Genomic DNA, 230,686 nt, shown 5'->3' with positions numbered 1-230,686 from the left:
GTTATTCTTTTAAGGATACGGAAAAGAAAACGTTAAAAGCAGGAGATTTTGTCGTATTAACGGTCAAACAAGATCCGAAATTCCCTGCACGTGGCCTTGGAATTATCCAATCGATTGACCATGAAAACAAGATGGCCTCGATTATGATTGAAGCAGATTATCGAAATGTATTGGACGAGAGTGAGCAAGCAACGGGTATTATTGTACGTTCATTAGATATTATCGAAAAGCCTTTAGAAATCTATTACGAGCAAATTGCTAAACGAAACGCAACAGGTTTAGCATCTGTAGAAAAGACCGAAGAAAAACGTCAAGAATGGTTTGGAAAGTTTTATGAGCAGCTTGTAGGATTGAAGTTTATTCCAGCTGGCCGTGTCATTTATGGAGCAGGTTCTGAAACTGAAGTAACATTCTTTAACTGTTATGTTATGCCTTTTGTAGCGGATTCTCGTGAAGGCATTAGTGATCACCGTAAGCAAGTAATGGAAATTATGAGTCGTGGTGGTGGTGTTGGTACAAACGGATCAACGCTACGTCCTCGTAATACATTAGCGCGCGGAGTTAATGGGAAATCATCTGGTTCAGTTAGCTGGTTGGATGATATTGCGAAATTAACGCATCTTGTAGAGCAAGGTGGTTCACGACGCGGTGCACAAATGATCATGTTAGCAGATTGGCATCCAGATATCGTGGAATTTATTATTTCTAAAATGCAAAACCCACGTATTTTACGTTATTTAATTGAGAATACAGCGGATGAATCGATTATCCGTTTAGCGAAAGAAAAGCTAAAATTCAAGCCGTTAACACAGCAAGAAGATGCGATGTATCAAGGAATTGTTAACTATAAAAGCATTGAAGGCTTCGGTGGCTTTAGTCAAGCAATTATCCGTGATGCGGAAACAAAATTACGCGACGGGGGTACATACTCTGTACACAATCCGGAATTTTTAACAGGTGCGAATATTTCTGTAACATTAACGAAAGAATTTATGGCCGCTGTTGAAAATGATGAAGAATTCCCATTACGTTTCCCGGATGTGGCAAATTACACACCAGAGCAAATGAAAATCTACAACGAAAAATGGCATGAAGTAGGCGATGTTCGTGAATGGGAAAAGCTAGGCTATCCTGTTCGCACGCACCGTACAATTAAAGCAAAAGAGCTTTGGAACTTAGTGAATATTTGTGCAACGTATGCTGCCGAGCCAGGTATTTTCTTCATCGACAATGCGAACGATATGACCAATGCACGAAGCTATGGTCAACAAGTAGTTGCAACGAATCCGTGTGGAGAACAACCATTAGCTCCATATTCAGTATGTAACTTAGCTGCGGTAAACTTAGCGCAGTTTGCAAATAAAGAAACGAAAACAGTTGATTATGAAGCGTTACGTCAAACGGTTCAAGTGGGCGTACGTATGCAAGATAACGTAATTGACGCAACACCATATTTCTTAGAAGATAATAAAAAGCAAGCACTTGGTGAACGCCGTGTTGGTCTTGGTGTTATGGGTCTTGCCGATTTACTTATTTACTGTGAAAAAGAATACGGTTCAGATGAGGGTAATGCGCTTGTAGACGAAATCTTTAAAACGATCGCGATTGCCGCTTATGAACAATCAATTGAGCTTGGAAAAGAGCGCGGCAGCTTCCCGTTCTTACAAGGCGCAACAGATGCAGAAACTGCTCGTTTACGCGAAGCCTTTACAAATACAGGCTTTATGAAAAAAATGCCGGAGCACATTCGTGAAGGCGTGATCGCAAACGGTATTCGCAATTCGCACTTATTAACAGTTGCACCTACGGGATCAACTGGTACAATGGTCGGAGTTGCTACTGGTCTTGAGCCTTACTTCAGTTTCACTTACTACCGTTCAGGACGATTAGGTAAGTTTATCGAAGTAAAAGCAGAAATCGTGAAAGAATATTTAGAAGCAAATCCAGGTATGGATGAAAATAATTTACCAAACTGGTTCAAATCTTCAATGGAATTATCAGCAGAGGCACATGCCGATGTTCAATGTATTATCCAAAATTGGATCGACTCATCTATTTCGAAAACAGTGAATGCGCCAAAAGGTTATACAGTTGAGCAAGTGCAAAGTGTTTACGAGCGCTTATATAAAGGTGGAGCGAAAGGCGGTACAGTTTACGTGGACGGTTCACGTGACTCGCAAGTACTAACGCTAAAAGCCGAAGAAGCTAATACGGATGAGCAAATGGAATTTGAAGAATTAAAGCAAGAAGAAGTCGTAGTAAAACGCCAAGTCGTATTAGTGGATACAATTAAACCACTATCAGAAACGGACGTAACAATCGGTTCAGAAGTAGGAAACACATGTCCAGTATGCCGTCAAGGTACGGTAGAGGAAATGGGCGGCTGTAACACATGTACAAACTGTGGTGCCCAGCTAAAATGTGGTTTATAAAATAATTTTTTTGTGAGTGGAGATTTTTCGTCCCATAAACAACTATCAAAAGCGCCAAACCCTAGATTATGAAGGGTTTGGCGCTTTTTTCATATTTTCGGGCTTACTATAATGCGCCTGATTTGCTTAAATGCCACAATAAAAAGGATTGATTACTTAGAGAAACGGTTGCATTAGTATAAAAGGCAACGTTTAAGTGATATACTTCCCCTGCTCTTGATAGTAACACTATAATTATCTCCAAAATGTTATTATTAAAGGAATTATTAACAAATCTATCGAAATTTAAACATATTGATATTTATTAGCACTACAGATTAGTTCAAAAAGAAATGGGAGTTAAGGGGTGAGATTTATTGGATAAAGTTGAATTGCTCAATTTGGTACCTAAGTTCTTAGCCTTTTACCAAATGGCTAACAAGTCTGATATTGATAAAGAAAAAAGATGGACACTATGGGAAGAACATTATAACTTTGCTGCAGTTCCTCCTGGTGAGGAAGGGAAAGTAATTGCCAGGAATTTGTTAGAAGGAGCTTGGGAAAGCTACAGTGAACATTTATTAAATCTTGAACAATGGGAACCGAATCAGGAGAGAATTAATCATTACCTAGCAAAAATAAAAGCACTGTTGGGCTATGACCAACCAATTAATTTAGTTGTTGTTTATTTTGTTGGCGGATTTGAAAACAACCCTTTTGTTGCTCCTTTTGACGAAAAGCGTTTAGCACTATGCCTTCCTATTGAAAATGGAGATTCTGATATATTACTATCACACGAACTGACACATATAGTTCATTCACATACTGCAAATTTAACTGCAAAGTGGGAACGAACAATTGCCTCAACTATAATACAAGAAGGATTAGCAACTCAGGTAAGTAAATTTTTAGTTCCTGGCGATCTAGATGAGCATTATATTGAACATAAAAAGGGGTGGTTCGAGACCTGTAATGAACATAAATGGGAAATAATTAAAGGTACCCTCCCATTCTTGGAAGATTCTTCATCTGAAGCGGTAACAAGGTTTACATTTGGCAACGGAACAACTAATAACGAAAGAGAAGTTTACTTTGTTGGTTGGGAAATCGTACAATACCTATTAGGGGAAGGTGTATCTTTTAAAGAATTAGCAACTATACAAGAAGGTGATATACCTAATTATTTGCGTGAAGTCTATCCATTGTTCTTAACTAACGAAGTCGTTGATCCAAGTAGTAATTAACCCTATTTTATCTTCATGCAGAGGTATCGTTGAAGTAGGAACTTAACATTAAACTTAAAAAATATAAGACAGACAGGAGTTAGATACGATGATAAAAGGTTTTGGAGGAATATTTTGGAGAACTAAGAATATTGATATTGTAAAACAGTGGTACGGTGAAGTGTTGAAGATTGATTTAGAAAATTGGAATGGGACTGTGATTAAACCCCAATTAGGAAATGAGACTATCTTTTCTTTCTTTACCGAGAATGACAGCTATTTTCCAACAGAACAACAAGTGATGTTAAATTTCCAAGTACATGATCTAAACGAGACTATCAGGCATCTTGAACATATTGGTGTACCTCTTGAAAAGGAAAAAGAGATTAGTGAATTTGGAACGTTTATTTGGATTAAAGATCCTGAAGGTCGACTGGTCGAACTTTGGGAGAAATAGCGGGATATTAGTATGAACCGTTTACCGACAGGAGAGTACCTCACAGAAGAGAAATCACCTACAGGGGAATACACGTTAAAAGCATATGTTACCAATGGGGGAGCTACAACTGCCTATGCTGTTCGTGGGGAGTTAGTATTCAATAACAAAGGGAATAATACTAAAAATGTTTATTGGAATTACCGTGAATCGGAAGCAACGATTAAATGGACAGACAATGATACAGTAGTAATAAATGGACATTCGTTAGACGTGCCCGATGATAAGTTTGATTTTAGAAATCAGTGAGATGCTCTATTAATATTATTGAGCTAACATTGCAGGATAGTTGAAGTTTGGTAATATGTGATATAATGTATCCTTTGAAAAGGAAGTACATAGAAATAATACTTCTAACGATATTATTGAAAACGTAGGAGGATATAACGATTTATGGTAAGTGAAAAAGAGATGAGTTCCGCTAAATTAATGTGGACAATGACCCGCCCTCATACATTAACGGCGACGTTTGCCCCTGTCATATTAGGGACAGTTGCAGCACTTTATGAAACTGAGATAAATTGGTTTCTATTTATTGGCATGATACTCTCGTGTTTAGCATTGCAAATTGCAACCAATCTATTTAATGAGTATTATGATTTTAAACGTGGATTAGATACTGCTGATTCTGTTGGTATTGGTGGTGGAATCGTCCGTCATGGATTAAAGCCGAAAAATGTTTTAACTGTTGCGTTTTTATTGTATATTGTGGCAGCATTTATCGGTGTGTATATTTGTATGAATAGTACATGGTGGTTAGCGGTCATCGGTTTATGCGGGATGGCAATTGGCTATTTATACACAGGCGGTCCATTACCGATTGCGTATACGCCATTTGGCGAGTTATTTTCTGGATTATCAATGGGTACAGGCTTTGTATTAATTGCTTTCTTTATTCAAACAAATAATATAACAGTTGAGAGTCTATTAATTTCCATTCCGGTTGGGATTTTAGTAGGGGCCATCAACATGTCCAATAACATCCGTGATATTGAAGAAGATATTAAAGGTGGAAGAAAAACGTTGCCTATACTCCTTGGGAGAGAAAAAGCGGTTAAGTTTCTAGCTATTGCGTTTTCATTTTCCTTTGTTTGGATTTTAATCATCGTATTAATGGGGTATATAAGTCCCTGGTCATTGGTTTTGTTCCTAGGTGTGAAAAAGCCGATCTCTGCAATTCAAAGTTTTCGAAAGGGAGCAAAGGAACCTCAGTTTATGCGTGTAGCAATGAAATCAACAGCGCTAACAAATACGATTTTTTGCTTCCTATTATCAGTTGGATTATTAATTAGTTACTTCGTTTAAGCCACGTTATACATAGTCATCGTAATTAGAGGCATTGAAAAATTGTACTCCAACTAACGGGTAGAAGATTCGCATCCCAGAAGAAACAATCTTTATTATAATAATGAATAGCGGTAAACAAGTAAAACCTCGTATTTTGATTAAAATACGGGGTTTGTTTTTATCCGGAAATTTATTAACAATAATTAACTGTTGTAAACATGCCACCCACGCCAGGTGCTCCGTTATTTGTGACATGATGTGGCATATGGCAATGGAATGGCCAAATCCCGGGATTATTCGCTAGGAAACTGATATCCCATGTCTCTCCGGAAGCAACAAGAATCGCATGGTGGGATTGATTCACGCAAATGAGCAAAAGTATGAAATGAAGAGGGGCGCTTACAAATGAGAAAGGAAGAAAGGGTTAGGGACAGTGAGTGTACAAATGGATACGGCATCTCCATATCAAATGAGTGAAAATATAACCCCCATTCTGTTGGAACCGAATACTAACATTACAATTGTGTTTGAAGAAAACCCAAAGGTAACCCTTTACGCATGTGATTAAAATGGTAGACTTAGAGAAATTAAAATGAAAAATAACCAAGTGCATGTGCCAGCAAACAAAGGTCGTTTTATTTACGAGGCGTTCGCAAAATGGGTAAATGGAGAAGTATCCTATACATTTGTAATTGAAGTAAACTAATAGTCGTTATGCAACTGCTAGTAATATGTAATCATTTAGACACCCAATAAGTGAATAATTCAGTTTCATTTCGCAATTGCAGAAGCTCCGTTTTGTTAATGCGAAACAGTCCATTTTTAAACCAGAAACTAAGGTTTTTTATTGGAATTTCTTGCTGTACGATTGCCATTAAAACTTGATAGATTTTCATATTTTCCTCTTGCTTTGATGCAATGGAAGTTTTCTGTAAATCAATGATAATATCCAACTGTCTATACTTTTCATATGCATATAAGTCTGCATTATCGATAGGTGGTGATGGGTTATAAAGTTCGACAAAAATTTTTTTTGCCTTGTAATAAGGAGTAACAATGGCTGCCACATCACGATGACCTTCATAACGCCAGGACTCCCGTAAATAACTATCTTGAATACCTTCCTCACCTTGTTCGGTTCCAACGATAAAAATCAAATCGGGTCTTGCAGCTGGCGAAGCTTCGGCATGAAAATTTCCATCCATTATCCAAAATCTCGGTTGCTTCACGTGAAATGGCTCACCGTATTTATTTTCTAAATAATGGACAATTTCTCTTTTTGCTTGTACATTCCCCCACGGTGTCCCATAAAATAGCATATATACGAAACTAACTATAAAAAAAATCAACCCAATTCCGATAAACTTTCGCATAGTCATTCTCCTATTTTATGTAATAGTAACTCGAATGTATTATTTCCCTAAATATACCATACACAACAGTAAATAATCACCCAAATAATTCAGCCTTATTACTGATAGAAATTTTCGCACAAATGCTTTATTATTGTAAGGTAGTTTTAGACTATCAGGTATATCCTGCAAATATATGAATGATAGGTGGAAAATATGAATTATCAAGTATTATTGTATTATCATTACACAACGATTGTAGATCCAGCAGCATTTTCTGAGGCGCATTTACAAGCGTGTAAAGAAATTGGTTTAAAAGGTCGCATTTTAGTTGCGACAGAAGGTATTAATGGCACGGTATCAGGGACAAAAGAGCAAACGATGGCTTATATGGACATGATGAAAGCCGATCCATTATTCGACGGTATTGTTTTTAAAATAGACGAGGCAGAAGGACATACATTCAAGAAAATGCATGTACGCCCGCGCCCTGAATTAGTGCATTTAGGGTTAGAAGCAGATGTCAACCCACATGAATTAACAGGTCGTTATTTATCACCTGAGCAATTTTTAGAAGAAATGCAAGATGAAAATACAGTAGTTTTAGATGTGCGTAATACGTATGAATATGATGTTGGTCATTTCCGTGGAGCGATTCGTCCGGAAGTCGAAAATTTCCGCGATACACCGGAATGGGTGCGTAAAAACAAAGAGCTTTTTGAAGGTAAAAATGTGTTAACGTATTGTACAGGTGGGATTCGCTGTGAGAAATTCTCAGGCTGGATGAAGCGTGAAGGATTCGGCGATGTCGGTCAATTACATGGCGGTGTTGCAACATACGGGAAAGATCCTGTTGCAAAAGGGCAGCTATGGGATGGGCAAATGTATGTATTTGATGAGCGTTTAACGGTGCCAATTAATCAGGTGGAGCATGTCGTAGTTGGGCGTGATCACTATGATGGGGAGCCATGTGAGCGCTATATTAATTGTGCGAACCCAGAGTGTAATAAGCAAATCATTGCCTCTGAGGAAAATGAAGCTAAGCATCTTGGTGGCTGTACAATCGAGTGTACAACGCATGAGCGCAATCGTTATATCGTGCGCCATAATTTATCAGAAGAGCAAGTGCAACAAGCGCTGCAATTACTAGAAGTAAAATAATAATAATCAAACGCATTCCCTTTAAAAAATCGGGAATGCGTTTTTACGATTTGTAAGGGGTTCGCATCGTTTATGTAGTATAATAAACAGTGCATAGGATGACCGGTCAATGGAAGCAACGGCCCGAACTAGATGAAGGAATTATTTGCATTTACAACAAATGGTCATTTACAATTAAAGTTAAGGTAGTTCAATTTTAAAGAACATCTACTTTCAAAAGGAGGAAAACAATATGACTGAAAACAACCAATCAGAAGCACCAAAAAAGAAATTGAGTTTGCAGGAGCTAGTTAAACAGCAGCTTGAAAACAAAAAAAATCAATCTGCATCTACTAAAGGGAACTCAAAAGGCGACACTTCTACGAAAAAAATGAAGAGCCAGCAAACGAAAAAAACAAGTAACACTCGCAGAAAAATGGGCGTTTAACTTCTTTCCCACGCCATCCAATCAAAAAGCCCGAACGAAATCGTACAACGTATGATTCGTTCGGGCGATTTTTTTGTGTGTTGAAAATATAATTGTTGAAAAAGTGATTCCAATGGAAGCGTCGTTCGTCTTTAAGGGAGAGGGGGGAGAATGGATGCGACGTGAGCTTTTTGATGCCCATTATGAGGCAATTTACAAGTACATACGGTATTTAACGAATGATGCAGAATTAGCGCATGATTTTTTGCAGGAAACCTTTTACCGCTATTATCAAAAAAATTATACCGAGCACGAAAGAACTTATTTACTAAAAATCGCACGCAACATTGTATACGATTATTATCGCAGAAAAAAGATTTTATCGTTTTTCCAGCTGAAAACAGAGCCTGAAGCGCAGGAGAAATTACCCGAGGAAGTCGTTATTCAAACTGACGAGCTTGAAAAGTTATATGCCGCGTTGCAACGAATTAAATGGGGTTACCGTGAAGTTATTGTGCTGCGCTATATTGAGGAATATTCGGTGAAGGAAACGGCAGAAATTTTAAGTTGCAGTGAAGCGAAAGTGAAAAATAATACGGCGCGCGGCTTAAAAGCGTTGCGAATATTACTAGGAGGTGTAGATGATGAATGAGGAAAAACAATTGCAGCAATTAACGGAAATTCAAGTTGATACGGCGAAATTAGAACACGACTTTAAACAAATAGAATCGCGTATCAATCGAAAAAAATTCCATTGGCAAGTTCCATCGGCAGTTATTGGCGTTCTATGCATCATCGTCTTTCTCATCGCCTCCATGCCAAAGCAACAAATAATCACGAGTGAAAACGATGAAGAACCACGACTGGAAGCGATTTATATGCTTTACGGGGAAGGGAATCCAAACTCAAAGTGGCAAATGGGAGTCGATGAATTTACCGATCAGGAGTCACTTACACATATGGAACAATTTATGAATAAGCTAATCTTGGTAGAGAAGTCGATTCCAGATTATGCCTTTATTCAAAATACCTACAGGCTGAATTATCATGATGGCTCATCTCGAATTATTGTTGAATACAATAGCGGATCCGGTTCTTATTTTTATGATAAAACGAATGACCATTTATTTTCGGTTGGGAAAGATGTCATAATACCGAGTTTTGAGCATAGCGAAAAAGATCGTATTAAAATAATCGTAATTATCGTTACTACTACATTGTATCTGTTGTTAGATTGGCTTGTTGGTCGGAAAATGCGTGAACCAACTGATAAAAAGCGTAAAATTCCAATGTATTCGACAAATAAACAATCCATTGTAATGATTGTCTTGTCACTTTTCACGTTATTTATAGTAATTATCACTCCAAATATTCATTATTTTTATGTTGTTTTTTTGTGCATCCTATTGGCAGTAATTAACATTGTGCTGGAAACATTTCATGGTAATAATTATTGGAGGAAAATGGACATCATCATCAAAAGTTTATGGTTAATCGTTATATTTCATAACATTTTTTGGTAGGCGCATCCTTGTGGTGGTGTACAGCTGAATTTTCGGTTGTGCGCCTTTTTTGATAGGCAAACCTGCATCACACAGCGGTAACATTCCAATATATACTAATGCTAAAAGCTAGCGTGATTCCGGCAAAAAGCCACGCCATCATGTATTTCTTTAATTTGAAATTATTGATACTCAACATCAAAAAGCAAAAAATCATCACAACTTGTATCCAAACCGGTCTATCAAAGCTTTCCTTATACCAAATGAAAGAATAAAGAACAGTAATAACGAGAAACGAGAGTGCTGCTAAAGCGATTTTTCTCAACAGGATGGACGCGCGCAAACTTAAAACCTCCTTTAAATGACTATGTATGAACAGTTTTTATTTATTATATGGGAATTGTATAATTTCGTCCTTCATTAGATCGGGGAGCTGCTTATCTTTTCCAGTATTATAATGCCAATATGGATGAGGGCGCAAAATTACATTGTAATTATTGGGTAATTCCCAAAGGTTTGTTTGAGTTTAACAGTGCCGTTTTTGCGTTAAATTAAAGGTTTTTGGGGTATTTATCTAGAAATAATATACCAATATATGGAGGGTTGTGAATGACTTCAAATAAAGAAACACCTGAAAAACAAAGGGAACGTTTAACTCAGGAGGAACACAAAAAGAATCCTACTGGCAATTTCGATGATCATCTTAACCGTACACAAGCAGGTATGCCCAATACTCCTTGAATGAGCATTAAAGAAATAGGCGAATTAATTTTGATTATTTTCGTCATTTTTATTGGATATAGTGTTTATAAAATGCTTTGAAAGTATCTCGAAATAAATTGATAGGAGTGAGGAGATAAAGTATGAATATTAAACGAAATTTAACATGGATATTCATTATCGTGGGCATGTTTTTTGGTGGTATCATAACAGTCGCCTTACTAAATATTATTAAGGAGACCAGCTATTTAACAGTAATTCCTTTAGTGTTGGGCGGAATTATTAGTTGGATAATATTTAGTGTAATTTCAAAGTTTAAGAATAGTAAGAAAGTAGGGAGTTAAATGGAGAATTTTCTCTTAATAACGATGTTCCTTTTTATCGTGAGTGCAAATATTATTGGATGTATAACATTTTGGAAAAAGAAAAGTCTATATTCTGCAGCTTTTACAATATTATTACTAGCGGCTTTGTTTAGTTCAATAGGTGGATTATTGGCGATAATTATTCTTAAAGATGGTTTTGCAATATTTTATGGCTTGCAAATAGGAGGCTTTTTAATGATAAATAGTATGATTGTTTTTGTTATTGCTATTTTAGTATCTGTAGTAAGGAAAATTAGTAGCATTAACATGTGACGCTTGACTCATAATATTTTGCAACTGGTAAATCCCTGTTGATATTTGTAAACGCGCAATCATAAAATAGCCATATCTTGCGGGAAAGGGGATAGGTTTAATGACTGTTGCGTTAAACGTAAAGGGCAAGGATTCCATCATTATGGCAATTGATAGTAGGGCGTCATGGAAAAATACCCCGGTCCACAATGATCAATGTAAAAAGATATTTATTTTACCGAATAAGGTTGCGATTTCTTTTTCTGGAAGCTTAACGCGCTTTATTTTCAATAAGGACACGAATGAGGTTATTTCTAGATATATGGATATTAATGACTTAGTTTATGGATTGGAGCATTATCCCAACAGTGAAAAGATGACGATAAACGATACGATTGAATATGTCATAAGAAAATTTTGCAGTTATTTCACGGGATTTACAACTCAAATACATCTAGGGGGATCCGAGGGAGGGAAATTAGTCTTTGTATCGATGGAATTTAAAGATGGGGAACATATTAAAAATTATCCAATACCATTAAATGAATATGGTTTTAGATTTAGTGGTAGTGACCATGAGCAAATTTTTAGTAATATGATTAAGTTTAGTGGGCAAAATCCAACAATTAGTAATGATGAGTTGGCTGCCGCACTTATACAGAAAAGTAACAACGAGTTAATTGAATTTGTTTATAATGTGATTGCGGAAGTAATAAAAGAAAACGTTAATAAAAGTAAAGAACTTCAAACAGTTGGTGGAAATATTGATATTGTGCAGATTACCAAGGATGAAACGGTTTGGGTAAGGTCAGATGGACGGAATATGTAAAGGGATTTTATAGTGGGTTTATAATTTATTATAACGCCATAGATGAAAAATTGTTCTTAAAAAGAAATGAAGTTTTTTGGGGGATACTAAATCATTTAGTATTCCTTTTTTATTTTGGAGGATAGTCCTAGCAACGAGGGAGAAAATAAGTGTAAGAAAACGCAAAAAATCCACGTTAAATGTATTGAAACAAACGTGAAATCATGGTAAATTTATATAGTTAGACAATATAAAATTTTGTATTATATATTATCCCTACGTTAATTATATAATATGGTTTTTCATTAGTCAACCCCCACATATTGATTTTTTTAAGGAGTGATTGCGATGAATTTACAATTTCAGCAGGAGCAAAAACGAGTGGACGATGTAATGGAGGTCATTACAGAGCAAATTAACCATTTAGAAAAAGAAACATCTAAGCGCCGCAACGAAGTCATTCATATTCGCAAACATTTTTGGGATGAAATTAAGGTAAACGCCGATACTTTTGACGATTTTTTAGAAACGATTATCAGCTTGAGACAAGAAACGCAAGCATTGTCTGTCAGTCAAAGCACACATAAACATGCATCCAAAAAATTGGATACGCTACACCGTATGCAGAAAATTCCTTATTTCGGCCGCATTGATTTCATGGAAGAAGGGCATTCAAATCAGGAGCAAGTGTATATTGGCATTTCTTCACTAATGGACGAAAGTGGTGAAGACTTCCTTATTTATGATTGGCGAGCACCGATCTCGAGTGTTTACTATGATTACGAGCCGGGCCTTGCCCACTATGCAACTCCTGGGGGGATAGTTCAAGGACAATTGAAGAAAAAATGGCAATATCTTGTTCGAGATGGCGTCCTGCAATCGATGTTCGATACGAGTCTTACGATTGGAGATGAAATTTTACAGCAAGTTTTGGGCAATGGTACTGACAAACATATGCACAGTATCGTCTCGACCATTCAACAGGAGCAAAACCAAATTATCCGTCATGATCATGGGAGACTGCTCGTTGTTCACGGGGCTGCTGGTAGTGGTAAAACATCTGCCGCGCTCCAACGAATTGCTTATTTACTTTACAAATATCGTGCAAGTTTGACGGCGGATCAAATTATTTTATTTTCACCAAATGCTATGTTCAACAGCTATGTATCCAATGTGTTACCGGAACTTGGTGAGGAGAATATGCAGCAAGTTACGTTTCAGGAATATTTGGACCATCGACTGAGCAACGAGCTTCAAGTTGAAAATCCGTACGATCAGTTAGAATATGTTTTAACTGGTACGAATACACCTGCGCACCAGTCAAGGGTTACGGGCATCCAGTTCAAAGCATCTACTGTGTTTTTTGAAGTGATCAAAGCATATAGGCAGTCACTGGAAGTAAGGGGCATGTTATTCAAGGATATCATTTTCAGAGGACAGCCAATTGTGACAGCGCAACAACTCGCGGATAAATTTTATAGCAGTGATCCTACAATCCACTTTCAAAACAGGCTTGAAAATTTGAAGGATTGGGTTTTGAAGCTTGTAAAAGACGCGGGTAAAGTGGAACGGATGAAGCCGTGGGTACAGGAAGAAATTGAGCTGTTTAGCAATGAGGATTATTATAAAGCGCAAACTTATTTAGCAAAAAAGCGCGGTTTTGCACGTGATTCAATTGCTGATTATGAGATGGAACCTGAAGCGCTTGAAAGGTTGGTTGTTACTCAAAAATTGAGTCCGTTGCGAAAACGTATACGGGCGTTTGATTTCGTTGATATACTTGGAATCTACAAGCAGCTTTTTGCCGATCCGTTGCAAATTAATGAGTGGATTGAAGGGGAAACGCCTGCTGAATGGAACGCGATTTGTCGTGCAACGTTAGAAGTGCTAGATGAAGGTAAATTATTTTACGAAGATGCTACACCGTTTTTGCTTATGAAAGAGTTAATACAAGGTTTTCAAACGAATCGCTCAATCAAGCACATATTGATTGACGAGGCGCAGGACTATTCGCCATTTCAATTCGAATTTATTAAGCGTTTATTTCCATCTGCTAGAATGACTGTTCTCGGGGACTTTAATCAGGCGATTTTTGCACATGCCAGTGAAATGGTGGATTTCCACGTTCTTAGCAGCTTGTACGGACAGGACGAAACAGCAGTAATCAATATGACACGTAGCTATCGATCCACAAAACCGATCATTGATTTCACGCGAAAACTCGTTCCGAATGGTGAAAAAATTATTCCTTTTGAACGAGATGGCGCGTTGCCGGTATTGACACAAGTAATCGATCATGAACAGCTTCACCGTAGTATTTTATCCAAAGTCGCAGCTTTACAGAGTGCCGGTTATATTAGTATTGCTATCATATGTAAATCAGCTGAGGAAAGTAAGAATGCCTATGAAGCGTTATCTAGTATTGATGGTATAAAGCTGTTAAAGAACGGCTCACCAGAATATGAACAAGGTGTTGTCGTTATCCCGTCCTATTTGGCTAAAGGGATTGAATTCGAAGCGGTTATCATTTATGATGCATCGGAGAAAGTATACGGTGATGAAAGCTTACGCAGAATTTTCTACACCGCCTGCACGAGAGCGATGCATGAATTGCAACTATACAGTGTAGGGGAGCCGAGCCCGTTTTTACGAAATGCTTTGCAAGGTAGTTTTATTCAAGTTTGATCTAATCAATATTTCATTTCCATTACGAAAAAACCAATCCACCTTTAACCGTGGATTGGTTTTCCTTTTATTTGGATTGCTTTTATTGAACCGATAGATTAATCGTTAAAATCATCATCATTGTCATAATCGTAATCGTCGTCATCACGGTCGTCATCATCTAAATCTTCTTCAAAATGAATAATACTACCTGTTTTCGCATCGATTTCAAATTCGTATTCTGTTTTGCCGTTTTGGATTTTGATATCATAATGCAGTTGATTGTCATCCTCATCTAGCTCGACTTTAACGACTGTACCAGGTGCTTTTGCTTGTGCAATTTGAATTGCTTTTTGTTCTGAAATTAGTCCATTTGGTGTTGAGTTCGTACTGTTTTGTGTGGATGTTTGATTTTTAGTTTGAATCGTTTCGCGCTCGGTAATTTTGCTTTTTCCTGTTAACGCATTTACTGTAATTTCTATTTTTTCATTGCCCTTCACTACATCAATTTCATAATGGGGTGTGTGGTCATCGCCATCATAATCAAAGTCGACAATCTTACCCTGTACTTGTTTTAAGGCAATTTCTTTTGCTTGAGAGGCTGAGATAGAAGGATTAACATCCGCCTTAGCGAGTAGATCCGTTTGTGCTAATGCTGCACCGCCTCCAATTGCTACTAGTAACGCTGGAATAACTAATAATTTCTTTTTCATTTTGTTTCGCTCCTTTTCACTGTTCTAACGTTAGTATAAAATGCGAACATGAAAGCTTACTGAGAGAAACATTAGAATTTGATGAGAAAGGTCAGCAGGAGTTTGAACTCACACTGAATTAAGTGTGAATTTGGCATTCAATTCCAAGGAGAGGGCTACTACTAAAGTAAATTAATCCTCGTATTGAATCAATAAAATTTTACCTGTTACGGCGTGAACTTGCACGATGACTTCATCACGATCTTCATTTGTTGGTTCGACCTCAATAAAATAATAACCCCCATCCGATGTTGCATTATAATCGACGGACTCCACTTGCCCATTAATTTCTTTTAAAGCAATTGCTTTCGCCTGTGCCTCTGAAAGCAGTGGTTTGATTGTCTTTGGAGGTGTTTCCTTTTGTGTATTGTCACTAGGTTTTGCAGTATCACTAGGTTTTGTATTAGTAGTTGACTTAGTAGCGACATCTGGCTTTGTTGTATCATCAGTCTTCACATTAGTATTTGGTTTTCCGTTATCATCTTCTTTAACCGCTACATTTGGTTTATCCGCAATGAAAATCGCCTGCATATTCGACAGTTCACCATTGTACGGGTCGATTTGCACTTCGTATGTGGAACCGTTTTTTTCAAAGGATGCGAGATAATAATCATCCTTTTCAATGAACGATTGGACAGAGCCACGGTACACCTTTTCGACTTGGGCGGTCATCTGCTCTTTCGTTAAAGTTGCCGATGTTTGGAGCTGCTGCACGGCAAGCATAATAAAAATACCAATAAAAATAAATGAAATAATCGTCAAAATTTGTTTAATTTTCACTTGATGCACCTCGATTTAAAGGGAGTTGAATTTTAATCGTCGTACCTTGATCGAGCACGCTTTCGACTTCAATCGTTGCCTTTAACTGTTTCGCTATTTCCTGGGCAATAGAAAGGCCGATGCCCACACCACCCGTTTGTCGATTTCGGTCTTTCGTCACGCGATAAAATCGCTCGAAAAGATGGGGGATATCCTCTTTAGGAATGCCCTTGCCTTTATCTTGAATTTGTATTTCGATCAATTCGTTGACCCGCCCAATAATCGTAATTTCCTCATCACTATATTTTCGTGCATTATCTAAAAAGATAAATAACAGCTGCTTCAGTTTGGCTTCGTCCGTCCCAATGATGGCATCTGGAACGTCGACAATAATCGTCCGATGAAAGGCTTGTTGAAAGCTTTGTGCGATGTCTTTTATAAACGGTTGAAATGCGATAAATGACAGCTTTACTTTTGCTACTTCACTCGTTTTTGCTAATGCCAACATTTGCTCAATCATCTGCTTCATCATCGCTGTTTCATTGATGATGGCAGCAAGTGCTTCATTCGTTACCTCTGCATTTTCTGTACCGCGACGCTTTAATAAATTGGCGTAGCTTTCGATGACGGTCAGGGGTGTTTTTAATTCATGCGAGGCATTACCGATAAACTGCTGCTGTTTTTCATGATGTACTTCGAGTTGTGCCATTAAATGATTGTACGTGACGGTCATCATAGCGATTTCATCATGTGACTGCTTTTTTACAGCAATTTGCTCGTAGCTTGACTGCTGAATATTACGTTCCATCGTGGCTGTTAATTGTTGGACCGGTTTGACAATAAGTCGAATTAATAATTGACTTGCCAAATAAATAGGAATGAGTGCGATGAGCGTTATTAAAAGTAAAATTATTTTTAAACGATTTAAATTTTCCGTAATCGTCGGTACAGGCTGAATGAAGTTTGCCTCGACGACTTGCTGTGTCGGCCATATAAGTGGGAAATTCATCGCAATATGTGGAATGCCGTCGATTACTTTCATTGAGTAATACTCGTCCTTGCTCGTTGCAAATTCAATCTTTTTCGATGTCATTTGGATGTGTTTTAAATCTATACCTTTCTCATCTTTAACGATGATTGCGCCATTCGTCGGAAGATACGCCTGTAAAATGGTATTAATGTCATCCGTCGACTGTAGCGAACTGACCGTTGTCGAAAGCTCATACGCACGTTCCTGTAGCTGTTCTACTTCAGTCGCATACGCTAGCTCCTCATATAAAAAATAAATTCCTGTGAAGCTTCCAATCATAATAACAGTCGTCAACAATGTCGATAAAATATTGACCTTTGTATTAAGCTTCATTCGTAACGAGCTCCTTTAATACATAGCCGATGCCGCGAACGGTATGTAATAGGGGAGGAAGGTTTAAATTCACTTCGACTTTTTGACGTAAATAACGAACATACACATCCACAACATTCGTATCGCCATAATAGTCAAAGCCCCAAACCGAATTCAATAGCTGTTCGCGTGATTGAACGAGTTTTGGATGCTTGATAAAGTGTGTCAACAAATCAAATTCACGCGGGGTTAAGTCAATTTGATTGTTTTGACGCCAAACTTCACGCGTATTTTCATTTAATGTTAAGCCGGCAAATTGGTACGTATGAGTCGGTATTTCTGGAGCAACCGATTTAAGTGAAAACCGCAGTGCGACACGGATTCGGGCAAGTAATTCATCAAATTCAAACGGCTTCGTCATATAATCATTTGCCCCGTAATCAAGACCGGTTACTTTATCTTGAATTTCACCTTTCGCTGTAAGTAAAATGACCGGAATCGTTTCATTGTGCTTGCGGATGCGCTTCAACACCTCAAGCCCGTTTAATTCGGGCAACATAATATCTAATAAAATTAATTCAAAATTCCCTTCATGAAACGCCAATAAACCCGCTGTTCCAGTGTGTGCAATCGTTGTTTCATAGCCTTCAAAGCCAAGCTCTAATTGCAGTACGCGTGCAATTTGCTGTTCATCTTCAATAATTAAAATTTGCGTCATGTAAGCCACCTACTTATTTTGATCAATGAGAATGAATTACTCATTGACGTTTCATTTATCGTAATGGAAAGTACAGGTACATTGCAATGAAGAAGTGAAAAGTTATGGGGAATTATTGAATTAATGTGTCGCGCTGTGATACATTCGAGATACGACATAGAGGAGGGGCTTATGGATAAAGTGTTTAAAAAATATCATCCGATGACAGAAACGGCCTTTTATATTCTCTTTTCACTAACAGTGCCACGACACGGCTATGGAATAATTAAAAATATCGAAGCGCTCACGAATGGTCGGTTAAAGCTTGGATCGGGCACAATTTATGGAACGCTAATGAAGATGCAAAATGACGAGCTTATTGTCCTTTTTTCAGATGAAGAGCGTAAAACTATTTATGAAATCACAACATTAGGACAACAAATTTTACAGCAAGAAATGCGGCGAATTAAAGAAATACATGACCATATCATCCAATTTGAGGAGGGTAAGCAATGACAAGATGGCGACCATTTTGGAGTTACCGAATTGAAGAGACGGAACAGTGGCTTAGTGAAATGGCGAGCAAAGGGCAGCATTTTACACGGATAAATTATTTGAGTCAATTTGAGTTTGAACAAGGTGAAAAAAAGAAAAGTACGTATTTAATTGACTATGCTTCAGACACAGAGCGTTTAACACAGGCGAACTGGGAACTTGTTTGGCAGAGAAAGAAATGGACATTATTTACGTCCGAGCAAGCAACCATTTTTCCATCGAAAGAAAAAGCGTTTAAAAGATTTCGCACGCATTTTTTGGTTCTAGTATTCCTTTTATCATTCCTTATTCCATTTATTACATTGCCATTTTTGATGATGACTATTTTATGGGGTAGTGTTTCCTATCCTGTGATTTGGTTAGCAGTTATTGCTGTGCATGGCTTTCTATTCGGCTGTATATGGGTAGTTTATTCGTATTTCCGTAAAAAGGAGAAAAAATATCTTGGTTTGCCGATGAGCCAGCGGAGTAAAAAAGCGATACGGAAAATGCGCATTGGTTGGTTTTATCAGCCGTACTATACGAAAAAATGGCTCAATCAATTATTTGAAGAGGGCTTTGAATTAGAGCGCGCCTCGAATTTGTTTTTTTATTTTGTACCAAGGTCGTGTGAAAAAATAAGCTACGAAATATTGTATGAAAACTCGGTGAACAGCTCCTATTATCAACTTCACCAAGAGATGGGCTGGCAATTAAAGCATACATCGAATACATCGTATTGGAATAGCAGCATTTGGGCAATGCCATACAATGTGGTGGAGCCCGAACCTAAAATTACGTATGTATTTGAAGAAAGACTGCAAGGAATGAAGCGTAATTTGAAAATGTCGACAACGATTTTTGGGTTTTTATTCTTGGTAAATGGGTTTAACTTCCTCCTACAATTACAGATTAATGAATTGTTTCGACAATGGAATTTTTTGACGGTCTTAACCATTATCAATTTTGTGCTCAGTATTTATTGTGTCTACTTTTATTTCAAAGCGATTCAAGGCTACCGACTCGAGAAAAAAATGCTTTATATAGAAGTTTAGATCAATTACGCCTCGGCATAATTGCGTCCAGATTTTTTCGAGCTTGCTCGAAAAGCTCCCCTTAAAAATCAGTGTGCTTTTGGAAATTTAGCTTTGATTACAGTTTCCGGGAATTCTAAGTTTTCTAATTTACCACCAAGTGGAAAAATTAATTCGTATCCAAGTGTGATACAGCAAAGTCTTAAAATAAAAATCATGGAGAAGATGATGTTTTTACATGGTGGCAAATGGGATCAGAAGATTTCAGAAACACATAAGGATGAAATGTTTCGGGTCTTAGGTAACTAACTATCGTTTGATTATTCAAAGGATATATATTTATTAATAGGTGACTCTACTACATCTTAATTTTAATAGTTTTGTCCACCCTCAGCACTCAACACATTGCAAGGCTGTCGCGTGGTTGGAGTTAGTTTAATGTAATGAAAAATAGCTGTGCCGAAAATCCGATTTTCATTGGGAATTTCGTCACAGCTTTTTGAATTGTAGTTAATTGTCAGAATTGTTTTCGCGCCCGGTGCAAGTAATGCTAAAAATCGTAAATGCGAATAGTACATTTACGATTTTTGAATAGGTTTATTTTTAGTTTTCGGATAACCGATGAGGATGGCAATGACTCCGCAGACACCCACTAAAATGGAGTAATACGAATATTGCATGATTAAAATAGGGGAAATGCCGGCGACACTGGCAGCTGCTAAAAATTGTGCACCGTACGGAATAATACCTTGAACGACACATGAAAAAATGTCGATGATGCTTGCGGATTTACGTGGCTCAATATCGTATTGATCGGCAATTTTTTTTGCTAATGGCCCAGTAATCATAATTGCAATCGTATTATTGGCGGTTGAAAGGTCGGTTAAACCAACTAAACCTGCCATTGCAAATTGGGCATCCTTTTGCGACTTAATTTTACGCGTTGCGATATGTACGATAAAATCAATGCCGCCATTATGCTTTATGACCTCGACCATACCGGCAATTAACATTGCTAAAAACGCCATTTCAAACATATTGCTCATACCGTCACCAATTGCGCCGATAAATGTCATCACCTCATAACTACCATCAATTAAGCCAATAGTTCCAGCGAGGATGATCCCACTTGTTAATACTGTAAAGACATTTACTCCGATCAAAGCAAAAATAATGACGAATAAATAAGGAATCAATTTGTACCAATCAAAGCTAGCATGTGTCACTTGGGCTGTGGAATTCGGCGTTAAAAAGGCTAAAATAACACATGTGACAATTGCTGCTGGTAACACGATGAAAAAGTTAACTTTAAATTTGTCTTTCATTTCTGCCCCTTGTGAGCGTACCGATGCTATGGTTGTATCCGAAATAAATGATAAATTATCGCCAAACATAGCCCCACTAATAACAGTAGCCATTAATAGTGGTATTGAAAGTCCAGTTTGCTCACCAATCGCTAAACCTATTGGGGCGAGGGCAACGATCGTTCCAACTGAAGTGCCCATTGCTAAAGATATAAAACAGGCAATTATGAATAAGCCAATAACTAATAAGTTTTGTGGCAATATAGAGAGTGCAAAGTTTACCGTTGCTTCAATAGCGCCCATTCCTTTTGCGGTTTCCGAAAATGCGCCGGCAAGTAAGAAAATAATCACCATTAACATGACGTTCGAATCCCCGGCACCGGTCGTAAAGGTTTCAATTTTTTTTGTGATCGTTTCTTTGCGGTTCATGAAAAGGGCAACAGCGCTTGCAATCGAAATGGCAACCAATACAGGAAATGCATAAAAATCATTTAATACAATTCCTGAGCCAATAAACAAAATTAAAAATACAACAAATGGAATTAATGCCCACGGATTTCCTTTTTGCATTTCTTCCTCCTTTAAGTAGTGTGCATCAGTTAACATACAAATAAGAGCCTCTTCTAAAATTAAAAAGAAGAGGCACCACATATGCTAGAGTGCATTTTATTTATCGAGAAAATTTTTGTAGGGCTGAGCATGACCACTACTACTTCATTGCGAAGCGTTCATTATGCCCATCCCGCAATAATCGTGATAACAACAAATTCATCTTATGAAATAAATCTTAGAATATAAGAAAATTCGCGTTAAGTCAATTTGTTTGTTATTTCCGAATAATATAAAAATACAGTTCCTTTGGGGCTGAAAAAGAATTTGATAATTGTATGAGTTAAATTCACAATTTTAATCTCTTTTTGTATCAAGGACTTTCAAATAAAAAGCGTCCCCCGATATGGGAGGGGGCTTAAACACTGCGTTTCAAAATATGAAAGAACGGAGATTAGAGTCCCTCGAATTATTGAAGAAAACAATGGTGTAAATATTACACTTCCTCAAACATCTCAAGCTACCCCTGAAGAGACTATTTTAGAGTTTCTAAAAACCCATGATATGATAGGGAATTCGCAAGCGCGTGATCTAACTGGAGTCAGATCTGAATAGTAAACCCAGCAGCACCATTGTGTTGCCAAATACACTCTGCACATTGCGAAGCTGTCGCGTGGTTGGAATTCGTATTAAGAAAAAGAACGAATTTCCGATGGTGGAATTCGTTGTCCTTTGTTTTTCGGTGACTTGCAAATATTAACAAGTGACTTGCGATAAAACAGCCAATCACTTGCGGTGGGGATAGAAGCTACCATGGAAAAGTCATTCTGATTTCTTTCAGAAGTTCATGAAGCATAAGGTGGACTTTAATAAATACGAATATAGATTTTGGGTTTATTACCTAATTTTTACATAACATTTGTGTTGCGATATAATTAAGTATGTAAAAGTTAGGGGGGACGGGAGCATGCAATCTAAAATATTGCTTGTGGAAGATGATGTATCGATTCAAGAAATGGTAGAAACCTATTTAACAAAAGAGGGTTTTACTGTAGAGACAGCTGCTGATGGAGAGGCTGGTCTGAATAAATTTTGGCAAGGGTCGTTTGATTTAATCATTTTGGATATTATGATGCCGAAAATTGACGGCTTAGAAGTTGTGAAGTTGATTCGTGAAAAAAGTGCTATTCCTATTTTAATGATGTCTGCGAAAGATACAGATGTGGACAAGGCGATTGGATTAGGACTTGGAGCGGATGATTATATTTGCAAACCATTTTCGATGATTGAATTATCTGCGCGGGTGAAGGCAGGCATACGTCGTTCAACAAAATATTCAGCGCCATTAAAGAAACAGGACGACGTTATTCTAGTGGGAGATTTGAAAATCGATACAATCAATTATACGGCTTGGAAAAAAGACGAGGTCATTAAACTCACTTCCAAAGAGTTCGAGTTGTTAAAGCTGTTTTCGAAGAATTGCAACCGCGTATTTACGAAAGCTCAAATCTATCATTACATTTGGAATGAAGAATATTATGGAGATGAAAATGTCATTAATGTTCATATGAGAAGACTGAGAGAAAAAGTTGAGGATGATCCCTCAAACCCTAAGTATATTAAAACCTTATGGGGAATCGGATATAAGATGGAAGTGATATAGTATGGTTCCTTTTTTAATGACGCTCATTATCATCTTGGTAGGTGTAATTTTTTTTCAATATCGCGTGCAGAAAAGTAAAAGTGAGAATTTATATTATACATATGAAAAGCTGCAGGATATTGTAGAAAAGCAAACTGGCGAAAAATTATTAGTGTTTACGGATGATGCACAACTACAAAAGCTGTTAGTGGCCATTAATCTTTTATTAGAAGCTAAGCAAAGAACGCAGGCTGATTATTTAAAAGTAGAGATTTCAATGCGCAAGATGCTTGCAAATGTATCGCATGATTTAAAAACGCCGCTGACAGTTGTCCTTGGATATATGGAAATTTTGCATACAGATCACACACTGAGTGAGGAAGAAAGGCGAGCATTGCTAACAAAGGTGCAAACGAAAACAAATGAAGTCATAGAACTCATTCATAAGTTTTTTGACTTGGCAAAATTAGAATCTGGGGACAAAGAAATTGAGTTAACGAGAATCAATATGAATGAAATGTGTATGCAAAATATTTTAGCATTCTATGATTTACTTATAGCAAAAGGATTTTCGGTCCATATTGAAATACCAGAAAACCAATACTATGCACTAGGAAATGTAGAAGTGTTGAGTAGGGTGTTAAATAATTTAATCTCGAATGCCATTACATATGGGGATGATGGAAAAACACTTGGCATAACTTTAAGAAGTGATGAAAAGTATATCTATATTGATATATGGGATAAGGGAAAAGGCATTTCTGAGTCACATATCGACAAAGTATTTGAACGGATGTATACATTAGAAGATTCAAGAAATCGCTTATACCAAGGTAGTGGACTTGGATTGACAATTACGAAGCGGCTAGTTGAAGCACTAGATGGAGAAATCCATCTTTTTAGTAGACCCTATGAAAAAACAATTTTTACGATCATGTTAAAGAGGATACAGTTTTAGCTTGAAAAAGTATTATTCTACACTCAGTAGTATGGTTATACATTGAATATTATACAATATATGTTACTATTGTGTAACCATCTACTATATTTTATAGATTGGTACTGTTTAATGTTTGGTAGCATATATTGAATTATACATAACGATAGAGAATTGGGGTGAGTCTTCGTTGAATGTGCAATTTAAAAAAGGCGTTCTAGAACTATGCGTGCTTGTACTGCTTGATAAGAAGGATCGATATGGATATGAACTCGTCCAGAGGATTTCTGCTCAAATTGAAATATCAGAAGGTTCTGTCTATCCGTTATTAAGAAGATTAACAAGGGAAGAGTATTTTACAACATATTTAAAAGAATCCAATGAGGGTCCTCCAAGGAAATATTATAGGCTTACTGATAAAGGTCGTGCATACTTATATCATTTAGTAGACGAGTGGAAGGAATTCTCTGATGGAGTAAATCAATTAATTAAGGAGGCAGATTTCACATGAGTAAAAAACAATTTTTATTAATTTTAAAAAAGAATTTACGGAAGCTACCCAAAAATGAAAAAGAAGAAATCTTACAAGATTATGAGGAATATTTTATGATTGGTGTAGGGGAAGGGAAAATAGAAAGTCAGATTGTAGAATCCCTTGGTTCACCTAAACAAATAGCTAAAGAATTAAATGCTGTTTATGCTATTAAAAAGGTTGAAGAGAGAAAAAGCATTAAAAATATCTTTACGGCATTGTTTTCGATTATGGGATTAAGTGTAATTAATTGTATAATTATTACAGTGACTTTAATTATGCTGCTAATACTTATACCATTTACATTAGCTTATATCATTGGGGTCCCTATCATGATTCTATCTCCACTAATCTTAATAGTAATGGGATTTGTTAATGGATTTAGTACAATTGGAAGTGGAGAAATCTTCGAGTCCATTAAAGGGCTTAGTATAGGTTTTCTATTAGCATTCCTAGGGTATTATCTAGCAAAATTCTCTTCTATACTATTTATAAAATATTTGAGATGGAACATGTCAATTGTAAGGGGAGAGAAATTATTATGAGAAAATTGTTTTTTAGTTTTTTATTTCTGTTTATATTAAGCGCATGTTCACAGGGAGAAAATATTGACGCTATTGAGGATAAGGAAGAGGATGAAGTTCTTTCTTTACAGGATGTTAAGATTCCTGATGTTATTTTTACCTCTGAAAAACGAAATAGTGTAATTGCCGAAGAAGAAATAAAATTTAGCATAAAAACATATCTAGATAGTTCTGAAGTATTATCTAATGCTAGTGAACCATTTCAAGATTATATATATGAAGAAGAGGAATTAACTACAGAAGAACTAGTGAAATTAGACAAAATTATCAAACTTACAAAAGAAAATGATGAGAACTTTTCTAACTATATTTTAAATAATACATTTCCAGAAGGTTATCAAGAAGAGTCTGAAAGAATTAGCCAGTACATTACAACTTACAATGAAATTATTTCTGAACTAGATGATAACATAAGTAATTTTACAGATGACATAGCTAATGGGGTTTTTCCAAAAGTAAACATTGGATCAATGGTGGATAAATCTGAAGTGGTGAATGGAAGAGAACAGAAAAAAATAGAAGAATTTCTTGATAAGAAAAATATTAAGACAAAAGCATTTGGACGGGACGATTAAAAATAAAGAGTGTAATTTATTTGATCTTAAAAAAAGATGAAACATCGTTAGATTTAAATGTTTGAATGGAAATTATCAGTAGAAAAATGACAAAGCTTTTTGAATAATTAGATCCCCTAGTTATTCTATTATCGGACGCGATTATTGTAGATTAAAAGCCTAATTCCTCGCTAAAAAAGAGAGAGGAATTAGGCTTTATATTTTCATTATTTTAACATTACCCCATTTAACTTAAATGAGTTTAATACATGTGCTTAAAGTAAGGGTATTGATGTTAATGGATTTTTAATAATTTACTCTGGATACGTACCAACTTCTATAGCTTCTGAGAAGAATGTAGTTTTAGTCTTTTTTGTAAGAAAGCAAAGCGTAATTGATATGCTTAAGAAATTCGTAAGGAATGGGTAAGAAAAAAGAGAAAATCGTTTCGTACAATAAAAATACAGAGCGAAAGGGGAATGAAAAATGACCTATCTAATAAAAACAAATCAGCTTACGAAAGTGTTTGAAGGAAAAGAGGTTGTTTCTGGTGTCAATATGCATGTGAAGAAGGGGGAAATCTACGGATTTTTAGGGCCAAATGGTGCTGGTAAAACGACAATTATGAAAATGCTAACGAATTTAGTAAAACCGACGAGCGGTGAGATTGAAATTTTTGGGGAGCGATTAACGAAGTCATCATATGAAGTGCTCAAAAGAATGGGCATGATTATCGAATATCCTATTTTTTATGAAAAACTGACAGCGAAGGAAAACTTGGAGCTCCATTGTGAGTACATGGGCTATTATGACAAGGCGGGCATTGATCGTGCACTAGATCTTGTTAAATTGCACAATATCGATAACAAAAAAGTAAAAGACTTTTCACTTGGAATGAAACAACGCTTAGGTATTGCCAGAGCCATTACGACAAAACCAGAACTGTTAATTTTAGACGAACCCATCAATGGTTTAGATCCAATTGGTATTAAAGAATTACGAGAACTCTTTAAAATACTATGCAAAGAGTACGGTATTACTTTATTAGTTTCAAGCCATATTCTAGCTGAGATGGAACAAATGGCTGATACGATTGGTGTTATTCAAGATGGCAAGCTAATTAAAGAAGTTTCTATGAAAGATATCAATGGCAAACAGACCGAGTACATAGAGCTTAAGGTGCTAGATATCAAAAAAGCGACTTACATTTTAGACCATAAACTTGGTATTAAAAATTATAAAATCATGAATGAACACATGATTCGTATTTATGAACTGACAATTTCACAGCAAGAAATTTCGAAGGCGCTCATTATGAATGATATTGAGATTGAAAGCATCAATAAAAAGCATAACTCATTGGAGGAATTTTTCTTAAATTTAATGAACGGAGAGGGAATCCATGCTTAAACTGATGAGACTAGAATGGAAAAAACATCAATTATCTAGTTATTTTAAAGGAGTAGCCATCTGTATTGTATCCATTTTTGCAGCTATGTGTTTTATGACGTGGGTTTCTAAAGTAGAAGATGATTTGATATTTACAGATTATGCAGGATACATGGCTTTAACGGATATTTTTATAAGAATAACATTCACCATATTCTCAGCTGTCATTTTATCACGAGTAGTCATTGAAGAATATAAAAATAAAACGATTCAATTATTGTTTACATATCCGTTGCAACGAAAAAAATTAATGCAAGCTAAGCTTTTAATTGTCTTTTTGTTTTGTTTCTTCAGCATGATCATTACTACTTTTATCATCAGTATGTTCGTTTTCATCTTAAATCCAATGATAGGTTTCTTTGAAGTGCCTGTTAGTATGCCGGATATCATTGCTATAGTTCCTACTACTTTTATCAACTCATTTATGATCGCTGGCGTAAGTCTGATTCCTTTATATTTTGGTATGAGAAAAAAATCAACGCCTGCAACAATTACTTCAGCAATATTAATAGGATCCGTACTTAGCTCATCTTTTAATGATGGCAGTGTTCAGGTTAGTTTGTTCGACTTCATTGGTGTGCCAATTGCACTTTGTATGTTAGGCCTTGTAATTGCCTATCTTTCTTACCGTAAAATTGAGCAAATCGATGTGACATAATTATTTTGGGTTTGCTTAAAGCATATCGCTGAAAAGGGCGGAGGAAATTCTATGTTACAGCTAATAAAACTGGAAATGAAGAAATTTAATTTAGGTTGGTATGTAAAAGGCGCGCTTATCGCAACTATCATTTTGACAGCTCTTCTTTGTTTCGGTGTTTCTATTGCACTAAAAGAAAATGATTTACCCATGTTAGCTTACCAAGATGTATATGTATTGATTGGTGCCAACGTTAGGGCGATTTTTATTGTGTTTGCGTCTGTATTGATTGCGAAAATCGTTATTGAAGAATATAAAAACAAAACTATTTTGGTTTTATTCTCTTACCCTGTTAGTCGAAAGAAACTAATTGCTAGTAAATTGATGCTGATAACTTTGTTAACGTTCATCACCATGATGTTATCGAATACCATTGTTGCTGGTCTATTTTCTATTATTAATGCTTATTTTCCAATCGTGCCATTTGAAATCACAGGAAATCAATTTATAGGAGAGATCACAAACATAGTTCTATTTGCTATCGCTTCTGCCGGAATGAGCTTAATACCATTGTATTTTGGCATGCGCAATTATTCTGTTCCTGCGACAATTGGTTCATCACTCATCGTGGTGGCAATAGCCTGTTCCTATAACCCACCATTCTCATTGGTGACTTTCATTCCATTTCAGTTAGGGCTCGCAGCTGTAGGGGGAGCAATAGCGTACTTTACCATTCGAAATATTGAGAATGAGGATGCGATTTAATAAGAAGTATAGTTAATAAAAAAGCAGGTGTGAAACCATCTTTCGAACAAACTGCTAGAGAAAAATCGCTAATAATTTAGAAGTTTAATTGGAAATATGAGTTATAAGGAGAAAAATTGATATGCAAATAGAAAGTGTTTTTCAGATCCCTTCAATTAGTGCACAACTGTTTATAATTCTGTCAATAGTATCTATTACGATTGGAATATGCCTAACCGTATTTGGTTTTATAAGACAAAAACGATATAAAAAAAGTATGTTAGCGACAATCTGTATTGTATTCGGCCCTTTAGTTATTGTTTGCCATAGCATCCAAATTATTATAAGAATGCTTTAGAAGAGGAGATATTAAAATGCAACCATTTGTTGGTAAATTAAATGACACATTTGACAAAGTAAATAAGTTTTTTTGTGTAACTATTCAGCGACCCGAACCTAGTCAGAAGACAATACGAATGGGTTCATTAATTGGTATAGTGTTAGGATTGTTTATGTTAATTTTTGGCATTATTGGAGGGTTTAAGTGGGGTGCTATTGGTGGCTCATTAATGGCTTCATCTAATTTAGTGAATTTACTGTCAAAGAAGAAATCCTAAATAATACTTTTTTCAAAGCCGTAAGACTGATTTTCCGCATTTTTCCATGCTCGAAAAAATGGGAGTGGGTAAGTTGCAAGTATCTATTTTGGTGTAGAGCTAAAATAGGAAAAGATTTTTTTTATTCGGCACAAATGAAGTATAAAAGGGGAAGGGGATTTTTTTATGTCTTTGTTTACTAAGTGGTCCTTTAAGAATAAAGCGGCTATTACTTTAGTGACAGTTCTAGTTTTAGTATTAGGGGTTGTAAGTTATTTAAAATTACCAATGGAGTTTATGCCAACTGCCGATCAACCACAAGTAACGATTGTTGCAGTGGGGCAAGGGGTCGATTCTAATTCGATGGAGCAACAAGTCACAACACCAATTGAAATGGCAGTGGGTTCTGTAAAAGGAAAGTCAACTATTTTCTCTACAACAGGAGATGGGTTTTCAAAGATAGATATTTTCTTTGAATCAAAAACGAATATGAAAGAGGCCAAGCAGGAAGTGCAAGAAGCTCTTGCAACCGTGACACTCCCGAATAATGTTCAAAAGCCTTCGATTATTCAATTAAATACATCTATGATTCCAATCGCACAGGTTTCCATTACCTTCAAAGAAGAATTAACACGAAGCAACAGCGAATTTGCGAAGAAAAAGATTATTCCAATGTACAAAGATATTAAAGGTGTCGCGAACGTGCAAACCTTTGGTACAGAGAGTTCATATGTTTCTTTAGAGTTAGATACTAAGCTTCTTGCCGAAAAACAATTATCACTTGAAAACATAATGACAGCACTACAGGGGCAAAACCTTTCTGCAGCAGTCGGTGAAAAAACGATTGACGGGAAAGCAAGTAACATCAAAGTCGTTGGAAAGTTAAATTCGGTGAAAGACATTGAACAACTATCCATTGCTCCAGCTGTTAAACTGGCGGATGTTGCAAAAGTAAGCATTAAAAAGCCAAATACGACACTTACTCGTGTAAACGGTAAGGATGCCTTAATCCTTATTATGACAAAAGAAAGTAGTGCGAACGCAGTAAATGTAGGAAAAGAAATTGCAGAAGTAACAAAGAAAATAAATAAAAAATATAGTAACGCCCAAAGTGATTTGATAATGTCTACTGCAGATATGATTGAAAGTTCAGTGAATACGATGTTGAAGGAAGTATTATTGGGTGCACTATTTGCAACCATCGTCATTGTGCTATTTTTAAGGAACCTTCGTTCAACATTTATTACGATTGTCTCAATCCCCCTTTCTCTAGCCTTTACACTGTTTCTACTATGGATGTCAGGCATCACGTTAAACATTCTGACATTAGGTGGAGTAGCGGTAGCAGTTGGAAGGCTTGTTGATGATAGTATTGTCGTCATTGAGAATATTTTCCGCAAAATGCAAAAGGAGAAATTCTCAGTAAGTCTTGTTACTGAAGCGACGAAAGAAGTAGGAACAGCAATTTTAGCTTCTACATTAACAACTGTCGCCGTTTTCTTACCAATCGGATTAGTTAGTGGCGGTTTACAAGATTTCTTAATGCCATTCGCCTTAACCATCACGTATTCTTTACTTGCATCATTAATTGTGGCAGTTACCGTTGTGCCGCTGATGAGTTCAGCACTATTGAAAAATAGTAAACTCGCTGTGCATAAACCAGCATTACGTTTCTCACGTTTATTAACATGGACATTAAATCATAAGTGGGTTGTATACCTCCTTGCTATATTAATGTTTGTAGGTTCAATTGGCACGTATGTTGCTATGCCGAAAGGAGCAGTTGACAAATCAACAGCTGATTTCGTGAACGTTTCTCTAGAGTACCCAAATGATACACCTATTGAAAAAGTAATAGAAAATACTCTTCGCCTCGAAGAATTCATTCATTCACGAGATGAAGTGGAATTTGAATACACACAGCTTGGTAATACGGAAGGTGGAGCGAGTTTTGGAAGTGTTGCTTCTCCTACGCTAGCGACATTTGTGGTGATGTTAAAGGATAAGAAAGACACTGAACATATCATTGAACTACTTGAAAAGCAAAAGAAAGAATATGAGGGTGCAGTACTAACTGTAAACACTGCTTCCTTTATGTCAGGTTCGTCTACCGATATTACAATCGATGTCATGGGTGACGATTTAACAAAGATTGAAAAAACAGCAGTAAACGTAAAGGGAAAAATCGAGGGAATAAAAGGTGTTGAAAAGGTAACGACCAATCAGGATGCCAAAAAAATGGTTTACTCATTTGAAGTGAATGCTGCTGAAGGAAGTGCAATGCAAATTTCTCAGCAATTAGGTATTTATCTAAATCGAACTCCTATGGGTATGGCAACTATTGATTCACAGCCTATATCAATCATGCTAGAGCCTCTTGTGAACCCAGAAACGAAAAAGGACTTAAATAATATGTTAGTGGCTACACCTACAGGGATGGAGCCGATCTCCAAGGTAGCTACATTAAAAGAGGAAGAGAAACCATCAAATGTATTCCATAAAGATGGCGATTCATATGTACGTATTACGGTTACAGTTGACCCAGAAAAACTATCTAAGGTCAATGCAGAAATCACAAAAGCAATTTTTGGTGAGAAAGATACAAAGGGAATGAAAATTTCAGATGGGGTGAATGTGTATATTGGTGGTGCAAGTGCTCAACAAGCAGACGATTTTTCTGATTTATTTATCACCATGCTTGTGTCGATTGGCATTGTATTCTTAATTATGGTTGTTACCTTTAAGACATTCCGTGCCCCAATTGCAATATTATGTTCACTGCCATTAGCAGCAATTGGCGCCATTCTTGGTCTATTAATAAGTGGTATTACTGTAGATGTAACGGCATTACTTGGTGCCTTAATGTTAATCGGTATTGTCGTGACAAATGCGATTGTATTGTTAGACCGTGTCAAACAAAATGAACAAACAATGATCATACGCGATGCGCTTGTAGAAGCGGCAGCAACAAGAATGCGTCCAATCTTGATGACAGCTATGGCAACTGTTAGCGCGATGATTCCGTTATTATTTAAAAAGGCAGAGTCTACGAGTTTAGTATCAAGTAGTCTTGCAGTTGTGGTAATAGGCGGATTAACAATGGCGACATTATTGACACTTGTGGTTATTCCAGTCGTATACGAATCTCTTCATTTCCGAAAAGCAAAGAAACAGCTAAGAGAAAAAGTGTAGTTTTTTATTTGCATATTATTAGTGAGTGTAGGTACTTAGAATTGTTAATAAGAGAGGTAACACTAATGACAAAAATAATAATGGACGATCGCAAAGTGAATAACATACCGATTTTAAGTATTTATCAAAGTGAATTAAAGAATTGCCCACTAATCTTTTATCTTCATGGATACGGGGGAGACCGTGAGCAAGCATTAGATTTTGGATATATGCTTGCCAAAAAAGGGTTTTATTACGTTAGTATCGACTGCAAAGACCATGGTATGAGGAAAACGAACACCGAAACTAACAAATTTTCTAAAGTATTTCCACCAGATACTGGACTTGATTCTTATGTTCATATGCATGAAGTAATAGAACAGTCTGCATTTGATATACAAAGTCTCATTGAATATTTTAAACGTAGAGATGAGATAGATGAGAATAAAATAGGAATATCAGGTTTTTCTATGGGAGGATATGCAACATTTTATATCGCAGCTAATAACCCTAATATAAAAGTTGCGGTTCCAATAGCTGGAAAGCCATCTTTTTCAAAAGCATGGAAAGATAGTATCCTATCAACTGGTACTTATGAACAATGGAGAGAACCGATTCAGAATGCAGAGAAAGAAATAGCAAAAAGAACAGAGTATTTCCAAATGATTGATCCATATGAAAAGTTGAATAATTTTTCTCCAAAACCATTACTAATTATCAATGGTGATCAAGATACAGATTCACTATTTACTTATTCATTAGAACTCTATGAAAAGTTGTTACCATTGTACGCTGAGCAGCAAGGAAATCTTCGACTCAGCATGCCCTTTGTCGATCACCAATTTAATTATTTTATGAAGCTTAAAGCTTGCAATTGGTTTGAAAAGCATCTTGGTATTCATTAATAGGATACTATTTTTGACAAACCTTATTGTGCTAACGGGTACGTTAAAGAAAAAAACTATTTGAAGACAACTATAAAGGCTAGGTTCTACAATAATAGGACCTAGCCATTTACTTAAACCCACCAACATCCCTTTGTATTGCACATACACTCTACGCACTGTGAAGCGATGGCGAGGGTTAGTTTGATTTATTAATTAATAAAAATAGCTGTGTTGGAAAATCCAATTTTTATTGGGAATTTCGGCACAGCTTTTTCTTTTAGATTATAAGAATACGCCGCCTGCCACGGTAGCGGCGCACAAAATGCAAAAGCTACAAAAGTCTAAACTTTCACAGAGGCTGGCCTTGCACAAAGCACAAAGGTGAGTCGTACAAATTTGTGACTTCAAAGCTGTGCAGCTCATGTGCTTAGCCAGCCTAAAATGTACATATTTTATTAGAATCCATAATAGAAAATTTACATCTTCACAAGAATTTCATTTTGTCGAGCGCATATTTTGGTGGGAATCTGGAATATTATTGCCATTTTTTGATACAATGAAGTAGGGGTGAGAAAAATTGGAATTACTTCAGTTGAAACAATTCAAAATTCGATGGTTCATTTTATATGCAATAGGCATATTTATTGGTATTGCAATTCTTTCTACGCTTTTCCCATATTCACCAAGTAAGCAAGAATGGATTACACTTTTCATTTCGATTTGTTTAATGCTCTATGTGCTATATCAATCAAATAAGCATCGGTTTACGTATAGTGAAGCTCGAGTTGGTGAAGTGATGACGGGGGCTCGTTGGACGAAGTATTTATCGCTTACTGCCTGCCTTCAATTAGCTGCTTATGCGAGCGGTATCGCGGTTTTGATGTTTGTTTTTTTACGACTTGAAAATAAAATTCGAGATTTTTTCTACAATTTTTTAAGTTCAGAAGAAATTGCGTATGTGCCACTCATTGTGTATATTTTATTTTTTGTGAATATTTGTATATTAGCGCCAATATGGGAGGAACTATTTTTTAGAGGGATCTTATTAAGACGTTTGACACTCAAATGGAGCCCGCAAAAAAGTATCATCGTTTCATCGCTTCTTTTTGGTTTAATTCATGTTAATCCAATAACGGTTCTTTTTGCCTTTTTCTTTGGCTGTGTGTTAGGGTACGCTTATTTGAAAACGAAATCGATTATCGTTCCAATCGTCGTACATAGTTTTAGCAACATCCTCGGATTTCTTCAATTTTGCTGGGCCAATAAAAGTTCTAGCGAGTTACTCCCTACGACAGAAGGGGCGCAAATGATTCTGCGTATTAGTGGGATTACGTTTGTAGTCGTTTGTCTGATTGCGCTTGTAATCGCACTAAAATATTTTAAAAATTTCCGAAAATTAACGTTTCAATCTAAATACGCCGACGTTCCATTTGAATAAATGGGCATCGGCGTTTTTCCTTATACGTTTAGCATTTGTCCAAATACACCTTGTTGCTCTAATAGTTTTTGGCGCGGACCTTGCTCAATAATTTTGCCTTCGTTTAACACGATGACGAAATCTACTTTTCGAATCGTATTTAAACGGTGGGCGATGATGAAACTTGTGCGGTTTTCCATTAACTTCTCAAGTGCTGCCTGAATATGAAGCTCGGTAATCGTATCAATACTGCTCGTCGCTTCATCTAAAAGCAGAATTTTAGGGTCTGCAACAAATGCGCGTGCAATGGACAAAAGCTGCTTTTGCCCTTGTGAAATTTGACTGCCATCCGAAGATAAAACTGTGTCGTATTGATCAGGTAATTTCTCGATAAACGTATGGGCATTGGCTTTTTTCGCAGCTTCCATGACATCTTCATCTGTTGCATCTAATCGCCCATAGCGAATATTTTCTTTAATGGACATTTCAAATAAAAATGGATCTTGCAACACGAAAGCCATTTGCTCGCGTAATGAAGCTTTCGAAATAGACTCAATTGGCACGTTGTCAAATAAAATGGTGCCACCTGTTTTTTCATAAAGCCCGGTTAATAGCTGCATAATCGTCGTTTTCCCTGCACCTGTTTGACCGATGAGCGCAACGGATTGCCCAGCTTCGATATGAAAGGAAACATTGGATAACGTCGGTGTTTTCGCGCCGGCTTCGTATTGGAAGGAGACGTTGTCAAACTTAACATCCCCACTTAAAGACACATGTTCTCCTGCAATATTGTCTTCTTTTTCATCTAAAATTAAAAAGACACGTTCCGCACCTGCTAATGCAGAAAGCACGGTATTAAATTGGTTCGCTAAATCATTTAAAGGTCGAGTAAATTGGCGGGCATATTCGGTGAAAATCACAATCGTTCCAATCGAAATATGTCCGTAATAAGCGAATAATCCCCCAACGAACGCGACAATGGCGAAGCTTAATCCATTCAATGTATTCATCAGTTTTGGTATGAAGCCTGAATACGTTAGCGACCAAAAACCTACTGCGCGAAGGCGTTTATTTTTTTCTTCAAATTGACGTAGCATTTCTGATTCTTGTGAAAATGCTTTGACGACGTGCTGTCCCGTAATTGATTCCTCAATGAGCCCATTTAACTCACCAATTGCCGCTTGCTGGTGCTTAAATAATAGGCTTGTACGCTTTGTGATCCAGCGCATGCCGTAAAACATAATCGGCACGATGATCAGTGTAATAAGTGTCAGGGCAGGGCTTAAAAAAAGCATGACGCCAATCGTTCCCGTTAACGTTAAAATACTCGAAAAGACTTGGATGAAAGCGCTATTTAATGTCGAGCTAATCGTTTCCATATCATTCGTTGCACGACTCATTAATTCCCCGTGCTTGCGTTTGTCGAAAAAACGTAACGGTAGTTTAAAAAAGTGCGTATACAAGCTTGTTCGAATGCGAAAAACGGTTTGTTGGGCGACACCTACCATCAAATAGTTTTGGAAATAGCTCGCAGCCCCGTATAAAAAGTAAACGAACACGAGCCCGTAAAGCCAATAATCGAGCGTACTAAAGACGCCTTCTGCAACGAAACGATCGAGCAGTCGGCCAATAATAAATGGTCCGACGAGCGCCAGTACAGAACTAATCATCACGAGAAATAGCACAAGGAAGAGGCGACTTTTTTGCTCAGCAATAAAGTCGAAAATGCGCTTTAACGTGTACGTCCAGTTTTCTGCACGTGCGCCTTTTTTCTTTTTGCCACTTGCTGATTTTAGTTGTTCTTTCGTAATGAGTGGTTCATAGTTAAAAATTTTCATTCGGCGAGCACCTCCTGTTGGGACGCGACAATTTGCTTGTACAAGCTGTTCGTAGCAAGCAATTCATCATGTGACCCGAAAGCATTAATTTGTCCTTCGTGAAGTAATAAAATGCGATCTGCTGTTTGTGCAGTTTGAATTTTTTGCGTAACTACGAGCATCGTCATTTGCTCCGTATCCAGTGCTTCCCAAAGTCGTTTTTCCGTGGCGACATCTAGCGCGGAGGTACTATCATCTAAAATGAGTAATGGTGCTTCTTTTAACAGTGCCCGAGAAATGGCAAAACGCTGCTTTTGCCCACCTGATAAATTCACACCTCTTTGTCCAATGACCGTTTCGTAGCCGAGCTCAAAACGTTCGATAGCTTCATGAATTTGTGCTTTTTTCGTCGCTTCTTTGAGCTGTTTTTCCGTTGCGTCGCGTTGTCCCCAACGTAAATTTTCTAAAATTGTTCCTGAAAAGAGTAGGGATTGCTGCGGTACATAGGCAATGGAACTGCGTAATTGCTGCAATGGAATGTCCTTTATGTTGTGCTCATTAATATAAATTTCACCCTCAGTAGTTTCATAAAATTTTTCAATTAGCTGCAAAATAGTTGATTTTCCCGACCCTGTTGCCCCCATAATGGCCACTTTTTCACCGGCTGCAACGGAGAATTTTAAGTCTTGCAATGTGTTCTCTGTAGCAGAAGGATAGGCAAAAGATACATGCTCGAAACGAATCGCAACTTGCGGTAACATTGGCAGTGTATTTTCCGTTACTTCCTCCGTACCTTCCTCCAAGTTTAAAATCGACTCAATGCGCTCAGCAGATGCTTTTGCACGTGCGTAAGCGATGATGATGAATGAGAAAATTGAAAACGCAGCAGTCATGCGGAATGCATAGTTAACAACAGCTACTAAATCCCCAACAAGAATGCTGTTCGTATCAATGAGCTGTGCACCAACCCAAATGACAATAAGTAGGCTGACATTCAAGACGAATTGTAAAATCGGGAGGGCGATTTCCATTAAGCGGGTTGCCTTCATCGTATCGAACTTTAAATTTTCAGCGACCGCTTGAAAACGGCTTTCCTCATACTGTCCTCGCATATACGCCTTAATTAAACGTACAGCCTGTAAGCCTTCCTGTAATTGTTTATTCACCGCATCTAAGCGAGACTGAACGCGTGCAAAAAGTTTGATGCCTCGTGAAATCATCCAAACGAGAAAAATAACTAAAAACGGCGTACTGACACAAAGAATAAGCGCCATCTGTGCGTTGACGTAAAAGGCCAATACAAGCGATCCAATTGCCATTAACGGAGCTCTCATTGCAATGCGCAATAGCATGAATACGATCGATGTAACCTGATTCGAATCGCTCGTTAAGCGTGTAATCAAACCGGACGTTGGAAACGTTAAATACGTCGCCATCGTGAAGGATTGAATTTTTGAATAAAGTGCTTTCCGTAAATCATAGGCAAAGCTTTGTGCGACGTGAGAGGAGAAGAAGGAATTGGACACCCCACTTATAAACGATAGTATCGTCAGGACGAACAACCAGCCACCCCAAAAGACCACATTATGTAAGTTATTTTGAAGCAATCCTTCATTAATCAGTATGGCCATGAATAATGGCTGGACGAGTTCAAAAGCGAGCTCTAACAACATAAAAATAAGTGCAAAAACGGCTGAAATTTTATATCGCTTTACAAATTGGAAAACTATTTTCATGCGACACCCCCTAGCTTGTCTTTTCATTTAATGTATATTATGCCATTTCAAAGAGGTGAACTCAACGATTATATTTCGGGAGGCTAAATATTATAATTGAAAAGTAATTTTCTGTAGATGTAAATTTCTGATTCCAATTATTCTTATTTATGTTAAATAATTGTTAAGTGAATCAATTTCATAAATCATCTTTTTTTAGAGCTTAGACTTCTCCTGTGTAAAACTTACGTTTTAAAAAAATTATGCAGCTTCCTGTTGCTCTTGTAATTGTGCATTAATGCGATCGATTGCTAATTTGCAGGCATTATAAACAAACGTCACCAGGTTGAAATGTAACTTTGCTTTTCTACCTGTTCTGTGACGGACATTTTTTAATTGAAAGAATTGCTTTAAATAGGCATTTACTCTTTCAACGGCAGTGCGTTCTTTATAGAGATTTTTCCAGTATTCTGAACCTCTTGCTGGATACGTGTACTTGCGAATATCCGTTTCGCACTTGATTTTGTATACCTTTTGACAGAGCGTATCTTTTCTTAATGGACATGTTTCACATTCCTTTGGACGTGTGAATTTGAGTGTACGATATTTTTCGTCAAAGCTATCGTAACAGTAGCTATGTTCACGCACACATGTTGGTCGGAAATGCTGGTCAAAACCGATCACTTCGCCTTCTCGACGGACATTATAAGGAATGATGACACGCATGGTTTGATCAAGTGCTTGGCGATAAATAGGTTCGTAATCATAACCTGCATCAAAAATCGCGGTTGTAAAATGGTTCGGTACTAATTGCGCTACCTTTTTGAGTAACGGAATCGCCGCTTTACTATCACTTAAGTTGCCTGAAGACATCAGGCGAGCTACGATATATTGGCTTTTTGTGGACACAACTAGATGACCCTTAAATCCATACCAGAACGTGTTTTTACCCTCACTATTTTTCTTGATGCCCCAGTTTGGCTTTATGGGAATGTCTTGCCAAAGCGTATTGAGTGGGATGGTTAATTGCGCCTCTAGCTTCTTTTCATAAGTCTTTTGTTTCGCTTCGATTTCTACTTGTTCGGCGAGCCAGGCAGCGTGTTCTTCTTTTGATTTACGTCCAAGCTTTTTGGGTGGCATGACTTCCTTTTTTTCAGAAGGCTTAGAGGCATCACGAGATTCAAAATGTGTTGCGTCAAAACCTAGGTGCTCATCATCAAGAAAACCTTCAGTAAAGGCTGTTTGAATGAGTTCATCCTGCATGTAATCCATCACATATGATTCACTAATCACGCGAATCATACGTGAATAAGATGCCTCAGATGGAACGGCATCTGAGAATAGAAAACCGCAATTCAAATGGAATAAAGGATCATTGACTAAACGTTTAATTAAATCCTTTATTGTAGGAATACGTTCTACAATGCGAATAATGAGGGATTGAATCATGGCACCGTAGTTACATTCACGTGGAGCCCCACGCAACGACTTTTTCGAAAAGAGTTGAAAGATTGGTTGTACGTCGAAAGTGGCGAAAATCGCATCAAATCGGAGCGAACTTTCCATTTCGTATAATTCTTGGATGCCAAAAAGGCTAATTTGTTTTACAACATCATGAGGCATTCGCTCCGTTCGTATAAGGTTGTTTAGTCGCTACCATTATACCGAACTTGGGGAGGTGCCTCATTTTTATTTGTTTGAAACCCTTGATACCGAAGGGATGAGAATTATGAAATTAACTCGTATAGAAATGGTATAATATTACTCGATTTACTAAATTTTTTTACGTAATCTTAAATTAAAACAATGGACTACAAGAGGAGAGATGGGTTTGAAGTATTTCACAATATTTGCTTCTAAAAACGATATTGAAGATATTGAATATGGGATTTTAGATGTTTTTGCAAAAGGTTTTCGAATTAAGAGTAATGAAAATGAATATTATATCCAGTCCAAAAGGCTTTTTAACAAAGATAAGATGACGATAAGGGTCAGTTCGGAAGATACAGAACCAGATTATTTCGAGAAAAATATACCTGGGATGATGGGGTTCTATGATGAAATTCCTTTTGAAGATGAGCAACTTAAAGGGCTAGTTTTAACACAAATATCTGTGTTAAATACGATGATTGCCATCGAATTGGAGAAGGATATGAATGAAGAACTGCAGCAGTTATTTACGAACCTGCTCGCACAAATAGGCGGGATTGGCTTTTTGCCAAACGGTACTTTGCTCGATCAAGAAGGGCTTGTTATAGTTTACCCTGATGGGAAATCGGGACCTGCTCATTTCAGACCTCAAAGTTGTACAAGAAAAATAATGGGACCTGAAGTTACATCAGAAGAAGGGGAACAAAGAAAAAACAAAACCATTGTGTATTTAAATGAACATGAGATTCCATTTATTAAATCACTCCCACAGCTCCTACCATTAGCGCAATATCCGTTTAGAACACAGGAAGATATCGCAAAAAGAGCTGTCGCATTGTTAATTGTTATTCAATACGCTTGCGATGTCGTGCATGAGGGAGATATACATAAATCGAAAGACTTCTTCATGACGATGCTGCAGAAATATGGTGTGGAAGATTTCCTAACTGATAATGAACGGAACTTTTTACAAGCTAAAGAACCAAATGAGCAAGAAGCGGGCGATATTACCTGGCAATATGAAGCATACTGGGTACTTATTTGGGCGTTGGGGATTGTTGATACACTCGATTTTCCTGAAGATATTTGCAATTGCCAATATGCAATTCAAGTTGTTTCAAGCTGTGAGTCGTTCGAGCAATTTTATGGTACAACGGCAATGCGGAACAAGGAAGAGATTGTGGATGAAGCGGACAAAATCTATAGATTGCACTGGGCTTGTGTAAATAGTCGAATACAAGGACAAGAAGCTCCAGCAAATATAGATGAAAGAATTGTCACGGAAAGACGCAGGGGATTGTTCTGGATGTTAGGACATCGGGATGAAGAATGGGATTATATTTCAATGGATACGTGATTGAAGATAGGAAAGAGGGCACTTGATGAACTGCACCGGGTGCAAAAACAATTACCTACAATTCAAGACCGGTATTTAATTTAAGTTAGTAATCAAATAGTGGTAAGCGTCAAATGCAGTATACCTTCTACCAAATGGCACCGTAGTTACATTCACGTGGAGCCCCACGCAACGACTTTTTCGAAAAGAGTTGAAAGATTGGTTGTACGTCGAAAGTGGCGAAAATCGCATCAAATCGGTGCGAACTTTCCATTTCGTATAATTCTTGGATGCCAAAAAGGCTAATTTGTTTTACAATAGTCATGAGGCATTCGCTCCGTTCGTATAAGGTTGTTTAGTCGCTACCATTATACCGAACTTGGGGAGGTGCCTCATTTTTATTTGTTTGAAACCCTTGATACCGAAGGGATGAGAATTATGAAATTAACTCAAGTAAAAATAAAGTTATTTAAATTTTTACAATTACTAAATAAGAACCTATGAATGTAACAATAAAGTCGTTTAAAACGGTTTGGAGACATTTATAAATATTGAAACATGATAAAATTGTAAAATACTATATATCAATTAGGAAATTGAACTCGCCATTCATCCATAGCACGCACAAAATGCTTCGAGCGTATATTAACCGCTTCACGCCCACAACACACTTCATAAAAACAGCCTAATCCTTTGATACACAAATCAAATGATTAGGCTGTTTTTATGAATCTAACATATTTTAACTTAAGTTCATTTAATTAGAGTTAAAGCAATATCTCGACACAACATCTTACTTTTTTGGAAAAGTTAAAATCAAATGCAAGGTATATCTAACTTCATAAGGTCTTTTTGGTTGAAAGTTAAACCAGGAAGAGTGAAAGTCCCTGCATCTATTGCAAAAGTATTGGCAATAACATTCGGACTTCCAGGATGGAAGATCCTAACTTCATAATGGAATGCAGCAACGTTTTGACTGAAGGTAGCATGTCGATTCGGTAAAAGAGTTACGACTTGATTTAACAGAACTACTGGAGTACCACTATTCCAGTTAATAACTTGTATCCTTACTTGAAAGGTTTCAACTGGATCAAGGTTAGCTACTTCAATATGAGCTGCTGTTTGATTAACAACAGTATTTAATACACCTGTTGTTAATACCATAGGCTTTAATTCATGTTTGTGTTTACAATCTTCTTTACATTTGTGATCTTCTTTACATTTGTAATCTTCTCTGCATTTGTAATCTTCATTATATTCATAATCTTTATTATTTCTATAAGCACGCATATTCTCACCTCCTTATATATTATATTGATATTATATTAACAATCTTGGAAAGTGTTACAAGTTTCCCTGTTTTTAAATTATAATTTTCTTCATTTTGTATTAATAATCTTCTTCACATTACAATAGTACAAATAGCAACTGACGTTATTAAACAAAATGATTTTGATTCTGAAATTTTTCAATATAATTTAACAAGTTACTATAAATTTTAATAATAGTGATACTACTTAACTAAGATTTTAGGAAGTATAATTGAACTCAAGAAATTTAAACAGACACAAGAGATGACTAGAACTCGGAGTGATGAAGTGGGAAAAAATAGTTTTCTTTTTCATAACGACTTCTTCATTTTGTTGGAAAAGTAAAGAAGAAGTACGAATATTGGTTAAGCGACATGGAATTTCTATTAACTAGAATCGATAAAAAAGCTATGCAAACGAAAATTTGCATAGCTTTTATTAATTCATTCAATTAATCATGTGCTAATGTAGCGGCAACTTCTGGATTTTTTTCGATTTCGTGCAGCTTTTTAAATGAAGCAATCGCCACTTCAACCATATCATCTTTGGGCTCTTTTGTTGTTAATAATTGCAGCCATAAGCCAGGATAGCCTAAATAACGTAGCACGGGAACATTACGTACCGCATTCGTTGCTTGTAATACTTCAAAAGAAATACCAAGGACAACTGGAATTAATAAAATACGGCTAACTAAACGCACCCATAAAGGATCGACTGGCACTAGGAAATATGTAAACATGCCAACAAAAACGGTAAATAAAATAAAACTAGAGCCACAGCGGTAATGTAAACGAGACTGTTTTTGAACGTTTTCTACTGTTAATTCCATCCCTGCTTCGTGACAATTAATGACTTTATGCTCGGCACCGTGATACTGGAATACACGTTTAATTAAAGGCGTCATCGCAATAATTTGTAAATAGCCGAGTAATAAAATGAGTTTAAAGCCGGATTCAATTAAGATTTGGACTGTTTTACCTGGGAACCATGGCTTAAAAAATTCTGCCATAAACATTGGCACTAAGGTAAAAACAAATTTACTAAATAAAAATGTCAAAACTCCAATGAATGCAACGCCTAAAAACAGCATTAACTTAGAAGGTTCTTCGCTTTCTTCTAAATGTTCCTCGCCTGGGTCGATATCATAGCGATCCGATGCAAATTGGAGGTGACGTGAACCGAAGCTAGCGGATTCGATTAAGGCAACGACACCACGGACAAAAGGAATTTTTTTCAGCTTTTGAAAAATCGGTTTTTTCTCTTTTTTAATATGGAAATAATCAATGGAGTTGTCATTACGACGAACCGCTGTCACCATATGATCTTGCCCAGCGAACATGACACCTTCAAGAAGTGCTTGTCCACCGTATACCGGCGCATTATTACTCACTTGCAGTACACCACTCTCTGTAAATAGATTCTAAATATTGATTTTATTATTGTACTAGATTTTATGAAAAAGCACTACGTAAAGGTATAGGAAATTTTTCGTTTGGTGAAACTTAAACAAAAAAGAGGTGCTTATGATATGTCGATTATTTATACATCACTCGCTGTGACCATTTATTTTGTAGGTAGTTTAAAGCTGCTTCATTTGTTTAACATGATTAAGTGGAGCCCCGTTAGCTTTATGAAAAAATGGGAGGCCATTCAACCAAATGCGTTTGAAAGGTGGCTCATTTTTTTTGTTGGTGTGTTTGCTCTTGTCTGTTTAGTTTATTTTTTAGCACGATCAATTCTCGGGAAATCACCGTTTGCCTTTTCGCTTATTGCGGGGATGCTATTCGCGATTTTATTGGAGTTCCGAATTTTACATTTGCCGATGGAACTTGATTCAATTAAAAAATTATCGATTCCTTTTATCGTCATCGTAATCATCGGGCTGCGCGTCCTTACAGAAACCGCCCAATATTATCGCTATCAACTGTCGAAGTAATCGAAAGTGTTGATGTCTGAAAAGTCTGTGATAAAATAGGGGGAGTAACGAAAAAGGAGAATTCATTATGAAGTTGGTAATATTGAATGGTCCAAACTTAAACCGATTAGGCAAGCGTGAACCAGAAATTTATGGCTCAGAAACATTAGCAGATGTGAAAGTAAAATGTGAAGCATTGGCAGCAAATTTTGATGCAACAATTGATTTTCACCAATCAAATCATGAAGGTGTGTTAATAGATTGGCTTCACGAGGCAGCTGATCGAGGTTGTGATGGCATTATTTTTAACCCAGGAGCATTTACACATACATCTATTGCGCTGCGAGATGCAATTGCCGCAATAGATGTACCTGTAATTGAAGTACATATTTCCAATATTCATGCACGCGAAGCATTTCGTCATGAATCTAAATTAGCGGCAGAATGCATAGGCCAAATTTGTGGTCTTGGCACATTTGGTTATGAACTAGCAATGCGCAAATTTTTACAAAGATAAAAGTAGGGGGAACGAATATGAAACTAGCAAAATTACGTCAAGCATTAATAGACAATGGTGTAGAAGCATTATTAATTACAAATGATTATAACCGTCGTTACATGACAGGCTTTACAGGTACGGCTGGTGTTGCGATTGTTTCGCAAAATGACGCGGTATTTATTACAGATTTCCGTTATACAGAGCAAGCAGCAGCACAAATTACAGATTTCCGTATTGTTCAGCATAAAGGAACGATTTTTGAAGAAGTAGGCAATCAAGTTGCATTAATGGGTATCAAAACGCTAGGATTTGAGAAAGATGCACTACTTTATGGGATGTATGAAGTATACAGAATGGCTGTAAAAGTAGATTTTGTACCACTTTCAGGGTTAATTGAAAAAATTCGCTTGATTAAGACAACTGAAGAGATTAATATTATTAAGGTTGCGTGTGAAATTGCAGACAATGCATTTACACATATATTAGACTTTATTAAACCTGGTCAAACAGAGCTTGACGTTTCGAATGAATTAGAATTTTTCATGCGTAAACAAGGTGCTACAAGTTCATCTTTTGATATTATCGTTGCAAGTGGTTTACGTTCAGCGTTACCACATGGCGTAGCAACAGATAAAATTATTGAGCAAGGTGATTTTGTAACGCTTGATTTTGGTGCATACTATAACGGATACATTTCAGATATTACGCGCACAATTGCAGTAGGGCAACCTTCAGATAAATTAGTGGAGATGTACAATGTTGTATTAGCCTCTCAGTTATTAGCACTTGAAAAAGTAGGTCCAGGCATGACAGGTATTGAGGCAGACGCGATTGCTCGTGACTATTTAACAGCACAAGGTTTCGGCGAAGCATTTGGGCACTCAACTGGTCACGGAATTGGCTTAGAAGTGCATGAAGGACCTGGATTATCATTCCGCTCAGAAACGGTTTTAGAGCCGAATATGGCGGTAACAATTGAGCCTGGTGTCTATTTACCTGGAATTGGTGGCGTTCGAATTGAGGACGATATTTTAATCACTAAAACGGGTAATGAAGTACTAACGCATTCGACAAAACAATTAATCATTTTATAATTTGGAGGAAAAAACTCATGATCTCAGTAAACGATTTCCGTACGGGTTTAACGATTATCGTTGACGGTAACTTATTCCGCGTACTAGAATTCCAACACGTAAAACCAGGTAAAGGTGCTGCTTTCGTACGCTCAAAATTACGTAACCTACGTAACGGTAACGTACAAGAAAAAACGTTCCGCGCGGGTGAAAAAGTAGAAAAAGCAATGATCGAAAACCGTAAAATGCAATATTTATATGCACAAGGTGACGAGCATGTATTCATGGACATGGAGTCTTATGATCAAACAACTTTAGCTGAAGCACAAATTAAAGATGAGTTATTATACTTATTAGAAAACATGGAAATTCATATCCAATCTTTCCAAGGTGAAATGTTAGGTCTTGAATTACCAAACACAGTTGTTCTTGAAGTAGCAGAAACTGAGCCAGGTATTAAAGGCGATACAGCTTCAGGCGGTTCAAAACCTGCAAAAATGCAAACAGGTTTAATGGTAAACGTACCATTCTTCGTAAACCAAGGCGACAAATTAATCATAAACACAACAGAAGGTTCATACGTTTCACGTGCTTAATAGAAAGAAGGCAGACAATTACTACGATTGTCTGTCTTTTTTTGTATCAATTATGCCTCGACGTTCTTAGCCTGAGATTCCCTGTTCAGCAGGCGTTTGAACCTTCATTGAATTGAGGGCATACTTGGCATTCATTCCCCACGGAAGTAAATGAAGGACTCCTGCTGAAGCAAGTTAAATTAGAAACAAAATTTAATCTAACATTATGAAGATGCACTAAGGGAAGAAAACATTCCTACATTATATCCAAATATGTAAAAAATAAAGTATAATTACATAAAGGAGTGAGTTTGATGATGCAAAATTTCGCCTTAAGAAAACCAATGATTCAAGCACCGATGGCAGGTGTCACATCACCAAAATTTGTAGCGGCATGTTGTGAAGCGGGTATATTAGGATCGATCGGAGCAGGCTATTTAAATGGTGCTGAAACAAAGGAATTCATACAGCAAGTAAAAGCGCTCACGGATAAAAGATTTTGTGTAAACTTATTTGTCCAAGATGAGCCGAAAATTGACATTTCGGTATTACAAGATGCGCGTGTCGCATTGCAACCTTTTTATGAGGAACTCGGTGTATCCAATACACAGCGCGTTGTTTCCACAGAAGTTTTTAATGGACAAGTACAAGCGATCATCGATGAAGATGTTAAAATTTGCTCGTTTACATTCGGTCTTCCAAATGATGAAATAATTACTCGTCTGAAAGCACATGGCATTTATTTAATCGGAACTGCAACTACTGTGGAAGAAGCGATTGCAGTTGAAACTGCGGGCTTAGATGCGGTAGTTGTACAAGGATGTGAAGCGGGTGGACATCGCGGCTCATTTACAGATCCGATTGAATTGATTCCGACAAAACAATTGCTACGAGATGTGCTTAAAAATGTGTCGATTAATTGCATCGCAGCAGGTGGCATTATGACGGCTGAGCATGTGAAAGAAATGCAGGAAATGGGCGCAACAGCGGTCCAAATTGGAACAGCTTTATTAACGGCACATGAGTGTGAGGTAAGCAATGTGCATAAAAGTGCGGTGTTAGAGTCGGAGCAAAAGGCAACCACTTTGACAAAAGCTTTTACAGGCAAATATGCGCGGGGCTTAAAAAATGAATTTACAGAAAAGCTAAAGGATGCGGTTGTCGCACCTTATCCCGTCCAGCACTATTTAACGCTCGCGATTCGCAAAGAAAGTGCTAAGCAAAATAGACCAGAATATTTATCTCTTTGGATGGGGGAAAATAGTTATTTAGCTAAAGAAGCTTCCGTTCAAGAGATTGTTGATGAGTTAACTTCAGTTAGTTGAATATTATCGAAAAAACGCAGAAATGGATATCTCATTTCTGCGTTTTTACTTGCGCATTTCAATCAATTACGCTTTGGATAACTCTTGTCCAGATTCTTTTCGAGTCCGCTTCCGCTCGGAAAACTCCCCTTAATAATCTGTAACATTCGCTGGGGTTTTGGACCAATACTATGTTGGTCACTCAGGCGTTGCTGCAGGACGCAGCGTTCTTAGCCAGAGTTTAATCAACACTGAATTCAGTGCAAATTTGGCATTCCTCGCCCCACTTTAGAAGTGAGGAATTTTTGCTGAAGCAAGTTAAATCAAAAGTGCTTAAATTCATTTAGGACGCATATAGTTTCGGTAAGGGGGGAGGGCTTTTTTGGAATTGCAAGATGTGCTTCGAGTAGCAGGAGTAGGTTTAGTAATAGCACTTCTTCATATATTCTTTGAACAGCTAGGGAAAAAGGAGTTTTCATTTTTTTTATTCTTTGTAGCGTATCTTTATATAACAGTAGAATTAATACGATTTTTACGGTTATTTTTTAACGAAATCGTCGTATTCTTTCAATGGTTATCTGTCATTAGTTAGATGAGTATATTATTTGCGAGTGTCGTCTTTATATTGCTCCTTCAATTGATTAAACAATCTATGGACAGGCTCCATTCGATTATTCTCATCGTCTTTTTTTTTATATTTGTTCAATTCGTTGTTCGAGGACAGTTAATTCCGTTTTGGCAAGTGCTTGAAGAAACGTTCAACAAAGCGCCATATGCAAAAGGGCTTTTATTTACCGCATTTTTATTGATTTTAAGTGAATTGTTTTGTGAACTATTAGATCAAATGGAATATGAAGCATTTTCTACAGTTGTGAAACTTTCCATTCGATTAACGTTAGTTGGGTATTGGTTCAATGAATTGCAACCAGCATTTAAATCTGTGATGGAATTGCTAGAAAGGTTACAATAATGGATTATTTCCTGTCAATGTTTTCACAGCCGATTCAGTCGATTCTTACATCAATCGCGTTCACAGCTCTCTACATTTTCCTTTATTTACTATTAATTGCTGTCATACCACAGCAAACGGCGATTATTGAACAATTATTTATACTCCTCTTTATCGCGATGTTCGCACAAAAAATTATGGATGCATTCCTCGTATTAAGTGAGCTGATTACGGTACTTCAAAGCTTTTTTATCCTAATGATTCCGATTATTTCGACCATGCTCATTGCTGTTTCAACGATTTTTACCTTTATTGCTTGGAATCCAGTCATCATAATGGTTATTCATTTTTTACTATTTATTTGCACAAAACTTTTAATTCCTTCCCTTTTGATTGCGTTATTTTTGGATGTTTGTACGAAAATTTATCCCGCTATTTCATTTTCAAAAGCGGCAGATCTCATTCGGTCCTCTGCTTTAAGTATTATTGTTGCTTCCGTATTAGCACTAACGTCAATATTATCTTTTTCAGGAGTGGCATTTTTTCAGTTAAATGATGCGGTGAAATCACCAATAAAAAAATTAGTGGAACAAAATATTCCGCTCATTGGGAATTTAATCGTAGAAGGGCTGTCTTTATTTCAAAAGACACAATCAACTATTTCTACCATTTTCGGGATTAGCTTTTTGGCGATTGTTTGGAGTGCAGCATTTTATCCTGCAATGACTCTATTATTGCATGCACTCATGTTTAAGTTTATTGGGGCGCTAGTGGAACCTTTTTCGAATACGCGGATAAGTAGTCTATTTGACGATGTAGGAAAAACCTTGATGGTGCTGTGTGCCGTCGCATTATTGCTTGGTTTTTCAATTATTTTTATTGTGATGTTATGTATCGTTTTAATGCAGCTTTCGATAGGAGGTAACACATGATCGATATACTTCTCATTGTTTTGCTCGGTAGTAGTCTATTGTTTTTTGTAGAAGAAAAGGAGTGGCAAGTGTATGTAAAACTAGCACTTTATATTTCAGTCTCTCATTTATTCTTGTCCCTATTTGCATAAAGTATCAAAACTACTCATACATTGAGATGAAAAAATGAAAAGGGGGGCGCATTACGCAAACATGTGGATAAAAAACAAGCGAATCGTCCTCTTTTACTAATTGGGAGCGTCGTCGTAATCATAGTAGTATTTATATTCACATTCAATTCAACAAATAAAGGACAAGAGCGATTGACGGATGAACAGCAGCTGGCACAAATTTTAAGTGGTATTCAGTCTGTAGGACAAGTTCAAGTGTATTTTCATTACGAGCAAGAAACAGAAAGCGGCAATTTCTTAACGCTCTCCAAAGAGCAAAAAATGACAGGGGTCATAATCGTTGCAGAAGGTGCGCATCAATCGACTGTGAAAAATTTATTGAAAACTACGGTCAGCACAGCATTGCAAATTCCGTCGCATCGCATTCAAATTGTCCCTATGCAAATGAAGGAGGAAGAAAAGTGAAGGTAAAAAAACGTACAGTGTGGTTTTTAACATTATTTAGTCTAGTGGCAGTAATCGGGGTATATTATGCCTTTGGTAGCAATAATACAGGAAATCTGCTCACGATTTTTACAGATGATACATTGAATGAAACGGATATTTTAGGTGTCAATCAAGAAATCACGAAAACAGTAAGCTCAGAAAGTGATCTTTTCCAAGAAATGCGTTTAGAATTAAGCAATAAAAGAAGTCAATTACGCGAACAGTTAGAGCAAAAAATGGCATCTGCTGAATATACGCCAGAAGAAAAAAATGCAGCATTCAATGAAATGGAGCAGCTCATTAATCGGGAATCGTCTGAAGCGATGTTAGAAATGCTTGTTAAATCTTTTGGCTATGACGACGCATTAGTTCGTATTGATGAACAAAAAGTAGCCGTAACGGTTATGTCAGATGAAACTTCTACAAAACAGGCGAATGAAATCGTTCACCTAATTAAAACGGAATTGGATAATAATGTAGTTGTAACAGTTGATATAAAACCATTTTATTGAAAATATGTTAATAATAATACATTGATGGATGACTGTGTTATATAGCAGAGAACTTGAAGTTTTTTGTTTTAACACAGTTATCCTCTATTTTATGATATTTTTTATTAAAATTTCAAGAATGTATTTCAAAATTATTGGAAAAATTATAAAATAGAAATTGTGTTATTATTAATTTTGTTTAAAGGGAGAGTTCAGAATGTTCAAAGTTCAAGAAATTAGAGAAATTATTAAATTAGTAGATGCATCATCTATTGATGAATTTGTTTATGAAGCAGATGGGGCAAAAGTAAAGCTAAAGAAAAACGGTGGGGTAACAGAAGTAGTAGCACCTAAAAAAGAAGTAGCAGCAGCACCGGCTCCAGTAGCGGTAGCAGCAGCACCAGCACCAGCTCCAAAAGTGGAAGCACCAGTAGAAGTAGCAGCAGCACCAGTAGCTGACACAACAGACTTACACAAAATCACTTCTCCAATGGTTGGTACATTCTATCAATCTCCAAATCCAGAATCACCTGCATATGTGCAAGTGGGCGATAAAGTAGGCGACGAGTCAATCGTATGTATCGTTGAAGCAATGAAATTATTCAACGAGATCGAAGCTGAAATTAAAGGTGAAATTGTTGAAGTTTTAGTTAAAGATGGCCAATTAGTAGAATATGGTCAACCTCTATTCTTAGTAAAAGCTGAATAAGGAGTGCGTATACCGATGAAAAAAGTATTAATTGCAAACCGTGGTGAAATTGCAGTACGTATTATTCGTGCCTGTAAGGAACTAGGAATTCAAACTGTTGCAGTATATTCTGAAGCAGATGCAGATGCATTACACGTAAAATTAGCGGACGAGGCTTATTGCATTGGACCTAAATTGTCTAAAGATTCATATTTAAGTTTCCCAGCCGTATTAGGCGTTGCACAAAAAACAGGCGTTGACGGAATTCACCCTGGCTATGGTTTCTTAGCTGAGAATGCTGCATTTGCAGAAGCATGTGAAAATGCAGGCATTAAATTTATCGGTCCATCTTCTGATGCGATTAAAATCATGGGAATTAAAGACGTGGCACGTGACACTATGGAAGCGGCTAACGTTCCTTTAGTGCCAGGTACAGGGATTGTTCCTAATATCGAAACAGGTAAAGAATGGGCTGCCAAAATCGGTTACCCAGTCATCATTAAAGCAACTGCTGGTGGTGGCGGTAAAGGGATTCGCGTAGCACGTACTGAAGAAGACCTTGTAAAAGGTATCGACATTACACAAAAAGAAGCGGCTGCGGCATTCGGTAACCCAGGCGTATACTTAGAGAAATTTATCGAGTACTTCCGTCACTGTGAAATCCAAGTGCTTGCAGATGGACACGGCAATGTTGTTCATCTTGGAGAGCGTGACTGTACGGTTCAACGTCGTATGCAAAAACTTGTAGAAGAAGCACCATCTCCAGCTTTATCTGAAGAGCGTCGTGCTCAAATGGGTGAAGCTGCGGTAAAAGCGGCACTAGCTTGTAACTATGAAGGTGCAGGTACAATCGAGTTCATCTATGATTATCAAGAAGATCGTTTCTACTTCATGGAAATGAACACGCGTATCCAAGTTGAGCATCCGGTAACTGAAATGATTACAGGTGTTGACTTAGTTCAACAACAATTAAAAATTGCTTCAGGCGCAGAACTTCCATTCAAGCAAGAGGATATTAAAATGAATGGTTGGGCAATCGAATGCCGTATCAATGCTGAAAATGCATATAAAAACTTTATGCCTTCTGCTGGTACAGTAGATACTTACGTAGTACCAGGTGGTTATGGTGTACGTGTTGATTCAGCTGTTTATGCGGGTTATACAATTCCGCCTTACTATGATTCAATGGTTGCGAAACTAATTGTTCATGCGGATACTCGTGAAGAAGCAATCGCTAAAATGAACCGTGCGTTATCAGAATTTGAAGTAGCTGGACCTGGAATTAACACAACAATTCCTTTCCACCAAGCTTTAATGAACAATGACGTATTCAAATCTGCGAAATTCAATACGAAATTCCTTGAAGAGAATGATATTCTAAACACATCTGTAAAAGCGTAATTCGTTATTACGGCAATGGATTTAGCAATAAACATTTAAAGAAATCTCAATAGAAGCCCTTCTAACTTTTACGAGTTAGAAGGCTTTTTTATATCCAAAAATAAAGGGATGTTTGAATTGTGGGAAGGAAAGGGAGAAGTGATTTAATAAAAAAAACCGGCAAAAAAAAGCTTGCCGGTTTAGGATGAATCAACTTAATTTATTTAGTTTTTGTTAGTATTATTTCCGAATCGACCAGAAGCTTGATTTTTTTTAGCTTCTGCTTGTTGGAGTTGTTGTTTTACTTGGTTAACGTCAGTCTCAATCCCGAATTCTTCGTTCATGGAGTTCATTGTATTCGGAGTTGTAAATTGACCAGAAGCCTGATTCTTTTTAGCTTCTGCTTGTTGGAGTTGTTGTCTTACTTGGTTAACGTCAGTCTCAATCCCGAATTCTTCGTTCATGGAGTTCATTGTATTCGGAGTTGCAAATCGACCAGAAGCTTGGTTTTTTTTAGCTTCTGCTTGTTGGATTTTTTGTCTGATTTGGTTAACGTATTGGTTGTTATTATTATTTGGCATGAATTTCACCTCCCAAATATAGTTTGTTCAGAAGATTTTTTATTATCCTTAGATTTTTTTTATTTGAAAAATTGATGAAGTATCCTCAAGTACTCAAACCAATCGAAACGCTTAAAATGGATTTGGGTAATATTGTGAATTAGAATTCTGATGATATGAGGAAAGACGGGTATACGTTGCATTTGAAATAAAATATGCAGGGGAGTGAAAGAAATGGAAGTTAATTTAGAAAACACATTTGTTATCAGAACAGATGATAAGGGATTCAAGCAAACTTTAATTGAGTTCCTTTCTAATTAATGTGACAACAAAAAAGTTAATGCTGCTTATTTTAATTTAAACAAGGTTGGAGCCGGAAAAGTAATGGCTATCGTGCAAGAAAAGTAACCATCGAAGAAAAAAACGAACACCGTTAGATGTTCGTTAAAGAGTTATTATTTTTCAATTGCTGTATTTCCCATTGCGATAGAAATTCTATTCCAACTGTTGATTTGATTGATGATTAGAACAAGGTCAACATACTGTTTCTCGTCATAGTAATCACATACTCGTTTATATAGGTCATCCGGAACTCTTTTAGTAGGAATTAAAGTTATATGCTCACATAGTTCTAGAGCAACTTTCTCTTCAATTGTATAAAAAGTACATTCATTCCAAGCATTTAAACAATAAATACGCTGTTCAGTTTCACCCATCTTACGAGCATCAGATGTATGCATGTCTATGCAGAAAGCACACCCATTAATTTGAGAGACTCTAATTTTTATAAGTTCCCTAGTTGCTCGATTAATTGTAGACTTCTTAGTATATTTCTCCATATCCATCATAATTTTCATACCGTCAGGTGCAACATCGTAGTAAGCAACTCTTTGACTCATAAGGCAAGACTCCTTTTGTTTTTAAGATAAAACAATTATAACTATATACGAACATTTGTGCCAGTTTTTAGTAGCATAACATTTGAATTAAATGGAATTCAAGAAAGGAAAGTTGCAGTAGGAAATGGGGAAAACATTAGTGAAAGAGAAGAGTTTTTAGATTGCAATATTAAGTTATCAGAGCAGATACTTGATGTGAAATTTACGGGCCAAACTTTAGAGGATAAAAAAAGAGTAACATGAGATGTATTGAAATATGTTGTAACTTCACTTGTGACAAAATCTGAAACTATATGGTCATAAAAAAATAAAAGCCTATATCTCAATAAAGATATAGGCCGGGGAATTCTAAATCAATCCGTTTTTAAAAGCGAATACATTTTGATGTCAATAAAGTTTCCTTTAGATTTTTCGTACTGTCTAAGAGTTCCTTCAAATGTGAAATTAAGCTTTTCTAAAACCTTGATAGAATTCACATTCGCAGGTTCTACCTTTGCTTCGATTCTATTTAGTTTCAAAGTTTCGAAAGCATAATTAAGTAATGCACTGATACCTTCTGGAGCATACCCCATGCCCCAATAGGCTTTAGCGAGATCATAACCAATTTCTGTCTTAGCATTTTCAAAGTCTATAGAATTGAATCCACACGTACCTATTAATTCGTTGGAATTTCGTTCGATCATGCTGAACCGAATTGCTTCATTAGCCTGAGCCAAATCATCAAAGAGTTCAATTATTTCTTTTGCTTGAGCTTCATGTGTAAAGCTAGAGATGTTCATGAATTTAGTTACATCTGGATCAGACCAAATTTTAAACAAGCTATATGAGTCTGAAACTTCCATTCTTCTTAAATGCAATCTTTGGGTGTTTAGTTCTATTATCAATACTTTTACCTCCAATATTTTTAATCAGTTAGATAAAAAATATTGCCATCTACGCATAGTTCAGTCCCTTCAAGTTTTCATGGTCTAATGGTACCAAGATTAACAAAATAAAGGAACATTAGCAAATACCTTAGGCACCTTATCATTAGATGAAATACCTAAAGTGATTTGTTTGGCATTTCTATAACTTTAGACAAAATTACTGAACACTTAGTGAAAAATGTGAAGTAACTGCCGTTTAAGTAGAAAATCAAAAATGTATCAAGGCAAATTATTATTTGATTAACATTTGCTAATATTGGTTCATTTTTTAAGTCATGTTGATGTAATGACAAGTAAATATAAAAAAGAGGGCATTACATACAAACAAATTAATTCATTAGGTAACGAGTTTAGAAAGCAAAAATAGCTTCAATCATCTGAAACCGCCGCCTCCCACGGCAAAGCCTAAGTGACCAACATCGTGTTGTCCTTACCCAACTTAGCCTCTACACACTTTATAAGTATCCATATAAGATTCCTTATTAGTAACTCTACACGGAAAATACTCAATGAAAATGAAAAGCTATATTTTTTGTTAGGCAAAATAAGCTCTCTCATGTTATGATGCAAGCGCAAATAGCAAAGTGAGTAGAGATATCTCCCTAACGCTTCTCAAATCGAGGAAGGAGAAAGGGTGTATCTAACACGCTATTTATAACTACATATGAATTACTGCCCGTTACTGCGGGATGAAGAAGGTGGAATTTTTTTGTGGGATTCAATTAAATGGTTTATACCAGCAGTTAAGGCACCAACTTGGACGGATATTTTAGCTGCAATCTTGATCGTTATTGTTGGTTTGTTAATGCTTTTTCTTGTTGTTCGCCCAATTGTGATGAAAATGGCGACATTTCTGGAAAAAAAGCAGCATCCTGTATTAAGCGATATAACTAAATATACATTTCCAGCATTCCGGAATGCATTTATCTTTACGCTTCTATTAATGTCGTTATCAATGCTTTTGGAAGTTTGGTTATTTGATGTACTCAAACTACAAAAGTTCATAGAATCGGTTTATATTTACTTTATTTTCAAGGCATTGTACGACATTTTAAGCTTTTACTTAAAAAATCCTACGCGCTTTGAAACGGGAGAAAATCAAGATATTTTAACACCCTTTTTCCTACGCATCAGCAAAGTGATTGTAATGGTCATTGCGATGTTTTCCATTGCATCGGTATGGAGTTTTAATTTGGAAGGTTTTTTAACAGCAATCGGATTGACGGGAGTTGCTCTCGCGTTTGGAATTCGTGAGACGCTGGCACATATTTTTGGTGGGATGAGTGTCGCGCTGGATAAGCCATTTCAAATAGGTGATTGGATTATGACAGGCGATGGAAAAATTGATGGCACGGTAGAGGATATTAATTTACGGAGTACGATTATTCAAACAGGTGACAAAGGCCTTGTCTATATCCCGAATTCCTATTTAGTCAATCGTCCAATATATAATTTGACCAAGCGTGAGCAACGTAAAATCGAACATTATTTATTTGTTTCGAGCGAAAACAATGAAGAAAACGTCGTGAAATTTATCAACTCATTGCATGAACAAATAGCCTTACATCCAAAAACGCTAAAAAATATTATCCATGTGGCAATGGATGAACTACGCCCGAGCTCTTGCCGCATAATTGTTCGCTATTTTGTGAGTACAAATGATACGGCTGAAATGCTTCAAGTAAAGCAGGACATTTTATTTGCGGCGATGCAATATTTGACACAATATGAAATTCAATTAATCGAAACGCAGCAAGAACAATTTGTATGGAATGACACGATTTGACATATAACGTATAGGGCTCACCATTAAACTTTAAAAGGAGAACTTAGGCTAAAATCGCCACGTCGTGTGACAACACCGGAGTGACCAACATCGTGTTGGGCTTGGTCGTGCACAAAGCTGTATGACTCATGTGCTTAGCCAGCCTAACAAGCCCAAACTATATTAGAATCCTAATAGAAAGCGCCCATCTGCGGAAAAACGTTTCACTTTATTTAGCAATTCAATTATTTTTGAAAAACGTGTTTACAATCACACATCACCTTGCTAAATGTAGTATAATAAGCTTAGAAATCCTATATGAAAGCCTTAATTGGCAAGTTTACATAAAGAGAGGATGTTTCACATATGGCTGAAAAACAACCAGTATCATTCGTACAACCAACACCGATTGGAAAAGATGAAATCGGAAAAATTGAACTTGCACCAGAAGTAATTGAAGTTATCGCAGGTATTGCCGTGACAGAAGTTGAAGGGATTGCTTCTACACGTGGTAACTTTGCATCGGGTGTTGTTGAACGTTTTGGGAAAAAAGTACATTCAAAAGGAATTAAATCTGCCATGTCAGAAGACGGGCATATTGTGATTGACGTATTTTGTACAGTGAAGTACGGCTTTGCTATCCCAAAAGTAGCAAAAGAAGTACAAACATCTATCCGCCAAGCTATTTTAAATATGACAGCAATCGAAACAAGTGAAGTGAATATTCATGTAACAGGCATTCAATTTGAGACGTCTAAAGAAGCTGAATAATTCCCACCGTTTAAAGTAGTCAAAATAATACCATCATGTAAACCTAGCAGAGAATTTTTCATTGCTAGGTTTTTTTTATTTAAAAAACTGGGGAAAGCTGAACACACATGTAGAATGGAGGATTGTTCACTATGAAGGAATTTTCGTTCAAGCAACGACCACAAACGATGGCGACATTACAAAAGGAAACCCTTGATGTTTTTATAATTGGCGGTGGCATAACTGGGGCAGGAATTGCATTAGATGCTGTCACGCGAGGCATGAGTGTTGGTTTAGTGGATATGCAGGATTTTGCATCGGGAACGTCAAGTCGCTCCACGAAATTAGTTCACGGTGGATTGCGTTATTTAAAGCAAATGAGAATAAAAGAAGTCGCAGAACTCGGTCGTGAACGTGCCATTGTTTATGCAAATGGTCCGCATGTGACGACGCCAATTTGGATGTTATTACCGTTTTATAAGGGCGGCTCATTTGGCCCGCTTGCCACGGCTTTTGGACTCAAAGTGTATGATGTTTTAGCTGGTGTCAAAAAGAGTGAGCGCCGATTTATGCTTTCGAAGGACATGGCACTTCAGCAAGAACCGTTGTTAAAAAAAGAGGATTTAGTAGGCGCGGGCATGTATGTCGAATATCGGACAGATGATGCACGCCTGACAATCGAAGTGCTAAAAGCAGCAGTAGAACATGGGGCATATGCCGTCAATTATATGAAAGTGATTAAAATGGATACACAAAATTTAGCGTTTACAAAGGTGACAGTGGAAGATCAATTTACAAAAGAACAGTACGTCATTAAAGCGAAAAAAGTTATTAATGCATCGGGGCCTTGGGTGGATGAAGTACGAAAATTAGAAGCAGGACTTACTGAAAAGCATTTAATATTATCGAAGGGTGTTCACGTTGTGTTTGATCAACAGGATTTCCCGTTGCAGCAAGCGATTTATTTTGATACGCAAAATGATGGGCGCATGATTTTTGCCATTCCACGTGACGGAAAAACATATGTAGGTACGACGGATACATTTTATAACGGCGCACCTGAAGAAGTAAAAATTACAGCAAATGATAAAAAATATTTATTACAAGCTATCCATTTTATGTTTCCGCATTTACAATTAACAGAACGACAAATTGAATCTTGCTGGGCGGGTGTCCGTCCATTAATTCACGAAAAAGGGGAAAACCCATCGGAAATTTCAAGGAAAGATGAAGTTTGGCAGTCCGAGCAAGGGCTCATTACGATTGCGGGCGGAAAATTAACCGGGTACCGAAAGATGGCCGAAAAAATAGTGGATCTAGTGAGCAAGCAACTTTCAATTGAATATCATCAAACGTATTCAAGCTGCATCACTAAAAAGTTGCCCATTTCTGGTGGGGATTTAAGCGGTTCGGCATTTTTTGAACAGTATGTTGAACGACAAATTACAAGTGGTGTTCAAATCGGTTTAAAACTTGAGCAAAGTGAAAAAATTGTACGTAGATACGGGACGAATAGCGCGCAAGTTTTTCGTTTCGCCGAGCAAAATGATACGCCGTTGGATGCGGTTACGTATGGTGAATTACATTATGCGATGCACTATGAAGCCATTGCAAAGCCTGTTGATTTCTTTATCCGTCGTACAGGTGCATTGCTTTTTACTATTCATCAAGTGAATGACATGAAAGAAGCGGTACTAGATGAAATGGCGAAATCGTTTCACTGGACGACTTTACAAAAATCCGATTACCGAAAAGAATTACAGGAAGCCATTGATGAAGTCGTAAGCAATAATTAAGTTTCTTTTGGGGGAAGATATGCGATGAAAAAATATATGATGTCTTTAGATCAAGGGACAACAAGCTCTCGCGCAATCTTATTTAATAAAGAGGGGCATGTGGAATATGTTGCGCAACAAGAATTTAAGCAAATTTTCCCGAGGTCTGGTTGGGTAGAACATAATCCGATGGAAATATGGAGTTCCGTATTAACGGTCATTGCGAAAGTGTTGTCGGAAAATAATATTCAAGCGCATCAAATTGCTGGGGTGGGCATTACAAACCAGCGTGAAACAACGGTTGTCTGGGATAAATATACAGGGGAGCCTATTTATAATGCAATCGTTTGGCAATCTCGTCAAACGGCTTCGATTTGTGAAGAATTAAAAGAAGCGGGGCATGAGCAGCTTTTCCGGGAAAAAACGGGCCTCTTATTGGATGCATATTTTTCTGGAACAAAGGTAAAGTGGATTCTTGATCATGTGGAGGGCGCACGTGACAAGGCTGAAAAGGGCGAATTATTATTTGGCACAATTGATACATGGATTATATGGAAACTGACAGATGGCGCTGTTCACGTAACGGATTATTCGAATGCTTCACGAACGCTCATGTACAATATTTTTGACTTGAAGTGGGATGGTGAGTTACTCGATATTTTAGGTGTGCCAGCTTCTATGCTCCCAGAAGTTCGCCCCTCGTCAGAAGTGTACGGCGAAATCGCAGCGCACCATTTCTTTGGTCACCCCGTACAGATTGCAGGAATTGCAGGGGATCAGCAGGCTGCATTGTTTGGGCAAGCATGCTTTGAAAAAGGGATGGTTAAAAACACTTATGGCACAGGCTGCTTTATGCTGATGAATACAGGTGAAGAAGCGGTACGCTCTGAACATGGGCTGCTGACGACGATTGCTTGGGGCATTGATGGGAAGGTGCAATATGCGCTGGAAGGTAGTATATTTGTAGCGGGTTCAGCGATTCAGTGGTTGCGAGATGGCTTGCGGCTCATTCGGAATTCAACAGAAAGTGAAAACTATGCAAAGAAAGTAAAGGATGCAGATGGTGTGTATGTTGTCCCTGCTTTTGTCGGCCTTGGGACACCTTATTGGGACTCGGATGTCCGTGGTTCTGTATTTGGATTGACGCGCGGTACGTCAAAGGAACATTTCATTCGCGCAACGTTGGAATCCTTGGCCTATCAAACTCGCGATGTTTTAACAGCGATGAGTTCCGATTCTCAAATAGACATTAAAACATTGCGTGTCGATGGTGGGGCTGTGAAAAATAATTTATTAATGCAATTCCAAGCAGATATTTTAAACATGCCGGTGGAACGAGCCGCAGTTAATGAAACAACAGCGCTTGGTGCGGCTTATTTGGCAGGACTAGCAGTCGGCTTTTGGGACAGTACGGCGGTGCTCCAAAATCATTGGCAGCTTGACCACCAGTTTGAAGTGGAAATGCACGACCAACAACGCGAGGATTTATATAATGGATGGCAAAAGGCAGTAAAGGCCGCCCAAGCTTTTAAATAGCTTTGGTAACATGGCAAGCCATTGGAATTGGTAACGATCCAAAATGCAAATTCAAAAGAAAATGTCGCCTCTCACTGTAGAGGGATACTAAATGTAGAAAGCAAATAAATTAGAATGCCGTTACCTATCTGAATGAAAATTAAAGAAAGAATCTGCCGCTTCCCACGATAGTGGCGCCCCAAGTTATAGAAGCAACAGAATCGGTAACTTTCATTAAGACTGGCCTTGCACAAAGCACACACATAAGTCGTACTGATTTGTGCAACAAAGCTGTGGGGCTCATGTGCATAGCCAGCCTAAAGTAGCACACATATTATTAGAATCTATATTAGAAAGTCACATCTACAGAATGGCTCCTAATTTCACTTTATAAAGTCAAGCGCATATTTTGCTAAAGACCCACAAAAATTACGCAAAAATTTTCATATATTGCCCGAAATTCATCATAATTTTTAAAATATAATTGAAACGGTGATATGATAATAAAAATGTGCTATCATAGGACTTAATGCTACTTATGAAGGAGAGCTTTAATCATGAAACGAACAGAAGCGCGCCAAAAAGCGTTACAAGTATTGTTTCAGTTGGACAGCACAGAACTTACATTTGAAGAGGCAATTGGACATGTACTTGAAGAAGAACAAAAATCAAATGCCTTTTTAGAACAATTGGTACGTGGTACAACTGAGCATAAGACAGAAATTGATGCTGCGCTAGAAAAAAACTTAGAGAACTGGACGCTAAGCCGTCTACCGAAAATTGAAAGAACCGTTTTACGTTTAGCGGTATACGAATTAATGTATGCGACTGAAACACCAAATAAAGTTGTGATGAACGAGGCTATTGAGCTAAGTAAAACATTTGGTGATGAAAAATCAAGCAAGTTTGTCAACGGTGTACTTTCGAAATTTACAGCCAAGTAAAGTGAAGCTTCAAGTCAGTAGGGAATTTCCTAGTTTGTCAATGAGGATGAATCCATTTTGATAGAGAAGCCGAAGATGATTTTTTTTAAGAAATGCTAGTTTAATTTCGTTCAACATCTGTCTCCTATTTTAGGTGATGAGATGCATGTGATGTTCGCATTTTTTCGGGGGGACGAAAATAAGCCCCAGCGGATGTCACAGATTTTGAATGGAGTTTATTTTGCTGAGTCCTGCCCGACGCAGTACTCAGCAAAATTCAAAATCTGGACGCAATTTCGCCGAGGTAAAATTGGTTTAAAGTAGACTAGAACTTACATAAACTTTAGGAATCACTGGAAGGAGTCACAACATGTCAAGTGCAATAATTAATGGGAAAGAAATCGGTCAAGAAATTCGCGAGGAAGTAGCAATTCGCGTAGAAGCGCTTAAAAAACAAGGTTTAACACCTGGTTTAGCGGTTATTTTAGTAGGGGAAAATCCTGCTTCAAAAACGTATGTTACGAACAAGCAAAAATCGTGTGAACAAATCGGAATGTATTCGGAATTAATCAAACTTCCGGAAGATACGACTGAAGAGAATTTACTAGATCAAATCCGTACATTAAATGAGCGCCAAGATATTCATGGTATTCTTGTACAGCTTCCATTACCGAAACATATAGATGAAGATGAAGTGATTGCAACAATTTCACCTGAAAAAGATGTGGATGGGTTTTCACCAGTAAGTGTGGGTAAAATGATGTTAGGTCAAGATACGTATTTACCATGTACCCCTTATGGAGTGATGAAATTACTTGAGTACTCGGGCATTGAAGTGGCTGGGAAACATGCGGTTATCGTTGGCCGTAGCCATATTGTAGGCAAACCAATGGGGCAACTTTTATTACAGAATGATGCAACGGTGACATACACACACTCAAAAACTCCAGACTTACCTTCATTCACGAAGCAAGCGGATATTATTATTGCCGCTGTAGGACGTGCTAACTTTATTACGAAGGAGCATGTAAAAGAAGGAGCAGTCGTAATTGATGTAGGTATTAACCGTGACGAAAATAATAAATTATGCGGCGACGTAAACTTTGCAGATGTAGATGGCATTGCCTCTCATATTACACCAGTACCAGGTGGAGTAGGTCCAATGACGATTACAATGCTTTTAGCTAATACCGTTCAATCCGCAGAAAAAGTTATTGCGCGACAAACAATGTAAAAAAAGATAAAATGTAGAAATACAGAAGCTGTTTTTCTGAGGAGAAACAGCTTTTCTTTTTGGATAAATTTACGAACTTAAGCTTTAACGCTACTACTACATAGTAATAAAAATCCAAAAGTACAAATTCAATCCACCAAAAAGGAGCAAAACGTCAATGTCATCGTCTTCTTATTTAACCGTTAAAGCATTAACGAAATATATCAAACGCAAATTTGATGCCGATCCACATTTACGTGATGTTTATGTAATGGGGGAGCTCTCGAATGTGAAAATTCATAGTTCGGGACATATTTACTTTACATTAAAAGATGATGGCTCACGCATTAACGCGACAATGTTTCGCACTCAAGCATCGAAACTTTCATTTAAGCCTGAAGAAGGAATGAAAGTTTTCATACGTGGAGATGTCAATGTGTACGAATCTAGCGGGGTCTATCAATTGTATGCCCAAACGATGGAACCAGACGGCATCGGCGGCCTATTTGTCGCCTTTAATCAATTAAAAGAACAGCTGCAAAAAGAGGGACTGTTTAACGCAAATTTTAAACAGCCAATTCCGCAGTATCCAAAAACAATCGGTGTACTAACTGCGACCACTGGGGCAGCCATTCGAGATATTTGTACGACCATTAATCGCCGTTTCCCTCAGGTGGAAATTATCATTTACCCGACACTTGTACAAGGGGCAGGGGCGGCACCGAATATTACCGAAAATATTTATTTGGCCAATCGTCATGCACTTTGTGACGTCCTAATTGTCGGGCGAGGTGGTGGTTCGATTGAAGATTTATGGGCATTCAATGAAGAGATGGTGGCGCGTGCTATTTTTGAAAGCCGCATTCCAATCATTAGTGCAGTCGGACATGAAACGGATACGACGATTGCCGATTTTGTAGCCGATTTACGTGCACCAACACCAACTGCGGCAGCAGAGTTAGCGGTGCCGAATCAGCAAGAGCTCTTCCAAAACATATTGGCGAAAAAATCGATGCTCCATCAAATGATGACATCACGCTTAACATTTGAACGAAATCGGTTAACAAAATTACAAAATTCTTATCCATTGGCAACCCCAGAACGATTATATCGTCCTTTTACAGAACAACTTGCCCAAATGGACCATCAATTAGAAAATGCAATAAACATGTATGTATTCAAACAAAAATCGGCTTTGCAACAAATGAGCAGCCAATTAAAACAGTATTCACCTCATCATCAATTGACCGCGTCCAAGCAGCAACTAGCGCATCGCACAGATCAGCTAAATCGTGCCATGCAGCAGAAGCTGGCGCAAAATAAAGTCGAATTTGCCAACCATTTACGCATGTTAGAAGCATTAAATCCATTAGCCATTATGAATAAAGGGTTTAGTATAGCGTATAAGGATGAAACCGTAGTAAAATCAACTCAGGACTTAGCGAAAAATGATGTAGTGACCATTACTTTTCAAGATGGTTATGCACAAGCCAAAATACTGGAAACGCACGTACAAAAAGAGGGGGGAAAATGATGACAAAGCCAAATTTTGCGACTGCAATGGCCGAGCTAGAAGAAGTTGTTCGTAAGCTAGAGCAAGGTGATGTACCGTTAGAGGAAGCAATCGATCTTTATAAAAATGGAATGGAGCTATCGAAACTTTGTCATGATACACTTCAAAGTGCAGAGCAGCAATTAATTTCAATCGTTGGCGAAAATGGTGAAAAACAGCCTTTCGACCAAGGAAATGGAGAAGATTAATTTATGGATAACGCATTGCAGCAATTTATTGAATTAAATATTCCCGCAATTGAAAAGGAAATGTACCAATTAGTTGAAGGCATTCAAGCGCCCAAGCATTTAAAAGAATCGATGCTATACTCTTTAAAAGCAGGTGGCAAACGCATCCGTCCATTATTTGTAGCGGCGGTATGTGAAATGTATGAACAGCCATTAGCGCCTAGCCTTATTGTTGGTTCGGCAGTTGAAATGATTCATACGTATTCATTAATTCACGATGATTTACCTTGTATGGACGATGATGAATTACGCCGTGGCAAGCCGACAAACCATGTTGTTTATGGCGAAGCATTAGCAACATTAGCAGGTGACGCTTTAAACACGTTAGCATTTGGTGTATTGGCGCGACTCGATATTGCTGCTGACAAGCGCATTGAACTTGTTGAGTTATTAAGTGCTGCTGCTGGTGCGGAAGGAATGGTAGGCGGACAAATATTAGATATGGACGGCGAGCAGCGTTTATTAAATTTACAAGAACTTGAAACTGTTCATGTCAATAAAACGGGAGCTTTATTACGTTTCAGTATCGAATCTGGTGCGGTATTAGCAAATGCACCAGAAAAAGAACGCCGCGCATTAGTAGAATACGCACATCATATTGGCTTAGCATTCCAAATCCAAGATGATATTCTAGATATTGAAGGAACTTCTGAGCAATTAGGAAAAACGGCTGGTAAGGATGTTGCGAGTGATAAAAGTACATATCCGGCATTGCTTACATTAGAAGGCGCGAAGGAAAAACTGGTCAATCATTATGAACAGGCGCTAAATGCACTCAAAATGATTGATACCAATACAGCCCTATTAGAGCAATTGGCACAATATATTGTAAAACGTACAAATTAAAGAGTGTAAAACTTTTGTCAAACGGTTTACATTGCTATAATAGAAAAATCACAATGGTGAATAAACTGATGAGAAGGTGTGTGGATGAGATGGATTTAACGAAAATTTCTAGTCCATCCTTTTTAAAAGACTTGAATAAAAAGCAATTAGAAGCACTCGCTAAAGATATCCGTGCTTTTTTAATCGAAAAATGCTCAGCAACAGGTGGTCATATAGGACCGAATCTTGGTGTTGTAGAATTAACGATAGCGTTGCATAAAGCTTTTAACAGTCCAAAGGATAAATTTTTATGGGATGTAGGACATCAAGCGTATGTGCACAAAATATTAACAGGTCGTGCAGATCAATTTGATACTTTACGCCAATTTAAAGGGCTTTGCGGATTCCCAAAGTTAATTGAGAGCGACCATGATATGTGGGAGACAGGGCATAGCTCGACTTCATTATCAGCTGCTATGGGTATGGCAGCCGCGCGTGATATTAAAGGAGATAAAAATTTTGTTGTGCCAATCATTGGAGACGGTGCCTTAACGGGCGGTATGGCACTCGAGGCACTCAATCATATTGGGCATGAAAAGACGCATATGGTAGCCATTTTAAATGACAATGAAATGTCGATTGCGCCAAATGTTGGGGCTTTGCATGACGTGTTAGGCCGTTTGCGTACAGCAAAGGAATATTCGCGTGCTAAAGAGGATTTAGAGTCATTAATACAAAAGATTCCTGTCGTTGGAGACAAGCTTGCTTCTACGGCGGAACGTGTAAAAGATAGCTTAAAATATTTAGTCGTGTCGGGTGTATTTTTTGAAGAAATGGGCTTTAAATATTTAGGACCAATTGATGGTCATGATTTTGAGGCACTTGAAAAAACATTAGAGTACGCGAAAAAAGTAAAAGGTCCGGTTTTAGTGCATGTCCTTACGAAGAAAGGCAAGGGCTATAAACCAGCAGAGGAAGATACAGTCGGCACTTGGCACGGTACAGGTCCATATAAAATCGAGACGGGTGCGTTTGTGAAGTCGGCTACAAAGGGTCCTGCATGGAGTAGTTTAGTGGCAGAATCTGTTCGAAAATGTATGGCTGAAGATAAGCGTATTGTGACGATTACACCTGCTATGCCAGTAGGTTCGAAGCTAGAAGGTATTCAAAAGGATTATCCAAAACGTTTCTTTGATGTCGGGATTGCCGAACAGCATGCGACAACAATGGCGGCTGGACTTGCTACACAACAAATGAAACCGTTTTTAGCGATTTATTCAACTTTCTTACAGCGTGCGTATGACCAAGTGTTACATGATATTGCACGACCGAAATTAAATGTATTTATTGGTATTGATCGTGCAGGTTTAGTTGGTGCGGATGGAGAAACGCATCAAGGCGTATTTGACATTTCGTTTTTACGTCATATTCCAAATATCGTATTAATGATGCCAAAAGATGAAAATGAAGGCCAGCATATGGTCAAAACAGCACTTGAATATAATGACGGTCCAATTGCGTTACGCTATCCACGCGGTAATGGCTACGGTGTCGAAATGGATGCGGAAATGAAAGCATTGCCAATCGGTTCGTGGGAAGTGTTACGAGAAGGTAATGATGCGGTCATTTTAACATTCGGTACGACGATTCCAATGGCATTGGAAGCAGCAGAGGTGTTAGCGCAGCAAGGCACAAAGGTTCGAGTGGTTAATGCCCGCTTCATAAAACCAATGGATGTAAAGATGCTACATGAAATCATGAAAGCCGGATTACCGATTTTAACGATTGAAGAATCCATGTTACAAGGCGGATTTGGTAGCGCGGTTCTTGAATTTGCAAGCGATCACCAGTACCGAACATTAGCCATTGAACGAATGGGTATTCCAGATGAATTTATCGAGCATGGCGATGTGGACCAATTACTTGCTGAAATTAATGTGACAGCGGAAGAAGCAGTAAGACGCATAGAGCAACTTGTCCCAAAAAAACAGTCAGGTAGGGTTTAATAAAGTATGACGAAACAACCGAAAGAACGTGTAGACATTTTACTTGTTGAACGTGGATTATGTGAAACACGCGAAAAAGCAAAACGCTCCATTATGGCAGGTCTAGTTTTTTCAAATGAGATTCGCATCGATAAAGCAGGCGAAAAAATTGCGATCGATATGCCACTTCAAGTAAAAGGGTCCGATTTAAAATATGTATCGCGTGGAGGTCTGAAGCTCGAGAAGGCTTTAGAAATATTCGATTTGTCCGTGGACGGCAAATTAATGCTCGATATTGGCTCATCAACAGGCGGTTTTACAGATTGTGCCTTACAAAACGGGGCGCGTCATTGCTATGCACTTGACGTTGGCTCCAATCAGCTCGCTTGGAAAATTCGTTCCGACGAGCGTGTAACGGTTATGGAAAAAACCAATTTCCGTTATACGAAGCCAGAAGATTTAGTAGAGGGTTTACCTCATTTTGCAACAATTGATGTGTCGTTTATTTCACTTGCTCTCATTTTACCGGTATTAAAAACGGTATTAATGCCAGGCGGTGATGTGATGGCACTCGTCAAGCCGCAATTTGAAGCGGGACGTGAAAATGTTGGCAAAAAAGGCATTGTCCGCGAACCAAAAGTTCATTTAGCTGTGTTAGAAGAAACTGCGAAAGTGGCAACAGCAACTGGATTTGTCGTAAAAGATGCCTCATTTTCGCCGATTACAGGTGGTGAAGGGAATATCGAATTTTTATTCCATTTATACAACCCACATGAAGGTGAAGAAGTGGCAGCCTTTACAAATTTCGATTCCGTTGTAAAAGAAGCACATGCGCAATTAAAATAATGCAAAGTACAAGATACGTCATCATGACTTTATCTTGTACTTTTTTAGGTTTATACTTATTTTCTTAGAAATAGCACTTTTTTAGGGAATGATAGGAAGATATGAGGGGAGACTTGTGCAAATGGTTGGAAAGAGGACGTTCATTTGTGTTATTTTTATTATTTGTACATACATCTTACTTGGGTGTCAGCATAAAAAGTATGTGAAATCGAATGAGCATGATCGATTGCCAACTCAGCAATTCATTGAGGCGCATCTTTTGAAAAATGGCTGGTTACAAACAGATTTAACGGAGCGATCAGAGGAGTATTTATCTGAATCAATCGGTTTATGGATGGAATTTTTAGTAGAACAAAATGATCCTATCAAGTTTGAGAAGCAAGTACAATTAGTAATGGAACATTTTTTGACGAAGGATAACACCGTTTCGTGGCGTATTTTGAAAGGGGAAACGTCGACAGTCAATGCATTGATAGACGATCTACGCATTATGCAAGCATTATATAATGGTGCGGTAATTTGGGATGAGGAGCGCTACGAAAAGCTGGCGGATGACATAGCGTCTACACTGGTCAAGTCGAATGTTGTAGATGGAATTCTTGTGGATTTCTATGATGTAAATTCGACAAGTCAGGCAAATTTGGTGACGATGTCGTATATCATTCCAGAAGCATATGACATGTTATATGAAAAAGGCTTTATGACAAAGAATCAATATACAGCGAATCGAAATATTCTCCTTAATGCCCCGCTTTCTAAAGATGGTTTTTTCCCACAACGCTATATCGTCGCGACGAGAAATTATGAATATGAGGAAGAGATTAATTTAATCGACCAATATTACATCGGCTATCATCGTGCGAAGTGGGGTTATAGCGTCGAAACATTGGTTACATTAACTAAAGAGGCAATGGCATCAGAAGGAAAGCTATACGGACGTATTGACCCGAAAACGAAAAAACCGATCGTACATTATGAATCGGCAGCTGTATACGCTCTTGCCACTTTGATGATGCTCGAGCTTGAAGAAAATGAACTCGCCCAGCAATTATATCAACAATTATTAACGTTACGCATCAGTGATTCGGACAGCGTTTATTATGGAGGCTATATCGTAATAGACGGGCTTTATACACATATGTTTGATAATGTATTGTCACTGCTAGCAGAAAGGAAGGGAAAGGATGAGGGCGTTTTTTAAGTCAGCTTACGGAATATATACCCAATTATTAGTAACCTTAGGTATATTTAGTTCTTTAATTTTATTTTTTAACAGTACATCGACTATGAATTTATTGTTAGTCTTTTTGATGTTTATCATTATCGGATTGGCCCTATTTAATGGGACACTTAACGGATTAGTTGCAAGTTTACTTCTGATATTTTTAATCGGAACTACTATATTAATTATGTCTGTAAAAAATACGACATTCAGTAGTTTACAATTCCAAATGCTTTCCATCGAGCAATTCTTCATTTTTGGTGTTGCGTTAATTGTAAGTGTTGTTGTCGCTGGGAATATACATGAACGAATTAGTGAAGTGATGAATGATCGGAAACGCCTACGCTACGAAGTGGAACAATTCGTCTCAATCGATACGGATACGTCATTTGATAATAAGAAACGTATGCAAGTAGAAATTAAGCGGGAAATGAGCCGTGTAAACCGCCATGGAGGAAGCTTTTCGCTGTTACTAGTCGAACTGGATCATTATAAAGAATTCAATAAAGCATATGGCTCAAAAGAGATGCAGCATTTGCTTATGACGATTGGACAGAAGGCGAATGAACTATTACGTACGACTGACCGGAAGTTTCGCTATCTCGACAATCGCTTTGCCTTCTTATTAACGGAAACGCCAAAAGCACATGTCGAAATTATTATTGAGAAGCTTTCCATACTATTACAAACACATCAGCTAACAAATGGAAAAACGGTAACACTTTCATTTCATATTAGCTTTAATGAATATGATGATTTGCTAAAACAGCATTCCTACGAACAATTTATCGAGGAACTAGAGAGTGAGCTTATTTATTATGCGATGTAAAATCATTCTGTTAGTCACATTATTATTTGCCGTTACTTTTTCGACTAATGTTGATGCAAGTTTGCAAAATTTAGATGAACGTCGTGTACTTATTGTTTACGCAAATCAAGATGACAACGCAATGGCCAATGTTCATATGATTCAGGCGACGATGAGTGGCTTGTTTGAGCAAGTCGATTTTATTCATGTGGAACAACTCGAGCAAGCGCATTTAAATGAGGCACATATTGTCGTCGCCTATGCGAAAACAGATGGAAAGGTTTCTGGCCGAGCAATTGATTTGCTTTCAAACTATTCAAAGGAGCTACTAGTCATCGGTGAATTTGCTAAGTTTCTACCACAGTTTGATGAATGGGAATTTATAGGAGATGTTTCGGTTCGTTCTATTGGAAACCAACCATTGGACTTTGAAAAAGTCGTACGAGAAATTCAAATCGATGAGAAAACGGAAGTACTTTTAAAAGGTATACAATATGAAAAATCGTATCCGATTATTATGAAAAAGGGCCAAGTATCTTATATTAATTTCACAAATTTATTAGGTGAAGAACGTTATATTTTCTCCTACTTTTTATTTGATTTACTTCAAATTGATAAGCCAGAAACTCATGATGCGTACATTCGATTAGAGGACATTTCACCGGTTACAAATCCAGAATTACTGCAGCAAGCGGGGGATTATTTATTAGACCGGGGTATTCCTGTATATTTGGCCGTCATCCCGGTTTATGTAAATAACGAAACGGGAAATATGATGATGCTCCGTGATATGCCTAAGCTAAGAGCGGTTATAGATAATTTGGTGGAGCGCGGTGCTTATATTATTGCACATGGGTATACGCATACATACCGCTATACGGAAACAGGCGAAGGGTTTGAGTTTTGGGATTCTGAATTGAATCAACCGATTACGACAATGAATCCACAGGACGAGACGACACCGCTTAAAAAGGAGAATCAATTTAGTAGTATAGATGCGTATAATGCGTATTTGGCACCTTATCAGTCAATTGAAACGCAGTATACTAACGAAAAATTAACAAGCTCGATTCATAGTTTAATTGAGCTAGGTTATAGTCCGATTGCTTTTGAGGCACCCCATTATACGATGAGTGCGAATGGTTATAATGTTGCTTCGAATTATTTTTCAAGTGTATTCGGTCAAATACAGCTGTCTGATAAAAATTGGGGCGTCATGAATAGCCCATTATTCATTAGCAAACCAACACGTTTGAACGGGATGGTGCTTTACCCAGAAACGGTTGGCTTCGTTGATTCATCGGTAAGTGACCCTATTTCAGACATCGAGGAGAACATAGCACAAGTTTCAAAGGTGCCAGGTTCGATGATAGGAGGCTTTTATCATCCCTATTTAGGAATCGATTATTTAAAAGAGATGGTAGCTCTGTTTGAAGCGGTTCCAAATTTACAATGGTTAGACGTAAAAAATACACCAATAGAAGTGAGAACTGACAAAGTAAGTGTAACAGTTGAGAACGGTGAAATTATGACACACTCTTCGCTTTCGTATAAAGACGATTTGCGATTAATAGCAAAGGAACGACCGCTCGAAATCGTGCTGTGGCTTATCGTTATATTAACGACAATTTTCGTTGGTATTTTTACATTAAATATATTCCTTTTACGCATCCGCTATCGGAAAAGGTTATTTGAGGAGCGATCGTAATGGCTAATTTATTATTTTACACTTCCTTGTTTTTAATTTGGTTCATGCTGTTATATCACATGTTTTTGGCGCAAGGTGGATACTTGCATTTCAAGAAGTATAGAAAAGTGATTCCGAAGTGGGAAAAAAAGATGAAGGGGGATTTACCTTTTGTCAGTATTTTTATTCCGGCGCATAATGAAGCGGTCGTTATTGCACAGACATTAAAGGCAATGGTCCGTTTATCGTATCCGAAAGATCGTTTAGAGGTTATTTTAGTTTGTGACAATTGCAGTGACAACACGAAGGAAATAGGCGAAAGTTTTGCAAAAGACTACCAATTTATTAAAATTATTGAAACAGAGGGCCAATATAAAGGAAGAGGGAAATCAACTGCGCTCAATTATGCACTGCAACATAGTAAAGGTGACATCATTGCTGTATATGACGCAGATAATACGCCAGAGAAAAAGGCTGTTTGGTACCTAGTTATGGGATTACTGAATGATCCAAAAGCTGCTGCAATGGTCGGGAAGTTTCGTGTTGTGAACGCGACACAAACATGGCTTACCCATTTTATAAATATCGAAACGATTTGCTTTCAGTGGATGGCTCAGGCGGGGCGCTGGCATTGGTTTGGAATAGCTACGATACCAGGCACGAATTTTGCGATCCGTCGAGAAATTATTGAGCAGTTAGGTGGCTGGGATGAATCGGCAATGGCGGAAGATACCGAATTGACGATTCGTGTATATAATTTAGGCTATCATATTCGATTTTTCCCAGCGGCTATTACGTGGGAGCAGGAGCCTGAAACTTTAGGTGTGTGGTGGCGTCAGCGAACGAGATGGGCACGAGGGAATCAATATGTCGTATTGAAGTTTTTAGGGAAATTGTTTTCAATGAAGCAAAAGCGCATTATGTTTGATATTTTTTACTTCTTCTTTACATATTTCCTATTTTTCTTCGGCGTAATCATTTCAAATGGTATTTTTATTGTCAACTTTTTCGTTGATTTAAATTTATCTATTGGGAATGTAGCGGTCGTTTTATGGGCACTTGCATTTTTATTATTTTTAACAGAGGTTATGATTACGCTCAGTATCGAAAAAGATCAATTAACGTTTAAAAATATACTATATTTAATTGCGATGTATTTCACATATTCTCAAATGTGGATTTTACTCGTAATCTATTCCCTTTTTTTAGAAATGAAACGCGTAATTTTTAAAGAAGAGCATAAGTGGTATAAAACTGAACGTTTCACGACAAAAGGAGGAAAATGAACGTGCAAAAACGGCTTTTCGTTTTAGTTAGTATGATGTTATTCATTTTAGTCATCGGTGGGGAGAGTGGACATGCACAAACTGTTTCAATTGAATTTCCAGTAAATCCGATGGTCACACAGAAAAAAACACCTTTAACAAATGAAATGATTCATTTAGAAGGACCAAATGCAGAAACGAGCTTTTATTATGAGCTGTTATCGGACTTACAGCCAGGTGATTATTACGCTCAATTTTATATTAATCATTCGAGCATATTAATTGCGCCCTCTTCTTTGACGGTGAAAGTGGATGGCGAGCCGATTCAATCAATTTCACTTGCGGAGAAAACGTCCGAATTTAAAGTGAACTTACCGAAAGAGGCTTTAAAGGCCGGTATGCATAGTATTACCGTTAGCTTTACAGGCTTTTTGAAGGAAGGGATATGTGTTCCACAACATTCGACGAGTAACTGGGTAACGATTCAAATCAATTCATTTTTGAATGTTGAAGGAATTACGCCAACTATAGGGCAATCATTATCGAGTTATCCTGATATATATACAGGGACACCGAGTGGAAAAATACAAGTCGTTATACCAGAGAAAGCGTCAATGGAAACATTAAATGCCGCTTTACAAGTAGCGAATTATTTAACGCAGCGATCAGCAGAAAATTCCGTACATGTCGTAAATGAGCAAGAGGTGCGCTCGTTAACGAATAATTTTGTTTTAATCGGATTACAACAGGAGTTTTCATCAAGTTGGGCAAAAAAGATTGTCACAAAAAATGAGTTACCAGAAAAAGGGCTGCAAATTTCGCAAATGAAAATTGTTAATGGGGATGCCGCAGTCCATGCCTTACTCGCAACTGCGAAAAACGCTGAAGAATTTGATAAAATTGATGTATTAACAACGCCGTCTATTGTCCAGCAATTAACGGGAGAAAAGATCCTTATTGAGGAAATGCCGGTAGTGAATAAACAAGTTGATTCAAATAAAGTGACATTTAAACAGCTTGGTATGCAAGATTTTACACTGGATAATAGGATGAATTCGACCAATACACATTTTTATTATTTACCAGTGAATAGTAAAAATGTGACAGATCCTACAATTGAACTCCATTTCAAATATTCGGATATTATCGCTTCTTATGAGGAACTGACTGAACGTCCGGATAGTGTTAATTTTTCAGATGGGAAAGTGGAGTTAATTGTTTATTTAAATGGTGTTCCACACGCGGTTGATATGCAAGCACTTTCGTCTAAAGGGAATGAGGATGTGAAAGTGAGTGTGCCATTTGAGCCAGCGATTCTAAAAGATTCGCAAGTTTTATCGATCCAAGTAGCAGCGAATGGACTGGCCATGCAAAATCCTTGTGTAGTGACAGACCAGAAGAAATGGATTTACGTTTATGATGATAGTGCATTAAGTTTACCTATGGCAACTACGAATCCGTCTAGTTACCTTACATTCAGCCAATTTCCATTTCCATTTGCCAAGCATGATAATGAATTGATTATCGTTGTGCCAGATTCAGGTGAAGTTTCAGAGAACGAACTTTTAAGATTATACGGTTCATTAACGACGAATAATGCCACACCGAAAATCTCTATTGTAAAAACGAGTGATGTAAACGAGTCGCAACTAAAGAAAAGTAATGTCATTTTCGTTGGTGGACCTAAGATGCACCCACTTTTAAAAAAGAAGGACAATCTCGTTGTGGCGTATCAAAATGGAGTTGCCCAATTAACTGAACATGGTTTCATCCATACGTCGACCGGGATGTTTGCTTTTTTACAGCCAAATGTTTGGAATAATGACTACGGAATGCTCGTATTTGATAAAATGAGTGATGCAACAAGTTATTTACCGAAAGAATTACTAAGTTTCATACGCAATACCGAAGTTTCTTCCAACGTAATTGTGCAAGTGAACACGGATCAAATTTTCACAAATGAGCAATGGATTGACGAAAAAGAAGAGCAGGGAATCACCAAAACAAAAGATGAAAATGACTATTTTGGGTGGGTAGCTGCATTCATTGGGTTAATGGCCATTCTCGTTCTATTAATCGTCTTCTTTAAGCGGAAAAAAATAAAGGGATAATGTAAAGTGCTATTCAAATAATGCATATTAATTGTTAGCATCTCCCAGTACGGTAACGGGAGATGCTTTTCTTCTATAAATTACAGTTCGACGTAATATTGTGTTGTGTGAATAATTGAATGCATTACTTTTTTAGTCAAGAAATGTATGGCACTCCCCCAAAAAAACTGATAATAGAGAATTTTGAACGGTTCCATCGGGTTTTTCTTGAATTTTTTTTATGCAAATGGTAGTGTAAATATACATAGAATGAATAAAATTTAATGAGGTGACCTCGATGAATAAGGGCCAACGCCATATTCGCATTCGCGATATTATTACCAATAATGAAATTGAAACACAAGACGATTTAGTCGAACATTTAAAAAATGCAGGTTATAACGTGACTCAAGCGACTGTTTCACGTGATATTAAAGAATTACATTTAGTGAAGGTTCCGTTACAAGATGGCCGTTATAAATATAGCTTACCTGCGGACCAACGCTTTAATCCAATTCAAAAATTACATCGTGCATTATCGGATGCATTTGTGTCAATTGATGGGGCTTCTCATTTTTTAGTGATGAAAACATTACCAGGGAACGCCAATGCCATTGGCTCCTTATTAGACCATTTAGATTGGTCTGAAATATTAGGGACAATTTGCGGGGACGATACGATTTTAATTATGTGTCGTACTGAAGTGGACCGAGAAGACATTAAAAATCGTTTATTAGAGATGCTATAAATCGAGGTGGATTTGTTTGTTAAGAGAATTAAGCATTCGCAACTTTGCAATCATAGATGATTTAACTGTTAGCTTTTTTGACGGATTAACTGTTTTAACAGGGGAGACGGGTGCAGGGAAATCGATTATAATCGATGCGGTCAATATTTTAGCAGGTGGGCGCGGTTCGACTGAATTTATTCGACATGGTGAAAAAAAAGCCGAACTCGGTGGATTATTTCAAATTCAAAATGAGCATCATCCAATATTTAGTAAACTGGAAGAGCACGGAATCGACGTGGAAGAAGGAACGATTATTTTACGCCGTGATTTGAATGATTCGGGAAAAAGTATTTGTCGTGTCAACGGAAAACTCGTGCCATTGACGGTATTACGTGAAATTGGTGGGAGTTTAATTGACATTCATGGGCAACATGAAAATCAAGAGTTAATGGACGAGAAATATCATATCAACTTGCTTGATCATTTCGCGAGTACGGCATTGCAAGAGGTGAAGGTACGCTACAAAACTGCATATGAAACGTATCGCGAGCTAAAAAGAGAAGTGGCTGAATTAAGCATGGACGAGCAAAGAATGGCGCAACGAATTGATTTATATCAATTCCAAATCCAAGAACTCGAACAGGCAGATCTCAAGGCGGATGAAGAAGAGGCACTCAATGATGAACGCCGTCGCTTATTGAATTTCCATAAAATTTTTGAACATGCGAATATTGCTTATGAGGCCATATCTGGTGAATCAAATGGCCTTGATTTTATCGGAAACGCGATGGAGGCAATGGATAATATCGTTGTCTTAGATGAGACGTTTAAAGAGGCATCTGAAGCGGTGACGACAAGCTTTTATGCGCTCCAGGATGCTGCCTATCAAATTAAAAATGCGTTGGATGATTTGGAGTACGATGCAGAGCGTTTAAATGAGGTTGAGCAGCGCCTTGCACAATATCAAACAATGAAACGCAAATACGGTACGACGGTTGAAGAAATTCTTACGTACTATGCAAAAATAGAAGAAGAATTAATGCAGCTAATGAATCGTGATGAAACGATGCAAAAAAACGAGCAACTCCTTCACGAAATGGAACAGGAATTGACACAACTTGCAAGTCAGTTAACGGTCATTCGTAAAGAAAATGCGCTTGTTTTAAGTGATGCAATCATGGATCAATTGCGCATGTTACATATGGAAAAAGCGAAATTTATCGTGAATTTTGAGGCTCATGAGCAATTTGATTCAAATGGGAAGGACAGCATTGCGTTTTATATTTCGACTAATGTTGGGGAACCGCCAAAATCATTACCAAAAGTGGCTTCAGGCGGCGAACTTTCACGCATGATGCTGGCGCTGAAAACGATTTTCTCAACGTCTAATGGCATTACATCGATTATTTTTGACGAAGTGGATACCGGTGTAAGTGGTCGCGTAGCGCAAGCCATTGCTGAAAAAATTGCCGCAATTTCGGTGAATTCTCAGGTGCTTTGTATTTCGCATTTACCACAAGTAGCTGCGATGGCCGATCACCAATATTATATTAAAAAACAAGTCGAGCATGACCGAACATTTACAACGATTTCTGAAATGCAAGAAACCGAGCGCATTGAAGAAATTAGCCGCATGATGAGTGGCGCAGAAATTACCGAATTAACATTGCAGCACGCTTCTGAGCTTATTCAGATGGCCAATGAACGCAAAAATGCGATGAATTAAAAAATTAAGTCGGTCATTTATATGATAAGTTGTGAAATTGGGAACACTAAAAACGCACCATTCCGAATAAGTGGAATGGTGCGTTTTTGATATGTTTTGGTAAACAGTGAGGCAAGTTCATTTTACTAGCCATTTCCTTTTTTAATATAACTTCATTCAGCAAGATATAGAACTAGGATTTTGGAAAAGCGGAAAATACAGGTGAAGATGAATGGAAAGCACAGCTTATCAATAAATTTAAACATCGGGTAATAAAATACAAAGACGTGAATTAATTTTTACACCATAACATTGGGGTGATTTCCATTCCGACAGTGGATTGGAAAATTTCCTTTTCTTTTGGTGATAAATCTTTTTTTTAGTAAATATGAAGTAAAAAATTTCCAATTTAGTTACTCCAAAAATCATTCCTTTACGCGAAATCGCATGGAATATGTCTTTTAGGAATTTACAAAATTATTCGTGATGTTAGGTACAAAATCAATTTCAAATACACCAAAAAATTTCCGTTCATAACTCATCCAAACTGTCACATAGTAAGCAAACAGAGGAGGTGAAATATGAAGCAAAGGTTGCGTTTATTACTCGTCGTCGTACTATTTTTAACATTTCCATTACAAGGCTTTGCAAAGGAATTAATCCCAATGGGACAATCCATCGGTGTGCAACTTCAATTGCCCAATGTATTTGTCGCACATGATGTTTTGCTGGATTCTGGGGAATGGCTCAAACAAGGCGATCAAATAACGAAAGTAAACAATGAAACACTTTCAGATTTGACCGTTCTGGAAAATCAAGAGAATGATGTTGAATTAACGGTTGAACAAAAAGCGGGTACAAGGAAAGTGAACGTATCAAAAGACCAACTTTTCAATTTAATGCCCTTTTTAAAAACTGAAACTGATGGTATCGGTACGTTAACATTTATCGACCCACAAACAATGGAGTATGGTGCATTAGGCCATCAAATTGTCGACTCCATTTTGAAGCAACCGCCACAATTTGATGAAGGGTCCATCTATTCGGCATCCATTTCTCAAGTGAAAAAGAGCGTTCCAGGTCAGCCAGGTTATAAAATATCCATTGTAGATAAATCATTAACACCACTCGGAACCGTTGCAAGTAATGAGCTTTACGGTATTTTTGGGAAATGGGAACAATCGCTACAACACAGTCTGCATCCGGCGCTAGAAATTATACATGCGGATGAACTAAAAGAGGGGAAAGCCCAATTATTAACGAGTATTGATGGAGAAAATGTAGAATCATTTGAGATTGAAATTAATAAACAAGACTCAAATACTTTTACATTTTTTGTGACCGATGAGCGATTAATTCAAAAAACGGGTGGAATTATACAAGGGATGAGTGGTAGCCCTATTATACAAAATAACCGCTTTGTAGGGGCTGTAACGCATATGTTTGTCGAAGAACCGACAAAAGGTGCGGGGATTCTTGTAATCGAAATGCTTAAAAAAAGCCCTAATTAATAACTTTTTGACTACACTTATAAAATAAGTGTAGTCTTTTTTTACTTTTTTTATTAAAATTATACGTAGGCTAATTCGACATAAGGGTAGTTTTAACGCTATTATTGTCGATATAATGTGAAAATATAATGCTTGATGCTCATTTTTTTACGTTTTAAAGGATTTTTTGTAATGTTGTCGAAAACTCACTAAAGTGAAAGCAAATAAAGTGGAATTCAAGGCAAAATGATAAAGGCTATTATTCTTCTCGATTATTTCTATTTCGATGGTAGACTGTACAATGTGATGAAAGCTTTCATTTTTCACGGTACATTGATGAAATATGACTTGTAGATTAGTAGATTCCTTTAGAAACTTAAAATTAAAGGGGGATTTTGTTTGACGAAAGTAAAAATTGCGATTGCGGATGATAACCGTGAGCTCGTAAAAACGATGGAACTGTTTTTTAAAAACCATCCTCAAATTGAAGTGGTCGCTACGGCAGCAAATGGTAAACTATGTATTAAGATGTTGGAAGAGCACAAGATAGACGTTTTATTGCTAGACATTATCATGCCACATTTAGACGGCCTTGCTGTGTTAGAATCAATGTACAATGACGACCGTTACGGTGATACGCAGGTCATTATGTTAACGGCTTTTGGACAAGAAGATGTAATGAAGCAGGCTGTCAATTATGGCGCTTCGTATTTTATGTTAAAGCCATTTGAATTTGAACAACTTGTACAAAAAATTCTTCATTGTGCGGGACAACAAGTAGAGGTGGAGAAACGAAAAAGCATATTACAAACGAATTCGTCAGCAAAACTCGATCAACGTCAACTTGATACAACGATTACAGCAATTATTAAAGAAATTGGTGTCCCTGCTCATATTAAAGGTTATGCCTATTTACGTGAAGCGATTCAAATGGTTTTCCATGATATCGAGTTACTCGGTTCGGTAACGAAAATTTTATATCCAGAAATCGCAAAGAAGTTTAATACGACGCCGTCACGTGTAGAGCGTGCCATTCGCCATGCAATTGAAGTCGCATGGAACCGTGGCAGCTACGAGTCCATTTCTGAGCTATTTGGCTATACTGTTCACCATATGAAATCAAAACCAACTAATAGCGAATTCATTGCCATGATTGCGGACAAGATTCGCATTGAGATGGTGGCTAGTTAACGTTGGTGTAATTGAGATTTTGATGAAATATTATTGTGAATTCACTGTAGCCAAACCGACTAAATACTGAATTCATGAAACTAATGTTAATTTATTTATGTAAACTATGGAACACGTTCATTTACGGGGATATCTCGTTCATGGAGGTGTTTTTTTTGAATGAATTTGATATGGAGATTGACCGATTTATGTTAGACGATTATCAACGATTAAGCATAAGTGCTTGATCGTTTTTTTTTGCGTCGAAACTCCGTTATCCCAAGGCCACTATCTATATACATCGCATCTGCTGTCCGATAATTACGAATACTAATTTTGAAACAAGCCGGTTTTTTGTGCTGTCAGACGAAGGTGCTTTTAAAAAAGGTGATTGAATTACAACTACAGAACACAACCAATTGTATGTTTACTTGAATTTATGTTAAAAATAGTTTTAAATATAATGTATTGTATAAAATAATTGTAGGGGGAATTTAGTATGGGTTTATTCGATGGATTAATAGGGAATGCAAGCGAAGTGAATTTAGAAAAATTACAGGAAGAATTAAAAGATTTATTGATACCTAACGAAACAATAAAAAACGCATACAAAGTTATAAGAGATACATTTATCTTTACCGAAAAGAGGCTAATATTAATTGATAAACAAGGGGTAACTGGAAAGAAAACCGAGTATCATTCAATTCCTTATAAAAGCATAATTCATTTTTCCGTTGAAACTGCGGGGACATTTGATTTAGAAGCAGAATTAAAAATATGGGTTTCGGGCAGCGGGTTGCCGATACAGAAAAACTTTAATAAATCGACTAATATTTATAAAGTTCAAAGTGTATTAGCAGAATATGTTTTAGGATAGCGATGAAGATTGACGGCCAACATTTTATTATGTGGGTCGTTCTTTTTTTGCGCTATGAGACGGAACATACACGTACTAATAAAGAACGATTGCAAGCCGTTGAATGAGTATAACAAAAAGACTTGAGTTGTATGAGGTTAAATTATGTGCAAAAGCCCTTAGATTGCTATGTGATTGATATTGCTTCGTTTGTCGATAATAGTCCTCGCTAATTTACCAAAATTAAGTTTGTCCATGTAGTATTCCATTTTTTCGTTGTTACTCTTTGTTGAAAGATAGGATGTAATTTTTCTGTATTCATATATTTAGGAGATGGCTTAATTTTTAACTCAAATAAATCGGTTAGCCCATGAGGTGCAATAATTTCAATTTGATTGTTAACTAACCTTGCTCCTATTGCTGTTGCAGTTTCAGGGAAATGACTTATCGCATCAAAAGATGAACTAAAGGGCTGTAAATGATTTTTCATATGCATACGTGCCTGATTTTTCACCGACCACGGTAAATTAGGGATTAAAGAATGTAACTGAGCTTCGTATTTCTTTTCTGTTTCAATAGTTAAATCATTTTTGTGGAAAAAAATCACGTCAATATCATTCAAAGTTGTATGGGTATTATGTAAAACATCCCATACTTTATTTCTTAAAACACCTGCACAAATCCAACAATCTGGTATATTTAATGACTTGACTGCTAATAGGATTGTCATAAGGGAAAAATCGCTTTTAATTATTTCTACCAATTCATCTGCATAATTCAAACTGCAAACCTTCTTTCGGTTCTTTTCTTACCTAGCTATTAGCACTCTATTATTAAATCCAATTTTGTTCCTTAGCTACTATTTCTGCTTGTTTGAGAATTTCTCTCCTTTGAAAATTTTTAGGTTCTATTTTCTTCAAAAGTTGTTGTGCTGTTTTGAAATTCAAAATAACGTAACCTGTCTTTTCATATTCAAAATCAGTCGATTGAAATTGCTTTGTCTTTGCTAAGTACCAAATTGTATATGTATTTGTGGATTCCCAATAATATGCGGAAAAAGGGATTTTCTTTTCTTCGATAATTAAACCAACTTCTTCGATTAACTCTCTTGATAAAGCTTCATCTATATTTTCATCTTGTTCAAGTCTTCCTCCAACTGTCGTTAGGAGTTGCTCTTCTTCATCCCAACAAAGAACAATATTACCTTCTTCAGTTATTGGTACACAATGTACACTTCCAACGATATGATCTTTTGGTAAATCTTTAATTAAAGTTAACATGATAATTCCAGCCTCCTTAAATTTAATCGGAAATTCCTTCTATATAGAAATAATAACATAGCTGAGAGTGAACAGGGGAGTGAGGCGGTAAATGAGAAACAAACAAAATGGAAGGGGAATACAAGTGATCTAATACGCCGCTTAATGCGTATATAAAAAGGGCTTGCATGTCATTTTACGCACAAGCCCTTAGATTGATGTGTGTGGGTTGCTAAGTTGGCATCTGAATAGGTTGAGAATCGCCCTGATATTTAATCGTGCTACATCAAGGGTTTCCAAATTCGTTTATAGATTGCCTTGTTTTTTGGAAATTCTAAAACATATATATCAGGGTTACTTAGATTTTTCCACTCGTTAAATCCAAAGTCATTATTGAAATGGTTTAAAAGTAGTGACATTAAATTACCATGTGTAACTAAAATGATATGGTTGAACTCCTCATCTTGAATTTGTTCTACCAATTCAAGGATTCGCTTCTTTGCTTCAGAGCTGGATTCGCCACCTTCAAACTTTAGTTCAAAGTCTTGGAACGTTAATTCTAATTTCTCTAACCAATCTGAAAGGACCGTATTACTTAGTACACGCTCGCTCAATCTATTGTCATGTTCTATTTCAATATTTAAAGTTTTTGCTAGAGGTTGTATAGATTCAATAGCACGTTGATAAGGGCTTGTAATAATTCGTTCTATTTTTTTATCACAGAAGAAATTTTTTAATTCAATTGCCTGCTTGTAACCTTTTTCTGTTAAAGCGGCCTCAGGATTTTGTCCTTCTGCTTCACAATGTCTAATCACATAAAGCTTCTTCATAAAATTCTCCTTTTTTCATGAGTAGCCAAATTAAAGTGATAGCTTAGCGTAGTTAATATATTCTTTTAGGAAGATAGATGCTTGATACTACTCATATTTATAATTTCAAAAAATATCGAATAACCAATTTGTCGGGAGGACTAATATTTTCAGGGAGTTCTTTTAAATCGAAGAAGCGAATATCCGTAGCTTCAGAAGAATCAAATTTTAGCTTTCCTATATAATCTCTACATACAAATGCAGTAAGAACATTGTATACTTCATCACCATGTGGATATTGATAGTAAAAATCTTGACCTGAAAAAGTAGTTAATAGTTCTAAATTATTTGCTATTAATCCTGTTTCTTCTAGCATTTCTCGGAGGGCAACTTCTTCTAGATTTTCGCCTAACTCCATAGAACCACCAGCAAGCCCCCAACATTTATTATCCTTTCTTAATTGCATTAATAGTTGATTTTCTTTGTTAAATATTAAAACACAGGCACCAACCATAATTAAAGGTGCACTGCCAATCTTCTTTCTCAAATTCATAATGTAACTCATAAATCTCTCCTTAAGGGGTTTGAATGCGCTGTTATTCCCGATTTAAACGATCTTTGATTTCTTCTAATAATTTTGTTTGCATTTTTAATTGTTTCGTTGTCGTTAATGCAAACCAAAGAAAAAAATAATAGGAACGATGGTAAATAACAATCCAAAAATAGAAAAAAACTAAATATAACTTCTCCAAAGCCTACTTAATTCATAGTTTATATCCTCCTATTTTGTTATTATATTGAAATTATAGCATAGTGAAGATAAACAAATTTTTAAAGTAATGTTTATTTTTTGGAGTTGCGGGGAATGATGATTATAGTAATACTTTTATTAGTTTTTTACCTCCTTTCTTTTAGTTTGCAGGACGTATAGTCCGTATAAACTAATTTCAGCGACCGTAGCGATTATGGGCGCTCTTTTTTTGTTAGAAAACGGACGTAGTCTCCCACTGGAACCTGTGTGCCTCAAGTGTTTGAGCCAACTTAATCACACTAAGCTATAAAGAATCCGCATTAGTAATACAAAATGGTAGCAATTAGTTTATTAAAGTGAATTGCACATTGGATGTAACTAAGCAAAATGTGTATATCGAAGCCCGACGAAAACGAAAAAAGATTGAACAAGGGTAAAGATTTTGTATTTTGAAATAAATCATACAATGGACATACATAAAGAATTATCTAGAAAAAAATGAAATATAATCAATACTAAAGAATAGTTATATCTAACTAAAATAGCATAAAAACATTATGAATTAACAGTTTATTGCATATATTTCACGTGGACATAAATAGACCATTATTCCTATTATAATTTAAAAAATAGGAGGTGATTCGTAATTTCACTTTAAAAAACAGATGTTCGTAATTTTTTTCTAACCAAAAATATAATAATTGTATATACTAGAAGTTAAGTGGAAGGAGGATATACGTGGTTATTTTTAAAAATGAATTTCTTGAAGTCTCTGAAAAGAATGGAAAAATATTTATTGAAACATTGCAAACTGGTTTTTTATTAAAAGATTTTGATGCCATTATACGCCTAAATCCTCGAATAAAATTAACAAACTTTGCAGTGTTAAAAAATGTATTAGCAAACGTATCGAAAACTCCAACTGAAATTGGAAATTGGCTTCCGTCTGTAACGGTAGAAGTTTCACGTGATAAAATGTCGGCTTCACTTTTTATAAATGAAACGCTTGAATTTATCCGTGAAAACAAAGAAAAATTCAAACAAGATGTAAGCAATTTATTGACAGAGCACAATATTAAACATGGGATTTTAGATATAAAATTAGAAACAATTGTTAGTGGAAAAGCGATATTAATTGCACAAGGTACCCCGCCAATGAAGGGGGAGGATGCCATTTTAACGTATTTGCAACTTCCAGAACGTAAACCAGTAATTCGCGAAGATGGTAAGGCGGATTATTACGATATGAACTTCATTTACGAAATTGATGAGGGTGCTTGGTTAGGCGAAAAAACCCATGCGCAACCGGGTACACCTGGTTACAACGTATATGATGAAGTCGTACCTGCTCTACATGGGCGTGATGCAGCGCTAAAATATGATCGTAAATCGGCTTATGAAGTCGAAGAAGAGGATAAAACAGTTATCCGTTCAAAAATTAGTGGTGTATTGGAAGATTCTAGAGGGATAGTTAGTGTCAATCACCATCTACCAATCAATGGTGATGTCGGGATTGAGACAGGGAATATTGAGTTTAATGGCTCTTTAACGATTCGAGGCACGGTTCAGGCAGGTTTCTCCGTTATTGCACAAGGTGATATTTCCATTGAGTGTGCTGAAGGTGTTTCAGGGGCTAAATTGATTAAATCCATTGATGGCGATATTTTTATCCGAGGTGGTATTTTCGGGCTAGGTAAAACGCGGATTGAAGCAGGGGGCAGTATTTTCGTGAAACACGTAAATGAAGCGAACCTTGTAGCAGGGCAAGATGTAAACATTGGGTTTTATGCACTCGGCTCGAATATTAAAGGCCATTCGATTTTAGTGGATGAGCGTAAAGGCAAAATTATTGGTGGCACAGCAATTGCTAAAAGTTTGATTATAACTGCTGTTTCTGGAAACCGATTGGAACGACGCACGGAGTTAATTATTAATAGTATTAATAAACAGGACGGCTTAGAAATTATTCAAAGTAAAGCAGCTTTATTAAAAACGATGCAAGAGGAAGTTTTACAGCTCGAGGCACAAGTGAATCGTGTCCTACCCGTCATTAATAATTTGACGCGTCCACAAATTACAGCATTCGAACAATCAAAGCAAAAATTATTGAAGAGTAAAGAAGAAGCGATGAATTTAGATCGTGAAATTAAGCAATTAATGAATGATTTACGTAATGTCGGCAGAGAAGAAATTCACGTAACGAAAGAAGCTTACCCAGGTACATACATCCAAATAGGGAAAAAATCATCAATTTTATCAAATGCAACAAATGGAAAATTCTTACTAGAGTTTGGAGAGTTGAACGTTTAATGAAACGAATTCCAATTTATGCACATCGCGGCGCATCTGCTTATGAGCTCGAAAATACGATTGAAGCGTTTGAGAAAGCGAAAGCATTAAAAGCTGATGGGATTGAGCTCGATATTCAAGTATCGAAGGATTCGATTTTAGTTGTGTTTCATGATATGGATTTAATGCGGTTAGCCGGTGTAAGAAAAAATATTAATGATTGTACGTTTAAGGAGTTATCTAAATATAGTATTGGCTCAAGATTTAAACGAATACTATCAACGAAAAGAATTCTGTCCTTTAAACAATTAGTCGGCTGGGCAAATCGCGAAAATATAGCGTTGAATATCGAATTGAAAGAGTCACTATTAGCTAATACTGATGCACTTAAAAACGAGATAAAAACATTAAAACTCCCAGCAAACAGTCATTTTTCATCTTTTCATATCGAGTTGTTAAAAATCGTGAAAGAAGTGCGTCCTGATTTTGAAACGGCTATTTTAGTGACGAAGAAATTTAATTGGCAGTCATTACGTGATTTGGATTACATTGATCATGTGCATGCGCACCGAAAATATTATAAACAGCTTTATCTAGAAGCTTGTGAAGAAGCAAAAAAAGGCATTCGATTTTACGGCATTGTCGGGAGGGAATCTTTTTTGACCAACCCACATCCAGCTGTTCTTGGTTGGATTACAGATTATCCCGATAAAGTAAGAAACGTCCAACAAAAAAATACAACCAATACTTGAAGTGACAAGTGTTGGTTGTATTTTTATTTTTGCCAACGTTCGGCAACTTTTCCGCGTTTACGATCACGGCGGAGTAGGAAACCAGCAAAGAATAAGAATGCTACGACAAAAAAGATGATGCCTACAATAAATTGTAACCAAAGCCATGGAAATGGTGAGATTAATATCCCAAATAACGTATCACGCATAAATTTAATGCCAGCAGCCATCATGATTGCTGGTATGACTAAGATGATAAATGCGACCATGCGAGCCATATGGAACCCTCCTTATAACTTGCATCAGCAGAAGTCTCCCACCTCTATAAGTGTGGGAAGAATGCCAAGTATGGCCTTAGTTCAGTGTGAGTTCAAATCCCAGCTGAATCAAGTTAAGCCCCCGGCGGATGTCACAGATTTTTAGAGGAACTTTTCGAGCAAGCTCGAAAAAAATCTGGACGCAATTACGTCAAGGCGTAATTGATCTAAACTAATTTTACAATGGTAAAATAGAAAGTCAAGAAAACGAAAATCAATCCTGAAAAAATCTAGGAAATTGTGACAAATAATCAATAATTAACTATACTTATATAATTTTTCATATCCCCAAATTCAGTGTAGCGTTTTTAGAGTAAAATCACTTTATAATAGAAGTAATAATCTGAATATTCCAACTTAGGTGATTTTCAAAGATTATGGTTGCGTGTTTTTAATTTTGAAAGTATTGTAAATTTATAGATAAATAGAACATGCATATTCAAGCAAATATTTATCAATGCCAACAAAATAATAATAAAAGCGAGAAGTAAGCGCTTTCTTATCAGGGGAGAGATGTTAATATGGAAATCTTCAAGTATATGCAAAAGTATGATTATGAACAATTGGTGTTTTGCCAAGATGAAGCTTCAGGACTAAAAGCCATAATTGCCATCCATGATACGACATTAGGACCAGCTCTTGGTGGTTCGCGTATGTGGACATATGCCTCAGAAGAAGCGGCGATTGAAGATGCACTTCGACTTGCTCGTGGAATGACTTATAAAAATGCAGCAGCAGGACTCAATTTAGGTGGCGGGAAAACCGTTATCATTGGAGATCCATTTAAAGATAAAAACGAAGAAATGTTCCGCGCTCTAGGACGTTTTATTCAAGGGCTTAATGGACGTTACATTACAGCAGAAGATGTAGGGACGACCGTAGCGGATATGGATTTAATACATGAAGAAACAAATTATGTAACAGGCATTTCTCCAGCGTTCGGCAGTTCAGGAAATCCATCGCCTGTCACAGCTTACGGGGTATACATTGGCATGAAGGCCGCGGTAAAGGAAGCTTACGGAAATGATTCACTTGAAGGCAGAACAGTTGCAGTTCAAGGGCTAGGAAATGTGGCGTATACACTTTGTGAGTACTTGCATAAAGAGGGTGCAAAATTAGTCGTTACTGATATTAATCAAGCGGCCATTGATCGCGTAGTGAATGATTTTGGTGCAACAGCAGTCTCACCGGAAGCTATTTATGACCAAGAAGTAGATGTCTACTCGCCATGTGCATTAGGTGCCGTTATAAATGACGCAACGCTCCTTAGATTAAAAGCGAAAGTGATTGCGGGCTCTGCGAACAATCAATTAGCACAGTCTAGTCATGGTGAAGCATTACATAAAATGGGCATTGTGTATGCACCGGATTATGTCATCAATGCGGGTGGCGTTATCAATGTAGCAGATGAATTGTATGGTTACAATCGTGAACGTGCGATGAAGCGTGTCGGATCGATTTATACGAGCTTAGAAAAAATCTTTGAAATTTCGAGAACACAAAATATCCCAACGTATTTAGCTGCGAATCGTTTAGCAGAAGAACGAATTGCACGCGTTGCAAAATCGCGCAGTCAATTTTTACAAAACGAGAAATCAATTTTGAATGGCCGATAAAATTAACTTTTTTCAGCAGAAGTCTCCCACCTCAATAGGTGGTGAGATGAAAGCGGTTTTTAGTTTCATTTCAGGGAATGTCAAAACAAACGTTGAAATAAGTTATGGCTCCGGGGATGTCACAGAATCGGAAAGGAGTTCTTTGTGCTAGCACAATTCCGATTCTGGACGCAATTATGCCGAGGTATAATTGATTTAATACTGTGATTCATAGAAACAAAGGGGTGACCAGCATGGCGAAAGAGTATGATGTCGTTATATTAGGTGGAGGGACAGGTGGTTATGTTGCTGCCATTCGCGCATCACAATTAGGCTTGAAAACGGCCGTTGTGGAAAGTGGTAAGCTTGGGGGCACTTGCTTGCACAAAGGATGTATTCCAACGAAAGCATTGCTTAGAAGTGCCGAAGTATTTGCACAATCAAAGCGTGCCGATGAATTTGGTATCGAAATACAGCATACCACTCTCAATTTTAACAAGGTTCAAGAGCGTAAGGAAACGGTTGTCGAACAGTTGCATAAAGGTGTTCAGCATTTGATGAAAAAAGGGAAAATTGATGTATTTAACGGGTATGGTCGTATTCTAGGTCCATCTATCTTTTCGCCGATGCCAGGCACGATTTCTGTTGAAATGAATGATGGCTCTGAAAATGAAATGCTTGTTCCAAAAAACGTCATCATTGCAACAGGTTCTAGACCGAGAAAGCTAGCAGGCGTCGAAATTGATGGCCAAACGATTTTTACATCGGATGAATTTTTGAACATAACGAATCTGCCAAAATCCATCATTATTGTTGGTGGGGGTGTCATCGGGATAGAGTGGGCGTCGATGTTACATGATTTTGATGTGGACGTCACGATTATCGAAGTAGGGGCGCGCATTTTACCAACGGAGGATCGCGATATTTCAACTGAAATGATGAAGCTTTTAACGAAGCGCGGCATTAAAGTTTACACTAATGTCGAATTGGATCCTAATAATATTACGAAATCCGAACAGCAGGTGAAGGTGAAGCTTTCAGGGTTGGAAATTACGGCTGAAGCGATGCTACTATCAATTGGCAGACAAGCAAATGTTGAAAATTTCGGCATCGAAAATACGGAAATCGAAATTGAAAATGGCTTTATTCAAGTAAATGAGTCATTCCAAACGAAAGAAAGCCATATTTATGCAATAGGAGATGTCATCGGTGGTATGCAGTTGGCGCATGTTGCGTCACATGAAGGCATTCATGCAGTCGAGCATATTGCAGGTAAGCATCATATTCCATTCCATTATGCGAATATCGCACGAGGCGTTTATAGTTACCCAGAAATTGCGAGTGTTGGGTTAACCGAGGAACAAGCGAAAAACCAAGGCTATAAAATTAAAACGGCGACATTCCCGTTTAAAGCGATTGGCAAAGCGATTGTTTATGGGGAGACGGATGGCTTCGTCAAAATCATTGCGGATGAAGAAACGAATGATGCGATTGGTTTCCATTTGATTGGTCCGCATGCAACAGATTTAATTTCAGAAGCAGCGCTTAGTCTCTTTTTAAATGCTTCACCGTGGGAAGTGGGTCAGATGGTTCATCCGCATCCAACATTAAGTGAAGTAATTGGTGAAGCGGCATTAGCTGTTGAAGGTAAAGCGATTCATTATTAACAGATAGGGGCTGTTTTGTATGAATGAAACGGTAGTAACGCATGATCAAGTAGGGTTATCTGAGGAAGATGTGCTTAAAATGTACGAAACGATGCTACTTGCGCGACGAATTGATGAGCGTATGTGGTTATTAAATCGTGCAGGGAAAATTCCTTTTGTTATTTCTTGTCAAGGCCAGGAAGCTGCTCAAGTAGGTGCAGCATTTGCACTAGATAATCAAAAGGACTATATCGCACCGTATTACCGTGATATGGGCGTTGTTTTACATTTTGGCATGACGGCAAAGGATTTAATGCTTTCTGCGTTTGCTAAAGCAGAGGACCCGAATTCCGGGGGACGTCAAATGCCTGGACATTTTGGGCAGAAGAAAAATCGAATATTAACTGGCTCTTCTCCCGTTACGACACAAGTACCACATGCAGTTGGGGTGGCGCTTGCAGGTCGTTTACAACAAAAGGACTTCATCACCTTTGTGACGCTTGGTGAAGGTTCATCTAACCAAGGTGATTTCCATGAAGGTGCCAATTTTGCGGGCGTTCATAAATTGCCGGTCATTATTATGGTGGAAAATAACCAATATGCGATTTCGGTCCCAGTAGAGCGTCAACTAGGCTGTGCAAAAGTATCGGATCGCGGCATTGGCTACGGGATGCCTGGCATTACAGTGGATGGGAAAAACCCACTTGAAGTGTATAAAGTGGTGAAAGAGGCGGCTGACCGAGCACGTAATGGCGAGGGACCTTCTTTAATTGAAGCGGTCACATTCCGTTTAACGGCGCACTCGTCGGATGATGATGACCGTCAATACCGAACAGCGGAAGATATCGCAGAAGGGCGAGCAAAAGATCCAATTTTACTTTTTGAAAAGTATATAAAGGATGCAGGCATTGCGGATGAATCTTGGTTCGAGCAAATAAATGAGCAATTGATGGTGATTGTAAACGAGGCGACGGATTATGCAGAGGCTGCTCCTTATGCAGCACCTGAGGATGCACTGAAATATGTCTTTGCGGAAGGAGATGAAGCATAATGGCTGTGATTTCCTATATAGATGCGATTAATATTGCTATGAAAGAAGAAATGGAACGAGATGAACGCGTTTTTGTTTTGGGTGAGGATGTTGGGCGTAAAGGTGGCGTTTTTAAAGCGACTGCAGGATTATATGACCAATTTGGTGAGTATCGCGTGTTGGATACACCTCTTGCAGAAAGTGCCATTGCAGGTGTGGCTATAGGTGCAGCAATGTATGGCATGCGCCCAATCGCTGAAATGCAATTTGCTGATTTCATTATGCCAGCAGTGAATCAAATCGTTTCGGAAGCGGCTAAAATTCGTTACCGTTCAAATAATGACTGGGACTGTCCAATTGTTGTCCGTGCGCCTTTTGGTGGCGGAATCCATGGCGCGCTCTATCACTCTCAATCTGTAGAAGCGTTATTTGCAGGGACGCCTGGTTTAAAAATCGTCATTCCGTCCACACCTTATGATGCGAAGGGCTTATTAAAGGCGGCAATCCGTGATCCAGATCCAGTATTATTTTTCGAGCATAAGCGGGCATACCGTTTAATTAAAGGGGAAGTACCGACTGAAGATTATACAATTCCGATTGGTAAAGCTGATGTGAAGCGTCAAGGGAATGATGTGACGGTCATTACTTATGGATTGGCTGTTCATTTCGCATTGCAAGCTGCTGAGCGTCTAGCGAAGGATGGTATTGAAACGCATATTTTAGACTTGCGTACGGTGTATCCTTTAGACCAGGAAGCGATTATTGAAGCGGCGAAAAAAACAGGGAAAATCTTGCTTATTACGGAGGATAATAAGGAAGGCAGCATCATCAGTGAGGTTGCGGCAATTATTGCAGAGCATTGCCTCTTTGATTTAGATGCCCCAATTAAGCGACTAGCGGGGCCAGATGTGCCAGCCATGCCTTATGCGCCAACAATGGAAAAGTTCTTTATGATTAATCCTGATAAAGTAGAGCGCGCCATTCGTGAATTAGCAGCGTTTTAACTTCTTTCAGATTCATCCCACCTCATAAGTGGTGAGATGAATCTGGATGCATTTATGTCGAGGCATAATCGATTCATAGGGGGATGCAAAATGACCATTCAAAATATTATGATGCCACAATTAGGGGAAAGTGTGACGGAAGGCAAAATCGATAGTTGGTTAGTGAAAGTTGGCGACAAGGTAAACAAATACGACCCGATTGCTGAAGTAACGACCGATAAAGTGAATGCCGAAATTCCGTCCTCATTTTCTGGTATAGTGAAGGAATTGATTGCAACGGAAGGGGAAACACTGCCTGTAGGTGCCGTTGTTTGTTCCATCGAAGTAGAAGACGCAGAAACACAACAAGCACCGGTAGTGGGCAGTTCAAATGTTAGCTCAGCCATTTTAAATGCAGGTTTGCAGCGACAAGAATCACCTGCTCCAGTAGTAGAAACGCCTGATACTAGCGAGCGTCCTAAACGCACGGTTGGTCGCTATTCACCGGCAGTGCTACTATTAGCCTCGCAAAATAATGTGGATTTAGCGCATGTACAAGGGACAGGGCTCGACAATCGCATTACACGAAAAGATGTGGAAGCATATATTGCCGCTGGAAAACCTGTTCAACTAATAGAGGAAAGCCCGCAACAACAAGCGGTTGAGCAGCAACAACAAAACGTGCCAGAAAAAACGAGCGCGCCAGATGTTGCTCCGAGTCATTCTGAAGTTGTCCCGACAGCTTCAGGGGATATTGAAATTCCAGTTACATCTGTACGCAAGGCCATCGCGAAGAATATGGTGCGTAGTTCACTTGAAATTCCACATGCGTGGATGATGATGGAAGTCGATGTGACGGAGCTTGTCGAGTATCGCGACAGCATCAAAACGGAGTTCAAGCAAAAAGAAGGCTTTAATTTAACATACTTTGCCTTTTTCTTAAAAGCAGTCGCACAAGCTTTAAAGGAATATCCGCTCATCAATTCCGTTTGGGCAGAGGATAAAATTATCCAAAAGAAAAACATCAATTTATCCATTGCTGTTGCGACGGATGATGCGTTGTTTGTGCCAGTCATTAAAAATGTGGACGAAAAGTCGATTAAAGGCATTGCTAAAGAAATTAACGAACTATCTACAATTGTGCGAAATGGCAAGTTAAAAATGGAGCACATACAAGGTGGTACGTTCACGGTAAATAATACCGGTTCATTTGGTTCAATCCAATCTATGGGAATTATTAATTATCCGCAAGCTGCTATTTTACAGGTGGAAAATATAGTAAAAAAACCTGTAATAGTACAGGGTAATATGATTGCACCACGTTATATTGTGAACTTATGTTTGTCATTAGATCATCGAATTTTAGATGGTTTAATTTGCGGTAAATTCCTTAGTCGTGTCAAAGAATTGCTCGAAAATGTTGATAAACAGAAGATGTCAGTCTACTAAAAATGCCAAGGAAGCCTGTGGTTACGGGCTTTCTTTATTTTTTTTTCTTTATTATCTGAACATTCTCGGGTAATATATAGTACAGAAATATAACAAGGGGGGAAGCTAGAAAGCGTCCATATGACAACAAATATGAAAGACATCGAATTTCAATCGACTAGTTATGAACAATGGCAAGAAGAAGCTGTAAAAGCTTTGAAGGGAAAACCATTTGAATCCCTATTCACAAAAACAATTGACAACATTACATTAGAGCCTCTTTATACACAAGAAACATTGATCGAAAAATTAGGTGAACAATTAGAAAAACAAGTTTCAACGATTCGTAATTTAACAAAAGAATCAGATTTTGCAGTAGCTCAGCAAATTGTTGGTGAAGATGTGGAAAGTTTCTTTGCAAATTTACAAGAAAGCCTAGCGCGTGGCAATGATGTCATCACAATCAATAGCCCAGTTGCCTTTGAATGGAACGAAGAAGCGCTTGGTCAATTAGCTGATTATTTATCGGAATATTCATTTAAACTGATCGTGCAATCAACTAATGACAATTTATTAAGCGCTTTCACAAAAATTGAAAAAGCGAAACGTGCGACAGTAGAAGGCTATATTATTGCACCTGAAGCTGTTGAATTAGCAGATTACCCTAACGTGCGCACATTTGCAGCGAATACGATTCCTTTCCACAATAAAGGTGCAAACGCTGTACAAGAATTAGCAATCGCATTAGCGCAAGCATCTCAATTAGCAAATACCGTGGAGGATTTCAAAGCATTTGAAAGCAAATTCTTTGTAAACTTTGCGATTGATACACAGTTTTTCTCAGAAGTCGCGAAAATTCGTGCATTTAAAGTGTTATGGAAAGCATTTGCTTCAGCATTCGGCACTGAAGCAAGCGCTGTCCCAGTAGTAGTCGAAACATCTGTCCGCAGTTTTTCAAAGCTAGATGTATATGTAAACCTACTACGTGCAGGCAATGAAGCATTCGCAGCGGCAATCGGTGGTGCAGATGTTGTAACAGTCCATCCACATGATTGCTTAACAAAAGCAACAGATCAATCGGTTCGTATCGCTCGTAACGTGTCCCTCGTAACGAAAGAAGAATCACATGTACTAAACGTCCTTGATCCTGCTGGTGGCTCGTACTTTGTGGAGTCGTTAACAGCAGACTTGGTAAAAGAAGCATGGGCATTATTCCTTGAAATCGAGCTAGCAGGTGGTTTAGATGCGTATACTGCACTTCAATCGGATATTGAAGCGGTTTATAGTAAGCGCATTCAAGCGGTAGAAACACGCAAGCATTCATTAATTGGCACAAATATTTATGCAAATCCAGTAGATACAATTGCAACAGAAGAAAACGGGCAATTTGCGGATGTGAAGCGTTTAGCGATTCCATTTGAAAATTTACGTACATGCTTCTCACAAGCAGGTATTAAAACGGCTATTTTAACGTTCGGTGCGCTTAAAAATTACAAGCCACGTGCTGATTTTGTACAAGGCTTCTTCGCAACAGCGGGTATTGTTGCTGAGCAAACAGAAGGCTTTACGTCGATAGAAGATGCGAAAAAATGGATAACGAATGCGGCATTTGATTATGTTGTAATAGCAGCAACAGATGAGGATACGAAAGCGTTAGTCCCTGCATTATTAGACGGTAAGCGTTCAACTATTGTGTTGGATGCAGCGGGTAAATATAAAGAAGACGAAGCAACTTGGACAGCAACTGGCTTAAACGGCTTTATTTTTGCAGGTCAAAACATCGTCGAGAAGTTGAACAGCGTAGTAGCGAGCGTGAAGGGGGTACAACAATGAGTAAAGCAAATTTTAAATCTGTTGTAATTGAAGACGTTTTACATCAAGAGCAACGAACTTCAACAGGCTCATTTTTGACAAACGAAGGCATCGAAGTTAAAACGGTATATAACGCTGAGGACATTCAAGATGTAAAACATACAAAGGATGTAGCAGGGATTGCGCCAAATACGCGCGGACCTTACCCAACGATGTATGTAGCACGTCCATGGACAGTACGTCAATATGCAGGTTTCTCGACTGCTGAGGAATCAAACGCCTTTTATCGTCGAAACTTAGCGATGGGTCAAAAAGGGTTATCGGTTGCCTTTGACTTAGCGACACACCGCGGTTATGACTCTGATCACCCACGAGTAAAAGGTGACGTAGGTAAAGCTGGTGTAGCAATCGATTCGATTGAGGACATGAAAATTTTATTTGCGGGCATTCCGTTAGATCAAATGTCAGTTTCTATGACGATGAATGGCGCAGTTTTACCAATTTTAGCATTTTACATTGTTGCAGCTGAAGAGCAAGGGGTATCACCGGATAAGCTTGCGGGTACAATCCAAAATGATATTTTAAAGGAATATATGGTGCGTAATACATATATTTATCCACCAGCAATGTCAATGAAAATTATTGCCGATATTTTTGAATTTACAGCGAAACATATGCCGAAATTTAACTCGATTTCAATTTCGGGCTACCATATTCAAGAAGCCGGTGCGACAAATGATATTGAGCTAGCTTACACACTTGCTGACGGTCTTGAATATGTACGTACGGGGTTAAAAGCAGGAATTGATATTGATGCCTTTGCACCACGTTTATCATTCTTCTGGGCGATTGGCATGAATTACTATATGGAAATTGCAAAAATGCGTGCTGCACGTCGTATTTGGGCGCAAATGATGTCGACATTCGATCCGAAAAATCCAAAAACATTAGCGTTACGTACGCATTCTCAAACGTCTGGTTGGTCATTAACGGAGCAAGATCCATTCAATAACGTCACACGTACATTGATTGAAGCGAACGCAGCAGCGATGGGTCATACACAATCACTTCACACGAACGCATTAGACGAAGCGATTGCATTACCGACAGACTTCTCTGCACGAATTGCACGAAATACACAGCTATTCTTACAAGAAGAAACGGGTATGACAAAAGTAATTGATCCATGGGGCGGCTCTTATTATGTTGAGAAGTTAACAGAAGAGTTAACGGAAAAAGCATGGGCATTAATCGAGGAAATTGAAGAGCTTGGTGGTATGGCGAAAGCGATTGAAACAGGTCTTCCAAAAATGAAAGTTGAGGAAGCAGCGGCAAAACGTCAAGCGAAAATCGACTCAAAAACAGAAACAATTGTTGGTGTAAACAAATTCCGTTTAGCAGAAGAGGAGCCAATTGATATTTTAGATATCGACAATGCCCTTGTACGTGACCAACAAATTGAACGCTTAAACACAATGAAAGCAGACCGTGATGAAGCAGAAGTGCAAAAACATTTAGCACGTTTAACAAAAGCTGCGGAGGATGGAGGAGAAAACTTACTAGCTGTTGCGGTGGATGCGGCTCGTGCACGTGCTTCATTAGGCGAAATTTCTGATGCGATTGAAGCTGTATCAGGACGTCATAAAGCGATTATTCGTTCCATTTCGGGCGTTTACTCTGCGAACTTCTCAGATCATGAAATGATTGAAGAAGTGAAGGAAATGACAGAAGGCTTCATCGAAAATGAAGGTCGTCGCCCACGTATTTTAGTGGCAAAAATGGGTCAAGATGGACATGACCGTGGGGCGAAAGTTATCGCAACAGGCTATGCAGACTTAGGCTTTGATGTGGATATTTCACCATTGTTCATGACACCAGAAGAAACTGCGCAAATGGCGAATGAAAACGATGTACACTGTGTCGGCGTATCGAGCTTAGCAGCAGGTCATAAAACACTTGTACCAGAGTTAGTAGCGGAGCTGAAAAAATTAGGTCGTGAAGATATTATCGTTATTTGTGGTGGGGTTATTCCAGCACAAGACTATGATTTCTTATATGAATCAGGTGCGGCAGCTATTTTCGGTCCAGGTACAGTTATTCCGGTATCAGCAATGAAAATTATCGAAGAAATCTACAAAAAGCTTGGCTACGAGGAAGTGGCAGAATAATGACGAAGAATAATCAAGAGCCAAGCGCTTTATTTGTGATGGAAGGCGTGAAGGGTGGACATGATGGTATGAATTATTCAAACCCGAAAAAATTCCGCAAAAAAAAGCAGGATCATCTTGATATTTCGAAATTAGCGGAGCAAGTTCGTGCAGGTGATCGTACTTCCTTAGCGAAGGCGATTACACTGATTGAAAGTTCGAACAATGTGCATAAGGAAGAGGCTCAAAAGCTATTGCAGGAGCTATTACCTTACACGGGGAATTGTATTCGCATTGGTATTACAGGTGTGCCAGGTGCAGGGAAAAGCTCCTTCATTGAAGCGTTTGGGACGATGCTTAGTAAAATGGGCAAACGGGTCGCGGTGCTTGCGATTGATCCAAGTTCTTCGCTGTCAGGCGGTAGTATTCTTGGGGACAAAACACGGATGGAAGAGCTCGTTCGTCAACCGAATGCCTTTGTTCGCCCATCGCCGAGCGCCGGGACATTAGGTGGCGTGCATAAAAAATCACGTGAAACGATGCTCTTATGCGAGGCAGCGGGCTATGATGTGCTCCTCATTGAAACAGTCGGTGTTGGACAAAGTGAAACATTTGTGCGCGGCATGGTGGACTTCTTCTTATTGCTTGTTTTAACAGGGGCAGGAGATGAACTGCAAGGAATGAAAAAGGGGATTATGGAGCTAGCTGACGGCATCATTGTGCATAAGGCGGACGGGGATAATGTTCGTTTTGCCCGTCGAACGATGCAAGAGTATAAACAAATCCTCCATTTCTTACAGCCGTCTACTCCAGGCTGGATGAGTACGTCTTTAACGGTGTCATCCATGGAGAAAAAAGGGCTTGACGATGTCTGGACTATGTTAATGGCTTTTGAGGAAACGGTGAAAAAATCAAATTATTGGTCGATTCGGCGTCATGAGCAAACGCGTGATTGGTTCCATTCGATGATTACCGACCATTTAATCGATTCGTTTTACCAAAATGCCGACCGCAAAAAACAAGTAAGGTCACTAGAAGACGACATCCTAAAAGGTCGACTTACCGTAACACAAGGTGTAAACGCACTTTTTGATGAAAAAGAAGGCCATGATTTGTCATGATTGTGCTTTGCAGTTCTTTGCTTGCACTGCTATGATTAAAGAGTACTTTGAAAGGGGCTAATCGCTTATGAATATGGATTATGATTTATTTATGCAACAAATTACAACGACAGCACGTGCTGAAATGGAAGCAGCAGGCTACGAGCAGCTGCGTACACCAGAAGAAGTAGAAAATGCGTTTGCTCGCAAAGGTACTACTTTAGTAATGGTCAACTCAGTATGTGGATGTGCTGGAGGTATTGCTCGTCCGGCAGCAACGCATTCGGTTCATTATGATAAACGTCCTGACCATCTTGTAACAGTGTTCGCTGGTCAAGACAAGGAAGCAACGAATGCAGCGCGCTACCTATTTGGTGAAGATCACATACCTTCATCACCATCATTTGTGTTATTAAAAGATGGACAAGTAGTTGCTGAAGTAGGCCGTTATGAAATCGAAGGACATGACCCAATGTCTGTGGTAACAAACTTGCAAGGAAACTTTGAAGAATATTGCGAAGAGCTGTAATTCTTTTTTATTACTAAATATACTTTTGCAAATTTCAAAGATACTCTCCTTGTACAAATCCGTACAAGGGGAGATCTTATTAAAAATGGGGGAATAGGCTCCGATATGAAAAGATTTTCAATCGGCTATCGTACACTAAAAACGGCGTTCGGTGCTGCTGTTGCGATCGCAATCGCCCAGTATTTAGATTTGCAATTTTTTACAGCTGCGGGTATTTTAACAATTCTATGTGTTCAGCCGACGAAGAAAAAGTCCGTTCGCGCTGTGTACACACGGATTATTGCGAGTTTTACAGGCATGCTTTATGCGTTCGTATTTTTTGAAACATTCGGTTATTCACCGGCAGTATTAGGCGTTGTCTTGCTTTTATTTATCCCTACAATTGTGTCGTTTCGTGTGGCAGAAGGGTTTGTATCGAGTGCGGTTATTTTAATGCATCTTTTTTCAACAGCGAATTTTACTGTGGATTTACTTGTCAATGAACTTTCTCTAATGGCTATTGGGTTTGGAATGGGGCTCATTGTCAATATGTATATGCCTGATATCGAACCAGAACTTAATTTTCATCGTCTGAAAATTGAAAAGATTTATAAAAAAATACTATCTGAGATCGCGGGCTATTTACGAAACGGTGATACGATGTGGGATGGTAAGGAGCTTATTGAAGCAGCAAACGTGTTAAATGCGGCAAAAGCGTTGGCGTTTAAAGACGTCGAAAACCATTTAACGCGGAAGGAAAACTTTTATTATGTTTACTTTGACATGCGAGAAAAACAGCTCGAGATTATTGAGCGTGTGCTACCTAAAATTACAGCGCTCCCAGTCATGACAGTTCAAGCTCCGTTAATCGCTGCCTTTTTAGAAGAGTTAAGTGAAAATGTTCACTCGGGCAATACGGCAAGTCATTATCGAGAGAAATTAGAAATTGTGAAAGTGGAGTTTGCGAAAATGCCCTTGCCGCAAGATCATGAAACCTTCTTAGCAATGGCCGCGATGTATCAATTTATTGAGGAAATGGATGAGTATTTAGTCATTAAGCAGTCATTTAAAGTAAGGAAATAAAAAAATGGATGTATAAAACATCCATTACATAATTGCGGCAACGCCCATTGCAACTGTTGAAATTAACATAATGATAACCATTGAATAAACGACTATTTTTTGAAATTTTTTGTTACTCATATTTTTCGCTCCTTCGTATTAACTAGTAATAGTGTAACAAATCTCTAGGAATTCTCAAGTATATTTATCTTGTTTCACTAGAAATCCTTCATTTTTTTAGTAGGGGATGAATTCCAAATATGCAATTTTATTCAGTGGGCTTTCAAATCCCAGCTGAATCGGGGGAACACTGGCTAAGCGCCGCATTATGTGGCAATGCCAGTGTGACCAAATTCTTTTTTTGCCAAAGTCCCCCGGCGCATTAATAATTTTCGAAATCTTAAAATGGATCAGAACATTTAAATAGATTACAAGAAGCTGACACGTGGCATCGGCACTGCATAATCGCAGTCTTGCAAAATATTGGACATTTAAAGGAGAGTATAAAGCGTGGAAAAAGTTGATCATATTGGTATAGCTGTTCGTAATATTGACGAACGGATTACATATTACACAAATACATTAGGTTTAAAATTATTAAAAGTAGAAGAAGTAGAATCACAACAAGTAAAAGTGGCTTTCATTGATGCTGGCAATGTGAAAATCGAATTGCTAGAGCCAATGAGCGAAAAAAGTGCGATTCATGGCTTTTTAGAAAAACGCGGCGAAGGAATTCACCATGTTGCATTTGGCGTTACAGGTATCCGCGAGCGCATGGCGGAACTTCGTGAAAAAGGCGTTCGATTACTTTCGGACGAGCCAGGACCAGGTGCTGGTGGAGCTGAAGTAGCGTTTTTACATCCGAAAGATTCTTACGGTGTGCTTTACGAATTATGTGATAAAAGTGGAAAAGGGGATAACAAATAATGACAATTACACTAGATATGTTCGATAAAATTAACGACCTTTACGACCGTAAACAATTAATTGAATTAGGTGGCGGTGATGCCCGCATTGAAAAGCAACACGAAAAAGGCAAAAAGACTGCTCGTGAACGTATTACATTGCTTTTAGATGAAGGCACATTTGTTGAAATTAACCCATTCATTACACACCGTACAGTAGACTTCGGCATGGAAAAATTAGAAGGACCTGGCGATGGAGTTGTGACAGGCTTCGGTAAAATTAACGGCCGTAACGTGTACTTATTTGCACAAGATTTCACTGTATTTGGGGGAGCACTTGGTGAAATGCATGCGAAAAAAATCGCAACAGTAATGGATTTAGCCGCGAAAAACGGTACACCCTTTATCGGCATTAATGATTCAGGCGGTGCGCGTATTCAAGAAGGCGTATTATCACTAGATGGTTACGGTCATATTTTCTACCGTAACTCGATTTATTCTGGTGTAATTCCACAAATTTCAGTAATCATGGGACCATGTGCGGGTGGTGCGGTTTATTCTCCAGCGATCACAGACTTTATTTTAATGGTTGATAAAACGTCACAAATGTTCATTACAGGTCCTAAAGTTATCGAAACAGTAACTGGTGAGAAAATTTCAGCTGAAGGTTTAGGTGGTTCAAAAGTACACAATGCAGTATCAGGTAACGCACACTTCCGCGCAGAAGATGAAGATGCAGCGATTGCTCAAATTCAGCAATTACTTTCTTATTTACCACAAAACAATAAAGAGAAAGCACCAAAACAAGCTGCTCCAGAAGGTGATAACTACCGATCTGAGCTTGTAGACGTTGTACCAATTGACCAAACGAAATCATATGATGTACGTAAAGTGGTAGAGCAAGTTGTCGACGAAGGTACATTTATGGAAGTGCAAAAAGAATTCGCGAAAAACATCGTTGTTGGTTTCGCTCGTATCGCGGGTGAATCAGTTGGTTTAGTATGTAACCAACCAAAATTCCTAGCAGGTGGTTTAGATATCGATTCATCTGACAAATTAGCGCGTTTCGTACGTACTTGTGACGCATTCAACGTTCCTGTTATTACATTTGAAGACGTATCTGGTTTCTTCCCAGGTGTTAAACAAGAACATGGTGGTATTATCCGCCACGGTGCGAAAATCCTTTATGCATATTCAGAAGCAACTGTACCTAAAATTACGGTTATTCTTCGTAAAGCTTACGGTGGTGCATATGTAGCATTAAACTCAAAATCAATTGGTGCTGACTTAGTATTTGCTTGGCCAAACGCTGAAATCGCAGTAATGGGCGCAGCAGGTGCAGCAAACATTATCCATGCAGGTGAAATCGCAAAATCTGCGGATCCAGAAGCAACACGTGCAGCGAAAATTGAAGAATACAAAGAGAAGTTCGCAAACCCATACGTAGCAGCTTCACGCGGTATGGTAGATGATGTTATTGATCCACGCGAAACTCGTATTAAATTAATTCAAGCATTAGATATGCTATCAACAAAACAAGAAGACCGTCCGTACAAAAAACACGGAAATATTCCACTATAATTTTATCTTCTTAGCAAAATTGTATACTAGTGAAGGGCAGAAACGTTGACTTATGATGTTTCTGCTCTTTTTGTGATAGGAGTAGTTTGGTAGATATAATAATGCATTTTTATAGAGGGGGAGAATAATGAAAAACGAACGTAAAATAATTGGAATTGACAAATTAGACGATTATGAAATACATCTAGCCCTAAAAGAAGGGATAACTGAATTTGAGTGGCGCATCCAAGCAAAAAAATATAAGGAATTATTTGTTGAAGTTTGCAATGATATCGTTGGAGGCATTGGGATAAGTTGGACAAATTCGAATCATCCTACAGCCAAATATATCCACGTCATCTCAGATATTGCTGGTAACAACTTGATGGAAAAATTGCTTCACAACAATTCACCACACACTAAAGTAATCTTTTCATGTTGGGAAGATGAAAAGGATAAAATACTGCTCATTCACCAATTTAATTTCAAACTTTTCCGAAAAACTTTTATGGAACGCTACGATGTAGACTTTCTAGTTCAGAAACTCCAAACAACAGATTCTATTCCTGCTTTCCTCTCGTTGCAACAAATTCTAAATAATCCGCTTTTAGAAAAGGATTTATTTCAACTTTTAAAACATAACTATGAGCAAACACATTTGCATAATCCTGCAAAAGAAGTAGGGTGGCAAACTTGGAAAGATAACTTGATGGAAGATGAAATAGATTTAGACTTAAGTTACATCGCGATTGATAACGGTCGTGTAAGTGCATATATTTTTGTACATCCAATTAATCAAGATCATTATGAAATTGGATGGGTAGGTAAAAGAAATAATTTCAATCTAACAAGCATTTTAAAAAAACAGCTTATCCAATTAGCTCATAATGGTGTAAAGACTGTTGAATTCGAAATCGATACAACAGATTACAATGCTTATCAATTTGCAAATATTCTAGATTTAGATAGCAAAAGAAGTTGGAATTCTTATATTTTAGAAAATACTTGAAGTTTTCAATAGTTCCAAACGACACTCTGGAAATGATCTAAAATAATGCAGTTTTATAGTTACTAGGGAGGTCTATTTGTGAAGTTTACTGAGTTTGGGATAGGAAATACCTGGTTAGCCAATCGTGACAACGTATAATTTTAAATAAATGAGAAGGGGCAAGCAAAAATAAGCTTGCCCTTTTTTACAATAAGGACTCAATTCTACTTGGATTGAAGAAAGGATGCATATGGATTATTTATCGATTGGCTCTATCAATGTTCCGTATAGTTGGCTCGCATTTTTGGGCGCCGTCTTTATTTCAGAATGGATGACCAAAAAGAACAAAGATACGCAATTGGATGCGTACCTTTTTTTATACGTCGTCATTTGGAAGCTTAGCTATGTCGTTTTTTACTTTGATGCCTTTGTCAAAGCGCCGTTATCCGTCCTTTATTTTGATGGGGGGATGAAAGGGCATTATTTAGCTATTTTCATTGCGGTGCTTCAGCTTATCCGCAAACGACATACGCTTCAATTAGATGCATTATGGCAAGGGTTTATCCTTTTTATCGCAAGCTACCACGTCATTTTTGGATTGTTGCAGCAAAATTGGCTAGTCGTTATTTTGGCGGTCATTGCACTCATTGTTATTTTCAAAAATAGCCATGTTGCCACGTTTTTTGTGAGCCTGCTCGTATTTATCCAGTATCCGCTTCAGGAGATTTGGCCGGCGATTTTTATTGCGTTCCTCATTTTGGTCGTTGTACTTGGTCGCACTAAGCAGCTGCAGCAAACTTTCGCGATTGCAGTGATTGCGTTTTTAATGGGCATGACGCTGTATTCACCGCAGCAAAACATTGAAGCAACCACTGCAATGAAGAGAATTGAGTTAACGGCAACAGCAGGGGATAGTCGAACATTACACAATCCACAAAAACAACTGACAATTGTCAATTTCTTCGCGACGTGGTGTCCACCGTGTAAGGCGGAAATGCCGCATTTACAAGCATTTCAAGAGAATCTTCCAGAAACAGTCGAGCTCGTGGGCGTTAATTTAGCCGCTCGAGATGATGGGGAGCAAGCGTTACAAAATTTCTTGACGAAATATAACGTAACGTATCCGATTTTAGTGGATGAGGATGATCAAGCTGGGAAAGGATTTGGTATTATTTCCATTCCGACAACGGTTATTTTGAATGCGGAAGGACAGGAGTTACACCGGATTGTCGGACCTTTGAGTGAGGCTACATTACAGCAGCTCGTTGAACGGTATATGCAGTAAAAAAGTGCCAGGCCCAAGAATTTTCATGGGCCTGGCACTTATTATTTTTTTCGTTATTTGTATAATGATTGCTCAAAATGGTGTTTGTTTCATTCTGCGATTATTTACTCCGAACGAACAGCAGCTTATACCATTGATTAACGAAAAATGGCATGACAGACAAGCAATAAATCAGACTTAATTGTGCTGAATTTAATGTAGCGACTTCAAACACACCGGTAAGCGATGGAATAAATAATACGACATGTAAACTTAATACACCGAGTAAAAATGCAACCCACGTATAAATATTCGAGAATAGCCCAATTGTGAAAATAGATTCTTTCGACCGAGAGTTGAAGCCATGGACAAGTCGTGACAAGCATAAGGTTGCAAAGGCCATTGTACTTGCTGTTAGGGTATCGCCCGTTGCTAAGCCCACTTCGAAAGCAATAATGGTTGCAATCGCAATTAGTAGCCCCTCGAGAATGACTTGTGTCGTAAATGCTTTATTTAATAATGGTGTGTGAATATTTCTTGGCTTGTCCTTCATCGCATTTTTATTATGCGGCTCTAAACCGATTGCAATGGCAGGCAAGCTATCCGTAAGTAGGTTAATAAATAGCAGATGAACGGGTGCAAAGGGAACGGATAAACCTAGTATCGTTGCATATAACACAACAAAAATCGCACCCGCATTCCCGGATAGTAAGAATAAAATCGCGTTTTTAATATTCGTATAAAGACTTCTGCCGTTCGAAATCGCTTTGACAATCGTTGAAAAATTATCATCGGTTAAAATCATGGCAGATGCATCTTTTGCTACCTCGGTACCGGTCATACCCATGGCTACACCGATATTCGCTTGCTTTAAGGCAGGGCCATCATTGACACCATCACCCGTCATCGCCACGACATTTCCTTTTTCTTGCCAAGCTTTTACAATACGGATTTTTTGCTCCGGTGTTACGCGGGCATAGACAGAAATATTTTCAACCAACTCTTGTAGTTGTTCATCAGTTAACCCTTCAATATCATGTCCTTCAATGGCTTCTGAAGGATCATTTAATAGCCCAATTTCTTTTGCAATCGCAGTCGCGGTTAATTTATGATCACCTGTAATCATGACAGGCTTTATCCCAGCATTGATACAGCTTTCAACCGCTTCTTTCGTCTCTTTTCTCGGAGGGTCCATCATCGCAATTAATCCGACGAAAATTAAATCCTGTTCGATTCTTTCGTCGATTATTTGATTGGCTCTCACTTCTTTGTATGCAATCGCGAGCACTCGGAGCCCATTCATTGAAAAGCCGCGATTGATGGCTTCGATTTTTTTACGCTGTTCATCTGTCATTGGAAGTGTACCGTTTGACGTCTCGATTTTCACAATTCGATTGAGTAGAACATCTAAAGCACCTTTTGTAATGAGGATATTTTTCTGTTCAAAGTGATTTACGGTACTCATGAGCTTCCTATCTGAATTAAAAGGTATTTCGGCTATTCTTGGGTAGCGATTTCTGACACGTAATTCATCGAAACCGTAGTGCTTGCCTAATTTCACAAGAGCAATTTCAGTCGGATCACCAATTTCTTTTTCATCTCTTTCCAACGCATCATTACATAAAACGGCTTTTAAAAGTAGATTTTTTTCCACCTTATTTTCTGTATGTAGTTGATCATATGGAACGACTCTTTGATCAACATATACTTGTAGCGCAATCATTTTATTTTCCGTTAATGTGCCTGTTTTGTCGGAACAAATAACCGATACACTGCCCAAACTTTCAACCGCATAGAGTTTACGGATAATGGCATTTTCCTTCGCCATTTTTTGAGTACCAAAGGCTAACACAATCGTAACAATTGAACTTAATGCTTCTGGAATGGCTGCTACCGCAAGTGAAACGGCAAACATGAACGAATCTCCTAATGCACGTCCTCGAAATAGGTCAATGAGGAAAATGCCTAAACAGATGAGCGTAATGCCTAAAGCTAATTTTTCCCCAAACTGATCGAGACTTACTTGAAGAGGGGTTTTCTTTTCCTTCGCTGTATCCATTAAATTGGCTATTTTGCCGATTTCCGTATCCATGCCAATCGCGGTCACAATAACTATGCCGCGCCCATTTGTAACGAAGCCGCCCGTGAATACCATATTTTTTTTATCCCCAGTTGTGATGCGGTCTTTCCTGATCGGATCCGTATTTTTCGCGACTGCTAATGATTCACCTGTTAAGGAACTTTCATTAACGTGCAAATTATAGCTTGCTAATAATCGACCATCTGCGTTGATGTAATCACCAGCATCCAAATAAAGCAAATCTCCAACTACGATATCTTTTGAAGGAATTTCGATAATTTGTTTGTTTCGCATCACTTTAGCGACGGAGGAGGCCAACGCCTTTAGCTTGTCCAATGACTGTTCTGCCTTCACATGCTGCACTGTGCCAAGGATGGCATTTAAAATAATGACTACGAGTATAACAATCGTACTTTCTACTTCACCTAATAGAAATGAAATAACAGCGGCAACCATTAAAATAATGACTAATAAATCTTTAAACTGTCCAAAGAAAACGGCCAGCGTACTTGTCCTTTTTCCTTCAATCAATTGATTATAACCGTTTACTTCTTGCCTTTTGAGGACGTCATAATTATACAAACCTTGATTGGACACGTTCAATTTCTTCATGACTTCATCTGTTGTTTGTTTATGATATGCGACCATTCGATTCCCCTTTCAGTGTGTGATGATGTGTGGATCAAGTTGAAATTCCTTAAAAATAGCAATGGAAGATGAACTTCTACATTTTGCTCTTTAATCTACTTCACTCTCATAATACTCAAACTAGTACAATACTATTCCTAGATTTGTAATGTTGAAATGTAGATTTTGAAATATTTGATAGTTGATTCGATGTTATTATAATCGTTTATGTATGGATATTTTGGACAAGGAGAGAGATAGGAATGAAAAAAGGATTGATGCTGGCCTTTGCAGCAATTGCTATTATATTTGGAATAATGTTTAGTATGATAAATGTCTTAAACTCTTCTGAACCGGAGTATGATCCTGTGATAATTCGTTCTACGGAAGAACAGGTCAAGGGATTTTTGGTGCAAGAAAAGGCCTATTCTGAAAATGAAATACAAAAGATTGAATCTAAAAAGAAGGCAAAAACTTCGGATGACTCTGCATCAGGGTATGAGGTAGAGGTGATATTTTCGGATGAGCCAAAAGCAATCTATTATTATCAAGTAGATACAGATAAAGTGGAACAAATAGGAATCACTGGGTCAGCAATTAAGCATAGGGAAATTAAATGAATAAGTTTAGGATGAAATGTGAAAAAGCAACAATCTCGAGAGGAGATAATGTTGCTTTTTCATTAGGTAAAGTTCCTATTGTTAAATAAAAAGCATAACCATAACCATATTTGAAAACCTTTCCACTAAATTGTTAAAATTAATTTTAACTCTCTTATTCAACTAACGGGGCAAATTAGTTCAATAAGAAGAAATGGATTTCTGTTAACATGAACTGGCAAATTTATTTAAATTTGGAACTTTTATTTGGTTCGAACGTATTCAAATAAAGGGCAGATTAATGACGTAAAATCTAAACACATAATGGAGGGGCATTATTTGAAGGTTGACCATTTAGTTGTAAATGTTGATAGTTTTGTACAAGAAGATGAAAGTTTTATTAAGAAAGTTCACTCTTTAGGTCTTCCATATGAACCGAAATGGGGAAAGGGTACAAAAGGATTTAAAGTATCGAACATTTGGATTGGGAATGAATACTTTGAATTGATTAAAATCAAATCAAAAGATGGTGGGGGTTGGATAGAAAGTTGGACTGAGGACTATCATAGTGGGCATAGGGGACTTATTGGTTTTGCACTAGAAGTAGATGATATTGAAGCAACCTATCAGAAGCTTATTAGACAGAACATTCAAGTATCCACGCCAGAACCTTTAAAATTCAAATGGTTCTTTAAACTACTAAATAAGACAATGCCATGGAAAAATTCATATTTACCTAAATTTGAAGGAATGCCTTTTCAATTTTTCTTACAACAGCTTAATGATGAAAAAAGTAAAGCATTTATGCAAAAATATATGGTACCGAATAGTAGAGAAAAGAATATTAATGGCATATTAGAAGTAAAGATATATGGCACATTGACAGATAAAGACAAAAATATAATAAAAGTACTTTTTCAAGATTATATAATAAAAGATAGTACAATCACTGTTTCTCTTGGTAGACAAATTATTTCTTTTGTGGAATCCAAAAAACATTCAGTTGAAGTATTATTGGACTGTGAGAATGAAGAAAAATCAACTAAACAAATTGAGATAGGAAACATACTAATTAAAAATAATTAACCATGGTTGTTTTCATACAATTGTCTTCTTATTCAACTAAAAAGTGCAAGAGTTTAAGATCCAGCTGCCGAATCCAAAGGCGGCTATTCGAATAATGAACCATTTCAGGATAAGAATTGAACATAAACTTTCCCTTCTTCAAATATAGAAGAATTTAATTCTAATAAACGGGGGCTTTACTACAATAAGGAGTAGAGCCTTTTTTTCTTGATTATAAAATTGGCATATTATGTTATAGTGGGTTTGTGTAATCACGTACTGGATTTTTAGAAGGGGTGCATGAAAATAGATATTAGGAAAATTCGATATTTCATAATGGTGGCAGAAGAATTGAATTTTAGTCGTGCAGCAGAACGTCTTAGGATGGCACAACCTCCTCTAAGCCAAGAAATCCGTAAATTAGAAGAAGAATTGGGAGTTCAACTTTTTCATCGAACAAAAAGAATGGTTGAACTTACGGATGCTGGGAAGATATTTTTAGAAGGATCGCAACAAACACTGTTTCAATTAGAAAGAACGATAGAAGAAACACAACTTGCAGCTGAAGGAAAAATAGGGAACTTAATAATTGGTTTTGTCGATTCCACAGAAGTCGTTATAGAAGTTCTTAATAAATTTCGAGAACGCTTTCCTAAAATCCATCTTATATTACGAGAAATGACAACGGAGCAGCAACTAAAGGCACTCTATGAGAAACAAATTCACATTGGATTTATTCGTTCTAAGCAGAACAACGAGATACTATCTTCTGAAGTTTGTTCGGAGGAAACTTTAAGATTGGTTTTACATCAAGATCACCCATTCGCATCACTGTCTGAAATTCCACTCCAATTGTTAATTGGTGAACCATTTATTTTGTTTCCGCGTCATTTGGGTTCAAATTTTTATGATTTAATCATTAGCTACTTTAGGGATCATGGTGTAAATTTAAATGTTGTTCAAGAAGCTGTTCAAATGCATACTATTGTTAATTTAGTTGCAACAGGAATGGGAGTTTCTGTCGTTCCATCGTCGGTGGAAAGTTATAAACGTCCTGGAGTTATCTATAAAAAAATCCAAGAGACGACACCAAAAGTAAATTTATATGTTGGATGGAGACAAGATGGAAAATCTGCAATAGTTGATCATTTCTTGACAGTTGTTAGAGAGGTGTATTCGGTTTTACAACTTAATCACCAAGAATAAAAGCCCATCCGGATGGGATGGGTAGTAAAATATCACAAAGGAAGAATTCAATTTTAGCATTAAGGTAAGGCTACAAAGATTTTGTATATATTTCTAGTTAAGTCTCGTGCAAAAAATTAACCCGTTTTACTCGGATCGTATTCAACGAAACCATCTAGTACTTTGTCAATCTGCATCATTATTTCAGGCTCTAGTTTGACACCAGAAGCTAACGCATTCTCTCTTACCTGTTCCGGACTTGAGGCCCCAATAATTGCTGAGGAAACATTCTGGTTTTGTAATACCCAAGCTACTGCGAGTTGAGCGAGGGTCAGATCAATTTCTTGTGCGATGGGTTTGAGGTTCTGAATAGCAGTGAGAACATTGTCGTTCATCCAACGTTGTGCAAGTTTATGAAAAAATGGTTTGCCAGCAGGAGAGTTAGCGCGTGATTGAGTTGGTATTGGTTTTTGGGGTAGATATTTTCCAGTGAGAACACCTTGTGCTAAAGGCGACCATACTACTTGTCCGAGCCCCTCACGTTGACAGGTTGGTATCACATCGCTTTCGATAACTCTCCACAACATTGAATACTGGGGTTGGCTAGCAATGAGCGGAATATTCAATTCCCGTGAAAGTGCTGCACCACGGGTGATTTGTTCTGCTGTCCACTCACTTACCCCGATATAAAGCACTTTACCTTGTCTTACAAGATCTGCGAAAGCTAACATCGTCTCTTCAAGAGGAGTAGTTGGATCAAATCTGTGTGCATAATAGACATCAATATAGTCGGTCTGTAACCTACGCAAAGATGCATTACAATTTTCTAGAATATGTTTTCGTGATAATCCCTTATCGTTTTGCCCATTCCCAGTGGGATGGCATACCTTTGTGCATAGTTCAATGCTCTCACGTCTTATACCTTTTAAAGAACGGCCTAGAATTTCTTCAGCTTTAGTGTCTGAATAAACATCAGCGGTATCGAATGTTGTTATACCGACATCTAGTGCTGCTTTTACACAATCAATTGCAGTATCTTCATCTATTTTACCCCCATGATTTATCCAGTTTCCGTATGCAATCTTGCTTATTGATAATCCACTATTGCCAAGTTTATTAAACTCCATTTTAGTTCCTCCTTTAATAATGATATCTTCATTATAAAGACCAGATATTAATGTGGATAATATATTATTAATAAGCAATTAATATAAAAAATATATAAGACTACGGCTTCCTTTTGTGTATTCTGAAGTTTGTAAGTCTGTTGGGTATGACCATATCGTTAGAATACCTAAGTTTTGATGAACTAAAGTTAAATTTGTTATTGTTCTTAAGTTGATGGGCTATTGGTAGTACCCCAATAAGTAATGAAACTTATATAAACTACAAAATTTGATTAATAAAAATAACGCATAAACTTTCCAAAAGGAAAATTAATGCTTTACTTCTCAACGTTTCTTGTACAACTAACGAAGCAGAATTTCTTAGTAGGAATAATATATAAAACCAATATGGGCTATTGGGGCACTATTGATGTGGAGATTCGTTTCTAAAAACAAATTAAAAAATACTTCTTATTTTAAAATTGTATTGAGTAACTCTCTGCTTTGGTTAACTATCCCTATCGGTTTAATGTTTGCGGTTCAATTTGAATAAGAAAATTGGGGAAAAGATGAAGAAGAAGGGTTTTAGGGAATGGTATTGAATAAGTTAATATATGTAAATTATAACTTGAATGCGATATGTCAATAAAGAAAATTTATGCCATAACATAATTATCGAAATCAACTTTGTATCGAACACTTGATAAAAGAAAAAATAGGAGAAACTTATGAAAATAGAGCGCTTATTAAAAATTATATTTATTTTATTGAACAAACAAAAAGTAACAGCTGAGGAAGTTGCCAAACATTTGGCTGTCTCAACCCGAACAGTTTATCGAGATATGGATACTCTATCACTTGCCGGATTCCCAATATATGCGGAACGGGGAAATTTCGGGGGATATCGCCTAATCGAAGGTTATTATTTTCCGCATAGTTACTTTACAGAAGAAGATTTACGTCTAATCAAGGAAACACTAACGAGTACGATGACTTTACATACTGACAAGCCATTACAGAATATCCTTGCAAAAATAACCTTACTTAATGAGTCCAAAACAGAAAATTCAATTGATTTTTCTTTCTTAAATAACAAAGACGGAGTTAAGGTAACCGATATTCGACAAGCGATTAAAGATAAAAAGTGTCTTACTTTTTCTTATGCAAAAAAAGAACAGCTTGAAACTAAAAAAGTAAAACCAATTCAAGTATTCTTCTATCATTTGAGTTGGTACATGTTCGGTTGGCCAGAAAATGAGACGAAACCAAAATTTTATCGTTTATCCCGAATACATGAACTCAACGTTGGTAATGCGGTATTTACCGAATCCTTCGAACACTTAGACGGTTATCAGGAATTTTCAAATTGGATGAAATCATTAGAATCAGAAATAGTTAAAATCGAATTAATTTTACGATTCCCTCTAACCAGTTCTCAAGAAGTGTTTGATTCATTTCCCGAGACAAACATTGATAAAAGTAGCGTTGACCATTTACTAGTTAGAATTTCTTATCCTGATGAAGAGTGGGTTGTAAAGTTAATTCTTAGTTTTGGATCCCAGGTCGAAGTTCTTTCGCCCAAGAGTTTTAAAAATAAAATAATGGCTCAAATAGAAAAGATGACTCGAATTTATTTTACCTAACTTGACAATTAGTTGTCAGGTTAGCGATGGTAAATTATGTTTAAGAGTTGTTACTAACTCCACAAATTTTAACGAAAGAAGATGAAATAACTATGGTACTGAAAAGCGACTTAAATCTTTTAAAGTGGACAGAAACGGAACCCGTTCATTCCATTACTCAAGCAACAGCTGAATATTCAATCGAAGGAGAATTTAATGGAATATTGCATTCAAACTATACGATTTTTTATTCGGAATATAATAAAGAAGATATCCATAAATCAACATCAACTTTTATTGGATACAGCTTTTTTGAAAGTTCAGATAATAAGGTGGTTGATAGTATGTTCTTTGAAGAAAAAGGAATCTTTGCTGAAGGCGTCACTTCTGGAGAGTTGAAAAGTAAGATGGCCAATGGAAATTATTTTTTAGAACAAGGAAAAATGATCATCACAATAGAAAAATAGAATAGTTAAAACTGAACCCGAACAACTTTGAGTATTATTTAAATGTTGTTCTGGTTTCTATTGGATTCTCTATACAAATGATACACTGACCCCTAGTAGTGCATACGGGTGCTTAGTTAAACAAGACCATCATTTCAATGGTCTATTTGATAGGAGGGTATAAAATTGAAGGTATTATATAATTACATCCAGGCAACAAACACTCATAAATTTGATGAAGTTAAAAAATTCCTTCATCCTAATGCTGTTTATTTCTTCTCAGATCGAAATTGTACAACTCACGAAGAAATACAGACATATTTTGAAAATGCATGGTCAATTGTTAAAAATGAAAACTATGAAGCACAAGAAGTGCACTGGCTTTTCACAGCAAATAACTCAGCAACTTGTACTTATACCTATTTCTATGAAGGCTTTGTCAATGATAAATATGTAAGCGGCAAAGGAAGGGCAACAAATGTCTTCGTCAAAGAATCCGATGTCTGGCTTTTAATTCACGAGCATTTAAGTCCCTTACCCAAATAATTTTTAAAAGAGAGACGTTATAAGGGAAATTTTCACTAATTGGATAGTCATTCCCAGAAATCGTCACCAGTACAAATTATTAAAGAGATATTAACATGTTACTACTTCTTATTGAACAGAGGGAGTGCTTTAGTTGAAGAACATTTATTTGAATAGGCAGCTCTTTTTTCTTATTGAACTAAAACAGCAGGTTAGTTCATTATCAAAAGCCTGCATTATAGGTAGAAATGGGTGGTAAACATGAAAACAAGAACATTACGGTTAAAAGTCGGACTAATTCTCTTGAGTATGTTTCAAGTCTATACAATTTTGACTAATTGGGGCGAGGACACGCGAGGAACAATCATTGCCAGTATAATTTTAGTAGGGTGTATATTATTGCTGATGACAGACGTATTTTATAGAAGCGCCAATCGAAATAACCATTCAAAATAAAACGAAGGTTCTTCACATTGTATAAAATGGACACTAGGTTGTATTTCAACTAACAGGGCAGTTAAGTTTAAGAAAGGTATTACATTATGAGGAGTGATGATTAGGTGGACCTGGTATTTATTCGTCATGGTCAAGGAGAACATACATTAGATATACCAAAAAGTTTACAGATAAAAGATCCTTCATTAACACCTGAGGGAGAAAAACAAGCGAAATTGTTAAGAAATCTATTCCCTTTAACTAATGATGATATTTTAATCATTAGTCCTATTAGAAGAACCCTGCAAACCGCATTCATTTGGAGTGAAAATATAGATTGTCGTAAGATTGTAAGTCCCTTGGTTTCTCCTCGAATGTTTCCTATATTTCCAGATAAAAATACATTGCCTTGTGATAAAATAATTGATTTAGAAATAATCCATAGAGATTTTTCAACTTTCAAAATTGAAACCAATGTTCTCCAAGATATATGGTCCAATGGAATAAATGTTATGCCTGAAAATGAATTCATAAAAATTGCAGAAGATTTTATTATGAATTGCAAGCTGTTACAAAAAGAAAAGATTTATATAGTTTCCCACGATGGTACCATAACCGCATATCGTCAATTAATTTCAGGTCAGAGTTTATCTAGAAAAGATTTCCCACTAGAAACAGGATGGTTTCAAATTACTTGTTGAACTAACGGGGGCTTACTTGAAGATCATTGAGTTGGGCACTGACCTAATAACATGAGACAAATAAAAACACCTTTCATTGAATAACGGGGACTTAAACCTGAAATAATCAATGTGGAGGTGTTTTTTTATGGGAACAAGAGTCAGTTATCCAGTAGAAGTGAAAATGAAGGCAATTGAAATGCGATTGGCTAACGTACCGGTAAAAGAAGTAATGGAAGAATTGGACATTCGAAACTATACGCAGTTGAAGCGATGGATGCATTGGTATCGAAATGGTGAAATGCACCGTCTTAAACAACCAGTTGGTAAACAATATGCTTTCGGCAAAGGACCGGAATTTGAAAGCGAGACAGCCAAGCTACAGGCAGAGAATTTGGAGTTGAAACAACAGATTGAAGTTTTAAAAAAGTACGCGGAATTGGAAGGGAAGTGGCGCCAAAAGTAGTACTTCAATTAGTTGAAGAATTAAAAGATGTTATGCCAATTGGTGAAATCTGTCGTCATTTAGGCGTAGGTCGCTCGTCATACTATCGTTGGAGAAAGGATGTGGATCAATCCACTCAAAAGGAGATTCGAGATCAGCAGATTGGCGACTTGTGCAAACAGAATAAATTTCGATATGGTTATCGAAAGATTGCTAATCTGTACCCAGGAGTTTGTAGGAAGACTGTGCAGCGTGTTATGCAAAAATATGGTTGGCAATGTAAAGTAAAGGTGAAGAAACGAAAGCGTACCGGACAGCCGGCATACGTTGCACCGAATTTATTAGCACGCGATTTTACAGCATCTAAGCCCATGGAGAAGCTAGTCACGGATATTACGTACTTGCCTTTTGGTCAATCGATGATGTATCTTTCTAGTATTCTCGATGTCTACAATGGCGAAATTGTGGCACAAACTACTGGTATCAAACAAGACACTGATTTTGTGTTGGATACGCTCTATCAATTGCCTAAGCTACCAGAAGGATGCATTCTGCATAGTGACCAAGGTTCCGTTTATACATCCTATGCTTATCAAAAAGCAGCCAAAGAAAAAGGAATTACCATGAGCATGTCCCGCAAAGGCACGCCAGCTGATAATTCCCCAATCGAATCGTTTCATTCCACGCTAAAGTCTGAAACGTTTTATCTCGACGATATCTATCGCACAACGAATGCACGTGTGATACAGATTGTCGAAGAATACATTACTTATTATAATAATATCCGTATTCAAACGAAACTAAACAGCCAATCGCCGGTTCAATACCGTCAATTGGCTGCATAAAAGGGTGTTTTATTCTTGTCTCAAAAAGGGTAGTCAGTGCCTTGCATAGGCAGCTCTTTTTTCTTATTGAACTAACGAAGCAGGTTAGTTGATTAAGGGATTAGAAATAATAATGAATTTTACAAATTTTCAAAGAGGAAAATTGGCATTAAAAAAATGATTGATAATTCATCCGTTAGCATGATTTATAGTCAGGATAACCAATTTATAATATTATAAATGAGGTGATTATATATGTTAGATTTAAGAGAGTTAATGAAATCGGAAACTAAATTTAAAAAGATTTGGGAAAGTCCTTGTAAAAATCATCGTGTTCTGTACTTTCAGATCAATAATGAAGACAATGGAATTGAAGCACATTTTCACCCTTATGGAGAAGATCATGCATTTATTATAGAAGGAGAATTGACTTATGATGTTTCATTTAAAGAGCAGATAGTTGCTAAAAAAAGTGACCTTGTCTTTGGATGGACAAACTATGTGCATGGTTATCATAATTTCAACGAAAAGCCTTTACATATTTTAGTTTTTGCCACACCCCAAAATAATTTATCAGTGTATGATCAAAGTAAACTGCCTATACAAAATGATGATAATATTAGAATAATTGAAAAGTTGCCAAAAGCAGAAAACCTCGCTTCAAATAGATTGATTTTTTCTTCCGTGCCTCCAAAAGATTTTTCTAACACTCTTATAATCGATCTTGAAAGTCAAAAGATAGAATATACTCAGTGCGAAATGGATAATAATAACAATAATTTGTATATAACGTTCAAATAACCTATACAATAGATGTGGAATTATTCCCCTCACGCAAAGGCCGCCATATTTAGAGAATTTAGAAGGTATTGAAGCCTATATTTTAAATATGTATACCCTCCCTGCATTTCGCGGGTATGGTTTGGCAAAAGTTTTACTTATCCACTGTATTGATGAAAGTAGAGAAAGAGGAGTTAAACCAATTTGGTTACAAGCTTCTGAAAGTGGAGCACCTTTGTATAAAAAAATGGATTTAAAAATAAGAAAAGTGAAATAATTATTACTATAAATCGTTTAGTTATTGAACTAACCGGGGATATAGTACAACAAGCATTTCAAAAACTTTCTCAAACGACGCTTTGGGTGTTTTTTTTCAACTAACGAAGTAGTGTTGTTTAATAAGCAGTAATGGATTTATGTAAAATTTTAATTAATATTGGAATAAATATTTATACCGCTTGTACTTAAATTAATAGTTGAGTGGAAAGGAGGCTGAATAAATGCGTATAGAAAGAGTCTTACCAATTTTTATCTGTTTATTTTTTTTAGTAGCGTGTGATGACAAAGAGGATGACATCTCAATTAACGAAAAGACAAATGAGGTGAATGATATACATGTAGTAGATGATATTTCAACTAATGAAAAGAAAAATGAAGTGAATGGTATACAAATAGAAAAAGGACTTTTGGATGAAAAACATTGGTTTTATACAGAAAATATAGATGTACGTTATGAAGATATACCAATGGTTAAGGGAACGTTTTATCATACATTTACTGTAGATGAAGAAATAGAAGACTTCACCGCAATATCCGTTATTCAAAATAAAGGTCGGGATACATTTGATTGGACGATTTATGACCAAGACGGTTCGATTTGGGTGAAAGGTATTTTAGAGCCAGGGCATATTGTTACAGCAAATTTAGAAAAATATCGCCATCTAGCCAAGGAGGAATATGCATTCGCCATTACCACTAAAAACGGAGGAGATGGATCTTTTGATCTTGCATTTAAACTTTCAAATTAAATAAAGATTTCCGAAATAAGGCGCGATTGTTAAATTAGCGTCTCGGTTCTTATTGAACTAACGAAGCAGTTTAGTTGAACAAGAAAACAGTTAGCAGAGAAACATTTTTTGATTACTGGAAAAGTTTACAAGATATTTATAGAATGATAAACTTTATTAACCATTTAATATTGGATTGCATAGTATTATGCCTCCTTTATTTTGGATTAAATGTAATGGGAGTAGCTGCCAATAACATATACCTATTTTTAAATTTGTTTTTGTATATAAAATGACGTACAAAATTATGATAGGAGTGTAATGATGATTGAGCTAGACACAGAAAGATTAAGATTAATTCCACTGAGTGCAGAAAATCTAAGATTGCTAATAGATAACCCAAAGAAAATGGAACAAAGGTTATCTTTAATTGACTCAGATAGATTTCTTAGTCCAGAACTTAAACAAGCTATGGAAGTAAGACTTTCAAAATTGTTAGGCGATGAGGAAAATTATATTTGGTATACAAATTGGTTAATCGTGTCGAAAGATAAAAACTGTAGTGTTGGTGGAATAATGTTAAAAGGGCTTCCAAATGAAAATGGTGAAGTAGTAATAGGTTACTATACGCTCCCTGAATATCAAGGAAACGGCTATATGACGGAAACTATTAATAATTTGAAAAGCTGGTTGTTAAATCAGTCCGATGTTATGTACGTTATTGCTGATACTGATAAAGATAATATTCCATCGCACAGAGTCTTAGAAAAATCAGGGGCGGAAATGTATAAAGAAACAGAAGAACTATACTTTTGGAGATTTGTCTAAAAAGGTTCCTTGAAGTATTTAAAAAAGAGACATCGTTTTATAATGATGTCACTTTTTTTAGGATTAGTACAATGTTAATCAATAGAGTGGCAAATCCTTCTTCAACTAACGGGGGCTTTACTTGAAGATCATTGAGTTGCTTATGCAGCTCTTTTTTCTTATTGAACTAACGGAGCAGGTTAGTTCAATAAGAAAAATGGACATTTGATAATTTTACATAGAAATTTATTTAAAATTGGAGCTATTATTCGTTTCAAACGTATTAAAGTAAAGGACATGAGGGGAAAATTATCTTAGCGCGAAATTGTCATTTATTGGGTTGTGCATTTCATCCGGAATTAACCGGTGATTCAATAATTTGGTATATTTTGTATCATATGGTATTACTTGCAAAATCTGTTTTCATATAGTACAGTATGGTTAATATTTAAATAACTGAACACGATGATGGGAAGTAGTAGCAAGCACGTTTTTTTTAGAGAGTCAGCGGTTGGTGGAAGCTGATAGAAGCACTTGTGAATCCGTCCTGGAGTTGCACAGTCGAAGTAATGTAAGTAGGCTGTAGCCGGCTGAAATGCCGTTATGAAATAAGTGGATTAGGTATATGCCTAATCAATTAGGGTGGCAACGCGGGTAGCTCTCGTCCCTTTTAGGGATGGGGGCTTTTTTGTGTTTATTTTGATTCAAAACGGAGCTATTCGAGTTTAGCTTGCAACGCAATTACACTAAGACTTAATGGATGCAATGTCATTAAACTACTGGAGGTATGACTATGTTAGATATTAAACGCGTACGCGATAATTTCGCCGAAATTAAAGAAATGCTATTAACACGTAATGAAGATTTAGGCAACTTAGATAACTTTGAGGATTTAGATGCAAAGCGTCGTGAGTTAATTGCTAAAACAGAAGAATTAAAAGCAGAACGAAATAAAGTATCTGAACATATTTCAATTATGAAACGCAACAAGGAAAATGCAGATGAAGTTATTGCTCGTATGCGTCAAGTAGGCAATGAAATTAGTGAGCTAGATGTTCAACTAAATGATGTTGAAGAGCGCTTTAAAGATATGATGATGCGCTTGCCAAACATTCCACACGAATCTGTACCAGTAGGGACAACAGAAGACGACAATGTAGAAGAATATACTTGGGGTGAAATTCCAACTTTTGATTTTGACATTAAAGCACACTGGGATCTTGCTACAGATTTGAAGATTGTTGACTTTGAACGAGGAACAAAAGTAACAGGTAGCCGTTTCTTATTCTACCGCGGGCTTGGAGCACGTTTAGAACGTGCATTAATGACTTTTATGATGGATTTACATGCAGAGGAGCATGGTTATGAGGAAATGCTACCACCTGTCATTGTTAACCGTGATAGCTTGACGGGTACTGGAAATCTTCCTAAATTTGAAGAAGATGTATTTAAATTAGAGGAAACAGATTATTTCATGATTCCAACGGCAGAGGTACCTGTAACAAACTTCTATCGTGATGAAATTTTACTGGCTGAGGCTTTACCACAAGGATTTGCTGCCTATAGTACGTGCTTCCGTTCAGAAGCGGGATCTGCAGGTCGTGATACACGTGGTTTAATCCGTCAACATCAGTTCAACAAAGTAGAACTAGTTCGCTTTGTAAAACCAGAGGAATCATACGAACAATTAGAGCTATTAACAAATCATGCGGAAAAAGTATTGCAATTACTAGGCTTACCATATCGTAAGCTAAAAATGTGTACCGCTGATTTAAGTTTTGCTTCAGCGAAGAAATATGATTTAGAAGTTTGGATTCCTGCACAAAACATGTACCGTGAAATTTCTTCTTGCTCTAACTTTGAGGATTTCCAAGCTCGACGAGCGAATATCCGCTTCCGTCGTGAGCCAAATGCAAAACCAGAATTTGTTCATACATTAAACGGTTCAGGTCTTGCCATTGGTCGTACAGTTGCCGCTATCCTAGAAAACTATCAACAAGCTGATGGAAGCGTAGTAATTCCTGAAGTTTTAAGACCATACATGGGTGGTAAAGAAATAATTGCACCAAAATAAATAACGGGTAAAAGGTATTTTAGATATCCTTTAACAGTTAATTGTATTGCCTTTTTATCGATTTACAGGTGCTTTTAATTGTATCGGGTGGTGAAAACACCTTGGAATTGAAAAAATGCTTTATTTCTTAAAGGAAATTTAGCAGGACTAAAAAAGATGTTACTATAATCAAGGATGGGTTGCATTAGAAAAAAATTAGAAATGACATTTTGCAGCTCTTTCGCATTTTCCACTATTCCGCAATCGGGCGCGATTGTTTAATAAGCGACTCAGTTCTTCTTGAACTAACGCAGCAGGTTAGTTCAATAAGATTTTTTACACGGAAGGTTATTTTGTAGTTGGTATTCTCAGGGGGGATTATGTGTATCCAAAAGCAAAAACTTTAGGAATAATAATGAGAAATAATAAAATTCTTTTAGAAGAACAAGAGGGAAAGCATTCAAAGGGAACTGGTATATATTATCGACCAATTGGTGGGACAATTGAACTTGGTGAGAAGTCTAGTGATACTATTAAGAGAGAATACATTGAAGAAATAGCAGTGGATATAGAGATTAACCGTTATATGGGCTGTTTAGAAAACATCTTTAGAATAGACGGAAATATAGGTCACGAAATAATTCAGATTTATTTGGTGGAATTTAAAGACCAAAATCTGTACCAAAAAGAAAATTTTAAAGTTGTAGAAGGAAGAAAAACTACATTCACAAAATGGATTTCCTTAGAAGAAATTATTGATGGTAAGAAGATACTTTTTCCCAACGGTCTAATTGAATTATTACAGAAAAATATTTAACTTTCTTATTCAACTAACGGGGGCTTTACTTGAAGATCATTGAGTTGCATATGCAGCTCTTTTTCTTATTGAACTAACGCATCAGGGTAATAAATCAATGCCTTAGAAGATTTAGCAATTATAATGGAGGTGATTAGCTTTGCAAAAGTGCGAGAAATGCAATGCACATTTCAGATGGAGTGAAATCTCTAATTCCTGTTGGCGGAATTATAAACCGATTAAATGTAACGAATGCGATACAACACATAAGATAACAGTCCCAGGCAGATTAATTTTTGTCTCTTTTACTATTCTTCCAATGCTCATCTTAGCTTATACCCTGCCCCCTTATAGCAATGGTTTTGTGATACTTGGCATAGCTATTTTTATTTTTATAATTGGTTCTTTGTTGGCACCTTTTTTTGTTACTTATAAGAAGTCTGCGTGAACTAATGTACTTAAGCTAACGGGGGCTTTAGTTAAACAAGACCATCATTTCGATGGTCTATTTTTATGTCTAAAACACCATGTAGGCTTCGGTGAACCATTGTGAAATGTTACACTTAAACTAACGGAGCAGTTTAGTTCAAGAAGAGTTTTATGAAACGTATTTAAAAATAACATCAGCTATAAGCTGTAGGAGGTAATAAATTTGAAGTTGAAATATTTCTGTATTCTGATTATACTGTCGGTATTGCTTTCTTCTTGCAATACTGGAATAGAATCAAAGGAACATTTAGGAGAAATATATAGTATTGCATTGGACTCAATAATGGAACAGGATGAAGCATTAAGTAGTGATATAAAGTATATAGCTATTGATATGAATAATTTTGAGGAATTAAATGAAAGTGATAAAAAAGAAATTTTAAGCTACTTTAAGGAAAAATATAAAGTTGAAGTAATGGACGCTACTTTTGAACAACTGAAAGAAAAGGGATTACTTAATCCAAATACGATGAGTTTGGATGGCGTACTTCTTAAAATAGAAAAAGTTGATTTTAAGTTTAATAATAAAATCTTTTTTGAGGGTTCCAAGTATCGTTCGGGTTTAGGGGCAGTTGGAGTAGAAGTTAAAGTTCATTATAAAGATAATAAATGGAAATCCAAAGAAGTGAAAAAAACTTGGGTTAGTTAATTATTATTGTGCTAACGGGGAGCTTTAGTTAAACAAGACCATCATTTCGATGGTCTATTTTTATGTCTATAACATCAAGTAGGATTCGGTGATCCATTGTGAAATGTTACACTTCAACTAACGAGGCAGGTTAGTTGAAGAAGCTTATATCAAATTCAGTGATATTGGCTTTATAAAATGAAATGGATATTTATCCCAAAACTTGGTACAATATTCTTACAATTAGATATTCAAAAATTTAAGGGGTGGGAATGTTGAACAAATATTTTTACGTTAGCATTTTACTAGGGGCATTTGCTTTATCAGGTTGCACTGATGATAAAGCTGATAACAAAGAATTTACAGAAGAAGCAGCACCGATTCCTTTAAACCTAACGAAAGAACAAAAAGAAGATTATTACAATCAATATTTAGAGATTGTAGAAGACCTAGGGGTTGAGTATCCATCAGCGACTATGGGAGTTATACCTTTCGACGAAATTCTTGATGAAGATTGGGTTGAACCAGAAAAACAAAGAGAACTCTCAATTAATTTTTTGGAAAACGGTGTATTTTTTGCTAATTAAAAAAACATAAATAAAAAACTAGTTCAACAAACGAGTGCTTTACTTGAAGATCATTGAGTTGCATATGCAGCTCTTTTTTTCTTTATTGAACTAACGGAACATTTACTTGAATAATCTTTTAGAAACATTGGGGGAGTTATTTGTGTCTGAAAAAAAATATCACAGGGCTTTTGGTGTATATGGAGTTTGTGTGGAAGATGGAAAACTATTGGTGATAAAAAAAAACGGTGGTCCTTTTATAAACCGATATGACCTTCCTGGAGGCAGCTTAGATGAAGGTGAAACTTTATCTAAGGCAATGAAAAGAGAGTTTATTGAAGAAACGGGTCTTGAAATTGAAATTGAAGAAAATATTGGTGTCATCGATTTCATACTCCCTTGGTTGTGGAGAGATTTTACGGATGTACACCATATTGCAGTTTACTATTCTGTAAAAAAAATAGGCGGAGAATTAAGTGTACCTGAACAATTCGATGGACAAGATTCACTTGGGGCATTATGGGTATCGGAAAAAGACGTTTCTTTGGATAATGCTTCACCACTTGTTCTAAAAGCCTTTGAATGGTTAAGAACCAAAAGTTTAGGTATTGATGCTAAAGCTTATGAAGATTGGAATGTCTTAAAATAAGTAGATTTGTTATTGTACTAACGGGGGCTTTAGTGCAACAAGGATTTCAAATGGTCCCCAAACGACGCTTTGGGGATGTTTTTTTCTTCAACTAATATTTGTATATTCAAAATGAGGCGATTCTTCAATATGAGGTTTCATAAAGGATTAATAGAAAAATGTTTGAGTCTTTTTGAAAAAATTTTCAGTATTTTAATTATTTGGGATAAAAGCCATAATTAAGTTACAAATCAAAAGGAGATGATTAAATGCTTAATCAAAATGTAACAATTAGAGAAGTAAATACCTCGGACAACTTTGAAGAAATTTATAAATTGATAAATGAAACAGAAAAGAATTTCTTAGACCCCACAATAAAAGCAAATATTTCATTAGGTGAATCACCAAAATATTTAAAACAACAATATTGTAATTCAGATTCCCGATGTAAAGGTTTTGTCGCAACAGACGTTAATGGAAATATCACTGCTTTTATGGGGATTATCCCGTCTAATATAACAAAGAATGGTCATATTCAATATGGTATCTTGGAAGAAAATGATGAGTTAACTAAAGAGTTATTAAATCGATGTTCAGTTGTTATTCAAAAGCAAGGGGGTACAAAGATTTTTAAGTTTGCATTTACTAAGTTTGGGCAAGTAAGAAATAAAGAAGTCTCTTTTTATGAAAAATATGGCTTTGAATCTGATGAATACTCCTTTGTGACAATGAAATTATCTCTACAAGACTGGATGGAACCTGCCCATTTTGATAGTTCTTTAATTGAATCAAGTAAGAATTTAGATAGAAAAGTTATTCAGGAAATATTGAAAGAAGATGGCGAAGATGCAATGGCAGATTTATTTAAAAATCAATTTTCTATTAGCAATCGTCTTGATGAGGTTGTTCTTGTTTTACGTGATAGACAATCTCAGGAGATAGCTGGTGTTGCATATTATCGGGTAGGTTTATTTAATAAAGATACAAAAAATGAATCCTTTGAGGCTTCGGCATTTGGTGTTCATTTTAGACCTAAGTTTAATATAAATACAGACGAAAAGAGAAGATTTATTCAAGGTTCTCTTAAATCTATGTTGGAGTTAAATATAAAACAAGTAATCACTCGTCTTACTTTAAAAAACTTTGATACATTTGTTATTTTAGTTAAGGAAGGTTTCAATAATGAAGGTTTAGAACAAATAAATACATTACGTTTATATAAAAATTTGTAGGCGTGTTCTATGAAAAAATACATTAATGCAAGAGACATATTGCCTGAAAGCCTTATAAAAGAGATACAAAAATATGTTAAAGGTCAGCATATTTACATTCCTCAAAATGAGCGAAAAAGATGGGGAACTGATACAGGTTTACGTGAAGAAATAATAAAACGAAATGAAGAGATATTTTGTTTATATAGTGGTGGAAAAAACTTATCCGAATTGGCAAATATATATAATCTAAGTGAAGAAAGAATTAGAGGAATTATTTATGAAAGAAAAATTGACTGAGGACTATGAAAACGAACTAAGTTTTTTGTTGAACGGGTGCTTTAGTGAAATAAGGATTTATAACGTATACAAAATAAACCTAATAAACGTTCCCAAATGGAAGTTAGGGAACCAACCCTCCATTCAATTGAATGAGTGGGTTTTTTGGCTGCTTATGAACAGTAAGTACCCAAACGACGCTTTGGCTGTATTTTTCATTCTGGAGGGTATTTATATGTTTTTAAGTGTGTGTGATTTACTAATTTAACTTCAGGTCCAGAAGAAATTTCATAGGTCATTCTGTCTTTCCCTATTGGAATCCATTGCCCGCCATCAGTAGGCTCTATGTCAAATGTAATTTGCAATTGGAAGCCACGAAAGCCATTAATTCTTCTTGTTTCTAACACCTCAATTTTCCAAGGGGCGACACTAGGTGAAAAATCCTTTACAATCTTTGGATAATAATAGTTACGCAAATCATTTTCAATATAAGGAGTCAGCATATTCATAAGCATATCCTGTAATCTAAGTTCTTCAGAGTCCTGAGTTGGTACAACTGATGACACGATTGTTGTTTGAATAGAAGTAATAAGAACAAGGGATAGTATAAAAATGATTAACATCTTTTTCATTTTTTTCAATACACCTCTTTAGGACTTTATCTAAATTAATTGTATTGTTCCCTTTGCTGAATATATTATGTGCTTATTCAACTAACAGGGGCTTGCCTTCAACAGGAGTAATTGTTTTTTTCTTCACGTAATATAAAAATAATTGGTTTGGTGGGATTTATAATGAGTTTATATAGTAACGCATACGCAATCGTTTTAAGGGAAAATGTCATGTTGTTGATTATAGCAATTGCTTTATTGTTCTTTACGTTCTCATTTTGGGTTGGAATCCCCATTTTTGTAATAGGGAATATGCTTACTGAATTAAATACACCTATTTTCATGCAAGGTGTTTGTATCTCAATTTTCGTCGGCTTGTTCTTTTCCTTATTTTTCATTCCAATCAATTTAAAAGTTGCAAAAATGGTTGGGGAAATGAAATATGTAAGCATAACACAAGCATTCAGTCGTTTACACTTAGTATTTGTCCTAATAAGTGCAATCGTTTTTTATTTTGTTATTAGCATTATTCTTTGGACTACAGGGGACTTTCTCTTTTAATCATTCATTATTCTTGTTAGTTATTAAACTAACGGGGGCTTTAGTTAAACAAGACCATCATTTCGATGGTCTATTTTTATGTCTAAAACATCATGTAGGCTTCGGTGATCCATTGTGAAATGTTACACTTAAACTAACGGGGCAGTTTAGTTTAACAAGATAAGTCAACAATTTGTTGGCTTTTTTGTTGAACATTGTCGCATTATGTGGAGTATAACAAGAATTTATAAATAGATTTTTTAGATTCCGATTTAACTTGGTTTATATTATTATTAAGAGGGGAGGGATCAATTTGAGTCAAATAATATATCTACTTCGTCACGGAGAAACGGTTTTTAATACACAAGGTCGGTATCAAGGGGAATTAAATTCCCCATTAACCGACAATGGGATAGAACAAGTTGAACGAAATGCAAAATTATTAAAAATTATTATTGGAGATCCAAATGAGTGGAGAATTGTTTCTAGTCCACTGGGGAGAGCTTTACAGAGTACCGAAATTATCTGTGAAACAATAGGATACGATATTAAAAAGGTGGAAAAGGATAATCGCTTAAGTGAGGTTGCTGTAGGATCATGGGCTGGATTAACATCTAAAGAAATCGAGTTATCCTGGCCCAACCTATTTAATAACACAGATTTATATGGTTGGTTTTTTAATTCGCCTGATGGAGAAAGTTATGAAGCTGTTGAGAACCGATTGACTGCTTGGCTTGATAGTGTGAAAAATGAACCTAAAGTGATTGCCATTTCCCATGGATTGACTGGGAGGATATTACGCGGAATTTACTCTGGTATGCAAAAAGACGATGCTCTCAAATTAGAAGTATCTCAAGATGTTTTCTTTGAATTATCAAACAAAGAAATTCAGAAAATAAGCTCAGAATTCGACGACTTTTATTAAATCCAATCCAATTTTCGAGTTTTCGTATGAGTCTCAAAATGTTACGTATCTTTAACTTACTTATTGGACTAACGGGGGCTTTAGTAAAGTAGAGCAACGTCATTTAAGAAGTTGCTCATTTTACATTTAAAAGTACTTTTGATAATACTCTTTTCGTAGTTTTCCGCTTAATTGAGCGTATATCCTTGTGGTTTCACTTTTCTCATGTCCCATAAGACTTTGAATGACTTCAATAGGAGCGCCATTATTCAACAAGTGAGTTGCATAGCTGTGTCTAAGTTGATGTGGATGAATCTCTTTATTAATTTCAGCACGATTGGAGATCCGCTTGATGATGTATCGCATTTGGGCAACACTCATTTTATGTGGCTGCCTTGCTGTTACAAAGATGAAAGGGTTATTGTCATTCCGACTTTCAATATACCGTTTAAGCCATATGTCGCAACGTGTATTAAAATAAACTTCCCTCTCCTTATCACCTTTTCCTCTAACAATCGCAGATTGATTGGACCAATTAATATGGTTCTTTTCTAAAGTAACTATTTCTCCAATTCGACAACCAGTAGAAAACATAAATTCAAAAATCGCTCTTTCCATTGGGGAATGACAGGATTCACGAAGGTGTTCAATCTCCCGTTCGGTTAAATACTTGGGTATCCTCTTACCTACCTTAGGTTCTTTAATTTTAGAAGTTGGATTCTTACTCAGGTAGCCTTCTTCATGAGACCAACGAAAAAACGATTTCATAAAGCGAATACGATGTGCAAGACTGGCAGGTTTTAAATGCTTTCCGGATATAGCGAGATATTCCTTCAATTGGTTTGTATCCAGCAATTCCATCTCTACATCTTTAAAATAACCAATTAGTAGCAAAGACTGTAACTTGTATGCCTTCAACGTTTGCGGAGAAAAACCTTCTATTCGCTTATCGGCTTCAAACAAAGCCCATGCTTTTGACAGTAACAATTCTAGTCCCCCTAATAAAGTGATATTAATGGAATTATTACCAATTTAATAGAATAATAGACATATGGAATGTTTTTACTAACGCAGCAGTTTAGTGGAAGAAGGAAATGACATAAATACAGGGGTACATTATACTTAGGCTATCTACATTTTTTTATAAAAAAGGAAGGAATAAGTATGGAACTTGAACTTTTGATTGATAAAATAAAAAACTTCCCAAACTGTGTAGTTCATTCTCCTTCAGGCTATCCAGTTGTAGAAAAAATTCATCTATTACCAAACGATTTATATGAATTTTATAAAATATGTGGTGGAATTGACTTATTTATTGAATGTGATTATGGAATAACAATCGTTCCTCCTAACGAGTTTGTACTAGCAAACCCTCTAATAATAGGTGAAAAAGCCGAATATGATATTTCTTCAAATTGGTACATAATTGGTCGTGATGGTAATAACGATTATTTAACAATTGACCTTAATAAGTCACGTTTAGGTAGATGTTATGATAGCAATTGGGAAATTCACGGTGTAGTTGGTAGTTGCCCTATAATCGCCAATTCCTTTACGGAATTATTAAATCGGCTAGTAATGAATTACGGTAACCTTTGGTATTGGCATGAAGATGATTTTATCTCTCTTGGAGATGCATATGATGTATGAAAGGCTTGTTGAACTAACGGGGGCTTTAGTGAAAGATCATTTCAAGAATCTTCCCAAACGACGCTTTAGGAACTAATGTTATACTTAAGACTGTAATGTATTAAGCTGTTCCGCAAACGGGCCATTTAATGTAAGAAGTAGTATTTTGAAATTTCATTAAAAGTGGGTGATTGCATGAAATATACTTGTCCTTGTTGTGGATATAAAACATTACCTGAAGAGCCATCAGATACTTTTTATATATGTAGGATGTGTGGTTGGGAGGATGATGGAGTTCAATTTCATAATCCAGATCTTGGTGGAGCAAATAAGGTTTCGTTAAAGCAAGCACAAAAGAATTTTATTAAATTTGGAGCATCAGAAGAACGCTTTGTTAAAAATGGAAGAAAATTAAATGAAGAATATATAAAAGATCCTAATTGGAAGCAGTTATTATAGAGGAGAGTTATTCAGCTAATAGGGGCTTTAATGAGACAAGGATTTATAACGTATACATAACTAAAACTAATAACGTTCCCAAAACAAAGTTACCCCCATTCAATTGAATAGGGGCTTATTTTGGCTGCTAGGGGCTCTTTTTTGATAAGGAAGTAAGTGTTAGTTATAAAGTATGCACCCCTATCGTACCGAGGCGCTTGTTTTAACATCTTTGAGTTTATTTTTATTTCCTTCCCAAGTTAAGATCAGATGATCCACGTGTCCACCATTTCCTCCTTGAGGGGCCGTTACGATAATATCGTTCACTTTGTTGCCCGTATAGTCACCAATAATCAAGTTTGGTTCTCGGGCAGATTCCCCATACAATTTTCCATCCGTCTCTTTGACCATCCAATCATATTTTATGTATTTTTTAGTTTTTCCCTCCTGCACGATGATGGATAAATCATTCGCATACACATCCAGTTTTCCATCAATCTTTTCTTTTGTACCCACCAATATCACATTGTCTTTAACTGAATTACCGTTAATATCGGACACCTTGCAGTCGAGTACATACGTATTTTCCTTAAGTTTAAGTTCGGGTACTTTGAATTTTTTACCAATTTCTATTTTAGGCAACGTTTTTTCGGATTGCTGAGTCACCACTTTTGAATCTGCCTGTTTTGCCAACGAAACTTGTGGCGCCCCGATTCCAACTGCACAAATGAAACCTGCCAACACTAAAATCTAACCTCTAAGGAATATGCAGAGGATAGATGATTTTAATCAATCTTTATTACAAAGCTACACTTAATGAAATATAAAAAAATACATCCATTATCTCAAAAAAAACGGGACAGTTTAGTTGAAGAAGGAATTTGTTACAGAAATCAAGAATTATATTAGCAATCAAGAGAATAAAAGGTTGGGTGTTTATGATAAAAATGAGAATAATGACGGGGGCTTATCTTTTTAATGATAGTAAACTTTTAATGATGAAACGTTCTAAAGAAAGGGCAATAGCACCTAATTTATGGACTGGAATAGGTGGGCATGTGGAAGCCAATGAACATAGTAGTCCTGAAGAGTCTTGTTTAAGAGAGATTTTCGAAGAGACAGGAATTAGAAGTAATGAAATAGAAGGACTTGAACTCCGTTATATAGTACTGCGAAGAAGCAAAGATGAAATTCGCCAACACTATATTTATTTTGGAAATACATCAAAGATAAATTTTATTAATTCAGATGAAGGTACTTTGCATTGGATAGATTTTTCGGAAGTTTTAAACCTAAAAATGCCTTTAACAGTTAAATATATGATTGAACATTTTTCAAATAATCCAGATGAACAATCAGTGTTTATAGGGTCAGTTAATCATTCAAAGATGGAATGGTCTTGTTTGATTGATTAACCTTATTAAACTAACGAAGCAGGTTAGTTGAAGTAAAAGTACTTTAATTTGAATATTGAAAATATGCAATTTTTTGAAAAAATGTTAAAATTGAAATATAGAATAGGAGGAAAATAAATTGATTACATTACAACCTATGAACCAAGAGGAGTTCAAACAATATATCAGTTATGCAATTGAAGACTATGCAAAAGACAAGATTGCTTCCGGAAATTGGAGTAAAGATGAAGCGATAGACTTGTCGAGGGAATCATTTGAACGACTACTACCAAAAGATGAGAAGACCGAGAATAATCATTTATTGTCTATCTTTCACAACGACATCTTAATTGGAATGATTTGGATTTCGCAAAAAGCGACTACAAATCCTAGTGAAGGCTTTATATATGATTTTGTAATTATTGAACAATATCAAGGGCAAGGGTATGGTAAGAAAGCAATGAAAGAAGCTGAAATTATTGCTAAAGAGTTAGGTATGAATAAAATTGGTCTAAACGTTTTTGGTCATAACAAAATTGCACGTGGCTTATATGAAAAAATGGGTTATGAAATCACGAATATAACAATGGCTAAAACAATTTGATAATGTAACACTAAAGCCCAAGTACCCAATTAATATTGGGGACGCTTCTTCAACTAACGGGTGCTTTAGCAGAATAAGGCTGCCTTTAGGGTAGCTTTTTCTTTTTGAACTAACGGGGCAGTTTAGTTGAATTAGGAATTGTGACTTTTTTCCAATATAAACGTCTAATGAGAAAGATATGGGGGGATTTAATGAAAAAAACTATTATCTACTCGTTTATAGCTATTCTTGTGTGTGCATTAGGATTTTCATTTTTTTATAACGGATTTTCAGGAATCCAAAGCATGACTATCCAAAAATATGATGAACCAATTGAAAAAGGAAAAATCACTACCGACAAGGAAAAAATAAAGACCATCACTGGAATCCTTAATAGGTCAAATCGTGTTACTGCTAATTATGAACTTGTATATCCTCCCGATTACAAAATTCAGCTGAAGTATAAAGACGGTAAGACAGAAGTTTTATATGTCAATAAAAATTTTGGATCAAACATAACACTTTTTGTTAGTGATGTGCGTGACAGCTACAAAATCAATGATAAACAAACAAAAAAAATATTAGACCTTTTACTGAACTAACGGGGGCGTTAGTGAAAGATCATTTCAAGAATCTTCCCAAACGACGCTTTGGGTGCATTGTTCAATAAACTTCAATGCTATAATCAGTAAAATAAAGATACAGGTTTTGGAGGTTTGAATGAAAGTTAGAAAAGATATGAGACAAAAATGTCCTAAGTGTGGTTATGAAAAATGTATAACAAAGGCTGTAGTTGATAATCCAAGGTATCCATCAGGTGTTATTTTAAGATGTAAACAATGCAAATCTATATTTTCATTGGACAATGGTGAATGGGTATTCTTCAAAGAATGGTATTAGAGTGTAATGACTTTTCACTAACGGGTAGCGTTAGTACAACAAGGATTTATAACGTATACATAAATAAACCGAATAACGTTCCCAAATGAAACTTTGGTTACTTTATGTAAAAAAGTCTCCAAATATCAAAAGGTAATTAATTCTAATTTAATTTAGTAGGAAATGTATAATTGAATTATTAGAATTCTTTAATACGAAGGTGGTAAAATAATGAATTTCCCAGAACATTCTCAAATACGTTTCCCAAAGTTAATATTACACTCATTTTTATTACTCATCTTTTTGACACTAATATCTATAATTACCCAAGGCTTGATTAAGTGGATATTTAATATAAATTTCTCTTCAGTAAAAGGACCTACTACAACCTTAGTTATGATTTGGATTTTCTTTGCTATTCAGAATAAAAAATATCAGAAAGATGCTTAGTTTAAATGGGTATAACGCTATAATTTTACGAATAGCTTATGCATCTCATAGTTAAATAACGTTCCCAAATAGAAGTTTGGGAATACACCATTAAGCCACGAATGTTGTTAAATCAACGTTCGCGGCCTTTCTTATGAATATTGTTTATACGTTTTTTATACAAATGGCACAAACGGTTGATATAGCAGTATTTTCACATGTTTGGTTTGTTCTTCACTTTGCATAAAATCGTGTATATTTCTTAACTTTGTAAATCCGCATAAATATGGCGCTACCCCGGATTTAGCGGAAAAAGCTGCCTTTAGGGGAGCTTTTTCTTATTGAACTAACGGGGCAGTTTAGTTTAAGAAGAACTTCGTTAATTGGACTATATATATCCTGTTTACTAGTGGTAAATTTTGCTGAAGTAAGATTATTAAGTATATATTCTGGGAGGGGCTTCTAGTGTTGAGATTTATTGATGACTTAGCAGGAGCTATATATGATATTTTTAAATTTATTATTTGTGCGATTAGCTATTTACTTGCAGGAATGATAATTGTTGCAGTTCCAATGTATCTTATAGTTTGGGTTTTCGGCTTTTTTCAATAATCATATTCAATTAACAGGTGCTTTACTTGAAGATCAATGAGCTGTATAGACGGCTCATGATTCTTGTTGAACTAACGGAGCAGATTAGTTGAAGTGCGTTGTTTAACTTTTGTTCAACAATCGGGCCATTTAATGGAATAATCCAGATTTAGAATAATATACGAATATAAAAGGATTTTTTAATGTGAAAATCTATCAGTCGATGATAAAGTAAATCTGATTTCGAAGAAGGAACACTATAGGAGTCAAGAGAAACAAATAAAGATGAATGTATTAGACAATAGTAAAGGGGGGAAGGATTTTAGTCATGTTTAATATCCTTCCCCCCTTTATGCTTTCGAACAAGGAAGTTCTGCCTACCTGAAAAATTATAAAAAGTAGTTTTGAGGATTTTTTAATGCACTTGCAATTTTCCTAATTCCTTCATCAATTCGATGGGCGTCAACATTTGAAACATTCAACTTCAAAATCCGTTCGTGGTAAAAGTCATCTAAATAATTTCTTTCAACTGAATCCAGATATATGCCTTCTTCATGCAAATGATAAACAAATGATTTCAAATTCACACGCTTGGGCAACCAAATATGACTATGCATTACAATTTCTGATGATGATTCGTAGTTAGGTATATGATCTTGTATTGATTGATGCAGAATTTTCGCGCGTTCATGATAGATATTACTGATTTTCGTTTTATTATGTTCAAACAAACCATTTTTCAAATAGAGATATAATGCGGCTTGTGAAATCATAGAGCTGTCGATATCCGTTGTCATTTTGTATTTTTGAAACATGTCAATTATTGAAGGTGGAAGAACCGCCAATCCAACTCTTAACCCGGGAAACATAATTTTTGAAAAACTTTTTAAATAGATGACTTTATCATGGTAATCATCTGCAAAAAGGGGATCGTTCTTCGGATTGTATTCGAAATCTGCTAAATAATCATCTTCTAAAATGTATACATTATATTGATCTGCTAATTGTAAAATAGCCTCTTTTTCTTTTTTACCGTATGAAGTTCCTAAAGGATTATGAAAGCGTGGCATTGTATAAAAAAATTTAATATCTTCTTCATGAAATATTTGCTCTAGTCGACCTAAATCAATGCCATTCGCAGTACGTTGAATTCCTATTGCTGGTAACTGTAAGGTTTTTAGCAGATCCATATATAAATGATAACTTGGTTGTTCAACTAGAATGGTGGAACGATTATTTGGAAAGGGCATAATACTTAATAAAGAAAGGGCCTGTTGAACACCTGTAGTGATGAAAATCTGTTCGTTATGCGTGAATACTTGGTAAGATTCTAACAGTTTTTTAGCTTCTGCTATAAGTGGCGGCCAACCTTTTGGCGTTCCGTAGCGAAATAATTCTTCTTGATAGGTATCAATTGCTTTATTTATGCAGTGTTGAAATTCTTTATAAGGAAATGCATGCAAAGTAGGAGATGCACTCGCAAAGTCAATTATGTCAGTGGAAAATGGCGTTTTGAAGACGTGATTATCCACAACATAATAACCACTTTTCGGTAGAGCATAAATAATATGTTGCTCCTCCAATTTCTTTAAAGCAGTCAATACCGTGCTTTTACTACAAGAATATTGCCCAGTTAAATTTCGAATGGATGGTAGTTTTGCACCGGTCGAAAATTTACCAGATTGAATTTGCATCAGAAGTAATTGATAGACTGATTCATATTTAAGCATCATAAACCTCCTTACACATCTGTATCGGTACAGATGTGTATTTTTTATATCGTAAAGGTTTTTATTATCCCTTACGATAATGGTACCGGCCGGATCAATATAAGGGGGGAATCGAAATGAATGAAAATAGAAATGCCTATATCGCAGCAACCATCTATGCACTCATTATCGGATTGTCATTTATGTTTGTAAAAGTGACATTAACGGTTGCAACACCGTTAGATACATTGGCTCATCGGTTTACCATTGCATGGATCGCAGCCACAGTGTTGTTCGTGTTAAAAAAGGAATCAATCAAAGTAACAAAAAAAGATGTACTGCGGATTGCCTTGTTAGCCATCTTTTATCCGACACTCTTTTTTGCTTTTCAAGTATTTGGGTTAGTGCATACATCTTCATCGGAAGCTGGTATTATTCAAGCAACATTACCAATTTTTACGTTAATTTTTGCAAGTATCATCTTAAAGGAAACATCTACACGTAGTCAAAAAATAGCGATTGGTTTATCAGTACTCGGTGTGATGTATATTATGTACATGAACGGGGCAAGGGGTACAAATACAAGTCTCATCGGGACTGGTTTAATTTTACTTTCAGCACTTACCGCCTCACTATACAACGTATTTGCTAGAAAGTTAACACAACGCTATTCGTTATTCGCTATCACATATATCATGACATTGTTTGGGTTTATAGCTTTTAATGGACTGGCACTGACAAACCATGTAATGAATGGAACAGTCCATCAGTTTATGCAACCTTTTGGTCACTGGGATTTTGTTCTTGCCATTTTATATTTAGGGATCCTATCGTCTTTAGGAACGGCCTATCTTTCAAATTATGCTTTATCAAAAATAGATGCATCGAAAATGAGTGTTTTCAGTAATTTTGCTACGCTCATTACCATTTTAGCAGGGGTCATTTTTTTAAAAGAGGAATTTCAATTATACCACATTGTAGGATCTATTATCATTATCATCGGTGTTGTTGGTACAAACTATTATGGTGAAAGGGGCAAATCAAATGAAAAAATATAGTCTCTTGCTAATCATAAGCCTCATTTGAGGATCTCAATTGATGTAGGTTCCATTTCGTTATCTGCTTTAAAGCACTGATCGGTGCACTTTGTTTATCAGTGATTAGTCTGTTCCAATCCAAGAAAAAACCACACACTCAATAATAAACTATATTTTTGGATTGGACTTTTTGAAGTCGTCTTGCCGTTTATTCTTAGCGGGATTGTTGCATAAGCGTCTCTGTTCTTATTCAACTAACGGGGGCTTTAGTGAAAGTCCGTTGAGCGATTAAGCGGCTCTTTTTTCTTATTCAACTAACGGGGCAGGTTAGCGGAATAAGAGATATAATTATCATAGCTTTACTCGTAGACAATTGATAAAGGAGAAATCCCATCTTATGTTTAGTTTTTTAAATATAGCAAAATTAAAAAAAGATGATTTAAAAGGCATTGCAAAATTAATGTATCGGGATGTATCAGATGATTCCTGGGATAAAGAGAACCTAACTAAAAGAAATTTAGACTTCACTATCGAGAGTATTCGTTACATTGATATGTATGCAAAAAGATTAATAAATACGGATTTTGGTACTGAACTGTTAAATAAGCATTTTGATAATTTTGTGGTTCGAATAGGTGCGTATATTGGTGAGGTTATCAAAAATTATATTAATCAAGACTTTTACTGGTATGAGTCTGATTCTGTACGTAATTACTCTCCCAGTCTTGATGGAGAGTTTAGTAATAGCAAAACACAGAGTGTTCTTTATTCTAAAAAGAGGGATATGGTGATATTACCTTTGAATGTGGTATCGCAATTTTTGAAAGGGAACTCCCCATACAGTAATCTTCTTACTTACGTAGAAGAAGCGATTAAGCAAAATACTTAAATAAGAAATGTTACTCAACTAACGGGTGCTTTAGCAGAATAAGGCTGCCTTTAGAGTAGATTTTCTTTTTGAACTAACGGGGCAGGTTAGTTGAAGAAGAGAAGCCTGTATATTTGAATGACGTCGAAGAGTTAATACAAGGAAGTTTTAAGAAAAAACACAAAGGGGTGAATATGATGACCAAGAAAAAGGATTTTAGGTAGTTTTGAACTTTGAAAGAAAGTTGCACCATTTTGAAATTATCAAGACCTAAATTGTAACAAATCATAAAAATAAAGGGTGATACATATTAATCATATATAATATGTATCACCCTTTTACTTCTTGCTCAGTAATTGCGCCCGATTGCGGAAAATCGTTTTCTAGTTAGTTTCTTTTCATACATTAGTGGAAAAGCAACCCTTTAATAAGAAACAGGTACTTTACTTTCATTCTTTTCACTAACTTTAGATTCTAGCGTTATTGTTATTATGTAGTACAAAAATGTACCAGTTAACCCTAGAATAAGAAGCAATCCCCCCATATATATGGGGCGAATCCACTCTCCAACGATGATCAACAACGAAGATACAATCATTGCTCCGTAGAAAGTCAAGCTATTAAAAGCCATATAGGTGCTACGAGCGTTTGGTGGTGCAAGTTCCCCTAACATTGCCTGTTTAATAGGAACGTACATCAGTTCACCAATTGTTCCAATAAACATGGCAATAAAAAGAAACAACACGCTGTTTGTAAAAGCAAAAGCACTAAAACATATAGAAAAGATCAACATTCCTGTAACTAGAGTCCAGCGATCACTCCAATTTCTAAATAAGATTAATACAACACTTGATAGGAGAACTACAAGAATTGTATTCTCCGTTCGGAGAATACCCAGCATCTTTGTGCCATCAAGCATGAAATCTATTCCAAACAATGAAGCTGAATGATGGGGTATATCTTTTTCAAGACGAATCCCAATATAGTTTGTTAAAGACTGTTCCAAGGAATAGATCAAGATCGCACCGAAAATATAAAACATAAACAGCTTATCTTTTAAAACGGTTGAATAGGTTTGAAACATCTCTATTGATGAAAATTTTTTCTTATAATTAGAAGACTTAGATGAAGGTAACGGTGTATAGGTTTCTGTGATGAAGAATACGGTCATGAATACAGATAACAAAGAGATGAGTGAAATCCCAATAAATAACTCAAACAAGTGGTTTTTAAAAAGAAATGCTCCAATGATTCCTCCAATAGCAGTTGATAAATTCCCCAACCAGTAGCTAATTGTAAATACGAGCTTTCTCGATTCGGAATTAGTAACATCAATAATCATAGCTTGTGCTGCAGGCTGAAACATTCCTCCAAAAAACATATTGATGATAAAGAATGCTGCGGTAATATAAGGAAGGTTAAACCAAGGAGAATTACAAAGTGCTATAAACAGATACGAAAGCAATATACCAAGTTCAGAATAAATCATTATTTTTCTCCGGCCTATTTTGTCTGAGATATGCCCCCCCATAAACCCTCCAATGATCCCACTAATCACAATTATTATAAGAATAATACCCGTTTTAGTAGCTCCGATTTTCTGAGTAAAATAGATTGCCAGAAAAGGTATAACAGCCATGGAAATAATGCTACCAAGAAATTGCATGGCCAGGCGAAGTTTGACGTTGGGATGGATATCTCTCAATTTCATATAAATCCCTCCTTATTTATTAGAGATAGGTCCAAATAATCTCAGGGCTTGTATCGTTATATCCTTCCACATCAAGTTTGTATATTCATCAATAAACGTTAAACGCATTCCATTTAAGATGGATAAGTACGACTCAGCAACTAATGAAGGTGATTCTTCATAAAAGTAACCTAGCCTTTGCCCTGCTTCAATAACCGGATGAATACTGTCTATAAATGCATTTACGAAATCGTTTAGTTCTTTAAAAAGCTTTGGAAATCGATCGGGTCTCGCAAGAACCTGCTGAATTAGACGTAGGTATTCACTTCTCATTGAAAAGAGTTGTACATGGCAATCTATCATTTCTTTCACAACTTCAAGAGGCTCACCTTTAAAGTGTTCTTCTATCTCAATAAAATATGGTTTGATTTCCTCCAATGGTTCCAAAATTGCTGATTCATAAAGTGCTTCTTTTGAATCAAAATACGTAAATACGGTACCAAAGCTAACTCCTGCTTCTTTTGCTATTTCGGCAACTTTTGTCTCTGCAAAACCATTCTCACTATATAATTTAATTGCAGCGTTTAGGATAGTAGATCTTTTTTTTTTCTTTTTTTCATCTTTAGTAAGTCCAGGTTCCATTTAGATTCTCCTTTCATAAAATGATTGATTAATCAATCAAATTTTATTGTAATTTGTTTCCATTGTCAATATTATAAAAGAATTTATTTTCATATTTTTTACAGTTAGTTATATTCGAACTTCGTAAACGAATAAATTTATTTTAAAAGTTGTTATTCCATTAAATGGCCCTTTTGTGGAGCAAAAATTAATCAGGACTCTTCAACTATGCTTCAGTAGTGAGGAAGAGGAGGGAGAACAACGTTCTCCTTCATAACTTTTTATCAGTTAGAGTAGTTTTAAGCTTTTCGAGAAAATGTGAAGAGTTTCACTTAAACTAACGGGGGCTTTAGTGCAACAAGCATTTCGAAAATTTTCCCAAACGACACTTTGGGGACTTTTTTATTCATATTATTATATTTACAACAGTAGAATGTTACGTTATAGAAAAAGCATTAGGAGGATTATTTATGAAGAAAAAAATAAGAATTATATTGTCCTTATTCGTTCTTATCTTTGTTTTTATGACTACGGCATCTTATGCAAAGAATTATCAATTTGAAAAAAAATTTCTAGATATAGGTTATGAAGAAGTTAATAAGGCAGTTGAAAAAAGTAAAAAGCATTTTAAACAAGAAATTGCATTGCCTCTTCAGATACCACCAATTACATTTACTCATAATTTTGGAAGGTTCAATAATTCGGAGGGGTCAGATAATGACTCCCTCGAAATCAAATATATAAATAAAAATACAGGGGAAAATCATTATCAAATTCAAGTAAGACCAATTGATTTTAAAGTAAAGTTTGAGGGAGAAAAGATAGATCGAACATTAAAATTAAATGATGGTAATGATGCAATTTATAGTACTGCCGTAACAGGTTTTAATATTTTGACATTTGATAAAAATGGATTGCAATATATTCTAAGTCTAGATAAAAAGGTATCTGATAATGCCTTAGAAATTTTAATGGAAATAGCTAATTCAATAAGTTAATAATATTAGCACCGAATTTAACAAACTTCTTAATGAATCACGCATGATTCTAAGGTTTGGTAACCGTTATTCTAATAATAAAGAAGTTGAAACATTAACATCACAGTGCAAAACATTTCGGAAATTTTCCCAAACGACGCTTTGGGAAGGTTATACTTCAACTAACGATGCAGGTTACTTCAATAAGCAGGATAATAGTTGGATACGTTGAATAATTATTCCACTAATTACACAAAACAAAATAATCTCCTTGTGAGACGATCGATAACGAAATTTTTTTAGATAGAATATAAATTTGAAAGAAAAAACAAATGGCAAAGAAAGTATGGTTTGGATATATTATATATTTTATTTCTTATGTTCTTGTTTATCCTGTGAGCTATATACCTTTTATATTACTAATGTTTGGTGGTCTTTTACTTCCTGAACAATCACAGGAAAATGTTTTTATTATTTTCGGTATATTAGTCACGATAATTGGTGCTATTGTTTTGAATTTCTTCTTCAAAAGAAGTATGAAATTGCAAAAAAATAATAAGTATTCACTGGCAATATTTATTGCACATTTAATTCTTATTCCAATGACATACTTATTTTTTTTCGTAATTTACGAAGTATAATTGTTCTTATAGAAGTAACGGGGGCGTTGATCTAAGAAGGATTACGCACTTTTTTGTTGTTAAGCTAAAGGAGCAGCATTCCTGTTTGAAAGATGTTCGAGGTCTTGAAAGAAAAGGAGCCCTCTAGTATGATGCATGAGTGTCAACGACCATTGACCCATCATCAAACAAGGAGGACTCCTTTATGCATTCTAAATGGAATAACAAAATTAATCAAGTTACTGAAAATACACTGGTTGTCGGCATGGATATTGCTAAGCGTATTCATTACGCATGTTTTGTTGATGAACGCGGGCGAGTAATAGAAAAAGCTTTTGCGGTACATCAATCGAAAGAAGGTTTCGAAAATTTGTATGAAAAGATTCGTCAAATGATGAAGGAAGCTAAGAAAACTGAAGTAATAATAGGGATTGAGCCTACAGGCCACTACTGGATGAACTTAGCCTATTTCTTAGATCAATACGGATTCCCACTTGTCATGGTGAATCCAATGCACGTCAAACGTTCGAAAGAACTTGATGATAATTTGCCGACTAAGAATGATAAAAAAGATGCATTAGTCATCGCACGGTTATTGAAAGATGGACGCTTTAGCTATCCACGAATATTAAAAGAAGTAGAAGCTGAACTAAGGATTGGTTCTACTCTTAGATTAAAGTTAACGGAAGATCTAGCAAGTATTAAAAATCGAATCATTCGTTGGCTCGATCGATATTTTCCTGAATTCACTCAAGTCTTTCCTTCTTTCGGAAAAATGGCACTTACTGCATTAGAAAGAACACCAATGCCACAGGACATTCAAGGGAAAACCGCGGAAGAACTTGTATTTTTCTACCGTCAGGTAGGGGGTATGAGAGCTCCACAACTACCAAAAGCTAAGCTACTCATTGAAAAGGCTTCAAACTCTATAGGACTGACAGAAGGACAAAAGATGGCCAAACATGAAATCGCCACACTCCTACGTCAGTTTCGCTTATTAGAAACTGAAATCGAAGCAGTGAATGACCAATTAACTGAATTGGCAAAGACAACGATGGAATATGACCTACTCGCGTCAGTACCAGGTTTAGGAGATGCGACAATTGTTGATCTACTTTCCGAAGTAGGGAGTTTTTCACTTTACGAAAATCCACGCCAACTCATTAAACTAGCGGGACTAACATTACGTGAAAACTCTTCTGGTCAACATAAGGGCCAAAAGCATATATCAAAACGTGGACGTAAGAGACTTAGACATATCCTTTTCAAAGTGATTGTTCCTTTGATTCGGCATAACCTAGCATTCAAACAACTTCACGAATACTACACCACAAGGAATCAGAATCCCTTACGGGGTAAGCAATCGATGGTAGTTCTCTGTGGTAAATTACTGAAAATATTACATGGTATTTGTAAAAAGAAAGTGTATTTTAACGAGCAACTTATGATGAAAGATCTCTACTGTCTTGGAGAGGCAGCGTAAGCATTTCGATCAAAGAGCTATAACAAAAAGGATGATACGGAGAAGCCGGCAATATCACTAAACTTAGACTATGAGTCCCCGGAGCAGCTTAGCAGGCCTCTGCCTTATGAATAGACCGAACGAAGGAATGTAAGCGCGTTGACGCTAAGAGACATGGGAGGGTACGTCGTCATAAGCATCGCAGAGATCCATTGTGCATCAAAATAATGGATAAAAAAGCTAATGATTTCCATTAGTTTTAGCGAAGCGTACGCTTCATTTGGTAATATAATCTATAAATTCAAGACTCTGTTTATCAGAGGGGAGAAAAATATTTTTCTTAAATCACGAAGTGATGGAAACCGTTGATATCTCAATGTTTATAGAGGGAGTTTAGTTCAATAAGCAGGTATATTTGGAAGGACGCCAAAAAGGGGATTAGATTCAATTGAAGAATATTTCTATGTGCATTTTTATCATATGTTTAAAGAATAAACAGATGAAACAAAGGAGGAATTGACATTTCAATTATTCGATTGAAGAGAATAAGTATTTTGTTGCTTGTTTTAGTTTTATTACTTTTAGGATGTACAGAAGAAAAAGCTAATGATGGAGATTGGAATTTAAGTCCTACATTCAATGTCGATAATCTAACTTTGCATGGAACTGAAGGGAAATTTGGTGTTATTAAAGTAAATGGAGAAAGCAATGAACCTGAGTTTCCAGCAAAACAAGGAAGACTTTATGCAGTTTATTTCTTGGATAGTCTCGAAGAACTTAATGGAAAAAAATATAAAATGACGGCTACACATAAAGAAACTGGTGAATCTGTCAAACTTCATGAAAAAAATATTGAAATGGAACAGAATGCAGCGAAATTCGGATTTGACAAATTAGGGTTATGGAAAATTGATGTAACTATTGATGAAAAGCCTTATACAAGTTTTGTTGTGGAAGCGAAATAAGGGATTGTGTTATTCAACTAACGGGGGCTTTACTTGAAGATTATTGAGTTGCATATGCAGCTCTTTTTTTCTTTATTGAACTAACGGGGCAGTTTAGTTCAAGAGTGTTGTTTAACTTGTGTTCAACAATCGGGCCAGATTGTGGAGCAATAACGAAATAAGCACATACTTTTATTCGGAAATGGTGAAAATACTTCAAATGATTTTTCTTTATAATCAGTATTAATTGCATAGATTGTCTAAGTAGAATTTATAGTATGTTAATAAAAAATAAAAAAATTCCAAAAAAGTGCAATATTTTATCTATTTGTAGTGTCTTATTATTTAAACGGAAAGTAAGGAGGGTTTTTGAATGGAATTGAAGCAAAGTGAATTAGATGCCATTAAATCAAATCCGCTTGAAGCAATAGTGGATATTATGGATACATATGGAACTGAAATAAAAAAGTTTGTTTATATGTATTTAAAAAATGAAGCGGATACGGAGGATGTAACCCAAGAAGTGTTTGTGTCCATCTATCAAAATATACATACTTTTAAAGGGAATTCATCGCTAAAAAGCTGGATTTATTCAATTGCTGCAAATAAATGCAAAAATCATTTAAAACGTGAACGATTACGTCATTTCAATTTAATTGAGCGATTAACTCGACAGCAATCAAGCGTTTCCTCGAAGCAAGAAGACCTATCGGAGCTATATTTACAAAACTCCTTAAATAAAGGTCTATTTGAAAAAGTAATGGATTTACCTATCAAATATAGAGAAGTCGTAATCCTTTATTATTACAAAGAATTATCCATTAAAGAAATTTGCGCCATCTTAAATGAAAAGGAAAGCACCTTACAATCTCGCCTATTAAGGTCCCGGAAAAAGTTAAAAGATTCAATACTTAATGAAGTAGGAGGCATCATTCATGGATAAACAATTAAAGGAATTGGATTTCGAAAAGAAAATCAACGTTACATTTACAGAAGAGAACAAAAGGAATGTATTAAACAAAATTCAAAAAGTTGAACAAAAGAAAATGTCCAAACCTCATTATTTACAAAATGCACTTACATTCACTTTCACAATTGGATTAATTTTCTTCGGTTACACTATGTTCGCTAATAACGATGTTCAAGAGAGTGCCGAAGATTCCACTCAGTTGAATAATCAAACCCCTCCTAATAGTGGAGATTCAAATGCTGTAATCACAAGTGAAGTAGATAAAGAACATAAACAATTAAAAGTCAGCGCTAAATATTCTTATTGGGATCCAATTACCTTTACTCGAGTAGATACAGAGACAAATAAACGTGTCGAGTATGATTTTTCAGATCCAAATTATAATTTATTTGCTGCTCACCTCAAAGCTGCTGCCATTACAGAAAATACTATTTTTATGGGAGCAGTTAGAGGTAATGAGATTCCCACTCATACTATTTATATTAAATATTTAAACGAAATATTGCTCTTATTAGGCAACATTGAGCCAAGTCAAGAAAATTTAGAGGAATTAACGCAAGCCAAACAAATTACACAACGCGTTCTTGACGAGGAGATAAGTAAGAGGGATCCAATTTTAGATGAACTTCACATGATTTTACATGATTTAGACGAATATTATAACGTAAAACCTTTTAAAGACAATGTTATGACACAAGATGGGCTTCAAGTATTATTACCGGATGAAACAGAGGATTAATAATAGTAAATGGTTCACGCTATTTCTACGCCACAATTAAGTAATATGGTCATAGCACATAATTATTGGAGAATTGATACAATGCGTCTGCTACGTTAATGGTAATAGTGTGCGTATGGCAAAAAGCCAACTATCTGATTTCCATCAGATAGTTGGTTTTTTTATACCATATTTGCTCTGTTGAAAGATTTCCATCTTAACACTTCTAAATCTTTAAAGTGATTTCTGCAATAGAGAGCGGTCAATTGGTAAAGAGCACAGTAGCTACTTTCCGTCCGTGAGATCACTCGGTTAGATAGAGCCATTAGATACTACTGTAGCTTCACTTTTCTTCTTCAACTAACGGGGGCTTTAGCAGAACAAGGCTGCCTTTAGGGTAGCTTTTTCTTATTGAACTAACGCAGCAGTTTAGTTGAATTAGGAATTGTATTTTTTTTCCAATCGTCTAATGAGAAAGATATGGGGGGATTTAATGAAAAAAACTATTATCTACTCGTTTATAGCTATTCTTGTGTGTGCATTAGGATTTTCATTTTTTTATAACGGATTTTCAGGAATCCAAAGCATGACTATCCAAAAATATGATGAACCAATTGAAAAAGGAAAAATCACTACCGACAAGGAAAAAATAAAGACCATCACTGGAATCCTTAATAGGTCAAATCGTGTTACTGCTAATTATGAACTTGTATATCCTCCCGATTACAAAATTCAGCTGAAGTATAAAGACGGTAAGACAGAAGTTTTATATGTCAATAAAAATTTTGGATCAAACATAACACTTTTTGTTAGTGATGTGCGTGACAGCTACAAAATCAATGATAAACAAACAAAAAAAATATTAGACCTTTTACTGAACTAACGGGGGCTTTAGTTAAACAAGACCATCATTTCGATGGTCTATTTTTATGTCTAAAACATCTAGTAGGCTTCGGTGATCCATTGTGAAATGTTACACTTAAACTAACGCAGCAGTTTAATTGAACAAGAATTTGTTTTTAATAGTAATTTTTATTTGTTAAGGGGGTTCTACAATGACATTACCTATTTTTATAGGATTAGCAATTATAATTTTTATTTTTTCTTTACACAAAACTGAAGGGAATAAGAAAAATAGACTAATAACTGGAGTAGTCATGCTGTTATCGTTTTTGACTTTTCCGTTAACACTCTCCTTACACGAAATTAATGTTATACACGGTTTAGAGGGAACAGGTTCTTTAATTGTTTTTCACCTTCTTGTATCGTTAGGTGGAATTATCACAATCATTGCAGGGATTTTCACTAAAAAGAAACCAATTGAGAGTAATGAATGATTCTTTTTTTCACTAACCGGGGCTTTACTTGAAGATTATTGCATATGCAGCTCTTTTTTTCTTATTGAACTAAAGGGGCAGATTAGTTGAAGAGCGTTGTTTAACTTGAGTTCAACAATCGGGCCATATTGTTGAATATCATTCTATTATGAAAGGTTATGAAATAAGGGTATAGGAATATTTGGAACCCTCATATTTACTCTATTTAAGAGCATATAATTGAACGGCACTTACCTAAAAATGGATATTTATGTTAAAATTAAGTAGCTTGAATTAGGAGAGGAGATAAAAAGATGATTGAATTACGAAAAATAAACGGGGATAACATAGATGAAGTAATAGCGCTTGATGTTGAAGAAAACCAGAAAGAATATATATTAGAAACTACTAACCTTAGATGCTTCGCAGACGCTCATATGTTGAACACAGATGGTATACCAGCTTCTCCATTAGCTATTTATGCGAATAATACGATGGTTGGATTTTTGATGTATATTTATGATACGACGGATCATGAATCATTTCAAAATGAAGTTTATTACGGGAAGAAGGCCTATTTCATTTGGCATTTTATGATTGATAAGCGTTATCAGGGGAAAGGCTATGGCAAGCTTGCCTTTGAAAAAATGTTGACGGATATTGAAAATCTCCCATATGGGGAATCACAATATGTAGATCTCTTTTATCATAAAAATAATGTCGTAGCTAAAGAATTATACGCTTCATTAGGTTTTGTAGAAACAGGCATCATTCAGGATAATTCGGTGCATGCGATTAAAAATCTAAAGGGAAAATAACGAATTACAAAGGGAATGTTTAAATAATTTTACAGATGCTTAGATGAACAAGCAAAAAGCAGTTATCACTATCATAATATTCCACAATCGGGCGCGATTGTGGAATAAGCTTCACTTTTCTTCTTCAACTAACGGGTGCTTTAGCAGAATAAGGCTGCCTTTAGGGTAGCTTTTTCTTTTTGAACTAACGGGGCAGTTTAGTTGAATTAGGAATTGTGACTTTTTTCCAATATAAACGTCTAATGAGAAAGATATGGGGGGATTTAATGAAAAAAACTATTATCTACTCGTTTATAGCTATTCTTGTGTGTGCATTAGGATTTTCATTTTTTTATAACGGATTTTCAGGAATCCAAAGCATGACTATCCAAAAATATGATGAACCAATTGAAAAAGGAAAAATCACTACCGACAAGGAAAAAATAAAGACCATCACTGGAATCCTTAATAGGTCAAATCGTGTTACTGCTAATTATGAACTTGTATATCCTCACGATTACAAAATTCAGCTGAAGTATAAAGACGGTAAGACAGAAGTTTTATATGTCAATAAAAATTTTGGATCAAACATAACACTTTTTGTTAGTGATGTGCGTGACAGCTACAAAATCAATGATAAACAAACAAAAAAAATATTAGACCTTTTACTGAACTAACGGGGGCTTTAGTGAAAGATCATTTCAAGAATCTTCCCAAACGACGGTTTGGGAAGGATATACTTCAACTAACGGAGAAGGAGGTAGTAAGGAATCCCTGCTGTACATATGGAATATATAGTAATAGGAAATTAAGTTTTTAATATTCGATATAGAGGAGGGGGGACATATTTTGAAGAAAACATTATTTATTTGCGTTCTAAGTATATTTTTATTAATAGGTTGTTCAGAGGTAGCTTTTAATCCTAATGAAGAACCCGCTGGAAGCCAAAGTAATTATGATATGAAATTAAGTATGGATAACAATGGACTTTTTAGTGCGGATATATCCATAGATATTCTTAATGTTTCTAATGAAAAATGGGATGAGTTAAAACTTTATTTTATTCCTAATATGTTTACGTCCGAAAATTCTCCACAATTAACTCAACCTTCTGAAGTGGAAATTGAGTCAGTTAAAGTTGAAAATCAAGATGCATCATATTCACTTGAGAAAGACACAATTAACATTCCCTTAAAAACATCGGTTTCTCCAAATGAAAGTATTAATTTTCAAATGAAATATCACTTCACCTTACCAACCGACGGGTTTAGATTCGAAAAAATCGATAGTAATTATCATCTCGCTCAATGGTATCCAATGGTCCCTACTTATCAAAAAGGATGGAATAAACAAGATTATACTTTCAAAGGAGAGTCATATCACACAACTTTTAGTAATTTTAATCTAACATTTGATATTCCTAAAGAATACACTCTTGTTACAACCAGTGACGAAGATAGTTTACTTAATGAAAACAATAATTCATTTCGAATTGAAAATGTAAAAGAAATATTTGTTGCTCTATTAAAAGACCCACAAGTTGTCCAAAAAAAATCGGATAGCGTAAATATAAGAGTATTTGGAACAGGTGAATCAGAGGAGTTTTTAGATGAGGTTATGGAGACTGCTGTTGAATCTTTTGATTACTTTGATGATATTATTGGACCATATCCACACAAACAGTTAGATATTATTTTAGATGGACCAGGAATGGAGTATCCAGGAGTAGTAACAGCAGGCTCCCTTAAGGGGCGCTCTGTCACAAACGAAGGAATTAAAAATCTCGTAATTCATGAAATTGCTCATCAATGGTTTTACGGAATAATAAGTAATGACCCATACACCGATGGGTGGTTAGATGAGGGAATTGCAGAGATTGCAACTACTTTATTTCTAATGGGTAATGAGAAAGAATTAGGTTATATAGACTTTTCTGACAAAATTAAACCATTGCCCTCCAATTTACCATTACACGAGTATCTGATGAGTACACCAAGTAATTATATTTATGGTCAATCTTATTCAAACTTAGCTAAGATTTTCAATCAATATGGTGGAAAACAAACAGCAGAGGATTTTTTAAGAAGATATTATACTTTTTATAAGTATAAAGAAGTAAAAACAGATGAATTCGTAAGGTTCATGAAATTCTATTTAGAATTAAAAGATGATTCCTTATTCGAGAGTTGGTTAGAACTGGGAGATACTAAAAAATGAATAAATCCTTCTTTAACTAACGGGGGCTTTTCTTGAAGATCATTGAGTTGCATTTGCAGCTCTTTTTTCTTATTAAACTAACGGAGCAGTTTAGTTGAATAAGAATAAATGAAAAATCATTCTGTAAGGAGTGTAGAAATTGAAAGTTGCATTTTTTGATAGAGATGGCACTATAATTGAAGATTATTTAGATCATGAATGGACTAGAATAGAGCATCCAGTATTTATAGATGGGTCAATTAGCACATTAAAAGAAGTCATAAAGAAAGGTTATAAAATCATAATTATTACCAACCAATACATTATTAACGAAGGATATATTACGGTTGACCAATACCATGATATAAATAATCAAGTGGAGAGAGAGTTAACTCGCCAAGGTGTTGAACTGCTTGATGTCTTTTATTGTCCGCATGGTAAATGTGAGGGGTGTACTTGTATGAAGCCTAATATTGGAATGGTTAAGCAGGCAATTCATAAATATCCTGAAATTAATTTGGAAGAGTCCTTTATGATTGGTGACTCAGCAGTTGATGTAGAATTAGCAATAAATATAGGAATTAAAGGTTTTGGAATCAGAGTAGGTTCTAATTACAAGGAAGGAAATATATATCAATTGAACAGTGTAAAAGATTTACCACTTTATATTTAATATTGGTTTATAGCTGTGCCATCACAAAAATTTTTAATTAATAAACTGTTCCTTCTTCAACTAACGGGGGCTTTAGTACAACAAGCATTTCGAAAATTTTCCCAAACGACGCTTTGGGAACGATATTAAATCGTAAATTGGATTACTAAGATGCAGTATTTTATAATAAAAAATATAATTAGGAGGGATTAAAGTTAGTGAGTATTGTTAACTATCTTGGATGTAATTTCATCTTTCCAAAACATAGTTCTGATGAATCGTATAGTATGGAAGAAGGCTTTTTGGACGACGAAGACAGAAAGTTGGTAAAGAAACATTTTTCAACTACTTATGTATATGAAATCTTTTTTCCTAATGGTGTAGGGGTATCTTTTGATGCTGAAGAGCAAAATCCTTATCTAAAAGTCAGTAAAAAAGAATCGCAGAATGATTTTTTAGCATTATGTGAGTTATTAAATGAATATCTCGACGAAGGCGATTATTATGAGTTATATACTTGTTGGTATGGCGAAGAAGGAGAAAATAGAAATTATAAATTTGACAAAACAATTGATTTGGATAAAGTAGATATTCAAAACATCTCTATATTAGAGAAAACGCTAATTACACTGAAAAAATAAGTTTATCATTCTTAATCAGTATAAAAAAGGTGGTCATTATGATACTGAACAGTAAAAGAATTTTTTATATGCTTTTTTTATTACTTGTTGTTTTACTTTCGGGATGTAATGGTAATGAGAAGGCAGTTAGTAAATACTATTTATCATTAGTGGGAGAAAGTCAGAATTGGAACTTAACTGGATACGAAGTTGTGATAACACCCGAAAGTTTTAAAGCAGGTAATGGAACTTTACATATGAAAAATGGAAATAAATCTATTGTAGACTCTTTTTATTTCGAAACACACGTAGTTATTAACGATAATGATGTAGTAGTGCATACTGGTGCAGTAACTGGTGCTGGAATTGATATTGCAGAGGAGTCAACTGGCGCAATTGAAGGTGGGACATATCTGAACGAAGATGGAACCCCTATTACATTAAACGAAATAAATAATATTTACATGATTGTTGAATGGTGGAGTAAGAGTGAAAGTGCTAAAGAAAGAATTGATTTATACATCAAACCTAACAAAGAACAATCCTTCTTCAACTAACGGGGGCTTTATTTGAAGATCATTGAGTTGCTTATGCAGCTCTTTTTTCTTATTGAACTAACGGGGCAGCATTCCTGTTTGAAGGATGTTCGAGCTCTTGAAAGAAAAGGAGCCCTCTAGTATGATGCATGAGTGTCAACGACCATTGACCCATCAACAAACAAGGAGGACTCCTTTATGCATTCTAAATGGAATAACAAAATTAATCAAGTTACTGAAAATACACTGGTTGTCGGCATGGATATTGCTAAGCGTATTCATTACGCATGTTTTGTCGATGAACGCGGGCGAGTAATAGAAAAAGCTTTTGCGGTACATCAATCGAAAGAAGGCTTCGAAAATTTGTATGAAAAGATTCGTCAAATGATGAAGGAAGCTAAGAAAACTGAAGTAATAATAGGGATTGAGCCTACAGGCCACTACTGGATGAACTTAGCCTATTTCTTAGATCAATACGGAATCCCACTTGTCATGGTGAATCCAATGCACGTCAAACGTTCGAAAGAACTTGATGATAATTTGCCGACTAAGAATGATAAAAAAGATGCATTAGTCATCGCACGGTTATTGAAAGATGGACGCTTTAGCTATCCACGAATATTAAAAGAAGTAGAAGCTGAACTACGGATTGGTTCTACTCTTAGATTAAAGTTAACGGAAGATCTAGCAAGTATTAAAAATCGAATCATTCGTTGGCTCGATCGATATTTTCCTGAATTCACTCAAGTCTTTCCTACTTTCGGAAAAATGGCACTTACTGCATTAGAAAGAACACCAATGCCACAGGACATTCAAGGGAAAACCGCGGAAGAACTTGTATTTTTCTACCGTCAGGTAGGGGGTATGAGAGCTCCACAACTACCAAAAGCTAAGCTACTGATTGAAAAGGCTTCAAACTCTATAGGACTGACAGAAGGACAAAAGATGGCCAAACATGAAATCGCCACACTCCTACGTCAGTTTCGCTTATTAGAAACTGAAATCGAAGCAGTGAATGACCAATTAACTGAATTGGCAAAGACAACGATGGAATATGACCTACTCGCGTCAGTACCAGGTTTAGGAGATGCGACAATTGTTGATCTACTTTCCGAAGTAGGGAGTTTTTCACTTTACGAAAATCCACGCCAACTCATTAAACTAGCGGGACTAACATTACGTGAAAACTCTTCTGGTCAACATAAGGGTCAAAACATATATCAAAACGTGGACGTAAGAGACTTAGACATATCCTTTTCAAAGTGATTGTTCCTTTGATTCGGCATAACCTAGCATTCAAACAACTTCACGAATACTACACAACAAGGAATCAGAATCCCTTACGGGGTAAGCAATCGATGGTAGTTCTCTGTGGTAAATTACTGAAAATATTACATGGTATTTGTAAAAAGAAAGTGTATTTTAACGAGCAACTTATGATGAAAGATCTCTACTCTCTCGGAGAGGCAGCGTAAGCATTTCGATCAAAGAGCTATAGCAAAAAGGATGATACGGAGAAGCCGGCAATATCACTAAACTTAGACTATGAGTCCCCGGGGCAGCTTAGCAGGCCTCTGCCTTATGAATAGACCGAACGAAGGAATGTAAGCGCGTTGACGCTAAGAGACATGGGAGGGTACGTCGTCATAAGCATCGCAGAGATCCATTGTGCATCAAAATAATGGATAAAAAAGCTAATGATTTCCATTAGTTTTAGCGAAGCGTACGCTTTACTTGGTAATATAATCTATAAATTCAAGACTCTGTTTATCAGAGGGGAGAAAAATATTTTTCTTAAATCACGAAGTGATGGAAACCGTTGATATCTCAATGTTTATAGAGGGAGGTTAGTTGAACTAGGTGTGATAAAATATTCCATGTAAATTAGGAGGAGAAAATGAAATCTAAATTAAAAAAACTTTTTAGTTATTCTATATTTAAGATTGGACTGAAATCAAAACAAAGTTCGGTGGGATGGACAACCTTTGCACCATTAAGAATCGTACCCGAATATACAAATATAGATTTAGTGAAAAAACAAGTCACAGGGGTAGTAAAATATAATGGTGAAGCATATTTAACTGTAATTGTGGATGTTCAAAATAATAAAACAAAAACAAAAGGAAGTTTAAGAAGGATTAGTGAATTAACGAAACCTTTCAAAAAAAGTAGCTACATTGAAATAATTAAATCTGAAGCTGAATTTTTAATTGAAAATGAAATAACAAATCCTAAAGAATATTACGATAATCGTTAACTTCTTATTCAACTAACGAGGGCTTTAGTACAACAAACATTTTGAAAATTTTCCTAAACGACGCTTTGGTAGTGTATCATATTTTTGATTCCTCACACCAGATGAGTTAGGATTTTTCTAGAGGAGTGAAGATATATGGGACAACTTTGTTATAGTGGTTTTGAACTTGTTAAAGAAACAGAAACGGAGGGTTTTATTTACGGTGAAATAACTGACCATTTTTACTTTGAAAATGGGAGTGCTTGCATTTCGGGAGATGGATTTGTTCAAGCCCCAGATGGTAGTAGAGCAGGCATAATATGGGGACTTGAAAAAGAACCTTCGATAGCTGTTTGTATAGAGCCAGAAGAAGATAGATGGGGCGTTTACGAAATAGGCTTTATCAAACCTATAAAAACAATAGATGACTTAATTATAAATTTTAGAGCTGTTTTGCCACTGATAAAAGAAGCCTATCAAAATGCACATTCAACAAAATAAATATTCAATTGAGTGGGGGGGATTTTGGCTGCTTATGAACAGTATGTCCCCAAACCAAGCTTTGGGGACGTTGTTAGCTAGTATGTGACTTTTATAAAAAATTTCGTTCTTTTGCTGCCTTTGTTCTTCAACTAAAGCTCCCATAAATTTAACTAATACAGCGTTGTAATTTGAATACCAAATCTTTGTGGTTGGCATGAATATCTACAATAGAAAGCACTGTATAATAAGAATAGAACTCCGTATTAGTTAATAGACATTCATCGTAAATCAAGCTAATATTCAATTGTTTCTTAGGTTCTATATGATTTTTCTTTAAAGAATTCGTTAATTCAATATATATATTATGACTTGGATCATCAATCGACCTTTCTACAGAAAAACCCCCTGCATAACTACTCCACCACACGCGAAAACCTGTGTAAATTTCTTTATAAGTCTTTAAACTATCCGAATTAGGAATGAATAGTTTTTCGTAAAATAAATTATTTTCATCATTGAATAATATTAAATCCATATCGTCTTTAGATATTCTAATTGAAACGTCTTCCCATAATTCTTTGAAATTTAATTCAAAGTCATCAGAAAACATGACCTTTTCCGATAAATATGGGAATTTCAATTGTTCTTCTATTTGTTTTTGATTAAGATAAAGATTTTGCAAATAAATTAAAAAGTTTAGTGTATAGGGTGTATCTAGTCGCATTGTTAATTCATTTTTCATATATTCCCTCTCCTTTTGCAACATACAATCATTTGTTCAACTAAATTACAACGTTAATTTAAGTGTAATCATTCACAATATCGATTGCACTATATAAATATTTGTTACTGTATAATTAACAACAGACTTTTTTAGTCAAACTTTAAATTGCATAACTGATACATCTCAATGTTAATAAACGTTCCCAAATGGGGTGCAGTTCAAGGACGATTTGGGGACTTTTCTTTATAAGTAAATGTTATCCTTTAATCCGAAGTCGAGCCACTTCTTCTAGCAAAACAATAAACTTTTCTTGCTCTTTTCCACTTCGAATTAATTTTGATACACGCATAGAACTTTCTAAATACTTTCTAATTTTTATGCTTACAAAAAATGAACGATGATGTTCTTCATTTTCATATAATTCATTAAACCAAGAATAACCTTTTAATTTTTCTATATTTTTTTCTATGTTTTGTGTATTTAACCCCTTATCACCACTAAAATTTAGAAGATTCACACTTGTTATTATGCTTAAAATTAAAGTAACTATAAAACCTAAAAATACAACAATCCAACTACCAAGCTTTTTCATTAAAATTCTCCTTTAAGACAAGGTTGGGTCAATTTTATCATATTCAGATTGTTATTAAGCTGCATAACAAATTCAGCTAATAAATAACGTTCCCAAATGCAAGATTGGTAACAAAACCTCGTTTAGGGAGCAGTTCTTATTCAACTAACGGGGGCTTTAGTGCAACAAGCATTTCGAAAATTTTCCCAAACGACGCTTTGGTAGCGTTTCATATCTTTGATTCCACACACCAGTTGAGTTAGGATTTTCTAGAGGAGTGAAGATAGATGGGACAACTTTGTTATAGTGATTTTGAACTTGTTAAAGAAACCGAAACGGATGGTTTTATTTATGGTGAAATAACTGACCATTTTTATTTTGAAAATGGAGATGCTTGCATTTCTGGAGATGGATTTATTCAAGCTCCAGATGGCAGTAGAGCAGGCATAATATGGGGAATAGAAAAAGAACCTTCAATATCTGTTTGTATAGAACCAGAAGAAGATAGATGGGGCGTTTATGAATTAAGCTTTATCAAACCTATAAAAACAATGGATGATTTAATCGTAAATTTTAGAGCTGTTTTACCATTGTTAAAGGAAGCTTATAAAAATTCAGTTCATATTGAATAAACGTTCCTAAATGTAAATTTGGTAACATTTTAAACAGCGACAAACACTGATTTAACAGTGTTTGTCGCTGTTTTTTATAGAAAATAACACTCTGAGACGCTGCGAAAAATAATTTTAAAGAAGACTGTTCGATCCTTTATTAAAAATTCTTAGCTGTATGGATGTTATCGTTTTTATAGTCAAATTGGTGAGTCTTCATAAATCACGTTATAAAAAACAACAATTGAATTTAACAGAGCCTAAATAAAAAATAACAATATGCAAAGAATAAGAAATAAACAGAACTCTGAGGTGTAACTTAATGGTTAAGCAATACTTGGTATTATTAGGATTTGTATTTATTGTTTTTATTCCTACGCAAAATGCAAAATCTGAAACTAATTCAGAAGTAGAAGGGATGTATGTCACAACAGAGGACATTATTTCGGACATTATCTTCCCAACTATTGATAAAAGAGTTATCAAAGAGTATGGAGGTGATAATCACCTTATTTGGCAATGGAAAAGGATTGTTGGTATTACTTACAATGAGAATCATTCCTATGATGTTACTGTAAGAATTGAGATTCCTTCAAAAAAACTTAATGAAAATGTTAAAGAAGATTTGGTTAAGGTAAGAATATCCCCGTCCTGTGATAGTGAGAAGATTAATAAGCAAATTTGTAATCATGAGTTCAAAGTTGAAATATTAGATTACAAACATTTATCTCAATAAGAATTATTACGATTAACCTAACTAAGCTTTAAAATAACTTGGGAACTATTTGCGAATTTACTCTATTTCAAAATTCAACTAACGGGGCAGTTTAGTTGAGGATAAATTCCATTTTTAGTTAAGAATAAAACGATGCACATAGAATATGCAAAATCTCGCATAATAAATGAAAAAAGAAAAATGGAGGTTAGCTATTGAAGTCTGCCTTTAAAGGATTACTTCTTTACTTAACATTAACATTCACTTTTTCATTAGTTGTCAGTGCAAAAAAAAATTGAACTTGAAAAAAGGGAAAGCGATGAAGGAACTGTAATTTACCATGTCAAATACGATTATGATGCCACCACTACTTTTTGGGAATTAGTCACGATGGGTTCGAGTTTCATAATACCTGGGTGCTATCGAAGCATTGAAACACTAAGCAATAATAAAAAGAAGGGAGCAAGTTGAATGTGTATTAACCGTATATTTCTGGAACATAATATATTGTGTTGAAATAAAAATCTATAGTAATTAAGGGAGTGTTCAACATGAAGAAAATTCTTTATCCGTCACTATTCATTATATTTGTAATTTCTATTTTTCTGAATAGTTCGATTTATACGAAATCCCAGACTCCAGAAAACATTGAAAATTATTCGCAAATAGATAATGAAGATAAAGGAAAAGTTGTTTTTAGTTACAAAAAAGATTTCAAATCTTTAGCAAATTTTTTCAACCTTACTGAGAATGAATATTTCCAAATGCGGGAAGATAAAAGTATGGTAGAAATTGCTGAAATTAAAGGAATAAACAAAGATGAGCTATTTTATTACTTGGTCGCTAAAAATTATGAAGCCCTAGAATCGGCATACAATAAAGGGCAGGTAGACTTACATTTTGTTATGGATTATGTTTTATATTTGAAAAAAGATGTTGAGCGAGAAATGCAAGCTAAAAGAGATTTTCAATACGAAGATTAATTTTGTATATAAAATTATTGAATTTATTTCAATCTTTTCCTTATTAATTGGTCGACTCAACTTTATACACTTAAGTAGCCATCTGTTGCCGATATTCAATCAAGACCATCATTTCGATGGTCTATTTTTATGTCTAAAACATCAAGTAGGCTTCGGTGATTCATTGTGAAATGTTACACTTAAACTAACGGGGCAGGTTAGTTTAACAAGGATTTCTCGTTCATACTGTTGAATATTAATTAGATACCGACTAAGTGAGGGATATAGATGAGTGAATTACCGAAAAAATTGGAACAAATTCTTGGAGATAAGATTTATAAACGTGACAATAAAGTTAAAGTTAAACAAGCTTTAACTCGCTTAGATGTTAACACTTCATATTCGTTTAATAAATTCTATGAAGAGTACGCAGGACCTTTTTGGGACACTTTTGTACCATTTGAGCTATTAGATATTGTTGAAGAAAAAAATAATATTGAAAACTATACATATATTTGCAGAAGTGAGCATTCATTTCCTAAACATTATCTTGTTTTAAGTGAAATGTCAGTAAATACTGTTTTAGTTCTGGATACCTTAACAGATAAAGTCTATAAAGTAGATTTTGAGGGAGGAGAAGAGCTTTTATTAAAAGGAGAATTAAGGGAAGAATGGTCAACGTTTTATGAGTTTTTATTGGAATACTTTAATTGTTAAATAATGCAGTAGTTCTTTATTTAATGATAAGGAGTTAACGAATGCAACAATAGAAAGTACGAAGTAGGGGGAATATGAAATGAAAAACAAAACTTCTATAAAAGAACTGTTACTTGAGTTAGAAGAAAAATTGTTAAAACCAAGAATCAGAACATCAAATGAAGAACTTACTAACCTAACATACTTTCAGAAAAATTTTTTGAATTCGGAAGCTCTGGTAAAGTTTTATATAAAAACGAGAGTCTTAGTGATGTGAGTCTTAGCGTTGTACATATGAAATTAAGTGATTTCGAAATTCATCCATTGTCTGAAGAAATAGTCTTAACAACTTACAGAATATATAACGAAGTAAATAAACAACATTCATTACGTAGTTCGATATGGAAATTAATTGATGGAACGTGGAAAATGCATTTTCACCAAGGTACACTAACAACTCCTTCACACTAATTCTTATTGCACGAATAGACCAGGATAGCTAAAAAAAGAGTTTTTGAATAAATGTACTTAAACTAACGGGGGCTTTAGTTGAAGATTCGGTTTCCGAAATGATCAATCTTTGGAGAATAGCTCCATTTTGAATAATTTTTGTTCAAAATGGGGCTATGATTTTCTATAAGGGGTCCTGCCGATAAAACGCGTATAATATACGCTAAGGAACTTTCTAGCATGGAAGTCTCTTATTTCTCTCGCTAAGAAGAATAGTAATCTCTAGAGCAACAAGAGCATGATTTTCACTTTTGTGTTTGATTAACTATTTTTCATAATTAGGTTGAATATATCCTAATCTTATTCCTTTGGTTACAGCTTCTAACGAGGATGAAACATCCAACTTGTCAAATATGTGTTGAATATGGTTTGAAATAGTGCGTTCACTAGCATATAACATAGAAGCAATATCTTTACGCTTACATCCATCAGCTAATAATTGTAAGATTTGTTTTTCACTATCGGTCAATTCCTCTACATAGTCCGAGGACCTTGGAAAATAGTAACTACCCTCATTAATCTCAATTAAGATTTGTAATAACTGTTCGGGCATAATGTTTTTATTAATAAAACCACTTACTCCGATTTTTTGAGCTTCGTATCTATAAACAGGCAAATCATACCCTGTTAATATGACTATTTTCATGTCGCGTTTACTCTCTAAAATACTTTTTGCTATTCCTAAACCATCTTCACTACTGATGTTACTTAAATTAATATCTATTAAGGTAATGTCAGGCCTAAACTCTTCCATGGTTCCAATGATATTTTTAATATTTTGTATTGAATAAAAACGGTCTATTTCAGGACAATCTTCTAAGGCTATTTCCAAACTTTTTGCAAATAAAGCATGGTCATCTATTAATAAAATATTGATAGGAATGATCTCCTTTCATGGGAATTCGAATGGCAACACATAAACCAGAAGAATTACATTCTGAAATTGTCATTTTACCGTTTAATAAAAGCAGTTGTTCTTTTATAGAATTCAATCCCCTATGGTCATTAGGAACGTACTTTTCATTCTCCATTAGTCCTGTGCCATTATCTTTTACTATGAGTTCTATTTCATCATTTTCTTGTGTCAAACTCACAACTAGCTTAGACCCTTTAGAGTGTTTAAATGCGTTTGTTACCAGTTCTTTTAAAACCCGGTATATAACAAGATGATAGGGTTCAACTAAAAATAGATTTTCATTACAATGAAAAGAAATATCTATATTTTTCATTCCATATTTTTGCTGTACCATTTCAAGCAAATTACTATAGTTTTCTTTTAGCGTGAGCGTTTTTAATAGTATTGGGTGGTACTCTTGCATCTGTTCTCGTAATGACAAATTTAAGTTCTCCAGAGTTTTTACTATTATTTCTTGAATCTCCTTTTTGTTTGATTTATTCATCATATTTTTAATGGATAATATATCTTGTAATACTTCATCATGTAAATAATTAGAAAAGTCCCTTTTTAACTCTTCCTCTTTAGTTATCTGTATAAGATTATGAGCATAAAAGCCCTTTTGAAGAATTATTTGTTCTTCTTTATCCGAATCTAAGATCGTGATTTTGATGTCCCTATATAATAATATGAAATAAAGCAGAACAAACCAAAAAATAGTATGTATGATGATGAAATAGGTAATCATATTAAACCTAAACAACACCCCAAATGAAATAATACAAACAAGAGAGAATAGGAACGCTATTCCCCATTTCCCTTCTTTTAAATGGAAATCTCGCTTGATAAATTTATGATTTTTAAATGCCATTGTGTGAATACTAAATAAAGGAACGAGGATCATGATATACCAGCCTAAATTACTTAGATAGTCTGGTTTTTTTGCGAACAGTATAACATATCCAATAAAGAGAAACATAATAACAGCAAACGATTGGAGTAAATGCTTTTTCTCGCTTTTTAAAACAAATGTAATTCTTCTTCGGTGTTTCAAAAATAGAAAAACGATACAACTGAAACTAACAATCAATTGACATAAAAACAGCGTTGCAAACATTCTGTCGCTTATAAAGTTCGCAATCAATGTCACCAAAAATACGCTTCTTAAAATCCAGTCTTTTGCTTTCTTATAGGCATAGGTGGAGTCTTGAAAAAAGAATAATAGCAGGAATTGTACGGTCTTATACAAAATCACTACACTAAGTAGGGTACTGAGTTTATAAAAAATAGGATTTTCATTAAGAGTAAACAAAAACTGCCATGAAGAAAGGATTAGCAAATTAGAAAATTGTGATAGGGTGATATTTTCTTTTATATTTAAAAAACCAATATATGCCCCTTCAATGGCTATAATAGTTATTAGCATTAGCGGAACGAACTTCGCTGTTCCTACAAGATGATTCTGTGAAAAATCATAGCATAACAAAATAACCACAAATAGCTGATTTGCTAAGATTAAGATTTGTTTTTTCTCATACGACTTTTTCATAAATCCACCTATCTTCAGTTTAAATACTTTTATATGAATACAGATAAAACTGACGTATCTTTCCTGCCATCAGCTTTATCTGCAAATGTTTACATTTTATTGCTAAAAATAATCTTATAACATGCTCGTTTCGTTACCAAATAATAAAAGATATACACAAGGGTAAAAATAATTACCACAAAAAGAATAGGTAATAAAAAGGCACTACTTTTTCCTAACAAGTCGTCCATCAAAGCCGATTTATAGGCTATCAGGGCAAAAATACTATGCGTTATCCCTAATACATAGGGAATGCTAAACAAAGTGAAAACCTCTTTTCTTATGATCTTTTTTATCTTTTTCTTGTTATAGCCCATTCTTTCTAAAATCGTGAAATCATCTTTATCAGACATCGTACTAGAAATATTAAGGAAATAGAGAATGCTACCCGTTGCAATAAAAAAGATGATTGTAACAAAGATAATGAGTAAGAATGTTGAACTATTCTCATGAGTAATCAATTCATTTCGCTGGTAGCTACTTGCAAAATAAATATTGTCTTCAAATAGTGGAGCTAGGTTTTCATAAACCTCTTTGTTATCCCTCATATCTGTCCCGTCAATGCTCATAATAGTTTTTTCAGGAAGTCCAGAATTTCTTATGTCATTGTAAAGATTATCTGAAATAATAAGTGTGCCAATGCTATTAGAAAACCCAATTGGATTGAGTAAAGTTGTGTCTTTTACTGTAATATCTACGCTATTATCAGATGCAAGGGTCAAGGCATACATATTTCCTTTATCCGGGTTTCCTTTTTCAGGGCGATATTTTACTAAGATAGACTCATTGTAAGTTAAATTATTGAATTCTGCATCCTTACCTTGAATCTCCATAAGTTCTTTATAATCCGATTCGGAGATAAGGTCAAATCCCGGCACTTCTTTTGGATTGTATTCATAAGGCAACTTTTCCGAGGAGGAAGTTGCTTGAATAATAGTCGTCTCTGTATATTTCATATTATCTTCACTAACGGTATCCTTCACAATTTCAATTACTTTGTCAGCTACTTGTTTATCTTCAACAGGAAACTCAATAGCTGAAGGTATGATACGTTCTGTAGCCGCAACAGGATAATAAATAGTAAGTACAGTTGAACCAAAAATAGCCAAAGTTCCTGAAGCTAATAAAGTTAATAAAATTAACGTCTTGGCCTTTGATCGGATTTTATAGATAAATTTTGGTAGGATAATTATATTCAATTCCTTGTAAAACCACTTTTTCTTTTTCTCCAATTTTCGGATAGCAAAAGGTAAACAAGAATGAATAAAGAAAATGGTTCCTATTACCACACTTATCATTGTCAAAAGTGCAATTGGTGAAAATCCTATAGTTTTCCACAACGATTCTTTTCCTCTTGTAATATCAAGGGCTAAGACATAGCCGACTAAAATCAATAATATCCCTAATATTGCTAGGAACCCCTTAACCTTAATTTGCTTCTCTCCGCTCTTTTCCAAACGGATCAGCGTTAATAGTGAGCTTTTTCGAAGGACTATCCAGTTTGATACAAACAAGACCGCCAAAACAACAAATACAAATACAAAAGTGAATAGAACCGCACTATAATTGATAAGTGGTATTTCAGAAGTTTCTATTTGTAATTTTAATACTCTGACTATCACCTCGACAATTCCCTTATGAGTAATTGAACCTATAGCGATTCCTACTAATAGAGAGCCGAAACAAATTAAAGTATTTTCAAAGGTTAATAGTTTTAACATACTGGACTTTCTATATCCTAAAAGAGAGTAAATCCCAAGTTCTTTCATTCGTTTTTTCATAAAGAAAGTGTTGGAGTAGGACATGTAGAATAGAACAAATGCCATAACAAAGACCGCCACCGTTCTCGACATTGTTTCTACTCTGCCATCGGACGAAATCTTTTCCATAATAATATCGTTCATGGAAAAGGAAATAAAGGTGAAAAACACCATAAGAACAAATGCCACTGAAACGAAATAGAGAGAATAGAAGGCGAAATTCTTCTTCAAATTCTTATTTGCTATTGTTAATAATCCCATATCAAGGCTCCTTTCTATCTCTTATTTATCTCGATTTTGGTAATTTCTGTTAATATATCTTCATAAAAATCCTTTCTATCTCGACCATTTCTTCTTAGCTCTTTCAAAATATCTCCATCTTGAAATATTAGAATTCTACTCGAAAAGCTTGCAGTATAAGCATCATGCGTTACCATTAAAATCGTCGTATGAAGTTCCTCATTGACTTCTCTTAATTTGTAAAGTAATGCTGTTGCAGAGCTTGAATCTAACGCACCTGTGGGTTCGTCTGCAAATAAAATACTTGGTTGTTTCACAATTGCTCTTGCTGCAGCTACTCTTTGTTTTTGTCCTCCAGAAAGTTGACTCGGGTATTTGGATAATTGTTCGAATATCCCAAAACGATTTGCTAAGCTATTTATAGATGATTCAATTTCTTTTGGGGATTTTTGTAGCAAAGTAAGTGGTACAGCAATATTTTCCTTCACCGTTAAACTATCGAGCAAGAAATACTCCTGGAAAATAAATCCTAAATACTTATTTCTAAAATCAGCCGATTTGTTATCGTTGAGTGTCCTAATATTTACACCGTTTATCAAAATATCACCATCGGTTGGCGTATCAATAGTTGATAGGACATTTAATAAAGTTGTCTTCCCGGATCCTGATGCCCCCATAATAGCCACAAATTCACCCGACTCAATATCAAAAGATACTTTATTAAGTCCATACGCTTGATTCTTATTGTAAATCTTTATCACATTTTTCGCAGATAATAATATATTCACCATATTTGCCCCTTTCGATTTATGAATATGTTAAGTTTATTTTTAAAAGTAAAAAGAAGCATGAGTAAAAAACGCAATCTTTGTACGCTTTTATGAAGGCAATTATTATGATTCAATTCGTATGGGCATTTTAAGAGAAGAATGGGAAGCATTAAAACCTGCTATGAAAATTTAAGTTAACAAGATAAACAAGAGTTGACTTTACAACTCTTGTTTTATTAAATGTCAGATTGTGAAATTGTTCACTTAAACTAACGGGGGCTTAAGTTGAAGATTCGGTTTCCGAAATTATCAATCTTTATTACAAAATGCCCTATACGAATATGGAAAATAGCCCCATTTTGAACGATTTTTGTTCAAAATGGGGCTATGATTTTTTATAAGAATCATCTTTTATAGTTGTAATTTAAACAATCTTTATTCCAAGTCAACATCAGATACTTTTTATCATGGAAAATTACTTGATGAGGGTTTCCGTTAGACTATAAGTCGTCCTCTTTTTTTGTGGAAAAATTTTAAAATACGTATAGCTTTGAGATTTCGAATATTAAGTTTGTAGGTAAATCATCAAGTGAAATACTTTTACATATAACCCCAAAATTATGTTTAAAAATGGAAATAACAGTTAACAATGATGTTAACACATTTTAGAATTGTAGGAAATAATAGGGATGGTGGTAACTTGTGACGAATCATGAAAAAAAATATTGGATTAGTACCCATGAAGCAATTCCCATACAAACGAGAAAGATATTAAATGAATACTTACTAAGTTTAAAATTAGCGAATAAAGCGGAAGCAACGATTTCAAAATACCGTTCGCTCTTAGAGCGTTTTTGTAGCGAGTGTTTAGTTGCGTTGGACTTGCTAACCTCCGAAGATGTATTGAAATGGGTGAATAAATTCTCGGTAGGGAAAAAGGAAACAACAGTGATTATTGTACTTTCTATTTTGTCTTCTTTTTTTAAGTTTTGTCTTGAGGAAGATTACTTAGAGAAAATGTTGATGAAAAAGCGGTGGGGACCGAAAGTACCTCAGCCTTTGCCAAAATTTCTTACAGAACAAGAGTATGCACGAGTGAAAATGGCTGCGGAACGGTTGCCTCTCAGAGACCGGGCACTTGTCCTATTTCTATTCTCTTCTGGCTGCCGAAGGTCCGAAGTTGCTCAATTATTAATTCAAGATGTGGACTTAGAACGACGAACTGTTGTAGTTCAAGGGAAAGGGAAAAAATTTCGACAGGTTCATTTTTCAGAGGAATGTGCGCTCATTATAAAAGATTACTTATGGACGAGATCCGGTGATGTGAAAGAACCGTTATTTATGAATATATATGGTCAGCCGCTTCAACAAAATGGTATCTATAAAATCACCACGAAACTTGGGAAATTAGCGGGTCTTGAGCAATCGTTACATCCGCATTGTTGCCGGCATACCTTTGCGACGAATATGTTAGCCAGAGGAGCAGAACTGGAATTTATTGCAGATGAAATGGGGCATACCAACTTGAATACTACTCGTGTTTATGCACGCATACCTACGGAAGATATTATGTTAGCTTATCAAAATATAATGGGGTAGATATCTATGAATATAGAAGCGCAACAAGCTTTCTTTAATGACCATCATGCTAGATTTAGTCCTGAAACAATTCGAGGCTACCGAATTGCTCTTACTCAGTTTTTTGTATTTTACGAGAAGAACTATGAAGATGTAAGAGCAACTGACATACGATCTTGGTTAGCCCATTTGGAGGAAATAGGATTAAAACCACGTTCAATTCATTTAAAGTTGGCTGCATTGAAATCATTTTATAACTATTGTATGGAAGAAAGTAAAATAAAAAAAAATCCGACGCTAACTGTCAGTACACCAAAAATTGATGATTCACTTCCTTATTATTTAAGTAAAAAAGAAATTGCATTGCTGCAAGAATTAACCCGGCAGAAACCTCGAGATCGAGCGATTGTGGAGACGTTATATGCGACTGGTGTTCGAATTAGTGAACTATTGCAAATTAAGTTGGAGGATGTGAAGTGGGATACGCGGCAAATCTGGATACGAAAAGGCAAAGGGAATAAGGAACGCTTTGTACTCTTTTCATATGACTGTGCAGTACGCCTGAAAACGTATCTGGAACAGAGAGAAAAAGAAAGTGATTATCTTTTTTCGAATTGCCGAGGCGGCCCATTAAGCCGTGTGTTTGTTGAACAACAATTCCGGTTCTTTTCTGAAGAACTGGGATTTAAAGTGAGACCACATACGATGCGTCATACGTTTGCAGCGCATTTGGCGGAAAAAGGAATGAAGTTTACCTATATCCAAGATCTGTTAGGTCATGCGAATATTAATAGCACCAGAATTTATACAAGATTGATGAATCATACTAGGAAAAAACAGTATGATCAATATCAAATTTAAAATAAGCGGATATTAAGAGGAAATTCTTATAAACAGAATCTTAAGGTTAATCATGTACAACTAATTTATAGAAAGGGTGGAAATGTGGAAATAAGGGGAGAGTTCTTTAATCAAAATAATTATATAGTAGTGAATGAATTTCTTTCAAGCTTGAGAAAAGAAAACAAAAAGAAAACTACCATATATCTACATAGAACTAGGTTGCAGTTCTTTTTTAAGGATAGGAAAGGAGAGTTTACGGAAATTACACAGGATGACATTCAGAAATGGTTAGAAAAGCTACAAGGGGATTTGAAGGAACGAACCTTACAAGAATTTGTTGCAATCCTTCGGGCTTTTTACAAATTTTGTGTGCTGATGAAGTATGTAAAAAAGTCCCCTGTTATGGAGAAAAAAAAGCGAGCACCGGAAAAAGCATACTGGGTATTAAAGAAATCTTTACCGAACGAGATAAATCAAACTGTCGTGAACGAGTATCTGGAAGGTATGAAGGATTCCGGTAGAACTGAAAAAAGGATTAAAACACATCGTTCCATGTTACAGCGTTTTTTTATTGCTTGTAAGAAACCCTATCCTTCAATAACAGCAAATGATATTGAACAATGGATTGATAAATATCGGGACAAATGGTCCATTAACTATATTTCAGGATATTACTCCGTGATCCGCTCCTTTTTTAGCTTTTGTGAGGAAAAGGATTATATTGAAAACATGCCTATTAAAAAGACCCGCTGGGTAGGTGTTGCAGAAAAATATTGGGAAATACAACAACCAATCGTTAATCATGAGAATTGGGAAGTGCTAAATGAATATCTTTTGTATTTAAAAGATGAAGGCTATTCAAAAAAAACGATTGAAGATACCCGCATTATGTTGCAACTTTTTTTTCGAAGAAGGAAGGAACGATTTTCTTCTATTACGACAGAAGAGATCTACCTTTGGATTGAAGAAACATTGAAAGGCATTAGAAAAGAGACGAGTGGCACGTATGTTGGCTTTATCCGCTCTTTCTACCGCTTTTGTGTTTGGAAAGGGTATATGGAAAGATCGCCTGTCATCTATAAGTCAGAATGGGAAAAAGGAGGGGAGAAATACTGGGTATTAACGAAAACATTAGTGAACGCAAGGAATCATGAAGTAATTAATGAATTTTTATTAAGCATGAAAGTTTCCCATTTTAGCGAAGGTACGATTAGAAAATACTGTGCTTTTCTAGGCAATTTTTTCTATGAAAGAAAAGGAGATTTTGATTCGTTGACTTCAGATTGTATCCTGACATGGCTTATTCAGCACCAAAAGGAATGGAAAGAAGGAACGGTGTGTAACTATTTAAGTATGCTAAATTCCTTCTACTACTTTTGTGTAAATGAAGAATATATGGAGAAGTCGCCCATCAAGATGCGTTGGTTTCCCCGTATTCCTAAATCCATTCCAAAATTCTTGGAAAAAGGAGAAGTAGCAAAAATTCTCCTTGAGAGTGAAAGCGGGGAGATTCGAAACCGGGCAATCGTTGAATTTCTTCTTGCTACTGGCTGTAGGGTTGGAGAAGTTCACCGACTCGATAAAGCGCACATTGATTTTGAAAATCGAACCGCTATCGTCACAGGGAAGGGAAAAAAGATCCGCACCGTTCATTTTACAGGGAAATGTTCGATGATTTTAGAAAGGTATCTCGCAACAAGGAAAGATAATCAACCGGGCCTATTTGTTTCGAAATGGGGAGCACGGCTTGGAATATCAGCTATTCAAAAGATTGTCAGGAGGCTAGGGGAATCCGCCAAGATATCACGCCCTCTTTATCCACACCGGTTTCGCCACACTTTTGCAACTGATTTATTATCTAAGGGAGCCAACCTATCGTTTATCGCAGATGAATTGGGGCATAAGGATATAAAGGTTACCCAAATTTACGCCAATTTACCGAAACAGGAAATACTAACCATGTACCGTAAATACATGGGATAGGAGGATGAGCGAAATCAAAACAGAGGCATGCATCGAACGATTCCAACTCGAATATAGACTACGCCTGAGTTCCCAAACAATGAAGGGGTATATTTTTAGTGTTACCCAACTTTTTGATTATTTAAAAATGGAGCCTTCTCGTGTATCAAAGAAGGATATCCGAAATTGGCTACTTCATTTGTCGGAAGCAGGGTATAAACCGAGTACGATAAAAGATCGATTAATCGGATTAAAGACTTTTTTTAAATTTTGTATGGAAGAGGGCTATGTTACTAAAAATCCTGCAAAAGACATTCCCTATCCGAAACGGGAAGATAAAAAACCGACTTATTTAAACAAGGGGCAATTGATGCTTTGCAGGGAACTTGTTAAAGGAAATGTAATGGAAAGGGCCTTACTTGAGGTACTTTATGCGACGGGTGTAAGAATTAGCGAGTTAATCGCGATGAAAAAGGAAGATATCAATTGGGATGAAAAGAGTATCTTCATTCCAGAAGGTAAAAGAAAAAAAGAACGAATTGTTCCATTTAGCCGAGAATGCGGAGGATATTTATCCGCCTATCTTGAAAGTAGAACAGATGATTTGCCGTATGTGTTTGTGAATAGCAGATTTAACCGGCTGCTTCACCAAACAAGAATAAACGAGCGGTTCCGATATTATTCTAGCCAATTGGGGTTTCGAGTTACCCCCCACATGCTCCGCCATACCTTTGCAACTCATTTGGTAAAGAGGGGAATGCGCTTTGATATTATTCAGCTACTTTTAGGGCACGACGATCCGAAAACAACCCAATTGTATACACGTTTTTATGAAGAGGGTCAAAAGGAAGAGTACGATCGTTGGACGTAAAGGGATGATGGTTATAAAAAAAGGATCTAATCAAGTATTCCATAAAACTTGATTAGATCCTTTTTTTTATGCATAGTCCTTTAGTATTGAGGGATCGTATAAGTATAATCTCTTATCTGCTCGTCTCGCACCGTCTTATAGAGGGTCGTTATCTCGGAATGAACCAAGTTGTTTTTGAAGAATTGGTGGCATTTACGGAGTGAATGATTCAATCTAATTAAGTTGTATTACAAGAAGTATCCTACTAAGTAAAAAATCGAAACGCTTTTAAAATAAACAGTTCGGTCTATTGTATGAAGCCGAGTATTTTTTAGGAAATCTAGTCGGCGCTATCTGCTGCAAAGTTTCGAGAATGAGATGAGTTTCTACTATTAAATATAACCTCCCATAAGGTCGGGGTTCCATTGATGAACCGCATTTCGCTCTCGCTTGATAATGGACTCTAAATAGATTTCCGTTGTTTTCCGTTGATTATGGCCCAACGAATCTTTAATTAAATCTTTAACCATACTAATACTTCTTTTAATAAAAGTCCGAACCCTTGATACTAAAGGGATTCGGGCTTTTTTGTGGAAACCTGTTGGAATGATAAACTTTATTAACGCTACTACTGTTGAAGTAACGTTTGAAGAAGATGTTACTGATGTGAAAGCATTAGATTTCCACGCCTTTAAGCTGCTGTCGAAAGTATAGACTGCTCCATCAATTTCAATTTTTGTTACTGGTGTGCCAGTAGTTTGACCTAATGCACGTAACTATCGTGCTTAAAAGGTCACTTGCAATTAGGCATAGTTAGAAGTAGGGAATATAAAATGTAGCTTTGTAATAAAGATTGATTATTTATAATAAAGAACGATTATTTGTAATAAAGTTTGAATAAAATCATCTTTCCTCTGTAGATTTCTTAGAGGTTAGATGATTTTTTTTATTGGATATTTATGTTAATGTAAATGTAAAGATTGTGAAGAAATGTACTTAAACTAACGGGGCAGGTTAGTTGAAAAAGAATTGTTACTTTCATTCAATATTAACGCCTATTGTAAATAAAGGGGGGAGTACAATTAAAAAGATTTCTCTATTAATTATTATTGGACTGATTATGATAGGTATATTTATTTTTGAACCGTTTCGTTTAGAACCACCTACACCAAACGTAACAATAGGAGATGTTGATATTCCTACTACACAAGGTTCGTATTGTTGGAAGGGGCTATTTTTAGCTCAGTGTAAAGATATGGCTTATACAAGCCTGTTTGATATGGCAAGTACACATAAACCAACAGTTGTATCATCGAATGAAAAAATAAAAATTGAATTTAAGATAAAACCTATTGCTGGAACAATGGAGTTAGAGCAATGAGTAGATGAAGAAAATGTACAAAAAGTTGAAGTGAAAAATGGCTCAATTGTAGTTCCTAAAGAAAAAGGTATGTACGTTTATCGTGTAAGAGCTAATTGGGAAAAGGGAAAAGGGAACTATGCTGAAGTGAAATAACCTTATTGTACTAATATTTACATTTTCATAATAATTACATTCTATCATCAAAAAACGATCCCAAATGAAAGTTATGTAACTAAACAACGCTGAATTGACTATATATATTGTTTCCCTAGAGGAAAATACTATTAAAATAGAATCACCAAGCTATATGTTGCGGGAGGGGATTTTTAGTGTTGAGATTTGTTGACGACTTAGCAGGTGCTATATAAGATATTTTAAAATTTATTATAAGGTAGATTAGCTATTTACTTGCAGGGGCGATAATTATTGCAGTTCCAATGTATTTGATAGTTTGGATATTCGGTTTATTTCAGTAATCATATTTAATTAACGGGGGCTTTAGCAGAACAAGTTCTTATTGAACTAACGCAGCAGTTTAGTTCAAGAGAGGTTTTAACTTGTATTCAACAATCGGGCCATCTAGTTGAAGAGGAAAAGTGAGGGAGAACTTGTATGATCTATGTAAATGTTAGAGCAATAATTGAAAGAAATGGACCAAATGGAACTGAAATCGTTATACAAAAAAGGGTTAAATCTAATGAGAATAAAACACCTTATGAGCTACCTGGAGGAAGGTTAGAGGAATTCGAGTCATTTATGGAAGGACTTAAAAGAGAAGTGCACGAAGAAACAGGACTTCATATAACAAAGATTTTTGGGGAAGAAACTAGAATTGAAACTAATGATGTGGACTCAAATGTTGAAGCTATGAAGCCTTTTGCTGTTTATCAAACGACAAATGGTCCAGTAGATTCATTAGGCACTTATTTTCGATGTCAAGCCTCTGGTAATTTAGTTAAAGAAGGCGACGGTACTATGGATATAAAGTGGATTCCAGTAGATGAGCTACACCATTCACTAGAGAAGGATCTAATAGATTTTAGCTGGGTCGATAAGTCTGGAATAATGTATTATTTAAAATGGTATTACGCAGAAAAACAACAAATTGATTAGTATGATGCCTATTTTATTCTGGAAAAGCATTCATTAAATTTCCGATAATAACTTTACGGGACCTTTGTATAATATTGGAGTGGTTATATTGAAAAAATTGTTTTTGAAATGGATTGTGAAAGAAAATACTTAAAGTAACGGGGGCTTTAGCAGAACAAGGCTGCCTTTAGGGTAGCTTTTTCTTATTGAACTAACGGGGCAGTTTAGTTGAATAGTGTTGTTTAACTTGTGTTCAACAATCGGGCCATATTGTTGAATAACAATCTGAAGTTTACCAAAAAACGCTTTGTTAGCACTTTAAAAGGAAATTTCAAATTGATAGGGAATTATTATGATAATGAAATGAAACTGAGGTGCAGTAATGACCAAAAAGAAAATGATTACTATTAGCTTTATAATTGCGTTGATTTTTGGTTTCCAATTTAAGTGGATTCAATATAAAGGTGAACAAATGGTATCTATATTTGATGTCTATAATTTAGGAATGAAAAATATGTTTTTCGATTTTTCTTTGTTTTTTATTAGCACATTTATTATTTTTCTCATTTGGAATTGGATTTTAAAAAATAATAATATACGTTCTCATACGAAAAACGTTTACAAATGATTAATTTGCGGATGAATTATAGCTTAATGTTGGTGAAAGAAAATTTAGAGGAAAAGGCTCTGCAACAATTAAATATCGCATTGTCATTGGTTCAAAATTATAAGTTACGTGTACAGATGGGAATCTTATATATCCGTATGGAGATTTGCTACAATAACTTAAAAATACCAGTAGAAAAACATATTATATTAAGATGGGAATTACGATTACGATACTGGAAGTATTAAAAGAAACGGAAGTATTAGTGGGTATGACAAATGAAATTAATATTTACCTTAAATAAAATATAGAGAGTAATGCCATTTTCTTCGGGGAAGAAAATGGCATTTTTTGAAATGAATAAAAATTTATTTCCTATCTGGGAAGCTTCTCCGCGGTCACGGCCTGAGCCTGTAGTCTCAGGCGTCGTATTGTTGCCGCAGATGACGCACTTATAATAATAAGTTAAGCAATTTGAGATAAAGTCGATATATGTTTCAAGATTTTAACATTTTTTGGTTTTTTTGCGAAAAATAGATGCCATTCAACGTTATATATAATGTAAAGGCTTTTGCAGTATCAATACTATATAAAGGAGAAAGAAATGAAGATTAATGAACATAATTTTATAAAATATCTTCAAGGCGGCAAAGAAAACGCTCTTGATTACGTAATCGATCACTATCTTCCATTAATAAAAGGTGTTGTATTAAAAATTTTAGGTCCTCTTGACATTAATGACATCATAAAGGAGTGTTGTAACGATATTTTATTATCTATCTGGAAAAACGCGAAAAAGTTCAACGGAGATGCAGCTGACTTTCAAAAATGGGTATGCGTGATAGCCAAATATAAAGCAATCGATTATTACCGCATGGAAATAAAGAAAAAAGAAAGCCCCACTTTGGATATAGAGCTTACGCCGTCTGACTCCTTGAAATATGAAAGCACCTATCTGGAAGAACAGGAGAACATTCAGGCAATCATCTCAACATTAAAGCCTGTCGATCAGAAAATTTTTATAATGAGGTACCTGCTAGATTTTGATACAGAAGAAATTGCCCATCAATTACAGATGACAAAATCGGCTATTGATAACCGGCTTTACCATGGCAGGAAAAAACTAAAAAAAGATTTAGGGGGTATGCACATTGAAAAATCTGTTTAAACACTTCAATGATATTGAAATCGATATAACTGAATTTGAAGAAGCAGAGGTAACAGAACTTGAAAAAGCACAGTTTAAAAGGGACCTGAGAATTCAGACATCCAAAACAACACCGAGAAAGTGGATGAAGGGAGCTGCAGCTGTCTGCTTGTCGTTGGGTATCGGCACTGCATCAATTATAGGTCTATCCTACACAACATTCGCTCAGGAAATTCCAGTTTTGAACAGTATTATCAAGCTTTTCTCGACCCAGGATAAAATAATATCAGGCTATGAGGAATTCGCGGATCAACAACATCTTGTAGTAGAAAGCAATGGGATAACGATTACGGTAAATGAAAGCTTATTCGATAGTAAAAAGTTTTTAGTTGGCTATTATATTGAAACGGACAGGGATTTAGGTGAGTCCCCGGAAATTGAGACTACTTTTAAGGTGGATGGCCGCGAACACGCACTTTTTCATACGAAACATATGATTGAAAAAGTCGGGCCAAATCAATACGCCGGCTTAACAACAGCGATCTTGAATTTATCTAATCATTTACAGGAGGCGAATTTTGAGTTTCACATTAGTAGTATTTCCAGTCAGGATAAAAAGGAAATGATCCAGGGGAGTTGGGATTTTGAAATAAATGCTAAGGCGACTGAGCCTAAAGTCCAAATCGTGGAAGCTCCTGCATCAAAAAAAGATGATTTAGGTATTAAATTGAATGAAATCATATACACACCGATTTCCTTTATCGTCAATTACAGAGAAACAATAAAAAACGAGAATTTAAAAGAAAAATGGGATATTATTTCTTCCGGTTTAAAAGTAAAGGATAATTTAGGTAATACGTATACACCAGCGTTAACCGGTGGTATAGGACACGACCATGGAGATAAGGAATTTGTCTATACCTTTGAAAAACTGCATCCAGATGCTGAAACTTTAATATTCACCCCATTCTTCCGATTGATGGAGGCTGACGAAATTGATGAAAATGGCGTTAAATATTTTAAGGATAATAGCAATTCTATAAAGGAAATATTAGAGCTTGAGGATATTATTGTAGATATTCAAAAATAATAAGGCACCGCACTTAAAAAACAACTAAAAACATAAACTGCAAGCCAATTGTGTACCAATTTAAGGATTTAGTTGCTCAAAATGGAGATGCATTTTTACTTAAAGAAGGTGATGTTGTTTCATTAAGTCTTGAAATTGATAAGCTAACCTGTTTTAAACTGCGAAAGATTTAGTACAACAAGGATTTATAAAGTATACAAAACAAACTTAATAAACTTTCCCAAATCAAAGTTAGGGAACCAACAACCCCATTCAATTGAATGGGGTGCTTGCTTTTAGTTGCTTATGTCCACTATGTCCCCAAATGTCGGTTTAGGAACTTAAAATACTAAAAAACCAGTAAAATCCATATATGGTATTATTAAAGTGGATATTTTAATAATTTTAATGGGGTGAAAATTTTGAAAAAGTATTTTTACATAAGCATTTTACTAGGAACATTTGCTTTATCAGGCTGTACTGATGGCTCTTCTGATAACACAAAAGTTTCATCAGAAGAGCCATCTTCAAAAGTAGCGTCAAAAGAAGTGTCAGAAGTTGTAAATGAGGAACCTGTTATCTTAGATGTCATTACGTATATGGAAAATTATCAATACCCTATGGGAGGTTATAATCTCCTTATGATTGATGAAGAGGTTGCGTCTCGAATTGGTGAAAGCAAATCTTATTTTTCTTATCCTGGTGATGTGCCATTTATAATATCTTTATTAAATGTCGGTACTGAAAACTTTTTTTTCGAAATTCGAAATGTAGATAAAGAAATACTTATAACAAATGGTGTTTTAAAAAATAATGAAAGTTATGAGAAGGTATTTGACGGATTCTCTGAAGGTGCTTATGTCATCTCTTACCTTGTAGAAGAGGAAGAGCATCCTAGTGATATAAAACTGAAGGTAAAGGTAGAGTTACTTCCTTGAAACAATTGAATTTTTTTAAAATTCCTTTGAGTGCTTTTGTAAAACGAGTATTTATAATGTATACATAACTAGACCAAATAACGTTCCCAAACGTAAGTTAGGTAACAATACACCCCATTCCAGTGATGAGTGGGGTGTTTGCTTTTGACTGCATATAATCAATATTTGCCAAAACGATGCTATAGGTGCAATTTCTTCTTCCACTAACGTAGCAGTTTAGTTGATTAACAAAGGAATTATTAAATGAAACATGGAGGTGCTAAAATGTTTAAAAAGAAAATGTTGTCATTTATTTGGACTATAATAATTTCCACTCCTATTATTGGTTTTTGTTTTATGATTGTAGAACGGAGTGACATAACCGAGGTACCAGCTTTAATGTTATTTGTACTTATTTTTGCTGCCCCAGTTGTTTTATTCTTTGGAATTCCTGTAACAATGTTATCCGATCAAATAAATAAGAGATTTAAGGGCAAGAAAAGAATGTATGCCTCATTAGTAACCCATTTATTCTTTGCTATCAGTTTCGTTGTATTATTTATTTTAATTACTGAATATAGGTTTATTTTCACTGACTTTAATAGATTTGATTGGTACTTTTTAATTCCAGCAACTGTTTATTCATCAGTAATCTGGTGTGTAGATGTAAGATTAAGAAAACGTTTTAATCAACAAGACGTTGGGTTTAACTGACTTGTAGGGACAGTATTCGAAAATAATCTTATTCAACTAACGGGGGCTTTAGTGCAGCAAGGATTTCAAATGGTCCTAAACGACCGTTTGGGAATATTGTTACTTAATATGTAAATTTGATATCATCGTAAGAAGAAAAGAGGTGCTTATTATGGAAATATTAGAAGTAAACGGAAAGGTAATTATTGATGGTTTCGAATTTTATGGTCAAATCCAACAAAACAACTTTTGTTCGCAATGTAAATCTAACTTAATTTATTATGATAAATTTGATACATATTTTTGCCCTAAATGTATTAGTTGGACTGAATCAAAATGTAGTGACCCTCATTGTAAATATTGTCCTAACAGACCGAAATACCCTCTAAATAGGGATTTATGCGAATTTATAACACTATAAGGAATACGTCTTCAAACATCGCTTTGGTAACTAAATCAAAACAATAAGAATCAGTGTATTGTATAATATTGGTATATAAATTAATATGAGCGAGGTGAAACAATGACTAAAAAAACCTTAATTTTTCTAATCTGTTCTTATATAGTTGCTTTTGCAATAAATTTAATTCCGTCAATAAAACATCCTGACTCTAATGTGACCATTTTGAATTTACTTGTATCTATTTTATTTATAGTTACTTTGTTGGCATTTGTAAAAAAAGGAACCCTTAAAAATGGATTTAATAAAAGTTTAAATATCTTTTTAACCTTTGGTTTTTTATCTGGTTTGGTAGTGTATGTTATAACAAAATTTGAACATATAACTTTGGAATATGCTATTTTGGATGTAATAGCGTCAATTCATTATCCGTTTTATATTATTTTTACAACTCCACTATTTGGATTAAACTATCTATTTGGTGTAAAATATGGAGTTTTCTCGTTATTGATGTCCGTAGTTTATTTGATTGCAATTTTATTACTTGTAACTTCTAAAAGATTAGTGAACCAATCGGCATAATGAATAAAGAACAATTAAGTTATACAATCACATTCAAAATAACGTTCCCCAAATTTTTGGGACGAAATAAAACACTTAAAACGTTGTCATACCAATGTATTAAGTATTTTTCTGTATATTATTCATATACACCTTTTTATGCACTATCGTTTGAGCAAAGATACAACAAAGCTTTCAATGCTGTTCAAAAGAAATTGCACTGGAACATATTTTGAAAAAATCTTGCATATACAGCGGATTCCTAACGTTAAAAATCAACCTTTTCTTATAACATAGCCTTTTTCTTTATTGAACTAACGAGGCAGTTTAGTTCAATAAATATGAAGGGAGTTTAAGGGGAAATGGATACCACAGTTTATATGATTAGACACGCAAAATCACCATTTATTTTCGGGGAAGAACGAACAAGAGAATTATCTAAAGAGGGTGTAATAGATTCAAAAAAAATTACAGATTTAATGAGCCACGTGGAAATTGATGTTATAGTTTCGAGTTCTTATACGAGAGCTATTCAAACGATTGAAGGTATTGCTAATCAGAAAAATATAGAAATAAAAGTTATTGAAGAATTAAGGGAAAGACAGTTAAAAGGGGCTTATAAATTACCTGATGAAGAGATTCAGCAAGCAATTAAAAAATCCTACGAAGATTACGATTATTTTTTATCAGGAGGTGAATCAGTTAGAGAGGTACAAAATCGGTCTATACCAGTTATCGAAAGTCTTTTAAATCAATATGAAGGGAAGACTATAATTATAGGTACTCATGGAAATATAATGACAATAATTATGAATTACTTTAACTCAAAGTACGAATATGAATTTTGGAAAAGTACCACTAAACCTGATATCTACAAGTTAGTTTTTTCGGGTACAACACTTCAGAATGTACAAAGAATATGGAAATAATGTTATTAAACTAACGGAGCAGATTAGTTGAAGAGCGTTGTTTAACTTTTGTTCAACAATCGGGTCATTTTATGGAATAGCACTTAACAAGAAATATTTGGATATTCATATTTAAATCTAATTAGGTTTGTGAAGCAATGTATCTAAACTAACATGAAAATAAACTTCTGTAATTAAGGGAAAAAGGCAAAACTAAAATAGACGTAGCTCATTCAATTTTTTTAAAAAGAAAACGCCTAATTCATTGATCAATTATTATAGTTGACTAGATTAAGAAGCTTCAGGTTCTTGCAACGTAACTATGTAACCAAGACTTTGTAATCTTCAGAGTGAATGTCGAACAATTGATTACTGTCTCTGTTTGTCAAACTAGTCTTCGGCTAAATATACATACATTTAATGTAAAAAACATCAAAAACCTCATCAACCAAAATTTGAAAGAAAAATGGGATCTTTTCAGATTGTTGGCGAAAAAGAACTGACGTTTCAGCAGGGGAGTGTCTTAATTAAACATTGGGTGATGTGCTATCCCTCATGGGGGTGTTTGGCAGGACTGTTCCAATATGTATTACTATTTAGTTGTTCTATTAATAATTACTAAAATATGGTAAAATGTGTAGAAATGGAGTTACTAGCGATAATCTTAGTATCTGAAAAATCTAATTTTACTGGTCAGTAAAGGGGGATCTGTATTCGATATGTTAAAAGATGATATTATTTTGGATAAGCTGCAGCAATTTGTTTCTGGGGACTCTATTCAACGCCAAAGTATGAAGACTAGCCTTGCGGATTTTATACTGTCATCTGGTGAAACTTCGAAAGCTGCAAATTGGATAGTTAGCTATATCGAGAGCTTATGTCATGACAAGCATGATAAGGGTGTTTACACTCAAATGAATAACCCGGAATTAATTGCTGATTTATTAGAAGCGGCTTATGAAAGTCTGAGTATGGATGCTGATCTGCATCCATACGTTACGCCAATCGCACGATTATTGTATATTGACAAAGAGGAACGAGACACATTAGATTCTGAACGATATGTCCAGTACCGGGCAGCTGCGATGTTGGATGAATTAATTTCCTTAAACGTTTCGTTGCCACCAGAAGTAGTAGAGCTGATGTTATCGGATTATTATAGAAAGGATATACCGACAAAAGAGTTCATTTGCAGTATATGGAGGAGATTGGCTGAAAGAGGCATTAATTTATCCAATCATATAAGTTCACTTGTCATCAATGTTGATAACCACGAATCTTCTACTCTCACTAATAATAGTATACTAGCTTTATGGGCATGCATTCGCAGGGGATTCTTTGATACACCTATCCCTGATAGTAATCTAACTTACCACGTATGGCTTTGGCATATGACTACAAGCTGTGTTGGTAAACTGAAGAAAAGATACGAGGAACCTACCCGCTCAGTGGCTGTCGGCTGTCTTCTTGAAACTGCAAGGATATACCCGGAGGCTCAATCTTTGATTCTAGAGTGCATGGATAAATGGGGAATTGCAGAACCAAAGCGTCCACGTAGTGATTTTCAACGAGATTTAAAAGAGCTTTTTTCACGTTGCGAAAATCATCCAGGCATAAATTGCTTACCAGAGAATTATGATATTACTAAAAGAGGAATCATGTCGAGATCTAAATCTAAATCGTAATTCAAATAACGTAAGGATTGTACGAATCAAGTTTGGTTATTTTGAAAAAGTAATTGATAATAAGATAATGATAAAAAGATGTGATTTTTTTGCTTAATAAATATATCATACTTTAATTAATTCTTTAGGTTGTTATATATGAGTTCTAGTGATTATGGGTCATAATAGTAACATTTAGTTACAAGTAAACCTTTTTATTTGTACTAACGGGGACTTTAGCAAAAATAATAGAGTAACTATTTTGGAATTCTTTAATATTCAACTAACGGGGGCGTTAGTGAAAGATCATTTCAAGAATCTTCCCAAACGACGCTTTGGGAAGGTTTTAAAGGTATCGGGGGATTTATCTAGAAATACTAATATATCAATATACGGAGGTGATTAGCTTTGCAAAAATGCGAGAAATGCAATGCACATTTTAGTTGGAGCGAAATCTATAAATCCTGTTGGCAGAATTATAAACCGATTAAATGTATTGAATGCGATACAACACATAAGACAACAGTACAAGGCAGATTAATTTTTGTCTTTTTTACTATTCTTCCAATGCTCATCTTCGGTTATTTCCTGTCTCCTTTTAGCAATTTACTTGTGACACTTGGCATAGCTTTTTTTATTTGTATAATTGGTTCTTTGTTAGCACCTTTTCTTGTTACTTATAAGAAGTCTTTGTGAACTAATGTACTTAAGTTAACAGGTTGCTTTAGTGAACCAAAGCTTATAAAGTATACAAAATAAACCTAATAAACGTTCCCAAATGAGACTTTGGTGACTCTACAAGTAAAGCTTTCCAAACCAGGATTTGAGTACTTTTTTTCAATTAATGGCGCAGGATAGTTGAATTAGCAAATTAAGCTGCTAATTGTTGGAGTAGTAATTATATAGCATTGTTCAAGTAACGATGCCAGGAAATGAGGAATAACCGATGTCAAAAACGGTACTTGATAAAGCTAAGAGGATTGTAGCAGGAATCGAAGTTGATCCAGGATTAGCTAAAGATTGGAGTAAAGATAATTATGACAATTATTATCTTTACTTTTCAGATCCAGATCCTGAAATACGAAAATATTCGTTACTTGTTTTTTTTGTGGGTCTTGGTAATTGGCAATTGGGGTCAGCTTATATCTTTAGACCAATCAAAGAACTTAAAAAATACCAAGATTTCGATGAAAATAAAGTGTATCGTTTTGAGGATTATGTTCAATCATTTCTCGACAATAGAGAAAACATTAAACAAGAGTTCCCATATTTATATGATGATTTGGTTTGGTATTTACTTAGGTTAGATAATCAAAAGCGTTTTGAGTATATTTTTAGATCCGTTGATAAGCAATTATTCATTGAACTTAGACAAGTATTAATTGAATCGGGTATTGATGCTAACATATTTCCAAACAACTTAAATAACATCTTAAGAGAAGTAGGAATTACTCCTTATTTTCTAGATTAAACATAATTTTCAAACAGATAGCATTACTTATTGAACTCACGTGCGCTTTAGTGCAACAAGGATTTATAACGTATACATAACTAAACCTAATAACGTTCCCAAATACAAGTTTGGGGACACCATAAAACACTTGAAATGTTGTGGTATCAATGTTTTAAGTGTTTTTCTCTATTAAATTCATATACGGCTTTTTATGCACTGTCGTTTTAACTTAGATACAACAAAGGCTTTCAACGCTGTCCAAAAGAAATGTACTGCTCATGTTTTGAATAAAATCTTGCAAATGCAGTCGATTCCTTTACGTTATAAATCAACCTTTTCCTACAGCATAGCCTTTATCTTTATTGAACTAACGCAGCAGTTTAGTTGAAGAAGTAACCTGAGTTATAATTGGAGTGAATACATAAATCAGGAGAAATAAAACGAGTTAGGGTTGCTTTAGCATTTCACTTGAAGGCTAATTTTCTTCTTCAACTTAATAATTAACGAAAAAGAGGGAGGTATTTGGATGCATGGAAAAATAAATATTTTTGTGTTTTATTTCAAAGTATTACTTTGTTCAATTTTATCTGGATTTTCTCTCAGCTTATTAGTATGTTTCTTAACAGTTCCAAGAAACTTTAATCCAATAGATATATTTTTTATTGGTCTAATATATAGTATTGTTTATCTAATTCCAGGAGCACTGATACAATCTTATTTGGATGAAAAAAAAATCAATATTCGCGCCAGCAAATTATTCTTAATATATCTAATTACCGGAACAATCGTTACTACTATTTTCTATGCACTTGACCATGTAGATTTTTATAAGACTTCTAATTACTATTTCACAGTACTTTCTAGTAGTGTAGTGTTTTGGTTGTACGATTTAATTTTATTTCGAAGGAAGTAATCGAACTCAATCAAATATTTACTTCAATCTGTTTACAGAGTAATGAGCTAGGAAGTAGTTTTAATTGACGTGATTGTTAACTTAAACTAATAGTTTGTGAAAAAATGTACTTAAACTAACGGGGGCTTTAGTTCAATAAGAATTACACAAATTTATTATTTTTTTAAGCAACAAAATTCTTTTAGATTAATTCGATTTTAAACAACTTTAAAAGCCTTATTACATATCAAATGTAGTAAGGCTCTTGTTTATTATAGCGAAATTAAACAACTTTATTATCGCTATACATCATTGGAATTTTTTAAAAAATAGCGAAAAATAGATACCTTTTTATTAAAAACTCTATCCTACAAGAATACCACCACTTTGGGGATACCTTAAATTGATTTTAAATCCCTTCTACCAAATTCACCGAAATTAGCTCACTATTAAATATATTAAGATGAAATGTTCCGTTTCCTATCTTAAAAGTTCCTTTGTAAAGTTTGTCGTTTACTTCCTCTTCAAACTTGTCGATTCCGCCTTTGTCTGATATTTCAATCGAATCCCATTTCACATTACCATTTTGCGGGTTATTTCTTGAAGTAGCTGAAAGTAGTACATCATTATTTTTTTCAAGATGCATGGTAACATAGCTTGGTCCATCAACGGTCCAATGGTTTTCAAGAGAACCTGGATGCAGCTCAATTGTATTATGCTTTCCTCTCACCTCTAAGCGAACATTAACTGGTACAATAATTGTAGGCTCGATTGCCATATAGGTCGAGAAAGGACCCGAATGACGAGAAGTAGCTTTAATCGTCACATACATTGTGTCGCCTACTATTTTTGTCAGCGTATAATTATCCTTGTCTGTAATCGGAGGATTGCTTTTCGGATTAACCTTTACGCTATAGGTACCAAATATATTTATTTGGTTTACGTCAGAACCCTCTATTTTTGCTTCATGATCATTCGTTTCCAGGACAATTCTTTTAATGTTGTCTGGTATCTCTTCCTCGATTGAAGGTAGATTGAATGATTTATCCTCAGCCACCACAAGGGTTTGCAGCTCGGTTAATAGACCAGTTGAAGTTAAAATCGTAAAGCCAATTCCAATAGTACCTAATATACCAACAAATAAAATGCTTATAAAATCGTACTTTACAATTGGATTTTCTTGCTTTGATAAAAAGAGGTAAACGATAATTTCAATTCCTAACACAATAAGGATAATCGGCCACCATACAAGAAATGGTTCAAACATAAATTTCCCCTTAATTTGAGTTATAAATAAGAGAACCCCTAGAAATATAAGAGATAAGCCCATTGATACAGTACCAACACGCCATTTACGCATTACGACTCTCCTTTCGGATTTTGCTTCCGAATAACAGCCTCAAGCCCCCGCCAATTAATAAAATACAGATAACACTGACTTGGAAGTAGTTATAATACCAATATTCAATATCAAATCCTAGATTTATCTTTAATGCCGGCGCTAACGCAGGGATGATCACATTTGCAATTAAATAATAAAGTCCTAGCGTCAACATACCAATACCTAACCATTTTTGGTGATTCACAAAATACGAGATCATTGGGATATCTTCTAGTTCCTCCTCCTCGTGCATTGAAACCTTTTGCAATGCATCAAAAAAGCTGTAAAACCATATTATTGGGATTAAAAATAGAAACAGTGAAAGTCTTAAAATGTCTAAAATATAAATTCCCAACAAAAAAGCTGCCATGAGCTGTAAGCCACGTTTTTGTAACCCTAAGTACATATGTCCCGCACCTGGAAAAATCGATAATACCGTTGCTAAAGTCTTACTTTTCTTTCCTTGTTCACGACGTGTTTCTTCGAAATCCTCTAATATCGTCTTATCTATTAATTCTTCTCCTCGTAACTTTTTGCTCACTTGTTGAATTGCATCAAACATGTTATAAACCCAAAGCACAGGGAGAATCCCTAGAAACACCAAGAATGCAATTTGGTCCGTGAAAACTGATATAAATAAGACCATCGTTCCAAGTCCAAAAAATCCGATTAGGAATGTTAATCCTCTATTCATTAAACCTAGTTGAAAATGACCTAACCCTGGGATAAAGGAAAGTAAAATTGTATAAAAGCGTTCATTTTCGTCCGTTTTAATTTGGGTTGGTTCCTCTAACGTTTGGTGCGTTTGGTTAGTTGGTATCGTAAGTCTCTGATTTTTTAATAAGTAAAGTACCATATCCATTACACTAATTACCGTTACGATTGCTGCGATGAATATCCCAATAATTAGTGCTTCGTCTGAATAAATTTGGATATATAGGAGGAAACCATATATGAAAGGTAATATGGCCCCTGCTCCATAAAGGAACCCTCTGACTTTTCGACTTAAGTAGAAATGTCCCACCCCCGGAATAAAGGTGAGGAAGAACGCAAGTAGTGGATTTTTAGTCATCGTTATTGACCCTCCTTATGTTTTATATCAATTATTTCAAATAGTGCCAAAGATTTTTCCATTAGGCTATTCGATACACTTTGCTGTGGCTTTGATATCGACGATACTTCAACGGTAGTAATAACACCCATAATGGTTTGGAAGAAGCCAGTTGTCATAAGTGTTAATGTAATTACTGCTGCTACCGCGTAATGAAATAGTGTTCGCTGATAAAGTGTTTTATTTCGTACCATCTTTTGAGGGAGTTCTGCAATTATTTCATCTGTAAAGCTAGTATAATCTATCACTGGTAGCTCCTCTGCCTGTCTATCTAACATTTTCATATAGACTTCTAAACATTGGTCACAGGAAAATAGGTGATCTTCTAGCTCTTCACACGTAGTTTCTGATAACTTATCGTTTATATAACTCCTCCACTCTTCGTTGTTGAAGTGCCTCATCAAAAATCATCCTCCTTCCAATGTTTTTTCATCCAATTTCTTGCACGGTACAACTTCATTTCTATTGTCTTAACCTCAACCTCCTGCTCATCAGCGATTTGTTTATAACTTTTTTCAGTTATGTAATACGCATAAATAACATCTCTATAATTAGGGGGCATTTCATCTAATCGATGTCGTACTACCTCTCTCTGTTCTTTTCGCAGAAGAAGAGCAATGGTATTACAACCGGTTTGAGCTATTGCTGAAAACACTTCTGGTTCAAGAACCGTTTCATTCTGACGTTGCTTCTTGCGCTTTAAATCAATTGCATGATTAATCGCAATCCGCGTCATCCACGCCTTCAAACCTTGTGATTTGTACTGAGGGAGAGCATAATAGATTTTTAAAAACACTTCTTGAGTTACATCCTCTGCATCCTTCTCATTCCTGAGGATCGGATATAACGCCTTGAACAAATCATTTTTATATCTTTCAATAAGGAAACGAAACGCCTGCTCATCACCTGCTTTCACTTTTTCTACTAAAATCTCATCCTGAATAGCACTCTCCCCCTTTCTACCTTATAAGACGAATCTAATCCTACTATACCCTACATATTTTCCAAAAATAACAAATATTGATAAATTTACAGATTAGAATGGTCCGTCCAGTTAAATGCTCACTTTTAAAAATTTCTAAAAGTGAGTTGGTTTTCGTTGGAAATTTACGTTAATATCATAATGAAGATTGTGAAGAAATGTACTTAAACTAACGGGGCAGGTTAGTTGAACAAGGGAAATCTAAATTGCTTGGAGAAATAGATAGAATAGAAGGGGATGAAAATAAGGGGGGAAATTTATAGATTGGGGGCGAAAGAATGAAAAGGACAGTAATTGGCGGTTTTATAATGTTAGGGGGATTATTTACTACATTAACTATAATTGTGGTGGCAGCATTATATATTCCCAGCATGAATAGTTGGTCTGGTTCACAGTTGTGGTATGCAATTTTTGGAGGAAAGCAATATGCGAATGAAAGTGTTGAAAGTTTATTCCTAGGTTTCCCATTTGTTGTAGGATTGTTGTTGTCGATTTTGGGGCTAGTAATACTAGTAATGGAGTATTTTGACAAGTCCTTTTTAAAGTGATTTTTTTACTAACGGGGGCTTTACTTGAAGATCATTGAGTTGGGCACTGACCTAATAATATGAGACAAATAAAAACACCTTTCATTGAATAACGGGGACTTAAACCTGAAATAATCAATGTGGAGGTGTTTTTCTATGGGAACAAGAGTCAGTTATCCAGTAGAAGTGAAAATGAAGGCAATTGAAATGCGATTGGCTAACGTACCGGTAAAAGAAGTAATGGAAGAATTGGACATTCGAAACTATACGCAGTTGAAGCGATGGATGCATTGGTATCGAAATGGTGAAATGCACCGTCTTAAACAACCAGTTGGTAAACAATATGCCTTCGGCAAAGGACCGGAATTTGAAAGCGAGACAGCCAAGCTACAGGCAGAGAATTTGGAGTTGAAACAACAGATTGAAGTTTTAAAAAAGTACGCGGAATTGGAAGGGAAGTGGCGCCAAAAGTAGTACTTCAATTAGTTGAAGAATTAAAAGATGTTTTGCCAATTGGTGAAATCTGTCTTCATTTAGGCGTAGGTCGCTCGTCATACTATCGTTGGAGAAATGATGTGGATCAATCCACACAAAAGGAGATTCGAGATCAGCAGATTGGTGACTTGTGCAAACAGAATAAATTTCGATATGGTTATCGAAAGATTGCTAATCTGTATCCAGGAGTTTGTAGGAAGACTGTGCAACGTGTTATGCAAAAATATGGTTGGCAATGTAAAGTAAAGGTGAAGAAACGGAAGCGTACCGGGCAGCCAGCATACGTTGCACCGAATTTATTAGCACGTGATTTTACAGCATCTAAGCCCATGGAGAAGCTAGTCACGGATATTACGTACTTGCCTTTTGGTCAATCGATGATGTATCTTTCTAGTATTCTCGATGTCTACAATGGAGAAATTGTGGCACAAACTACTGGTATCAAACAAGACACTGATTTTGTGTTGGATACGCTCTATCAATTGCCTAAGCTACCAGAAGGATGCATTCTGCATAGTGACCAAGGGTCCGTTTATACATCCTATGCTTATCAAAAAGCAGCCAAAGAAAAAGGAATTACCATGAGCATGTCCCGCAAAGGCACGCCAGCTGATAATTCCCCAATCGAATCGTTTCATTCCACGCTAAAGTCTGAAACGTTCTATCTCGACGATATCTATCGCACAACGAATGCACGTGTGATACAGATTGTCGAAGAATACATTACTTATTATAACAATATCCGTATTCAAACGAAACTAAACAGCCAATCGCCGGTTCAATACCGTCAATTGGCTGCATAATAGGGTGTTTTATTTTTGTCTCAAAAAGGGTAGTCAGTGCCTTGCGTATGCAGCTCTTTTTTCTTATTGAACTAACGGGGCAGGTTAGTTTAATAAGAGATTCCGATTTGTATGAAAAAAACAAACTCTTTACTTTGCATCGTAATATACGATACAATCGTAATTGACGATATAAAGGAGTGGTATTTATGAACAGTAAAGTTTCACTATTAAATCAATATTGGACAGATATTTATTTCCATTTACATTATCTTCATAAAGAAAAAATCTCTCATCAAGTGGTCCGTATTCTTCAACTTGTAGATAAACAGGATGAGATAGGAGTAAATGAAATTGCTTCATTCATACAGGTTTCTCATAATACTGCCTCGGAACACGTTAAAAGAATGATTGAAAAGAACTATTTAATAAAGGGGAGAGATCCTCTTGATGAAAGAAAAGTAATTCTTTGTCTAACGGATTTTGGTAAAGAAGTTTTACATAGAAATACTAGTTTAGATGAAGAAAAATTAGAACAAGTGTTGAATCAACTTGATGACAATGAAAAGAATTTAGTAGAACAAGCCCTAAAAATCTTAAGTGATCGTGCAAAACAATGTATGTGATAACGAAAATTATTGCTTCAGCAATCGTTATTGGTGTTGTTACGGAGATTTCAAGAAGATTTCCTTCATATGGAGGAATAATAGCTGCATTTCCTTTAGTAAGTTTACTAAGCATTATATGGCTGTATGTCCAAGGGGAGCAAACAGCAATGTTAAGCAAGTTTACATTAGGGGTACTTTGGGGATTACCTGCAACTGCTGTTTTGTTAGTAATCGTTTATATAGCCTTGCAAAACTCCGTTCATTTATTTATATCTATTGGTTTAGGAGTATGTGGCTTGTTGATATTTTTATTGATTCAAGATCTTGCTTTAAAATACGTTAGAGTTCTGTTCTTCAACTAAGGGGGGCTTTAGCAGAACAAGGCTGCCTGTAAGGGTAGCTTTTTCTTATTAAACTAACGGTGCAGTTTAGTTGAAGAGTGTTGTTTAACTTGTAATTCAACAATCGGGCCATATTCTTGAATAAAGGTTAAAATAAGCAGGTCTTAGGGGGGGATATCCTAAAACATTAAAAAATTAAATTTAAAATTAAAAGACCCGATTTAGATATTGAATTTTTGAAACTGAATATTCATACTTAAAAAAGTCAGTTACTATTACTAGTAACTTAGGTTGTAAATTATAGTATTACAAGGTGAGGCAACAACCAATATAATAAGCCCGGAGGAATAAAATATGAAACAATTGGGGACTCTATACTTTTTCTGTGGAAAAATGGGAGCAGGAAAATCAACTAAATCAAACCAATTGGCTATAGAAAAACATGCGGTACTGTTATCTGAGGATGAATGGCTTTCATCTCTTTATCCCAATCAAATCACATCATTTGAGGACTATCTAAAATTTTCAGCGCAGCTCAAGCCGATGGTGAAAAAGCTTGTCCAAAACATATTAAGTGTTGGTACAGATGTAGTGATGGATTTTCCAGGTAACACTCAAAAACAGCGAAAGTGGTTTTGGGATATAGCATCAGAGGTCAATGCAAACCATCAGCTAATTTTCCTTAATTTGAATAACGAGCAATGCTTAAGTCAAATTGCACAAAGGCGTAACGAACAACCCGAAAGAGCAGCTTTTGACACGGAAGCGACGTTTATTCATGTTACTAAATTTTTTGAAGCACCAGAAGCATCCGAGGGTTTAAATATTTTAGAGTTTAGTGGAAAAGAATAACAAGGAGTTCAACATAGCGTTATAGTACCAGAAAAATAATTAGCTGAACTGAACCGCCAATAGAAACCCCTTTGGAATTCCACAATCAGCTAATAGAAGCTAACCGTTATTTAGTTATCGGGCGCGATTGTGGAAGAAGCGTCGCTGTTCTTATTAAACTAACGGGGGCTTTACTAGAAGATCATAGAGTTGCTTAGGCAGCTTTTTTTTTATTGAACGAACGTAAGTAGGTTAGTTCAATAAGAACATTAAATAAATTAATAAATAAGGGAAATTAAAGTTTTGCGATAGGAAACGGAACCCGTTACTCTTGGGATCACTCATTTGGGAACATTATTCGCTTTATTTATGTATACGTTATAAATCCTTGTTGCACTAAAGCACCCATTTGTTGAATCAGAAAAGTGGAGCTTATTCAACAAACGCGCCCGTTAGTTGAGTTTATTAACAAACAATTACATCGTTTTCTTTAACTTTAATTACTTGTGTATTTGAGATGGGTAAAAGGTTTAACGTGGAACCATAATGAGCAATTATAGCCGATGCCGAGTCCTTAAATGGCTCGTTACTATAGTGAGGAACTGGATAAAATTCCATTAAGTTTAAACCTTCAAACGTTTTCAATTGAGTAGCTTTTTCTTTATCGTCCATAAATCTTATATACTCTATATTAGGGGAAGTTACTATAGCTCCTGCTGATTCTCCAATATACAATTTTCCTGAATCAACTTGCTCTTTCATTATCTTATCTGCTCCTGATCTTCTCAACTCTTGCAACAAGAAAAAAGTATTTCCTCCTGATACATAGATAAAATCGTTTCGTTCCAATTTTTCTTTAATCTCTTCTGGCGATGCTACAGCAACATCGAGTTCTACAAGGACCACGCCCAACTTTTTGAATTCTTCTTTTGCTGTATTAACATAGTGAACTACCTCTTCTGGAATACTCGCAGTAGGAATAAACGTTAGAGTTTTCCCTTTTAAGTCTTCATCAGCAAATTTTCTAAATAGATCAACTACATCTTTAAACGAAGATGCTAAAAACATTTTAAGCATATTAATTCTCCTTTTTTGTTATTGCTTTTATACAGATATGAAAATTTCTTTAACACAATTTGGCCCGTTTGTTGAATAAGAAAACACACCCAAAGCTTGGTTTGAAAGCTTTCCTCGTAGAGTCAACAAAGTCTTATTGAAAGGTTCCTCCCTTTCAACTCCAAAGTATTTGTTTCCTTAATTATTATTTCCCTAACTAAAATTCGTTTGCCTTGTTCAACTAACCTGCCCCGTTAGTAGATTACTAGCTCCTTTTTTAATTGATAGTCTTAGTATAAGATAAAAAGGTATCAATATATGACACCTTTTATGGAGATAATTTATGAAGAAAACCGAACGTATAAATGATTTACTTATTTTTTTGAATAATAAGAGAACATTTAATTTAAAAGATTTAATGGAGAGGTATAACATTTCAAAAAGTACAGCACTTCGAGATATTCAATCATTAGAACAAATAGGTATGCCGATATATTCGGAATTAGGTAGAAATGGAAGGTATGAGATATTAGATAGTAGTATATTGTCACCGGTTTTTTTTACTGTCGATGAAATGTATGGATTATATTTCTCTCTACTCACTTTAAATGGATACAAAACAAAGCCATTTGAAATAGAAAACATCGCACTAGAAAATAAATTTAAAAATGTATTACCTGAAAATGTGCGTAATAATATTTCAATTATGAATCAAGTACTCTCATTAGAGGTCACAAATCATAGTAATTTTAGTCCGTACTTAAAAGAAATTTTACAAGGGATTTTTACAGAAAAGGTTTATTGTTTAACCTATTCAAAAAAAGAGACAAACAAACAAATGGTCGCACAGTTTATTCGAATACACTCTAAATTTGGGCAATGGTATGCTAAAATTTTCAATATTAAAACAGAAAAGATACAAATTCTTCGATGTGATAAAATCCTCTTAATAACAGAAACTAATGATTTCAAATCTAAAAAATTGGAAGTACTATTAGATTATCTTGATAATTTTCATAAAGAACCTAATGCCATTGATTTTACTGTCATCGTTAATAAACAGGGGAAAGATATCTTTGATAAGGAAAATTACCCTTCTATGAAAATTCAAAGTGACAATGAAAATTTCATAATAACTGGCTATTTTAATAAAGCTGAGGAAGATTTTATAGCTAACTATTTTTTAAAATTTGGACAATCAATTAATTCTATTATTCCTGTAATGTTAAAAAAATTGATCTATGATAAGGCAAAATCTATAGAAATGCACCTAAACTCTTTATGAGTACTGTCCTTTAATTTCAAAACAACTTCTTCTTAAACTAATGGGGGCTTTACTTGAAGAACATTGAGTTGCTTAGGCAGCACTTTTTTCTTATTGAACTAACGAGGCAGTTTAGTTTAATTAGAAAAATGATATATATCATAGCTTTGGAGATAAAATAGAGTGTTGGTTGAATCGAACTATATCTAAAAATACAAAAAGGGCCACTTTTAAAAAAGCGGCCCTATTGTTTATGCTACTGGTATTTATTATCTTATATCGTTATTGTAGTACAAATTATTTTATTTGTAGCAACGCTCTTGGAAAATAAAAAGGAGCTCGTTAAATCGGAGAGACTTTCAGATGTAGCGATTCAAACTGTTAATCATTCACACACCTATAGGAGGATGAACAAGCCATGAAAACCGCGAGAATGTTTTCAATACTTATCTACTTATTGAAGAAAAACATAGTGTCTGCTGAAGAATTAGCCAATGAATTTGAAGTAAGTACAAGAACGATTTATAGAGATATGGATGCTTTGTCGGCAATCGGTATCCCTATTATTTCATATTTAGGAAAGAATGGTGGATTTACTTTAACTGATAACTATCAACTAGATAAATTTACATTTAATGAAGAGGAAAAGAAATTTTTATTAGAAGGTTTAACATTAAAAAATGAATTATTTGATACGAATCAACTGTCAATTTTACAAAGAAAAATAGAACTATTGAAAGAAAATAAAGAAGACTATCATTCTAACATTACGATAATATCATCTACCCTGCACAGAGAAATTATAGAAGACGAAACAAAAGTGAAGATAAAAAAAATACTCTCTATAATTGATGAAGGAAATAAAATTTGTATTTCTTATGTTTCACAAACAGCGAATGTATCTAGTCGAATTATTCAACCTTTAAAACTAAATTTTATGAATGGTAGTTGGTATTTAGAAGCCTTTTGTGAATCCAGAAAAGCTTTAAGGTTTTTTAAATTGACTAGGATAAGAAATATGGAAGTAATACATGACAATACTAGAACTGTCTATACGAAAGAAAATGAGTATTTGACTAATAAGTCAGCTAAAGTCGAGGAAATTATATTACTGTTTTCGAAAAGTGAACTTGGGAAACTATACGATTTTTTTACTAAGGATGAAATATCTGTACTTGAAGATGGGAGTTTAAAAGTAGCCTTTAATTATGACATCAATAAAAATGTACTGCCATTTTTATTGATGTTTGGTAGGCATGTAAAGGTACTATCTCCACTATGGCTTAAAAATGAATATAGGAATGAAATTAAATTTATTTATAAAAGCTGACAGACTGTTGTCATAGTATGAATGCTACACTTTCTATATCAACTAGTAGGAGGAATTAACAATGAATGTAGCAGTTACTGAGAAACATATTTATGGAAAAAGAATAAGAACAAATAATCAAAATACAGATGCACTACTTAGTCTATGGGAAGAGATTCTTCGTTTAAATTTAAAAGGTGATGTATATGCTGTTTATAATAATTATGAAAGTGATTTTACAGGTGATTATGATTTGCATATTGGTACTGAAGAGAAATTTATTGATGAAAGTAGTGTCATCATTCCAGCAGGTAACTATCATGTTGTAGAAGTAGATAATACTGATTCACAAGGTGTTTTTAACGCTTGGGTGGATATCTGGAAAAGTGATTTAAAAAGAGCATACAAAACTGATTTTCAATTTCACTCTAAAGACGGTAGTATAAGGATATTTCTGTCTGTTGAATAATGAACAGTAAGATTACTAACTACAATGGAGGATTGGAACAGATGGATGAGAAAAATCGAGACTTTCCAGATGCTGACCCCAGCGATCAAAATTCCTGGGCTTCCTCTGTCACAATTCATAGTGACCTTCTTGCCACTAAGGATCTTGTCTATAGCCCATGCAGGTTCGAGTGTTCTCAACCGCAAATAAGATACCTATGAGATTGTGGAACTAGTTATAGTAAAAGGTGTTATTTTTATAACTTTTAGGAAGATTGGTATAGTATGCTTAAAAATGTTGTCCAGAGTATGTTTTGTATGTTATTGTAAAACATTCTAAACACCCTCTTATTTGGTATACCCATAGGGGGGTGTTTAATATTATGGGGAAATTTTAAACTTCAAAGTGTTTGACCATTATCAATTGTAAAAACTTGACCCGTGATAGATTCTTGAGTCAGTTGAAAAAGAATAGCCTCTGCAATATCATCAGGTATTGAAATTCTCTTAAGTGGTAAGTTCCCCGCAAGTTGATACATCTTTTCTTCATTACCAGACCACCACCTTGTATCAACTGCACCAGGAGATATACTATTCACCCTAATAAAAGGTGCTAATGCGATAGCTAACGACCTTGTCATTGTGTGAATTGCTGATTTTGTTGCTGCATATGGGATAGATGAGCCTATTCCGGTTATTCCTGCCACACTGCCCATATTAACAATCACACCTGATTGTTGCTTCTTCATATAAGGAACAACAGCTTTTACGCAATGAAACATTCCTTTCACATTTACACTGAAAAGGGAGTCCCATACTTCATCTGTTACGGCGTCTAAGTCATCCATAGCTATTTGAGCTGTAATACTAGCATTGTTTACTAAAGCATCGATCGTCCCAAAAGATGTAACAATATGGGATACTAAATCATTCACTTCTTTTTCTATCTCTACATTCGCTCTATAAGCGAATGCTGTTCCTCCTAGCAGTGTAATCTCATTAACAACTTCGACAGCTTCTTTTTCAGATCGACTATAATTAATCACAACTTTTGCACCTTCAGCTGATAATTTCAAAGCTGTTGCTTTTCCAACACCAGTGCCACCGCCAGTTATTAGGATTACTTTATCTCTTAATTCCATTCTCAATCATCCTTACTGTGTTTGATTTAATATGTTTTATTATATTTTTATGAGTAGGAAGAGTATAATACTGAATAATGAAGGAGGTATCATTCTAAATGATACCAGGGAGAGGAATGTTATTCTTGGAAAGTCATGATTTGTGGATTTTTAAGCATGTTGCAGAACTACAATCAGTATCTAAAGCTGCTGAAAAATTGGGTTATGTACAACCTAATGTTAGTCAGAGAATTAGGAGTTTAGAAGATGAATTAGGCGTTAAATTATTTATGCGTAATAATAGAGGGGTAACGTTGACTGAGGAGGGAAACGTCTTACTAGAGTATACAAATCAAATTATACTATTGATGGATGAAGCTAAATCATTAGTTAATCCTAAAAAATGGAGAGGATCTTTAACAATAGGTGCATCCCAAACAATTTCTGCAATTAGAATTCCTCAGCTGTTTTCTTCATTTTTGAGAGAACATAAAACATTGATGTAAAAGTAAGAACGAATGATAAGCAAAAGTTACAAGAAATGCTTTTCTATGGCGAACTCGATGGAGTTTTTATAAATGATTCGTATAACCACTCTCAGTTCGAAACTGTTTATAGTTATTTTGAGAAAATCGTACTCATTTCACCTAAATATAGTAAACTTGAAAAGCAACAAGATCAAACGTTAATTGTTAATAGTGATACAAATTGCATATACAGAAATAAAACACTAGATTTTTCCGAGAGGAATAATTTCCATGATCCAGCTATCATTGAGTTTGATTCACTTGAATCCATTCTGCAAGCAGTTCATGATGGACTTGGTATCAGTATAATACCGGCAGACGTTGCAAATAGTCGAAAAGAAATACAAACAATTCAATATAAAGAACTGTCCGAAACAATCAAGATAGATTTTATAATCAAACATAGAAAACAACAACCGCAAAGTCTAAAAAAATTTATTTATTTTTTGCAGAGAACATAATTCGATAATACTCGAAAGGGTCTTTATTATTGATTTGATGAAGCAAGAAACTAATCTGTTATTCCATTACGAAAGGCGCTTTGATGAATAATGATCACAGAAATGTAATGCTAATAGCATTTGTATATTTTATACATATCATTCAAAAATAACGTTCCCAAATGCAAGTTTTTGGGTCGACATAAAACACTTAAAACGTTGTCATACCAATGTATTAAGTGTTTTTTTTGTATTTCATTCATATACACCCTTTAAATCACTATCGTTTGAACTTAGATACAACAAAGCTTTCAATACTGTTCAAAAGAAATTGCACTGGATCATATTTTGAATACTATCTTGCATATACAGCGGATTCCTAACGTTATAAATCAACCTTTTCCTAACATAGCCTTTTTCTTTATTGAACTAACGAAGCAGGTTAGTTCAACAAGGAAATGTTAAAGTAGCTGTGTAGAAATAATAAAGTTGTTTCATTTTGAAAGGGAATCGCTTAAATAAGTTAATTTTCTTTTAAGGTGTTCATAAAAGAAATTTTTATCAAAAGTATTGAACATTTATAGAGGATATATGTATAATTCTAAATGTCAAAAGTATTGGACATTTAGAAAGGGTTTTCTACAATGAAAAATATAATTAAGGTGTTAAGAAAAAAATTGGGAATTACCCAAGAGGAGTTAGCGAAAAAATGTGGTGTATCAAGGCAAACAATTAATTGTATTGAAAATGATAAATATGACCCCACCATTTCACTGGCTTTTAAAATTGCGAAAGCACTAAATACAAAGGTAGATGAGGTATTTATATATGAATAAATTCAAAAGAAATTACATGATTAAAATGAAAGACATTGTATTAGAAGGAGCAAATATATTAAGAAAAAAATTAAAAGAAGTCCCTTTCCCTTTAAATAATGAGGATAAGGGAAATTTAGTTTGTATGTTAAACTACTTGAAAAATAGTCAAGACCCTATAATGGCTGAAAAACATAAACTTCGTGCAGGTGTTGGCTTGTCGGCTAATCAAATAGGCTTAAACAAGCGAATGTTTGTTATGTATATAGATGGTAAAGAGTACATTTTAATTAACCCTAAAATTACTAGTCATTCAATAAATATAGTTTATTTACCTGATGGTGAAGGTTGCTTGTCTGTAAATAGAAATGTTTTAGGCTATGTACCACGATATGAAAGAATTAAAATTAGTGCTTATAATATTGATGGAGAAATTATTACACATAGTTTTAGTGGATATGAAGCAATAGTTGCACAACATGAATTCGACCATTTAAATGGTATTATGTTTTACGATAAAATTAACAAATCTAATCCATTTGAATTGCCAAATAGTTGACGGAGTTCAATAAAATAGGCTTATTCAACTAACGTGGGCTTTAGTTGAACGAGACTCAATAGAAAGATCAATCATTTTTGTAAAAGTCTCTTATTTAGTTAGAAAGATATCTATTTTGAACAATCATTTTTCAAAATAGAGTTATGTATTTGTTGTTAAATATAGGTTGAAGGAAACTTTTAAATCAATCCTTATTCTAAAGTTACACTTCGGTAGTAATGCAAATAAAAATAGCATTCCAATTAGCAAATTAATTGGAATGCTATCTCTATTCTTCATCTATAGTTTTTATCTTGTGGTGCAACTTTTTCACTTAATTGACTAACATTACATCTCAAGCCTAGTATTATAGTTGCTTATTCATGACAACCAGTTTTTCCATTACGGATGAATCTGGAAGTTCTCCCTGGTCAAATTCAAAAATGCTTCAATGGCTGGGGAAATCCATTTCTCTTCATGCCAAAACATTTGGGTAGCAAAGGATATGGCAGTCAAATCCCACGGCAGTGAAACCAGCTCTCCCCGATTCAGCTCTGCCGCTACGGCCATTTCAGGCAATATAGCAACTCCCATCCCTATTTTTGCACATTGCTTAATCGCCTCTGCACTGCTAAACTCCAATTCTGTAATGCCTCCCATGGACTTCTGAGAAAGGCTCCGCTCAAAAAACATTCGATATGAGCAGCCCTGCTCTGTAAGTAGGAAAGTCTCGCCATCAAAATCCTCAATCGTCAAAGCAGTTTTCAAAGCTAACGAGTGCTCAGGTGAGACCAATAGATGAAAGGGCTCATCAAGCACCTTTTCTCCGCAAATTCCCGCCTCTCCCTTAATCTCATCTAACATAAAAATAATGTCCGCGTTCCCTTCCCGCAAGTTCTGCTTTAGGTTCGGCTCAGTGAGAGGACGAAACATCAATCGAACCCCTGGGAAACGTAAACGAAATCGACGAAGTACAGCCGGAAGTCGGTACGTACACAAGGTTTCATCCGCACTTATGGTCAGAGTACCGGTCATTTCGCCAGATTGCTTGACTGCATGCTGCGCTTCTTCTAGTTCACTCAAGATGTGATCCACATAGCCCAGAAAACTTCTACCCGCATCGGTCAGAACCACCTTTTTCCCAAGTCGGTCCACCAGTTTGACTCCAAGTTCATCCTCCAATGATTTCATCTGCATCGTAACTGTTGAGGGAACGTAGTTTTGCACTTCTGCTGCGCGGCTAAAATTGAGTGTAGAAGCAAGGGTATGAAACGTTTTGAGTTGACGCAATTCCATACTAAAAAACCTCCAGTAGTTCAAAAAAAATGAACATTCAATTCAAAAATGTTTCTTTGACTTAACAATAACATCGCCGTAAAGTTATGACAAGAAAGACATTTATGTCTTTGATTATGGAGAGGAGATTTTGATATGAAAGATTATGAACTGTTTGAACTGGGCGATGTGTCGCTCCAATCGGGTGACACCCTACCCAATGCCATTTTAGCGTACAAAACCTACGGTAAGTTGAATGAGGCCAAAAATAATGTGATCGTTTATCCTACCTGGTTTGCAGGACTACATACCGATAACGAATGGTTAATCGGAACTGGTAAGGCACTGGATCCGGAAAAGTATTTTATCATTGTACCCAATATGCTGGGAAACGGGTTGTCATCTTCACCAAGTAATACACCACCGCCATATCATCAGGCACATTTTCCACACATCTCTATTTATGACAATGTGCGAATACAGCATCAACTAGTTACGAAGAAATTTGGCATTACAAAAATCGCCCTCGTTGTCGGTTGGTCACTTGGCGCAGTTCAGACCTTTCAGTGGGGGACTAGTTATCCCGATATGGTCGAGCGAATCGCTCCATTCGGAGGAACTGCTAAAACCCGACCTCATGCAAAGGTAGTATTCGAGGGAATGATTGCTGCTCTTCAAGCGGATGCTGGCTGGAAAGATGGTTATTACAAAGAGCAACCGAGGGTTGGATTGGCGGCCATGGGACGAGTTTATGCAGCTTGGGGCTTCTCTCAGGCTTATTATTTGGAACAGCTTTACCAGCAAGAGGGCTTTGCCAACTTGGAAGAGTATCTCGTAGATTACTGGGATCAAGTGTTTTTCAGCTTTGACGCCAATAACTTAATCACCATGCTACGTACTGGTATCACCGGGGATATTAGTGCAAACCCGGTTTACAACGGCAACTTCGAGCTTGCATTAAGCAGAATTACAGCAAGGGCTCTGGTCATGCCTGGAAGCACAGACCTGTTCTTTCCTCCACAAGACAACGAATATGAAACACGACATATGCCAAACGCCACTTTCCTCCCTATTGAATCTAACTGGGGACATTGCGCGGGCATCGGACAGCATAAACAGGATTCGGAATGTATAGATGAACGTCTCAAGCAGTTCTTGCTTGAATGATGGATAAAGCACTTACCTTATTGATTGGAGGTGAAACTTTGTTCCAAATTAAAGAATTTGCTCGCTTAAGCAAGTTTTCATTAAAAACATTGCTCTATAATGACCAGATTGACATGTTAAAGCCGATAAGAGGAGGGACGATGCGAATTGAAAAACAACACTATTATCTATATTATGGCTCTTGCAGTTTTTTTAATTGGGACCGTTGAATACATTATCACAGGAATAATTGAAATGATTGCCGTGGATTTGGGTGTGTCTACATCTAAAATTGGACTATTGGTAACTGTATTTGCCCTTGCAGCAGCCATTGTCGCTCCGATTCTTATCGCCTTAACAATTAATGTGGATCGTAAGAAGCTATTATTAATTACCCTGGGTATTTTTATAGCGAGTAACGGACTGATGTTTATAAGTCCTTCTTATGAAACCGTTTTTTTAGTACGAATTGTTCAGGGAGCTAGCGGAGGAATCGCTACAGTGGTAGCCATGGCAGTAGCCACTCGACTGGTTGAAAAAGAAAGAAGGGGTCGTGCTATCGGTATTATTTTGATGGGTCTTAGCAGTTCGCTTGTGCTAGGTGTTCCGATTGGCACCTTTTTTAGTGAGATCTTTGGCTGGAGAGTTTTGTTTATTTTGATTGGCCTATTATGCATTTTTCCATTCCTGGTTGTTCACAAAAAAGTTCCGGTAATCAAGGAAGAAGAACCAGTTAGCCTAGGCATGCAGCTCTCAATTTTAAAAAATTCAAGGATTCTGACTGCACTGGCTATCACATTATTTTATATCGCCGGTTATTCAACGCTATTCACTTATATTACACCTTTCTTGCATGCTACATCCTCACTTTCCATAGCGGAAATAAGCGGCATTCTATTCCTTGCAGGAATTTGCAGCTTTGTTGGCTCAAGAATAGGCGGACAATTGGCAGATATAAAAGGATCAAAATTTACAATTTGTTTTGGACTCCTTTTACAAGGAGCAATGCTCACTTTACTTGCTCTTTCTGGTACTAATCTCTTGTTCTTGATAGTGATTTTCATGATTTTCATGTTGGCAACCTGGAGCATATCTCCTGCCCAACAGCTATATCTAGTCACTTTGGTACCTCGGTATCCGGATATCGCGTTGAGTGTGAATACATCCTTCATACAATTTGGCTTTGCATTAGGTTCTGGATTGGGTGGACTTATCATCAGCAGTGCATCTATTTTGTATTTAAATCGGGTAGGTCTCGGTGCAGTGTGTATCGCACTCTTTCTAGCCATTTTGCTATTCACAAGAATGAACAATGTTATGTTAATTAAAGAAAAATAAAATAGAATAATGTAGCTTTATAAAAAAGAATGATGATTTATAATTAAGATAGATAGTTTGTAATAAAGTCTGAATAAAATCATCTCTTCTCTAAAGATTTCTTAGGGTGAGATGATTTTTTTATTTGGATATTTACAATAATTGCGCTATAAAGATCGTGAAGAGATGTACTTAAACTAACGGGGGCTTTAGCAGAATAAGGCTGCCTTTAGGGTCGCTTTTTCTTTTTGAACTAACGGAGCAGTTTAGTTGAAGAAGAATATGTAGGTAAATGAAACATACAATTGGTACTCGAGGTATGCTTTTTGTTGGGGGGATAGTTTCTATGTCAAAGAAATTAAAAATTATCTTATCTATAACTGCGATTTTAATAGGGATTTATTTTATGAAATTAGCATTAAAAGATGATGTACAAGAAATTAAAAAGACTATGAACTCATTAAATCAACCCATGACGAACATTGCTCATATTGAATTTTTGGATAACAATCAAGCAATTGCTTTTTATGAATGGGGTAATCAAGAAAATCTCTATTTTGGAAGTGCTCTTTTTAAGAAAAACCTACTTGGATGGAAACTTGTTAGTAGTTCCACGGGTGAACTTTCTCATGGATATAAATTAGATTGGGGTTTTTCAAACTTAGAATTTCATTTTTCAGATTATACCGATTTAATCAGAGGGAAGATACTTGACCCTCAAATAGAAGAAGTGAACGTTAAAACTAATGGTGGAAACGAGTTTAAAGCCAAACTAATCGAATATAACAATGACGAGAAGTTGTGGTTTTTAGTTACTAACGGGGAAGAACTTATAGGCTCTACTATTACAGGTTTGTCTTCAGACGGCAAAATAATTGAACAGATAACACAATAATTTTAACTCTCTTCTTCAACAAACAGGTGCTTTAGCAGGGCAATGCTGCCTTTAGGGTAGCTTTTTCTTATTGAACTAACGAGGCAGTTTAGTGGAATAAGGTGTCTTTAGAAACAATAAGGAGGGGAGTGTATGAAAAAGGTATTAATTTCTTTATTAGCTGTAGTTGTGTTAGTAGGTGGGATTTATTTTGTATTTAACCTTAAACCACCTAAACCAAAGATACGCAAACTTATATAAGTTTGCTCGATTATTAAATTCTTTAGATTGTGGAGAGCTTAATGATACTCCAGCTTGGTTTGAAGACTTAAAGGTAAAGTTAGTTTATGTTGCAGATAAATTAAGAAATAACTTTCAAAAATCATAGTAACAAGAGCTATAATGAAACAATGAGTTTATAAATTTATACAAAATAAATCTAATAAATGTTCCCAAATGAATGTTTGGGAAGACACAAAACCCCAAGAAATGCTGTGAAAACAACATTACTTGGGGTTTCCTTTAGGGATTTTAGTTAAAAAACGAACTTCAACAATCGGGCGCAATTCTTGAAAAAGGATTGTACCATTTTAGCTAAGAGGTCAGATACAGAGTTGACAAATGACACCATAAGTGTAAAATTACACTTATGGTGTTTCTTAATTAAGAATACAGCAGTATTAAGGTGAAAATGAGGAGGATTTTTTTGAACAAAGGTTATAAAATCAGTGGAGTAATTATTTTAATTGTAATTGGGTTAATGTTCTCTATCATATATTCTCTCAATACTTCAGAACCCGAAAGTGATCCACAACTTATTACATATACAGAAGAGAAAGTTAAAGAATATTTAATTCAAGAAAAGGACCTTTCAGAGGGTGAAATACTAGAAATTGAATCTATAAAGAAAGCTAAAAGTTCGGATTTTTCAGCTTCTGGATATAGTGTCAAGGTTGTCTTTGCTGATGAACCCGAAGCAATTTATTATTATCAATTAACCGTCGAAGATAAAGTTGAACAAAGTGGATATGCTGGCAATGCTAAAAAACATAAAGAAATTCCATAAGTTACCCAACAATCGGGCGCTATTGTTTAATAAGCATCTTTGTCATTAAATAATGAAAAGTGAGGAAAAGCTGATCGATTATTTCACACAGCGAGGTGCTTAGTATGTTAATGTTCCTATTAAAATTTATATTACCTTTTATCTTAGTGACACTTTTATATATAATTAATATTGTTTTTTTATCAAAAAAAACGATAAATAACGTAAAATTATGGAAAACTTTGATTATAGTGGTCAATATCATTGCGTTATGTTTAAGTATATTGGTCGTTATACTACCATTTATGGTTATTACTGGTATATCTTTGGCACAGGTCTCACGAGTATAACAGAGGTTGAATTGAATTTAGAGATAGTCATGCTTATACTGATGACCTTTGGTAGTTTTATATATTTCATCGTTACGAATATTGTGTTAACTATTTTACTGGGTAAAAAACAATTCCACGATAAAGAAAGAATTAAATTAGAAAAAAATCAAATAAAAGAACCGATTGAAACATAGCTGAATGAGCATACCTAGAGAATGGGTGTGCTTCTATTATTCCGCGAACTATAATGAAATTTATTCATGAAAGATGGGTGTAGTTGAAGGAAATGGATTTAGTTCGTATTCAAGCAAGGTGTGATGTAGAAAATATCGGTTCAGCACGAGTAATGGAAAAAGCAGGAATGTCTTTTGAAGGGATAATTAGAAAAGGTATATATTTGTAAAAGGGAAACATCGAGATTTAAAAATGTACTCTATCTTAAAAGAAGAGTTTTAATGATGTAGTTGGGGAGTAGAGTTTAAATTTTTTTATTCGAATATAGGGGGGAAATAATGAGTACATATTTATATTTAACAAGACACGGAGAGACGGTGTGGAACACAAAAAAACTTATGCAGGGGTGGAAGGATTCTCCACTGACAGACAATGGAATAAAACAAGCAAGTCAGTTATCGGAAAGATTATCTAATGTAACATTAAGTGCTATTTATTCAAGTACAAGTAAAAGGGCTGTCCAAACAGCAGAAATAGCAAACGCAGAAAGAAACCTCGAAGTCTTAAATATGACGATTTAAGAGAAATTTCTTTTGGCAAATGGGAAGGCAAGACTTCGGAAGATAACGAAAAGGAAATCCAGAAGAGTGGATGACTTTTTGGAAAACTCCTCACCTGTTTTATAATGAATCAGTAGAGCCGTTTTTAAAAGTCCAAGAAAGAATGGTTGGTATGGTGAATAAAATAGTAAAACAACATCCATTTGATAATGTACTTATAGTTACACATTCTATTGCACTTAAACTACTAATGGATTACTTTGAAAAAAAATGAACTAAAAGATTTATGGTCAACTCCAGCTATCCCTTCAACAAGTTTAACTTTGGTAGAAATAGAAAAAGATAATCAGCAAGAAGTAATATTTAAGTATGATACTTCACATCTAGTCGAGTTAGTGCGTTAATCTTTTGATTAACGTATTTTTCAGTTATGAAACTATATTACAATGAACACTTTAACATAAAGTTTGTAAAGTAATTCACTTAAACTAACGGGGCTTAGTTAAACAAGACCATCATTTCGATGGTCTATTTTTATGTCTAAAACATCATGTAGGCTTCGGTGATCCATTGTGAAATGTTACACTTAAACTAACGGAGCATTTAGTTTAATAAGAAGTATGATAAAATTTAGTTAAAAAAGGGGCGGAGAGATTATATGAAATATACTTGTCCTTTTTGTGGATATAGAACATTAGACGAAGAACCCCAGGAACTTACGATATAATTATTGCTTTAACAGCGAAAGCTATGAAAAATGATCAGAATAAATCTCTAGAGGCTGGAACTTCTGATTATATTAGTAAGCCATTAAATCTAGAACAATTGTTTTCTTTTTAAAGGGAATGGCACGTATCCAAAGTGAGTAAAATAATTGATAATATAAAGGAAAGACAAAGGGAAATCAATGCTTGCGTCCTTAATTTTATTGTGGATTACATAGTATGTATCACGATAAAGTTTATAAGGAGATAGTAGATGTTTATTTTATTATCTTAACTAAAGTTAAAAATAATAAAATCCCAACCAAGTTTATCAAATTCTTGGTTGGGATTTTAAAAAACAAAATTTAGTATACTTTATCGCCGTTAAAGATTGAGTTTTTTACAATAACATAGTCTACATTACGGATTGCGTCTAGTTTGTTACCACCTGCGTAAGAAATCGATGATTGAAGATCTTGTTGCATTTCAGTAAGTGTATCTTTTAAATTACCTTTGTGTTCAACGTACATTTTCTTACCTTCAACGTTTTTCTTTTCGCCTTTTTGGAATTCTGAGGCAGACCCGAAATACTCTTTTACGAGCTTGCCATCAACTTCGATCGTTTCGCCTGGAGATTCTTCATGACCAGCAAATAGTGAGCCGATCATTACCATTGAAGCACCGAAGCGTACTGATTTTGCGATATCACCATTTGTACGGATACCACCGTCAGCAATGATTGGTTTTGTAGCAGCTTTTGCACACCAACGAAGTGCTGCTAACTGCCAACCGCCTGTACCAAAACCCGTTTTGATTTTTGTAATACAAACTTTACCTGGGCCAATACCGACTTTCGTTGCGTCAGCGCCAGCGTTTTCAAGTTCACGCACAGCTTCTGGTGTACCAACATTACCAGCGATAACAAAACTGGTTGGTAAATACTTTTTAATGTGTTGAATCATACGGATGACAGCATTTGAGTGACCATGCGCAATATCAATCGTGATAAATTCAGGTATTAAATTAGCGGCTGTAAGCTCTTCTACAAAAGTATACTCCTCTTCCTTTACTCCAACACTGATTGAAGCGATTAGGCTATGATCTTGCATAGTTTTAATGAAATCTGCACGCTTTTCAGGGTTAAAACGGTGCATGATGTAAAAGTAACCATTTTCAGCCAGTTTCATAGCAATATTTTCATCCATGATGGTTTGCATGTTTGCAGGTACGACAGGTAGTTTAAATGTATGCTCACCTAAGGTAACTGAAGTATCACAATCAGAACGACTCTCTACGATACATTTTGCGGGAATTAGTTGAATATCTTCATAATCAAATACGTTATCCATTATATACACTCCTAAAATACGAATATTTTTTAAATTTTAATTGTAATTGTTCGCCGTTTTGTAATTTACATGATTTTTGAGTTAATGTCAAACGCTTTTTATAATTTTGTAAATTAGTGTTCTCATTTGACGGCATAATATGTACAAATGCTACAATATACTTGTTAGTTATAACAAAGGAATGTTGGAATTGGCAGTAGATGTGTATCTAACGTTTAATGGGAATTATCGAGAAGCTGTAGAATTTTATGAAAAAGTTTTTATGTAAAAATACACAATTAATGACTTTATGTATACACTTTTTGGTCTAGTTTTAGTTATAGGAGGCTTAACTCTAAAAGTCCAGAAAATAGACAAAAACCATCAAATTAAAAATTTGGTGGTTTTTTTGTTTTAGGCTTTTTTCTGAAAGAATGTTATTCTTCAACTCACGGAGCAGCGTTCCTGTAATAAGTGAACGGACTGTTCATTGTAAAACAATTAAGTTTGTGAATAAATGTACTTAAACTAACGGGGGCTTAGTTGAATATTTGGTTTTCGAAATGTTCAATCTTTATTATAAAAAACCTATACAGATATGAAAAATAGCCCCTTTTTGAACAATCTTTGTTCAAAAAGGGGCTATGATTTTCTATAAGAATCATCATTTATAGCTGTATTTTAATCAATCATTATTCCAAGTCTGATGTTGGTTTAAAATAAAGTTTGATCAAAATAAGAGGGCTACGTTTTTCAATTTAATTCATTTTTATTACAAAGTTTGATTACAATTTTTTATAAACACTACATCTTTTTTGTAATATAAGCTAACAAAAAAATACTTTTTTATAAGAATAATATAGCTATCGGATTGTTGACTAGATACCTAGCAAAAAACTATCATTATCAATGCATAATCAAAAAGTAAATTGCGAAAAGGTATAAAGAAACATTAAACCACTTAATTCGTCTTTCTGTAGTAAAAATATGGTAATAACGAAATTGCCCCAAGGATAGATAAACAAGATCCAATCCATAACGGAGATACAAATCCATATCCTTTACTGATTCCAAGACCACCCAGTGACGAACCAATAACAACACCCAGAGTAATAAAAGAACTATGAACGGTATTTATCATTGTTCCATTACTAGCTGTTTTCATTACTCTCGCAACCATTGCAGGATTCAATGCTACACCAGTTAAACCAATAAAAATCATCGAAATAACCGCAATGTATTTATTCTCTGCACCTAAAGCAAATAAAGACAATGCTACTATTAATATAATCAATCCGCTCATCAGTATTTTCATTGTATATTTATCAGCAAACTTGCCAATCACTATATTCCCAACTACCGTCGCGCTACCATAGAGAGCAAGTAAATATGGAATACTTGCACTTGTAAAGCCTGTGACATTTGTAAAAATAGGAGTGAAATAACTAAATGCTGCAAACGTACCACCAATAATAAACATACTTGTTGTGTACGCTGCCCAAAGATGTCTGTTTTTAAAATGCATAAGTTCGTCTTTCCAGTTCAGTTGCTCTTTGTTTGATAATGATGGTAGCAACAACTGAATCATAATCCCTGATACTAGCACAAGAACAGAAACAGCCCAAAAACTAATACGCCAACCAAAATATTGCGAAATAATGGTTGTTATAGGTAAACCTAATACAGTTGCAACCATTAAACCTCCAAGTACAATTGATGCAGCTTTTCCCATTGAATCAGAGTGAACCAATGTTGTAGAAAAGGAAATCGCAACTCCAAAAGCTGAAGCTGAAGCAATACCAGTTATAATACGTGAAATCATCATAATATCATAGTTCCATGCAATAGCTCCTAGCGATTGACCAATTAAAAATATAAACATTAAAAACAATAGTGCTTGTTTGCTACGCATTCGTAAGAGAATTGCAGTTAAAATGGGCCCTCCTACCACCATTGCTCCTGCATAAGCTGTTATTAAATAACCAATAGATGATACAGAAACCTGGAATGCAATAGCAAGTTCGTTCATCATACCTGCAACCATAAATTCTGATGTAGTCATACAAAAGATTGCTAAAGCTAGTAAATAAATAATCGATGGCACAAAAAACCACTCCTAAAATATTATTGTAACGTTCGGTACAAAAATAGTGCTAAAAAAGAGCGCACTAAGCGCCAAAAATAGACTCCAATGTTCCTTTGATAACCTGTTGAGCTAACATTCGATTTTGCATCGATACATTAAGAACACGGAATCCGTAATAACTACTTATAAGCAGACTTGCTAATTCTTCAGCTGATTGATTTTTTGAAATTTCACCTGTTTGCAATCCTTCCTCCATCACTGTTTCGATAACTTGTTTAAGAAGCTCAACATGCTTTGAGAAAATTTCTTGCACCATTATATCGCTTTTAGCACGTTCTACACTGGCATTAATCAATAAACATCCTTTTTGATCAATATTCTCAAAGTCTTCTTTCAATGCCCATTCAAAAAAATTACTTAATCGTTCTTTAACTGGAATTGGAATATCTAACAGTTTCTTTTGTTCCCTAATACCAATTTCATGGTAACGTTCTAATACTTGTTTATACAGTTCATGTTTACTGCCGAAAGTATTGTATAAACTTCCTTTTCCAAGTCCTGTATCATTGCATAAATCTTGCGTAGAACACCCCTCATATCCTCTTATCCAGAATGTTTTCATTGCAACATCTATAGTTGAGGAATAATTAAACTCTCTGGGTCTGCCACGATTATTCAATCTTATTCTCCTCTCATTTTAAAGATAACATTAGTAGAATACACTTTTTGTACCGATTGGTCAATAAAGATATTTTATTATAACTCTAAAATAAAATTTGATTATTTTAGATTTCGAATGATTAAAATGACCCCTTATCAAATTCAAGTGTTATTTTTAATCAAACTTTATTATAAATGATCAATCGGCGCGATTGTTTAATAAAAGTCACTGTTCTTCTTAAACTAACGGGGTGCTTTACTTGAAGATCATTGAGTTGGGCACTGACCTAATAATATGAGACAAATAAAAACACCTTTCATTGAATAACGGGGACTTAAACCTGAAATAATCAATGTGGAGGTGTTTTTCTATGGGAACAAGAGTCAGTTATCCAGTAGAAGTGAAAATGAAGGCAATTGAAATGCGATTGGCTAACGTACCGGTAAAAGAAGTAATGGAAGAATTGGACATTCGAAACTATACGCAGTTGAAGCGATGGATGCATTGGTATCGAAATGGTGAAATGCACCGTCTTAAACAACCAGTTGGTAAACAATATGCCTTCGGCAAAGGACCGGAATTTGAAAGCGAGACAGCCAAGCTACAGGCAGAGAATTTGGAGTTGAAACAACAGATTGAAGTTTTAAAAAAGTACGCGGAATTGGAAGGGAAGTGGCGCCAAAAGTAGTACTTCAATTAGTTGAAGAATTAAAAGATGTTTTGCCAATTGGTGAAATCTGTCGTCATTTAGGCGTAGGTCGCTCGTCATACTATCGTTGGAGAAATGATGTGGATCAATCCACACAAAAGGAGATTCGAGATCAGCAGATTGGTGACTTGTGCAAACAGAATAAATTTCGATATGGTTATAGAAAGATTGCTAATTTGTATCCAGGAGTTTGTAGGAAGACTGTGCAACGTGTTATGCAAAAATATGGTTGGCAATGTAAAGTAAAGGTGAAGAAACGGAAGCGTACCGGGCAGCCAGCATACGTTGCACCGAATTTATTAGCACGTGATTTTACAGCATCTAAGCCCATGGAGAAGCTAGTCACGGATATTACGTACTTGCCTTTTGGTCAATCGATGATGTATCTTTCTAGTATTCTCGATGTCTACAATGGAGAAATTGTGGCACAAACTACTGGTATCAAACAAGACACTGATTTTGTGTTGGATACGCTCTATCAATTGCCTAAGCTACCAGAAGGATGCATTCTGCATAGTGACCAAGGGTCCGTTTATACATCCTATGCTTATCAAAAAGCAGCCAAAGAAAAAGGAATTACCATGAGCATGTCCCGCAAAGGCACGCCAGCTGATAATTCCCCAATCGAATCGTTTCATTCCACGCTAAAGTCTAAACGTTCTATCTCGACGATATCTATCGCACAACGAATGCACGTGTGATACAGATTGTCGAAGAATACATTACTTATTATAACAATATCCGTATTCAAACGAAACTAAACAGCCAATCGCCGGTTCAATACAGTTCAATAGGATGATAATGAAAAGCACGCTTTAATTGTGTTTCAACCATTATGTTTTTTTAATCAGAACGTACTTGCTACTTTAACAGCTTTTTCAAGCCCAGTAGCAATAATTCCTTCTGCTTTATCTGGGAATTGGTTGTGACCTTCAATCACTACTTTCTCTATATCTTTTACACCGAAAAAGTCCATCATACTTGCTACATATTTAACAGCCATTTCTATTTCAGCTGCTGGTCCCGTAGAATACACACCGCCACTTGCATTTAGTAATGCAATTTTCTTATTTCCAATAAGACCTACTGGACCCTCTGGCGTATATTTAAATGTTTTTCCCGCACGGTTTAAATAATCAATATATGTGTGTAGTACAGCTGGAATTGTTAAGTTCCATAGTGGGAAACCAAACACAATTTTATCAGCAGCAAGGAATTGGTCTAAATATTTATCAGCAACTGCTACTGTGTTTGCTTCTTCAACCGTTAAATCAAATCCTCTACTAGCCTTAAATGTACCGTTAATCATATCTACTCCGACATATGGCAATTCTTCATTGTATAGATCAAGTTCTACCACGATATCATCTGGATGGGATTCTTTATAACTTGCTAAAAAAGCCTCATATAATTTCACACTCACCGATTGGGCGGCCGGGCGATTGTTTGCTTTTACAAATAAAACTGTTGTCATTATTTTTCCTCCTGTTGCTAACTCTTATGTTGTTATATTTTGATTGTTTTTACAATATCTTTTTAAAACTATATTCCATATCTCCACCTAAAGCTTCAGGTGTATCACCAGTTTCTCTGAAGTCATGTATATGAATTTTCTCAAACGGATCAAAATTTACTTGCTTATAAATTTCATAACAAGGGAATCCATCATGTTCACCGTGTATATCGCCTGTACCATCTTTTTTAACATGTACAATTAAAAGATAATCAGCAGGAGGTGCATATACATTTAATGGGTTGCTAGCACTAGCACTCATATGAAATGTGACGTCATCCTCTCCCCATTCAATATTTGTACATAAAATACGTTCCGTACTAGCTTTTCCTGTTCTACTATTAACAGAACCATCAGAATTTGTGATTCTTTCTGTTGTTATGCCAGTATTCGCATATGTGAAAATTTCTTTTTTATAAAAATCTACAACTACCTCTTGTTCAACTCTGGAACGCATAACGTTGACAGCATATGGTGTAAATTCACGTGAGTCACCTTCGTATTGAATGACGTTTCCTGTTTGAGCATCTGTTTTAGGTTCAGTCCAGGCCATTGGAATAAATGCACTTGCTCTAATTTTAACGATGTTAGCCATGAGAAACCTCCATAATTAAATCTATTTATTTCTTTTATAATTGAAATATAGTCAATTTGGTTGACTACTTTGAGTATGGTACAATAGATTTGATACATAGTCAACTAAGTTGACTATATATAACGGAGGTAAAATATGAATAATTCTGTAGATAATGAGTTGGACCTTACATCACTTTTGTCCTTATCTTTTAGTACGTCAATTAGTGAACTACATGACAGATTGAGTGAATATGGATTTGAGGATATTAGACCTATACATGGCTTTCTGTTTAAATGCATCACTCCCAATGGGGCAACTGGAATAGATTTAGCCGAATATTTAGGAATTACCAAGCAAGCTGTGAGTACTATGGTGGATTATCTTGAGAAAAGTGGTTATGTAATGCGTAAAGCACATCCCACTGATAAGAGAGGAAAAATTATTGTTTTGACCGAACGAGGTTGGTTAGTAGTAAATGCAAAAGAGAAGATCCTCACTGAGATTGAGGCACGTTGGATGGAATACATTGGCACTGAAAGAATGCACATGCTAAAAGAAGATTTATCGACATTTGTTAATAAAGAAAATGAAGATAAATTATCATTGAGATTAAGACCTATTTGGTAAAAATAGAATTTTTAAAAGGGATAATCGAGTTTAAATTAGAACTAACCATCGCAACATTCCAGTGATTATATAAATTAGCAGCAATGTTTGTGAATAATTGTACTTAAACTAACGGGGGCTTCGTATTATATAGTTCAGCCAGAACTTTCTGGTTGAACTTTTTTTATTTAGATTTAAGCTATCAGTAACCAGGGTAGAACGTACGGGGGCGTGGGACATTGATCCCGTCAATTAAACTGTTCACCCCCTACTTGTAGAAATATGTTTGAGGCTGGTTGGGACTAAGATCTCGTATAACAAGCGAAGCTATAATACTACTTGAAGGTAATAGGGGTTACTGGTGAATACGTTAGAGGGGGAGAAAAAATGAACCCAGTAGTGGGTATTGATGTAGCTAAGGATGAAAGTGAAGTACAAGCTTTTTTAGAAAAGGGAAAGCCATATGGGAAAAGTTTTTCAATTAAGCATAATCGTGAAGAGTTAGACAAGTTTATAAGATTTTTAGGAGAGATTAGATCGATAACAGCGAGTAAGCCTGTTGTCATTTTGGAATCAACAGGTCATTATCATACACCGATTATTCAATGTTTAGAAGAAAATGAAATACTTTATATATTGTTAAATCCAATCATCTCTTACCAAGCAAAGAAGTCAAGCTTAAGAAAGGTAAAGACTGATGCCTTCGATGCCTATCAATTATGCGTTCTCTATTACAAAGAGGAATTTGAACCTTATAAAATGAGAGGGATTCAGCTTCTAAACCTTCGTAATCTATCGAGACAACAGGAGATTGTAACGAATATGTATGTGGAAGCTATGCTGCAATTCCATACTATTTTAGATCAGGTTTTCCCTGAATATAAAAAAGTCTTTGGAAATCTTTTTTCTAAAGTATCTTTGTTGATATTGAAAGAATATCCAACGTCGGAGAAAGTTCTAGATTATAACGAGGAGGAACTGGTAAATAGTATACGTGAGTATTGTCCAAGTCGTTCTGCCCTATGGGCAAGGGAAAAGGCAAGAAAATTGATCGATTCAGCCAATCAAAATCCTTTTCAGAAGGTAATGTAGTTCATTACCAAGGACACCTTTCGGAATTAGAGAGCCAAATGATATCCCTGGCAAGTGAAATAGAAGAATATAAGATTATCCAATCAATACCTGGAATCGGTGAAAAAATCGCTGCCACGATAATTTCTGAAATTGGGGAAATTGATCGGTTTAATCACCCTAAGAAATTGGTGGCCTATGCTGGAATTGATCCGAGTGTTTATTCTTCAGGAAAATTCACAGCGACAACGAATCGGATTACTAAACGTGGTTCCAGTAGGCTAAGGCGCAGTTTATACTTAGCTGTTTTGTGTGGAATAAGAAGCTCTAGAAATAAAAAACTCAAAGAGTTTTATGACAAGAAACGGTCAGATGGTAAACCTTCAAAAGTTGCGTTAGTTGCTTGTATTAATAAACTTCTTCAATGGATATATGCCTTATTAAAGAGAAAAGAAGTTTTCCTTGATTTAGCTTGATTCGTTAAATTGACCATTAGATGAAAAACCTTCCATAATACATCTGGAGGGTTATTTGGTATGCCCAAAAAAGTATAACATAAAGAAAAGTACTTTTTTACAGAAAGATATTGACAACCTATTAGCTGGTTTAGTTAAACAAGACCATCATTTCAATTGTCTATTTTTATGTCTAAAACAACAAGTAGGCTTCGGTGATCCATTGTGAAATGTTACACATAAACTAACGGGGCAGTTTAGCTTAATAAGAATTAAAGGATTATCGTTCAACGTGTTTGAATAAGTGTTATATATACTAATTCTTTGGGGGTACATAATGGAGGTTTATAAATTTAGTAAAGATAGTGGTAAGAGGATTTCAAAATTTAATTCAAATTTTATTATGTCTCGTGTTATTCAAACAGATAAAGCAACTAATATAGGATGTATGCACTTAGAAGAAAATGGCGTTGTAGGGTACCATCAAGCAGTAGTACCTCAACTTTTGGTAATAATAACAGGAGAAGGGTATGTTCGTAATGATAAAGAAGAATATTTTAAAGTTCAGTCTGGAGATGCTGTATTTTGGGAAAAAGATGAATGGCATGAAACGAAATCAGATAAGGATTAACTGCTATTGTAATTGAAAGTGTTGAGTTAAATCCTTCCTTATTTATGTCATTAAAGAAATAGATGTTGTTCAACTAACGGGGGCTTTAGTTAAACAAGACCATCATTTCGATGGTCTATTTTTATGTCTAAAACATCAAGTAGGCTTCGGTGATCCAGTGTGAAATGTTACACTTAAACTAACGGGGCAGTTTAGTTGAACTAGCAGGATTGATGCATTTGATAATCGCGTAGAACAAATACATCAATCCTGTAAATACACAAAATACATACGCCTGAAATAAATCAAGCGTACCGATGTTATTTTTGGGTTTCCGGTTCTCCAAGTTTTGCTACTAAGTCTATCAAAAAATGAAAGATGATGATTGGTAAAATTGAATTTAGTCCTATATAAAGCATAGAAAAAAGTAACCCGACAATCGTTGTTTTTACTATATCTGATAACCCTTGATAAGTGTATGCTAGTCCAAATAACAATGAAGAAAGAATTAAAATTAACCAAACTGAGTAATTAGGAAATATGTAAGAAAAAGCAAAGATTAAAAAACCTCTATATATAATTTCTTCAGTGACTCCTGCCGTGAAAGAAACGTAATTCCATACTTTTTTCTCTTTTTTAGTTATAGGGTTTGGAGAGGCAATCAAATATTTTTTGTCGTTCTCATTATATTTGTCCATATCAAACTTATCCATAATGTATATCCTATTAATATATTAACTAGAAAGGAGTGAAATAGAATGCCATGTACTCTAACAGATTTAACTCAACCAGTTTGTTTAACAATTATCTACAATTTAAGTTCTCGCTTACTTGTAGATTCTTTCATTGATTGTGGAACATGTAGACTACAAACGGAATTAGACCCTGTTAATAAAAATTTAACTATTAGAGTCCCAATAGTTCTTGAAGGTGAAGTTACATTTTCTGATAATTTACAATCAGGTTGTGTTACAACGGGTATTCATTTAGGTTAATCTTAATCTTAGATGAAAGCTGTTTAGTTATAAGGAAAAGTAGGGTTCTGACTTCTACTTTTCTTTAGTGTTTTATTGGTGTTTGAATAGAAGTAAATTGAAAAATCTACTTATACAGTTAAATATAATACTTAAACTAAAGGGGCTTTACTAGAAGATCATAGAGTTGGGCAGCTCTTTTTTTATTGAACGAACGTAAGTAGGTTAGTTCAATAAGAACATTAAATAAATTAATAAATAAGGGAAATTAAAGTTTTGCGATAGGAAACGGAACCCGTTACTCTTGGGATCACTCATTTGGGAACATTATTCGCTTTATTTATGTATACGTTATAAATCCTTGTTGCACTAAAGCACCCATTTGTTGAATCAGAAAAGTGGAGCTTATTCAACAAACGCGCCCGTTAGTTGAGTTTATTAACAAACAATTACATCGTTTTCTTTAACTTTAATTACTTGTGTATTTGAGATGGGTAAAAGGTTTAACGTGGAACCATAATGAGCAATTATAGCCGATGCCGAGTCCTTAAATGGCTCGTTACTATAGTGAGGAACTGGATAAAATTCCATTAAGTTTAAACCTTCAAACGTTTTCAATTGAGTAGCTTTTTCTTTATCGTCCATAAATCTTATATACTCTATATTAGGGGAAGTTACTATAGCTCCTGCTGATTCTCCAATATACAATTTTCCTGAATCAACTTGCTCTTTCATTATCTTATCTGCTCCTGATCTTCTCAACTCTTGCAACAAGAAAAAAGTATTTCCTCCTGATACATAGATAAAATCGTTTCGTTCCAATTTTTCTTTAATCTCTTCTGGCGATGCTACAGCAACATCGAGTTCTTCAAGGACCACGCCCAACTTTTTGAATTCTTCTTTTGCTGTATTAACATAGTGAACTACCTCTTCTGGAATACTCGCAGTAGGAATAAACGTTAGAGTTTTCCCTTTTAAGTCTTCATCAACAAATTTTCTAAATAGATCAACTACATCTTTAAACGAAGATGCTAAAAACATTTTAAGCATATTAATTCTCCTTTTTTGTTATTGCTTTTATACAGAAATGAAAATTTCTTTAACACAATTTGGCCCGTTTGTTGAATAAGAAAACACACCCAAAGCTTGGTTTGGAAAGCTTTCCTCGTAGAGTCAACAAAGTCTTATTGAAAGGTTCTTCCCTTTCAACTCCAAAGTATTTGTTTCCTTATTTATTATTTCCCTAACTAAAATTCGTTTCACTTGTTCAACTAACCTCCCTCTATAAACATTGAGATATCAACGGTTTCCATCACTTCGTGATTTAAGAAAAATATTTTTCTCCCCTCTGATAAACAGAGTCTTGAATTTATAGATTATATTACCAATTAAAGCGTACGCTTCGCTAAAACTAATGGAAATCATTAGCTTTTTTATCCATTATTTTGATGCACAATGGATCTCTGCGATGCTTATGACGACGTACCCTCCCATGTCTCTTAGCGTCAACGCGCTTACATTCCTTCGTTCGGTCTATTCATAAGGCAGAGGCCTGCTAAGCTGCCCCGGGGACTCATAGTCTAAGTTTAGTGATATTGCCGGCTTCTCCGTATCATCCTTTTTGTTATAGCTCTTTGATCGAAATGCTTACGCTGCCTCTCCGAGAGAGTAGAGATCTTTCATCATAAGTTGCTCGTTAAAATACACTTTCTTTTTACAAATACCATGTAATATTTTCAGTAATTTACCACAGAGAACTACCATCGATTGCTTACCCCGTAAGGGATTCTGATTCCTTGTGGTGTAGTATTCGTGAAGTTGTTTGAATGCTAGGTTATGCCGAATCAAAGGAACAATCACTTTGAAAAGGATATGTCTAAGTCTCTTACGTCCACGTTTTGATATATGTTTTTGACCCTTATGTTGACCAGAAGAGTTTTCACGTAATGTTAGTCCCGCTAGTTTAATGAGTTGGCGTGGATTTTCGTAAAGTGAAAAACTCCCTACTTCGGAAAGTAGATCAACAATTGTCGCATCTCCTAAACCTGGTACTGACGCGAGTAGGTCATATTCCATCGTTGTCTTTGCCAATTCAGTTAATTGGTCATTCACTGCTTCGATTTCAGTTTCTAATAAGCGAAACTGACGTAGGAGTGTGGCGATTTCATGTTTGGCCATCTTTTGTCCTTCTGTCAGTCCTATAGAGTTTGAAGCCTTTTCAATGAGTAGCTTAGCTTTTGGTAGTTGTGGAGCTCTCATACCCCCTACCTGACGGTAGAAAAATACAAGTTCTTCCGCGGTTTTCCCTTGAATGTCCTGTGGCATTGGTGTTCTTTCTAATGCAGTAAGTGCCATTTTTCCGAAAGTAGGAAAGACTTGAGTGAATTCAGGAAAATATCGATCGAGCCAACGAATGATTCGATTTTTAATACTTGCTAGATCTTCCGTTAACTTTAATCTAAGAGTAGAACCAATCCGTAGTTCAGCTTCTACTTCTTTTAATATTCGTGGATAGCTAAAGCGTCCATCTTTCAATAACCGTGCGATGACTAATGCATCTTTTTTATCATTCTTAGTCGGCAAATTATCATCAAGTTCTTTCGAACGTTTGACGTGCATTGGATTCACCATGACAAGTGGGATTCCGTATTGATCTAAGAAATAGGCTAAGTTCATCCAGTAGTGGCCTGTAGGCTCAATCCCTATTATTACTTCAGTTTTCTTAGCTTCCTTCATCATTTGACGAATCTTTTCATACAAATTTTCGAAGCCTTCTTTCGATTGATGTACCGCAAAAGCTTTTTCTATTACTCGCCCGCGTTCATCGACAAAACATGCGTAATGAATACGCTTAGCAATATCCATGCCGACAACCAGTGTATTTTCAGTAACTTGATTAATTTTGTTATTCCATTTAGAATGCATAAAGGAGTCCTCCTTGTTTGATGATGGGTCAATGGTCGTTGACACTCATGCATCATACTAGAGGGCTCCTTTTCTTTCAAGACCTCGAACATCTTTCAAACAGGAATGCTGCCCCGTTAGTAGATTTCTAGCGCCTTTTTTAATTGATAGTCTTAGTATAAGATAAAAAGGTATCAATATATGACACCTTTTATGGAGAAAATTTATGAAGAAAACCGAACGCATAAATGATTTACTTATTTTTTTGAATAATAAGAGAACATTTAATTTAAAAGATTTAATGGAGAGGTATAACATTTCAAAAAGTACAGCACTTCGAGATATTCAATCATTAGAACAAATAGGTATGCCGATATATTCGGAATTAGGTCGAAATGGAAGGTATGAGATATTAGATAGTAGTATATTGTCACCGGTTTTTTTTACTGTCGATGAAATGTATGGATTATATTTCTCTCTACTCACTTTAAATGGATACAAAACAAAGCCATTTGAAATAGAAAACATCGCACTAGAAAATAAATTTAGAAATGTATTACCTGAAAATGTGCGTAATAATATTTCAATTATGAATCAAGTACTCTCATTAGAGGTCACAAATCATAGTAATTTTAGTCCGTACTTAAAAGAAATTTTACAAGGGATTTTTACAGAAAAGGTTTATTGTTTAACCTATTCAAAAAAAGAGACAAACAAACAAATGGTCGCACAGTTTATTCGAATACACTCTAAATTTGGGCAATGGTATGCTAAAATTTTCAATATTAAAACAGAAAAGATACAAATTCTTCGATGTGATAAAATCCTCTTAATAACAGAAACTAATGATTTCAAATCTAAAAAATTGGAAGAACTATTAGATTATCTTGATAATTTTCATAAAGAACCTAATGCCATTGATTTTACTGTCATCGTTAATAAACAGGGGAAAGATATCTTTGATAAGGAAAATTACCCTTCTATGAAAATTCAAAGTGACAATGAAAATTTCATAATAACTGGCTATTTTAATAAAGCTGAGGAGGATTTTATAGCTAACTATTTTTTAAAATTTGGACAATCAATTAATTCTATTAGTCCTGTAATGTTAAAAAAATTGATCTATGATAAGGCAAAGTCCATAGAAATGCACCTAAACTCTTTATGAGTACTGTCCTTTAATTTCAAAACAACTTCTTCTTAAACTAACAGGGGCTTTACTTGAAGATCATTGAGTTGGGCACTGACCTAATAACATGAGACAAATAAAAACACCTTTCATTGAATAACGGGGACTTAAACCTGAAATAATCAATGTGGAGGTGTTTTTTTATGGGAACAAGAGTCAGTTATCCAGTAGAAGTGAAAATGAAGGCAATTGAAATGCGATTGGCTAACGTACCGGTAAAAGAAGTAATGGAAGAATTGGACATTCGAAACTATACGCAGTTGAAGCGATGGATGCATTGGTATCGAAATGGTGAAATGCACCGTCTTAAACAACCAGTTGGTAAACAATATGCTTTCGGCAAAGGACCGGAATTTGAAAGCGAGACAGCCAAGCTACAGGCAGAGAATTTGGAGTTGAAACAACAGATTGAAGTTTTAAAAAAGTACGCGGAATTGGAAGGGAAGTGGCGCCAAAAGTAGTACTTCAATTAGTTGAAGAATTAAAAGATGTTATGCCAATTGGTGAAATCTGTCGTCATTTAGGCGTAGGTCGCTCGTCATACTATCGTTGGAGAAAGGATGTGGATCAATCCACTCAAAAGGAGATTCGAGATCAGCAGATTGGCGACTTGTGCAAACAGAATAAATTTCGATATGGTTATCGAAAGATTGCTAATCTGTACCCAGGAGTTTGTAGGAAGACTGTGCAGCGTGTTATGCAAAAATATGGTTGGCAATGTAAAGTAAAGGTGAAGAAACGAAAGCGTACCGGACAGCCGGCATACGTTGCACCGAATTTATTAGCACGCGATTTTACAGCATCTAAGCCCATGGAGAAGCTAGTCACGGATATTACGTACTTGCCTTTTGGTCAATCGATGATGTATCTTTCTAGTATTCTCGATGTCTACAATGGCGAAATTGTGGCACAAACTACTGGTATCAAACAAGACACTGATTTTGTGTTGGATACGCTCTATCAATTGCCTAAGCTACCAGAAGGATGCATTCTGCATAGTGACCAAGGTTCCGTTTATACATCCTATGCTTATCAAAAAGCAGCCAAAGAAAAAGGAATTACCATGAGCATGTCCCGCAAAGGCACGCCAGCTGATAATTCCCCAATCGAATCGTTTCATTCCACGCTAAAGTCTGAAACGTTTTATCTCGACGATATCTATCGCACAACGAATGCACGTGTGATACAGATTGTCGAAGAATACATTACTTATTATAATAATATCCGTATTCAAACGAAACTAAACAGCCAATCGCCGGTTCAATACCGTCAATTGGCTGCATAAAAGGGTGTTTTATTCTTGTCTCAAAAAGGGTAGTCAGTGCCTTGCTTAAGCAGCTCTTTTTTCTTATTAAACTAACGGGGCAGGTTAGTTCAATAAGACTTTGTTAATGGGAAGGAGAGGACTAATTTATGTTATTTATGCTTTTGCTTGTCACTCCATTATTAGGGGTTTTCGGGTTTTTAAATTTTACTACTTTCTTGAAGAACCTAAATAATGGAAAAAGCATTCATAACTAAAATGGTTTTTGGAGCAGTCTTAAATACCCCTATTAGGAAAACACAAACGCCTATAATTACATAGAAGGAAGCAAATAAAAAGAGGCATTTATTTTATGGTGCACGATTACCTAACGAGTTGGCACGCGGACAATTGTGTCATTTTAGAAGTGAGACCTAAGGATACACAATCCCTTAATATTCTGGATTTAGTTTTATTTCAGCAAATTTAGCAGCTCCTAGAGCAACAATTCTTTTGGCATCAGAAGGTTCAATGATCTTACAATTATTAAACATGTCTTCTAATGTATATTGTTTAGCCGTTAAGATCGCTTGATCCATATATCCTTTAAATTTAGTACATCCTCCCCCAACAACAATGAATTCCGGATTAAATGTATGTATGACATTGCTTAATGCCAAGCCGAAGTAATACCCCCCTTGCTTAATAATATCCGTAGCAAATTTCTCGTTATTGTTTAGAGCTTTTATCAACTCATCAATACTGCAGCCTGCTTTATTAAGTATTGCCTTTCCACCTGATATACCATCTAATGTTTTAATTTCGCCATTTATAGGATAAGGACTAGATCCAATTTCTCCGGCCCAACCATCTTGACCTAACACATTTACTCCCTGTGTTCGAACTGACATTGCAAAACCTGTGCCTGCCATTATTAATGCAAAAGCTGTATTTTGACTATAAAATTGTTCCTCACAAACCATAGCGGCTTTTACATCATTTATAAAATGTGCTTTAAAGGTTTCAGTACTGAAGTACTCCGTTTTCATACCACACAAATTCTGAAGATGACTCATTTTTAATGTTTCATCTCCAACAAGTCCTACAACGCCCATACCCATTCCTTCGGGTACGAACGGTAAACGATCTATAAATTTAAAAATTTCGCTTTTTAGATACTCTGGCGTTACATCGGAACCTGTAGGCACTGTCTTATCAATATATTCACCCTCATATTCTGCCGTCATTAACATTTTTGTACTGCCGGCATCAACACCAATAATTTTATTCATCTGATTCACTCCCATATTTTATTTTCTGGATTTCAGTTTTATGCACTTGCATCTTAATAAATAAGAGTCCTTGAAATCCCTCTTAATTATTGCCACCTACAAAAAGATAAACATCAAAATGGACCGTTTGTTGAAGATTGGAAAAAAGAAAAAGCCTGAACTGTATTTAACCGAGTAATCAGCTTTTAGACCATATAAATAGATGAACAAAATAAAAGATGTTGAGAAAGCTATTGTTCCACTCAAAATATTCATAAATCTTCTCCTTTTTTCACAATGAAATTTACACCTAATAATTATTATACAGAATTTTCAGTTATTTCAGAAGAAAAAACAGTAAGCCACAGTGCGATCAAAATGTGCAGTAGAAGAAAAGGTGCTTATTCAACTAACGGGGCAGCATTCCTGTTTGAAGGATGTTCGAGGTCTTGAAAGAAAAGCAGCCCTCTAGTATGATGCATGAGTGTCAACGACCATTGACCCATCATCAAACAAGGAGGACTCCTTTATGCATTCTAAATGGAATAACAAAATTAATCAAGTTACTGAAAATACACTGGTTGTCGGCATGGATATTGCTAAGCGTATTCATTACGCATGTTTTGTCGATGAACGCGGGCGAGTAATAGAAAAAGCTTTTGCGGTACATCAATCGAAAGAAGGCTTCGAAAATTTGTATGAAAAGATCCGTCAAATGATGAAGGAAGCTAAGAAAACTGAAGTGATAATAGGGATTGAGCCTACAGGCCACTACTGGATGAACTTAGCCTATTTCTTAGATCAATACGGAATCCCACTTGTCATGGTGAATCCAATGCACGTCAAACGTTCGAAAGAACTTGATGATAATTTGCCGACTAAGAATGATAAAAAAGATGCATTAGTCATCGCACGGTTATTGAAAGATGGACGCTTTAGCTATCCACGAATATTAAAAGAAGTAGAAGCTGAACTACGGATTGGTTCTACTCTTAGATTAAAGTTAACGGAAGATCTAGCAAGTATTAAAAATCGAATCATTCGTTGGCTCGATCGATATTTTCCTGAATTCACTCAAGTCTTTCCTACTTTCGGAAAAATGGCACTTACTGCATTAGAAAGAACACCAATGCCACAGGACATTCAAGGGAAAACCGCGGAAGAACTTGTATTTTTCTACCGTCAGGTAGGGGGTATGAGAGCTCCACAACTACCAAAAGCTAAGCTACTCATTGAAAAGGCTTCAAACTCTATAGGACTGACAGAAGGACAAAAGATGGCCAAACATGAAATCGCCACACTCCTACGTCAGTTTCGCTTATTAGAAACTGAAATCGAAGCAGTGAATGACCAATTAACTGAATTGGCAAAGACAACGATGGAATATGACCTACTCGCGTCAGTACCAGGTTTAGGAGATGCGACAATTGTTGATCTACTTTCCGAAGTAGGGAGTTTTTCACTTTACGAAAATCCACGCCAACTCATTAAACTAGCGGGACTAACATTACGTGAAAACTCTTCTGGGCAACATAAGGGTCAAAAACATATATCAAAACGTGGACGTAAGAGACTTAGACATATCCTTTTCAAAGTGATTGTTCCTTTGATTCGGCATAACCTAGCATTCAAACAACTTCACGAATACTACACAACAAGGAATCAGAATCCCTTACGGGGTAAGCAATCGATGGTAGTTCTCTGTGGTAAATTACTGAAAATATTACATGGTATTTGTAAAAAGAAAGTGTATTTTAACGAGCAACTTATGATGAAAGATCTCTACTCTCTCGGAGAGGCAGCGTAAGCATTTCGATCAAAGAGCTATAGCAAAAAGGATGATACGGAGAAGCCGGCAATATCACTAAACTTAGACTATGAGTCCCCGGGGCAGCTTAGCAGGCCTCTGCCTTATGAATAGACCGAACGAAGGAATGTAAGCGCGTTGACGCTAAGAGACATGGGAGGGTACGTCGTCATAAGCATCGCAGAGATCCATTGTGCATCAAAATAATGGATAAAAAAGCTAATGATTTCCATTAGTTTTAGCGAAGCGTACGCTTTACTTGGTAATATAATCTATAAATTCAAGACTCTGTTTATCAGAGGGGAGAAAAATATTTTTCTTAAATCACGAAGTGATGGAAACCGTTGATATCTCAATGTTTATAGAGGGAGGTTAGTTGAATAAGGATTTATTATGGTACATCAAGAAAATACTGTTCATCTCTCTTCTTAAATTAACTAAAAAGATCACTATGGTATGGATAATTTTACTTTAATTGTAAATATAAACAATTTACCTTACAATAAGTTGGAGTGAAATTGATAAAATGGAGTAGATTATTATGAAAAAAAGAAATTTCATCTTTATTTTTGTAACTTTAATTTCTGTAGTTGGTTTGTATCTACTATTAGATTTGGAAAAGGATTATAGCCAGCTTTCAATTGAAGAGTTACACGATTTGGCACAAAAAGAAGACGCAGAAGTACAAGGAATGTTAGCCTACTATTATCAAGAAGGTATAAATGAAAATATTAATTATGAAGAAAGTTTAAAATGGTATTTAGAAAGTGTTAATAATGGAAATACAACAGCTATGGTCAACTTAGGTTATCTTTATGGAAATGGAATAGGTGTAGAAAAAGATTTAACAAAAGCATTTGAATTGAATTTAAAGGCTGCTAATAGTGGAGATTTAACTGGGATGTTTAACGTAGGTAAGAAATATGAGATGGGTATTGGAATAGCTAAAGATACTACGAAAGCTAATTATTGGCTGGAGAAATCCGAAGCATCAAAGGAGATATAAAATATTATTCCTGTTACAAATTTGGAACTTACAATGCTTCATTCTTGTTCAACTAACGGGGGCTTTACTTGAAAAACATTGAGTTGTATATGCAGCTCTTTTTTCTTTATTAAATTAACGCAGCAGGTTAGTTGAACAAGGACAAGTTTACAAAGAGAACAAGTGAATAGAAAATACTGTGAAGAGGGGTTTGGATATGGAGAAAATTCTTGAAAAATTACAGGAAATAGAGTCAGGTGAAGTGGGGATTATTATTTATTCTCCGGTAAAACAGGATATAGTTTTATCGTTAAATAAGGGGCTATTAGTACCTCTTGCTTCAGCGGCAAAAGTGGCGATTGCCTTTTGTATCGTAAAATTGATTGAAGAAAGACACTATAAATGGACAGACATTGTTGAAGATGTAATTTTTAATCCAAAAGAGGATAGCAACGAAGTGTATCCTCACTTTCAAAGTAGAGAAAACCTGACACTCCAGGATGCGGTGGAAGTTATGATAGCCTGTCACGATAGTTTTGTCGAAGAGAGAATTGTTCAATTTTGTGGTGGATGGGAATTGATTAACGGTAAAATAAAATCATATTTTAAAAGCATAAATATTACTCAAAATCCAAGAGACTTGGATAACAATGGTGAATTGAGTGAGATGTTAGAACTTTTACGATTAATACATCAAGGATACAAAACTAATCCTGATTTATGGATTCCAGTTATTAATGGTTTAGTTAGGCAACGAGGTGATATAGAAGGTATACCAAGCCATTTCTTAAATCATATGACTGGTGGATTAGATAATGTAGTAGTTGATATCGGGATAATAGGTGAGTTTTCTAAAAATCCGTTATTATTTGTTTTGGGTGCAAAAGAGTTACCAAATCGATTTAAAGAGAAATTAGCAGATGAAATAATTATTGATACAATGAAATTACTTTATGATGAGTATTGCAATCAGGAAGTTGAATTGGAAAGTGAAAGTCTATCTAATTCATAAAAGGCTTATTAAGCTAACGGGGGCTTTACTTCAAGAAGGAGTAAAGCCTTTTTTCTTAATAAACTAAAGAAGCAGGATAATTGAAGCATCATTATGATGGTACTTGCTCCAGTGATTGGTTTTTCAAGTGGTGCTTTACTTCTTCATATTTATGATTGGAGCTCTGGAGGAACAGGAGAAAGTGCGGTGAGGGAAGAATTGACAACCAAATATGTGAATTGGGGAGATTCAAAAGTAAAGTTAACCTGGAAGCGTAATTCACAACTGCCTCCAAGAAAGTTAATTACAAGCGTTCACGGCTTCTGTTTAAAAGAAGAAAAGCTACTTTTGGTTAATCTAAATCATAGAGGGTGGGATTTTCCAGGTGGTCATATTGAATATGAAGAAACCCCTGAAGTTTGTTTAAAGCGTGAAGCGTATGAAGAGGGGTATGTAACGGGAAGTATCATTCTTTTAGGTCATATTGTAGTTGACCATACTGAAAATCCAAAATGGGATGCAAGTAGCAATTATCCAAAGGTAGGATATCAAGTTTTCTACCGTATGGACATTGACCGATTACATGATTTTCAAGCACAGTTTGAGTCTGCTGAAAGAATTTTTATAAATCCAGGTGAAGTAATAGAATACTATCATGATTGGAATGAACTTTATCAAGAAATACTTGATTATGCTTTAGTCCTAAAGTAATTCATCTTCAACTAACGGGGGCTTTAGTGTAACAAGCATTTAGAAAATTTTCCTAAACGACGCTTAGGGTACCTTTTTTAAAGGGATTGGTATTGTATAGTCGAAATGTAATAAAACAAGAAAATAATAGAATTAATTTTAGGTGAGGAGAGTATTGAATGATTACAGAATTGAAAAAGTTGGAATTTTATAAATGCAAAGACTTGTTATATGAGCACGGGCAATTAGAAGCAAACGCAATAATTGAAGGAGTAAACCCAGGTAGAGTTTTTGTAGATGATATTAATTCGCCTATTTCTGGACTAATTTGGTTAGGTAATAATGATGGCTTTATCTTTATTGGAGATGAAAACAATGAAGCATTCAATAACGAAATAAACGCCTTTATTGATCAAATCATTACACCAGAAGCACTAAAAGTTGGATTACATTGGTTTGAAGGTGTCGGTAATCATCCAAGCTGGAATACAACAATTGAAAAATTATTGTATAGTCGTAAATTAGGCAGCTGGAATCAAAGGGTATATACGCTACAAAAGGATGATTATACATATAGCAAGGTACTTATTATTGAGAAAGGATATAAAGTTGTGACAATCTCCAAACAACTCTTTGAAAATAAAGAGAATACAATAAAAAACATTGGTTTTTTACACGCCAAAATTTTAGAGTTTTGGTCTTCTTCTGAAACATTTTTTAATAAAGGTCTAGGATACTGTATGCTTTACAAAGATGAAATTGTGAGTGTTTGTTTTTCATGCTTTGTCGTTGGAAATGTACATTGTATAAATATTGAAACTTTAGAAGAACATCAAGGAAAAAAGTTAGCTCAAAAAATAGCGCAATCTTTTGTAGAAGATTGTATAAATAATAATTTGGTTCCATATTGGGATTGTATGGAATCAAACAAGCCGTCTATTGCAGTTGCTGAAAATTTAGGATTCAAAATTGCATTTAACTATATAGGATATGAATTTCCGTTGAAGTAATCTTACTCCACTTAACAAGTGCTTTAGTTCATTAAGGGGATATAAAGTATCCAAAATAAACCTAAACAAACGGGGCAGTTTAGTTTAATAAAGGTAGCTTTTGAAGATGACAAATTAATCTATATTTTGCTGCTTTTATAATATTACTACTAGCAGGTGTATTTGGTGGACTAGGAGGTGCATTTGCATTTTTTATTATTCGTGATGACTTTGCGATTTTAGTTACTATAATTAAAAAATTTAACAGTATAAAAATGTGATTATGCAAAATTAACTTAATTTGTGAATGAATACACTTAAACTCTCGGGGGCTTTACTGCAACAAGCATTTCAAAATTATCTAAAAAGCTTTGAGAGGATACTATGTACATGATTTTAAAAAGAGGAGTAACAGGTTTTACGGCAGGAGATTTATCACTTGAACGCGATTGGGAAGCATATAAAGCCGAATTTAAAAAATGCTGTTATTTGTATGTTCAGCAGTTAAATGGCAGTATTTTGGCATGGTATGAGCCAGATATTGATTGTAACTATGCCCATGCTCATGTGAAAATCGATGGACAAGAGTTATATATTTTTCATAACCATATGTATGATTATATAGCTTTTACACGTAATTGTTATGTTGGGGGCTTAGATTTTATTGACCATTCTTTATTGAAAGCCTTGTTTGAAAATCGTTATGAGGTATTAACAGTATACCAGTTAGAAGAGCCCTTAGTACGTCAAGCTAAAGGTAGTGGTAATATCCTATTAAATGAAGATGTACTTAATGATGTTGATCTTCGTCATAGCGATAATATCCTTTTGAATGAAAATGAACTTAATGATGTTGAAATTGGTTTTATGAATTATTTTTGGTCACGAACGGTAGGAGATTTAGTGTTTAATTATTGGGATTAATAAAGTATACAACTTGATTCGAACACAAAATTTAGTTAGCTGAAATTAAACAATAGATACTTCACAAACTGGGGCTTTACTTGAAAATCGTTGAGTTGGCGGCTCTTTTTTCTTATTCAACTAACGAGGCAGGTTAGTTGAATAAGGAAACTTACTATTACAGTTCACCATATAGAAGATATAGCTCAAGAAGGGAAAGTGAGAATAGTGGAACAATTCAACATAAATGGACAGATTGTTAAAGTAGACGTTCAGAAAACAAAAGCGTTGTATGAAAAACTACCACTAATTTCTGATAAAGAGCATTGTGGATGCCCTGAATGCGCTTATTATACAAAGGTAATCGTTCACACATCTCCAGCAATTCAACTGTTTTTTGAACAGTTTGGCATAGATCCAAGAAAAGAAGCAGAAGTATGGAGAGCTTGTGAAAATGATAATGGTACATATTATTATATAGCAGATTATCATTTTATCGGAGAGATTCAAGATGTCCCAGAATTAGACTGGATTGATGTTGAGGAAGCATCCTTTGGTTTGACAAATCGTATAGGAGAATTGCCGTCTCCGATGATTCCAGAAACATTTTCATCCCCCATTATTGAAATGATTGTAAAAATTAATCTACGTTCTGATATTTAGTTATTGAACTAACGCAGCAGTTTAGTACAAGATTATAATTGATTATTGGGAGGTTCTTTTGTTGTTAGAGATTGAGAAAGTGAAGGAAAGGATTCAACAATTAAGTGAATCAGAAGCTAAAACTCTTTTACTAATTACGTATGCAAGACTGGATACCGCTATAAATGGAAGTGGCGGAGATGAATTTATCCAACAAACGGTAAGGGATTTATATGATTTTTATTTCAAAATTCCAGAGAGTAAAGATTTGAAAAAATAATAAATCTTTATTGCTTAATGGAGTTGACTACTTCCGTGAAGTGGCGTTATGTTATCCTGTTGTGAATAGAACATACAAAGCCGCTATCGAATCGCTGGTTTATGGATGGAGATAAACGCATTTTTTCATGAATACAACCCCTTTTAGTTTTTATATTGTTTTCTTTCAAAATTATCTCATGGCGTGGAGAGTATGCAATTAATGAAGAACGTTTGGAGAAATATTTCGGGGAATATAGTAAATAAAATTTAGATTAGGAGAAAAGGAGAAGTACTTATGAATCGGATTTATTTTAAAGACAACCCGTGGCCTAGTGGACATGGCATTAAGGAGTTTGAATGGCTCGCTAGGTTGAATCCTGATAGTGGGATTTGGTTCGACTTGCATTTGAAATCAGCAGACTATTACGAAGAGGACTCAGAGGATATTGAGGAGGACGACATACCTGAAGATACACACAGTTGGCTTCACAAAGGGGTATGGAATAACTACCATCAAGCGATAATATCCTCCACATATTGGGGGAATAAAGGATTTTTGGCTGGAACAGAAATGAATAAACTAGATTTTTATAATAACAAAACAACGACATTTCAAGTAGAAATGTTACCAGTGGAGTCAAATGAGAGTTTTGACGACAGCGCTTTCGGAATTTATTTATTGGGTCATGACGCTGTCGCTGGTCATCATATTCGCTTTGAAAAGGATCAAAGTATTTCAGCCTTTACCGTGCATTGGACTGGTCAGATTGCATTAAACTATTCTGGAGAAATTGATTATGATTATGAGTTTGATGCGACAATTTCAAATGTAGCCTTTGGTGGAATTGAACTACCTAA

The 230,686-nt window shown here is 35.6% G+C and carries 228 protein-coding genes, 9 pseudogenes and 1 other annotated feature (2 of these 238 cut by a window edge); of the genes and pseudogenes, 183 read left to right on the top strand and 54 right to left on the bottom strand.

Features of this window, described 5'->3' with window-relative positions; genetic code table 11:
• Window positions 1-2,432: the 3' portion of a vitamin B12-dependent ribonucleotide reductase gene (locus CSE16_RS13680; RefSeq protein WP_099424418.1), read on the top strand. It extends 136 nt beyond the left edge of the window; the window shows 2,432 of its 2,568 coding nt (coding positions 137-2,568); its start codon lies off the left edge, out of view; it ends in the stop codon at window positions 2,430-2,432.
• A gap of 106 nt (window positions 2,433-2,538) precedes the next feature.
• Here CSE16_RS13680 and CSE16_RS22065 read toward each other — a convergent pair whose 3' ends face one another.
• Window positions 2,539-2,661, bottom strand: a complete 123-nt coding sequence (locus CSE16_RS22065; RefSeq protein ID WP_256376289.1) for a hypothetical protein — start codon at window positions 2,659-2,661, stop codon at window positions 2,539-2,541.
• 127 nt (window positions 2,662-2,788) lie between these two features.
• Here CSE16_RS22065 and CSE16_RS13675 point away from each other — a divergent pair, with 127 nt between their 5' ends.
• The 4 genes and pseudogenes from CSE16_RS13675 to CSE16_RS13660 all read left to right on the top strand — a co-directional run bounded on the left by CSE16_RS13675 (window position 2,789) and on the right by CSE16_RS13660 (window position 5,435).
• Window positions 2,789-3,655, top strand: a complete 867-nt coding sequence (locus tag CSE16_RS13675; protein ID WP_099424417.1) for a DUF2268 domain-containing putative Zn-dependent protease — start codon at window positions 2,789-2,791, stop codon at window positions 3,653-3,655.
• Window positions 3,656-3,743: 88 nt separating this feature from the next.
• A complete protein-coding gene (locus CSE16_RS13670; RefSeq protein ID WP_099424416.1) occupies window positions 3,744-4,091 on the top strand; it encodes a VOC family protein in 348 nt (115 codons plus the stop codon).
• A gap of 9 nt (window positions 4,092-4,100) precedes the next feature.
• Window positions 4,101-4,379, top strand: a pseudogene (locus CSE16_RS13665) (DUF5412 family protein); the annotation flags it as partial.
• A gap of 144 nt (window positions 4,380-4,523) precedes the next feature.
• Entirely contained in the window at window positions 4,524-5,435 is a 912-nt protein-coding gene (locus tag CSE16_RS13660; protein WP_099424415.1) for a 1,4-dihydroxy-2-naphthoate polyprenyltransferase, read from the top strand.
• A gap of 175 nt (window positions 5,436-5,610) precedes the next feature.
• On the opposite strand, the pseudogene CSE16_RS13655 reads toward CSE16_RS13660, so the two are convergent.
• Together CSE16_RS13655 and CSE16_RS13650 are read right to left on the bottom strand one after the other, a co-directional pair.
• A pseudogene (locus CSE16_RS13655) lies at window positions 5,611-5,766 on the bottom strand (multicopper oxidase domain-containing protein); the annotation flags it as partial.
• 388 nt (window positions 5,767-6,154) lie between these two features.
• On the bottom strand, window positions 6,155-6,790 hold the full coding sequence (locus tag CSE16_RS13650; protein ID WP_099424414.1) for a hypothetical protein: 636 nt from the start codon (window positions 6,788-6,790) through the stop codon (window positions 6,155-6,157).
• 195 nt (window positions 6,791-6,985) lie between these two features.
• Here CSE16_RS13650 and CSE16_RS13645 point away from each other — a divergent pair, with 195 nt between their 5' ends.
• The 4 genes from CSE16_RS13645 (at window position 6,986) to CSE16_RS13630 (ending at window position 9,859) form a co-directional block, all read left to right on the top strand.
• Entirely contained in the window at window positions 6,986-7,930 is a 945-nt protein-coding gene (locus CSE16_RS13645) for an oxygen-dependent tRNA uridine(34) hydroxylase TrhO (protein WP_099424413.1), read from the top strand.
• A gap of 232 nt (window positions 7,931-8,162) precedes the next feature.
• A complete protein-coding gene (locus CSE16_RS13640) occupies window positions 8,163-8,357 on the top strand; it encodes a hypothetical protein (protein WP_099424412.1) in 195 nt (64 codons plus the stop codon).
• Between the two features lie 154 nt (window positions 8,358-8,511).
• On the top strand, window positions 8,512-8,988 hold the full coding sequence (locus CSE16_RS13635) for an RNA polymerase sigma factor (protein WP_099424411.1): 477 nt from the start codon (window positions 8,512-8,514) through the stop codon (window positions 8,986-8,988).
• Window positions 8,981-9,859 (top strand): hypothetical protein, encoded by an 879-nt coding sequence (locus tag CSE16_RS13630; RefSeq protein ID WP_099424410.1) that lies wholly within the window; start codon window positions 8,981-8,983, stop codon window positions 9,857-9,859. The genes CSE16_RS13635 and CSE16_RS13630 overlap by 8 nt, the downstream gene beginning before the upstream one ends.
• A gap of 67 nt (window positions 9,860-9,926) precedes the next feature.
• Here CSE16_RS13630 and CSE16_RS13625 read toward each other — a convergent pair whose 3' ends face one another.
• The gene (locus CSE16_RS13625; protein WP_099424409.1) at window positions 9,927-10,181 is read right to left on the bottom strand and encodes a hypothetical protein; all 255 of its coding nucleotides are present in this window, start codon (window positions 10,179-10,181) and stop codon (window positions 9,927-9,929) included.
• Between the two features lie 266 nt (window positions 10,182-10,447).
• On the opposite strand from CSE16_RS13625, the gene CSE16_RS21925 reads away from it, so the two are divergent.
• The 5 genes from CSE16_RS21925 to helD all read left to right on the top strand — a co-directional run bounded on the left by CSE16_RS21925 (window position 10,448) and on the right by helD (window position 14,668).
• Window positions 10,448-10,579 (top strand): DUF6366 family protein, encoded by a 132-nt coding sequence (locus CSE16_RS21925; protein ID WP_253896087.1) that lies wholly within the window; start codon window positions 10,448-10,450, stop codon window positions 10,577-10,579.
• 122 nt (window positions 10,580-10,701) lie between these two features.
• Window positions 10,702-10,902: a hypothetical protein gene (locus CSE16_RS13620; protein ID WP_099424408.1), complete on the top strand. Its 201-nt coding sequence runs from the start codon at window positions 10,702-10,704 to the stop codon at window positions 10,900-10,902.
• Window positions 10,903-11,196 (top strand): 3-isopropylmalate dehydrogenase, encoded by a 294-nt coding sequence (locus CSE16_RS13615; RefSeq protein ID WP_099424407.1) that lies wholly within the window; start codon window positions 10,903-10,905, stop codon window positions 11,194-11,196.
• Window positions 11,197-11,296: 100 nt separating this feature from the next.
• A complete protein-coding gene (locus CSE16_RS13610; protein ID WP_099424406.1) occupies window positions 11,297-12,004 on the top strand; it encodes an Ntn hydrolase family protein in 708 nt (235 codons plus the stop codon).
• A 327-nt stretch (window positions 12,005-12,331) separates the two neighbouring features.
• Window positions 12,332-14,668, top strand: a complete 2,337-nt coding sequence (gene helD / locus CSE16_RS13605; RefSeq protein WP_099424405.1) for an RNA polymerase recycling motor HelD — start codon at window positions 12,332-12,334, stop codon at window positions 14,666-14,668.
• 98 nt (window positions 14,669-14,766) lie between these two features.
• On the opposite strand, the gene CSE16_RS13600 is transcribed toward helD, so the two are convergent.
• From CSE16_RS13600 to CSE16_RS13585, 4 genes are all read right to left on the bottom strand, one after another.
• Entirely contained in the window at window positions 14,767-15,360 is a 594-nt protein-coding gene (locus CSE16_RS13600) for a PepSY domain-containing protein (RefSeq protein WP_099424404.1), read from the bottom strand.
• Between the two features lie 171 nt (window positions 15,361-15,531).
• Entirely contained in the window at window positions 15,532-16,179 is a 648-nt protein-coding gene (locus tag CSE16_RS13595) for a PepSY domain-containing protein (protein ID WP_099424403.1), read from the bottom strand.
• Window positions 16,169-17,521 (bottom strand): sensor histidine kinase, encoded by a 1,353-nt coding sequence (locus CSE16_RS13590; RefSeq protein WP_099424402.1) that lies wholly within the window; start codon window positions 17,519-17,521, stop codon window positions 16,169-16,171. Before CSE16_RS13590 ends, CSE16_RS13595 begins: the two co-directional genes overlap by 11 nt.
• Window positions 17,511-18,218, bottom strand: coding sequence for a response regulator transcription factor (locus tag CSE16_RS13585; RefSeq protein ID WP_099424401.1), 708 nt, complete (start codon window positions 18,216-18,218; stop codon window positions 17,511-17,513). Before CSE16_RS13585 ends, CSE16_RS13590 begins: the two co-directional genes overlap by 11 nt.
• Window positions 18,219-18,389: 171 nt before the next feature.
• On the opposite strand from CSE16_RS13585, the gene CSE16_RS13580 reads away from it, so the two are divergent.
• Genes CSE16_RS13580 through CSE16_RS13570 form a run of 3 tightly spaced genes read left to right on the top strand, consistent with a single transcriptional unit; the run spans window position 18,390 to window position 20,074 of the window.
• On the top strand, window positions 18,390-18,713 hold the full coding sequence (locus CSE16_RS13580) for a PadR family transcriptional regulator (RefSeq protein ID WP_099424400.1): 324 nt from the start codon (window positions 18,390-18,392) through the stop codon (window positions 18,711-18,713).
• Window positions 18,710-19,786, top strand: a complete 1,077-nt coding sequence (locus tag CSE16_RS13575; protein ID WP_099424399.1) for a DUF2812 domain-containing protein — start codon at window positions 18,710-18,712, stop codon at window positions 19,784-19,786. Before CSE16_RS13580 ends, CSE16_RS13575 begins: the two co-directional genes overlap by 4 nt.
• A 21-nt stretch (window positions 19,787-19,807) precedes the next feature.
• A complete protein-coding gene (locus CSE16_RS13570; protein WP_099424398.1) occupies window positions 19,808-20,074 on the top strand; it encodes a GmrSD restriction endonuclease domain-containing protein in 267 nt (88 codons plus the stop codon).
• 269 nt (window positions 20,075-20,343) lie between these two features.
• On the opposite strand, the gene CSE16_RS13565 is transcribed toward CSE16_RS13570, so the two are convergent.
• A complete protein-coding gene (locus CSE16_RS13565) occupies window positions 20,344-21,639 on the bottom strand; it encodes a Na+/H+ antiporter NhaC family protein (protein ID WP_099425835.1) in 1,296 nt (431 codons plus the stop codon).
• Between the two features lie 946 nt (window positions 21,640-22,585).
• Between CSE16_RS13565 and CSE16_RS13560 the strand changes: the two genes are divergently transcribed.
• The 12 genes from CSE16_RS13560 to CSE16_RS13500 all read left to right on the top strand — a co-directional run bounded on the left by CSE16_RS13560 (window position 22,586) and on the right by CSE16_RS13500 (window position 34,789).
• A complete protein-coding gene (locus CSE16_RS13560) occupies window positions 22,586-23,281 on the top strand; it encodes a response regulator transcription factor (protein WP_099424397.1) in 696 nt (231 codons plus the stop codon).
• Between the two features lies 1 nt (window position 23,282).
• Window positions 23,283-24,218: a HAMP domain-containing histidine kinase gene (locus CSE16_RS13555; protein ID WP_099424396.1), complete on the top strand. Its 936-nt coding sequence runs from the start codon at window positions 23,283-23,285 to the stop codon at window positions 24,216-24,218.
• A gap of 169 nt (window positions 24,219-24,387) precedes the next feature.
• Window positions 24,388-24,708 (top strand): PadR family transcriptional regulator, encoded by a 321-nt coding sequence (locus CSE16_RS13550; RefSeq protein ID WP_099424395.1) that lies wholly within the window; start codon window positions 24,388-24,390, stop codon window positions 24,706-24,708.
• Entirely contained in the window at window positions 24,705-25,274 is a 570-nt protein-coding gene (locus tag CSE16_RS13545) for an HAAS signaling domain-containing protein (protein ID WP_099424394.1), read from the top strand. Before CSE16_RS13550 ends, CSE16_RS13545 begins: the two co-directional genes overlap by 4 nt.
• Complete coding sequence (locus CSE16_RS13540) at window positions 25,271-25,888, top strand: NDxxF motif lipoprotein (RefSeq protein WP_099424393.1); 618 nt, start codon at window positions 25,271-25,273, stop codon at window positions 25,886-25,888. The genes CSE16_RS13545 and CSE16_RS13540 overlap by 4 nt, the downstream gene beginning before the upstream one ends.
• Before the next feature lie 465 nt (window positions 25,889-26,353).
• Window positions 26,354-27,277, top strand: a complete 924-nt coding sequence (locus tag CSE16_RS13535; protein WP_099424392.1) for an ABC transporter ATP-binding protein — start codon at window positions 26,354-26,356, stop codon at window positions 27,275-27,277.
• Window positions 27,270-27,974 (top strand): ABC transporter permease, encoded by a 705-nt coding sequence (locus CSE16_RS13530; protein ID WP_099424391.1) that lies wholly within the window; start codon window positions 27,270-27,272, stop codon window positions 27,972-27,974. Before CSE16_RS13535 ends, CSE16_RS13530 begins: the two co-directional genes overlap by 8 nt.
• Before the next feature lie 51 nt (window positions 27,975-28,025).
• The gene (locus tag CSE16_RS13525; protein WP_099424390.1) at window positions 28,026-28,718 is read left to right on the top strand and encodes an ABC transporter permease; all 693 of its coding nucleotides are present in this window, start codon (window positions 28,026-28,028) and stop codon (window positions 28,716-28,718) included.
• Window positions 28,719-29,071: 353 nt separating this feature from the next.
• Window positions 29,072-29,314, top strand: a complete 243-nt coding sequence (locus tag CSE16_RS13515; RefSeq protein ID WP_099424388.1) for a hypothetical protein — start codon at window positions 29,072-29,074, stop codon at window positions 29,312-29,314.
• Window positions 29,315-29,479: 165 nt separating this feature from the next.
• Window positions 29,480-32,485 carry an efflux RND transporter permease subunit gene (locus CSE16_RS13510; RefSeq protein ID WP_099424387.1) on the top strand — a complete coding sequence of 1,002 codons (3,006 nt, stop codon included), beginning with the start codon at window positions 29,480-29,482 and terminating at the stop codon, window positions 32,483-32,485.
• A 65-nt stretch (window positions 32,486-32,550) separates the two neighbouring features.
• The gene (locus CSE16_RS13505) at window positions 32,551-33,369 is read left to right on the top strand and encodes an alpha/beta hydrolase family protein (RefSeq protein ID WP_099424386.1); all 819 of its coding nucleotides are present in this window, start codon (window positions 32,551-32,553) and stop codon (window positions 33,367-33,369) included.
• A 559-nt stretch (window positions 33,370-33,928) separates the two neighbouring features.
• Entirely contained in the window at window positions 33,929-34,789 is an 861-nt protein-coding gene (locus CSE16_RS13500; RefSeq protein ID WP_099424385.1) for a CPBP family intramembrane glutamic endopeptidase, read from the top strand.
• A 20-nt stretch (window positions 34,790-34,809) separates the two neighbouring features.
• On the opposite strand, the gene CSE16_RS13495 is transcribed toward CSE16_RS13500, so the two are convergent.
• From CSE16_RS13495 to CSE16_RS13485, 3 genes are all read right to left on the bottom strand, one after another.
• Window positions 34,810-36,606 carry an ABC transporter ATP-binding protein gene (locus tag CSE16_RS13495; RefSeq protein ID WP_099424384.1) on the bottom strand — a complete coding sequence of 599 codons (1,797 nt, stop codon included), beginning with the start codon at window positions 36,604-36,606 and terminating at the stop codon, window positions 34,810-34,812.
• Window positions 36,603-38,321: an ABC transporter ATP-binding protein gene (locus CSE16_RS13490; protein WP_099424383.1), complete on the bottom strand. Its 1,719-nt coding sequence runs from the start codon at window positions 38,319-38,321 to the stop codon at window positions 36,603-36,605. Before CSE16_RS13490 ends, CSE16_RS13495 begins: the two co-directional genes overlap by 4 nt.
• A 240-nt stretch (window positions 38,322-38,561) precedes the next feature.
• Window positions 38,562-39,923, bottom strand: a complete 1,362-nt coding sequence (locus CSE16_RS13485) for a transposase (RefSeq protein ID WP_099424382.1) — start codon at window positions 39,921-39,923, stop codon at window positions 38,562-38,564.
• Window positions 39,924-40,131: 208 nt separating this feature from the next.
• Between CSE16_RS13485 and CSE16_RS13480 the strand changes: the two genes are divergently transcribed.
• On the top strand, window positions 40,132-41,307 hold the full coding sequence (locus CSE16_RS13480) for a DUF4272 domain-containing protein (RefSeq protein WP_057990217.1): 1,176 nt from the start codon (window positions 40,132-40,134) through the stop codon (window positions 41,305-41,307).
• Window positions 41,308-41,434: 127 nt separating this feature from the next.
• On the opposite strand, the gene CSE16_RS21435 is transcribed toward CSE16_RS13480, so the two are convergent.
• The 3 genes from CSE16_RS21435 to CSE16_RS13470 all read right to left on the bottom strand — a co-directional run bounded on the left by CSE16_RS21435 (window position 41,435) and on the right by CSE16_RS13470 (window position 43,935).
• Window positions 41,435-41,611, bottom strand: a complete 177-nt coding sequence (locus CSE16_RS21435; protein WP_157764828.1) for a hypothetical protein — start codon at window positions 41,609-41,611, stop codon at window positions 41,435-41,437.
• 491 nt (window positions 41,612-42,102) lie between these two features.
• Complete coding sequence (locus CSE16_RS13475; RefSeq protein WP_099424381.1) at window positions 42,103-42,576, bottom strand: hypothetical protein; 474 nt, start codon at window positions 42,574-42,576, stop codon at window positions 42,103-42,105.
• 471 nt (window positions 42,577-43,047) lie between these two features.
• On the bottom strand, window positions 43,048-43,935 hold the full coding sequence (locus CSE16_RS13470; protein ID WP_172954437.1) for a DUF1385 domain-containing protein: 888 nt from the start codon (window positions 43,933-43,935) through the stop codon (window positions 43,048-43,050).
• Between the two features lie 189 nt (window positions 43,936-44,124).
• Between CSE16_RS13470 and CSE16_RS13465 the strand changes: the two genes are divergently transcribed.
• From CSE16_RS13465 to accC, 13 genes are all read left to right on the top strand, one after another.
• Window positions 44,125-44,532, top strand: coding sequence for a DNA helicase (locus CSE16_RS13465; protein WP_099424379.1), 408 nt, complete (start codon window positions 44,125-44,127; stop codon window positions 44,530-44,532).
• A gap of 67 nt (window positions 44,533-44,599) precedes the next feature.
• Window positions 44,600-45,028 (top strand): type II 3-dehydroquinate dehydratase, encoded by a 429-nt coding sequence (gene aroQ, locus CSE16_RS13460; protein WP_099424378.1) that lies wholly within the window; start codon window positions 44,600-44,602, stop codon window positions 45,026-45,028.
• Window positions 45,029-45,045: 17 nt separating this feature from the next.
• Window positions 45,046-46,104 carry a M24 family metallopeptidase gene (locus CSE16_RS13455; protein ID WP_099424377.1) on the top strand — a complete coding sequence of 353 codons (1,059 nt, stop codon included), beginning with the start codon at window positions 45,046-45,048 and terminating at the stop codon, window positions 46,102-46,104.
• 17 nt (window positions 46,105-46,121) lie between these two features.
• Complete coding sequence (efp, locus tag CSE16_RS13450) at window positions 46,122-46,679, top strand: elongation factor P (protein WP_099424376.1); 558 nt, start codon at window positions 46,122-46,124, stop codon at window positions 46,677-46,679.
• A gap of 293 nt (window positions 46,680-46,972) precedes the next feature.
• On the top strand, window positions 46,973-47,983 hold the full coding sequence (locus tag CSE16_RS13445) for an NAD(P)H-dependent flavin oxidoreductase (RefSeq protein WP_099424375.1): 1,011 nt from the start codon (window positions 46,973-46,975) through the stop codon (window positions 47,981-47,983).
• A gap of 361 nt (window positions 47,984-48,344) precedes the next feature.
• On the top strand, window positions 48,345-48,554 hold the full coding sequence (locus CSE16_RS13440) for a stage III sporulation protein AC (RefSeq protein ID WP_099424374.1): 210 nt from the start codon (window positions 48,345-48,347) through the stop codon (window positions 48,552-48,554).
• Complete coding sequence (locus CSE16_RS13435; RefSeq protein WP_099424373.1) at window positions 48,555-48,932, top strand: pyruvate formate-lyase; 378 nt, start codon at window positions 48,555-48,557, stop codon at window positions 48,930-48,932.
• Entirely contained in the window at window positions 48,932-49,843 is a 912-nt protein-coding gene (locus CSE16_RS13430) for a stage III sporulation protein AE (RefSeq protein WP_099424372.1), read from the top strand. The genes CSE16_RS13435 and CSE16_RS13430 overlap by 1 nt, the downstream gene beginning before the upstream one ends.
• Window positions 49,840-49,974 carry a hypothetical protein gene (locus CSE16_RS22060; protein WP_256376287.1) on the top strand — a complete coding sequence of 45 codons (135 nt, stop codon included), beginning with the start codon at window positions 49,840-49,842 and terminating at the stop codon, window positions 49,972-49,974. Before CSE16_RS13430 ends, CSE16_RS22060 begins: the two co-directional genes overlap by 4 nt.
• Window positions 49,975-50,037: 63 nt before the next feature.
• On the top strand, window positions 50,038-50,418 hold the full coding sequence (locus CSE16_RS13425) for a hypothetical protein (protein ID WP_099424371.1): 381 nt from the start codon (window positions 50,038-50,040) through the stop codon (window positions 50,416-50,418).
• The gene (locus CSE16_RS13420; protein WP_099424370.1) at window positions 50,415-50,951 is read left to right on the top strand and encodes a SpoIIIAH-like family protein; all 537 of its coding nucleotides are present in this window, start codon (window positions 50,415-50,417) and stop codon (window positions 50,949-50,951) included. Before CSE16_RS13425 ends, CSE16_RS13420 begins: the two co-directional genes overlap by 4 nt.
• Window positions 50,952-51,147: 196 nt before the next feature.
• Complete coding sequence (gene accB, locus CSE16_RS13415) at window positions 51,148-51,639, top strand: acetyl-CoA carboxylase biotin carboxyl carrier protein (protein ID WP_099424369.1); 492 nt, start codon at window positions 51,148-51,150, stop codon at window positions 51,637-51,639.
• A 15-nt stretch (window positions 51,640-51,654) separates the two neighbouring features.
• Entirely contained in the window at window positions 51,655-53,019 is a 1,365-nt protein-coding gene (gene accC / locus CSE16_RS13410) for an acetyl-CoA carboxylase biotin carboxylase subunit (protein WP_099424368.1), read from the top strand.
• A 203-nt stretch (window positions 53,020-53,222) separates the two neighbouring features.
• Here the strand turns inward: accC and CSE16_RS13405 are convergent, their stop codons facing one another.
• The 3 genes from CSE16_RS13405 to CSE16_RS13390 all read right to left on the bottom strand — a co-directional run bounded on the left by CSE16_RS13405 (window position 53,223) and on the right by CSE16_RS13390 (window position 55,341).
• The gene (locus CSE16_RS13405) at window positions 53,223-53,579 is read right to left on the bottom strand and encodes a gamma-type small acid-soluble spore protein (protein ID WP_099424367.1); all 357 of its coding nucleotides are present in this window, start codon (window positions 53,577-53,579) and stop codon (window positions 53,223-53,225) included.
• A gap of 434 nt (window positions 53,580-54,013) precedes the next feature.
• On the bottom strand, window positions 54,014-54,457 hold the full coding sequence (locus CSE16_RS13400) for a carboxymuconolactone decarboxylase family protein (protein WP_099424366.1): 444 nt from the start codon (window positions 54,455-54,457) through the stop codon (window positions 54,014-54,016).
• A 353-nt stretch (window positions 54,458-54,810) separates the two neighbouring features.
• Entirely contained in the window at window positions 54,811-55,341 is a 531-nt protein-coding gene (locus CSE16_RS13390) for a GNAT family N-acetyltransferase (protein WP_099424364.1), read from the bottom strand.
• A gap of 751 nt (window positions 55,342-56,092) precedes the next feature.
• Between CSE16_RS13390 and CSE16_RS13385 the strand changes: the two genes are divergently transcribed.
• The 21 genes from CSE16_RS13385 to CSE16_RS13285 all read left to right on the top strand — a co-directional run bounded on the left by CSE16_RS13385 (window position 56,093) and on the right by CSE16_RS13285 (window position 81,824).
• Window positions 56,093-57,169: a mechanosensitive ion channel family protein gene (locus CSE16_RS13385; protein ID WP_099424363.1), complete on the top strand. Its 1,077-nt coding sequence runs from the start codon at window positions 56,093-56,095 to the stop codon at window positions 57,167-57,169.
• 345 nt (window positions 57,170-57,514) lie between these two features.
• A complete protein-coding gene (locus CSE16_RS13380) occupies window positions 57,515-57,919 on the top strand; it encodes an Asp23/Gls24 family envelope stress response protein (RefSeq protein WP_099424362.1) in 405 nt (134 codons plus the stop codon).
• Window positions 57,920-58,050: 131 nt separating this feature from the next.
• On the top strand, window positions 58,051-59,694 hold the full coding sequence (locus tag CSE16_RS13375; protein ID WP_099424361.1) for a glycerol-3-phosphate dehydrogenase/oxidase: 1,644 nt from the start codon (window positions 58,051-58,053) through the stop codon (window positions 59,692-59,694).
• Window positions 59,695-59,718: 24 nt separating this feature from the next.
• On the top strand, window positions 59,719-61,209 hold the full coding sequence (gene glpK / locus CSE16_RS13370) for a glycerol kinase GlpK (protein WP_099424360.1): 1,491 nt from the start codon (window positions 59,719-59,721) through the stop codon (window positions 61,207-61,209).
• A gap of 536 nt (window positions 61,210-61,745) precedes the next feature.
• A complete protein-coding gene (gene nusB / locus CSE16_RS13365) occupies window positions 61,746-62,132 on the top strand; it encodes a transcription antitermination factor NusB (protein WP_099424359.1) in 387 nt (128 codons plus the stop codon).
• A 349-nt stretch (window positions 62,133-62,481) separates the two neighbouring features.
• A complete protein-coding gene (gene folD, locus CSE16_RS13360; RefSeq protein ID WP_099424358.1) occupies window positions 62,482-63,345 on the top strand; it encodes a bifunctional methylenetetrahydrofolate dehydrogenase/methenyltetrahydrofolate cyclohydrolase FolD in 864 nt (287 codons plus the stop codon).
• Window positions 63,346-63,502: 157 nt separating this feature from the next.
• Window positions 63,503-64,858, top strand: a complete 1,356-nt coding sequence (gene xseA, locus CSE16_RS13355; RefSeq protein ID WP_099424357.1) for an exodeoxyribonuclease VII large subunit — start codon at window positions 63,503-63,505, stop codon at window positions 64,856-64,858.
• Window positions 64,858-65,085 carry an exodeoxyribonuclease VII small subunit gene (gene xseB / locus CSE16_RS13350; protein WP_057987783.1) on the top strand — a complete coding sequence of 76 codons (228 nt, stop codon included), beginning with the start codon at window positions 64,858-64,860 and terminating at the stop codon, window positions 65,083-65,085. Before xseA ends, xseB begins: the two co-directional genes overlap by 1 nt.
• A 3-nt stretch (window positions 65,086-65,088) precedes the next feature.
• The gene (locus CSE16_RS13345) at window positions 65,089-65,970 is read left to right on the top strand and encodes a polyprenyl synthetase family protein (protein ID WP_099424356.1); all 882 of its coding nucleotides are present in this window, start codon (window positions 65,089-65,091) and stop codon (window positions 65,968-65,970) included.
• A gap of 89 nt (window positions 65,971-66,059) precedes the next feature.
• On the top strand, window positions 66,060-67,955 hold the full coding sequence (gene dxs / locus CSE16_RS13340) for a 1-deoxy-D-xylulose-5-phosphate synthase (protein WP_099424355.1): 1,896 nt from the start codon (window positions 66,060-66,062) through the stop codon (window positions 67,953-67,955).
• A 6-nt stretch (window positions 67,956-67,961) separates the two neighbouring features.
• On the top strand, window positions 67,962-68,780 hold the full coding sequence (locus tag CSE16_RS13335; RefSeq protein ID WP_099424354.1) for a TlyA family RNA methyltransferase: 819 nt from the start codon (window positions 67,962-67,964) through the stop codon (window positions 68,778-68,780).
• Between the two features lie 121 nt (window positions 68,781-68,901).
• On the top strand, window positions 68,902-69,981 hold the full coding sequence (locus CSE16_RS13330) for a glycosyl hydrolase family 8 (protein WP_099424353.1): 1,080 nt from the start codon (window positions 68,902-68,904) through the stop codon (window positions 69,979-69,981).
• Between the two features lie 85 nt (window positions 69,982-70,066).
• Window positions 70,067-70,831: a diguanylate cyclase domain-containing protein gene (locus CSE16_RS13325; RefSeq protein ID WP_157764826.1), complete on the top strand. Its 765-nt coding sequence runs from the start codon at window positions 70,067-70,069 to the stop codon at window positions 70,829-70,831.
• Window positions 70,806-72,518, top strand: coding sequence for a DUF2334 domain-containing protein (locus CSE16_RS13320; protein ID WP_099424351.1), 1,713 nt, complete (start codon window positions 70,806-70,808; stop codon window positions 72,516-72,518). The genes CSE16_RS13325 and CSE16_RS13320 overlap by 26 nt, the downstream gene beginning before the upstream one ends.
• On the top strand, window positions 72,518-73,783 hold the full coding sequence (locus CSE16_RS13315) for a glycosyltransferase family 2 protein (protein ID WP_099424350.1): 1,266 nt from the start codon (window positions 72,518-72,520) through the stop codon (window positions 73,781-73,783). Before CSE16_RS13320 ends, CSE16_RS13315 begins: the two co-directional genes overlap by 1 nt.
• A gap of 2 nt (window positions 73,784-73,785) precedes the next feature.
• A complete protein-coding gene (locus tag CSE16_RS13310) occupies window positions 73,786-75,873 on the top strand; it encodes a cellulose biosynthesis cyclic di-GMP-binding regulatory protein BcsB (RefSeq protein ID WP_157764824.1) in 2,088 nt (695 codons plus the stop codon).
• A 277-nt stretch (window positions 75,874-76,150) separates the two neighbouring features.
• The gene (gene ahrC / locus CSE16_RS13305; RefSeq protein ID WP_099424348.1) at window positions 76,151-76,600 is read left to right on the top strand and encodes a transcriptional regulator AhrC/ArgR; all 450 of its coding nucleotides are present in this window, start codon (window positions 76,151-76,153) and stop codon (window positions 76,598-76,600) included.
• A gap of 16 nt (window positions 76,601-76,616) precedes the next feature.
• The gene (gene recN / locus CSE16_RS13300; protein ID WP_099424347.1) at window positions 76,617-78,308 is read left to right on the top strand and encodes a DNA repair protein RecN; all 1,692 of its coding nucleotides are present in this window, start codon (window positions 76,617-76,619) and stop codon (window positions 78,306-78,308) included.
• A gap of 560 nt (window positions 78,309-78,868) precedes the next feature.
• Complete coding sequence (locus tag CSE16_RS13295; RefSeq protein ID WP_099424346.1) at window positions 78,869-79,798, top strand: SpoIVB peptidase S55 domain-containing protein; 930 nt, start codon at window positions 78,869-78,871, stop codon at window positions 79,796-79,798.
• A 378-nt stretch (window positions 79,799-80,176) separates the two neighbouring features.
• Window positions 80,177-80,968 (top strand): sporulation transcription factor Spo0A, encoded by a 792-nt coding sequence (spo0A, locus tag CSE16_RS13290; protein WP_099424345.1) that lies wholly within the window; start codon window positions 80,177-80,179, stop codon window positions 80,966-80,968.
• 478 nt (window positions 80,969-81,446) lie between these two features.
• Entirely contained in the window at window positions 81,447-81,824 is a 378-nt protein-coding gene (locus CSE16_RS13285) for a PH domain-containing protein (protein WP_099424344.1), read from the top strand.
• A gap of 208 nt (window positions 81,825-82,032) precedes the next feature.
• Here CSE16_RS13285 and CSE16_RS13280 read toward each other — a convergent pair whose 3' ends face one another.
• The 4 genes from CSE16_RS13280 to CSE16_RS13265 form a co-directional block, all read right to left on the bottom strand.
• Window positions 82,033-82,584 (bottom strand): nucleotidyltransferase family protein, encoded by a 552-nt coding sequence (locus CSE16_RS13280; protein ID WP_253896085.1) that lies wholly within the window; start codon window positions 82,582-82,584, stop codon window positions 82,033-82,035.
• Window positions 82,585-82,636: 52 nt separating this feature from the next.
• On the bottom strand, window positions 82,637-83,083 hold the full coding sequence (locus tag CSE16_RS13275) for an NUDIX hydrolase (protein WP_099424343.1): 447 nt from the start codon (window positions 83,081-83,083) through the stop codon (window positions 82,637-82,639).
• Between the two features lie 260 nt (window positions 83,084-83,343).
• Entirely contained in the window at window positions 83,344-83,892 is a 549-nt protein-coding gene (locus CSE16_RS13270; protein WP_099424342.1) for a histidine phosphatase family protein, read from the bottom strand.
• Window positions 83,893-83,989: 97 nt separating this feature from the next.
• On the bottom strand, window positions 83,990-84,436 hold the full coding sequence (locus tag CSE16_RS13265) for an NUDIX hydrolase (RefSeq protein WP_099424341.1): 447 nt from the start codon (window positions 84,434-84,436) through the stop codon (window positions 83,990-83,992).
• Window positions 84,437-85,360: 924 nt separating this feature from the next.
• On the opposite strand from CSE16_RS13265, the gene CSE16_RS13260 reads away from it, so the two are divergent.
• Complete coding sequence (locus CSE16_RS13260; RefSeq protein WP_099424340.1) at window positions 85,361-86,932, top strand: flagellar assembly protein A; 1,572 nt, start codon at window positions 85,361-85,363, stop codon at window positions 86,930-86,932.
• Window positions 86,932-87,663: a glycerophosphodiester phosphodiesterase gene (locus CSE16_RS13255; RefSeq protein ID WP_099424339.1), complete on the top strand. Its 732-nt coding sequence runs from the start codon at window positions 86,932-86,934 to the stop codon at window positions 87,661-87,663. The genes CSE16_RS13260 and CSE16_RS13255 overlap by 1 nt, the downstream gene beginning before the upstream one ends.
• 23 nt (window positions 87,664-87,686) lie before the next feature.
• Here CSE16_RS13255 and CSE16_RS13250 read toward each other — a convergent pair whose 3' ends face one another.
• Complete coding sequence (locus tag CSE16_RS13250) at window positions 87,687-87,920, bottom strand: DUF2627 domain-containing protein (RefSeq protein WP_099424338.1); 234 nt, start codon at window positions 87,918-87,920, stop codon at window positions 87,687-87,689.
• 560 nt (window positions 87,921-88,480) lie between these two features.
• Between CSE16_RS13250 and CSE16_RS13245 the strand changes: the two genes are divergently transcribed.
• From CSE16_RS13245 to CSE16_RS13200, 10 genes are all read left to right on the top strand, one after another.
• Window positions 88,481-89,575, top strand: a complete 1,095-nt coding sequence (locus CSE16_RS13245) for a Glu/Leu/Phe/Val family dehydrogenase (RefSeq protein WP_099424337.1) — start codon at window positions 88,481-88,483, stop codon at window positions 89,573-89,575.
• A 233-nt stretch (window positions 89,576-89,808) separates the two neighbouring features.
• Window positions 89,809-91,221: a dihydrolipoyl dehydrogenase gene (lpdA, locus tag CSE16_RS13240; RefSeq protein ID WP_099424336.1), complete on the top strand. Its 1,413-nt coding sequence runs from the start codon at window positions 89,809-89,811 to the stop codon at window positions 91,219-91,221.
• Window positions 91,222-91,240: 19 nt separating this feature from the next.
• A complete protein-coding gene (locus CSE16_RS13235) occupies window positions 91,241-92,251 on the top strand; it encodes a thiamine pyrophosphate-dependent dehydrogenase E1 component subunit alpha (protein ID WP_099424335.1) in 1,011 nt (336 codons plus the stop codon).
• Entirely contained in the window at window positions 92,251-93,234 is a 984-nt protein-coding gene (locus CSE16_RS13230; RefSeq protein WP_099424334.1) for an alpha-ketoacid dehydrogenase subunit beta, read from the top strand. The genes CSE16_RS13235 and CSE16_RS13230 overlap by 1 nt, the downstream gene beginning before the upstream one ends.
• Before the next feature lie 90 nt (window positions 93,235-93,324).
• The gene (locus tag CSE16_RS13225) at window positions 93,325-94,662 is read left to right on the top strand and encodes a dihydrolipoamide acetyltransferase family protein (protein WP_099424333.1); all 1,338 of its coding nucleotides are present in this window, start codon (window positions 93,325-93,327) and stop codon (window positions 94,660-94,662) included.
• Window positions 94,663-94,782: 120 nt separating this feature from the next.
• Window positions 94,783-96,474 carry a methylmalonyl-CoA mutase family protein gene (locus CSE16_RS13220; RefSeq protein ID WP_099424332.1) on the top strand — a complete coding sequence of 564 codons (1,692 nt, stop codon included), beginning with the start codon at window positions 94,783-94,785 and terminating at the stop codon, window positions 96,472-96,474.
• The gene (scpA, locus tag CSE16_RS13215) at window positions 96,471-98,621 is read left to right on the top strand and encodes a methylmalonyl-CoA mutase (RefSeq protein ID WP_099424331.1); all 2,151 of its coding nucleotides are present in this window, start codon (window positions 96,471-96,473) and stop codon (window positions 98,619-98,621) included. The genes CSE16_RS13220 and scpA overlap by 4 nt, the downstream gene beginning before the upstream one ends.
• On the top strand, window positions 98,621-99,721 hold the full coding sequence (gene meaB, locus CSE16_RS13210) for a methylmalonyl Co-A mutase-associated GTPase MeaB (protein WP_099424330.1): 1,101 nt from the start codon (window positions 98,621-98,623) through the stop codon (window positions 99,719-99,721). Before scpA ends, meaB begins: the two co-directional genes overlap by 1 nt.
• A gap of 67 nt (window positions 99,722-99,788) precedes the next feature.
• Window positions 99,789-100,229, top strand: a complete 441-nt coding sequence (locus CSE16_RS13205; RefSeq protein ID WP_099424329.1) for a BrxA/BrxB family bacilliredoxin — start codon at window positions 99,789-99,791, stop codon at window positions 100,227-100,229.
• Between the two features lie 105 nt (window positions 100,230-100,334).
• The gene (locus CSE16_RS13200; RefSeq protein WP_099424328.1) at window positions 100,335-101,291 is read left to right on the top strand and encodes an aromatic acid exporter family protein; all 957 of its coding nucleotides are present in this window, start codon (window positions 100,335-100,337) and stop codon (window positions 101,289-101,291) included.
• Between the two features lie 24 nt (window positions 101,292-101,315).
• Here the strand turns inward: CSE16_RS13200 and prli42 are convergent, their stop codons facing one another.
• On the bottom strand, window positions 101,316-101,411 hold the full coding sequence (gene prli42, locus CSE16_RS21430; RefSeq protein ID WP_157764822.1) for a stressosome-associated protein Prli42: 96 nt from the start codon (window positions 101,409-101,411) through the stop codon (window positions 101,316-101,318).
• Between the two features lie 369 nt (window positions 101,412-101,780).
• On the opposite strand from prli42, the gene mce reads away from it, so the two are divergent.
• The 4 genes from mce to CSE16_RS13180 all read left to right on the top strand — a co-directional run bounded on the left by mce (window position 101,781) and on the right by CSE16_RS13180 (window position 106,008).
• Complete coding sequence (gene mce / locus CSE16_RS13195; protein WP_099424327.1) at window positions 101,781-102,197, top strand: methylmalonyl-CoA epimerase; 417 nt, start codon at window positions 101,781-101,783, stop codon at window positions 102,195-102,197.
• Window positions 102,197-103,756: an acyl-CoA carboxylase subunit beta gene (locus CSE16_RS13190; protein ID WP_099424326.1), complete on the top strand. Its 1,560-nt coding sequence runs from the start codon at window positions 102,197-102,199 to the stop codon at window positions 103,754-103,756. The genes mce and CSE16_RS13190 overlap by 1 nt, the downstream gene beginning before the upstream one ends.
• Window positions 103,757-103,883: 127 nt before the next feature.
• Window positions 103,884-104,744 carry a hypothetical protein gene (locus CSE16_RS13185; protein WP_099424325.1) on the top strand — a complete coding sequence of 287 codons (861 nt, stop codon included), beginning with the start codon at window positions 103,884-103,886 and terminating at the stop codon, window positions 104,742-104,744.
• A gap of 229 nt (window positions 104,745-104,973) precedes the next feature.
• Window positions 104,974-106,008: a TlpA disulfide reductase family protein gene (locus CSE16_RS13180; RefSeq protein WP_157764820.1), complete on the top strand. Its 1,035-nt coding sequence runs from the start codon at window positions 104,974-104,976 to the stop codon at window positions 106,006-106,008.
• Between the two features lie 100 nt (window positions 106,009-106,108).
• Here CSE16_RS13180 and CSE16_RS13175 read toward each other — a convergent pair whose 3' ends face one another.
• On the bottom strand, window positions 106,109-108,715 hold the full coding sequence (locus CSE16_RS13175; protein ID WP_099424323.1) for a cation-translocating P-type ATPase: 2,607 nt from the start codon (window positions 108,713-108,715) through the stop codon (window positions 106,109-106,111).
• A gap of 242 nt (window positions 108,716-108,957) precedes the next feature.
• Here CSE16_RS13175 and CSE16_RS13170 point away from each other — a divergent pair, with 242 nt between their 5' ends.
• The 3 genes from CSE16_RS13170 to CSE16_RS13160 all read left to right on the top strand — a co-directional run bounded on the left by CSE16_RS13170 (window position 108,958) and on the right by CSE16_RS13160 (window position 111,564).
• The gene (locus CSE16_RS13170; RefSeq protein ID WP_099424322.1) at window positions 108,958-109,314 is read left to right on the top strand and encodes a DUF3139 domain-containing protein; all 357 of its coding nucleotides are present in this window, start codon (window positions 108,958-108,960) and stop codon (window positions 109,312-109,314) included.
• Window positions 109,315-109,632: 318 nt separating this feature from the next.
• The gene (locus tag CSE16_RS13165; RefSeq protein WP_099424321.1) at window positions 109,633-110,379 is read left to right on the top strand and encodes a VOC family protein; all 747 of its coding nucleotides are present in this window, start codon (window positions 109,633-109,635) and stop codon (window positions 110,377-110,379) included.
• A gap of 285 nt (window positions 110,380-110,664) precedes the next feature.
• Window positions 110,665-111,564 carry a LysR substrate-binding domain-containing protein gene (locus CSE16_RS13160; RefSeq protein WP_305849727.1) on the top strand — a complete coding sequence of 300 codons (900 nt, stop codon included), beginning with the start codon at window positions 110,665-110,667 and terminating at the stop codon, window positions 111,562-111,564.
• 116 nt (window positions 111,565-111,680) lie between these two features.
• On the opposite strand, the gene CSE16_RS13155 is transcribed toward CSE16_RS13160, so the two are convergent.
• The gene (locus CSE16_RS13155) at window positions 111,681-112,670 is read right to left on the bottom strand and encodes an aldo/keto reductase family protein (RefSeq protein ID WP_099424319.1); all 990 of its coding nucleotides are present in this window, start codon (window positions 112,668-112,670) and stop codon (window positions 111,681-111,683) included.
• 707 nt (window positions 112,671-113,377) lie between these two features.
• Here CSE16_RS13155 and CSE16_RS13150 point away from each other — a divergent pair.
• From CSE16_RS13150 to CSE16_RS13070, 17 genes are all read left to right on the top strand, one after another.
• Entirely contained in the window at window positions 113,378-114,292 is a 915-nt protein-coding gene (locus CSE16_RS13150; protein ID WP_099424318.1) for a helix-turn-helix transcriptional regulator, read from the top strand.
• Window positions 114,293-114,384: 92 nt separating this feature from the next.
• Complete coding sequence (locus CSE16_RS13145; protein WP_099424317.1) at window positions 114,385-114,738, top strand: hypothetical protein; 354 nt, start codon at window positions 114,385-114,387, stop codon at window positions 114,736-114,738.
• 165 nt (window positions 114,739-114,903) lie between these two features.
• The gene (locus tag CSE16_RS13140) at window positions 114,904-115,263 is read left to right on the top strand and encodes a YybH family protein (RefSeq protein ID WP_099424316.1); all 360 of its coding nucleotides are present in this window, start codon (window positions 114,904-114,906) and stop codon (window positions 115,261-115,263) included.
• A 539-nt stretch (window positions 115,264-115,802) separates the two neighbouring features.
• On the top strand, window positions 115,803-116,378 hold the full coding sequence (locus CSE16_RS13135; RefSeq protein WP_099424315.1) for a phosphoglycerate mutase family protein: 576 nt from the start codon (window positions 115,803-115,805) through the stop codon (window positions 116,376-116,378).
• A 127-nt stretch (window positions 116,379-116,505) separates the two neighbouring features.
• Window positions 116,506-117,647, top strand: a protein-coding gene (locus CSE16_RS13130) for an IS3 family transposase (protein WP_371514482.1) whose coding sequence is annotated in 2 segments (ribosomal slippage) — window positions 116,506-116,779 and window positions 116,779-117,647 — 1,143 coding nt in all. Because the reading frame shifts where the segments join, the coding sequence is not laid out codon by codon here.
• Between the two features lie 234 nt (window positions 117,648-117,881).
• Window positions 117,882-118,427, top strand: coding sequence for a cupin domain-containing protein (locus CSE16_RS13125; RefSeq protein WP_099424314.1), 546 nt, complete (start codon window positions 117,882-117,884; stop codon window positions 118,425-118,427).
• A 19-nt stretch (window positions 118,428-118,446) separates the two neighbouring features.
• Entirely contained in the window at window positions 118,447-118,683 is a 237-nt protein-coding gene (locus CSE16_RS13120) for a GNAT family N-acetyltransferase (RefSeq protein WP_371514659.1), read from the top strand.
• A 223-nt stretch (window positions 118,684-118,906) separates the two neighbouring features.
• A complete protein-coding gene (locus CSE16_RS13115; protein WP_099424312.1) occupies window positions 118,907-119,434 on the top strand; it encodes a hypothetical protein in 528 nt (175 codons plus the stop codon).
• A gap of 303 nt (window positions 119,435-119,737) precedes the next feature.
• Window positions 119,738-120,241 (top strand): GNAT family N-acetyltransferase, encoded by a 504-nt coding sequence (locus tag CSE16_RS13110; protein ID WP_099424311.1) that lies wholly within the window; start codon window positions 119,738-119,740, stop codon window positions 120,239-120,241.
• 435 nt (window positions 120,242-120,676) lie between these two features.
• Window positions 120,677-120,892, top strand: a binding site (T-box leader).
• A 121-nt stretch (window positions 120,893-121,013) separates the two neighbouring features.
• Window positions 121,014-122,294: a serine--tRNA ligase gene (gene serS, locus CSE16_RS13105; protein ID WP_099424310.1), complete on the top strand. Its 1,281-nt coding sequence runs from the start codon at window positions 121,014-121,016 to the stop codon at window positions 122,292-122,294.
• A 361-nt stretch (window positions 122,295-122,655) separates the two neighbouring features.
• Window positions 122,656-123,090, top strand: coding sequence for an NUDIX hydrolase (locus tag CSE16_RS13100; protein ID WP_099424309.1), 435 nt, complete (start codon window positions 122,656-122,658; stop codon window positions 123,088-123,090).
• Window positions 123,091-123,229: 139 nt separating this feature from the next.
• On the top strand, window positions 123,230-123,517 hold the full coding sequence (locus CSE16_RS22255) for a TIGR04104 family putative zinc finger protein (RefSeq protein WP_099424308.1): 288 nt from the start codon (window positions 123,230-123,232) through the stop codon (window positions 123,515-123,517).
• A gap of 204 nt (window positions 123,518-123,721) precedes the next feature.
• Window positions 123,722-124,207, top strand: coding sequence for a peptide ABC transporter substrate-binding protein (locus CSE16_RS13090; RefSeq protein WP_099424307.1), 486 nt, complete (start codon window positions 123,722-123,724; stop codon window positions 124,205-124,207).
• 254 nt (window positions 124,208-124,461) lie between these two features.
• Window positions 124,462-124,773: a hypothetical protein gene (locus tag CSE16_RS13085; RefSeq protein ID WP_157764819.1), complete on the top strand. Its 312-nt coding sequence runs from the start codon at window positions 124,462-124,464 to the stop codon at window positions 124,771-124,773.
• Between the two features lie 142 nt (window positions 124,774-124,915).
• A complete protein-coding gene (locus CSE16_RS13080; RefSeq protein WP_099424305.1) occupies window positions 124,916-125,401 on the top strand; it encodes an NUDIX hydrolase in 486 nt (161 codons plus the stop codon).
• Between the two features lie 248 nt (window positions 125,402-125,649).
• Window positions 125,650-126,612: a hypothetical protein gene (locus CSE16_RS13075; RefSeq protein ID WP_099424304.1), complete on the top strand. Its 963-nt coding sequence runs from the start codon at window positions 125,650-125,652 to the stop codon at window positions 126,610-126,612.
• A gap of 9 nt (window positions 126,613-126,621) precedes the next feature.
• Complete coding sequence (locus tag CSE16_RS13070; protein WP_099424303.1) at window positions 126,622-126,891, top strand: CD3324 family protein; 270 nt, start codon at window positions 126,622-126,624, stop codon at window positions 126,889-126,891.
• A 194-nt stretch (window positions 126,892-127,085) separates the two neighbouring features.
• Here CSE16_RS13070 and CSE16_RS13065 read toward each other — a convergent pair whose 3' ends face one another.
• Window positions 127,086-127,502, bottom strand: a complete 417-nt coding sequence (locus tag CSE16_RS13065; protein ID WP_099424302.1) for a DUF3888 domain-containing protein — start codon at window positions 127,500-127,502, stop codon at window positions 127,086-127,088.
• Window positions 127,503-127,664: 162 nt separating this feature from the next.
• On the opposite strand from CSE16_RS13065, the gene CSE16_RS13060 reads away from it, so the two are divergent.
• Together CSE16_RS13060 and CSE16_RS13055 are read left to right on the top strand one after the other, a co-directional pair.
• Complete coding sequence (locus tag CSE16_RS13060; protein WP_099424301.1) at window positions 127,665-128,042, top strand: hypothetical protein; 378 nt, start codon at window positions 127,665-127,667, stop codon at window positions 128,040-128,042.
• 292 nt (window positions 128,043-128,334) lie between these two features.
• A complete protein-coding gene (locus CSE16_RS13055; RefSeq protein WP_099424300.1) occupies window positions 128,335-128,946 on the top strand; it encodes a histidine phosphatase family protein in 612 nt (203 codons plus the stop codon).
• A gap of 126 nt (window positions 128,947-129,072) precedes the next feature.
• Here the strand turns inward: CSE16_RS13055 and xerA (CSE16_RS13050) are convergent, their stop codons facing one another.
• Entirely contained in the window at window positions 129,073-129,912 is an 840-nt protein-coding gene (gene xerA, locus CSE16_RS13050; protein ID WP_099424299.1) for a site-specific tyrosine recombinase/integron integrase, read from the bottom strand.
• Window positions 129,913-130,089: 177 nt separating this feature from the next.
• Between xerA (CSE16_RS13050) and CSE16_RS13045 the strand changes: the two genes are divergently transcribed.
• Together CSE16_RS13045 and CSE16_RS13040 are read left to right on the top strand one after the other, a co-directional pair.
• Entirely contained in the window at window positions 130,090-130,575 is a 486-nt protein-coding gene (locus CSE16_RS13045) for an SMI1/KNR4 family protein (RefSeq protein WP_099424298.1), read from the top strand.
• A gap of 174 nt (window positions 130,576-130,749) precedes the next feature.
• A complete protein-coding gene (locus CSE16_RS13040) occupies window positions 130,750-131,013 on the top strand; it encodes a CPCC family cysteine-rich protein (RefSeq protein ID WP_099424297.1) in 264 nt (87 codons plus the stop codon).
• Between the two features lie 180 nt (window positions 131,014-131,193).
• On the opposite strand, the gene CSE16_RS13035 is transcribed toward CSE16_RS13040, so the two are convergent.
• Complete coding sequence (locus CSE16_RS13035) at window positions 131,194-131,736, bottom strand: hypothetical protein (RefSeq protein ID WP_253896084.1); 543 nt, start codon at window positions 131,734-131,736, stop codon at window positions 131,194-131,196.
• A 194-nt stretch (window positions 131,737-131,930) separates the two neighbouring features.
• Between CSE16_RS13035 and CSE16_RS13030 the strand changes: the two genes are divergently transcribed.
• The 6 genes from CSE16_RS13030 (at window position 131,931) to CSE16_RS21590 (ending at window position 134,889) form a co-directional block, all read left to right on the top strand.
• Window positions 131,931-132,407: an NUDIX domain-containing protein gene (locus CSE16_RS13030; protein ID WP_157764818.1), complete on the top strand. Its 477-nt coding sequence runs from the start codon at window positions 131,931-131,933 to the stop codon at window positions 132,405-132,407.
• A 118-nt stretch (window positions 132,408-132,525) separates the two neighbouring features.
• Complete coding sequence (locus CSE16_RS13025) at window positions 132,526-132,990, top strand: GNAT family N-acetyltransferase (RefSeq protein WP_099424294.1); 465 nt, start codon at window positions 132,526-132,528, stop codon at window positions 132,988-132,990.
• Window positions 132,991-133,181: 191 nt separating this feature from the next.
• The gene (locus CSE16_RS13020) at window positions 133,182-133,571 is read left to right on the top strand and encodes a YhfM domain-containing protein (protein ID WP_099424282.1); all 390 of its coding nucleotides are present in this window, start codon (window positions 133,182-133,184) and stop codon (window positions 133,569-133,571) included.
• Window positions 133,572-133,689: 118 nt separating this feature from the next.
• Window positions 133,690-133,869, top strand: coding sequence for a hypothetical protein (locus tag CSE16_RS13015; protein WP_099424293.1), 180 nt, complete (start codon window positions 133,690-133,692; stop codon window positions 133,867-133,869).
• A gap of 210 nt (window positions 133,870-134,079) precedes the next feature.
• Window positions 134,080-134,298, top strand: a complete 219-nt coding sequence (locus CSE16_RS13010; protein ID WP_099424292.1) for a hypothetical protein — start codon at window positions 134,080-134,082, stop codon at window positions 134,296-134,298.
• A 444-nt stretch (window positions 134,299-134,742) separates the two neighbouring features.
• The gene (locus CSE16_RS21590; protein WP_172954389.1) at window positions 134,743-134,889 is read left to right on the top strand and encodes a hypothetical protein; all 147 of its coding nucleotides are present in this window, start codon (window positions 134,743-134,745) and stop codon (window positions 134,887-134,889) included.
• A 368-nt stretch (window positions 134,890-135,257) separates the two neighbouring features.
• Here CSE16_RS21590 and CSE16_RS13005 read toward each other — a convergent pair whose 3' ends face one another.
• The gene (locus CSE16_RS13005) at window positions 135,258-136,598 is read right to left on the bottom strand and encodes an aminotransferase-like domain-containing protein (protein WP_099422258.1); all 1,341 of its coding nucleotides are present in this window, start codon (window positions 136,596-136,598) and stop codon (window positions 135,258-135,260) included.
• A gap of 116 nt (window positions 136,599-136,714) precedes the next feature.
• On the opposite strand from CSE16_RS13005, the gene CSE16_RS13000 reads away from it, so the two are divergent.
• Both CSE16_RS13000 and CSE16_RS12995 read left to right on the top strand, forming a co-directional pair.
• The gene (locus CSE16_RS13000; protein WP_099422257.1) at window positions 136,715-137,635 is read left to right on the top strand and encodes a DMT family transporter; all 921 of its coding nucleotides are present in this window, start codon (window positions 136,715-136,717) and stop codon (window positions 137,633-137,635) included.
• Between the two features lie 376 nt (window positions 137,636-138,011).
• Window positions 138,012-138,503 (top strand): hypothetical protein, encoded by a 492-nt coding sequence (locus CSE16_RS12995; protein ID WP_099424291.1) that lies wholly within the window; start codon window positions 138,012-138,014, stop codon window positions 138,501-138,503.
• 403 nt (window positions 138,504-138,906) lie between these two features.
• On the opposite strand, the gene CSE16_RS12990 is transcribed toward CSE16_RS12995, so the two are convergent.
• Together CSE16_RS12990 and CSE16_RS12985 are read right to left on the bottom strand one after the other, a co-directional pair.
• A complete protein-coding gene (locus CSE16_RS12990) occupies window positions 138,907-140,193 on the bottom strand; it encodes an MFS transporter (RefSeq protein ID WP_099424290.1) in 1,287 nt (428 codons plus the stop codon).
• A 12-nt stretch (window positions 140,194-140,205) separates the two neighbouring features.
• A complete protein-coding gene (locus tag CSE16_RS12985; protein ID WP_099424289.1) occupies window positions 140,206-140,814 on the bottom strand; it encodes a TetR/AcrR family transcriptional regulator in 609 nt (202 codons plus the stop codon).
• 449 nt (window positions 140,815-141,263) lie between these two features.
• On the opposite strand from CSE16_RS12985, the gene CSE16_RS12980 reads away from it, so the two are divergent.
• The 17 genes and pseudogenes from CSE16_RS12980 to CSE16_RS12900 all read left to right on the top strand — a co-directional run bounded on the left by CSE16_RS12980 (window position 141,264) and on the right by CSE16_RS12900 (window position 155,338).
• Window positions 141,264-141,791, top strand: coding sequence for a hypothetical protein (locus tag CSE16_RS12980; RefSeq protein WP_099424288.1), 528 nt, complete (start codon window positions 141,264-141,266; stop codon window positions 141,789-141,791).
• A 311-nt stretch (window positions 141,792-142,102) separates the two neighbouring features.
• A complete protein-coding gene (locus CSE16_RS12975) occupies window positions 142,103-142,411 on the top strand; it encodes a hypothetical protein (RefSeq protein ID WP_099424287.1) in 309 nt (102 codons plus the stop codon).
• 184 nt (window positions 142,412-142,595) lie between these two features.
• The gene (locus CSE16_RS12970) at window positions 142,596-143,873 is read left to right on the top strand and encodes an IS110 family RNA-guided transposase (protein ID WP_099424286.1); all 1,278 of its coding nucleotides are present in this window, start codon (window positions 142,596-142,598) and stop codon (window positions 143,871-143,873) included.
• Between the two features lie 533 nt (window positions 143,874-144,406).
• Window positions 144,407-144,817: a hypothetical protein gene (locus tag CSE16_RS12965; protein ID WP_099424285.1), complete on the top strand. Its 411-nt coding sequence runs from the start codon at window positions 144,407-144,409 to the stop codon at window positions 144,815-144,817.
• Between the two features lie 352 nt (window positions 144,818-145,169).
• Window positions 145,170-145,739 (top strand): sigma-70 family RNA polymerase sigma factor, encoded by a 570-nt coding sequence (locus tag CSE16_RS12960; protein ID WP_099424284.1) that lies wholly within the window; start codon window positions 145,170-145,172, stop codon window positions 145,737-145,739.
• A complete protein-coding gene (locus tag CSE16_RS12955; protein WP_099424283.1) occupies window positions 145,732-146,505 on the top strand; it encodes a polyphosphate kinase in 774 nt (257 codons plus the stop codon). Before CSE16_RS12960 ends, CSE16_RS12955 begins: the two co-directional genes overlap by 8 nt.
• A gap of 472 nt (window positions 146,506-146,977) precedes the next feature.
• Window positions 146,978-147,367, top strand: coding sequence for a YhfM domain-containing protein (locus CSE16_RS12950; protein WP_099424282.1), 390 nt, complete (start codon window positions 146,978-146,980; stop codon window positions 147,365-147,367).
• A 172-nt stretch (window positions 147,368-147,539) separates the two neighbouring features.
• Window positions 147,540-147,821 carry a hypothetical protein gene (locus CSE16_RS12945; RefSeq protein ID WP_099424281.1) on the top strand — a complete coding sequence of 94 codons (282 nt, stop codon included), beginning with the start codon at window positions 147,540-147,542 and terminating at the stop codon, window positions 147,819-147,821.
• Between the two features lie 293 nt (window positions 147,822-148,114).
• The gene (locus CSE16_RS12940) at window positions 148,115-148,618 is read left to right on the top strand and encodes a GNAT family N-acetyltransferase (RefSeq protein ID WP_099424280.1); all 504 of its coding nucleotides are present in this window, start codon (window positions 148,115-148,117) and stop codon (window positions 148,616-148,618) included.
• A gap of 266 nt (window positions 148,619-148,884) precedes the next feature.
• Complete coding sequence (locus CSE16_RS12935; protein ID WP_099424279.1) at window positions 148,885-149,274, top strand: YhfM domain-containing protein; 390 nt, start codon at window positions 148,885-148,887, stop codon at window positions 149,272-149,274.
• 172 nt (window positions 149,275-149,446) lie between these two features.
• Window positions 149,447-150,814: a M1 family metallopeptidase gene (locus CSE16_RS12930; protein WP_099424278.1), complete on the top strand. Its 1,368-nt coding sequence runs from the start codon at window positions 149,447-149,449 to the stop codon at window positions 150,812-150,814.
• Between the two features lie 139 nt (window positions 150,815-150,953).
• The gene (locus CSE16_RS12925; RefSeq protein WP_099424277.1) at window positions 150,954-151,466 is read left to right on the top strand and encodes an HAD-IIIA family hydrolase; all 513 of its coding nucleotides are present in this window, start codon (window positions 150,954-150,956) and stop codon (window positions 151,464-151,466) included.
• A 197-nt stretch (window positions 151,467-151,663) separates the two neighbouring features.
• A complete protein-coding gene (locus CSE16_RS12920) occupies window positions 151,664-152,086 on the top strand; it encodes a hypothetical protein (RefSeq protein WP_099424276.1) in 423 nt (140 codons plus the stop codon).
• A 38-nt stretch (window positions 152,087-152,124) separates the two neighbouring features.
• The gene (locus CSE16_RS12915) at window positions 152,125-152,622 is read left to right on the top strand and encodes a hypothetical protein (protein WP_099424275.1); all 498 of its coding nucleotides are present in this window, start codon (window positions 152,125-152,127) and stop codon (window positions 152,620-152,622) included.
• Window positions 152,623-152,799: 177 nt separating this feature from the next.
• Window positions 152,800-154,076, top strand: a pseudogene (locus CSE16_RS12910) (IS110 family transposase).
• Window positions 154,077-154,498: 422 nt separating this feature from the next.
• Entirely contained in the window at window positions 154,499-154,858 is a 360-nt protein-coding gene (locus tag CSE16_RS12905; RefSeq protein ID WP_099424274.1) for a hypothetical protein, read from the top strand.
• 135 nt (window positions 154,859-154,993) lie between these two features.
• Window positions 154,994-155,338, top strand: a complete 345-nt coding sequence (locus CSE16_RS12900; RefSeq protein ID WP_099424273.1) for a 3-deoxy-8-phosphooctulonate synthase — start codon at window positions 154,994-154,996, stop codon at window positions 155,336-155,338.
• A gap of 148 nt (window positions 155,339-155,486) precedes the next feature.
• Here CSE16_RS12900 and CSE16_RS12895 read toward each other — a convergent pair whose 3' ends face one another.
• A complete protein-coding gene (locus tag CSE16_RS12895; RefSeq protein WP_099424272.1) occupies window positions 155,487-156,062 on the bottom strand; it encodes a hypothetical protein in 576 nt (191 codons plus the stop codon).
• 238 nt (window positions 156,063-156,300) lie between these two features.
• The gene (locus CSE16_RS12890) at window positions 156,301-156,636 is read right to left on the bottom strand and encodes a nitrite reductase (RefSeq protein WP_099424271.1); all 336 of its coding nucleotides are present in this window, start codon (window positions 156,634-156,636) and stop codon (window positions 156,301-156,303) included.
• A 266-nt stretch (window positions 156,637-156,902) separates the two neighbouring features.
• Between CSE16_RS12890 and CSE16_RS12885 the strand changes: the two genes are divergently transcribed.
• The 5 genes and pseudogenes from CSE16_RS12885 to CSE16_RS12865 all read left to right on the top strand — a co-directional run bounded on the left by CSE16_RS12885 (window position 156,903) and on the right by CSE16_RS12865 (window position 160,070).
• Complete coding sequence (locus tag CSE16_RS12885) at window positions 156,903-157,247, top strand: 3-deoxy-8-phosphooctulonate synthase (RefSeq protein ID WP_099424270.1); 345 nt, start codon at window positions 156,903-156,905, stop codon at window positions 157,245-157,247.
• A gap of 301 nt (window positions 157,248-157,548) precedes the next feature.
• Window positions 157,549-157,962, top strand: coding sequence for a hypothetical protein (locus CSE16_RS12880; RefSeq protein WP_099424269.1), 414 nt, complete (start codon window positions 157,549-157,551; stop codon window positions 157,960-157,962).
• A 530-nt stretch (window positions 157,963-158,492) separates the two neighbouring features.
• Window positions 158,493-158,924 carry a hypothetical protein gene (locus CSE16_RS12875; RefSeq protein ID WP_099424268.1) on the top strand — a complete coding sequence of 144 codons (432 nt, stop codon included), beginning with the start codon at window positions 158,493-158,495 and terminating at the stop codon, window positions 158,922-158,924.
• Between the two features lie 267 nt (window positions 158,925-159,191).
• On the top strand, window positions 159,192-159,620 hold the full coding sequence (locus CSE16_RS12870; protein ID WP_099424267.1) for a 1,3-beta-glucan synthase regulator: 429 nt from the start codon (window positions 159,192-159,194) through the stop codon (window positions 159,618-159,620).
• Window positions 159,621-159,699: 79 nt separating this feature from the next.
• Window positions 159,700-160,070, top strand: a pseudogene (locus tag CSE16_RS12865) (DUF4440 domain-containing protein).
• Window positions 160,071-160,374: 304 nt separating this feature from the next.
• Here the strand turns inward: CSE16_RS12865 and CSE16_RS12860 are convergent.
• The 4 genes from CSE16_RS12860 to CSE16_RS12845 all read right to left on the bottom strand — a co-directional run bounded on the left by CSE16_RS12860 (window position 160,375) and on the right by CSE16_RS12845 (window position 165,380).
• Window positions 160,375-160,995, bottom strand: coding sequence for a response regulator transcription factor (locus tag CSE16_RS12860; protein WP_099424266.1), 621 nt, complete (start codon window positions 160,993-160,995; stop codon window positions 160,375-160,377).
• The gene (locus CSE16_RS12855) at window positions 160,964-162,553 is read right to left on the bottom strand and encodes a sensor histidine kinase (RefSeq protein WP_099424265.1); all 1,590 of its coding nucleotides are present in this window, start codon (window positions 162,551-162,553) and stop codon (window positions 160,964-160,966) included. Before CSE16_RS12855 ends, CSE16_RS12860 begins: the two co-directional genes overlap by 32 nt.
• Window positions 162,554-162,642: 89 nt before the next feature.
• Complete coding sequence (locus CSE16_RS12850) at window positions 162,643-164,613, bottom strand: FtsX-like permease family protein (RefSeq protein ID WP_099424264.1); 1,971 nt, start codon at window positions 164,611-164,613, stop codon at window positions 162,643-162,645.
• Between the two features lie 14 nt (window positions 164,614-164,627).
• Window positions 164,628-165,380 carry an ABC transporter ATP-binding protein gene (locus tag CSE16_RS12845; RefSeq protein WP_099425833.1) on the bottom strand — a complete coding sequence of 251 codons (753 nt, stop codon included), beginning with the start codon at window positions 165,378-165,380 and terminating at the stop codon, window positions 164,628-164,630.
• Window positions 165,381-166,064: 684 nt separating this feature from the next.
• On the opposite strand from CSE16_RS12845, the gene CSE16_RS12840 reads away from it, so the two are divergent.
• From CSE16_RS12840 to CSE16_RS12755, 16 genes are all read left to right on the top strand, one after another.
• Window positions 166,065-166,961, top strand: coding sequence for a tyrosine-type recombinase/integrase (locus tag CSE16_RS12840; RefSeq protein ID WP_099424263.1), 897 nt, complete (start codon window positions 166,065-166,067; stop codon window positions 166,959-166,961).
• Between the two features lie 6 nt (window positions 166,962-166,967).
• Window positions 166,968-167,801 (top strand): site-specific tyrosine recombinase/integron integrase, encoded by an 834-nt coding sequence (xerA, locus tag CSE16_RS12835; protein WP_099424262.1) that lies wholly within the window; start codon window positions 166,968-166,970, stop codon window positions 167,799-167,801.
• Window positions 167,802-167,885: 84 nt separating this feature from the next.
• On the top strand, window positions 167,886-169,766 hold the full coding sequence (locus CSE16_RS12830) for a tyrosine-type recombinase/integrase (RefSeq protein WP_099424261.1): 1,881 nt from the start codon (window positions 167,886-167,888) through the stop codon (window positions 169,764-169,766).
• Window positions 169,767-169,770: 4 nt separating this feature from the next.
• Complete coding sequence (locus CSE16_RS12825) at window positions 169,771-170,616, top strand: tyrosine-type recombinase/integrase (protein WP_099424260.1); 846 nt, start codon at window positions 169,771-169,773, stop codon at window positions 170,614-170,616.
• 997 nt (window positions 170,617-171,613) lie between these two features.
• The gene (locus tag CSE16_RS12820; RefSeq protein WP_099424259.1) at window positions 171,614-171,976 is read left to right on the top strand and encodes a hypothetical protein; all 363 of its coding nucleotides are present in this window, start codon (window positions 171,614-171,616) and stop codon (window positions 171,974-171,976) included.
• A 594-nt stretch (window positions 171,977-172,570) separates the two neighbouring features.
• Window positions 172,571-173,071 (top strand): NUDIX hydrolase, encoded by a 501-nt coding sequence (locus CSE16_RS12815; RefSeq protein ID WP_099424258.1) that lies wholly within the window; start codon window positions 172,571-172,573, stop codon window positions 173,069-173,071.
• Between the two features lie 1,190 nt (window positions 173,072-174,261).
• Window positions 174,262-174,825: a sigma-70 family RNA polymerase sigma factor gene (locus CSE16_RS12805; RefSeq protein WP_099424256.1), complete on the top strand. Its 564-nt coding sequence runs from the start codon at window positions 174,262-174,264 to the stop codon at window positions 174,823-174,825.
• Entirely contained in the window at window positions 174,809-175,894 is a 1,086-nt protein-coding gene (locus CSE16_RS12800; protein ID WP_099424255.1) for a DUF4179 domain-containing protein, read from the top strand. Before CSE16_RS12805 ends, CSE16_RS12800 begins: the two co-directional genes overlap by 17 nt.
• A 401-nt stretch (window positions 175,895-176,295) precedes the next feature.
• The gene (locus tag CSE16_RS12795) at window positions 176,296-176,811 is read left to right on the top strand and encodes a hypothetical protein (protein ID WP_099424254.1); all 516 of its coding nucleotides are present in this window, start codon (window positions 176,296-176,298) and stop codon (window positions 176,809-176,811) included.
• A gap of 264 nt (window positions 176,812-177,075) precedes the next feature.
• Window positions 177,076-177,504, top strand: a complete 429-nt coding sequence (locus tag CSE16_RS12790; RefSeq protein WP_099424253.1) for a hypothetical protein — start codon at window positions 177,076-177,078, stop codon at window positions 177,502-177,504.
• A gap of 502 nt (window positions 177,505-178,006) precedes the next feature.
• On the top strand, window positions 178,007-178,465 hold the full coding sequence (locus CSE16_RS12780) for a hypothetical protein (protein WP_099424251.1): 459 nt from the start codon (window positions 178,007-178,009) through the stop codon (window positions 178,463-178,465).
• A gap of 341 nt (window positions 178,466-178,806) precedes the next feature.
• Entirely contained in the window at window positions 178,807-179,373 is a 567-nt protein-coding gene (locus CSE16_RS12775) for a histidine phosphatase family protein (protein ID WP_099424250.1), read from the top strand.
• Between the two features lie 698 nt (window positions 179,374-180,071).
• Complete coding sequence (locus tag CSE16_RS12770; protein WP_099424249.1) at window positions 180,072-181,037, top strand: hypothetical protein; 966 nt, start codon at window positions 180,072-180,074, stop codon at window positions 181,035-181,037.
• 387 nt (window positions 181,038-181,424) lie between these two features.
• Window positions 181,425-181,712: a TIGR04104 family putative zinc finger protein gene (locus CSE16_RS22250; RefSeq protein ID WP_099424248.1), complete on the top strand. Its 288-nt coding sequence runs from the start codon at window positions 181,425-181,427 to the stop codon at window positions 181,710-181,712.
• Window positions 181,713-181,962: 250 nt separating this feature from the next.
• On the top strand, window positions 181,963-182,487 hold the full coding sequence (locus CSE16_RS12760) for a hypothetical protein (protein WP_099424247.1): 525 nt from the start codon (window positions 181,963-181,965) through the stop codon (window positions 182,485-182,487).
• Between the two features lie 508 nt (window positions 182,488-182,995).
• Window positions 182,996-183,382 carry a UPF0715 family protein gene (locus CSE16_RS12755; protein ID WP_099423462.1) on the top strand — a complete coding sequence of 129 codons (387 nt, stop codon included), beginning with the start codon at window positions 182,996-182,998 and terminating at the stop codon, window positions 183,380-183,382.
• A 388-nt stretch (window positions 183,383-183,770) separates the two neighbouring features.
• Here the strand turns inward: CSE16_RS12755 and CSE16_RS12750 are convergent, their stop codons facing one another.
• Genes CSE16_RS12750 through CSE16_RS12735 form a run of 4 tightly spaced genes read right to left on the bottom strand, consistent with a single transcriptional unit; the run spans window position 183,771 to window position 186,769 of the window.
• Window positions 183,771-184,721, bottom strand: coding sequence for an exosporium protein E (locus CSE16_RS12750; protein WP_099424246.1), 951 nt, complete (start codon window positions 184,719-184,721; stop codon window positions 183,771-183,773).
• Window positions 184,714-185,814 carry a DUF6677 family protein gene (locus tag CSE16_RS12745; protein ID WP_099424245.1) on the bottom strand — a complete coding sequence of 367 codons (1,101 nt, stop codon included), beginning with the start codon at window positions 185,812-185,814 and terminating at the stop codon, window positions 184,714-184,716. The genes CSE16_RS12750 and CSE16_RS12745 overlap by 8 nt, the downstream gene beginning before the upstream one ends.
• A gap of 2 nt (window positions 185,815-185,816) precedes the next feature.
• Complete coding sequence (locus CSE16_RS12740; protein ID WP_099424244.1) at window positions 185,817-186,254, bottom strand: anti-sigma factor; 438 nt, start codon at window positions 186,252-186,254, stop codon at window positions 185,817-185,819.
• Window positions 186,254-186,769 carry a sigma-70 family RNA polymerase sigma factor gene (locus CSE16_RS12735; RefSeq protein WP_253896083.1) on the bottom strand — a complete coding sequence of 172 codons (516 nt, stop codon included), beginning with the start codon at window positions 186,767-186,769 and terminating at the stop codon, window positions 186,254-186,256. The genes CSE16_RS12740 and CSE16_RS12735 overlap by 1 nt, the downstream gene beginning before the upstream one ends.
• Before the next feature lie 344 nt (window positions 186,770-187,113).
• Here CSE16_RS12735 and CSE16_RS12730 point away from each other — a divergent pair, with 344 nt between their 5' ends.
• The 5 genes from CSE16_RS12730 to CSE16_RS12710 all read left to right on the top strand — a co-directional run bounded on the left by CSE16_RS12730 (window position 187,114) and on the right by CSE16_RS12710 (window position 190,440).
• Window positions 187,114-187,383 carry a hypothetical protein gene (locus CSE16_RS12730; protein ID WP_099424242.1) on the top strand — a complete coding sequence of 90 codons (270 nt, stop codon included), beginning with the start codon at window positions 187,114-187,116 and terminating at the stop codon, window positions 187,381-187,383.
• A gap of 135 nt (window positions 187,384-187,518) precedes the next feature.
• Window positions 187,519-188,660 (top strand): IS3 family transposase gene (locus CSE16_RS12725; protein ID WP_371514483.1). Its coding sequence is split into 2 segments (ribosomal slippage): window positions 187,519-187,792 and window positions 187,792-188,660, totalling 1,143 coding nucleotides; the frame shifts between segments, so codons are not numbered across the junction.
• A 188-nt stretch (window positions 188,661-188,848) separates the two neighbouring features.
• Entirely contained in the window at window positions 188,849-189,265 is a 417-nt protein-coding gene (locus tag CSE16_RS12720) for a MarR family winged helix-turn-helix transcriptional regulator (protein ID WP_099424241.1), read from the top strand.
• The gene (locus tag CSE16_RS12715; protein WP_099424240.1) at window positions 189,256-189,609 is read left to right on the top strand and encodes a DUF3147 family protein; all 354 of its coding nucleotides are present in this window, start codon (window positions 189,256-189,258) and stop codon (window positions 189,607-189,609) included. Before CSE16_RS12720 ends, CSE16_RS12715 begins: the two co-directional genes overlap by 10 nt.
• Window positions 189,610-189,942: 333 nt before the next feature.
• Window positions 189,943-190,440 carry a P-loop nucleotide/nucleoside kinase family protein gene (locus CSE16_RS12710; protein ID WP_099424239.1) on the top strand — a complete coding sequence of 166 codons (498 nt, stop codon included), beginning with the start codon at window positions 189,943-189,945 and terminating at the stop codon, window positions 190,438-190,440.
• Between the two features lie 444 nt (window positions 190,441-190,884).
• Here the strand turns inward: CSE16_RS12710 and CSE16_RS12705 are convergent, their stop codons facing one another.
• Window positions 190,885-191,496, bottom strand: a complete 612-nt coding sequence (locus tag CSE16_RS12705; protein ID WP_099424238.1) for a Type 1 glutamine amidotransferase-like domain-containing protein — start codon at window positions 191,494-191,496, stop codon at window positions 190,885-190,887.
• Between the two features lie 322 nt (window positions 191,497-191,818).
• Here CSE16_RS12705 and CSE16_RS12700 point away from each other — a divergent pair, with 322 nt between their 5' ends.
• From CSE16_RS12700 to CSE16_RS12690, 3 genes are all read left to right on the top strand, one after another.
• Window positions 191,819-192,760: a helix-turn-helix transcriptional regulator gene (locus CSE16_RS12700; protein ID WP_099424237.1), complete on the top strand. Its 942-nt coding sequence runs from the start codon at window positions 191,819-191,821 to the stop codon at window positions 192,758-192,760.
• 397 nt (window positions 192,761-193,157) lie between these two features.
• Window positions 193,158-194,069 (top strand): helix-turn-helix transcriptional regulator, encoded by a 912-nt coding sequence (locus CSE16_RS12695; RefSeq protein ID WP_099424236.1) that lies wholly within the window; start codon window positions 193,158-193,160, stop codon window positions 194,067-194,069.
• 61 nt (window positions 194,070-194,130) lie between these two features.
• The gene (locus CSE16_RS12690; protein ID WP_099424235.1) at window positions 194,131-194,517 is read left to right on the top strand and encodes a GyrI-like domain-containing protein; all 387 of its coding nucleotides are present in this window, start codon (window positions 194,131-194,133) and stop codon (window positions 194,515-194,517) included.
• Window positions 194,518-194,896: 379 nt separating this feature from the next.
• Here the strand turns inward: CSE16_RS12690 and CSE16_RS12680 are convergent, their stop codons facing one another.
• On the bottom strand, window positions 194,897-195,637 hold the full coding sequence (locus CSE16_RS12680) for an SDR family NAD(P)-dependent oxidoreductase (RefSeq protein WP_099424234.1): 741 nt from the start codon (window positions 195,635-195,637) through the stop codon (window positions 194,897-194,899).
• A 125-nt stretch (window positions 195,638-195,762) separates the two neighbouring features.
• Between CSE16_RS12680 and CSE16_RS12675 the strand changes: the two are divergent.
• The 3 genes and pseudogenes from CSE16_RS12675 to def all read left to right on the top strand — a co-directional run bounded on the left by CSE16_RS12675 (window position 195,763) and on the right by def (window position 197,957).
• A pseudogene (locus tag CSE16_RS12675) lies at window positions 195,763-196,604 on the top strand (LysR family transcriptional regulator).
• Window positions 196,605-197,227: 623 nt separating this feature from the next.
• Complete coding sequence (locus tag CSE16_RS12670) at window positions 197,228-197,419, top strand: helix-turn-helix transcriptional regulator (protein WP_099424233.1); 192 nt, start codon at window positions 197,228-197,230, stop codon at window positions 197,417-197,419.
• On the top strand, window positions 197,412-197,957 hold the full coding sequence (gene def, locus CSE16_RS12665; RefSeq protein WP_099424232.1) for a peptide deformylase: 546 nt from the start codon (window positions 197,412-197,414) through the stop codon (window positions 197,955-197,957). The genes CSE16_RS12670 and def overlap by 8 nt, the downstream gene beginning before the upstream one ends.
• A 381-nt stretch (window positions 197,958-198,338) precedes the next feature.
• Here the strand turns inward: def and CSE16_RS12660 are convergent, their stop codons facing one another.
• Window positions 198,339-199,232, bottom strand: a complete 894-nt coding sequence (locus CSE16_RS12660) for a LysR family transcriptional regulator (RefSeq protein WP_099424231.1) — start codon at window positions 199,230-199,232, stop codon at window positions 198,339-198,341.
• Between the two features lie 135 nt (window positions 199,233-199,367).
• Here CSE16_RS12660 and CSE16_RS12655 point away from each other — a divergent pair, with 135 nt between their 5' ends.
• The 7 genes and pseudogenes from CSE16_RS12655 (at window position 199,368) to CSE16_RS21915 (ending at window position 204,933) form a co-directional block, all read left to right on the top strand.
• Window positions 199,368-200,378, top strand: coding sequence for an alpha/beta fold hydrolase (locus tag CSE16_RS12655; RefSeq protein WP_099424230.1), 1,011 nt, complete (start codon window positions 199,368-199,370; stop codon window positions 200,376-200,378).
• 147 nt (window positions 200,379-200,525) lie between these two features.
• Complete coding sequence (locus CSE16_RS12650; protein WP_099424229.1) at window positions 200,526-201,695, top strand: MFS transporter; 1,170 nt, start codon at window positions 200,526-200,528, stop codon at window positions 201,693-201,695.
• Window positions 201,696-202,020: 325 nt separating this feature from the next.
• Window positions 202,021-202,569, top strand: a complete 549-nt coding sequence (locus CSE16_RS12645; RefSeq protein WP_099424228.1) for a hypothetical protein — start codon at window positions 202,021-202,023, stop codon at window positions 202,567-202,569.
• Between the two features lie 685 nt (window positions 202,570-203,254).
• Window positions 203,255-203,614, top strand: coding sequence for a DUF3139 domain-containing protein (locus tag CSE16_RS12635; RefSeq protein ID WP_157764815.1), 360 nt, complete (start codon window positions 203,255-203,257; stop codon window positions 203,612-203,614).
• 594 nt (window positions 203,615-204,208) lie between these two features.
• Window positions 204,209-204,381: pseudogene (locus CSE16_RS12625) on the top strand (GNAT family N-acetyltransferase); the annotation flags it as partial.
• Between the two features lie 56 nt (window positions 204,382-204,437).
• Window positions 204,438-204,680: a histidine phosphatase family protein gene (locus CSE16_RS21920; RefSeq protein WP_253896081.1), complete on the top strand. Its 243-nt coding sequence runs from the start codon at window positions 204,438-204,440 to the stop codon at window positions 204,678-204,680.
• A 70-nt stretch (window positions 204,681-204,750) separates the two neighbouring features.
• The gene (locus CSE16_RS21915; RefSeq protein WP_253896080.1) at window positions 204,751-204,933 is read left to right on the top strand and encodes a histidine phosphatase family protein; all 183 of its coding nucleotides are present in this window, start codon (window positions 204,751-204,753) and stop codon (window positions 204,931-204,933) included.
• A 795-nt stretch (window positions 204,934-205,728) separates the two neighbouring features.
• Here the strand turns inward: CSE16_RS21915 and guaC are convergent.
• The 3 genes from guaC to CSE16_RS12595 all read right to left on the bottom strand — a co-directional run bounded on the left by guaC (window position 205,729) and on the right by CSE16_RS12595 (window position 209,456).
• Window positions 205,729-206,712: a GMP reductase gene (gene guaC, locus CSE16_RS12610; protein WP_099424225.1), complete on the bottom strand. Its 984-nt coding sequence runs from the start codon at window positions 206,710-206,712 to the stop codon at window positions 205,729-205,731.
• A gap of 940 nt (window positions 206,713-207,652) precedes the next feature.
• The gene (locus tag CSE16_RS12600) at window positions 207,653-208,795 is read right to left on the bottom strand and encodes an MFS transporter (RefSeq protein ID WP_099424224.1); all 1,143 of its coding nucleotides are present in this window, start codon (window positions 208,793-208,795) and stop codon (window positions 207,653-207,655) included.
• A 64-nt stretch (window positions 208,796-208,859) separates the two neighbouring features.
• The gene (locus tag CSE16_RS12595) at window positions 208,860-209,456 is read right to left on the bottom strand and encodes a TetR/AcrR family transcriptional regulator (protein ID WP_099424223.1); all 597 of its coding nucleotides are present in this window, start codon (window positions 209,454-209,456) and stop codon (window positions 208,860-208,862) included.
• A 352-nt stretch (window positions 209,457-209,808) separates the two neighbouring features.
• Here CSE16_RS12595 and CSE16_RS12590 point away from each other — a divergent pair.
• Window positions 209,809-210,946 (top strand): annotated as a pseudogene (locus CSE16_RS12590) (IS3 family transposase).
• A gap of 48 nt (window positions 210,947-210,994) precedes the next feature.
• Here the strand turns inward: CSE16_RS12590 and CSE16_RS12585 are convergent.
• Both CSE16_RS12585 and CSE16_RS12580 read right to left on the bottom strand, forming a co-directional pair.
• Window positions 210,995-211,621 carry an FMN-dependent NADH-azoreductase gene (locus CSE16_RS12585; protein ID WP_099424222.1) on the bottom strand — a complete coding sequence of 209 codons (627 nt, stop codon included), beginning with the start codon at window positions 211,619-211,621 and terminating at the stop codon, window positions 210,995-210,997.
• Between the two features lie 49 nt (window positions 211,622-211,670).
• Window positions 211,671-212,255, bottom strand: coding sequence for a DUF3238 domain-containing protein (locus tag CSE16_RS12580; protein WP_099424221.1), 585 nt, complete (start codon window positions 212,253-212,255; stop codon window positions 211,671-211,673).
• Between the two features lie 135 nt (window positions 212,256-212,390).
• On the opposite strand from CSE16_RS12580, the gene CSE16_RS12575 reads away from it, so the two are divergent.
• The 3 genes and pseudogenes from CSE16_RS12575 (at window position 212,391) to CSE16_RS12565 (ending at window position 215,062) form a co-directional block, all read left to right on the top strand.
• Window positions 212,391-212,864 (top strand): MarR family winged helix-turn-helix transcriptional regulator, encoded by a 474-nt coding sequence (locus CSE16_RS12575; RefSeq protein ID WP_099424220.1) that lies wholly within the window; start codon window positions 212,391-212,393, stop codon window positions 212,862-212,864.
• A gap of 366 nt (window positions 212,865-213,230) precedes the next feature.
• Window positions 213,231-214,390 (top strand): annotated as a pseudogene (locus CSE16_RS12570) (IS110 family transposase).
• A gap of 316 nt (window positions 214,391-214,706) precedes the next feature.
• A pseudogene (locus CSE16_RS12565) lies at window positions 214,707-215,062 on the top strand (cupin domain-containing protein).
• A 237-nt stretch (window positions 215,063-215,299) separates the two neighbouring features.
• Here the strand turns inward: CSE16_RS12565 and CSE16_RS12560 are convergent.
• The 3 genes from CSE16_RS12560 to CSE16_RS12545 form a co-directional block, all read right to left on the bottom strand.
• Entirely contained in the window at window positions 215,300-215,692 is a 393-nt protein-coding gene (locus CSE16_RS12560; protein ID WP_099424219.1) for a CPBP family intramembrane glutamic endopeptidase, read from the bottom strand.
• 699 nt (window positions 215,693-216,391) lie between these two features.
• Window positions 216,392-217,003: a Type 1 glutamine amidotransferase-like domain-containing protein gene (locus tag CSE16_RS12550; protein ID WP_099424217.1), complete on the bottom strand. Its 612-nt coding sequence runs from the start codon at window positions 217,001-217,003 to the stop codon at window positions 216,392-216,394.
• 597 nt (window positions 217,004-217,600) lie between these two features.
• Window positions 217,601-218,878, bottom strand: coding sequence for an IS110 family RNA-guided transposase (locus CSE16_RS12545; RefSeq protein WP_099423704.1), 1,278 nt, complete (start codon window positions 218,876-218,878; stop codon window positions 217,601-217,603).
• 205 nt (window positions 218,879-219,083) lie between these two features.
• Here CSE16_RS12545 and CSE16_RS12540 point away from each other — a divergent pair, with 205 nt between their 5' ends.
• Both CSE16_RS12540 and CSE16_RS12535 read left to right on the top strand, forming a co-directional pair.
• Window positions 219,084-220,025: a helix-turn-helix transcriptional regulator gene (locus CSE16_RS12540; RefSeq protein ID WP_099424216.1), complete on the top strand. Its 942-nt coding sequence runs from the start codon at window positions 219,084-219,086 to the stop codon at window positions 220,023-220,025.
• 164 nt (window positions 220,026-220,189) lie between these two features.
• A protein-coding gene (locus CSE16_RS12535) for an IS3 family transposase (RefSeq protein WP_371514482.1) occupies window positions 220,190-221,331 on the top strand; the annotation gives its coding sequence in 2 pieces (ribosomal slippage) (window positions 220,190-220,463 and window positions 220,463-221,331; 1,143 coding nt in all).
• Window positions 221,332-221,741: 410 nt separating this feature from the next.
• Here the strand turns inward: CSE16_RS12535 and CSE16_RS12530 are convergent.
• Window positions 221,742-222,581 carry an ROK family protein gene (locus tag CSE16_RS12530; RefSeq protein ID WP_157764814.1) on the bottom strand — a complete coding sequence of 280 codons (840 nt, stop codon included), beginning with the start codon at window positions 222,579-222,581 and terminating at the stop codon, window positions 221,742-221,744.
• A gap of 508 nt (window positions 222,582-223,089) precedes the next feature.
• Between CSE16_RS12530 and CSE16_RS12525 the strand changes: the two genes are divergently transcribed.
• The 9 genes from CSE16_RS12525 to CSE16_RS12480 all read left to right on the top strand — a co-directional run.
• On the top strand, window positions 223,090-224,367 hold the full coding sequence (locus CSE16_RS12525; RefSeq protein WP_099423704.1) for an IS110 family RNA-guided transposase: 1,278 nt from the start codon (window positions 223,090-223,092) through the stop codon (window positions 224,365-224,367).
• 541 nt (window positions 224,368-224,908) lie between these two features.
• Window positions 224,909-225,373 carry a tetratricopeptide repeat protein gene (locus CSE16_RS12520; protein ID WP_099424214.1) on the top strand — a complete coding sequence of 155 codons (465 nt, stop codon included), beginning with the start codon at window positions 224,909-224,911 and terminating at the stop codon, window positions 225,371-225,373.
• Between the two features lie 196 nt (window positions 225,374-225,569).
• Window positions 225,570-226,364, top strand: coding sequence for a serine hydrolase (locus tag CSE16_RS12515; protein WP_099424213.1), 795 nt, complete (start codon window positions 225,570-225,572; stop codon window positions 226,362-226,364).
• A 198-nt stretch (window positions 226,365-226,562) separates the two neighbouring features.
• On the top strand, window positions 226,563-227,054 hold the full coding sequence (locus CSE16_RS12505) for an NUDIX hydrolase (protein ID WP_099425832.1): 492 nt from the start codon (window positions 226,563-226,565) through the stop codon (window positions 227,052-227,054).
• A 158-nt stretch (window positions 227,055-227,212) separates the two neighbouring features.
• Window positions 227,213-228,043, top strand: coding sequence for a GNAT family N-acetyltransferase (locus CSE16_RS12500; RefSeq protein WP_099424212.1), 831 nt, complete (start codon window positions 227,213-227,215; stop codon window positions 228,041-228,043).
• Window positions 228,044-228,412: 369 nt separating this feature from the next.
• Window positions 228,413-228,946, top strand: a complete 534-nt coding sequence (locus tag CSE16_RS12495) for a hypothetical protein (RefSeq protein ID WP_099424211.1) — start codon at window positions 228,413-228,415, stop codon at window positions 228,944-228,946.
• A 207-nt stretch (window positions 228,947-229,153) separates the two neighbouring features.
• Window positions 229,154-229,588: a hypothetical protein gene (locus CSE16_RS12490; protein ID WP_099424210.1), complete on the top strand. Its 435-nt coding sequence runs from the start codon at window positions 229,154-229,156 to the stop codon at window positions 229,586-229,588.
• A gap of 61 nt (window positions 229,589-229,649) precedes the next feature.
• A complete protein-coding gene (locus tag CSE16_RS12485) occupies window positions 229,650-229,847 on the top strand; it encodes a hypothetical protein (protein WP_099424209.1) in 198 nt (65 codons plus the stop codon).
• Between the two features lie 276 nt (window positions 229,848-230,123).
• A protein-coding gene (locus tag CSE16_RS12480; RefSeq protein WP_099424208.1) for a hypothetical protein crosses the window boundary here: on the top strand, window positions 230,124-230,686 show its 5' portion. 106 nt of this gene lie beyond the right edge of the window; only the first 563 of its 669 coding nucleotides appear in the window; its start codon is at window positions 230,124-230,126; its stop codon lies beyond the right edge, outside the window.

Origin of the sequence: Solibacillus sp. R5-41, from assembly GCF_002736105.1 — a bacterium.
Lineage (GTDB): Bacteria > Bacillota > Bacilli > Bacillales_A > Planococcaceae > Solibacillus.
This window is presented reverse-complemented; position numbering and strand designations above follow the sequence as displayed.

Excerpts from the sequence above, each read along its gene's own strand:
- CSE16_RS12670 (WP_099424233.1), top strand. The coding sequence starts at position 197,228 with ATGAAAAATATAATTAAGGTGTTAAGAAAAAAATTGGGAATTACCCAA.
- CSE16_RS13265 (WP_099424341.1), bottom strand. The coding sequence starts at position 84,436 with ATGAGTTACATTATGAATTTGAGAAAGAAGATTGGCAGTGCACCTTTA.
- CSE16_RS13620 (WP_099424408.1), top strand. The coding sequence starts at position 10,702 with ATGAATATTAAACGAAATTTAACATGGATATTCATTATCGTGGGCATG.
- efp (WP_099424376.1), top strand. The coding sequence starts at position 46,122 with ATGATCTCAGTAAACGATTTCCGTACGGGTTTAACGATTATCGTTGAC.
- glpK (WP_099424360.1), top strand. The coding sequence starts at position 59,719 with ATGAAAAAATATATGATGTCTTTAGATCAAGGGACAACAAGCTCTCGC.
- CSE16_RS13250 (WP_099424338.1), bottom strand. The coding sequence starts at position 87,920 with ATGGCTCGCATGGTCGCATTTATCATCTTAGTCATACCAGCAATCATG.
- CSE16_RS13560 (WP_099424397.1), top strand. The coding sequence starts at position 22,586 with ATGCAATCTAAAATATTGCTTGTGGAAGATGATGTATCGATTCAAGAA.
- CSE16_RS12560 (WP_099424219.1), bottom strand. The coding sequence starts at position 215,692 with ATGGATAAGTTTGATATGGACAAATATAATGAGAACGACAAAAAATAT.
- CSE16_RS13110 (WP_099424311.1), top strand. The coding sequence starts at position 119,738 with ATGATTGAGCTAGACACAGAAAGATTAAGATTAATTCCACTGAGTGCA.
- CSE16_RS12760 (WP_099424247.1), top strand. The coding sequence starts at position 181,963 with ATGTCAAAAACGGTACTTGATAAAGCTAAGAGGATTGTAGCAGGAATC.
- CSE16_RS13145 (WP_099424317.1), top strand. The coding sequence starts at position 114,385 with ATGGTACTGAAAAGCGACTTAAATCTTTTAAAGTGGACAGAAACGGAA.
- CSE16_RS12905 (WP_099424274.1), top strand. The coding sequence starts at position 154,499 with ATGAAATCTAAATTAAAAAAACTTTTTAGTTATTCTATATTTAAGATT.
- CSE16_RS13270 (WP_099424342.1), bottom strand. The coding sequence starts at position 83,892 with ATGAAGAAGCTTTATGTGATTAGACATTGTGAAGCAGAAGGACAAAAT.
- CSE16_RS13000 (WP_099422257.1), top strand. The coding sequence starts at position 136,715 with ATGAATGAAAATAGAAATGCCTATATCGCAGCAACCATCTATGCACTC.
- CSE16_RS13005 (WP_099422258.1), bottom strand. The coding sequence starts at position 136,598 with ATGCTTAAATATGAATCAGTCTATCAATTACTTCTGATGCAAATTCAA.
- xseB (WP_057987783.1), top strand. The coding sequence starts at position 64,858 with ATGACAAAGCCAAATTTTGCGACTGCAATGGCCGAGCTAGAAGAAGTT.
- serS (WP_099424310.1), top strand. The coding sequence starts at position 121,014 with ATGTTAGATATTAAACGCGTACGCGATAATTTCGCCGAAATTAAAGAA.
- CSE16_RS13255 (WP_099424339.1), top strand. The coding sequence starts at position 86,932 with ATGAAACGAATTCCAATTTATGCACATCGCGGCGCATCTGCTTATGAG.
- CSE16_RS13645 (WP_099424413.1), top strand. The coding sequence starts at position 6,986 with ATGAATTATCAAGTATTATTGTATTATCATTACACAACGATTGTAGAT.
- CSE16_RS13660 (WP_099424415.1), top strand. The coding sequence starts at position 4,524 with ATGGTAAGTGAAAAAGAGATGAGTTCCGCTAAATTAATGTGGACAATG.
- CSE16_RS12740 (WP_099424244.1), bottom strand. The coding sequence starts at position 186,254 with ATGAGGCACTTCAACAACGAAGAGTGGAGGAGTTATATAAACGATAAG.
- CSE16_RS12960 (WP_099424284.1), top strand. The coding sequence starts at position 145,170 with ATGGAATTGAAGCAAAGTGAATTAGATGCCATTAAATCAAATCCGCTT.
- CSE16_RS13225 (WP_099424333.1), top strand. The coding sequence starts at position 93,325 with ATGACCATTCAAAATATTATGATGCCACAATTAGGGGAAAGTGTGACG.
- CSE16_RS13125 (WP_099424314.1), top strand. The coding sequence starts at position 117,882 with ATGTTAGATTTAAGAGAGTTAATGAAATCGGAAACTAAATTTAAAAAG.
- CSE16_RS13635 (WP_099424411.1), top strand. The coding sequence starts at position 8,512 with ATGCGACGTGAGCTTTTTGATGCCCATTATGAGGCAATTTACAAGTAC.
- CSE16_RS12790 (WP_099424253.1), top strand. The coding sequence starts at position 177,076 with ATGTTTAAAAAGAAAATGTTGTCATTTATTTGGACTATAATAATTTCC.
- CSE16_RS12515 (WP_099424213.1), top strand. The coding sequence starts at position 225,570 with ATGGAGAAAATTCTTGAAAAATTACAGGAAATAGAGTCAGGTGAAGTG.
- CSE16_RS13485 (WP_099424382.1), bottom strand. The coding sequence starts at position 39,923 with ATGCCTCATGATGTTGTAAAACAAATTAGCCTTTTTGGCATCCAAGAA.
- CSE16_RS13545 (WP_099424394.1), top strand. The coding sequence starts at position 24,705 with ATGAGTAAAAAACAATTTTTATTAATTTTAAAAAAGAATTTACGGAAG.
- CSE16_RS12895 (WP_099424272.1), bottom strand. The coding sequence starts at position 156,062 with ATGAAAAATGAATTAACAATGCGACTAGATACACCCTATACACTAAAC.
- CSE16_RS12710 (WP_099424239.1), top strand. The coding sequence starts at position 189,943 with ATGAAACAATTGGGGACTCTATACTTTTTCTGTGGAAAAATGGGAGCA.
- CSE16_RS12970 (WP_099424286.1), top strand. The coding sequence starts at position 142,596 with ATGCATTCTAAATGGAATAACAAAATTAATCAAGTTACTGAAAATACA.
- scpA (WP_099424331.1), top strand. The coding sequence starts at position 96,471 with ATGAGTAAAGCAAATTTTAAATCTGTTGTAATTGAAGACGTTTTACAT.
- meaB (WP_099424330.1), top strand. The coding sequence starts at position 98,621 with ATGACGAAGAATAATCAAGAGCCAAGCGCTTTATTTGTGATGGAAGGC.
- CSE16_RS13220 (WP_099424332.1), top strand. The coding sequence starts at position 94,783 with ATGACAACAAATATGAAAGACATCGAATTTCAATCGACTAGTTATGAA.
- dxs (WP_099424355.1), top strand. The coding sequence starts at position 66,060 with ATGGATTTAACGAAAATTTCTAGTCCATCCTTTTTAAAAGACTTGAAT.
- CSE16_RS13045 (WP_099424298.1), top strand. The coding sequence starts at position 130,090 with ATGGAACTTGAACTTTTGATTGATAAAATAAAAAACTTCCCAAACTGT.
- CSE16_RS13490 (WP_099424383.1), bottom strand. The coding sequence starts at position 38,321 with ATGAAAATAGTTTTCCAATTTGTAAAGCGATATAAAATTTCAGCCGTT.
- CSE16_RS12775 (WP_099424250.1), top strand. The coding sequence starts at position 178,807 with ATGGATACCACAGTTTATATGATTAGACACGCAAAATCACCATTTATT.
- CSE16_RS12520 (WP_099424214.1), top strand. The coding sequence starts at position 224,909 with ATGAAAAAAAGAAATTTCATCTTTATTTTTGTAACTTTAATTTCTGTA.
- CSE16_RS12825 (WP_099424260.1), top strand. The coding sequence starts at position 169,771 with ATGAGCGAAATCAAAACAGAGGCATGCATCGAACGATTCCAACTCGAA.
- guaC (WP_099424225.1), bottom strand. The coding sequence starts at position 206,712 with ATGGATAACGTATTTGATTATGAAGATATTCAACTAATTCCCGCAAAA.
- CSE16_RS12980 (WP_099424288.1), top strand. The coding sequence starts at position 141,264 with ATGAAGAAAAAAATAAGAATTATATTGTCCTTATTCGTTCTTATCTTT.
- CSE16_RS13030 (WP_157764818.1), top strand. The coding sequence starts at position 131,931 with ATGATAAAAATGAGAATAATGACGGGGGCTTATCTTTTTAATGATAGT.
- CSE16_RS12715 (WP_099424240.1), top strand. The coding sequence starts at position 189,256 with ATGTATGTGATAACGAAAATTATTGCTTCAGCAATCGTTATTGGTGTT.
- CSE16_RS13405 (WP_099424367.1), bottom strand. The coding sequence starts at position 53,579 with ATGCCAAATAATAATAACAACCAATACGTTAACCAAATCAGACAAAAA.
- CSE16_RS13530 (WP_099424391.1), top strand. The coding sequence starts at position 27,270 with ATGCTTAAACTGATGAGACTAGAATGGAAAAAACATCAATTATCTAGT.
- CSE16_RS13640 (WP_099424412.1), top strand. The coding sequence starts at position 8,163 with ATGACTGAAAACAACCAATCAGAAGCACCAAAAAAGAAATTGAGTTTG.
- CSE16_RS13245 (WP_099424337.1), top strand. The coding sequence starts at position 88,481 with ATGGAAATCTTCAAGTATATGCAAAAGTATGATTATGAACAATTGGTG.
- CSE16_RS13315 (WP_099424350.1), top strand. The coding sequence starts at position 72,518 with ATGGCTAATTTATTATTTTACACTTCCTTGTTTTTAATTTGGTTCATG.
- folD (WP_099424358.1), top strand. The coding sequence starts at position 62,482 with ATGTCAAGTGCAATAATTAATGGGAAAGAAATCGGTCAAGAAATTCGC.
- CSE16_RS13495 (WP_099424384.1), bottom strand. The coding sequence starts at position 36,606 with ATGAAAATTTTTAACTATGAACCACTCATTACGAAAGAACAACTAAAA.
- lpdA (WP_099424336.1), top strand. The coding sequence starts at position 89,809 with ATGGCGAAAGAGTATGATGTCGTTATATTAGGTGGAGGGACAGGTGGT.
- CSE16_RS13430 (WP_099424372.1), top strand. The coding sequence starts at position 48,932 with ATGGATTATTTCCTGTCAATGTTTTCACAGCCGATTCAGTCGATTCTT.
- xseA (WP_099424357.1), top strand. The coding sequence starts at position 63,503 with ATGTCATCGTCTTCTTATTTAACCGTTAAAGCATTAACGAAATATATC.
- CSE16_RS12855 (WP_099424265.1), bottom strand. The coding sequence starts at position 162,553 with ATGAAAAAGTCGTATGAGAAAAAACAAATCTTAATCTTAGCAAATCAG.
- CSE16_RS12780 (WP_099424251.1), top strand. The coding sequence starts at position 178,007 with ATGACTAAAAAAACCTTAATTTTTCTAATCTGTTCTTATATAGTTGCT.
- CSE16_RS13475 (WP_099424381.1), bottom strand. The coding sequence starts at position 42,576 with ATGCGTGCTTATAGAAATAATAAAGATTATGAATATAATGAAGATTAC.
- CSE16_RS21925 (WP_253896087.1), top strand. The coding sequence starts at position 10,448 with ATGACTTCAAATAAAGAAACACCTGAAAAACAAAGGGAACGTTTAACT.
- CSE16_RS13565 (WP_099425835.1), bottom strand. The coding sequence starts at position 21,639 with ATGCAAAAAGGAAATCCGTGGGCATTAATTCCATTTGTTGTATTTTTA.
- CSE16_RS13555 (WP_099424396.1), top strand. The coding sequence starts at position 23,283 with ATGGTTCCTTTTTTAATGACGCTCATTATCATCTTGGTAGGTGTAATT.
- CSE16_RS13335 (WP_099424354.1), top strand. The coding sequence starts at position 67,962 with ATGACGAAACAACCGAAAGAACGTGTAGACATTTTACTTGTTGAACGT.
- CSE16_RS12890 (WP_099424271.1), bottom strand. The coding sequence starts at position 156,636 with ATGAAAAAGCTTGGTAGTTGGATTGTTGTATTTTTAGGTTTTATAGTT.
- CSE16_RS13015 (WP_099424293.1), top strand. The coding sequence starts at position 133,690 with ATGAAAGTTAGAAAAGATATGAGACAAAAATGTCCTAAGTGTGGTTAT.
- CSE16_RS13455 (WP_099424377.1), top strand. The coding sequence starts at position 45,046 with ATGAAACTAGCAAAATTACGTCAAGCATTAATAGACAATGGTGTAGAA.
- CSE16_RS12550 (WP_099424217.1), bottom strand. The coding sequence starts at position 217,003 with ATGCTTAAAATGTTTTTAGCATCTTCGTTTAAAGATGTAGTTGATCTA.
- CSE16_RS13590 (WP_099424402.1), bottom strand. The coding sequence starts at position 17,521 with ATGAAGCTTAATACAAAGGTCAATATTTTATCGACATTGTTGACGACT.
- CSE16_RS12660 (WP_099424231.1), bottom strand. The coding sequence starts at position 199,232 with ATGGAATTGCGTCAACTCAAAACGTTTCATACCCTTGCTTCTACACTC.
- CSE16_RS12575 (WP_099424220.1), top strand. The coding sequence starts at position 212,391 with ATGAATAATTCTGTAGATAATGAGTTGGACCTTACATCACTTTTGTCC.
- CSE16_RS12495 (WP_099424211.1), top strand. The coding sequence starts at position 228,413 with ATGATTTTAAAAAGAGGAGTAACAGGTTTTACGGCAGGAGATTTATCA.
- CSE16_RS13235 (WP_099424335.1), top strand. The coding sequence starts at position 91,241 with ATGAATGAAACGGTAGTAACGCATGATCAAGTAGGGTTATCTGAGGAA.
- CSE16_RS13380 (WP_099424362.1), top strand. The coding sequence starts at position 57,515 with ATGGCTGAAAAACAACCAGTATCATTCGTACAACCAACACCGATTGGA.
- CSE16_RS13155 (WP_099424319.1), bottom strand. The coding sequence starts at position 112,670 with ATGGAGTTTAATAAACTTGGCAATAGTGGATTATCAATAAGCAAGATT.
- CSE16_RS13150 (WP_099424318.1), top strand. The coding sequence starts at position 113,378 with ATGAAAATAGAGCGCTTATTAAAAATTATATTTATTTTATTGAACAAA.
- CSE16_RS12705 (WP_099424238.1), bottom strand. The coding sequence starts at position 191,496 with ATGCTTAAAATGTTTTTAGCATCTTCGTTTAAAGATGTAGTTGATCTA.
- CSE16_RS12985 (WP_099424289.1), bottom strand. The coding sequence starts at position 140,814 with ATGGAACCTGGACTTACTAAAGATGAAAAAAAGAAAAAAAAAAGATCT.
- CSE16_RS13375 (WP_099424361.1), top strand. The coding sequence starts at position 58,051 with ATGAAGGAATTTTCGTTCAAGCAACGACCACAAACGATGGCGACATTA.
- CSE16_RS13040 (WP_099424297.1), top strand. The coding sequence starts at position 130,750 with ATGAAATATACTTGTCCTTGTTGTGGATATAAAACATTACCTGAAGAG.
- CSE16_RS13060 (WP_099424301.1), top strand. The coding sequence starts at position 127,665 with ATGAGTTTATATAGTAACGCATACGCAATCGTTTTAAGGGAAAATGTC.
- CSE16_RS13515 (WP_099424388.1), top strand. The coding sequence starts at position 29,072 with ATGCAACCATTTGTTGGTAAATTAAATGACACATTTGACAAAGTAAAT.
- CSE16_RS13180 (WP_157764820.1), top strand. The coding sequence starts at position 104,974 with ATGGATTATTTATCGATTGGCTCTATCAATGTTCCGTATAGTTGGCTC.
- CSE16_RS13020 (WP_099424282.1), top strand. The coding sequence starts at position 133,182 with ATGAAAAAAACTATTATCTACTCGTTTATAGCTATTCTTGTGTGTGCA.
- CSE16_RS12745 (WP_099424245.1), bottom strand. The coding sequence starts at position 185,814 with ATGACTAAAAATCCACTACTTGCGTTCTTCCTCACCTTTATTCCGGGG.
- CSE16_RS13445 (WP_099424375.1), top strand. The coding sequence starts at position 46,973 with ATGATGCAAAATTTCGCCTTAAGAAAACCAATGATTCAAGCACCGATG.
- CSE16_RS13330 (WP_099424353.1), top strand. The coding sequence starts at position 68,902 with ATGGTTGGAAAGAGGACGTTCATTTGTGTTATTTTTATTATTTGTACA.
- CSE16_RS13175 (WP_099424323.1), bottom strand. The coding sequence starts at position 108,715 with ATGGTCGCATATCATAAACAAACAACAGATGAAGTCATGAAGAAATTG.
- CSE16_RS12690 (WP_099424235.1), top strand. The coding sequence starts at position 194,131 with ATGAATGTAGCAGTTACTGAGAAACATATTTATGGAAAAAGAATAAGA.
- CSE16_RS12500 (WP_099424212.1), top strand. The coding sequence starts at position 227,213 with ATGATTACAGAATTGAAAAAGTTGGAATTTTATAAATGCAAAGACTTG.
- CSE16_RS13615 (WP_099424407.1), top strand. The coding sequence starts at position 10,903 with ATGGAGAATTTTCTCTTAATAACGATGTTCCTTTTTATCGTGAGTGCA.
- CSE16_RS13510 (WP_099424387.1), top strand. The coding sequence starts at position 29,480 with ATGTCTTTGTTTACTAAGTGGTCCTTTAAGAATAAAGCGGCTATTACT.
- CSE16_RS13400 (WP_099424366.1), bottom strand. The coding sequence starts at position 54,457 with ATGAGTCAAAGAGTTGCTTACTACGATGTTGCACCTGACGGTATGAAA.
- CSE16_RS13585 (WP_099424401.1), bottom strand. The coding sequence starts at position 18,218 with ATGACGCAAATTTTAATTATTGAAGATGAACAGCAAATTGCACGCGTA.
- CSE16_RS13275 (WP_099424343.1), bottom strand. The coding sequence starts at position 83,083 with ATGTTAACTTTAATTAAAGATTTACCAAAAGATCATATCGTTGGAAGT.
- CSE16_RS12995 (WP_099424291.1), top strand. The coding sequence starts at position 138,012 with ATGTTTAGTTTTTTAAATATAGCAAAATTAAAAAAAGATGATTTAAAA.
- helD (WP_099424405.1), top strand. The coding sequence starts at position 12,332 with ATGAATTTACAATTTCAGCAGGAGCAAAAACGAGTGGACGATGTAATG.
- nusB (WP_099424359.1), top strand. The coding sequence starts at position 61,746 with ATGAAACGAACAGAAGCGCGCCAAAAAGCGTTACAAGTATTGTTTCAG.
- CSE16_RS13075 (WP_099424304.1), top strand. The coding sequence starts at position 125,650 with ATGCTTAATCAAAATGTAACAATTAGAGAAGTAAATACCTCGGACAAC.
- CSE16_RS12885 (WP_099424270.1), top strand. The coding sequence starts at position 156,903 with ATGGGACAACTTTGTTATAGTGATTTTGAACTTGTTAAAGAAACCGAA.
- CSE16_RS13535 (WP_099424392.1), top strand. The coding sequence starts at position 26,354 with ATGACCTATCTAATAAAAACAAATCAGCTTACGAAAGTGTTTGAAGGA.
- CSE16_RS13070 (WP_099424303.1), top strand. The coding sequence starts at position 126,622 with ATGAAAAAATACATTAATGCAAGAGACATATTGCCTGAAAGCCTTATA.
- CSE16_RS13065 (WP_099424302.1), bottom strand. The coding sequence starts at position 127,502 with ATGAAAAAGATGTTAATCATTTTTATACTATCCCTTGTTCTTATTACT.
- CSE16_RS12540 (WP_099424216.1), top strand. The coding sequence starts at position 219,084 with ATGAAGAAAACCGAACGCATAAATGATTTACTTATTTTTTTGAATAAT.
- CSE16_RS13435 (WP_099424373.1), top strand. The coding sequence starts at position 48,555 with ATGAGTATATTATTTGCGAGTGTCGTCTTTATATTGCTCCTTCAATTG.
- CSE16_RS13540 (WP_099424393.1), top strand. The coding sequence starts at position 25,271 with ATGAGAAAATTGTTTTTTAGTTTTTTATTTCTGTTTATATTAAGCGCA.
- CSE16_RS12680 (WP_099424234.1), bottom strand. The coding sequence starts at position 195,637 with ATGGAATTAAGAGATAAAGTAATCCTAATAACTGGCGGTGGCACTGGT.
- CSE16_RS12915 (WP_099424275.1), top strand. The coding sequence starts at position 152,125 with ATGATACTGAACAGTAAAAGAATTTTTTATATGCTTTTTTTATTACTT.
- CSE16_RS12645 (WP_099424228.1), top strand. The coding sequence starts at position 202,021 with ATGTCAAAGAAATTAAAAATTATCTTATCTATAACTGCGATTTTAATA.
- CSE16_RS12955 (WP_099424283.1), top strand. The coding sequence starts at position 145,732 with ATGGATAAACAATTAAAGGAATTGGATTTCGAAAAGAAAATCAACGTT.
- CSE16_RS13010 (WP_099424292.1), top strand. The coding sequence starts at position 134,080 with ATGAATTTCCCAGAACATTCTCAAATACGTTTCCCAAAGTTAATATTA.
- def (WP_099424232.1), top strand. The coding sequence starts at position 197,412 with ATGAATAAATTCAAAAGAAATTACATGATTAAAATGAAAGACATTGTA.
- CSE16_RS12750 (WP_099424246.1), bottom strand. The coding sequence starts at position 184,721 with ATGCGTAAATGGCGTGTTGGTACTGTATCAATGGGCTTATCTCTTATA.
- CSE16_RS13230 (WP_099424334.1), top strand. The coding sequence starts at position 92,251 with ATGGCTGTGATTTCCTATATAGATGCGATTAATATTGCTATGAAAGAA.
- CSE16_RS12530 (WP_157764814.1), bottom strand. The coding sequence starts at position 222,581 with ATGAATAAAATTATTGGTGTTGATGCCGGCAGTACAAAAATGTTAATG.
- xerA (WP_099424262.1), top strand. The coding sequence starts at position 166,968 with ATGAATATAGAAGCGCAACAAGCTTTCTTTAATGACCATCATGCTAGA.
- CSE16_RS13115 (WP_099424312.1), top strand. The coding sequence starts at position 118,907 with ATGCGTATAGAAAGAGTCTTACCAATTTTTATCTGTTTATTTTTTTTA.
- ahrC (WP_099424348.1), top strand. The coding sequence starts at position 76,151 with ATGAATAAGGGCCAACGCCATATTCGCATTCGCGATATTATTACCAAT.
- CSE16_RS12755 (WP_099423462.1), top strand. The coding sequence starts at position 182,996 with ATGCATGGAAAAATAAATATTTTTGTGTTTTATTTCAAAGTATTACTT.
- CSE16_RS13295 (WP_099424346.1), top strand. The coding sequence starts at position 78,869 with ATGAAGCAAAGGTTGCGTTTATTACTCGTCGTCGTACTATTTTTAACA.
- CSE16_RS12815 (WP_099424258.1), top strand. The coding sequence starts at position 172,571 with ATGATCTATGTAAATGTTAGAGCAATAATTGAAAGAAATGGACCAAAT.
- CSE16_RS13470 (WP_172954437.1), bottom strand. The coding sequence starts at position 43,935 with ATGTTCGCTGGGCAAGATCATATGGTGACAGCGGTTCGTCGTAATGAC.
- CSE16_RS13185 (WP_099424325.1), top strand. The coding sequence starts at position 103,884 with ATGAAAAACGAACGTAAAATAATTGGAATTGACAAATTAGACGATTAT.
- CSE16_RS12580 (WP_099424221.1), bottom strand. The coding sequence starts at position 212,255 with ATGGCTAACATCGTTAAAATTAGAGCAAGTGCATTTATTCCAATGGCC.
- CSE16_RS12770 (WP_099424249.1), top strand. The coding sequence starts at position 180,072 with ATGTTAAAAGATGATATTATTTTGGATAAGCTGCAGCAATTTGTTTCT.
- CSE16_RS12875 (WP_099424268.1), top strand. The coding sequence starts at position 158,493 with ATGAAGAAAATTCTTTATCCGTCACTATTCATTATATTTGTAATTTCT.
- CSE16_RS12700 (WP_099424237.1), top strand. The coding sequence starts at position 191,819 with ATGAAGAAAACCGAACGTATAAATGATTTACTTATTTTTTTGAATAAT.
- CSE16_RS12545 (WP_099423704.1), bottom strand. The coding sequence starts at position 218,878 with ATGCATTCTAAATGGAATAACAAAATTAATCAAGTTACTGAAAATACA.
- CSE16_RS13505 (WP_099424386.1), top strand. The coding sequence starts at position 32,551 with ATGACAAAAATAATAATGGACGATCGCAAAGTGAATAACATACCGATT.
- accB (WP_099424369.1), top strand. The coding sequence starts at position 51,148 with ATGTTCAAAGTTCAAGAAATTAGAGAAATTATTAAATTAGTAGATGCA.
- CSE16_RS13285 (WP_099424344.1), top strand. The coding sequence starts at position 81,447 with ATGGGTTTATTCGATGGATTAATAGGGAATGCAAGCGAAGTGAATTTA.
- aroQ (WP_099424378.1), top strand. The coding sequence starts at position 44,600 with ATGAAGTTGGTAATATTGAATGGTCCAAACTTAAACCGATTAGGCAAG.
- CSE16_RS12585 (WP_099424222.1), bottom strand. The coding sequence starts at position 211,621 with ATGACAACAGTTTTATTTGTAAAAGCAAACAATCGCCCGGCCGCCCAA.
- CSE16_RS12950 (WP_099424282.1), top strand. The coding sequence starts at position 146,978 with ATGAAAAAAACTATTATCTACTCGTTTATAGCTATTCTTGTGTGTGCA.
- CSE16_RS12695 (WP_099424236.1), top strand. The coding sequence starts at position 193,158 with ATGAAAACCGCGAGAATGTTTTCAATACTTATCTACTTATTGAAGAAA.
- CSE16_RS13170 (WP_099424322.1), top strand. The coding sequence starts at position 108,958 with ATGAAAAAAGGATTGATGCTGGCCTTTGCAGCAATTGCTATTATATTT.
- CSE16_RS13670 (WP_099424416.1), top strand. The coding sequence starts at position 3,744 with ATGATAAAAGGTTTTGGAGGAATATTTTGGAGAACTAAGAATATTGAT.
- CSE16_RS12900 (WP_099424273.1), top strand. The coding sequence starts at position 154,994 with ATGGGACAACTTTGTTATAGTGGTTTTGAACTTGTTAAAGAAACAGAA.
- CSE16_RS12655 (WP_099424230.1), top strand. The coding sequence starts at position 199,368 with ATGAAAGATTATGAACTGTTTGAACTGGGCGATGTGTCGCTCCAATCG.
- CSE16_RS13200 (WP_099424328.1), top strand. The coding sequence starts at position 100,335 with ATGAAAAGATTTTCAATCGGCTATCGTACACTAAAAACGGCGTTCGGT.
- CSE16_RS13345 (WP_099424356.1), top strand. The coding sequence starts at position 65,089 with ATGGATAACGCATTGCAGCAATTTATTGAATTAAATATTCCCGCAATT.
- CSE16_RS13190 (WP_099424326.1), top strand. The coding sequence starts at position 102,197 with ATGACAATTACACTAGATATGTTCGATAAAATTAACGACCTTTACGAC.
- CSE16_RS21435 (WP_157764828.1), bottom strand. The coding sequence starts at position 41,611 with ATGACTATTGTAAAACAAATTAGCCTTTTTGGCATCCAAGAATTATAC.
- CSE16_RS12940 (WP_099424280.1), top strand. The coding sequence starts at position 148,115 with ATGATTGAATTACGAAAAATAAACGGGGATAACATAGATGAAGTAATA.
- prli42 (WP_157764822.1), bottom strand. The coding sequence starts at position 101,411 with ATGAGTAACAAAAAATTTCAAAAAATAGTCGTTTATTCAATGGTTATC.
- CSE16_RS13580 (WP_099424400.1), top strand. The coding sequence starts at position 18,390 with ATGGATAAAGTGTTTAAAAAATATCATCCGATGACAGAAACGGCCTTT.
- CSE16_RS12720 (WP_099424241.1), top strand. The coding sequence starts at position 188,849 with ATGAACAGTAAAGTTTCACTATTAAATCAATATTGGACAGATATTTAT.
- CSE16_RS12945 (WP_099424281.1), top strand. The coding sequence starts at position 147,540 with ATGACATTACCTATTTTTATAGGATTAGCAATTATAATTTTTATTTTT.
- CSE16_RS13650 (WP_099424414.1), bottom strand. The coding sequence starts at position 6,790 with ATGCGAAAGTTTATCGGAATTGGGTTGATTTTTTTTATAGTTAGTTTC.
- CSE16_RS13465 (WP_099424379.1), top strand. The coding sequence starts at position 44,125 with ATGTCGATTATTTATACATCACTCGCTGTGACCATTTATTTTGTAGGT.
- CSE16_RS22060 (WP_256376287.1), top strand. The coding sequence starts at position 49,840 with ATGATCGATATACTTCTCATTGTTTTGCTCGGTAGTAGTCTATTGTTT.
- CSE16_RS12870 (WP_099424267.1), top strand. The coding sequence starts at position 159,192 with ATGAGTGAATTACCGAAAAAATTGGAACAAATTCTTGGAGATAAGATT.
- CSE16_RS21915 (WP_253896080.1), top strand. The coding sequence starts at position 204,751 with ATGACTTTTTGGAAAACTCCTCACCTGTTTTATAATGAATCAGTAGAG.
- CSE16_RS13575 (WP_099424399.1), top strand. The coding sequence starts at position 18,710 with ATGACAAGATGGCGACCATTTTGGAGTTACCGAATTGAAGAGACGGAA.
- CSE16_RS12730 (WP_099424242.1), top strand. The coding sequence starts at position 187,114 with ATGAAAAGGACAGTAATTGGCGGTTTTATAATGTTAGGGGGATTATTT.
- CSE16_RS13600 (WP_099424404.1), bottom strand. The coding sequence starts at position 15,360 with ATGAAAAAGAAATTATTAGTTATTCCAGCGTTACTAGTAGCAATTGGA.
- accC (WP_099424368.1), top strand. The coding sequence starts at position 51,655 with ATGAAAAAAGTATTAATTGCAAACCGTGGTGAAATTGCAGTACGTATT.
- CSE16_RS12975 (WP_099424287.1), top strand. The coding sequence starts at position 142,103 with ATGGCAAAGAAAGTATGGTTTGGATATATTATATATTTTATTTCTTAT.
- CSE16_RS12990 (WP_099424290.1), bottom strand. The coding sequence starts at position 140,193 with ATGAAATTGAGAGATATCCATCCCAACGTCAAACTTCGCCTGGCCATG.
- CSE16_RS12880 (WP_099424269.1), top strand. The coding sequence starts at position 157,549 with ATGGTTAAGCAATACTTGGTATTATTAGGATTTGTATTTATTGTTTTT.
- CSE16_RS13525 (WP_099424390.1), top strand. The coding sequence starts at position 28,026 with ATGTTACAGCTAATAAAACTGGAAATGAAGAAATTTAATTTAGGTTGG.
- CSE16_RS13610 (WP_099424406.1), top strand. The coding sequence starts at position 11,297 with ATGACTGTTGCGTTAAACGTAAAGGGCAAGGATTCCATCATTATGGCA.
- CSE16_RS12525 (WP_099423704.1), top strand. The coding sequence starts at position 223,090 with ATGCATTCTAAATGGAATAACAAAATTAATCAAGTTACTGAAAATACA.
- CSE16_RS12850 (WP_099424264.1), bottom strand. The coding sequence starts at position 164,613 with ATGGGATTATTAACAATAGCAAATAAGAATTTGAAGAAGAATTTCGCC.
- CSE16_RS12805 (WP_099424256.1), top strand. The coding sequence starts at position 174,262 with ATGAAGATTAATGAACATAATTTTATAAAATATCTTCAAGGCGGCAAA.
- CSE16_RS13630 (WP_099424410.1), top strand. The coding sequence starts at position 8,981 with ATGAATGAGGAAAAACAATTGCAGCAATTAACGGAAATTCAAGTTGAT.
- CSE16_RS21920 (WP_253896081.1), top strand. The coding sequence starts at position 204,438 with ATGAGTACATATTTATATTTAACAAGACACGGAGAGACGGTGTGGAAC.
- CSE16_RS12935 (WP_099424279.1), top strand. The coding sequence starts at position 148,885 with ATGAAAAAAACTATTATCTACTCGTTTATAGCTATTCTTGTGTGTGCA.
- CSE16_RS13325 (WP_157764826.1), top strand. The coding sequence starts at position 70,067 with ATGAATTTATTGTTAGTCTTTTTGATGTTTATCATTATCGGATTGGCC.
- CSE16_RS13205 (WP_099424329.1), top strand. The coding sequence starts at position 99,789 with ATGAATATGGATTATGATTTATTTATGCAACAAATTACAACGACAGCA.